The organism is Trinickia symbiotica, from assembly GCF_002934455.1.
GTDB classification, from domain to species: domain Bacteria; phylum Pseudomonadota; class Gammaproteobacteria; order Burkholderiales; family Burkholderiaceae; genus Trinickia; species Trinickia symbiotica.
Window position 1 is genome coordinate 631930 of the sequence record NZ_PTIR01000001.1, and the last position, 187394, is coordinate 819323.

General features: G+C 64.8%; 165 protein-coding genes, 2 tRNA genes, 1 rRNA gene, 1 other RNA gene and 3 pseudogenes (1 of these 172 running past the window's edge). 65 read left to right on the plus strand and 107 right to left on the minus strand.

What is annotated here, in order from left to right; translation table 11 throughout:
- A protein-coding gene (locus B0G57_RS02865; RefSeq protein ID WP_020566005.1) for a methionine ABC transporter ATP-binding protein crosses the window boundary here: on the minus strand, positions 1-984 show its 5' portion. 48 nt of this gene lie to the left of the window's left edge; the window shows 984 of its 1032 coding nt (coding positions 1-984); it begins with the start codon at positions 982-984; its stop codon lies beyond the left edge, outside the window.
- A gap of 236 nt (positions 985-1220) precedes the next feature.
- Here B0G57_RS02865 and B0G57_RS02870 point away from each other — a divergent pair, with 236 nt between their 5' ends.
- Positions 1221-2201, plus strand: a complete 981-nt coding sequence (locus B0G57_RS02870; RefSeq protein ID WP_018439086.1) for an alpha/beta hydrolase — start codon at positions 1221-1223, stop codon at positions 2199-2201.
- On the opposite strand, the gene B0G57_RS02875 is transcribed toward B0G57_RS02870, so the two are convergent.
- Together B0G57_RS02875 and B0G57_RS02880 are read right to left on the minus strand one after the other, a co-directional pair.
- On the minus strand, positions 2158-3003 hold the full coding sequence (locus tag B0G57_RS02875) for an enoyl-CoA hydratase (RefSeq protein ID WP_020566006.1): 846 nt from the start codon (positions 3001-3003) through the stop codon (positions 2158-2160). The genes B0G57_RS02870 and B0G57_RS02875 overlap by 44 nt on opposite strands.
- A gap of 117 nt (positions 3004-3120) precedes the next feature.
- A complete protein-coding gene (locus B0G57_RS02880) occupies positions 3121-4044 on the minus strand; it encodes a histone deacetylase family protein (RefSeq protein WP_018439088.1) in 924 nt (307 codons plus the stop codon).
- Between the two features lie 164 nt (positions 4045-4208).
- Here B0G57_RS02880 and mltB point away from each other — a divergent pair, with 164 nt between their 5' ends.
- Positions 4209-5405 carry a lytic murein transglycosylase B gene (gene mltB, locus B0G57_RS02885; RefSeq protein WP_018439089.1) on the plus strand — a complete coding sequence of 399 codons (1197 nt, stop codon included), beginning with the start codon at positions 4209-4211 and terminating at the stop codon, positions 5403-5405.
- Here the strand turns inward: mltB and cysM are convergent.
- The 17 genes from cysM to gyrA form a co-directional block, all read right to left on the minus strand.
- Complete coding sequence (gene cysM / locus B0G57_RS02890) at positions 5375-6277, minus strand: cysteine synthase CysM (RefSeq protein WP_018439090.1); 903 nt, start codon at positions 6275-6277, stop codon at positions 5375-5377. The genes mltB and cysM overlap by 31 nt on opposite strands.
- 242 nt (positions 6278-6519) lie before the next feature.
- Positions 6520-6879 carry a ComEA family DNA-binding protein gene (locus tag B0G57_RS02895; protein WP_020566008.1) on the minus strand — a complete coding sequence of 120 codons (360 nt, stop codon included), beginning with the start codon at positions 6877-6879 and terminating at the stop codon, positions 6520-6522.
- Between the two features lie 81 nt (positions 6880-6960).
- A complete protein-coding gene (rfaD, locus tag B0G57_RS02900; protein ID WP_018439092.1) occupies positions 6961-7953 on the minus strand; it encodes an ADP-glyceromanno-heptose 6-epimerase in 993 nt (330 codons plus the stop codon).
- Positions 7954-8057: 104 nt separating this feature from the next.
- A complete protein-coding gene (rfaE1, locus tag B0G57_RS02905) occupies positions 8058-9056 on the minus strand; it encodes a D-glycero-beta-D-manno-heptose-7-phosphate kinase (RefSeq protein WP_083925492.1) in 999 nt (332 codons plus the stop codon).
- Positions 9057-9078: 22 nt separating this feature from the next.
- On the minus strand, positions 9079-10497 hold the full coding sequence (locus B0G57_RS02910; protein WP_018439094.1) for a UDP-glucose dehydrogenase family protein: 1419 nt from the start codon (positions 10495-10497) through the stop codon (positions 9079-9081).
- Positions 10498-10554: 57 nt separating this feature from the next.
- A complete protein-coding gene (lapB, locus tag B0G57_RS02915; RefSeq protein WP_018439095.1) occupies positions 10555-11730 on the minus strand; it encodes a lipopolysaccharide assembly protein LapB in 1176 nt (391 codons plus the stop codon).
- Positions 11731-11801: 71 nt separating this feature from the next.
- Positions 11802-12095: a LapA family protein gene (locus B0G57_RS02920; RefSeq protein ID WP_018439096.1), complete on the minus strand. Its 294-nt coding sequence runs from the start codon at positions 12093-12095 to the stop codon at positions 11802-11804.
- A gap of 323 nt (positions 12096-12418) precedes the next feature.
- Positions 12419-12742, minus strand: coding sequence for an integration host factor subunit beta (locus tag B0G57_RS02925; RefSeq protein ID WP_018439097.1), 324 nt, complete (start codon positions 12740-12742; stop codon positions 12419-12421).
- A 23-nt stretch (positions 12743-12765) separates the two neighbouring features.
- Positions 12766-14478, minus strand: coding sequence for a 30S ribosomal protein S1 (gene rpsA, locus B0G57_RS02930; RefSeq protein WP_018439098.1), 1713 nt, complete (start codon positions 14476-14478; stop codon positions 12766-12768).
- Positions 14479-14684: 206 nt separating this feature from the next.
- A complete protein-coding gene (gene cmk, locus B0G57_RS02935; protein ID WP_018439100.1) occupies positions 14685-15359 on the minus strand; it encodes a (d)CMP kinase in 675 nt (224 codons plus the stop codon).
- Between the two features lie 7 nt (positions 15360-15366).
- Positions 15367-16740, minus strand: a complete 1374-nt coding sequence (locus tag B0G57_RS02940) for a 3-phosphoshikimate 1-carboxyvinyltransferase (protein ID WP_018439101.1) — start codon at positions 16738-16740, stop codon at positions 15367-15369.
- Between the two features lie 47 nt (positions 16741-16787).
- On the minus strand, positions 16788-17726 hold the full coding sequence (locus B0G57_RS02945; RefSeq protein ID WP_018439102.1) for a prephenate dehydrogenase: 939 nt from the start codon (positions 17724-17726) through the stop codon (positions 16788-16790).
- Positions 17727-17732: 6 nt separating this feature from the next.
- Entirely contained in the window at positions 17733-18845 is a 1113-nt protein-coding gene (hisC, locus tag B0G57_RS02950) for a histidinol-phosphate transaminase (RefSeq protein WP_018439103.1), read from the minus strand.
- Between the two features lie 70 nt (positions 18846-18915).
- Positions 18916-19998, minus strand: a complete 1083-nt coding sequence (gene pheA, locus B0G57_RS02955; RefSeq protein WP_026229374.1) for a prephenate dehydratase — start codon at positions 19996-19998, stop codon at positions 18916-18918.
- A 107-nt stretch (positions 19999-20105) separates the two neighbouring features.
- Positions 20106-21188, minus strand: coding sequence for a 3-phosphoserine/phosphohydroxythreonine transaminase (gene serC, locus B0G57_RS02960; protein ID WP_018439105.1), 1083 nt, complete (start codon positions 21186-21188; stop codon positions 20106-20108).
- Positions 21189-21486: 298 nt separating this feature from the next.
- The gene (locus B0G57_RS02965) at positions 21487-22098 is read right to left on the minus strand and encodes a DUF2059 domain-containing protein (protein WP_018439106.1); all 612 of its coding nucleotides are present in this window, start codon (positions 22096-22098) and stop codon (positions 21487-21489) included.
- Positions 22099-22251: 153 nt separating this feature from the next.
- Positions 22252-24861, minus strand: a complete 2610-nt coding sequence (gyrA, locus tag B0G57_RS02970) for a DNA gyrase subunit A (protein WP_018439107.1) — start codon at positions 24859-24861, stop codon at positions 22252-22254.
- Positions 24862-25469: 608 nt separating this feature from the next.
- Here gyrA and ompA point away from each other — a divergent pair.
- From ompA to ssrA, 4 genes are all read left to right on the plus strand, one after another.
- Positions 25470-26132, plus strand: coding sequence for an outer membrane protein OmpA (gene ompA, locus B0G57_RS02975; protein ID WP_018439109.1), 663 nt, complete (start codon positions 25470-25472; stop codon positions 26130-26132).
- Between the two features lie 213 nt (positions 26133-26345).
- On the plus strand, positions 26346-27044 hold the full coding sequence (gene ubiG, locus B0G57_RS02980; protein WP_018439110.1) for a bifunctional 2-polyprenyl-6-hydroxyphenol methylase/3-demethylubiquinol 3-O-methyltransferase UbiG: 699 nt from the start codon (positions 26346-26348) through the stop codon (positions 27042-27044).
- A 67-nt stretch (positions 27045-27111) separates the two neighbouring features.
- The gene (locus B0G57_RS02985; RefSeq protein ID WP_018439111.1) at positions 27112-27834 is read left to right on the plus strand and encodes an HAD-IA family hydrolase; all 723 of its coding nucleotides are present in this window, start codon (positions 27112-27114) and stop codon (positions 27832-27834) included.
- 106 nt (positions 27835-27940) lie between these two features.
- Positions 27941-28299, plus strand: a transfer-messenger RNA (tmRNA) gene (gene ssrA / locus B0G57_RS02990).
- Between the two features lie 219 nt (positions 28300-28518).
- Here ssrA and B0G57_RS32225 read toward each other — a convergent pair.
- The 6 genes and pseudogenes from B0G57_RS32225 to B0G57_RS03020 form a co-directional block, all read right to left on the minus strand.
- Positions 28519-28719, minus strand: a pseudogene (locus B0G57_RS32225) (HNH endonuclease); the annotation flags it as partial.
- Positions 28720-28933: 214 nt separating this feature from the next.
- Positions 28934-29335, minus strand: a complete 402-nt coding sequence (locus tag B0G57_RS03000; RefSeq protein ID WP_020566011.1) for a type II toxin-antitoxin system HicB family antitoxin — start codon at positions 29333-29335, stop codon at positions 28934-28936.
- Positions 29336-29386: 51 nt separating this feature from the next.
- Positions 29387-29569 (minus strand): type II toxin-antitoxin system HicA family toxin, encoded by a 183-nt coding sequence (locus B0G57_RS03005; protein ID WP_018439114.1) that lies wholly within the window; start codon positions 29567-29569, stop codon positions 29387-29389.
- Between the two features lie 159 nt (positions 29570-29728).
- Entirely contained in the window at positions 29729-30238 is a 510-nt protein-coding gene (locus B0G57_RS03010) for a hypothetical protein (RefSeq protein ID WP_018439115.1), read from the minus strand.
- 195 nt (positions 30239-30433) lie between these two features.
- Positions 30434-31870: an aldehyde dehydrogenase family protein gene (locus B0G57_RS03015; RefSeq protein ID WP_018439116.1), complete on the minus strand. Its 1437-nt coding sequence runs from the start codon at positions 31868-31870 to the stop codon at positions 30434-30436.
- Between the two features lie 54 nt (positions 31871-31924).
- Positions 31925-33577 carry an acetolactate synthase large subunit gene (locus B0G57_RS03020; RefSeq protein ID WP_018439117.1) on the minus strand — a complete coding sequence of 551 codons (1653 nt, stop codon included), beginning with the start codon at positions 33575-33577 and terminating at the stop codon, positions 31925-31927.
- A gap of 333 nt (positions 33578-33910) precedes the next feature.
- On the opposite strand from B0G57_RS03020, the gene B0G57_RS03025 reads away from it, so the two are divergent.
- Complete coding sequence (locus B0G57_RS03025; RefSeq protein ID WP_018439118.1) at positions 33911-34360, plus strand: ATP-binding protein; 450 nt, start codon at positions 33911-33913, stop codon at positions 34358-34360.
- A 63-nt stretch (positions 34361-34423) separates the two neighbouring features.
- On the opposite strand, the gene B0G57_RS03030 is transcribed toward B0G57_RS03025, so the two are convergent.
- The 5 genes from B0G57_RS03030 to B0G57_RS31260 are packed head-to-tail and all read right to left on the minus strand — an operon-like array spanning position 34424 to position 38149.
- Positions 34424-35782 (minus strand): PAS domain-containing protein, encoded by a 1359-nt coding sequence (locus tag B0G57_RS03030; RefSeq protein ID WP_018439119.1) that lies wholly within the window; start codon positions 35780-35782, stop codon positions 34424-34426.
- Positions 35779-36411, minus strand: coding sequence for a SpoIIE family protein phosphatase (locus tag B0G57_RS03035; RefSeq protein ID WP_199189618.1), 633 nt, complete (start codon positions 36409-36411; stop codon positions 35779-35781). The genes B0G57_RS03030 and B0G57_RS03035 overlap by 4 nt, the downstream gene beginning before the upstream one ends.
- Positions 36399-36800, minus strand: coding sequence for an anti-sigma regulatory factor (locus B0G57_RS03040; protein ID WP_018439121.1), 402 nt, complete (start codon positions 36798-36800; stop codon positions 36399-36401). The genes B0G57_RS03035 and B0G57_RS03040 overlap by 13 nt, the downstream gene beginning before the upstream one ends.
- Positions 36790-37164, minus strand: coding sequence for an STAS domain-containing protein (locus B0G57_RS03045; protein WP_018439122.1), 375 nt, complete (start codon positions 37162-37164; stop codon positions 36790-36792). Before B0G57_RS03045 ends, B0G57_RS03040 begins: the two co-directional genes overlap by 11 nt.
- Before the next feature lie 4 nt (positions 37165-37168).
- Positions 37169-38149, minus strand: coding sequence for a protoglobin domain-containing protein (locus B0G57_RS31260; RefSeq protein ID WP_018439123.1), 981 nt, complete (start codon positions 38147-38149; stop codon positions 37169-37171).
- 265 nt (positions 38150-38414) lie between these two features.
- Between B0G57_RS31260 and bcsA the strand changes: the two genes are divergently transcribed.
- The 5 genes from bcsA (at position 38415) to B0G57_RS03075 (ending at position 46820) form a co-directional block, all read left to right on the plus strand.
- Positions 38415-40526 carry a UDP-forming cellulose synthase catalytic subunit gene (gene bcsA, locus B0G57_RS03055; protein ID WP_158256595.1) on the plus strand — a complete coding sequence of 704 codons (2112 nt, stop codon included), beginning with the start codon at positions 38415-38417 and terminating at the stop codon, positions 40524-40526.
- Positions 40519-42075 carry a cellulose biosynthesis cyclic di-GMP-binding regulatory protein BcsB gene (locus B0G57_RS03060; RefSeq protein ID WP_158256596.1) on the plus strand — a complete coding sequence of 519 codons (1557 nt, stop codon included), beginning with the start codon at positions 40519-40521 and terminating at the stop codon, positions 42073-42075. Before bcsA ends, B0G57_RS03060 begins: the two co-directional genes overlap by 8 nt.
- A complete protein-coding gene (locus B0G57_RS03065; protein ID WP_026229376.1) occupies positions 42072-44282 on the plus strand; it encodes a tetratricopeptide repeat protein in 2211 nt (736 codons plus the stop codon). Before B0G57_RS03060 ends, B0G57_RS03065 begins: the two co-directional genes overlap by 4 nt.
- A gap of 341 nt (positions 44283-44623) precedes the next feature.
- The gene (locus B0G57_RS03070; RefSeq protein WP_018439126.1) at positions 44624-46009 is read left to right on the plus strand and encodes a hypothetical protein; all 1386 of its coding nucleotides are present in this window, start codon (positions 44624-44626) and stop codon (positions 46007-46009) included.
- A 130-nt stretch (positions 46010-46139) separates the two neighbouring features.
- Entirely contained in the window at positions 46140-46820 is a 681-nt protein-coding gene (locus tag B0G57_RS03075) for a c-type cytochrome (protein WP_035468202.1), read from the plus strand.
- Between the two features lie 198 nt (positions 46821-47018).
- Here the strand turns inward: B0G57_RS03075 and B0G57_RS03085 are convergent, their stop codons facing one another.
- The 20 genes from B0G57_RS03085 to gspG form a co-directional block, all read right to left on the minus strand.
- Positions 47019-47669, minus strand: a complete 651-nt coding sequence (locus B0G57_RS03085) for a lytic transglycosylase domain-containing protein (protein ID WP_026229378.1) — start codon at positions 47667-47669, stop codon at positions 47019-47021.
- Positions 47670-47704: 35 nt separating this feature from the next.
- Entirely contained in the window at positions 47705-48340 is a 636-nt protein-coding gene (locus B0G57_RS03090) for an SCO family protein (protein ID WP_018439130.1), read from the minus strand.
- 248 nt (positions 48341-48588) lie between these two features.
- Positions 48589-50280, minus strand: coding sequence for a type 1 periplasmic-binding domain-containing protein (locus tag B0G57_RS03095; protein WP_399277616.1), 1692 nt, complete (start codon positions 50278-50280; stop codon positions 48589-48591).
- A 4-nt stretch (positions 50281-50284) separates the two neighbouring features.
- The gene (locus B0G57_RS03100) at positions 50285-51130 is read right to left on the minus strand and encodes a LolA-like protein (RefSeq protein ID WP_026229380.1); all 846 of its coding nucleotides are present in this window, start codon (positions 51128-51130) and stop codon (positions 50285-50287) included.
- A 16-nt stretch (positions 51131-51146) separates the two neighbouring features.
- Positions 51147-52028: a LolA-like protein gene (locus B0G57_RS03105; protein ID WP_026229381.1), complete on the minus strand. Its 882-nt coding sequence runs from the start codon at positions 52026-52028 to the stop codon at positions 51147-51149.
- A 63-nt stretch (positions 52029-52091) separates the two neighbouring features.
- The gene (locus B0G57_RS03110; protein WP_035468206.1) at positions 52092-52589 is read right to left on the minus strand and encodes a hypothetical protein; all 498 of its coding nucleotides are present in this window, start codon (positions 52587-52589) and stop codon (positions 52092-52094) included.
- Positions 52590-52651: 62 nt separating this feature from the next.
- A complete protein-coding gene (locus B0G57_RS03115) occupies positions 52652-60871 on the minus strand; it encodes a choice-of-anchor Q domain-containing protein (protein WP_026229383.1) in 8220 nt (2739 codons plus the stop codon).
- A gap of 21 nt (positions 60872-60892) precedes the next feature.
- Positions 60893-62548: a multicopper oxidase domain-containing protein gene (locus B0G57_RS03120; protein WP_018439136.1), complete on the minus strand. Its 1656-nt coding sequence runs from the start codon at positions 62546-62548 to the stop codon at positions 60893-60895.
- Between the two features lie 10 nt (positions 62549-62558).
- Positions 62559-64022, minus strand: coding sequence for a multicopper oxidase domain-containing protein (locus tag B0G57_RS03125; RefSeq protein ID WP_399277621.1), 1464 nt, complete (start codon positions 64020-64022; stop codon positions 62559-62561).
- A gap of 259 nt (positions 64023-64281) precedes the next feature.
- Positions 64282-64794 (minus strand): type II secretion system protein, encoded by a 513-nt coding sequence (locus tag B0G57_RS03130; protein WP_223258682.1) that lies wholly within the window; start codon positions 64792-64794, stop codon positions 64282-64284.
- 116 nt (positions 64795-64910) lie between these two features.
- Positions 64911-65321: a type IV pilin protein gene (locus tag B0G57_RS03135; protein ID WP_035468209.1), complete on the minus strand. Its 411-nt coding sequence runs from the start codon at positions 65319-65321 to the stop codon at positions 64911-64913.
- Between the two features lie 8 nt (positions 65322-65329).
- Positions 65330-65878, minus strand: a complete 549-nt coding sequence (locus B0G57_RS03140; RefSeq protein ID WP_018439140.1) for a type II secretion system protein — start codon at positions 65876-65878, stop codon at positions 65330-65332.
- Between the two features lie 3 nt (positions 65879-65881).
- Positions 65882-68305, minus strand: a complete 2424-nt coding sequence (locus tag B0G57_RS03145; RefSeq protein WP_018439141.1) for a type IV pilus secretin PilQ — start codon at positions 68303-68305, stop codon at positions 65882-65884.
- The gene (locus B0G57_RS03150; RefSeq protein WP_018439142.1) at positions 68306-68953 is read right to left on the minus strand and encodes a hypothetical protein; all 648 of its coding nucleotides are present in this window, start codon (positions 68951-68953) and stop codon (positions 68306-68308) included.
- A complete protein-coding gene (locus B0G57_RS03155; RefSeq protein WP_018439143.1) occupies positions 68950-69516 on the minus strand; it encodes a hypothetical protein in 567 nt (188 codons plus the stop codon). Before B0G57_RS03155 ends, B0G57_RS03150 begins: the two co-directional genes overlap by 4 nt.
- The gene (locus B0G57_RS03160; RefSeq protein ID WP_018439144.1) at positions 69513-70046 is read right to left on the minus strand and encodes a PilN domain-containing protein; all 534 of its coding nucleotides are present in this window, start codon (positions 70044-70046) and stop codon (positions 69513-69515) included. Before B0G57_RS03160 ends, B0G57_RS03155 begins: the two co-directional genes overlap by 4 nt.
- 19 nt (positions 70047-70065) lie before the next feature.
- Positions 70066-70971 (minus strand): hypothetical protein, encoded by a 906-nt coding sequence (locus tag B0G57_RS03165; RefSeq protein ID WP_018439145.1) that lies wholly within the window; start codon positions 70969-70971, stop codon positions 70066-70068.
- Positions 70952-72673 carry a GspE/PulE family protein gene (locus tag B0G57_RS03170; RefSeq protein ID WP_018439146.1) on the minus strand — a complete coding sequence of 574 codons (1722 nt, stop codon included), beginning with the start codon at positions 72671-72673 and terminating at the stop codon, positions 70952-70954. Before B0G57_RS03170 ends, B0G57_RS03165 begins: the two co-directional genes overlap by 20 nt.
- Positions 72674-72680: 7 nt before the next feature.
- Positions 72681-73883: a type II secretion system F family protein gene (locus tag B0G57_RS03175; protein WP_026229386.1), complete on the minus strand. Its 1203-nt coding sequence runs from the start codon at positions 73881-73883 to the stop codon at positions 72681-72683.
- A 61-nt stretch (positions 73884-73944) separates the two neighbouring features.
- Positions 73945-74412, minus strand: coding sequence for a type II secretion system major pseudopilin GspG (gene gspG, locus B0G57_RS03180; protein WP_018439148.1), 468 nt, complete (start codon positions 74410-74412; stop codon positions 73945-73947).
- Positions 74413-74732: 320 nt separating this feature from the next.
- Here gspG and B0G57_RS03185 point away from each other — a divergent pair, with 320 nt between their 5' ends.
- A complete protein-coding gene (locus B0G57_RS03185) occupies positions 74733-75482 on the plus strand; it encodes a sensor histidine kinase (protein ID WP_223258684.1) in 750 nt (249 codons plus the stop codon).
- Here B0G57_RS03185 and B0G57_RS03190 read toward each other — a convergent pair.
- Together B0G57_RS03190 and B0G57_RS03195 are read right to left on the minus strand one after the other, a co-directional pair.
- Positions 75431-76141, minus strand: a complete 711-nt coding sequence (locus B0G57_RS03190; RefSeq protein ID WP_102607158.1) for a response regulator — start codon at positions 76139-76141, stop codon at positions 75431-75433. The two genes, B0G57_RS03185 and B0G57_RS03190, sit on opposite strands and share 52 nt — an antisense overlap.
- Positions 76142-77492: 1351 nt before the next feature.
- A pseudogene (locus B0G57_RS03195) lies at positions 77493-78061 on the minus strand (integrase); the annotation flags it as partial.
- A 178-nt stretch (positions 78062-78239) separates the two neighbouring features.
- Here B0G57_RS03195 and B0G57_RS03200 point away from each other — a divergent pair.
- Positions 78240-79019 (plus strand): phosphatase PAP2 family protein, encoded by a 780-nt coding sequence (locus B0G57_RS03200; protein ID WP_018443287.1) that lies wholly within the window; start codon positions 78240-78242, stop codon positions 79017-79019.
- A 423-nt stretch (positions 79020-79442) separates the two neighbouring features.
- On the opposite strand, the gene B0G57_RS03205 is transcribed toward B0G57_RS03200, so the two are convergent.
- Positions 79443-80273 carry an undecaprenyl-diphosphate phosphatase gene (locus tag B0G57_RS03205; RefSeq protein ID WP_026230154.1) on the minus strand — a complete coding sequence of 277 codons (831 nt, stop codon included), beginning with the start codon at positions 80271-80273 and terminating at the stop codon, positions 79443-79445.
- 660 nt (positions 80274-80933) lie between these two features.
- On the opposite strand from B0G57_RS03205, the gene B0G57_RS03215 reads away from it, so the two are divergent.
- From B0G57_RS03215 to B0G57_RS03230, 3 genes are all read left to right on the plus strand, one after another.
- Positions 80934-81350: a YfeK family protein gene (locus B0G57_RS03215; RefSeq protein WP_102607165.1), complete on the plus strand. Its 417-nt coding sequence runs from the start codon at positions 80934-80936 to the stop codon at positions 81348-81350.
- Between the two features lie 1229 nt (positions 81351-82579).
- The gene (locus B0G57_RS03225) at positions 82580-83173 is read left to right on the plus strand and encodes a hypothetical protein (protein WP_018443292.1); all 594 of its coding nucleotides are present in this window, start codon (positions 82580-82582) and stop codon (positions 83171-83173) included.
- A gap of 85 nt (positions 83174-83258) precedes the next feature.
- On the plus strand, positions 83259-83870 hold the full coding sequence (locus B0G57_RS03230) for a hypothetical protein (protein WP_018443293.1): 612 nt from the start codon (positions 83259-83261) through the stop codon (positions 83868-83870).
- 165 nt (positions 83871-84035) lie between these two features.
- Here B0G57_RS03230 and B0G57_RS31560 read toward each other — a convergent pair.
- Positions 84036-84217 (minus strand): annotated as a pseudogene (locus tag B0G57_RS31560) (integrase core domain-containing protein); the annotation flags it as partial.
- Positions 84218-84921: 704 nt separating this feature from the next.
- On the opposite strand from B0G57_RS31560, the gene B0G57_RS30780 reads away from it, so the two are divergent.
- On the plus strand, positions 84922-85134 hold the full coding sequence (locus B0G57_RS30780) for a sensor histidine kinase (protein ID WP_146013372.1): 213 nt from the start codon (positions 84922-84924) through the stop codon (positions 85132-85134).
- Here B0G57_RS30780 and B0G57_RS03250 read toward each other — a convergent pair.
- From B0G57_RS03250 to B0G57_RS03260, 3 genes are all read right to left on the minus strand, one after another.
- Positions 85083-85793: a response regulator gene (locus B0G57_RS03250; RefSeq protein WP_102607158.1), complete on the minus strand. Its 711-nt coding sequence runs from the start codon at positions 85791-85793 to the stop codon at positions 85083-85085. The two genes, B0G57_RS30780 and B0G57_RS03250, sit on opposite strands and share 52 nt — an antisense overlap.
- A 448-nt stretch (positions 85794-86241) precedes the next feature.
- Positions 86242-86505 carry a hypothetical protein gene (locus B0G57_RS03255; RefSeq protein WP_018441607.1) on the minus strand — a complete coding sequence of 88 codons (264 nt, stop codon included), beginning with the start codon at positions 86503-86505 and terminating at the stop codon, positions 86242-86244.
- A 152-nt stretch (positions 86506-86657) separates the two neighbouring features.
- On the minus strand, positions 86658-87752 hold the full coding sequence (locus B0G57_RS03260) for a substrate-binding domain-containing protein (protein WP_018441606.1): 1095 nt from the start codon (positions 87750-87752) through the stop codon (positions 86658-86660).
- Between the two features lie 152 nt (positions 87753-87904).
- Between B0G57_RS03260 and B0G57_RS03265 the strand changes: the two genes are divergently transcribed.
- The 4 genes from B0G57_RS03265 to B0G57_RS03280 are packed head-to-tail and all read left to right on the plus strand — an operon-like array spanning position 87905 to position 93221.
- Complete coding sequence (locus B0G57_RS03265; RefSeq protein ID WP_018441605.1) at positions 87905-88432, plus strand: NAD(P)H-dependent oxidoreductase subunit E; 528 nt, start codon at positions 87905-87907, stop codon at positions 88430-88432.
- Positions 88429-90000, plus strand: a complete 1572-nt coding sequence (locus tag B0G57_RS03270; protein WP_018441604.1) for a formate dehydrogenase beta subunit — start codon at positions 88429-88431, stop codon at positions 89998-90000. The genes B0G57_RS03265 and B0G57_RS03270 overlap by 4 nt, the downstream gene beginning before the upstream one ends.
- An 18-nt stretch (positions 90001-90018) precedes the next feature.
- Positions 90019-92967 carry a formate dehydrogenase subunit alpha gene (gene fdhF, locus B0G57_RS03275; protein WP_026229832.1) on the plus strand — a complete coding sequence of 983 codons (2949 nt, stop codon included), beginning with the start codon at positions 90019-90021 and terminating at the stop codon, positions 92965-92967.
- 11 nt (positions 92968-92978) lie between these two features.
- Positions 92979-93221 (plus strand): formate dehydrogenase subunit delta, encoded by a 243-nt coding sequence (locus B0G57_RS03280; protein ID WP_026229831.1) that lies wholly within the window; start codon positions 92979-92981, stop codon positions 93219-93221.
- Between the two features lies 1 nt (position 93222).
- Here B0G57_RS03280 and B0G57_RS03285 read toward each other — a convergent pair whose 3' ends face one another.
- Positions 93223-95001, minus strand: a complete 1779-nt coding sequence (locus tag B0G57_RS03285) for an FAD-dependent monooxygenase (protein ID WP_018441601.1) — start codon at positions 94999-95001, stop codon at positions 93223-93225.
- Between the two features lie 135 nt (positions 95002-95136).
- Here B0G57_RS03285 and B0G57_RS03290 point away from each other — a divergent pair, with 135 nt between their 5' ends.
- The gene (locus B0G57_RS03290) at positions 95137-97089 is read left to right on the plus strand and encodes a tetratricopeptide repeat protein (RefSeq protein WP_018441600.1); all 1953 of its coding nucleotides are present in this window, start codon (positions 95137-95139) and stop codon (positions 97087-97089) included.
- 74 nt (positions 97090-97163) lie between these two features.
- On the opposite strand, the gene tcuC is transcribed toward B0G57_RS03290, so the two are convergent.
- The 3 genes from tcuC to uvrC form a co-directional block, all read right to left on the minus strand.
- The gene (gene tcuC, locus B0G57_RS03295; RefSeq protein WP_018441599.1) at positions 97164-98462 is read right to left on the minus strand and encodes an MFS transporter; all 1299 of its coding nucleotides are present in this window, start codon (positions 98460-98462) and stop codon (positions 97164-97166) included.
- A 260-nt stretch (positions 98463-98722) separates the two neighbouring features.
- Positions 98723-99319: a CDP-diacylglycerol--glycerol-3-phosphate 3-phosphatidyltransferase gene (pgsA, locus tag B0G57_RS03300; protein WP_018441598.1), complete on the minus strand. Its 597-nt coding sequence runs from the start codon at positions 99317-99319 to the stop codon at positions 98723-98725.
- A gap of 91 nt (positions 99320-99410) precedes the next feature.
- Complete coding sequence (gene uvrC, locus B0G57_RS03305) at positions 99411-101498, minus strand: excinuclease ABC subunit UvrC (RefSeq protein WP_018441597.1); 2088 nt, start codon at positions 101496-101498, stop codon at positions 99411-99413.
- 141 nt (positions 101499-101639) lie between these two features.
- Here uvrC and earP point away from each other — a divergent pair, with 141 nt between their 5' ends.
- The 3 genes from earP to B0G57_RS03320 all read left to right on the plus strand — a co-directional run bounded on the left by earP (position 101640) and on the right by B0G57_RS03320 (position 105224).
- Positions 101640-102815: an elongation factor P maturation arginine rhamnosyltransferase EarP gene (gene earP / locus B0G57_RS03310; protein WP_035468889.1), complete on the plus strand. Its 1176-nt coding sequence runs from the start codon at positions 101640-101642 to the stop codon at positions 102813-102815.
- Between the two features lie 83 nt (positions 102816-102898).
- Positions 102899-103456 carry an elongation factor P gene (gene efp, locus B0G57_RS03315; protein ID WP_018441595.1) on the plus strand — a complete coding sequence of 186 codons (558 nt, stop codon included), beginning with the start codon at positions 102899-102901 and terminating at the stop codon, positions 103454-103456.
- 385 nt (positions 103457-103841) lie between these two features.
- The gene (locus B0G57_RS03320; protein ID WP_018441594.1) at positions 103842-105224 is read left to right on the plus strand and encodes a sigma-54-dependent transcriptional regulator; all 1383 of its coding nucleotides are present in this window, start codon (positions 103842-103844) and stop codon (positions 105222-105224) included.
- Positions 105225-105240: 16 nt separating this feature from the next.
- Here the strand turns inward: B0G57_RS03320 and nagZ are convergent, their stop codons facing one another.
- The 22 genes from nagZ to B0G57_RS03435 all read right to left on the minus strand — a co-directional run bounded on the left by nagZ (position 105241) and on the right by B0G57_RS03435 (position 125548).
- Positions 105241-106269, minus strand: coding sequence for a beta-N-acetylhexosaminidase (gene nagZ, locus B0G57_RS03325; RefSeq protein ID WP_026229829.1), 1029 nt, complete (start codon positions 106267-106269; stop codon positions 105241-105243).
- Positions 106266-106691: a holo-ACP synthase gene (gene acpS, locus B0G57_RS03330; RefSeq protein WP_018441592.1), complete on the minus strand. Its 426-nt coding sequence runs from the start codon at positions 106689-106691 to the stop codon at positions 106266-106268. The genes nagZ and acpS overlap by 4 nt, the downstream gene beginning before the upstream one ends.
- 9 nt (positions 106692-106700) lie before the next feature.
- Entirely contained in the window at positions 106701-107465 is a 765-nt protein-coding gene (gene pdxJ, locus B0G57_RS03335; protein WP_018441591.1) for a pyridoxine 5'-phosphate synthase, read from the minus strand.
- Entirely contained in the window at positions 107462-108319 is an 858-nt protein-coding gene (gene recO, locus B0G57_RS03340; protein ID WP_223258685.1) for a DNA repair protein RecO, read from the minus strand. Before recO ends, pdxJ begins: the two co-directional genes overlap by 4 nt.
- A gap of 7 nt (positions 108320-108326) precedes the next feature.
- Positions 108327-109226 carry a GTPase Era gene (gene era / locus B0G57_RS03345; RefSeq protein WP_018441589.1) on the minus strand — a complete coding sequence of 300 codons (900 nt, stop codon included), beginning with the start codon at positions 109224-109226 and terminating at the stop codon, positions 108327-108329.
- A 67-nt stretch (positions 109227-109293) separates the two neighbouring features.
- Positions 109294-110694: a ribonuclease III gene (gene rnc, locus B0G57_RS03350; protein ID WP_018441588.1), complete on the minus strand. Its 1401-nt coding sequence runs from the start codon at positions 110692-110694 to the stop codon at positions 109294-109296.
- Between the two features lie 142 nt (positions 110695-110836).
- The gene (gene lepB, locus B0G57_RS03355) at positions 110837-111730 is read right to left on the minus strand and encodes a signal peptidase I (protein ID WP_018441587.1); all 894 of its coding nucleotides are present in this window, start codon (positions 111728-111730) and stop codon (positions 110837-110839) included.
- 16 nt (positions 111731-111746) lie between these two features.
- Positions 111747-113540, minus strand: a complete 1794-nt coding sequence (lepA, locus tag B0G57_RS03360) for a translation elongation factor 4 (protein ID WP_018441586.1) — start codon at positions 113538-113540, stop codon at positions 111747-111749.
- A gap of 151 nt (positions 113541-113691) precedes the next feature.
- Positions 113692-113976 (minus strand): glutaredoxin family protein, encoded by a 285-nt coding sequence (locus B0G57_RS03370; protein WP_018441584.1) that lies wholly within the window; start codon positions 113974-113976, stop codon positions 113692-113694.
- Entirely contained in the window at positions 113973-115502 is a 1530-nt protein-coding gene (locus B0G57_RS03375; protein ID WP_018441583.1) for a DegQ family serine endoprotease, read from the minus strand. Before B0G57_RS03375 ends, B0G57_RS03370 begins: the two co-directional genes overlap by 4 nt.
- A gap of 116 nt (positions 115503-115618) precedes the next feature.
- Complete coding sequence (locus B0G57_RS03380) at positions 115619-116659, minus strand: MucB/RseB C-terminal domain-containing protein (protein WP_018441582.1); 1041 nt, start codon at positions 116657-116659, stop codon at positions 115619-115621.
- Between the two features lie 4 nt (positions 116660-116663).
- Positions 116664-117299, minus strand: coding sequence for a sigma-E factor negative regulatory protein (locus B0G57_RS03385; protein WP_018441581.1), 636 nt, complete (start codon positions 117297-117299; stop codon positions 116664-116666).
- A gap of 113 nt (positions 117300-117412) precedes the next feature.
- The gene (rpoE, locus tag B0G57_RS03390) at positions 117413-118012 is read right to left on the minus strand and encodes an RNA polymerase sigma factor RpoE (protein WP_018441580.1); all 600 of its coding nucleotides are present in this window, start codon (positions 118010-118012) and stop codon (positions 117413-117415) included.
- A 100-nt stretch (positions 118013-118112) separates the two neighbouring features.
- Positions 118113-118532 carry a hypothetical protein gene (locus tag B0G57_RS03395; protein WP_146013373.1) on the minus strand — a complete coding sequence of 140 codons (420 nt, stop codon included), beginning with the start codon at positions 118530-118532 and terminating at the stop codon, positions 118113-118115.
- Between the two features lie 41 nt (positions 118533-118573).
- Complete coding sequence (gene fabF, locus B0G57_RS03400; protein WP_026229826.1) at positions 118574-119812, minus strand: beta-ketoacyl-ACP synthase II; 1239 nt, start codon at positions 119810-119812, stop codon at positions 118574-118576.
- Between the two features lie 183 nt (positions 119813-119995).
- Positions 119996-120235: an acyl carrier protein gene (acpP, locus tag B0G57_RS03405; RefSeq protein ID WP_004197638.1), complete on the minus strand. Its 240-nt coding sequence runs from the start codon at positions 120233-120235 to the stop codon at positions 119996-119998.
- Positions 120236-120392: 157 nt separating this feature from the next.
- Positions 120393-121142: a 3-oxoacyl-ACP reductase FabG gene (gene fabG / locus B0G57_RS03410; RefSeq protein WP_018441577.1), complete on the minus strand. Its 750-nt coding sequence runs from the start codon at positions 121140-121142 to the stop codon at positions 120393-120395.
- Between the two features lie 73 nt (positions 121143-121215).
- A complete protein-coding gene (fabD, locus tag B0G57_RS03415; protein ID WP_018441576.1) occupies positions 121216-122157 on the minus strand; it encodes an ACP S-malonyltransferase in 942 nt (313 codons plus the stop codon).
- A gap of 148 nt (positions 122158-122305) precedes the next feature.
- Complete coding sequence (locus B0G57_RS03420) at positions 122306-123295, minus strand: beta-ketoacyl-ACP synthase III (protein WP_018441575.1); 990 nt, start codon at positions 123293-123295, stop codon at positions 122306-122308.
- Positions 123295-124398 carry a phosphate acyltransferase PlsX gene (gene plsX, locus B0G57_RS03425; protein WP_026229825.1) on the minus strand — a complete coding sequence of 368 codons (1104 nt, stop codon included), beginning with the start codon at positions 124396-124398 and terminating at the stop codon, positions 123295-123297. The genes B0G57_RS03420 and plsX overlap by 1 nt, the downstream gene beginning before the upstream one ends.
- Positions 124399-124590: 192 nt before the next feature.
- Complete coding sequence (gene rpmF, locus B0G57_RS03430) at positions 124591-124770, minus strand: 50S ribosomal protein L32 (RefSeq protein WP_018441573.1); 180 nt, start codon at positions 124768-124770, stop codon at positions 124591-124593.
- Positions 124771-124885: 115 nt separating this feature from the next.
- Positions 124886-125548: a DUF177 domain-containing protein gene (locus B0G57_RS03435; protein WP_018441572.1), complete on the minus strand. Its 663-nt coding sequence runs from the start codon at positions 125546-125548 to the stop codon at positions 124886-124888.
- A gap of 185 nt (positions 125549-125733) precedes the next feature.
- On the opposite strand from B0G57_RS03435, the gene B0G57_RS03440 reads away from it, so the two are divergent.
- Complete coding sequence (locus tag B0G57_RS03440) at positions 125734-126384, plus strand: Maf-like protein (protein ID WP_018441571.1); 651 nt, start codon at positions 125734-125736, stop codon at positions 126382-126384.
- A gap of 86 nt (positions 126385-126470) precedes the next feature.
- Positions 126471-127193 (plus strand): SAM-dependent methyltransferase, encoded by a 723-nt coding sequence (locus tag B0G57_RS03445; RefSeq protein WP_018441570.1) that lies wholly within the window; start codon positions 126471-126473, stop codon positions 127191-127193.
- A 95-nt stretch (positions 127194-127288) separates the two neighbouring features.
- Here B0G57_RS03445 and B0G57_RS03450 read toward each other — a convergent pair whose 3' ends face one another.
- From B0G57_RS03450 to B0G57_RS03465, 4 genes are all read right to left on the minus strand, one after another.
- Positions 127289-128302 (minus strand): S49 family peptidase, encoded by a 1014-nt coding sequence (locus B0G57_RS03450; protein WP_018441569.1) that lies wholly within the window; start codon positions 128300-128302, stop codon positions 127289-127291.
- 111 nt (positions 128303-128413) lie between these two features.
- On the minus strand, positions 128414-128812 hold the full coding sequence (locus B0G57_RS03455; RefSeq protein WP_018441568.1) for a Rieske (2Fe-2S) protein: 399 nt from the start codon (positions 128810-128812) through the stop codon (positions 128414-128416).
- Complete coding sequence (locus B0G57_RS03460) at positions 128809-129468, minus strand: HAD-IA family hydrolase (protein ID WP_018441567.1); 660 nt, start codon at positions 129466-129468, stop codon at positions 128809-128811. Before B0G57_RS03460 ends, B0G57_RS03455 begins: the two co-directional genes overlap by 4 nt.
- Entirely contained in the window at positions 129449-130471 is a 1023-nt protein-coding gene (locus B0G57_RS03465; protein ID WP_018441566.1) for an RluA family pseudouridine synthase, read from the minus strand. Before B0G57_RS03465 ends, B0G57_RS03460 begins: the two co-directional genes overlap by 20 nt.
- Positions 130472-131221: 750 nt before the next feature.
- On the opposite strand from B0G57_RS03465, the gene B0G57_RS03470 reads away from it, so the two are divergent.
- The 6 genes from B0G57_RS03470 to B0G57_RS03495 all read left to right on the plus strand — a co-directional run bounded on the left by B0G57_RS03470 (position 131222) and on the right by B0G57_RS03495 (position 138732).
- Entirely contained in the window at positions 131222-134461 is a 3240-nt protein-coding gene (locus tag B0G57_RS03470) for an Rne/Rng family ribonuclease (protein WP_020566288.1), read from the plus strand.
- Between the two features lie 133 nt (positions 134462-134594).
- A complete protein-coding gene (gene moaA, locus B0G57_RS03475) occupies positions 134595-135704 on the plus strand; it encodes a GTP 3',8-cyclase MoaA (protein ID WP_018441563.1) in 1110 nt (369 codons plus the stop codon).
- A 14-nt stretch (positions 135705-135718) separates the two neighbouring features.
- Entirely contained in the window at positions 135719-136372 is a 654-nt protein-coding gene (gene mobA, locus B0G57_RS03480; RefSeq protein ID WP_018441562.1) for a molybdenum cofactor guanylyltransferase MobA, read from the plus strand.
- A gap of 102 nt (positions 136373-136474) precedes the next feature.
- Positions 136475-137857, plus strand: a complete 1383-nt coding sequence (gene moeA / locus B0G57_RS03485; protein ID WP_018441561.1) for a molybdopterin molybdotransferase MoeA — start codon at positions 136475-136477, stop codon at positions 137855-137857.
- Between the two features lie 51 nt (positions 137858-137908).
- Positions 137909-138184 (plus strand): hypothetical protein, encoded by a 276-nt coding sequence (locus B0G57_RS03490; RefSeq protein ID WP_026229824.1) that lies wholly within the window; start codon positions 137909-137911, stop codon positions 138182-138184.
- Positions 138185-138294: 110 nt separating this feature from the next.
- Positions 138295-138732: a GNAT family N-acetyltransferase gene (locus B0G57_RS03495; protein WP_018441559.1), complete on the plus strand. Its 438-nt coding sequence runs from the start codon at positions 138295-138297 to the stop codon at positions 138730-138732.
- Positions 138733-138745: 13 nt separating this feature from the next.
- On the opposite strand, the gene rmuC is transcribed toward B0G57_RS03495, so the two are convergent.
- From rmuC to pncB, 5 genes are all read right to left on the minus strand, one after another.
- Complete coding sequence (gene rmuC / locus B0G57_RS03500; RefSeq protein ID WP_018441558.1) at positions 138746-140242, minus strand: DNA recombination protein RmuC; 1497 nt, start codon at positions 140240-140242, stop codon at positions 138746-138748.
- Positions 140239-141228 carry a 2-hydroxyacid dehydrogenase gene (locus B0G57_RS03505; RefSeq protein WP_018441557.1) on the minus strand — a complete coding sequence of 330 codons (990 nt, stop codon included), beginning with the start codon at positions 141226-141228 and terminating at the stop codon, positions 140239-140241. Before B0G57_RS03505 ends, rmuC begins: the two co-directional genes overlap by 4 nt.
- Complete coding sequence (locus tag B0G57_RS03510; RefSeq protein WP_018441556.1) at positions 141228-142649, minus strand: sodium:proton antiporter; 1422 nt, start codon at positions 142647-142649, stop codon at positions 141228-141230. Before B0G57_RS03510 ends, B0G57_RS03505 begins: the two co-directional genes overlap by 1 nt.
- A 38-nt stretch (positions 142650-142687) precedes the next feature.
- Positions 142688-143359 carry a LutC/YkgG family protein gene (locus B0G57_RS03515; RefSeq protein ID WP_026229821.1) on the minus strand — a complete coding sequence of 224 codons (672 nt, stop codon included), beginning with the start codon at positions 143357-143359 and terminating at the stop codon, positions 142688-142690.
- A 120-nt stretch (positions 143360-143479) separates the two neighbouring features.
- A complete protein-coding gene (pncB, locus tag B0G57_RS03520; RefSeq protein ID WP_018441554.1) occupies positions 143480-144682 on the minus strand; it encodes a nicotinate phosphoribosyltransferase in 1203 nt (400 codons plus the stop codon).
- A gap of 269 nt (positions 144683-144951) precedes the next feature.
- Here pncB and fdxA point away from each other — a divergent pair, with 269 nt between their 5' ends.
- The 11 genes from fdxA (at position 144952) to fumC (ending at position 153986) form a co-directional block, all read left to right on the plus strand.
- Positions 144952-145275: a ferredoxin FdxA gene (gene fdxA, locus B0G57_RS03525; protein WP_018441552.1), complete on the plus strand. Its 324-nt coding sequence runs from the start codon at positions 144952-144954 to the stop codon at positions 145273-145275.
- Between the two features lie 241 nt (positions 145276-145516).
- Positions 145517-145592: transfer RNA gene (locus B0G57_RS03530), tRNA-Asn, on the plus strand.
- Between the two features lie 69 nt (positions 145593-145661).
- Positions 145662-145737: transfer RNA gene (locus tag B0G57_RS03535), tRNA-Asn, on the plus strand.
- Between the two features lie 173 nt (positions 145738-145910).
- Positions 145911-146750, plus strand: a complete 840-nt coding sequence (locus B0G57_RS03540; protein ID WP_018441551.1) for a helix-turn-helix transcriptional regulator — start codon at positions 145911-145913, stop codon at positions 146748-146750.
- A gap of 165 nt (positions 146751-146915) precedes the next feature.
- Positions 146916-147620: an AzlC family ABC transporter permease gene (locus B0G57_RS03545; RefSeq protein WP_102607166.1), complete on the plus strand. Its 705-nt coding sequence runs from the start codon at positions 146916-146918 to the stop codon at positions 147618-147620.
- The gene (locus tag B0G57_RS03550; protein WP_018441549.1) at positions 147617-147940 is read left to right on the plus strand and encodes an AzlD domain-containing protein; all 324 of its coding nucleotides are present in this window, start codon (positions 147617-147619) and stop codon (positions 147938-147940) included. Before B0G57_RS03545 ends, B0G57_RS03550 begins: the two co-directional genes overlap by 4 nt.
- A gap of 222 nt (positions 147941-148162) precedes the next feature.
- On the plus strand, positions 148163-148930 hold the full coding sequence (locus tag B0G57_RS03555; protein WP_018441548.1) for a DUF4088 domain-containing protein: 768 nt from the start codon (positions 148163-148165) through the stop codon (positions 148928-148930).
- A gap of 137 nt (positions 148931-149067) precedes the next feature.
- On the plus strand, positions 149068-149289 hold the full coding sequence (locus tag B0G57_RS03560) for an RNA-binding S4 domain-containing protein (protein WP_018441547.1): 222 nt from the start codon (positions 149068-149070) through the stop codon (positions 149287-149289).
- A gap of 157 nt (positions 149290-149446) precedes the next feature.
- Entirely contained in the window at positions 149447-150817 is a 1371-nt protein-coding gene (locus B0G57_RS03565; RefSeq protein WP_018441546.1) for an MATE family efflux transporter, read from the plus strand.
- A gap of 76 nt (positions 150818-150893) precedes the next feature.
- Positions 150894-152564: a phospholipase D family protein gene (locus B0G57_RS03570; protein ID WP_399277670.1), complete on the plus strand. Its 1671-nt coding sequence runs from the start codon at positions 150894-150896 to the stop codon at positions 152562-152564.
- A gap of 39 nt (positions 152565-152603) precedes the next feature.
- Entirely contained in the window at positions 152604-153986 is a 1383-nt protein-coding gene (gene fumC / locus B0G57_RS03575) for a class II fumarate hydratase (protein ID WP_026229820.1), read from the plus strand.
- Positions 153987-154005: 19 nt separating this feature from the next.
- On the opposite strand, the gene B0G57_RS03580 is transcribed toward fumC, so the two are convergent.
- Both B0G57_RS03580 and B0G57_RS31265 read right to left on the minus strand, forming a co-directional pair.
- Positions 154006-154509 carry an acyl-CoA thioesterase gene (locus B0G57_RS03580; protein ID WP_018441543.1) on the minus strand — a complete coding sequence of 168 codons (504 nt, stop codon included), beginning with the start codon at positions 154507-154509 and terminating at the stop codon, positions 154006-154008.
- A gap of 102 nt (positions 154510-154611) precedes the next feature.
- Positions 154612-154752, minus strand: coding sequence for a hypothetical protein (locus B0G57_RS31265; RefSeq protein WP_020566286.1), 141 nt, complete (start codon positions 154750-154752; stop codon positions 154612-154614).
- Between the two features lie 172 nt (positions 154753-154924).
- Between B0G57_RS31265 and B0G57_RS03585 the strand changes: the two genes are divergently transcribed.
- The 4 genes from B0G57_RS03585 (at position 154925) to B0G57_RS03600 (ending at position 162166) form a co-directional block, all read left to right on the plus strand.
- A complete protein-coding gene (locus B0G57_RS03585) occupies positions 154925-155656 on the plus strand; it encodes an ArsR/SmtB family transcription factor (protein ID WP_018441541.1) in 732 nt (243 codons plus the stop codon).
- A gap of 218 nt (positions 155657-155874) precedes the next feature.
- Positions 155875-158241: a DUF6600 domain-containing protein gene (locus B0G57_RS03590; RefSeq protein ID WP_018441540.1), complete on the plus strand. Its 2367-nt coding sequence runs from the start codon at positions 155875-155877 to the stop codon at positions 158239-158241.
- 251 nt (positions 158242-158492) lie between these two features.
- Complete coding sequence (locus tag B0G57_RS03595; RefSeq protein ID WP_018441539.1) at positions 158493-159845, plus strand: P-loop NTPase family protein; 1353 nt, start codon at positions 158493-158495, stop codon at positions 159843-159845.
- Entirely contained in the window at positions 159842-162166 is a 2325-nt protein-coding gene (locus tag B0G57_RS03600) for a coiled-coil domain-containing protein (protein ID WP_018441538.1), read from the plus strand. The genes B0G57_RS03595 and B0G57_RS03600 overlap by 4 nt, the downstream gene beginning before the upstream one ends.
- Before the next feature lie 205 nt (positions 162167-162371).
- Here B0G57_RS03600 and B0G57_RS03605 read toward each other — a convergent pair whose 3' ends face one another.
- Complete coding sequence (locus B0G57_RS03605; protein WP_018441537.1) at positions 162372-163343, minus strand: thymidylate synthase; 972 nt, start codon at positions 163341-163343, stop codon at positions 162372-162374.
- A gap of 258 nt (positions 163344-163601) precedes the next feature.
- Entirely contained in the window at positions 163602-164972 is a 1371-nt protein-coding gene (locus B0G57_RS03610; RefSeq protein ID WP_018441536.1) for a sigma-54 dependent transcriptional regulator, read from the minus strand.
- Positions 164973-165483: 511 nt separating this feature from the next.
- On the opposite strand from B0G57_RS03610, the gene B0G57_RS03615 reads away from it, so the two are divergent.
- The 10 genes from B0G57_RS03615 (at position 165484) to B0G57_RS03660 (ending at position 174911) form a co-directional block, all read left to right on the plus strand.
- Positions 165484-165855, plus strand: coding sequence for a hypothetical protein (locus B0G57_RS03615; RefSeq protein ID WP_018441535.1), 372 nt, complete (start codon positions 165484-165486; stop codon positions 165853-165855).
- A gap of 10 nt (positions 165856-165865) precedes the next feature.
- Complete coding sequence (locus tag B0G57_RS03620) at positions 165866-166351, plus strand: hypothetical protein (protein WP_018441534.1); 486 nt, start codon at positions 165866-165868, stop codon at positions 166349-166351.
- A complete protein-coding gene (locus tag B0G57_RS03625; RefSeq protein ID WP_018441533.1) occupies positions 166348-167022 on the plus strand; it encodes a hypothetical protein in 675 nt (224 codons plus the stop codon). Before B0G57_RS03620 ends, B0G57_RS03625 begins: the two co-directional genes overlap by 4 nt.
- Positions 167023-167052: 30 nt before the next feature.
- Entirely contained in the window at positions 167053-168159 is a 1107-nt protein-coding gene (locus B0G57_RS03630; protein WP_018441532.1) for a hypothetical protein, read from the plus strand.
- A 69-nt stretch (positions 168160-168228) separates the two neighbouring features.
- Complete coding sequence (locus B0G57_RS03635) at positions 168229-168939, plus strand: C39 family peptidase (protein WP_018441531.1); 711 nt, start codon at positions 168229-168231, stop codon at positions 168937-168939.
- Positions 168940-168945: 6 nt separating this feature from the next.
- A complete protein-coding gene (locus B0G57_RS03640) occupies positions 168946-169809 on the plus strand; it encodes a hypothetical protein (protein WP_018441530.1) in 864 nt (287 codons plus the stop codon).
- Positions 169810-169956: 147 nt separating this feature from the next.
- The gene (locus B0G57_RS03645; protein ID WP_051090062.1) at positions 169957-171387 is read left to right on the plus strand and encodes a hypothetical protein; all 1431 of its coding nucleotides are present in this window, start codon (positions 169957-169959) and stop codon (positions 171385-171387) included.
- A gap of 101 nt (positions 171388-171488) precedes the next feature.
- On the plus strand, positions 171489-172925 hold the full coding sequence (locus B0G57_RS03650; RefSeq protein ID WP_020566284.1) for a sigma-54 dependent transcriptional regulator: 1437 nt from the start codon (positions 171489-171491) through the stop codon (positions 172923-172925).
- A 72-nt stretch (positions 172926-172997) separates the two neighbouring features.
- On the plus strand, positions 172998-173504 hold the full coding sequence (locus B0G57_RS03655) for a dihydrofolate reductase (protein WP_018441527.1): 507 nt from the start codon (positions 172998-173000) through the stop codon (positions 173502-173504).
- Between the two features lie 180 nt (positions 173505-173684).
- Positions 173685-174911, plus strand: a complete 1227-nt coding sequence (locus B0G57_RS03660) for a PepSY-associated TM helix domain-containing protein (protein ID WP_018441526.1) — start codon at positions 173685-173687, stop codon at positions 174909-174911.
- Positions 174912-174926: 15 nt separating this feature from the next.
- Here the strand turns inward: B0G57_RS03660 and pmbA are convergent, their stop codons facing one another.
- On the minus strand, positions 174927-176297 hold the full coding sequence (gene pmbA, locus B0G57_RS03665; protein ID WP_026229816.1) for a metalloprotease PmbA: 1371 nt from the start codon (positions 176295-176297) through the stop codon (positions 174927-174929).
- A 173-nt stretch (positions 176298-176470) separates the two neighbouring features.
- Between pmbA and yjgA the strand changes: the two genes are divergently transcribed.
- The gene (gene yjgA, locus B0G57_RS03670; protein WP_018441524.1) at positions 176471-177097 is read left to right on the plus strand and encodes a ribosome biogenesis factor YjgA; all 627 of its coding nucleotides are present in this window, start codon (positions 176471-176473) and stop codon (positions 177095-177097) included.
- Positions 177081-177701, plus strand: a complete 621-nt coding sequence (mog, locus tag B0G57_RS03675) for a molybdopterin adenylyltransferase (protein ID WP_018441523.1) — start codon at positions 177081-177083, stop codon at positions 177699-177701. The genes yjgA and mog overlap by 17 nt, the downstream gene beginning before the upstream one ends.
- A gap of 15 nt (positions 177702-177716) precedes the next feature.
- On the opposite strand, the gene orn is transcribed toward mog, so the two are convergent.
- Positions 177717-178325, minus strand: a complete 609-nt coding sequence (gene orn, locus B0G57_RS03680) for an oligoribonuclease (RefSeq protein ID WP_018441522.1) — start codon at positions 178323-178325, stop codon at positions 177717-177719.
- A gap of 72 nt (positions 178326-178397) precedes the next feature.
- Here orn and B0G57_RS03685 point away from each other — a divergent pair, with 72 nt between their 5' ends.
- The 3 genes from B0G57_RS03685 to B0G57_RS03695 are packed head-to-tail and all read left to right on the plus strand — an operon-like array spanning position 178398 to position 180999.
- Positions 178398-179657: a M48 family metallopeptidase gene (locus B0G57_RS03685; RefSeq protein ID WP_018441521.1), complete on the plus strand. Its 1260-nt coding sequence runs from the start codon at positions 178398-178400 to the stop codon at positions 179655-179657.
- On the plus strand, positions 179654-180631 hold the full coding sequence (gene rsgA / locus B0G57_RS03690) for a ribosome small subunit-dependent GTPase A (RefSeq protein ID WP_018441520.1): 978 nt from the start codon (positions 179654-179656) through the stop codon (positions 180629-180631). The genes B0G57_RS03685 and rsgA overlap by 4 nt, the downstream gene beginning before the upstream one ends.
- A gap of 44 nt (positions 180632-180675) precedes the next feature.
- Positions 180676-180999 (plus strand): putative signal transducing protein, encoded by a 324-nt coding sequence (locus tag B0G57_RS03695; protein WP_018441519.1) that lies wholly within the window; start codon positions 180676-180678, stop codon positions 180997-180999.
- Positions 181000-181045: 46 nt separating this feature from the next.
- On the opposite strand, the gene B0G57_RS03700 is transcribed toward B0G57_RS03695, so the two are convergent.
- The 6 genes from B0G57_RS03700 to rpsP all read right to left on the minus strand — a co-directional run bounded on the left by B0G57_RS03700 (position 181046) and on the right by rpsP (position 185242).
- A complete protein-coding gene (locus B0G57_RS03700; protein WP_018441518.1) occupies positions 181046-181984 on the minus strand; it encodes a CobD/CbiB family protein in 939 nt (312 codons plus the stop codon).
- A 115-nt stretch (positions 181985-182099) separates the two neighbouring features.
- Positions 182100-182780, minus strand: a complete 681-nt coding sequence (locus B0G57_RS03705) for a CoA pyrophosphatase (protein WP_018441517.1) — start codon at positions 182778-182780, stop codon at positions 182100-182102.
- Positions 182781-182877: 97 nt separating this feature from the next.
- The gene (gene rplS, locus B0G57_RS03710) at positions 182878-183258 is read right to left on the minus strand and encodes a 50S ribosomal protein L19 (RefSeq protein ID WP_018441516.1); all 381 of its coding nucleotides are present in this window, start codon (positions 183256-183258) and stop codon (positions 182878-182880) included.
- Between the two features lie 156 nt (positions 183259-183414).
- Complete coding sequence (gene trmD, locus B0G57_RS03715; RefSeq protein WP_018441515.1) at positions 183415-184206, minus strand: tRNA (guanosine(37)-N1)-methyltransferase TrmD; 792 nt, start codon at positions 184204-184206, stop codon at positions 183415-183417.
- Between the two features lie 2 nt (positions 184207-184208).
- On the minus strand, positions 184209-184898 hold the full coding sequence (gene rimM / locus B0G57_RS03720; RefSeq protein ID WP_018441514.1) for a ribosome maturation factor RimM: 690 nt from the start codon (positions 184896-184898) through the stop codon (positions 184209-184211).
- 89 nt (positions 184899-184987) lie between these two features.
- The gene (gene rpsP / locus B0G57_RS03725) at positions 184988-185242 is read right to left on the minus strand and encodes a 30S ribosomal protein S16 (protein WP_018441513.1); all 255 of its coding nucleotides are present in this window, start codon (positions 185240-185242) and stop codon (positions 184988-184990) included.
- 227 nt (positions 185243-185469) lie between these two features.
- Between rpsP and B0G57_RS03730 the strand changes: the two genes are divergently transcribed.
- A complete protein-coding gene (locus tag B0G57_RS03730; RefSeq protein ID WP_018441512.1) occupies positions 185470-185940 on the plus strand; it encodes an NINE protein in 471 nt (156 codons plus the stop codon).
- An 11-nt stretch (positions 185941-185951) separates the two neighbouring features.
- Here B0G57_RS03730 and B0G57_RS03735 read toward each other — a convergent pair whose 3' ends face one another.
- Positions 185952-187064: a PA0069 family radical SAM protein gene (locus tag B0G57_RS03735; RefSeq protein ID WP_018441511.1), complete on the minus strand. Its 1113-nt coding sequence runs from the start codon at positions 187062-187064 to the stop codon at positions 185952-185954.
- Positions 187065-187303: 239 nt separating this feature from the next.
- Positions 187304-187394, minus strand: a 5S ribosomal RNA gene (gene rrf, locus B0G57_RS32480); the annotation flags it as partial.

The following is a 187394-nucleotide window of genomic DNA, read 5'->3' on the forward strand; positions in this document are numbered from 1 at the left end:
GTCGAGCGCGGCGCCAAGCTGCGCCGGCTCGCCGCCGGCCAGCACGGCAAGCGAGCCGAATGCGCGGCCCTGAATGTCGTCCACTTGACCGTGCAGGATGTTCATGTCGACGGCATAGCGCCGGATCGTCTCCGAGAGCAAGGGCCGATCGACGCTCGCGCCGGCGAACGCGAGCCGCAACAGTCGCCCCTCGCCCGTCTCGAGATGCTTGGCGACGCGCGCTTTCACGGCGTCGGGGAGCTCGTGCGCGATGACGTCGCCGAGCAGCGCGCGCGTGACTTCGTGACGCGGCTTCAGGAATACATCGACGACACTGCCTTGCTCGACGACCCGGCCCGCGTCCAGCACCGCGACGCGGTCGCACACCTGCTTGATGACTTCCATCTGATGAGTGATCAGGACGATGGTCAAGCCGAGCTTCCGATTGATGCTTCTCAGCAGCTCGAGGATCGAGCGCGTCGTCTCGGGATCGAGCGCCGACGTCGCTTCGTCGGAAAGCAGGACTTTGGGCTTACTCGCGAGCGCGCGGGCGATACCGACGCGCTGCTTTTGCCCGCCGCTGATTCGCGCCGGGTACCGGTCCTTCTGAGCGGAGAGCCCGACGAGTTCGAGCAGCGGTAGCACGGCCGCCTCGATCGCGGCCCGCTTCATGCCGGCCAGCTCGAGCGGCAGCGCGACATTTTCGAAGACCGTGCGCGAGTTGAGCAGGTTGAAATGCTGGAAAATCATGCCGATCTCGCGGCGCGCCTGGCGCAACTGATCGGCCGGCAGCGCCGTCAGCGTACGGCCCGCGACGAGGACCTCGCCCTCGCTCGGCCGCGAAAGCAGATTGATCGTGCGCACCAGCGTGCTCTTGCCGGCGCCGCTGCGGCCGATGATGCCGAAGATCTCGCCAGCCGGGATCGTCAGATTGACGGCTTGCAGCGCATCGACCCATCCTTGCGGTCCTTGATAGCGCTGCGAAACGTTGCGTAGTTCGATCATCAAAAAGTAAAACGGCGGAGACCGTCGGAGCGCCTCGCGCTTCTCGACAGCCGGCCGCCGTGGCTCACTGGTAAAGGCGCTCATTTTATCGCATTGCGGCAAATGACCATTAATAAGTAATCGTGCGATTAAAATAACTATCAGTAATTAGAGCCCGCGACCGACAGCGATGCGCGCCGGCCCGCGCGAACCCGACTAATATCTGTTCCCCAAGCCCCACTGCGAAAGGTTGCCTCATGGTCAGCGTCGAGCGCTCGTCCGCGCATCAGAATGGGGCGCCGCATCAAGCCGGGCGATGCCGACATACGGGCGCGGTTCGCACCGCCGACGGTGTGGAACTCGCCTGCTACCGCTGGCTTGCAGCCTCGGCTGCCGCCACCGTGGCTTCCCGGGAGCCGCGCCCTCGCGCGACCGTCGCACTCTTACACGGGCTCGCCGAGCACGCCGGCCGCTATGCCCCGCTTGCCGAACGCCTGAACGCGGCCGGCATCGAGCTGGTGGCGATCGATCTGCGCGGCCACGGACGTTCGCCCGGCAAGCGCACGTGGGTCGCACGGATCGACGATTACCTGTCCGACGCAACGGCGCTGCTCGACGCCGCTCGCGACCCCGAGCGTCGCGACGGCTCCGAGCCGCCGCTCTTCCTGATGGGCCACAGCATGGGTGGCGCGATCGCGGCGCTATTCGCCGTCGAGCGGCTCGCCGATTTCGGCGGGCGCAACGGACCGCTCGCCGGGCTCATCCTCTCGAGCCCGGCTCTGGCGCCGGGCCGTGACCTGCCGCGCTGGAAGATCGCGGCGAGCCGCTTCATCAGCCGCGTTTGGCCCACCTTTCCGGCGATGAAAGTCGAACCGGCGCTGCTCGCGCGCGATGAAACCGTCGTCGAAGCGAATCGTCGCGACCCGCTCGTCCATCACGGCAATATACCGGCTCGCACGGGGGCCGGCATTCTCGACGCGATGGCGCGCATCGAGCGTGGCCGCGCCGCGCTGCGGCTACCGGTGCTCGTCTATCATGGCAGCGAAGATAAGCTCACCGAGCCGCAGGGCAGCCGCGCGTTTGCCGCGCAAGTCGGCTCGCCCGATTGCACGCTGACGATTTACGACGGCAGCTACCATGAGACGATGAACGATCTCGATCGCGAGCGCGTCATCGAAGCGTTGATCGATTGGATCAAGCACCGTTCGTCGGCCAGCTCGGCTTCCGCTTCTCGATGAATGCCTGGATGCCTTCGAGCGCGGCCTCATCCATCGCATTGCAGGCGATCGTCTGCGCGGCCAGCTGATAGGCGGCTTCGATGTCCAGTTCGAGCTGGCGATAAAACAGCGTCTTGCCCGCGCGAACCGCCGCGGCCGGCTTCGCGCAAATGCTCGAGGCCAGCTCCGCGATTTCGGCATCGAGCGCGTCGAGCGGCGCCATCCGATTGACGAGCCCCTTTTCACGAGCCTGCGCCGCGTCGATGAAATCGCCCGTCATGAGCATTTCGAAAGCGGCCTTGCGTGAAAGATTGCGCGAAAGCGGCACGGCCGGCGTCGCGCAGAAGAGACCGTAGTTGATGCCGGAGACGGCAAAGCGCGCAGTGTCGGCCGCCACGGCGAGATCGCACATGGCCACGAGCTGACACCCGGCCGCCGTCGCCATGCCGTGCACGCGCGCGATGACGGGTTGCGGCATGCGCTGGATCGTCATCATCAGTTCCGAGCAGCGTGCGAAAAGCGCTCGATAGTATTCAAGCGATGGCGCCGCGCGCATCTCCTTGAGGTCGTGCCCCGCACAGAAAGCGCGACCCGCGGCCGCGATGACGACGACGCGCGTGTCGGACTTCTCGATCGTCCGGAGCGCCGCGTGCAACTCGGCGATCAGCTGCTCCGACAGCGCGTTGAACGCGTCGGGGCGATTGAGCGTGAGACGGACGACACCCGGCAGGCCGTAGGCGCCATGCTCGACGATGAGGACGCCCGCTCCGCTTGCCGGCGTCGACGACGATGAAGATGACGATAGAGGTTGGTTCGCATCCATATGCGGCTCCTTTGCGTCTCGTCCTTTGCGCGTTGGCGTTTCCCCGCCGACTTCTCTTCGCATCCGCGCCCGTGCTCGCGATCGTCGATCACGCGGGCTCGGGCACGGCGCCTTTCTTCAAATGCCCGCCAGTGCGCGCACGTGCGCGACGGCGCTTCGCCCGAGTGCCGACAGGTTGTAGCCGCCCTCGAGGCAGCTCACGATCCGTCCGCGCGCGTCACGCTCGGCGACGAGCCGAATCTGCTCGGTGATCCACGCGTAGTCGTCCTCGACGAGCCCCATATTGCCGAGGTCGTCCTCGCGATGCGCGTCGAATCCGGCCGAGACGAAAATCATTTGCGGCTTGAACGCCGCAAGACGCGGCAGCCAGGTCGTCTCGATCGCGCTTCTGACGACGTCGCCCTTCGTTCGCGCCGGCATCGGCAGATTGAGCATGTTCGGCGCCTGATGCTCGGCGCCTGAAAAGGGGTAGAACGGGTGCTGAAAAAAGCTGCACATCAGCACGCGCTCGTCTCCGGCGAATGCCGCCTCGGTGCCGTTGCCGTGATGAACGTCGAAATCGACGATGGCGACGCGCTCGAGACCGTGCACGTCGAGCGCGCGGCGCGCCGCGATCGCGACGTTGTTGAAAAAGCAAAATCCCATCGCGCGCGCGGGCTCCGCGTGGTGGCCCGGCGGCCGCACCGAGCAAAACGCATTGTCGTAGCGCCCCTCGATGACCGCATCGGTCGCCGCGATCGCCGCCCCTGCGGCACGCAGCGCTGCTTTCCAGCTGTGCGGATTCATCGCCGTATCGGGGTCGATCCAGGCGTAGCCTTCGCTCGGCGCGCAGCCTTCGATGTAAGCGATATGCTCGGCGCTGTGCACACGCGCGAGATCGTCGATCTGCGCGAGCGGCGCGTCCTCGCGCACGATCAGCGGCGCGATGCCGCTCGCAATCAACTGGTCTTCGATCGCCTGCAGCCGCTCCGGGCACTCAGGGTGCCCCCGGCCCATCATGTGCCAGGCGCAGTCGGGATGTGAGTAGACAGCTGTCGCCATATTTGTTTGCCTGCCGCGTACGGCATGTCTCCTGTATCGGCTCAGCAACTACGTTACCACACCGCACATGGCGGCGATCAGAGGCGATTGGGCACGCCAAATCGCGGTTTCGCGCGCCACGCCCGTTCGCTATACTGCGCCGAGCCGCTTTTCCCTAACAGAACATGACCGTCAACATCGCAACGAGCCCCACCAAGAGGTTGCATCGAGCCGCCGCGCTCCTGATCGCTGCCGCCGCCCTGGCTTGCGGCAGCGCGCCTCAGATCGCCGCCGCCCACACGCTCGCCAAGAAGCGCGTCACACTCGCGTCCAACAATCAGCCGCCGCAGGGGCCGAGCAACGGCACGAGCGAGGAGCCGATCGAGCCGCAGCGCTACGCGAATAATCAAGACGTCAACTCGTTCGTCGACGACATGGTCGCGCGCTATGACTTCGACCCCGAAGCCTTGCACGCGCTTTTCGCGAGCGCGAACTATTCGCCGACGATCGTGAAGCTCGTGACGCCCGCGCCTACGCCGGGCATCAAGAACTGGGCCGCCTATCAATCGCGCTTTCTCGATCCGATCCGGATCGATGCGGGCGTCAAGTTCTGGCGCGAGAACCAGGCAACGTTGCAACGCGCCTACGAACAGTACGGCGTGCCGCCCGAGATCGTCGTCGGCATCATCGGCGTCGAAACGATGTACGGCCGCTACATGGGCAACTTCCGCGTGCTCGACTCGCTCACGACGCTCGCGTTCGACTATCCGAACACGCCGAACCGCGCCGAGCGCGAAATGACGTTCCGCAAGAACCTCGAGGACTACCTCGTCTGGACGCGTAACGCCGGACTCGATCCGACGAGCGTGCGGGGCTCATACACGGGCGCCATCGGTATTCCGCAGTTCCTGCCGAGCAGCGTGCTCAAGTACGCGGTCGACTTCGATGGAACGAGCCACATCGACTTGCGCACGAGCGTCGCCGACGCGATCGGCAGCGTTGCTCACTATTTGAATGCAAACGGCTGGAGCACGGGGCGCCCCGTCGTCTGGAAGATTTCGCACGATGCGGGCAGTCTCGGCATCGCGCAGGCGGCGGCCGACGGGCGGCCCGAGCCGCATTGGCCGCTCTCGCAAATGCTGCGCGCCGGCATGGTGCTCGACGAGCCGGGACTCGATACGACGACCGAAGCGAGCACGGCCGTGCTCGTCATCGATTTGCCGACTCCCGGCGAACCGACCGATTACATGCTCGGCCTGAACAATTTCTCGGTCCTCACGACCTACAACCGCAGCTTTTTCTACGCGCTCGCCGTCTACGAGCTCGGCGAAACCGTCAAGGCTCGCATGCTTCAGGCCGGAAATACGCCTGTCGACAAATAACGGTCGCCGCGATCGCAGACGATAAAGACGATCGTCGAATTCTCGACTTGGCGAGCGACGCGCAGCGCCACTTCGCATGCGCCGCCCGACGAGATCCCGCAGAAGATTCCTTCGACGGCCGCCATGCGCCGCGCCGCCGCCTCGGCCGCCGCCTGCGAGACGTTCTCGGTGCGATCGACGCGGCTCCGATCGAAGATCTTCGGCATATACGCCTCAGGCCATTTGCGAATCCCCGGAATCCGCGAGCCTTCTTCGGGCTGCGCGCCGATGACCTCGATTTCGCCGTTCTTTTCCTTCAGAAACCGCGAGACGCCCATGATCGTGCCCGTCGTTCCCATCGACGAGACGAAGTGCGTGACGCGCCCTTCGGTGTCGCGCCAGATCTCGGGACCCGTCGCTTCATAGTGCGCAAGCGGATTGTCAGGGTTCGCGAATTGATCGAGGATTACGCCCTTGCCTTCGCGTTGCATCTCTTCGGCGAGATCGCGCGCGTACTCCATCCCGCCCTTGACGGGCGTGAGCAAGATTTCGGCGCCGTACGCGGCCATGCTTTGACGGCGCTCGGCGGACAGGTCCTCGGGCATCACGAGCACCATCTTGTAGCCTCGAATGGCCGCCGCCATGGCGAGCGCGATACCCGTGTTGCCGCTCGTCGCTTCGATCAAAGTGTCGCCGGGCTTGATGCGCCCGCGCGCCTCGGCATGCTTGATCATCGACAGCGCCGGCCGGTCCTTCACGGAGCCCGCGGGGTTGTTGCCTTCGAGTTTGGCAAGGATAACGTTGTTGCGGCTGCGGATCTCGTCGTCCGGCAAGCGCACGAGTTGAACGAGTGGCGTGTTGCCTATCGTGTCTTCGATGGTCTTGTAAGGCATGAGGTTGCGCGCTTGGGCGTGTAGGCTGAAAACGTGAATAAACGACTGCGATTGTAGAACACCGGGCGAGGACGCGCCCGAGCACGGATCGCCATGGCGCGAGCCAACGCAAAAAGCCCGCGGCAAAGCCGCGGGAAGCCGTCATCGGTCTGACGGTGAAGGAGACGAAATACCGAGGCAATCAATGGAGGCCGCTCGCGCACCGTGCGCACGTTGCGCACGATGAGGCCGCGAAACGTCGGCTACTGCCCTATCGCCATGGCGGCGGGACGCGCCTGCGCACGCGCGAGACCGCGCGCGGCAAACGCTCCGCTGGTGGGGGCATGTTCGATGGCGGGCCCGATCTCGAGGCCCTCGGCCTGCAACCGCTCGAGCGCACGACCGCCGAACCCTTTGACGCGCTGCGCCAGATCGGCCGCATCGCGGAACGGGCCGCCGGCGGCGCGCTCGTCGAGAATCGCGCGTGCCTTTGCGGGCCCGATACCTTTGATGCTGATGAGCGCCGCCTCGTCGGCAGCATTAACATCCACAGCCGCGAATGCGTGGCTGTGGGCCGCGACGAGCGCGGCGGCGGCAAACCAGTGTAGAAATCGTCTGGACATGGGATCTCCGTTGAACGTGGCGGCCGGCCAGCCCTGGAAGGCCAACCGCGAGACCCCAGTGTAGGGAGAACGAAGCGCGTCTTACAGTTGGCCGAACAGCCAACGCACGTAACGATCGACGCCCTCTTGCACCGTCAGCAACGGCGCATCGTAGCCGGCGGCACGCAAGCGCGAGACATCCGCTTGCGTGAAGCACTGATACTTGCCGCGCAGCGCGTCCGGGAACGGGACGTACTCGATGAGCCCGCGCTGCACGAGTTCGGCGAGCGAGAGCGCCGGCTGATTCTCGAGCGCGCGCAGCGTATTGACGACGGTCGAAGCAATATCGTTGAACGGCTGGGCACGGCCGGTGCCGAGGTTGAAGATGCCTGACTTCTCGGGATGATCGAAGAAGAACAGATTGACCTTGGCGACGTCCTCGACCGACACGAAATCGCGCGTCTGCTCACCCGCGGCATAGCCGTTGTACTCACCGAAGAGCTTGACCTTGCCCTCGGCTCGGAACTGATTGAAGTTGTGAAACGCGACCGACGCCATGCGGCCCTTGTGCGCCTCGCGCGGCCCGTAGACGTTGAAGTAGCGGAACCCGACGATCTGGCTTTTAGCGCTCGGCAGCACGCGGCGGATCACCTGGTCGAACAGGAATTTCGAATAGCCGTAGACGTTGAGCGGCGCTTCGACCTCACGGTCTTCGACGAACCGCGTCGAGCCGCCGTAGATCGCCGCCGACGACGCATAGAGAAACTGCGCCCCTTGCGCGAGGCATGCGTCGAGCACGGCGCGGCTATAGCGGAAGTTGTTCTCCATCATGTAGCGGCCGTCGGTCTCCATCGTGTCCGAGCACGCGCCTTCGTGAAACACGGCGCGCACCTTGCCGAACTCGCCGCGGGCAAAGCGCTCGACGAAATCGTTCTTGTCGAGGTAGTCGTCGATTTCGCAGTCGACGAGATTCCTGAACTTGTCGGCGCGCGTGAGATTGTCGACTGCGATGATGCGCGCCTCGCCGCGGTCATTGAGCGCCTTGACGATGTTGCTGCCGACGAATCCCGCGGCTCCGGTGACGATGATGGTCATGATGGTAGGGCTAAGAAAATGAAAAACGCAAAAGCTGGAAAACGCAAAAGCGCGCGGGAAACGGAACCGGGCGGCGCGCGCCTTTGCGTTTCCGATCGGCCGGTTCAACCGGCCGGCGCGAACAGTTCCTCGTAGTCGACGGTGGCCGTGCCGAGCTTGCCGACGACGATCCCCGCTGCGCGATTCGCGAGCACGATCGCATCGACGAGCGACAGGCGCGCGCCGAGCATGACGGCCAGCGTGGCGATGACAGTGTCGCCCGCACCGGACACATCGTACACTTCACGTGCGACGGCCGGCACGTGAAGCTCGCCGTCGGCCGTGAAAAGCGTCATCCCCTCTTCCGAGCGCGTGAGCAGCAAGCCCTCGAGCGCGAGCGACGTGCGCAGCGCCGTGACGCGCGCGAGCAGGTCTTCCTCGGACTTCCACTGTCCGACGACCTCGCGCAGCTCGGCCCGGTTCGGCGTGATCAGCGTCGCGCCGCGATAGCGCTCCCAGTCGTCGCCTTTCGGGTCGACGAGCACGGGCTTGCCGGCCGCGCGCGCCTTCTCGATCATCTGCGTGACGTGCGTAAGACCGCCCTTCGCGTAATCGGACAACAAGACGACATCTTGGGACGCGAGCAGCGCGTCGAAACGCGCCAGTCCCGCGAGCAACGCTTCGTGCGTCGGCATGTTTTCGAAATCCATCCGCAACAATTGCTGCTGACGGGAAAGCACGCGCAACTTGATCGTCGTGGAAAGCGCCGGGTCGCGTTCCAGGTGCGGCGCGACGCCGCTCACCTGCAACAGCTCGACGATCCGCTCACCGGGCTCGTCCCGCCCGACGACGCAAAGCAGCCCCGCCTGCGCGCCGAGGGCGGCCGCATTGCGCGCGACGTTGGCGGCGCCGCCGAGTCGATCTTCCTGCCGCTGCACGTGAACGACGGGCACCGGCGCCTCGGGCGAGATGCGGTTGACATCGCCGAACCAATAGCGATCCAGCATGACGTCCCCGACCACGAGCACGCGCGCCGCCGCGAGCCGTTCGCGCGGCACGACGGGTACCGCGGGCGCCGGTCCGGCGGCGGGAATCGGCGATGTCGCCGGACGAGCCGTCTGCATGGCGTGAACGCGCATGTCCGCGTCAGGCGCCGTGATCGGTCGAGGAGTGGATTGCGGTGTCGATTTGGACATGAGGGCGCCCGATCGCGTAGTAGTCGATGCCGAGCTCGGCCATCGCTTCCGGTTCGTAGAGATTGCGGCCGTCGAAAATGACGGAGTTTTTCAGCACCGACGTCATATGCATGAAATCGGGGCTCTTGAACTCCTTCCATTCGGTCAGGATCACGAGCGCGTCGGCATCCGGCAGCGCTTCTTCCTGCGAGCTCACGAGCGAGAGCCGCGCGAGCGCATCGGGCTCATGAGCCAGATCGAGCGCGAACACGCGCCGCGCTTCATCGAGCGCAACAGGATCGTAGGCGCGCACGCGAGCGCCGCGCGCGAGCAGCGCGGCAATCACGCGCCGGCTCGGCGCCTCGCGCATGTCGTCGGTGTTCGGCTTGAACGACAACCCCCAGACGGCGAACGTGCGCCCCGTCAGGTCGCGGCCGAGCACGTTCTCGATCTTTTGCACGAGCACTTGCTTTTGCTCATGGTTCACGTCCTCGACCGCTTCAAGAATGCGCAGTCGGTGCCCATTCTCGCCCGCGGTGCGCACGAGCGCCTGCACGTCTTTCGGAAAACACGAGCCGCCGTAGCCGACGCCCGCGTAGAGAAAGTGATAGCCGATGCGCGGATCCGAGCCGATGCCGCGTCGCACGGCTTCAATGTCGGCTCCGACGCGGTCGGCCAGATTCGACATCTCGTTCATGAACGAGATTCGCGTGGCCAGCATGGCGTTGGCCGCATACTTCGTGAACTCGGCCGAGCGGACGTCCATGTAGAGCGTGCGCTCGTGATTGCGGTTGAAAGGCGCATAGAGGCGCTTCATCTTCTCGCGCGCGAGCCGGCCCCGCTCGTCGTCGTCGATGCCGATCACGATGCGGTCCGGCCGCATGAAGTCCTCGACCGCCGCGCCTTCCTTGAGAAACTCGGGATTCGAAACGACGGAGAACGAGTGGGCGTCGCTGCCGCCGGCGCCGCGCGCCTCCAGCTCGGCCATGACGACGGAACGCACGCGCTCGGCCGTGCCGACGGGCACCGTCGATTTGTCGACGATGACCTTGAAGCCATTCATATAGCGGCCGATGTTGCGTGCCGCCTCGAGCACATATTGCAGATCGGCAGAACCGTCCTCGTCGGGCGGCGTGCCGACGGCGATGAACTGGATCTCGCCATGCTCGACGCTCGCTTTCACGTCCGTCGAAAACGTGATGCGCCCGTGAGCGCGCGTGCGCGCGATGATTTCCCGAAGCCCCGGCTCGTGGATCGGCACGCCGCCGTTATTGAGAATGTCGATCTTGCGCGGATCGACGTCGAGACAGAAGACGTCGTTGCCGATTTCCGCAAGACAGGCACCCGTGACAAGACCGACGTAACCCGTACCGATGATGGTGATTTTCATGAGCGTTCAAACGTTCACTGGTTGGGGCCGGCCGCTAACGGCAGCCGGCGAGCAACTTCATTGCGGCGTCGCGATCGGCTCGACCCGGCGCGGCGCATAGGTTTCCCAGCCGCTGCAGCCGGGGCACTGCCAATAGAAAAGCCTCGCCCGGAAACCGCAATTTTGGCACGTGTATCGTGGCAGATTTTTGGTGCGCTGCTTGATCAGCATGCGAATCAGCTCGAGCTCGCTGCGGCGCGGCTCTTCGGCCGCCGCCATTTGCGCCTCGATGAGCCGCATCATGCCGGCTAGATTCGGCGATGCGCGCATCTGCTCGCGAGCCAACGTATGAGCGACGTCGTCGCCGCGCAACGCCGCGACGTGCGGGTAAGCGATATCGAGCAGGTCGCTCGATCCATAGCGCTTGACGTATTCCGTCAGCAGCGCGGCGCCTTCGTCCGCTCTCGAAAGCGCGGTGTAGGCCTTCATCAGTTTCTCGGCCACGAGCGGCAAATACGTGGCGTTCTGCTCTTCGACACGGCGCCAGGCCGCGATCGCAGCCTCATGCTCACCGGCGGCCGCGGCAACGTCGCCGGCCAATATCGTCGCCCGAACGTTCTGCGGGTTGGCCTCGAGTGCCAACGCGAGCTCGTCCGCCGCTTGCGCGCCGTTCTTCCGATTGAGCGCCTCCTGCGCCAGCTCGCAACGAAACTGGGCAACCTCCTTGACGAGCGATGGGGCGCCCATGGCCTCGAGCTTGGCGGCGGTTTCGATGGCCTTGCGCCATTCCTTTTCGATTTCGTAGATCGTCAACAGCGCCCGCTGCGCGGCGAGCGCATGCTCGCCGCTGTCGAGCCGCGCGAACGTCTCTTCCGCACGATCGAGCAGGCCTGCCTTCAGAAAGTCCTGGCCGAGCTCGATCAGCGCGTGACTGTGCTCGTTGGCGGGCAAGTCGGCGCGGCTCAACAGGTTCTGATGAATGCGGATCGCGCGGTCGGTTTCGCCGCGCCGCCGGAACAGGTTGCCGAGCGCGAAGTGAAGCTCGATCGTTTCCGGGTCGAGCTTGACGACTTCGATGAATGCATCGATGGCCTGGTCCGGCTGCTCGTTGAGCAGAAAATTGAGGCCGCGAAAATAGGACCGCGGCAGATTGGCGCTCTCGGACAGCAGCGCTTTCAGGTCGTAGCGCGCCGCCATCCAGCCGAGCGCGAACGCCACCGGGATGATGAGCAGCCACCAGAAATCGAGATCCATGCGTGGGTGGACGTTGGCCGGTTAAACGATAGGAGAAAGATGGACGACCGCGGGCTCGCGGGCGCCGAGCGTCAGACCACGGGCGGTAGCGGCGGCTCGCTGACGGCAGCCGGCGTTTCACGCGCCGTGCGCAGTTCGCGCTTGAGCCGCCCGTTCTCGAACCGGAGCCGCACCACGGCCGGCAGCGCGGAAACGAGCCCGGCAAGGAGACCGACGCCGAAAAACGCGAGGCCGATCAAGATCAACGGCGCCTGCCAGGCGTATCCGGCGAGGAAATTCAAGGTCGCGCTCTGCGTGTTCGCGAGCGCGAGCACGAGCAGCAGCACGAAGACCAGCGCACGGATCAACCAGACGATGACTTTCATAGGTCACTCTTGAGGGTAGGCTCAATCGAAGGCGGCGCCGCGCGGAACGGCCATCGACGCAGCGGTAGGCAGCCGACTGAGCAGCTTCGGAATGCAACGGCCCCAGGGCGCGCCGCCGCCCTGGCGAAACGCCCCGTATTGTAATGGAAAGGCCCCATTCGTCGGGCGTGATGCGTGCCGGCGAAAGGCTGACGGCTGCCTCACCGCGGTATCCGTCGCCCATGAAAAAAGCGCCCTGGGGCGCTTTTTTCATTGCCATCGATCGCATTCGATCGGTTGCCGGCAGTCGACTACGGCCGACGATGATGCTTGGCGCAGCGCGCTCACGCATCGTCAGCGTCGTCGGCGACCTTCAGCGGCTCACCTGCGCGACGGTCCACCCGCTCCCGCAATTCCTTGCCGGGCTTGAAATGCGGCACGTGCTTTTCCGGCACGAGCACCTTCTCCCCGGACTTCGGATTGCGTCCCACACGGGAAGGACGACGATTGAGGCCGAAACTGCCGAAGCCGCGAATTTCGATGCGATGACCCTTGGCGAGTGCCTCGGACATCGCATCGAGCATCGTTTTCACCGCGAAATCCGCATCCTTCAAGACGAGTTGCGGAAATCGCGCTGCCAGCTGGGCGACCAATTCGGATTTGGTCATACTGCGGCCGACCTCTCAAGAGCTCACTGATTCTGGCCGTCGAGCTTGGCCTTCAACAGCGCGCCGAGGTTCGTCGTACCCGAAGCCGCCGCGCTCGTATCGGCTTGCAGACCACGCATCGCCTCTTGTTGCTCGGCCGAATCCTTGGCCTTGATGGACAGGTTGATGCTGCGCGACTTGCGATCGATGTTGATGATCATCGCGTTGACCTTGTCGCCGTCCTTGAGCGCGTTGCGGGCATCCTCGACGCGGTCCTGCGCGATTTCCGACGCGCGCAGATAGCCTTCGACGTCAGCCGTGAGCGTGATCACCGCGCCCTTGGCATCGACCGACTTGACCGTGCCGTCGACGATCGAGCCCTTGTCGTTCATCGCAACGAAGTTGCTGAACGGATCGCCTTCGAGCTGCTTGATGCCGAGCGAAATGCGCTCCTTCTCGACGTCGATGCCGAGCACGACCGCTTCCACTTCGTCGCCCTTCTTGTACTTGCGGACGGCTTCTTCTCCCGACTCGCTCCACGAGAGATCCGACAGGTGGACGAGACCGTCGATGCCGCCAGGCAGGCCGATGAAGACGCCGAAATCGGTGATCGACTTGATCGCGCCGCTGATCCGGTCGCCCTTCTTGAAGTTGCGGCTGAAGTCGTCCCAAGGATTCGGCTTGCACTGCTTCATGCCGAGGCTGATACGACGACGGTCTTCGTCGATCTCGAGCACCATGACTTCGACTTCGTCGCCGAGCTGAACGACCTTCGAAGGTGCCACGTTCTTGTTCGTCCAGTCCATTTCCGAAACGTGGACGAGACCTTCGATGCCCGACTCGACTTCGACGAACGCGCCGTAGTCAGTGATGTTCGTGACCTTGCCGAAAAGACGCGTGCCCGACGGGTACCGGCGCGAGATGCCTTCCCACGGATCGTCGCCGAGCTGCTTGATGCCGAGCGAGACGCGGTTCTTTTCCTGATCGAACTTGAGGATCTTCGCCGTGACTTCCTGGCCGACGGACAGGACTTCGCTCGGGTGACGCACGCGGCGCCATGCGATGTCGGTGATGTGCAGCAGGCCGTCGATCCCGCCGAGGTCGACGAACGCGCCGTAGTCGGTGATGTTCTTGACGACGCCGTTGACGATCGCGCCTTCCTTCAGCGTCTCGAGCAGCTTCGCGCGCTCTTCGCCTTGCGTCGCCTCGATCACGGCACGGCGCGAGAGCACGACGTTGTTACGCTTGCGATCGAGCTTGATGACGCGGAACTCGAGCGTCTTGCCTTCGTAAGGAGTCGTATCCTTGACGGGGCGCGTGTCGACGAGCGAGCCCGGCAGGAACGCGCGGATACCGTTGACCATGACGGTCATGCCGCCCTTCACCTTGCCCGTGATCGTGCCGGTGACGAGCTCGTTGTTGTCGAGCGCCTTTTCCAGCGACAGCCACGAAGCGAGGCGCTTCGCCTTGTCGCGCGACAGAATCGTGTCGCCATAGCCGTTCTCGAGCGCGTCGATCGCGACCGAGACGAAGTCGCCCGCCTGCACTTCCACCTCGCCCTGATCGTTCAGGAATTCCTCGATCGGAATGTAGGCTTCGGACTTGAGACCCGCGTTGACGACCACGAAGTTGTGGTCGACGCGCACGACTTCGGCGGAGATGACTTCGCCCGCGCGCATGTCTTGCTTGGTCAGCGACTCTTCGAACAGAGCCGCGAAAGATTCGGTATTCGGGTTGGAGGTTTGCAGGTCGGACATAAAAATCGTATTTGCATGGCTTCGCGCAAGGCGCCTGGAATCGGCCTCGCGCTCGAATCGATCGCGAGCGGGCACCGAACCGGGGCGCGCACAACGGCGAACGCCATACGGGGTTAAGGGTTAACACCACGTTTCACGCTTTCGCGCCCTCGGCCGCCATCATCCGCATCGACTTCCCGGCAACTTCGGACGCGCTCGCGAAACACCTACTGTGCCCCATACCACTGCACCACCTGATCGACGGCTTCGTCGATGGAAAGCGCGGAGGTATCGAGCAGCTTCGCATCTGCAGCGGGCTTGAGCGGCGCGGCGGCGCGGTTAGTATCGCGCGCGTCGCGCTCACGCAAATCCCGGAGCAAGTCATCCATATTAGCAGAAAAGCCTTTTTGGATCAATTGCTTATACCGCCGCTCCGCGCGTGCCTCGACACTCGCCGTCAGGAACACCTTCAGCGCCGCGTCGGGAAAGATCACCGTGCCCATGTCGCGGCCGTCGGCGACGAGCCCCGGCTGCTTGCGAAACGCGCGCTGGCGCGCCACGAGCGCCGCCCGAACCGGCTGGTGCACGGCAATCGCCGAAGCGCGGTTGCCGATGGCCTCGGCGCGGATGTCGTCCGATACGTCGACGCCGTCGAGCTGGGCCAGCCCCTCCCGAAACGTGATGTGGAGATCGTCGACGAGCGCCACTAGGGCATCGGCCGCATCGGGCGCCACGTCGTAGCGCAGGCTCGCGAGCGCGGCGAGCCGGTACAGCGCGCCGCTGTCGAGCAGGTGGAAGCCGAGCCGAGCCGCCACGAGCGCGGCGACCGTGCCCTTGCCGGATGCGGTCGGCCCGTCGATCGTGATGACGGGAGTCTGGTGGTAGGGACGGGTCGATTTCATCGGGCGGTCACGGTGCGACGAGCGTCTTGAAGCGGTCGAAGTAGTCGGGGAAGGTCTTCGCGACGCACTTCGGATCGTTGATCCGCACCGGCACACCTAGGAGGCTCACGAGCGAAAAGCACATCGCCATCCGGTGGTCGTCGTAGGTGTCGATCGCCGCATTGGGCGTGAGTGCCGCGGGCGGCCTGACGGCAATGTAGTCGGGCCCCTCCTCGATCGTGGCGCCGACCTTGCGCAACTCGTTCGCCATCGCCGCGATGCGGTCCGTCTCCTTGACGCGCCAGCTGCCGATGTTGCGCAAGCGCGTGACGCCGCGCGCGGAGAGCGCCGCGACGGCGAGCGTCATCGCCGCATCGGGAATCAGATTGCAGTCCATGTCGACGGGCTGGAGCCGACCGTCGTCGTGGCCGACGCCGCGCACCTCGATCCAGTCGTCGCCCATCGAGACGTTGGCGCCCATTTGCGCAAGCGCCTCGGCGAACTCGACGTCGCCCTGAATGCTCGCGCGCCCGACGCCCTCGACACGGACGGGGCCGCCGCCGAGCGCGCCGGCCGCGAGAAAATACGAAGCCGACGATGCATCGCCTTCGACCATGATCGAGCCCGGCGACTTGTAGCGCACGCCGGCCGGCACGCGGAAACACCGCCACCCGTCACGCTCGACGATCACGCCGAAGCGCTCCATCAAACGCATCGTGATCTCGACGTAGGGCTTCGAGATCAGCTCGCCGTCGACTTCGATCGTGATCATGTCGACCCGCTCGCCGACGCCCGCTCCTGCGCTTGAAGCGACCTCGGGCGCGTTGCCCGCATCGCCCGCCGGCCGCTTCGCACGCACGAGCGGCAGCGTCATCAACAGTGCCGTCAGGAACTGGCTCGACACGTCGCCGCGCACGCGGATCGGGCCGTCGACCGCAATCTCCGCCGGGCGGATCCGAAGCGGCGGAAAGCCTTCGTTTTCTTCGTAGTCGATGCGCGCGCCGATCTGCCTCAAGCCATCGACGAGGTCGCCGATCGGCCGCTCATGCATGCGCGGCACGCCGAATACGCGATAGTTGCCGCCATTGACGGCGAGCGCGGCCGTCAGTGGCCGCACCGCAGTACCCGCATTGCCGAGAAAGAGATCGGCCGACTTCGCCGTGAATGCGCCGCGCGTGCCCGTTACGGCACAGGTGTCGCCTTCGCGCACGAATCGAACGCCGAGCTTCGCGAGCGCGTCCAGCATGACGCGCGTATCGTCGGAATCGAGCAGGTTCGAGATCGTCGTTTCGCCCTCGGCGAGCGCGGCAAGCAGCAGCACGCGGTTGGAGATGCTCTTGGAGCCGGGCAGCCTGATGGTGCCCTCGGCATGGGAATACGGTCCGAGGTCGAGAAAGTCCATATCTGTCGGGTCCTGTTCGGGTCTGCTCCGGATCGTTCCGGATCGATTCATTTGGCGGCGAGATCGCCGGCCGGGCCGGAAGCCTGGGCGCCGCGCTCCTGCCACGCGGCACGTGCCTCGCGCGAGCGGGTGAAGACAGTTTCGAGCGTGGCGCCGTCGCCGGCCACGATCGCCGCGCGCAGCCGCGCGAGCACGGCCGCGTAGCCGTCGAGCTCGGCGAGCAGCGCAGTCCGGTTCGCCAAGCAAACGTCGCGCCACATTTCGGGGCTCGAAGCCGCGATCCGCGTAAAGTCGCGAAAGCCCCCCGCGGCAAACGAGAACTTCAACGCCGCGTCGGGCTCGCCGAGAATCTGCTCGACGAGCGCGAACGAGAGCAGATGCGGCAGATGGCTGACCGACGCGAACACGCGGTCGTGCTGCGCGGCTTCCATCGTCCGAACTTCGGCGCCGGCGGCCCGCCAAAGCGCCTCGATGCGCGCGACGTCGGCGGACCGGTTCTCGGGGAGCGGGCACAGCACGACGTTGCGCCCGACATAAAGATCGGGCAGCGCCGCCTCGACGCCGCTCGACTCGCGGCCCGCGATCGGATGACCCGGTATGAACCGCGCGATCGACGCGCCGAGCGCCGCGCGCGCGGCCGCCACGACGTCCGTTTTGGTGCTGCCGGCATCGGTGACGAGCGTCGTCTCGCCGAGAAACGGCGCGATCCGCGCGAGCAGCGGCTCGGTCTGAGCGACGGGCGCCGCGATGAGGACGAGGTCGGCCCCGCCAAGCGCGCGGCGCAAAGCGTCGTCGTCGTCGAGCGCCGCGACCTCGTCGACGACGCCGAGCGCCTTCGCCCGCTCGGCCGTGGCGAGCGAGCGGCCGACGCCGACGACGATGCCGCCCGCCGCCGCCCGCCCGCCTTCGCGCAACGCGCGCGCGAGCGAGCCGCCGATCAGGCCGACGCCGAAAATGACGAGTTTCTCGAAAGTGAATGAAGTCACGACGGCTCAGCCCACCGCGAGTGCCTGCTCGAGCGCCGCGATGAACGCCTCGTTTTCCTCGGGCAGGCCGATGGTCACGCGCAGCCACTGCGGCAACCCGTAGTTGCCGACGGGCCGCACGATCACGCCCGCCTTCAGCAGCGCGAGATTGACGCGCGCGCCCGCGCCGTCGTCATTGCCGACGCGCACGAGCACGAAGTTGCCGAACGATGGCACGTACTCGAGTCCGAGCTTGTCGAACGCCTCGGTCAAGCGCCGATAGCCGGCCGCGTTCAGCGCGGCGCTCTTTTCGAGGAACGCGCGATCGCCGAGCGCGGCAACGGCGGCGGCCTGCGCGATCGTATTGACGTTGAACGGCTGCCGCAGACGGTTCAGCAAATCGGTCAGCTCAGGCTGCGCGATCGCAAAGCCGACGCGCAGCCCGGCCAGGCCGTAGGCCTTCGAAAAAGTCCGCGAGACCAGCAGGTTCGAATAGCGGCGCACCCAGGCGATCGAGTCGTAGCGCTTCTCGACGGGCAGGTACTCGGTGTAGGCCTCGTCGAGCACGACGACGACGTTCTTCGGCACCTTCTCGAGAAACGCCTCGAGCGCGGGCCCTTCGATGAACGTGCCGGTCGGGTTGTTCGGATTCGCGATGAAGATGAGGCGCGTGTCGGGTTCGATCGAGCGCAGCATCGCATCGAGGTCATGACCGTACTTGACGGCCGGCGTCACGATCGCGCGTGCGCCGAGCCCTTGGGTCGCAAGCGCATAAACGGCGAAGGAGTACTGCGCGTAGACGATCGATTGCCCTTTTTCGACGAACGCATGCGCGGCAAGCTCGAGGATGTCGTTGCTGCCGTTACCGAGCGTGATCCACTCGGCCGGCACCTCGTATCGCTTGGCGAGCGCCTCTTTCAGCTCGAACGCATTCGAATCAGGATAACGACCCAGCTCTGCCACGGCCGTCGCCATGGCGGCCTTCGCCGAGTCGGGCATGCCGAGCGGATTCTCGTTCGATGCGAGCTTCACGATGCGCGCCTCGTCGAGCCCGAACTCGCGCGCGACTTCGGAGATCGGCTTGCCGGCGATGTAGGGCGCGATCTGGCGCACGTAGGAAGGGCCGTATTGCATGGTCATATATGTCTCCAGGGCGAACGTCTCTCTCGACTGAGTACGGAATGGATCGTGGATGGCGGCGGCGCGCGCTTTAGCGCGAGCGCGGATACGAGCCGAGAATTTTGAGGAACGCCGCCTTTGTCCCGAGCTCGGCGAGGGCCGCCGCCACCGACGCATCGTCGCGATGGCCCTCGACATCGATATAGAAGTAGTACTCCCACGTCCCCATGCGCGCGGGCCGCGATTCGAAGCGCGTCATCGAGACGCCGTGCTTCGCGAGGGGCTCGAGCAGCTTGAAGACGGCACCCGGCTCGTTTTTGACCGAGACGATCAGCGAAGTCAGGTCGTAGCCGCTCACGCCGGCCGGCGCGCGGCCGATGACGACGAAACGCGTGCGGTTGTGCGGATCGTCCTGAATCGCCGCATGGACGATCTGCAGCCCATAACGCGAGGCGGCGCGCTCGCCGGCGATGGCGGCGACACCGGGATCTTCCGCCGCCAGCCGCGCCCCTTCCGCGTTGCTCGACACGGCCTGGCGCTCGACATGCGGCAGATTCGCGGCGAGCCAGCGCTGGCACTGCGCGAGCGACTGCGCATGCGCGCATACGCGTGTGATGCCGGTCACACCGCCGTCTTGCGTGAGCAGGTTGTGGCGGATCGGCAGCACGATTTCGCCCCCGATCAAAAGCTGCGACTGCAAGAGCAGATCGAGCGTACGCGCGACGGCTCCCTCGCTCGAGTTCTCGACGGGCACGACGCCGTATTCCGCGCTTCCCGCTTCGACGGCGCGAAACACCTCGTCGATCGTGAGGCACGGCACGCCCTCGATCGAATGCCCGAAATACTCGTGCACCGCTTCTTCGCTATAGGTGCCGAGCGGACCGAGAAACGCCGCGGTAATCGGCCGCTCGAGCGCACGACTCGCCGCCATGATCTCGCGCCAGATGGCGTCGATGTGATCGTCGGCGAGCGGCCCGCCGCTCATCTGCTGCAAACGAGCGATGACCTGCTGCTCGCGCTCGGGCCGAAACACCGGTGCGTTGTAGTCCTTCTTGACCTCGCCCACTTCGAGCGCGATCGCCGCGCGCTGGTTGAGCAGCGCAATCAACTGCTCGTCGATCGCATCGATGCGGTCGCGCAGCGGCTTCAATCTTGAATTCAGTTCGTCGTCCATGCGTGAAACGGCCATGTCGAAAGTCGGCATGCGGCCGGTGCCCTCGCGTTGATGGCCATCCGGCCGATCGATACGCGATGCATCCGGCGCGCGCCCGGTTTCGCGCGTCATGCGCGGTCCTTTTCGAATTCCTTCATATACTCGACGAGCGCGTTCACGCCTTCGAGCGGCACCGCGTTGTAAATCGACGCCCGCATGCCGCCGACGGACTTGTGGCCCTTCAGCTGCATCAGCCCGCGCGCTTTCGCGCCGGCAAGGAAATCTTCGTTCCGCGACTCGTCCGCGAGAAAGAACGGCACGTTCATCCGCGAACGCGAAGCGCGTTCAACCTTGTTGATATAAAAGTCGCTGGCGTCGATCGTGTCGTAAAGGAGCTTCGACTTCTCGACGTTGCGCGCCTCGATCGCCCGCACGCCGCCCTGGCGCTTGAGCCACTTGAAGACGAGCCCCGCGATGTAGATCGCGTAGGTGGGCGGTGTGTTGTACATCGAGTTGTTCGCGGCGACGGTCTTCCACTCGAACGCCGACGGGCAGATCGCCAGCGCCCGCTCGAGCAAGTCCTCGCGCACGACGACGAGCGTCACGCCCGCCATGCCGATGTTCTTTTGCGCGCCGCCGAACAGCACGCCGAACTTGGCGACATCGAGCGGGCGCGACAGCACGTGCGAGGAGACATCCGCGACGAGCGGTATGTCGCCGAGATCGGGGATGTCGAAGGTCTCGACGCCGTGGATCGTCTCGTTCGTGCAGAGATGAACGTAAGCCGGATCGTCGGACAGTTGCCATTCGGCGCGCCGCGGCGCGCGCGTGAAGCCGTCGGACGTCTCGCCGCTCGCGGCGAGGTGCGGCGTGCAGTACTTCGCCGCCTCCTTGAACGATTTGTTCGACCACGAGCCCGTCACGACGAAATCGGCCGTCTTGCGCGAGCCGAGCATGTTCATCGGAACGATCGCATTCTCGGCTAGTCCGCCACCCTGCATGAAAAGGATGTGATGGCTCGCGGGCACTTCGAGCAGCTCGCGCAGATCGCCCAGCGCCTCTTCGTGGATCGACATGAACTCGCGCCCGCGATGGCTCATCTCCATCACGCTCATGCCGCTGCCGCGCCAATCGAGCATTTCTTCGGCCGCTTGACGCAGGACCTCCTCCGGCATGGCGGCCGGACCGGCAGCGAAGTTGAAGACGCGCATCGTGAAAAACCCCTGAGATCGATGGTGAGGCGCTGCGGCGAAAGCGAACGGCCTGGCGGCGACAGGCCCGGCTACGAGAGGCGGGCCCAGTCGAAAAAAGAAAAATGGCCGTCCGCGCATATCGCGCAAACGACCATTTTATCGCAGTGCCGTATAAACGACGACGGAACGCGCCTGTTGCCTCGCGCCCAAACCTCCGTTCGGAGCGCCTGAGGCACGCCGGGCAACGAGCCCGCAGCCGCAGCTACCGCCACGGCCACGGCCGCCCGAGAGCGGCCAATGCTGCTCGCCGCCGGGCTTACTTGGCCGCCGGCTTGACTCCCGCGACTTCCTTGTCGGCCTGGTCGCGCGTCGCCTTGATCGATTGCGGCATGTACTTCTGCATGAGGCCGTTCACGACGTCGCGACCCACCTGGTCTTGCACCTCGATGAACTTGCGGCCGGTCGGGCTCTTGTAGAACGTCGTCAGGTCTTTGATTTCCTGCGTCGTATAGTACTTCGCGTAGGCTTCATATTGAGCCTGCATCGCGTCCTGGCGGAACTGGTCGCTCGCGAAAACCTGGCCGGCCGAGTCGACGAGCTTCGGCACCGCGTTCTTCTGCAGCGTGGGCACGGCAGCCTGCTTCTGCTTGTCCGTCATCGTCTTGTTCTCGGTCAGCGCGTCCGACAGAATCGCCGGGACGAGCTGCTTCGCCTGCATCTGCGCGCTGTTGCCGATCGCACTGACGAGTTTTTGCGCGTCGATCGCGGCAAGCAGTTCCTTGATCGCGCCTTGCTTGGCCGGATCGTTCGCATCGGCGGCCGGTGCCGGCGCCGCCGGAGCCGACTGCTGCGACTGGAGCGCTTGCGCCATCGCGAAGGTCGGCACGAAGGCGGCCAGCAGCATCCATTGCTTGAAACGTCGTTGCATCTTCACTCCCTCTAAAAAATAAGTCGATTATCTCGCGCGCGTGGCTCGCAGCTTACGCTGCGCGGCCCTCTCCCCCGCCATTCGCGCGTCATGGCCGAGTGCTGTCCGCCGAGCGCAAAACGCCGTTCGGCGAGACGTCCATCCATGGGTCGATCAGGCTTCGCCGCCCTCGCCGTTGCCGTCCTCGGCGACTTCGCCATCCGCGTCCGCTTCGGCGATCTTCTGAAGACCGGAGAGTTTCGTGCCTTCGTCAAGGCTGATGAGTGTAACACCCTGCGTCGCGCGGCCCATCTCGCGGATCTCCGAGACGCGCGTGCGGATCAGCACTCCCGTCGTCGTGATCAGCATGATTTCGTCCTCGGCGTCGACGAGCGTTGCCGCGACCACCTTGCCATTGCGCTCCGACGTCTGGATCGCGATCATCCCCTTCGTGCCGCGGCCGTGCCGCGTGTACTCGGCAATCGGCGTGCGCTTGCCGTAGCCGTTCTCGGTTGCCGTCAGCACCGACTGCGTCTCGCTGCCCGCGACCAGCATCGCGATGACCTGCTGCCCGTCCTCGAGCTGCATGCCGCGCACGCCGCGCGCCTCGCGGCCCATCGGACGAACGTCGTTCTCGTCGAAGCGCACCGCCTTGCCGGCGTCGGAGAACAGCATGACATCGTGCTGGCCGTCCGTGATCGCGGCGCCGATCAGATAATCGCCCTCGTCGAGCCCGACCGCAATAATACCTTTGCGCAATGGTCTGCTGAAAGCCTCGAGCGGCGTCTTCTTCACCGTGCCGAGTGACGTCGTCATGAAAACGAATTTGTCGGCCGAAAATTCCTTGACCGGCAAGACGACGTTGATCTTTTCACCTTCTTGCAGCGGGAACATATTGACGATCGGCCGCCCGCGCGAATTGCGCGAGCCTTGCGGCACCTCGTAGACCTTCACCCAATAGACGCGTCCGCGATTCGAGAAGCAGAGAATGTGGTCGTGCGTGTTCGCGATGAAGAGCGTGTCGATCCAGTCGTCTTCCTTCATCTGCGTGGCCTGCTTGCCGCGCCCGCCGCGCTTTTGCGCGCGATATTCGGAAAGCGGCTGCGACTTCACGTAGCCCGCGTGCGACATCGTGACGACCATGTCCTGCGGCGTAATCAGATCCTCGGTGTTGAGCTCGGTTGCGTTGAGCTCGAGCGTCGATCGGCGCGCATCGCCGAACTCGGCCTTCACCGCGGCGAGTTCGTCGCCGATGATCGTCGTGATCCGCTCGGGGCGCGCGAGAATGTCGAGCAGATCGGCGATCTGCGCCATCACCTCGCGATACTCGCCGATGATCTTGTCCTGCTCGAGGCCCGTGAGGCGTTGCAGGCGCATCTGCAGAATTTCCTGCGCCTGCGTATCGGAAAGCTTGTAGAGCCCGTCGCCCTGCATGCCGAACGCCGGGTTCAGCCCTTCGGGCCGGTAGGCTTCGCGCCCGCCCGCCGCCGCATTGTCGGTTTCGGCGCGCGTCAGCATCTCGCGCACGAGCGACGAATCCCAGGCGCGTGCCATCAGCTCCTGCTTCGCGATCGGCGGCGTGGGCGCCGCCTTGATGATGGCGATGAATTCGTCGATGTTCGCGAGCGCGACCGCAAGGCCCTCGAGCACGTGGCCGCGCTCGCGCGCCTTGCGCAGCTCGTAGACGGTGCGCCGCGTGAGCACCTCGCGCCGGTGCGAGAGGAACGCCTCGAGCATTTCCCTCAGATTGAGGAGCTTCGGCTGGTTGTCGACGAGCGCGACGAGATTGATGCCGAACGTATCCTGCAGCTGCGTCGCCTTGTACAGATTATTGAGGACGACTTCGGGCACCTCGCCGCGCTTGAGCTCGATCACAACGCGCATGCCGCTCTTGTCGGACTCGTCGCGAATATCGGAAATGCCCTCGAGCTTCTTCTCGTTGACGAGCTCGGCAATGCGCTCGAGCAGCGAGCGCTTGTTGACCTGATAGGGGAGCTCGTCGACGATGATCGCCATGCGCTGGCCGCGGTCGATCTCCTCGAAATGCGTCTTCGCGCGCATCACGACGCGCCCGCGGCCCGTGCGGTAGCCCTCGCGCACGCCGGCGAGGCCGTAGATGATGCCGCCGGTCGGGAAATCGGGCGCCGGGATGATTTCCAGGAGCTCGTCGATGCCCGCGGCCGGATTCTTCAGAAGATGCTGGCAGGCGTCGACGACCTCGCCGAGATTGTGCGGCGGAATGTTCGTCGCCATCCCGACCGCGATGCCCGACGAGCCGTTGATCAGCAGATTCGGAATGCGCGCGGGCAGAATCAGCGGCTCGTTCTCGCTGCCGTCGTAGTTCGGTCCGAAGTCGACCGTTTCCTTGTCGATGTCGGCGAGCAGCTCGTGGCCGATCTTCGCCATGCGAATTTCGGTGTAGCGCATCGCCGCGGCGTTGTCGCCGTCGACCGAACCGAAATTGCCCTGCCCGTCGACGAGCATGTAGCGCAGCGAGAAGTGCTGCGCCATGCGCACGATCGTGTCGTAGACCGCCTGATCGCCGTGCGGATGGTACTTACCGATAACGTCGCCGACGATACGCGCCGACTTCTTATAAGCGCGATTCCAGTCGTTGTTGAGCTCGTGCATCGCGTAGAGGACGCGCCGGTGCACGGGCTTCAGGCCGTCTCGGACGTCGGGAAGCGCGCGCCCCACGATGACGCTCATCGCGTACTCGATGTACGAGCGGCGCATTTCCTCCTCGAGGGAGATGGGCAGAGTCTCTTTGGCGAATTGATCCATTATCCGTGTCTTGTTCAGGCGAGGACGAGCCCGGACAGGCGTTTCGACGGCGGCTGGCAGGATGCCCCGACCTTTGTCCGACCGCCCCGAGTCGCCTCAATCCGGTTCGTTCCCGCACGGCCCAAGCGAGCGCCGGGCATCACGCGATTCTAACACGCGGCAGACGCCCGCCCGCGGCAGGTACGTATCCCCCATTGAGGAAGGTCGGGAAGGCGTTGTCGAGGCATTTTGCAAGCCACCACCGGTACGGCGCGCGGTGGGTCCGTCGGAAGTTTTGACTCACCCGGCGCGTGCGCGGCGAGTCGAATTTTCTTCCGCGCTGGCACGGAGCGTGCCCGCGCGCATCGGCCGCAAACGCCCGTCCTGCTTCGCTGTTGCTGATGCACCACATTCGAATGAGACGGCCCAAGGTCGGGGAACTTTTTTTTCGTAAGAAGGGAACGATATGGCAAAATGCCAACGCACTCGGCTAGACGCTGCTCGAAGTGTCTGCATGGCCGCCCGTTTCATGCGCTGCACCGATGTTATACTTCGAGCAATGTATGACTAGTCTTTGTCATCAAAGCTCGCAGTAAACCTGCGGTAATCTCAATTTCGAGAGGAGAAATATGAATAAACTTTCAAAGCTCGCGTTCATTGCAGCTACCGCAGTCATGGCTGCATCCGCTTCGGCACAGTCCGTGCCGGCGTCGCGACAAGCCACGAATGACAACTGGGTCAACGGCACCGGCGAATACGTGTGGATGAACGGCACGAACGAGCTTTGCTGGCGCGATGCTTTCTGGACGCCTGCAACGGCGAACGCCAAGTGCGACGGCGCTCTCGTCGCGCAAGCCCCGACGCCGCCGGTCGCTCCGCCGCCCGCGCCGCCGGCCATTACGAGCCAAAAGGTCACGTTCTCGGCTGACACGCTGTTCGACTTCGACAAGGCTGTCCTGAAGCCGGAAGGCAAGGCCAAGCTCGACGATCTGGCGAACCAGCTGCAAAACACGAATCTGGAAGTGGTCGTCGCCACGGGTTACACGGACCGCATCGGTTCGGACAAGTACAACGACCGTCTGTCGCTGCGTCGTGCGCAAGCTGTGAAGGCATACCTGGTCAGCAAGGGTATCCCGGCGAACAAGATCTACACGGAAGGCAAGGGCAAGCGCAACCCGGTCAAGGAATGCGCGGGCAAGAAGGTCACGGCCGCTCTGAAGGCCTGCCTGCAGCCGAACCGCCGCGTGGAAGTCGAAGTCGTCGGCACGAAGCAAGTGCAGCAAGGTCAGTAATAATAGAAGCAATGGCGCCCTTGCGGGCGTCTTGCGGCAAAACCCCGCCTCGGCGGGGTTTTTTTCTGCCGGCCACCGTCGCCGGGCCGGCTTTCCCGATCATTCCCGCGCGTGGGCGCCGTTGCGCCGTCAGTTAGCGCCGGTTTGCTTTTGTCAGCGCACGAGCCTCGATATACTCGGAACTGACCGCAGGCTTTGACTCATTTCGAACCTATGACGAACGCCGATCCCCATGAGCTCCAGAAATTCAGCGATCTCGCTCATCGCTGGTGGGATCCGAACGCGGAGTTCAAGCCGCTGCACGAGCTGAATCCCGTTCGGCTAGGCTGGATCGACGCCCATGCGCATCTTCCGGCCAAGCGTGTGCTCGATATCGGCTGCGGCGGCGGCATCCTGTCCGAATCGATGGCGGGGCTCGGCGCGCAAGTCAAAGGGATCGATCTTTCGTCGGAAGCGCTCGGCGTGGCCGATCTCCATAGTCTCGAAAGCGGGGTTTCCGTCGAGTACGAGGAGATTTCGGCCGAGGCGCTCGCGGCGCGAGAGCCGGCGAGCTACGACGTCGTCACGTGCATGGAAATGCTCGAGCACGTGCCCGATCCGGCCGCGATCGTGAAAGCCACCGCCACGCTCGTCAAGCCGGGCGGATGGGTCTTCTTCTCGACGCTGAACCGGAACGTCAAGGCGTACCTTTTCGCGGTCATCGGCGCCGAATACATCGCCCAGATGCTGCCGAAAGGCACGCACGACTATGCGCGTTTCATCCGCCCGTCCGAGCTGGCGGCCTTCGCTCGGGCCGCGGGGCTCACCGCTGCCGACCTCAAAGGCATCACGTATCGGCCGCTCGGCAAGCGCTTCGGGCTCTCGGACGATACGAGCGACAACTATATGTTTGCCTGCCGCCGCGACGGTTGAGGCACAAGCGTGGCCGCAGGCTCGAGCCGGCGGCCGTCGCCTTCCCGCTTTTCACGCCCTACTTCCCATGAATCAACCGATTCCCCAACCCGATCCGCGCCTTGGCGTCGGCCCCATCGATCTTTGCCGGGCCGTTCTGTTCGATCTGGACGGCACGTTGGCCGACACGGCACCCGATCTCGCGGCCGCCGCGAACAAAATGCGCGCGGATCGCGGACTCGACACGGTGCCGCTCGAGCAGTTGCGACCGCTCGCTTCGGCAGGTGCGCGCGGGCTCATCGGCGGGGCATTCGGGATCGGGCCCGAGCATCGAGAATTCCCGGCGATGCGCGAGGAGTTTCTCGCCAATTACGAGACGGATCTCTGCATCGAGACGACGCTCTTTCCCGGCATCGCCGAACTGCTCGACGAGCTCGACGCGCGCGATATCCGCTGGGGGATCGTGACGAACAAGGTCGGTCGGCTGACGATGCCGCTCGTCGAACGACTGGGGCTCGCAAGCCGGGCGCACTGCGTCGTTGCCGGCGACACGACGCCTCACGCGAAGCCCCATCCCGCCCCGCTGCTTCACGCGGCGGAGGTATTGGCGATGCGGCCCGACATCGTCGCCTATGTAGGCGACGACCTGCGCGATGTCCAGGCGGGCTTCGCCGCCGGCATGGTGACAGTCGCGGCGGCCTACGGCTATTGCGGCACCGACCTGCCGCCGGCGATGTGGCACGCGCAGCATATCGTCGACTCGCCGGTTCAGTTGCGGCGGCTACTCGCCGGGCTCAACTGTCGCGCCTGAACCGAAGACGCCGGCGATCGAGGGCCCTCGGCTTTCCTCACCGCGCTCTTGAATTCCCGAGGGGGCGCACCATCTTGCGTTCTGTGGGATAATTCACCCTTCGACCGGGGCCGACCTGGTTTCGACGTGGATAACGAAGCAGTGCAGGGCATACCGAGGACCCGTCACCTCGTAAATCAATGGGAACTTAAGTAACTGCGAACGACGAAACGTACGCATTGGCGGCTTAAACCCCGCCAACCTCGCACTGGCTCGCTGACGGGCTAGGGTCGCAAGACCAGCGAGGTCATTCACGTCAGCTAATCTCCGGCAGCGTCGCGAGGCCGGAGCCGAAAATCTAGCGACTCGCCGTAACGAAGCGTGTTCGTCCGCGTCGGTGCGGTTAAATCAAATGACAGAACTAAGTATGTAGAACTGGCTGTGGACTATTTGCGGACGCGGGTTCGATTCCCGCCGGCTCCACCAACATTCTTTCGACGCTTCTCCGAACTTCTTCTGACGGCCCTGCGGACATTCGTCTCGCGGGGCGTTAATGAGATGATCAGCCTGACGGAAACAGCCCGATCGGCTTACGCCGATCGGGCTGTATCGTTTTTCGGAGATCGGTTAGAGCACGCGCGACGCGCATAGAGCAACACGTCGACGTGGGCCGGCATTCAAGGGCTGGCATGGCGCCGGCCCTTTTTATGTAGGCCGGCGCAAGTACTGGCCGTACGGACCGCGGAGGTCCGGGCTGACCGCAATCAGTCTGTGCTCGTCATCGAACTGCATCAAGCCGCGGTCATATGCCCTATGCAGGTCGACACGCAGCGGGATTCCGTCCTCAGCCGGGTTGTGCCCGTCTCGCCAGTTGCGCCCGTGCAAGTGCGCCGCTTCCAATGGTTGCGGGACGTCGCAGCTTGGAGCGTGCGCCGTGGCTTATTGTCACCGCTCGGCTTTGCCAGTTGCCGAACTCTTCTTGCCGGCCCGACGGGTCGGCTTCGTCGCCATCTCTCTCGGAAAGTGCCGTCTCTTGCGGGTAGAGACCATCATATCGTCGGCGCATACATGTGAAAAGGCCCGCCGAAGCGGGCCTTGTACAGCATCTTTTGCCAGCCCGCTAGTGATGCGCCAATGCTTCTAACGCCACGCGCGCGAGAAACCCGCTTCGGGTTTCGTGACGAGCCTCGACGTAGGCATCGATCTTATGTAAGACAAAACGAGGGATGCTAATGTTGATCCGCTCCGGCTTCGTATCCAGCTTTGACAGGTCAACATCCACCAAAGCCCAAACGGCTCCGGCGTACTCCGGCTTTGCGGCTAGATCCTCCACAGTCGAGCAAGTGAAATCGACACTCTCCCCGAGCTCTACCAACGTTGATACATGACCAACAATCGCCTCCCTCGCATTGCGCATTGCTTCATCGATGGTATCGCCCCAAGAGTGGACGCCCGGAATATCCGGTACTGTCACTCCGTAGACGCTCCCATCGTCCTTGTGAATTGCGATGGGAAATTCCATGTTGCTACTCCCTCGACGCACCATATTCATCCTTTGTCGAAAAACCGCCGATCACTCGAGACCGGCGGCCTTCAGGATGCTTCTTAGAGTCCCAATTGGCAGATCCTTATTCGGATGCGGCACCGTCACAAGGCCCTGCTTTCTTGGGTGTTTAAAGTGATGGTGACTGCCGGTTACGCGCACCAGTTCCCAGCCACCCTCTTCGAGCATCCGGATCAGCCTTGATGAATTCATCGGTCGCCTCCGCATGCCTCGTGTGTAATTATACACACCACGTTGCGCCTTCGCAAAAAAATGTGTAGTTTTGTGCGCCAGATACGCAACCTGTGTAGGCCCATACAGGCCCGGCATGTGGTGCGTGCGAACGGCGTTCCGGCTACCACCGCGTCCGGGCTACGGCTCATTGGATCGGGGATGTCCTCTGAGGCTCTCTACCAGCTCTTGCACTTCCTGCCGAGTCTTCGTTACATCACGCTGGATCTGTTTCAACTCGTCGGTGGCTTCGGCAAGCGATGCCGCCATATTCTTGCCGGCCTCGAACGAGGCGACCATATTGGATAGCACGGTGGCGTTGAAGGCCGCGACGCCACCGACGGTCGCGATAGTTGCCGCTATGGCGGTCGTCACCGTGACAGTCTTGACGCTGCGAGCCTCCGCCCGCGCGGAAGCCGACTCGTCGCGGAATTCCTTCATCGCTGTCGCGAAACGTTCGTTCCCTTCATTCATCAGCTTTTGCTGTGCCTCGCGCCACCGAAAGAACAGAGCCCGCTCACTGCGCAGGCGCTCACCGAACAGCTTCCTATGCGAATCGAGCCTTTCATCAAATAACTTTGCGGTCGCCTCCAACCTATCGTCCAAATGGCGCAGGAGGAGTTGGAAATCTTCTTTCGTCGGTGCGGTCATTGCTGGAACAATTCAATTTCAAGAGATCGGCGCCGCAGCGTTCGGCGATGGTTGACAGAAGCATATCTGTCTCAAAACCCTAGTCGATCGATCTGCCGTAAATCGAGCTCAAAATCGCCCATTCGGATAAGCCCATGACCGGGAGGAGCCTCACGCCGTTCCCATTCCAACCTGCGCTTAGCTCCCCCGTCGGTCTCACCACGTCTCGCGCACGACCATCAGTCGCAGTTCAGTCATATCCTCGATCGCATAGCGAATACCCTCTCGGCCAAGCCCAGAATCCTTCACGCCGCCGTACGGCATATTGTCGACGCGAAACGACGGCACGTCGTTGATGACGACGCCGCCCACCTCGAGCGCGTCCCACGCGCGATGCGCATGCGTGAGCGAATCGGTGAAAATCCCTGCCTGCAGCCCGAAGTCGCTGTTGTTCACGACCGCGAGCGCCTCTTCGAAGTCACTGAAGCGCTCGAGGATCGCCACGGGCCCGAACGCCTCTCGCCGATAGAGATCGGTATCGCGCTTGACGCCTTCGAGCAGCGTCGCTTCGAACATCGCGCCGTCCACGTTCCCACCCGCGATGATTTTCGCTCCCGCTTGCACCGCACCCTCCATCCAGCCGGCAAGGCGCCGCGACTCCGATTCGGAGATCATGGGCCCGACGAACGTCTTCTCGTCCTTGGGATCACCCATTTTCAGGGACTTCGTCTTCGCGATCAGCTTCTCACGCAGCGCGTCGTAGAGCGACGCATGAATGAGAATCCGCTGCACGCCGATACAGCTTTGCCCCGATTGATAGAACGCGCCGAAGGCGAGCCTGTCCACCACGTAGTCGAGCTTGCCACCCTGATCGCCGTCGACGATCGCGGCCGCATTGCCGCCGAGCTCGAGGATGACTTTCTTCTTCCCCGCCTTTTTCTTGAGTTCCCAGCCGACGGCCGGCGAGCCCGTGAACGAAAGCAGCTTGAAGCGCTCGTCGGTCGTAAACAAGTCTGCTCCGTCGCGATGCGCGGGCAGCACGGAAAAGGCGCCCTTCGGCAAATCCGTCTCGGCCAGCACCTCGGCAATGATGAGCGCGCCTATAGGCGCGCGGCTCGCCGGCTTCATCACGAACGACACCCCCGCCGCAAGCGCCGGCGCCACTTTGTGCGCGGCAAGGTTGAGCGGGAAATTGAACGGCGAGATGAAGGAGCACGGTCCGATCGGCACACGCTTCACATAGCCGTGATAACCCTTCGCCCGCTGCGATATTTCGAGGTTGATGATCTCGCCGTCGATGCGGACAGACTCTTCGGCCGCGACCTTGAATGTATCGATGAGCCGCGTGACCTCGCCGCGCGAATCGTTGATCGGCTTGCCGGCTTCTATGCAAAGCGCCATCGCGAGCTCGTCGTAGCGCTCGCGAAAGCGCTTCACGCAATGCTCGAGCACCAGTTGCCGCTTGAACGGCGGGTAGGCGCGCAGCGCGGGCATCGCGTCCACGGCGGCCGAGATCGCCTTGTCGATGGCCTGCGCGTCGGCAAGCGCGACACGCGTCGCGACTTCGCCGCTGTATTTGTCGGTCACCTCGAGATCGGTGTTGGCCGCCACCGGTTCGTTCGCAAGGTAGTACGGGTACGTTGGCTTCAACATGTCATGTTCTCCTGGATGCGATTCGTTCGCTTAGGAAAAGCAATGCGCTGCGGCTCAAATCCGCGCCGACAAGCGCTTGATCTCGCGATTGAGCACGCGTTCGTTGTCCGAATAGTCGATGGGCACGTCGATCACATGCACCCCCGGCGTCGCGAAGCAATCGCGTACGAGCGGCGCGAACTCGGCAGCCGACGTGACGCGGTGACCCTGGGCGCCATAGCTCCTCGTATAGTCGACGAAATCGGGATTCGCGAGCGTCATCCCGTAGTCCGGAAAGTTCATGTTCTCCTGCTTCCAGCGGATCATGCCGAATGCATCGTCGCGCAAGATCAGCACCACCAGATCGAGCTTGAGCCGCACGGCTGTTTCGAGCTCCTGCGAGTTCATCATGAAGCCGCCGTCGCCGCAGACGGCGATGACTTTGCGATCGGGATGCACGATCTTCGTTGCGATCGCGGAAGGCAAGCCCGCCCCCATCGACGCGAGCGCGTTGTCGAGCAACAGCGAGTTCGGCTCGTGCGCGCGGTAATAGCGCGCAAACCAGATCTTGTACATGCCGTTGTCGAGGCAGATGATGCCGTCCTCGGGCATCGTCTCGTAGACGTCGTTGACGATCCGTACCGGGTACATCGGAAACCGGTCGTCATGCTGCCCCTTCACGAGGTGCGCCTCGAAGTGCTCCTTGATTTCCGTAAAGCGCGTGAAGTCCCACCGCTTTTCGCACGTTTTCAGGCTCTCCTTCAACTGCCATACCGCGTTGGCGATGTCGCCGACGACTTCGATCTGCGGAAAGTAGACAGGATCGACCTCGGCACCGAGGAAATTCACATGGATCACCGTCTTCTCGCCCGCGTCGGCGCCGCGCATGAAGAACGGCGGCTTCTCGATCACATCGTGCCCGACATTGATGATGCAGTCCGCGTGATCGATCGCGCGGTGCACGAAATCGCCGTCCGAAAGCGTCGCGTTCCCGAGCCACAGAGGGTGCGATTCGTCGATCACGCCCTTGCCCATCTGCGTCGTAAAGAACGGGATGCCTGTCTGATCGACGAATTCGCGCAGCACCTTGCGCGTCGTCTTGCGGTTGCCGCCGGCACCGATCATCAGAAGCGGGTGCCTCGCCCCGCCGATCGCATTGACGGCATGCGCGACGGCCTTTTCCTCGGCGACGGGACGTCGGCTGTAGCTCTTCGGAATCGGCTTGCCGTCGCCCTCTTCGTGCGCGACGTCTTCGGGCAGCTCGAGATGCGTTGCACCCGGCCGCTCCTCCTCGGCACGGCGAAACGCCTCGCGCACCAGCGCGGGGATATTGCCGATCGAGACGATTTGCCGCGAGTACTTCGTGAGCGGCTCCATCATGCGCACGACGTCGACGATCTGGAAGTGCCCCTGCTTGCTCGTCTTGATCGGCTTTTGGCCCGTCACCATCAGCATCGGCATGCCGCCGAGCTGAGCGTAGGCCGCGGCCGTGACGAAGTTGGTGGCGCCGGGGCCGAGCGTCGATAGGCACACGCCCGTGCGACCCGTCAACCGCCCGTACGTCGCGGCCATGAAACCGGCCGCCTGCTCATGGCGCGTCAGCACGAGCTTGATTTTCGAGCGGCGCAGCGACTCGAGCAGATCGAGGTTTTCCTCGCCCGGAATGCCGAATACGTATTCGACGCCTTCGGCTTCGAGCGACTTGACGAACAAATCGGATGCTTTCATGAGGACTCTCGTTGGATTCGTTTGACGATTGCGGGCGCGCGCGAGCGGCGGATGAAACGCCCGGCGTGCGCAAGAGGAACTGCAACTGCGATCGAACGAAAGAGCAGATTGCGCGAGCGAACGATCAGCGCGACCCTTGTCTGCCGCGCTCGCGCGTGTCGGACAGATTACTCCGGTAACAAAACATTGGCTTGCATCCGGGCCTTCGCTTATCTTATTGGGCAGTTTCGCTCGCTCCGCAGGAGGGGCCATGAGTCGGCTCAACGCTGTGCCATCGCGCCCTGCGCATCGCGGATTCGGGGAAGTCTTCGCGTCCGCCAGCAGGTTCGGATCATGACCGAGAACCGAGCGCCCGGACCCGCCGACCGTCTGGCTATCCGCGACGATTCGGACGTCGCGGTTGCGCGGCGCCGCGTTCGCGAGCTGGGTGCGCAGGAAGCACTTCCACCGCCCAAGATCGCGGCGCTGGAAACCGCCGTCACTGAGATCGCGCGCAATATCCTCGTGCACGCCGGAAAGGGAGAGCTCTCGTTCGGCACTCTCGCGGACGGCGGACGCCGTGGCGTTGCCGTTCTCGCTCGCGACTGGGGGCCGGGCATCGCCGATGTAGCGCAGGCGATGCAGGATGGCTATTCGACCGGCGATGGGCTGGGCCTGGGCCTGGCCGGCGCACGGCGTCTCGTCGACGAGTTCGAGATCGATTCGATTGTCGGCGCAGGCGTGACGGTGACGCTCAAGCAGTGGAACGACGCAATCGATTGGGGTTGGGACAAGCCGCTCTGAAGCGAGCGCGGCCGCGCGCGAGACGCCGACGGCGGGAACCGATTCCGACGCGCCGAATTATTTCTATTCGCGCGCTTCGACGGCCGCGAGCGGCAAGATGGCGGTCAGCTCGAAGCCCGAGCCCGGCGTCGTGCGGATCTGGATTTCGCCGCCGAGCAACGCCGCGCGCTCTCGCATACCGATCAGGCCGAACGAGTGCCGGCCGGGGCGGGAGTCCCGCGCGGCGGCGCCGCGGCCATTGTCGACGACGCGTACGATGCAATGCGGATCGCGCCGGACGATGTCGAGCACCACCTCGGTCGCGCCGGAATGGCGCGCAACGTTCGTCAGCGCCTCCTGCACCATGCGAAACACCTCGATCCTGCATTCGCGATTGAACTCGATCGCATCGACATCGATATGCCGGATCACCTTGACCTGATAGCGTGCGGAAAAGTCGCTGGCGAGCCATTCGATCGCCGGAATCAGCCCGAGATCGTCAAGCATGACCGGACGCAGATCCGCCGCGATCCGCCGCACGGAATCGATGAGTTGATCGATCATCGCGTACATGCCGCGCAGGTCGCCCTGCGATAGCGGCGGCGCCGCGCGGTTCGAGCCCTTGTGCTCGACGAGCGTCACGGCCATCTTCAGCGCGGTCAGTTGCTGCCCCAGGTCGTCGTGCAGCTCGCGCGCGATCCGGGCCTTCTCCTCCTCACGAATCCGCTGGATATGCGCCGACAGGCGCCGCAGTTCTTCACGCGAAACGCGCAGCGCTTGCTCGTCACGCTTGCGATCCGTGATGTCCATGATCCACCCCACCATCCGATAGGGCTCACCGGCATCGTCCCATAACGCCTGCCCGCGCGATTGAACCCATCGGAAACCACCCGATTTCGTGCGCAGCCGATACTCGACATCGTACGGGCGGCGCTCGCGCAGATGCATGTCCAGCCCTTGCTTCACGCGGCCGATATCGTCTGGGTGGACTGCATCGAGATGTGCACGACCCTCGTTGGGCAGCTCGTGATCCGCATAGCCCATGATTCCCTTGAAATGGGGCGAGAAATAGACTTCTCCGCTCTGCGGATTCCAGTCCCACAGTCCGGCCGTCGCGCCGCTCACGGCAAGTTGAAACCGCTCCTCGCTCGCCGCGAGCGCCGCTCGATAGCCGTGCAGCGACATCTCGAACGGCGCGAGCAGTTCGTTGAAAAACTCCGTCGAAGCATCGAGCCGTTCCTGTCGATCGGCGGCAGCCGGCAACACGAGCGCCTCCAATGCGGCGCGATGCAGCGCGGCCATCTCGAGCACGCCCAAGCCCTCGACCATCGCACGCCGACCCAATTCGTAGGCGCGTGTCCGTGCGGCCTCGTCGCGCTGCCCGAGATACGCCTCGAGACCCGAGACGTATTCGTCGACGAGCGCGTCGAGCCGCGTGGTCATGAGCCGGCTCCGAGATAGCGGGCCACGACGACATGCGCATCGTCCGAATCCTTCCCGTAGCGAACGAGAATCGATTCGGCGATTTCCTGAGGGCTGTACTCCATCGTCACGCCAGCGGAGAAATTGCTTCGAATGCCGTCTGTCGCCATGACGAGCGTGTCGCCTCGCGACAACGGGAGCCGGTCGGCCTTCAGCGGCGGAAGCCGATAGCCGACGACGCCGCCGCGCGTCGCAATCGCTTCGTCGCGCCGCTGCTGGCCGTCGCGAACGCGGCGGAGAATGCCGTCGACGTTGCCCACCCCAGTCCACGTCATCGAGCCATCGCGCGCGTCGAACGACGCCAGGGTCATGACGGCGCCTCGCGTCCCGCGCAGCGCCTCGTGGCATCGCTGCACGAGGCGCGCGACTGGCTCGGACGCATGCGCTTCGAGCACGGGGACGGCAGCCTGCGAGGCGGCCGCCGCGGCGTCGCCATGCCCAAGCCCATCGAGCAGTGCGACGAGCGTGCCGCCATCGAACGGGACAACGACGTGCAGATCGCCCGACGGCCCGTCGAGCGCACGACCCGCCCACCCCCATTCGACGATGGGGCCTCCTGGCGGGACGGTAGGGCTTATCATCTCAGCCATCGCTTCATCTTGATCGTCGTGCCCTTGCCGAGCGCCGACGTCAACTCGAATTCATCCATGACGCGCTTCGTGCCGGGCAGGCCGACGCCAAGGCTCCTCCCCGTCGAGTACCCGTCACGCATCGCGAGCTCGATGTCGGGAATGCCCGGCCCTTCGTCCCGAGCGACGATCTGAATGCCCTTGCGCGCGCCGTCGTCGAGGCGGCAGAGCACGATCTCGCCGCTCTTCGCATAGGAGACGATGTTGCGGGCCATCTCCGAGATCGCGAGCGCGATGATCGTTTGGTCAGTGGTCGAAAATCCCGTCGCGGCGGCGAGCTCGCGGCCTTTCTGGCGAGCCGTGACGATATCGGCTTCGCGCTCGATCGGGACCCGCACCTCACCCGTCATGGTGGCGGCCCCCTCTCGCTTGACCGCCGAGATGCGCGAGCCCCTCTTCGAGATCGAGCGCAGTGATGACGCCATCGAGCGAAAGCCCGAGTTGCACCATCGCGAACGCCACGTCGGGCTGAATGCCGACGACAACCGTCGCGGCGCCGCGCAGCTTCGCGACATAGGCGATCGCGCGCATCGTGCGCGTCGCGAACGAATCGAGCACGTCGAGTGCGGTCACGTCGATGAGAACACCTTTGATCCGCAAGCGCCCTATCTGCTCCGCGAACCCGTCGCGAAGGTCGATGAGATCCTGATCCGACAGCGCGGATTGAATCGACGCGATGAGCACATCGCCTTGTTTGAGGATCGGAACGGACACGGTCTTAGCTCGCCCCGTTCCAACGGCCGTCGACGAGCTCCGGCGCGCCCGCCTGCATCAAGCGATAGCCGAGCGTGTGTTCGGCGCGCTCGATGCCGCCTTGAAGATCGCCGACGGTGTCGAGCGTGCCGAGCTCGATGCCGAGCGCCACGAGCGACTGAGCCACGGGGGCGCTGATGCCGGTCACGATGACCTGCGCCCCCATGAGGCGCGCCGCCGCGACCGTTTGCATGATGTGATTGGCGACGCGCGAATCGATCGTGGCGACGCCCGTGATATCCATGACGACGACGCGGGCGCGGGTGGCCCGGATCTCCTGCAGCAGGCTTTCGGTGATGAGCCGCGCGCGATAGGTGTCGATGACGCCGATGATCGGCAAAAGCAGCAGGCGCTCGCGCAACTGCAGCACCGGCGTGGAGAGCTCGCGTATTGCCTCCTGCTGCTGGCGAATGACGCGCTCGCGCTCGAACACGAGTACGTCGACGATGAGGCCGATATCGAAAAAGGCCACCTTCTTCAGCGACATGTAGCTCTCGAATGCATCGAAGGCCGCATGCCCTGCATGCTTCACGACGTCTACGCCGATGTTGCGCAACAGATGATGGAAGGCGCCGAGAAAAAGCCGGGTGTCGAGACCGGCCACCGCATAGAGCAGGCCGAGTTCGATGCGCTGCTCGACATAGGCTACGCCATAATCGCCCGATACCATTGCGCGCAAATGGTCTTTCTTGAGGCTTTTCGCTTTATCGGCAAGCGCGTGGTTCTGGAGCAGCGGGCGAGCTTCATCGAGACCCGCGAGATGATCGAAGAAGATGCCCGCATATTCGTCGAGCCGGTGCAGCACCGGGTCCCTAATCGCGGCAATTCGCGTGACGTCGGTCGAGTCGAGACCGACTATCTTCTTGCGTCGTTCGATGGCGCCATCGCTGAGCCCCATCTGATGCATCAACGTCAGTGCCTCGCGTTGCTCGTTCGGTGTGGCCATGCACGCCCTCTCTCGTTATCGCCCGACGCCTGACTGCTTCCGGCATTCCGTATTTGGGTTTGAATCAGGGTCGGTTTCGTCGGATTTTTTAGTATAACCATGAATCGCCAACTCGCAAGCCGGACCGGTCGGGTCTTGCCGCCGCCTTGCCGCAAAGCGGTACAGCATCCGCCAACGACAGACATGGCATTGCAGCGAATTTCTTACTATGCTCGTACTAATTGCCGACTGGATATCGTCGGATCAATACGCGCGGAAGTCGCAAATGCTACCGAACGTCTACAAGCTGACGGCCGTGCTTTCGCTGGCGGGACTCGCCGCGCTCGCCATTCTCTCGGTCGGCTTGCCGCACCCGATCGCCAACGCATGTGGGCTGCTTGCCGTCTTCGCGATCCTCGTTCCGGTGCAGACGCCGCTCACGCGGCCGTTGCTACTGGCTTTCAGCGGTTTTCTCATTACGCGCTACATCGCCTGGCGCTTCGCATCCTTTCCGATCGGCGGCGGCTTGCCGACCGAACTCGTCGCGGCGGCGCTGCTCGCGGCCGAGCTCTATTGCATGGGCGTCTCTTTGCTCAGCTATTTCGTGAGCGCTCGGCCGCTTGAGCGGCGGCCGCTCCCACTGCCTGACGATCCGCGGGCGCTGCCCTTCGTCGACGTCTACATCCCCACGTATTCCGAACCGCTGTCCGTCGTTGCACCGACCGTCTGCGGCGCCGTGGAAATCGACTATCCAAAGGAACGATTTCGCGTCTTCGTGCTCGACGACGGCTTTCCGCGCGCCAGGACAGCGCAACGCGCAGAGCAAAGGCGGGAACTCGCCGAACGCGCCGAGCGGCTGAAGGCGCTCGCGGCACGTCACGGCGCCGTCTACTTGACCCGCGAATCGAACGCGCACGCGAAGAGCGGCAATCTCAATACGGCGATGCGCAGCACGTCGGGCGATCTGATCGCAATCCTCGATGCCGATCACGTGCCGACCCGCGACTTCCTTCGGGCCACCGTCGGCTTTTTTCTCGCCGATCCGAAAATCGCCCTCGTGCAGACCCCTCACTTCTTCACGAATCCGGATCCGGTCGAAAAAAATCTCGGGCTGTTCAGTCGAACGCCGGCCGAAAACGACCTCTTTTATCGAGTGGTGCAAAAGGGCCTGGATACCTGGAATGCGTCGTTTTGCTGCGGCTCCGGCGCCGTGGTGCGGCGTGCCGCCATGGAGGAAATCGACGGATTCTCGACGGATTCGATTACGGAAGACGCCTCGACCTCCGTCAAGCTGCATCAGCGCGGATGGCACTCCGCCTACTTGAGTCGGCCGATGGTGGCGGGTCTGCAGCCGGAGACGATCTCCGGTTTCCTCGTTCAGCGCATCCGCTGGGGCGTCGGGATGATGCAGATCCTGATGAAGCAAAATCCGTGGTTCGTCCGCGGGCTGTCGCTGACGCAGCGGGTCGCCTACTCGTCCGTCGGTCTTTTCTGGTTCTTCCCGTTCGCGCGCCTCGTCACTTTCGCCGTGCCGATCGTGAGCATCGTCTTCAAGCTGCAGACGTATCCGGGTGGAGCGAACAACCTCGTCGGCTATACGCTGCCCTATCTCGTCTCGGCCGTCTTGACCGCCGAGCGATTGAACGGCCGCTTCAGGCGCATCTTCTCGTCCGAGCTGTACGAGACGATACAAGCGTTCTACGTCCTTCCCGCCCTGGTTTCGGCGCTCTTGCGACCCAACTCGCCGATATTTCAGGTCACTCCGAAAGGAGAAAAAAGCGACATCGACTTTATCAGCGAGTTCCGATTGCCGTTCTATGCCATCTTCGTCGGCTCGCTAGTCGGCCTCATATGGGGCGGCGTTCGCCTCGCGCTCGAACCCGAATCGCGCGCGATCCTGGTGGCGGCCGTCGCATGGATCGGCTTCAACCTCTTTCTGAGCTTCGGCGCGCTCGGCGCCCTCTTCGAAAAAGCGCAGCGCCGCGTGCGACCGCGCATCGTCATGGGAGACCCGGTTACGCTCGTCGGTCCGTTCGGCGAACGAGAAGCGTTGCTCGTCGATGCCAACGAAATCGGACTGCGCATACGCTTGCACGAGCCGTTATCGCTCGAGCGCTTCGCGCTCAGGTTCGGCAACCGACTGCTCAACGCTCGCGTCATCAGCGCCGCCGATAGCGCGCGAGGAGAATACGTCGGCCTCTATACCCCGCAATCGGCCGAGGAAGAGCGCGCCGCCGTCGTGCTGGCCTACGGCGACAGCGAACGATGGCTGCGCCAGTGGAAGCAGCGCGAGGCGCGGGCGAACTTCCTCAGGTCCTTCATCGGCATGCTTGCCCTCTCCGCGAAGGGCGCCCATGCGCATGCTCGGCATGTTGGCCGAAAGGTCTTCCATGGCTAACCGATGGGCCCACGCCGCCGCCGCGTGCTTGCTGTGCGTGGTCGCGGCGTCCGCCCTCGGACAGACGGCGACGCGGCCATTCTCGGCGCTTCGAGCCACCGGCGGCGCCGCTGCCGCCGGCCATGCGATCATCGTCGAACTCGCGCCCCGCGAAGCGCTGAGCGGCGTGCGCCTCCACTTGGTGCCTGCCGACCCGCCGCCCGCGGATTCGAAGTACGTCGTTTGGATCAACGGCGTTCGTGCCGCCGATGCCGATGCCGCCCCCGATGCCGGGGCGAGCGACAACACACTGGCCCTCCCGCCGCAAGCCTTCGTGCCCGGGATCAACAGCATCCAGGTGGCCCTCGTGCCGCGCACGGCACCGGTAAGCGGCGACGACGCGGGCACGCGCGCGGCCCCGACGAACGACATTCGATCCTCGATTACGCTCGATTTCGCTGGCCTTCGTCCGAACGCCGCGCCCACGCTGGCGCAGTTGCCGCTCGCATTCGACGGACGCTCGTGGCTGCCGCGCACCGTCACGGTCGACTTGGGGCGGGGCGCGATATCGCCTGAGCGACTGGGGGCCGCGGCACTCGCCGTCGAAGGCATCGCAGCGCGTATGCGAGAGGTCGATGTCGCCGTCCAGTATCGCAGCGACAGGAAGCTCCTCGACTGGCCTCGCGACCCCGCTTCGTGGGGCTTGGAGCAAGAAGACGAGGACGGGGCGGACATGCTGCTCGTCGGCACGCGCAGCGCACTTTCCGACTTGCTGCCCGAATCGGTCGTGCGCACCATCAGCGGCCCGTTCCTCGGCATCTATCCGGCTCGCGACGGCAAGTCGGTCATCGTCGTTCTTTCCGGGAACACGGACGCCGACTGTCTTCGAGCGGCGCAGGCGTTCGCGGACACGACCGCATCGCTTCCGGCTCGTTCCGCGATGACCATCGATAGCGCGACGACCGTTCAAACGCCGGCAACGCGCATGGCGATGACGCTGGCCGAGGCCAACCCCGCGCTGATGCGAGCAGCGCTCAATTTCGCCGCGCTGCATGCCCGCGCAACGGGCGCCATCGCCGACGTTGCGATGGATTTCTCCGCCGACGCGAGCCAGGCAAGCTATTTCTTCGGGCAAGACTCCGCGTTGTCGCCGCGGCTACGGCGCTTCTTGCCCGCCTATCCGCCACTGCAACCCGGTCAGGTTGTGTCGGTTCCCGGCCGCAACGGCCCCGCACCGCGCATCGCGCTGCTCGGGATCTCGGATGCCGCCGTGAGCCGCGCGGTCGACATGCTGCGCCGGCCGGCCGTTTGGTCGCTGTTCACGCAACGCGCCACGCTCTTCGATACGCGTGCCGACTCCGCCATCCCGCTCGCGGTCGCGCGGCGCTCGCCCATCGCGGAAGTCCGGCTTTTCCTCGCCGATCCGGTGGTCTTCTGGTCGATTCTGACGGCACTGCTTTTCGCCTGCTTTGTCTTTCTCAATGCGGCGTTGAAAGCCCAGGTCGCCGAGCGGCTCGCTGCAGCGGGCAAGCCCCCCTTCCCCGACTCCAGGTCCGGGCGACAACCATGAAGAGCCTGCTCGCGCTCGCCGCTTTCGGCGCTCTCCTTTCCGCGCAAAACGCCGCGGGGGAGCAATCGTCACCTGCGTCGCCCCGGGCGCCGCAGGCGTCGCGCCAATCGGTATCGGCGCAAGGCGCCTGGGGCGACGCGCCAGCAGCGCAGAATTCCGTCAAGCTCGCGGAGCCCGCCGCCGCCGGGACGCACGGCAATGTCGATCACAAGCGCAAGCCAACGACGACGGGCCGAACGCGCGCCTACGTAGCACCGACGGCCAAATCGCGCGCCTACGCCGCACCGACGGCTGAAGCGCCCAGCTGCGCGGACCTGCCGGCGAAATGGGATCGCGCTCAGCACTTGGCAGCGACGGGCCATCCCGAGCAGGCTTACGCGAGCTACCTCCAGCTGCTGCATACCTGCCCCGTCGGGCCCGAGCTCGAGGGCACCGCGTGGAAAGCGGCCAACGCGCTTCCGGCGGCATACGTCGATCGCCTGCTCGCCGACCCTGCGTTCGAGATGCCGGCATTGCACAAGATCCGCACCGACATCGAACTGCAGCACATGTACGCGGCGAATACGGCAGGCCGCTACGAAGATGCCCTCGGCTACTCGCGCGCGCTGCGAGCCGATCGCTCCGTCACGCTCGACCGCGCCGCGCTCGAGACATCTGGTTGGCTCGAGGAGAAAGCACACGACGACGCAACCGCGGAGCGCCTTTTCCGCGAGGCACTGAAGGGCGCGGAAGACCCGGCGCCGGCGCACTTCGGCCTCGCTCTGGCGCTGATGCATCAAGGCCGACTCGAAGAAGCGGAAGCCGAATCGCGCGCCTTGACGACACCGGAGGGGCGGCGCCTGCACGCGGAAATCGCGCTCCAGCGTGCGAAAGCGTCGGGCAATCCCGCCGAGGTCGATGCCGCGCTGAAACTCATCGACGAAACGGGCGGGGCACGCGATGCCGCGACGCGCTCGATGATCGGCTGGGCCATGTTGGCGAGCAAACGCCCGATGCAAGCCGAGGACATTTTCCGCACGCTGCACCGCGAAGCGCCGCAGAACGACGAGTACGCGCAAGGCCTGGCATTCTCGTCCGCCGCCGCCCACGACTATCCGGCGCTCGATGCGCTAGTCGCCGAAAACGGTTCGCGCACGCCGGTCGCCGCCCGCCAGATGCTTGCCGAGCACGACGAGCGCCTTGGTCTCGATGCTCGAGCCCGCTCGCTCGCGGGACACTCGATCGAGGGGCACGAAGCGGCGCTGCAGTCGCTTTTCTCGCTGGACCGAAAATCCGGGACGCCGGGGCGGGACAAGCTGACCGTCTGGACGATCCCGCAGTTGTCCGCTGTACTTTTGCCGACCCCTTCGCTCTCATTGCGCCTCGACGCCACGGTCATGCGGCTCGATGATGGCGAACGCCGTGCTTGGGGCAAGCTCTTTGCCGCCGCGGCGCGGACCGACTGGAACGAAGGCGAGCTCGTCGCCGGCGCGGCGATCGAGATGCCGGGCCGCGGCCCGACTCAGGTACTCGGCAAGATTCAATACCAGCGCGTCGCTCAGAACGAGCAATCGTTCGTGCGCATCACCGCCATGCGCGACAGCATCTACGATTCGCTGCGCGCATACGAAGGCAGCCTGTCGGGATCGGGCCCGGCCGTCTCGTCTTCGCTCGAAGTGGCCGCGCGGGAACCGATCGGTCGGACGGCATGGTACGTCGGCGAAACGCTGGGAGGCGGTACGGTCACGGCGACGAATACCGCATTCAACCCGTTCTATGCGGCAAGTCTCGCGCTCACGCGAGACTTCTCGGTAAAAGGATGGAGCTGGCTCAATGCCGGACCGGAAATTCGGCTCAGCTCATACCGATACGACGCCAATCGATTCGACGGGCCCTATGCGGGCTATTGGAGTCCGAAATCGAATCGCGAAGCCGGGCTCGTTTTCAACGCCCAAACCGCCGAGGATCATCGATTCCTTTTCAAAACCGGGGGCCGCATCGGCTACGCCACGCGCGAGCTCTTCACGGGCCGCGCTTCGGGCGCGTTCGGCGAAGATACGACGACGCTCGCCATCCTCGTGGCGCCGAATCTCATTGTCGGGGGTGGCGTAGGCTACCGGGCGTCGCCGGGCTATCAAGACATGAGCGTGTTCGCCTGGCTGAAGATCCCATTGGACGCCCGATCGCATCTTCGAGCCGCCGATCTCGTCATGCCACGCGGCTTTTGAGCGGATCGGGCCCCGATCGGTCCGCCCCATGCTCGAAAGTGGCACGCGGTGCTCAGGGTCAGCCCCACCGGTCCACATACCGGGACTTTCGAGCATCTTTCCTACTGGAGCAGTAGGACCCTGCCCCATGCCCTCGCTTCCCACGCATCAGCACAATACGAGCAAGACGAGAGCATTCGAGCATCGATCGGAATAACCGCGATGTCTCGACCGTTCTAGCTTGCGGCGAGCATCGTTTCGTTCCCGCTCATCGTCTTCGGATGCAACAGAAGCACGCGGCGTGATGGCGTTGCAGTGATGATCGCAACGAGCTGATCCCGACGTTGGAGGGGGGGTGGGTCATGGCCACGGTCTTCGCGGGCTCGCACGCGTTTCATCGTCTGATGCACTACGTTACACTCGCCAGTCTCGCGATGCTTTGCCTCTGGCGGGCCATTCCGGCCCACGCGCTGCCGATCTTCGCGCGCCAGACGGGACAAAACTGCGTCGCCTGCCACGCGGGCGGCCAGTTCCCCGAGCTCACGCCGTACGGCCGCATGTTCAAGCTGACAGGCTATACGGCCGGCGAGCGCACGATTCCGCTTGCGTTCATGGGGACGGCGGACTTTACCAAAACGCGCAACAACAAAGACGTCAATGGGAATCCGATCTCGCCCAAGGACGGAAATTTCGTCTGGGACGCCGCCAGCATCTTTCTCGGCGGCAAGATCACCGACAAGATCGGCGCGTTCGCGCAATACACCTACACCAACTACGATCACCAGAACGGCGACGGCAAGTGGATCGGACATTGGGGCTCGGACAACACCGACTTCCGGTTCGCCGACCGGTTCATCGGCGCGGCGAACGACGTCATCCTCGGCTTGACCGTACACAACAATCCGACCGTGCAGGATGTTTGGAATACGGCGCCCGCGTGGAGCTACCCGTATATTTCGTCACCGGTCAGCAACGTCGCGTCTCCGCAGTTCCTTCCGCTGATCGAAGGAGGGCTCGCGCAGCAAGTGGTGGGCACGGGCGCCTATCTTTACTGGAACAAGCTGCTCTATGCCGAGCTGACCGCATACAGTACAGCGGATGGCATCTGGTCGTTTCTCAGCAAAGGCAACAAGCCGGGCGATCCGAACCACCCGCAGACCTACCTGCGCGGCTACAACCCGTACTGGCGTCTCGCCTTGACCCATGAATGGGGCCCGCACAACGTCATGTTCGGCACGTTTGGCCTCATCGCCAACGTCTATCCGAACGACGGCGACTCGATCCCGATCTTCGCGCAAGGCGTCACGCGCTATCGCGACGTCGGACTGGACGCGCAGTATCAGTACCTGCTCGAGCCGCATACGATCACCGCGCAGGCGCGGTACATCAAGGAGAACGTCGGCGACGCGCAAAACTTCGTGTTCGGCGATAGTCAGTCGGCCAATCTCGGGTCCTTGCGCCTCAAGGCCTCCTACATCTACCAGGCGAAGTATGGCGTGAGCCTGTCCTTCTTCAATGTGACCGGCAGCGCCGACAGCGTGACCTACGCCAGCAGCGCGAACATCCACCCGAACACTCAAGGCTGGATGCCGGAACTGTTCTGGATTCCTTATCAGTACGTGCGGATCGGCGTGCAGTACACGCATTTCACGAAATACCTCGGATCGAAGGCGAATTACGACGGCACCGGACGCAACGCGTCAGACAACGACACGCTGTTTTTCTACCTATGGGCCGCTATTTGGTGATGAGGCGTGGACGATACCCGTCGGGTGTCGCGATCGGATGTGCCGACGCTCTCGCGCGACGAACGAATGCCGGCGAGAACGGAAGCGTCGAATGCAAGCGCGACGCGCGATGCGTCGGGGAGTCGAAGACATGAAAGCCTGGGCGCAAGTCATATCGTTGGCGATGCTGATCGGCGGCTCGGGCTGTCATGATCTGGAGCGCTCGCGCGATGTCGGCGACGCGTCCGTCCCCGGCAAGACGATCGCGTTGCAGGTGTGCTCGAACTGCCACGGCCTGAAGGGCGTTTCGGTCTCGCCCGCTTTTCCGAAGCTCGCGGGCCAGCCGCGCGAATACCTCGTCGCGCAACTGACGGACTTCAAGACGCATGCTCGCTCCGACCCGAACGCGAAGCGATTCATGTGGGGCTTCACGCATCTGACCGATGCGCAGATCGGCGACATCGCCACCTATTTCTCGAGTCAACCGGCTGTCGTCGGCGAGCCCGCCGACTCGGCGCTCATGAATGCGGGCCGGGAGATTTACCTTTCGGGACTGCCCGCGAAGGGCGTCGCGGCATGTGTCGCGTGTCACGGCCAGCATGGCGAAGGCCTGGATAAATTCCCCCGGCTCGGCGGGCAGCATGCCGACTACGTGTTCAAGCAATTGCGAGTCTTTCAAGGCACGACCGACAGGCCGCGCGGCGAGCTCATGAAAGCGGTATGCGCAAACATGTCCGACGATGACATGCGGGCCGTGGCCGCCTTCGTCGAGGCGTTTCCAGCGGATGGCGTCGCACCGACGCAGGAAGCAAAATCAGCCGCGGCTCAATGAGCGGCTCGAACCTCACTCCGTCATGCACGTCTACCTCGAACTCATCGGTTTCTTGGCGCCTCGTCCCCCGGCGGGCGCTCTTTTTATACTGACGGCCGGCATTGCCGTGCCGTCGTTACGGGCGCTTGCGGCCAGCCGCTATCGCGGCGATCTCGCACGCGCCGATAGCGTCCTACCGCTGAAGCGGGATCGAGTCCATCAAAGGCCCGCGATCAAGCGCCGATAGCGCGCCATGACCGCGGGCACGTACGCTTTCGTCTCGGGGTTCGTCGGGATTCGATAGCCGGCTCTGATGACGGACTGCTCACCGGCGTTGTAGGCGGCGACGGCGAGCTCGACATTGTCGTCGAACAGGTCGAGCAATGCGCGAAGGTACTGGGCGCCCGCCAGGACATTGACGCGCGGATCGAAGAGATTGCCTGCCGCAAAGCGCTTCGCCGTCTCCGGCATGAGCTGCATCAGGCCGCGCGCGCCGCGCTTCGAAACCGCGAGCGGATTGAACTTCGATTCGACGGCGATGACGGCCCGCAGCAACTCGGGACGCACGTTCCACCTGCGACCGGCTTCCGCGATGATTTCGGCGAATCGCGACGTATCGACGTCATCGTTCCCGCCGCCCTCTCCCGGTGCTGTCCCCGATGCCACGGCGGCGTTGCCGTCCGGCACGCCGGGCGGGCCCGCGACGATGACCTTCAAGCCCGTTTCGCTCGTTTCCTTCGGGATGTTGGTCAGCACCACGAGCCCGCTTGGGCGGACGGCGCCAAACACCTGCGCGCACGACGCACCCGGCCAGGCGAGCGACACGACCAGCGACGCGACGGCTCCGGCGCTTGCGGTCGGCAAGAACATCTCGCGCCTCGCATTGCCGCCGATCGGCCTCGATGTCAATTCGACGCGACGAGTTGCCGATACGAGTGCAGCAACTCGTCAGCCGTTGCGAAGCCGTCGACGCGCAACCACGGCTGGCCCGGCGCCGCGCGCACGAAGACGACCGGATTGTGGTCCATCTTGTCGTCTCGATAGACGTTGAAGGCCTTCTGCGCCGCGATGGTGGCATCGACGGTGCCCGTGTAGTACTGCCATTCGGGCCCCGCGCCGAACTTCGCCGCATATTCGCGCAGGCGCGCCGGCGTGTCGTTCTCGGGATCGATCGTGATCGAGACGAGATGAACGTGGGAAAGCTGGGGTCCGAGCTTGTCCTGCAATTGCTCGAACGTCTGCGAGATGACGGGGCAGATCGATGTGCAGGTGGTGTAAATGAACGTCATGACGACTGCGCGGCCGTCGTCGAGCTCGCTCTTCAGGTCGATCGGCCGCCCGTCGGCACGCACGAGCGTGATCGGCGGCACGTTGTACGCGACGCTCGAAGTTTTCACATCGCGCGTCATTTCATGATGCATATGCATCATCTGCCCGTCGGCGTCTTGGTGCGCAATGGCCAACGGAATGGCCGCGCAAGCAGCGGCAGCGGCGGCGGCCACGACGGCCGCACGGGCCGCCACCTTTCTGAACGTGTTCATGGTTTGGACTCCTGAATAGCTCGCCAAGCGGCCGGTCAGAACTCCGATCGTTCGTCGGGAGTCCTGAAGTTTTTCGACACCGGCCCACCCTTTCATTGTCGGCAGGGGCACGTCGGCGCGGCATGGGGTACCTTCCCCATCGATGCATGGGGTCGACCATCTCAGCGGATGGCGGGTTGGAACGGTACTCAGCCGCGGCCGTGGCTGACCCGATCGTGCTGCCCGCCGCGGCGTGCGCTAAGGCACAGCTAAGGCACGAGCCAATTGCCGTCGGCGACAATGCGCGTTCCACGCGGGTCCGCAAATCGCACGAAATATCCGCCCTTCGATGCGAAGCGCTGCCCCGGCGCAAGGGTCAGCCTCGGGTAGTAACCCGTCACGAGGCGATGCTCGAGCATGTCCTCGATCCGCTCGACGAGGTAGTCGCGCACGAATGCATCGGTCATGTGGCTCAACGTCTCGGCGAGGATCCCGCATGCCAGGTACGTGTCCGCTTGCACCTGCAGATCGACGACGGGAATATGCCGTATCGAAAACCAGCCGAGCGCGAAATCGAGCCGCCAGCGGCGCTTTTCCGGCAGATCGAACGGATAAGCCATTTCCGTCACCGATCTCCAGCCGGCGGGCAAAGGCGCATTCTCGAGGCCGGCCATGAGGCCCGAGATGAAGACGGTGCTCGCACGCGGGCGATCGCCGAGCCGCGCGATATCGGCGGGACGCAGCCAGAGCACGAGCGCGTCGTCGCTGGTGGTTGCGCGCAGCGCCGCTGCAACGGACTCGGCGGGCCCGAGCGCATGGCTCGTCACGTCGATGCCTTCGCGCCGCAACGCCGTCGCGAGCGCTTGCGCACCCGCTTCGCCGTTGTCTCCGGCGCGATAAAGCTGGACGACGCGTTCGAACCGATGGCCACCCTGAGCGCCGGCGATCCTCTTTGCCATGAGGTCGGCCTCGAGCCGAACGCCGCGTGAAAAGAAGACCGGATAGAAATTCGCCCCGCTATCGCCAGGTACCTCGACGTTCGGAAACAAACACGGCACCTCGGCTTCCTCGCAGAACGCCTGCACCGGCGCCCAGTTCTTTCCGCCGATGCCTGATACGATCGCGAACACGGGCTCGGCCGCCATGTGCTGCTCAAGTTGAGCCTTCCAAGTCGAAGCAGGTCCTGTCAGCGTCCAGACATGCAGCGCCCAGCGCCGGTTGACCATGAACATCATCTTGCGCGACGTGCGCAGCGGCGGCGTGGCACCCAACGGAAACGCGTTTTTGTCCTCGAAGTAATGCTTCATGACGTCCAGCATGCCGTCACGCTTCACCGGGTCGGCATCGGGCGTCACGACCGTCGCGAAATGGAGGACCGTGTCCTCGACGCCGGGCACGCGATGATGGTCGAGCCGCTTCAGATAGCCGATGAGCGACGCCATATCGGCGTCGTTCAGCTCGAAGCGCGGCATCAGATAACTCAATGCGTGTCCCTGCGAATCGATTCCGTCGCGAACCGCCCGCGCGATGGCCGCATCCGTGTACGGATCGCGGTCGAATCGCATCGTCTCGACGAAAGGAATGTCGAGGTCTTGGACCGTTTGCGCCCGCGGATGCAACAGGTATCGGCCCGTGATCGGCGGAATCGACGTAAGCCCCGACTTCGAACCGAAGCCGCTCCGCCGATGGCAATTCATGCATGCCGCCGCAGCGCCTTCGACGTGCATGCCGCCTTCGCGTACTGCTTCGAGCGGCGCGCCTGAAGGGAGTCGGCCTTCGCGGAATATGGCTTGTCCCGGATCTTCTATCGGCCGTGGCCGCATGATGGAGAATGCGCCATTCTTGTCCGCCAGTTCTGACGCACTTGCCGCGATTCCGATGAGCGGCAGCAGCGCGATCGCCATCGACGCGATCAAGCCGATCGAGGCATGCGCCGCGCGTGCGAGCCGCTCGGTCTCCATTTGACTAGCGGCCCGGCGCGCTGCCCGGCAGCGCAGGAACAGCACCGACAGGAGGCAATTCGATCGAATGGTTGCGCGGTGAAGCAACGAGCGGACGCGCGAACATCTTGTCGTCAATCATCGGATTGACTTCGACCTTTTCAATCGTAAGTCGGTCCGCCGGCGGCGCGGAAGCGGGGCCGCTTTCGATCACCACGGGAAGCTTCACGCCCTCGACGGTGTGGTACTCCCGGTAGTAGACATCAACGGGCGAACCGGATCCGAGCGGTGTGTGGCTCTCGTGCTCGGACTTGACCTCGAGAAACGAGCTCGCGTCGACCCAGACGCGCGGCGTCGCGCCGGAAGGTAGGCGCAGCTCGAGCCGGTAAGCCTTGTGCCCTTCAATCTCGTCCACGCCGCCGAGCTTCACTTGAATGCCCTTTTCCGCGTGGTCGATGAGTGGCCCGTCGATGACCTGCTCGTCGTGCGCGAACCGGAGCTCCTGTGCATCGTAGGGCTGCATGCTGCCCTCTTCGCCGCGCCGCATTGGCCGCAGCTTCCATCCGTGAGTCCCGTCGAAGACGCGCAACGCCATCCGGTTCATCGACACGATTTCGAAGCGTGTCTTGTTGGGCCGCTTCATGGCGAGCACGAATCGAGCCGGCATGCCGCCGTTGCTCGTGTCCACGCGCCCGATCCAGACCATCGTATCGATCTTGCGCCACGCATCCGCGCCGCCGCGTGCCGCCGCGTTCTTTGCGACGATCTGCTCCACGCCGAGGCTCGCCGAGCCCCCTTCGTCGGAACCCGCACACGCCGCCACCGTCACCGATAAGGCGAGCGCCACCCCCAAGAGTGCGATTCGTTTCATGATCGCGCTCCCCGCACTAGTGCGTTTGCGCGGCGGCCTTCGCCATCGCCAGCGTGGGCTTGGCGAAGAGGGCGTCGTCGACGGCCGCATTCACCGCTACATGCTCGATCGTCATCTTGTGCGTTTGCTTGACGCCCTGCACCGCTGTCTCGATGACATGCGGCACCTTGAGGCCTCCTTCGTTCCGGTAGTCGCGAAGGAAGACAAAGACGGGATGCATCCGGCCGTCGAGCTTGCGTGCATCACCCTCGACCTTGAGCTGCAGAAAGCTCGTCGCATCGACCCACATCATTCGCTGCGTACCGTCCTTCAACGTGAGCTTAAGCTTGTACGCACCATGGCCTTCGACTTTTTCGGTGCCCGCAAGCGCGATCTTGGTGCCTTTTTGCGCGTGGTCAACGAGCAAGCCGTCGAGCTCCGAGGCTTCTGCCGCCTGCTTGACCTCGGCCGGCGTGTAAGGATCGACTTCATCGCGGCCAAGGAAAGGTCGCACTTTCCATCCTTCGGCACCGTCATAGACTTGAAACGCAGTCTGGCCGTCGAAGCGCACCTCGAAGCGGCTCTTCTTCGGCCGCTTCATCGTCATCGTGAACGGCAACGTCACGTTATGCTTGCCGCCGACCTCGATCTGCCCGGACATCACCATCGTGTTGGTCGCGCGCCAGGCCTGCAATCCGCCACTTGCGGCGATGCTTCGCTCGACGATCTGCTCCGCGCCGAGCGAAGGCAGCGAGATCGCCTGTCCGGATCTATCCGCAGCCGCTGGCTTCACCGCTTTCGCCACCTTCGCGGCCGCCGTCGTCGATGCCGCGGCAGCCGCCGTCGCTGTCGTCGCCGAAAGCGTCGTGGCCGCGACACAGCCCACGAGCCCGATCTCAAGCCATAGTAATCGCGTCATGATCGCATCCCCCTCCATGCTTTACCTGCTTCTCGTCCGAACCGATTGCTCGTGCTCGAACGCTCATTGGACCATCAAGCCGTCGACGTGATATGTGCCGACGATCACACTTACGCGATCCCCGGCCTTCACGAGATTGCCTTTGTTCGAAAACACCATCCAATAGGCCTTGCCGACTTCGGCCTCGCCCGTCTGCCGCAACGGGCCGATTTGCTCCATTTCCGGCACGTGCAGCAGCGCGTGAGTGCGCGGCGCGAACAAGTACGGCGTGGCGTGTCGATCGACGAGCAGTTTTGCGGCCGACGCGTCCACCACCCGATAGCTGAAGCGAACCAGATTGCCCGATGCCGTCAGCTGCACGTGCGGCTCGGCGATTCCCCCGGACGCTGCATAGAACTCCAGTGCCCGGGCGGTCGCCCTTGCCGGGAAATAGGGGGACTCTTTCTTCGCCGCTATCGAAGCGCTCGGCGGCGCTGCAGCCTTCGCGCCCCCGATTGCGACACAGAATGCGGCGAATCCCCAAATCACGGCGACAGCCGCGAAATCGGCACACTCACGCATCGACCTCCGGCGGCGCTCGCCGTTACCGCCGCCGGAGCCTGCTTCCGTTCGCGAGGCCGATCTCATCGCGGCGTCCCCGTAAAGCTCACGCCATGCGAGCGGGCGAGCCCGATCGTGCCGTTCTGGCTACCGCCGACGGGCAGCGGCAGGAACGGCATGCCGGCCAGCAGACCACCCAGCGTCGGCGTGCTGACGTACTCCACCGCTCCGATGTCGACCTGCCCGTTTTTCCGCGGCGTGCGCGGATTGCCGAAGAAGTCATAGGCCGGAGCGCCTTGCGCCGTCGCGCTGCCGATCGCAGGCGAATTCGACTGGATCGCATAGTTGCCGAGCGGCACGTTGTACCCCGGCCGGCCTGCCACGAGCGCCTCGTTGAAAAGCGAGATAGGCCCATACTGCAGATTGATCCAGTTGTTGCCTTCATCGGGCGTGGCCGACGGCTGCAGGCTGAACAGCGGGTTCGGCAGCACGGCATCGGCGATGCCCGGCGGCACCTGAATGCCGTTCCCGCCCGCCTCCGGCGGCATGCGCGAACCGTTGCAGTATTGGCTGACCACCGCCGGATTGCCTCCGACGTTGTTCTGGCCCGTGTAGTCGGTCGCGTCCGTCAGGATCGAGTACGTCGGACTCAGCGTGAAGCCCGAGCCGTGATTGCTTGCCGCCGTGTCGCCGGCCACGCCGATGTCCCAGTACACCGCGCCCGCCGGGCAGTAGCCCGTCGGATGCCCGGCCTGGTTCAGCGTCGGGTTCAGCGTCACGATGTTCTGCAAGCCTTGGATACCGGCGTTGAGTCCTCCCACGGTGATATGGAACGTACGGTTTTGCCAGAAGATGTTGTTCGCGATCACGGGGCTCGAGACCTGCGTGCAATTCGACACGCCCGCCGGGCATGCCCCGCTCGCACCGGCGAAGGCCGTGACGAGGTTCGCCGTGTGGGGCGCCGTCTCCAGTCCCGCGGGCTGGTTCGTCGACGTCGTGATCGGCTGGCACGTCGTTTCGCCACCGACGGTGGTGCAGTTCGGCGGCCCGACGTTGGCCTGAGTCGCGCCATCGGTGTTGAACAGCACACCCGAGGAGGCCGTGGCATCGTTCGAGACGACCGTGTTGTTGATGAACGATACGTTCACGGCATCTTGCAGCGACACGCCACCGCCAGCCCAACCCGCGACGTTGTCGCCGATGATGTTGTTCGTCACCTTGACCGAGTACCACTTGCTCGGATCGCTCGGGCTGCGCTGCACGTCGGTGCCGTTGATCAACTGCAGCCTCAGCCCGCCGCCCTTGCCGCTTTCAGCCGTATTGCCGATCAGCAGGTTGCTGTCGATGACGAGCCCCGGCCCGGCACCATCGGTGAGTTGCGGCGCGCAGTCGACGTCGACGGTCGAGTTCTCGCAGAAGGTCCCGTCCGGCGGCACGCCCATCGCGACGATCCCGCCCCCGTAGGTCGGCAAGGTCGGGTTGTTGCTCTGGTTGAAGAGCACCCAGTTGTGCGAAATGTCGCCGTTGTAGCTGAAGCCGAAGTGCGCGAGACCTCCACCGTCGCCGCTGCTGATGTTGCCGCAGACCCAGTTGTAGTTGAAGTGGTAGTAGTCGGCGCCCGTGCAGAACGTCACGCCGCCCGCCGATGCCGGCGTGGTCGAATTGATCTCGTCGCCATACGCAGCGTTCGATGTCACCGAATTGTGATGGACATTGACGTTCTGGTTGTAGCCGAACGGAACCTCCGTCACACCATCCGCGGCAATCGTCGCGTCGGGCACCTCGACTTGGCCGATCGTGATGCCGCCGGTGAGCGTCCCCGCGTTGGCCTGCACGCGGTTGTTGGCGACTTGCATGTTGTGGTCCCATCCGTGCAGGAAGATCCCGCCACCGCCCTGCGAGCTGTTCGAAAACGTCATGCCGTCGATGCTCGAAGGATTGCAAAGGAAGTTGCTCGGGTACGTGCTGCAATCGGCCGCGCTATTCGTGAGCGGCGTGCAGATACCGTTCGCCGTGCAGTTCGGATCGGGTTGCAGCGCGCCGTTGACAGGCACGTCGCGCACCCCCTTCGCGAGCACCGTGATGCCGGCCCCTTCGTAGGCGCCCATCAACGTCGGCTCCATCAGCAACTCGGCGAGGTCACCATTCAACGTCGAATCCCAGCCGACGATCGGCTCGAACGGAATCGGATCGACCTGGCGCTGCATCGCCGCCGGGCAGCTATAGGCGCCGCTCGGGTCATACGGATTCGTCGAAGAGATCATCGCGCCGTTGAGTGCGACACCGAAGAGGCACGCCGTCTGCCTGCGCCACGGATCCATCTTGCCCGACGGGTGCGTGTTTGCATTCACGACGACGGAAGGCGCACCGACACCCTGTAGCCGCACGGGCTTCCACATCAGCAGCATCTCCTGATAGTTGCCGGGGCCGACGATGACCATGTCGCCGGGGCTCGCGTTGTCGAGCGCGGCTTGGATCGCGTTGTTCGTCGCGTTCTCGCCGTTCACGTAGGTCGGCGTCTTGCCGCCGATGGTGACCGTCACGGCGTCGATCGATTGCTTGCCGTTCGCCGCCGTGATCACGAGCTCCCCGCAAAGTGCCTGCGGCGTGCCCGCGGGCAACCCGAGCTGCGGCACGGTGCAGCTCGATTGCGCCGCCGTGAGCGCGGGCACCTGCACCTTGATCTGCGTATCGCTCCACGACACGATCGTCGCTGCCTGCCCGCCGATCGTCACTTTGCTGCCGGTTCCGCGAGTGCCGAAGCCATAGTGCCGTTTGATGAACTTCTCGTTGAACGGCGCCGTCGTCGCCTGAGGCCCGGTGTAGCCGTTGTTGGGCACCTGCTGATCGCCGAGCGCATTGATCGTCACGGTATTGCCGGCAGCGCTCACCCAAGGTCCGCTCCCTCCGCCGGGCAGGCTGTCTCCCGTCACCGTCGATACGGCCGGCGTGGCGTCGGGATAGGCGCAATCGGGCGGATTGTAGCCATCCGCGAAGGCCTGCACGGGGACGACGGGCGTGTCCATGTATTGCGTTTGCCCGGGCATGAACGGGATCTCGTAGCAGAACTGGCTGTATCCGGGGTTGTAAAGCGGATCGCGAATTGTCTTGCCCGGATGGGCCGGATCAGGCATATCGGGATCGTTCATGCAGGCCACCATCATCGTCGGCGCATAGCCCGTCGGATTCGGCGGGTTGACCTCCCAAGTCGAATAAGTGAGTCCGTTAAAGATGCCCCACTGGTCGGAATAGACGCGCTCGATCTCGTTGCCCGCGAAATCCTTGATTGAGACAGGAACGTTCGGCACCGCAAATTTCTCGCCGAACTGCGGCGAGTACGGATCGAATTCGGACGAGAAGTCGTCGAGCATGAAACCCGTGTAATGCGAGGAGACGTGCGTCGAGCTGAACAGATAGAACTTCGCTTCGGCCGTTATCTGATCGGTCAGCGTGATCTCCTTGCGATCGCAGAGGTGGCGCGACGCGCCCGCGAACGGCGAGACTTCCTGCGCCTCGGGGAAGAGGCTCAGGTAGTCGGGAACGATGCGCAGCTCGCCGACGCAAGGCCAATACGTTTCGGTCGTGCCCGTATCGCCTTCCTCGCGTGGGTACGTAACCGATCCGAGATTGGTCGTCGGGTTCTGTGCGTTGTTCTTGTTGTAGGCGCTGTTCACCGCGGCTTGGTCGGGCAGGATGAAAATGTTCGACAAGGCAGCGAACTCCTGCGTCACCGGGGCGATGAAGTTGTCGCCGATGAGAATATTCTTGTCCTCCTCTTTCATCAGCTCGTAGCCGGGCGGTACGATTACCTCCACTACGTACTTTCCGGCCGGCAGCATCCACGTCCCGTCGCCGGTCGGATTCCTGACGCAAATCTTGCAGTTCGTGCCGATCGGCAGCCCGGTCGACGGATTGCGTGCCGTCACGCTCGGGAACTGGTACATCCCGTCGTACGGCGCCGGCTGCAGTTGGTTGAACACGTGCATGCCGTCATAGCACTTGAACTGCGAGTTGTGCGGTAACGGATGATTCGGATTGAGCGTCGTCGGCGAGTTCTTCAACGTGAAGAAGAACGGATCGTTCGTCTCCTGACCCGGGCAGTTCATGTTCGGCACGCCGTTCAACCGGAAGCCCTGCGCCCAATCGTCCCAGCTCGAGCTCTGCGTCGTATCCACGAGCTTGAGGCTCGCGGTGCCATCCTCGGCTGTGCCCTCCTGATACAGATTGACCGTCACGTGCGGGATATTCGGTATCCACCTTGCATGGACCGTCAGCGTCGGGTCGTCGAACGCGCGCGTCGACGCGTAGACCACCTCGCCGCGAATGCCGCCGTTCTCTCCGGTCGCAAAGGGCTTCTTGCCGAACTCGATGAAGCCGGCCTGACCCGAGAATCCCTGCCAGCCCTCCGTCGTCACCCACGGCGGATCGATGCGTCCCGTCGAGGGGTTCGACGTGCTGCTGCCGGGACCGTTGGCGATGGAAAAGCCGTTGCAATCGGCGTTGTCGCAGTAGACGGCGCCGGGCACTCGCAGGTTGGTCGGCAAATGAGCCGTCGACGATTCCTTAGTATTCGCAAGATTCGCGGCGATCGTCGATGTGCCGCCGCCGGGCGTGCCGTCGGGTGGCCCACCGGCGTCGTAGACGACATGCACGCCGGTCTGCTTGTAGCGTGTCGTATCAGTCTCGGCGACATACCAGTTGAAGAGCGGGAATACCTCGTTGAACGACATGTAGCCGTTCATGTCGGTGACGCCCAGGTTCGAGTAGCTGCCATCGCGGAACCGAATGTTCATCGGCACCATCGCCAGGCCCGGATCGGAATCGTGCGAGACGCCGTCTCCGGCCAGGTCGAGGAATGTCCTCGTGTAAAGGTTCGTTTGCCACTGCAGCACCGCGATGTCGCCGACGTTGAGCGTCTGTCCCGGCTGCAGCGTGAATGCGCTCGCGAGCCCATCCACAATCTGATCGTTCCATTGATCGAAGACCGTGACTCGCCACGTCCCCGCAGGCAGCCCGCTGAAGCTGAACGTGCCGTCCTCGTTGCACTTCGTGAAAGCGATGTCGTCGCCGTCAGTTGAGCCGAGACTCACATAGCACTGCGTAAAGCTGAGTGGCTTGCGCGATTGGCTGCCGTAGAGGTTCTCGTTGGGCGGCCGGCTGTAGTGAAGATTCGTGACGCGTCCCGTCACGCCGCTCGTGCAAGTCGTGCCCGCGCATACGCCGGGCAGTCGATCGTTGATGATCTTCGGATTCGCAAAGCCGATCGAAACGTGGAAGCCTGCGGGGCCGAACTCCTGGAAGTAGGCGGGACCGCCGATCTTGATGAATGAGTCGTGCGCCTTCTGACCGTCGAGCGTGTTCGTCTGCAGCCACTGCTCGCCGCGCGCGATGCGATCCGCGGCCGGTGTCGCGACGATGCCGTAGCGCCCAGGCATCAGGTTCGCGATCACCGCCTGGCCTGCGAGCGGCGACGGAGTCTTGCCGTCGGACTCGTAGTTCGGGCAGGTCGGGATCATGCCGACGATGCCGTCGCTCGCGGCTGAGATCGGACATGCGTTGAGCCCTGTCGTCGGATCGATCGTGCCCTGCAGAGAGTTCGACAACGGCATGTTGAACATGTCGTAGGTCATCTGTCCGGTCGCGTCGCCCGTGCCGCCCGCATCGTCCCACAACTTGATTTCGAAGCCGCCGAGGCCGGGCTCGCGAGCGGTGCCGAAGTTGTCACTGCCGCCGTGAACGTCGACTTCACCGTTGAGCGGCGAATCGTCCTCGAATACGAACACTGAGACTTTGGCCGTCTGGAACGGCGTCTGCTGCAGTACGACGCTGACGCCCTTCTGCCCCGCCGCGATCGGCGCGCCGCCCATCCCATGCCCGCACTTGCCGGTGCCCGGGGCGAAATCGGCACCGCTTGGGCCAGAGGGGCAATCGAGCGCGATGCTGAATTGCCGCGTCGGTCCACTCGGATTGTTCGGGTCGACGGGTACCGGTGCACCGGCGCCTGACGCGAACGGATTGCCGGCGTCACCGGGCAAAATCGAGATGTAGTAGCGCTTCCTCGGGTCCAGCACGACCTGACTCGGGTTCGCCGGCGTCTGCTGCGCCGCCGTCGTGCGACACACGCCGTCGCCTATGTCACAGACCGCGGGCACGTGCGCGTTGCTCGTCGGATCGAAGACTGTCTGCCCATACTCGCACGCATACTGGCCGACACATCCGGACGCCACGACCGGCATATAACTCGTGTGGAAGTTCGTGCCGAGGCTCGGCACCGGCAACGGTGGGCAGGTTGCCGGCCGGTTCCGGCTATTGACCTGGCAAGCCGGGTCGATATAGAACGTGCGATCCTCTTCGATGATCCAGCGATAGTCAGTAATCGGGGTGCCCGTGTTCGCATCTTGCACGGCCACCTGCAAGCCGCTGCCCGCATGGAACGTCACCGTGACGGTCTCGGCCTCGCTCGCCGTATTCTGCGAATTGACGGCCTTGTAGTGGAACCGCACCGTCGACGTGGAAGTCCCCGTCGGCACGGTGGCGGGTATCGCGGTGAACGAGCCGTCCGCATTCAACGTCACGGTACCGCCCTGCGCCGTGCCGGACATGACGGCCGTCATCGGCAAGCCCAAAGGATCGCTCGAATAGGCAAGCACGCCTGGCGATGACAGATGGAACGTCGAAGCGATGCTGCTCGTATAACTTTGGTCGCTTGCGCGCGGCGGGCGGCCGAGGCAGCCGTTGGCGGTCGTGCAGGCGGTCAGCGTGACGGTGGCCGTGATCGCGGCGTTGCCGTTCGCCTGGTAGACGAAGCTGTCCGACGTCGTGCCCGCATTCGGCACGTAGGTGAACGTCCCATCGGAATTCAACGTCACCGTGCCGCCCTTCGCTTGGGTCAGCAACGTGACGCCGTAGATGCCGGTGTTGCTCCCGATGACGCCTTTCGTCGGGTCCGAGACCGTCAGCGGCGTGTTCATGTCGAAATAGTAGTGACCGGCCTTCGCGACGGCCGTATCGCCGCCCGTCGTCGCGGTCGGTACAGCGCCACCGTTGACGCTGACATAGGCCTGCATTCCGCCGTCGCGCTGATTGTTCGTCGACAGGCTCAGCTCACGGTCGAAGACAGGCAACGCTGCCGCGCCCGTGACCGGTGCATTCATCATCACGTCGTACGTCTTGCCGGCAGGCAGAAACACTTCATTCTGAATCTTCGGAAGGCCGGGAAGCACGTTGCCGTCTTCCGCGATCAACGCAAAACCCGGGGTCGGCGCGCTGCCCGCCGGCAAACCCGCCACGGTCTGCGCACCAACGACGGACGGTACGTGCATGCGCAACCCGGCGTTGACGAAGCGCAGCATCACTTGCCCTGTTCCCGCGGGGGCCGCTGCCGAAAACTGCGAGCGGACCGCATTGGTCCGGTCGAAGGACACGCCGTTGATCAGGTAGTAGCGCGGGTCGTAGTTGACGACGGGCGGATAGCAGGTGCCGTACGTGCTCGATGTCGGATCGCCGCACTGCCCCGGCTGACCGGACCATACCTTCGTCTCGCTGAAGCCGTTCGTGACCACGGCCTTCGCGACCGCCGCGTTTTGCACCGGGTCGATTTCGCTCAAGAGCAAGGGGACATCAGCGTCATAGTTGACGCCCGGATAAGCCTGCGCCTGCGTCGTTCCGTTGGCGGGCGTGCGAACGACGAGCACGCCATAGAGCCCCATGGGTCCTTGGATTGACGGATGCGTGCCCGATTCGATCAGATAAGTGCCGGGCCGCAGGTTGTTCCATGTCAGCGCGGTCGTCGAACCGTTCGACACTTCCGTCGAAAACGACTGCACGCGCGGCCCTTGCGCCGGCGGTGTGAATTTCGCGGCCGTGGCGCTCGTCGCGCTGCCCGCGATCGGCCAGGTCGCGACCTGCGGCGGATGCGCGGGGCTCGGCGTCGACGTGGCGCTCGCTCCGAGTCCGCCGCCGAGCTGACCGATGATCGAGAGTGACGTCGGAACCTGCCCGGGGAGGCTGTTGGTGAGATTGATCGTCAACGGGCCGGGCGGGACGCTAATGACGACGGGCGACCATCCAGTCCCGGCATTGGCGTTCGACGCCGCGCAAGTAGCGGGTGCCGTCACCGTGCCGCAGACGTAGCCCCACATCGGCACGCTCTGACCGTCGGGAAGATTGGCCGTCGAGGCCTTCACCGTCAAGTTGACGCTTTGCGCAAGCGCCATCCCACTCGTGAACGCGAGTATAGAAGCCGCTACTGCCGCCGTCCTGGCGAGACCCATGATCGGTGCTTTAAGCACATCGGTTCTCATTGCGGTTCCCCTTGTCTCTCTCTAGTTCGACTCGTTGATCGTGAAAGCTTGCGGATCGACGAGCATCATCATCATCATTCCGCCTGGGAAGATGTTGTTGGTCGTGATCTCGCGCTCATTGTGCGAATGCCACATGTAGGCGAAGCCCGCTTCCGTCGTCGGCGGATTCACGATCAGCCCGCTCGGCGGCGTCGTGCCCGTCGCGCCCACCGCGCGAATCAGCGCGTCGGGCCCGAGGTAGGCGCTGCCGGAATACCAGGCGCCGTTAGCGAAGATGTTCGGATCGGGCAACGTCACGGGACCTCCGCTCGCGACGGTGCCGAACGGATGCGCTTCCAGCGGCTTGTCGTGATCGGCGCACCACTCGAAGTAATTCGGCGCGAGAGGATCGGCTGTGTAATAGCCGTTCGCATCGGGAGTACAGACGACGCTCTTGCCGTTGTAGCTCGTATGCAGTGTGTCCGTGGGACGGACGTTGTAGACGCTGCCGGGGCCCGACGTCGTATTGCCGTAGACGTCCCAGTTCAGGCCCTTGCCGGTCCAGTAGAAGATGCCGTCCATCGCGATGCCCGGCGTCGTCGTCGTCGTGAAGAGCAGTGGCCCGGCAAGCTTCGTCGGATCGGTCGCGGCGAGCAGCAGATTGCCGTCGCGCGCGAGGATGCGTACGTGATTGCCATGCTCGTGGAACGGGTGCTGCCATCGCCCGGTGCCGATGATCCGCAACAAGACGAGTTCGCCCGGATGCATGTGCGGGTTTCCGTTATAGGGCTGGTGCGGATACGCCGGCGCATAGTTCGCATCCATGTCGTCCGGCATCGAGCGGCCGTTGATCATGAAGTACGCAGGGTGATAGGGCTCGGTCTGGATGTTCATGCAACCTGTCGGCTGCGTGCAGGCGACGTTCGCTTGCTGTTCGGCCTGCAGATGAATACGCGGGTCGATCTCCGAGAACTGGAAGAGATACTCACGGTCGTAACAAGTTTCGCTATGGTTGTACGCCGCCGCCGCGTCACGGTAGTCAGGCTGCCCGTCAGGCAGCGTGGCGCTCACGGCCCGGCATCCGGCGGGCACGACAGCCGTTCCACCGCTTGCCGGCAGTACGACGAGCGCACCGTACAATCCCATCTCGACTTGCAGATCGCCCTGCGTGCCGCTGTAATATGCGTGCGTGCCCGCCGTCGTGGCGACGAAGCTGTACGTGACGGTTCCGCCATGCACTGCCTCGCGCGTGAGCAGCCCTGGCACTCCGGTCAGCGCAGCCGGACACGTACCGTCCGTATTCAGCTTGGCGGCGCACACCTGAAAGCCCGGAAACAGCATCGACGTATTCCCGGCGGCTGCGGGCAGATTGTTCGTCAGCGTGATCGTCACGACGTCGCCCTGTTTCACGATCAACGTCGGCCCCGGAACCTGCATGCTCTGGCAGTTGGCGCCGTCGAGCGGATTCGCGCTCGGCAAGAAGTTCACCGTCGTGCGCGGATTGCAGCCGTAGCCCCACGAGTAGATGCTTTGCCCGTCGGGCTGATTCACGCGGTTCTGTTCCGCTGTCAGATCGAACGTCGGGCCCGCGACGCCGGGAACGGCGGCGCGCACGGCCACCGAAAACAGCATGCCGACGAAGATCGCGACGAATCGCGCGAGCCTCGCGTTCCATGTCTTCCATGTAATGTGGCTCACGGCAGTCCTCCTAAGAGCACTTCTTCGTCGTGGGGTCGACGGCGTTGCAAATATGGACCTCGGTCATCAGGCCGCCGAAGTTCTCGGCGTCGTTCGCGAGGTGATCGAGATTCGGCGTGTAGAGGTAGAACGTCGATCCCACCGGATACATCGTCGTGTCGCTCGCGTCGAGAATGAGATCGAGCGACTCTCCGCCCCCCAACGTGATCGAGTTCGTGAAGTACGTCATGTCGTTGCCGGCCATGTCGCGCAACAGCCTCGCGTTGATCCCGATCACGTGCATCGGGATGCCGAGCGACGCGAGTGTCTGGTACTCGGTGACGTCGAGATCCGAAATCCGCAGCAGCGCCCTGCCGCCAGCCGGGATGTTGATGAGCGTCGGCAGCGGCTGCGAGTAGTGCGATGTGCCGTCGGCGACTTGCGTCGTCAGCGGGTTCGGATTGACGGTGTCCGGATAGCCGCGCCCGTTCAAAAGGAAGTACTTATCCTTCATGTCGGTGAACGGCTCAGGATTGAACGTCATCCCGATGAAGTGGAAGTTTGGGTCGAAGCCGTGAATCTGGATCGGGTACTCGACGTCATAGGCCGTCGAGCCATCACCGTCGTTGTAGGCGTAAAGGGTCGGCGCGCCGCTCTTGTTGAGCGCATGCAGCACGCTGTTCGCCGCCGGCAATGGCGTCGAGCACAGAATGTCCGTGCCGGCGCCGCGCTGCGGATTGTGGATGTCCGCGCCGCAGGCGGTACGCGGATCGAGCTGCTGAGCGAGCAGCCCCTGGTAAAGCGAAGCCCCTGCCGGCACGCGATTCTGCCTCGGCCGCACGAAGATCTGGCCGACCATGCCCATTTGCAAGTGCTCGGGAGGCGTGATATGGCAGTGCCAGAAGTAGGTACCGGCATCGGGTGCAAGGTAGTAGTAGGTGAAGCTCGCACCGATGTTGATCGCAACCGACGCATCGGGCACACCGTCATAGAACGAAGAGGCATTCGGGTAGCCGTGGAAGTGGACGGTGTGCCGCTCGAACAAGTCGGGCCGCATGATCATGCCGACGTTCGTGAGCGTGAGGAAGAACTCGTCGTCCTCGTCGATGGCCATCGTCGGCGCGGGGATGTTGCCGTTCATGACACCGATGTCCATGATCGGCCGCGGATCGACATGGCCGGAGATCAGTTGCTCGTTAGGCGGCGAGGTTGGATCGACAGCGGCGCCGTCCGCCGTCAGGCCGACCGCGCCGTTGAACGTCGCGTCGTTGTATGGATCGCCCGGCATGTTGAAGATCGAGGGCGGCTCAGTGCCGGGCAATCCGTTGCGAATGTTCGCCAGCCCCGAAAGCGGGCCGAACGAAAACATGTACGTCTGCACGCCGTCGCCCATCGTTGAGTAGCCGTCGCCGCCCGAAATCTGCTGGCACTTGATCCCGCCATGCGACGTGTCGGTCGGATCGGGATGGGTGATCGTGGCAAATGGACATTGCACGCGAAACGATTGCGCGCGAACGGGCAACGCGAACAGCAGCAACATCAGCATCGCGATCCCGCCGCGCGCCACGCAAGTAGCGAACATATGACCTCCTGGAATCTGGTCATCTCCGCGCGATCCGCTGCGGGATCATCGTTCCGTCCCGCTCGGCGACCGTGCTGTCATCACGCTCATCCCCGGCATGTCTTATTGTGCTTAGCGCATGCGGAACGCGGCATGGGTGAAGCTCCTACAGCGGAGGTAGGGCAAGCCAGAGTCAGCGGCGGGGACTACCGGGTGGGCGGATGAACGGCATCGACGAAGACTGCGACCACGGCGCCGAAGGCACGCCGGCCGCGGTATTGCCGCGCCATCCGGGCGGCGGATAGAAGAACTTCCAGTCCGAATAGGTCTGCGCCTTGTCGAAGAACGCGAAGAGCCGCGGGAAATTCGCGTGCTTGATCGGTACGCGATCGGAGCTGCTATAGACCCCATAGATGCCGTTGCCGTCGCGCATGAACTGCCAGTCGGTCTTGCCCGTCATCGGGTCGGGGTAGGCTCGCCGCAAATGATGAATCGGAACGGGAAAGCGCTTGTCTTCGAGAAGATCGTCGATCGTCGCTGGCAAGGTCCGGCCCGCGAGGTAGTAGCGCTGGATCGCGAGCCGATATTGGTTGCCGACGAACAGCAGCTCCTCCTCCTGGCGCCGCTGCTTTTCGAGCGCCCAGACGTCGAGGCCCGCGAGCAGCGCGATCGATGCAAGCGAAAGAGCGATCAGAAGCGCGAGCATGACGAGCCCGCGAGGTCGGCGCCGGCCGAGTGTTCCGTCGGCTCGGCGCGCAGCAGCGATTCTGCCAGATGCGCAAGCGCTCACGCGAACGTGCGCGCCGATTGACAAGCCCGCCTTCATTTCGCCGCTGCCTGTGCCGCCGCTGATGAAGGTGCCGGCGCGGCGGCGCGCACCTCGCTTGCCGGCCCCACGTCGTAGACACCGCTCTTCGACGTGTCGGGAGAAGCGATGACGGTCCAGGCCGTGCCGCCGCTCACCGGATCCACGGGAATACTGCGCAGATAGTGCTTCGCGACGAGGTCATCGAGCGTGTCCGGGTATTGGCCATTGTCCCCGTAGTATTTGTCGATGGCATCGCGAATCACCGAGATGTTCTGCTGCTGCACCTGACTCTTGCCGCGCTCAATGCTGTGAAAGTATTGCGGCAATGCGATCGTCAGCAGCAGCCCGATGATCGCCATGACGACCACGAGCTCGATCAGCGTGAACCCTCCAGAACAGACTACATGTTTGCTCGAGCGCTTCATGAGCGGCCTCACCATTCTTTGTACGGAATGCCGTTGAGCCCGACGCCGTCCGACTTCGAGCTGACGTCGAAGATGTCGTCGTCGCTCACGCTCGAGCCCGGGCTGTCGCCGCCCTGCGCGCCTTCGGGCGGGACGCCGTAGGCGCGCGTATTCCACGTTTCCTCGGCGGGCGTCGTCGGGTCCCCCGTGAAGAACGGGTCGCGCGGCACATGGCGCATAAACGTCATCAGCCCTCCGTTCGGATCCTTCGCGTCCTTCACGCCATCGACGAGCACCGTGAGCGACGGCGGATAGCCTGACGCACCGGGCGGGTGCTCGATCGCGCCGGAATCGCTCGCGTCCTTGTAGGCGTCGATCGCCGTGCGGATCACTCGGAGGGACACACGCAGTTCCTGCTCCTTGTCGCGCTGAACGTTCAGCTCCGCGAAGGGGACGACCGCGAGCGCGACGATCGCCACGAGCGCGAGCGTCATGACGAGCTCGATGAGCGTGAAGCCGCGAACGCGTCCGATCGCGCAAGGTCCGCGAGGGCAAGGGTGCGCAGCGCGTCGCATCATGGCTCAGTTCGAGTCGACGGGAATGGCGTGCAGCGGGTTGTCACTCGCCATGTCGCTCGGCTGCGCCGGCATGATCGGTGGCGGGGACGGAGCGGTCGACGCCGCCGCTTGAGGCGCGGGCGCCGTTGAGCTCTGCTGTCCCGCCGTTGCCGCTCCGGTCGACTCGTGCGCGGCAGCGGTGTCGGCCGTGGGCGCCGAACCGCCCGCTCCTCCCGCGCCCGCCGCCTGGGCATGATCCGCGGCCGCCCCATTTGCCGTCGCGCCGCCCGCCGCAGCACCGCCCACCGCCGTGCCACCTGCCGCCGCCCCTGCGCTCCCCACGCCGCCGCCAACCGCCGTTGCCGGTAGCGGCACCGACGTCATGAACCGGCCGCCGAACATCGTGGGCGGCGCCGTCGTACGCGGCGTCGCAGGCGGAACGCCGAGCGCGCCCGTTACGGGAACCGTCGCGGCCCCGCTTGTCGCAGCGCCCGCTTTGTCCGCTCCCGGCAAAGCGTTGCCGCCCCCGACATGTCCAGGCGTCACGGCAACGACCTCGGCAGAACCGACGGCAGCGACCGGCACCGCGCCGGAAGCCGTTGCGGGAGCAGGAGCGGGAAGCGCGGGCAACGCGGAAGCCGTGTCCACACTCGGCGGATCGAGCCGCAGCTGCTCCGTGCGCACTTTCTCGTCGGTGCCCGACCACATCTCGCGCGTGTCGGCATCGGCTGCGAGCTGCGGCCGGATGATGTGCGGCGTGATCATCAGCACGATCTCCGTCTTCTTGTGGTCGCCGTTGTGATTCGAGAACAGCCTGCCGAGCACCGGCAGCTGGCCGAGCCCCGGCACCTTGTCGGCCGCGTCGCGGTCTTCGTCCTGAATCAAGCCGCCGAGGATCTGCGTCTCGCCGTCCTTCATCCTCAAGCTCGTCGACGCGCTGCGCGTGCCGATCTGATAAGCGAGCGAGCTGAGTCCGCTTTGCGAGTTGCTGCTCGAGATCGTGTTCGTGATGTTGCTCACTTCCAGGTTCAACTTCATGCCGACGTCGTTGTCGCGGTAGACCTGCGGCTCGACTTCCAGCTTGATGCCCACGTCGAGGTACTGGATCGATTGCGAATAAGCCGGGCCGCTCGTGCTCGGCACGCTGGAGCTCGAAATCACCGGCACCTTGTCGCCGATGAGGATTTTCGCCTTCTCCTTGTTGCGCGTGCGAATGCGCGGGCTTGCCAGCAGGTTCGCATCGGTGTCGGTCAGCTTGAAGTTGGCGGTGGCCGACAGCCCGCTCACGGCGAGCGCATTGACCGGCAAATGATGGAGGTCGGCCCACGTCTGTACTGAGTTCGGCGTCGACGCGCTGAAACTGTTGGGCCAGTCGATGCCGAGATCGGTCAGCCGATCTCGCGACACTTCGAGCACCTTCACCTCGAGCATTACTTCGGGGTCCGGAATATCCTGCGCGGCAATCATCCGCTCGGCCACGCGGATCGTCTCCGGCGTCGCGCGAATCGTTACCGTGTTCGCTCGCTCGTCGACTACGACCTCCTTGATTTTCAGAAGGCTCTTCAGGAGCGTCTGAATCTGTTTCGCATCCGTATTCGAGAGCTGGAACGTGCGGACTTTCAGATCTTCGTACTCCTGCTCTTTCGCCGGCGTCGCCGGATAGATGAACACGGTGTTCGCGTTGAGCACCTTCTTTTCGAGCTGGTTCTGCATGAGGATCATGTCGACCGTATCATCGAGCGAGGCGTTCGAAACGAATATCGTCGTCTTCAGATCGGCACGCACATCGCGGTCGAAAATGACGTTGAGGCCCGTCGTGCGCGAGAGCGCCTCGAACACCATCCGCACATTGGCATCGCGAAACTGCAGCGATACGGGCTTTTTCATGATCGACGTCGATGCGTTTTGCTCGTCGGCCGCAAGCCGAGCCTGGCGGCGCTTCTCGGCGAGCTCGCGATAGAGCCGCAGCGCCGCGACGTTATTCGGGTTTTCCGCAAGCACCTGATCGAGCCGCTGAGCGGCGCTATCGAGCGAGCCGCGCTTCACCATCCGATCGACTTCGCTCAAGATGAAGTCGTCGCGCCGATCCAGCTCGATCGCCGAGCCGATCCGCTTGCCGCGCTCGCTCGTCGGATCGAGCTTCCACGCCTCCTGCAGCTTCTGGATCGCCGCGCCGTAGTCGTGCCGGACGCGGAGCTGGTCGGCCTCGTCGAGCAGCGCCGTGACCTCATGGTCGCGCTCGTCGAGATACTTGAGCTGCGCCTTCGCGTTCGTCGGCTCGCGTTTGCTCGCGGTGCGCAAATCGTCGATATTGGTCGCGCATCCGCCGACGAGCGACAAGACGACGGCCCAAGCAACGCCGCAGGCAAGCGGCGCGAACTTCAAATCCCGGGGCAGGTGGCAACGGTCCGCTTCGCGCGCAACACCCCGTCTCGATGACGGTTTCATTTAGTTCCCCTCGCCCTCGATGGTCATTACCTGCTTCTCTCGGAGCGGCAGATACGTAAACACGGCCGCCGTGGCCGCAATCGATTCGAACCGGTAACGGCCGTCGATTACCTCGCCCGGCGAGACGATCAGCAATTGATCGCCATTCGCCAGGAAGACCTGCGGCTTCGCCTGATTCGCATTTGACATTCCCACATAAGTGAACGGCAGCGGCGGCGCCGCGGGCGGCGGCGCCTGCACCGCTTCGGCCACCGGCGCGGGCGGCGGTGGCGGCGGCGGCAGCCAGGACTGCACGTTGAACGGATCGTTTTGCGCTTCCGGGGAGAGCCGCGCCCGTAACGCGGCGAGCTTCTGACGCGCCGTACGCGCGAGGGCATCGTCATCGGGGGCTCGCGCTTGCGGTGACGATGCGTCAGGAATTGCCCCACGTTTGGCAGGCGCGCTCGAAGCCGTCGCAGTCGTTGGGGGACGTGCAGCCGCGCGCGGCGCGAGCCCCGCTGCGCCGTGTGGCCTGGCCGCGCCGACGCTCAATACGCTCTCGCGCGAGGCGAGCGCGCCGAATGCATCGGTCACGCTCAGATAGCGCGCGCCGAGCCAGGCGAGCATTGCCGCACTGGCGGCCAACAGGGCGGCGGATAGCGGCTTCATGATCGGCTCGCGCGATAAATGAGGTTGAAGCGGATCCTCGCTTCGAGCACGTCTCCGCTCACGGCGGGCCGTTCGACGTGAATCTCCTGCAGCGCCGCGTTGGGGACGCTGTCGAGGACGAGCGCGACGAAACGCCGGATCGAGACGTAGCGATCCTTGACGGGCAAGAGCACCTGGTAGGTCGTGAACGGCCCGGATCGATCGCCGCCGACCTGATATTGCGCCGAGCCCAGCGTCAGATTCGCGGCATGGGCTTGCGCAAGAATCGTCGCGACGTCGTCGCCGTTTTGAGCGAACGAAGGGAATAGCTCGGGCAATGCGGCAAGCACCTGAGCCGGATCGTCGGCATGCCTTCGATGCTCGGGATGGGCGGCCTTTACAGCATGCGCAAGCACGATGCGCTCACGAACGCTTCGCGTATCGGCGTTCAAGGCCGGCACCGCACTCGACGCCGCGGCCGCCACGGCAAGCACCGCGGCGCCGGCGAGGCCGGGCCAGCCGAACGAGCGCCGCAACTCGAAACGCACGGTCCGCGCCAGGTCGCTGAGCCCAGTCGCTCTCATGACTTTCTCCATATCGCGGTGATCTGAAAGCGAACCGGCACGCCTGGCGTCGTGGTCTCGACGAGATGCGTGTTGAGGACGGCTTCGCGCAGCAAGGCACTGCCCTGCAGGTACTTCAGATACCGGACCATCGCATCGAAATCCTTCGCTTCGGCCGTGATGCGAATTTGCCCTTGCGCCGGGCTCTGATCGATGCCGATGAGAGCGACATCGTGCTCGCGGTACCCTTCGACGATGGCGAGCAAGTCCTGCCACGGCACCGTGATCTCGCTGAAGACTGCATTGATCTCCTTCGCCTGTTGGCGCGCGGCGGGCGTCGAAGCCGCGCTGTCGTGGCGCGATGGCGCCGGCGCATGAAGATGCACGAAAGCGGCGAGTGTGTCGTGTGCCCGTTCGTTGGCGCGGTAGGCATGCCATAGCGCATCGCCCGCAAGGAGCGCCGCAAGCACGGCGAAGATCGCGAGCGCAACGCCGGCCCGCGGATTGCGCGCGCCGCGTCGTGCGAAATCGAGCGTGAGAAGCGGCGTCATGATGCCTCCCGGGGGTCGTTCATGTTGCGAGCTCCATCAGCCCGAGAGCCGGCGGCGCGCTGCTCATGTGGGCGTGCAGCGCGGTGAAGCGCGCGAAGCTCCGCTCGAACGGCTCGGGATCGAGCGCAAGGCCGCAGAGATAAACCCCGCATTCGGCCCCGCGCGCCGCCGCCGACCGCTCGAAGATTTGCCGCGCGGCATCGGCAACGGCATGCGCGCCCGCGTCGCCTTCCTCGGCGCCGTCGCGAAACACGCGTTCGGTGTCGTAGGCGGACCAGCCGCCCTTGCCGATCGTCACCGCGTGCAGCAGCGTGTCAGTCGCGACGAGCAGCCAACCGTCGCCGCCCCCGATTGCGGACCGGACGCGGTTCAATATTCGCGGCAGCGCAAGCACGATGCTCGCGACATCGACGCGCGCCTCGGCGCTTTTCTCGCGAATTCCCTCGATGAGCGCGCGCGGCAATGCGCTCGCGAAAAGCGTCCGGCCGCCGGGCTGCACCTGCCACCGGACGATGAGCGTCTCGCCGTCGACGCCGAACGTATCGGCGAAGTAGGCGCCGGCGACCTCGTCCAGATCACGTGCGCGCAGACTGCGAAAGTCGCCGCGCAGGATTGCGTGACGGCCCCAGAAGTCGTCGAGCACGATGGCGGCGCGGCGGGGACCGGTGCGCGCCTCGACGCTCGATGGCGACCCGCCTTCTGCATCGGTGCTCGCATCCGTGCTCGCATCGTCCAGCGCGCGGCCGAACGCATCGAAGAGGCCAGCGTCCGTGTAGCGCAGCGCCGATTCGATCTCGACGATCCGCACCGCGCTCGGTGCCGCATCGCGCGCCGCCCGCCGCAGCCATGACCGGCGCCGCCGGCCAACCGCGACGTCGCAGGTGCCGAGGCCGATGGCGAGTGTGTCAGTCGACGATCGTGACACGATTGATCTCCTCGAGCGTCGTTTCGCCGGCCGCGAGCAGCTTCACTGCGGCCCGCCGCAGCGTCGTCATTCCGCAGCGCAGGGCCGCGCTTTTGATCTGACCGAGCGGCGCGCGCTCCGACAGCAACTGGCGCAATTCGTCGTTCATCCGCAGCGCCTCCGCGATCGCACGGCGCCCTCGATAGCCCGTGCCGCGACACGCCGCGCAACCGATCCCGCGACGAAACCGGTACTCGTGCGCCGTGCCGGGATCGATGCCCGAGCGCGCGAGCAGCTCCGGCGCGATCGTCTCTTCCAAGGCGCATTCGCCGCAGCACTGGCGCAACAAACGCTGGGCGATCACGCCGTTCAATGCGGACACGAAGCTGTACGAGTCGACGCCCATGTTCGTGAAGCGACCGATCACATCGAAAACATTGTTCGCGTGCACCGTCGTGAAGACCTGGTGACCCGTGAGCGCGGCCTGCACGGCGATCTGCGCCGTTTCCGTGTCGCGGATCTCGCCGACCATGATGCGATCCGGATCGTGCCGCAGGATCGAGCGCAACCCGCGCGCGAACGTGAGCCCCTTCGCTTCGTTGACGGGAATCTGCAGGATGTCGCCGAGCTGATACTCGACGGGATCCTCGATCGTCACGGTCTTCTCGAGGCCGTCGTTGATCTCGGTCAGAATCGCGTAGAGGGTCGTCGTCTTGCCGCTGCCTGTCGGCCCCGTGACGAGCAGCATCCCGTACGGCATCGCGGCGACCGTGCGCATGAACGTCATGTCGGCCGCCTGAAAACCGAGCGCCTCGAGCGTGAGGCCGCCCGCGGCCTGCGAAAGCTGATAACGATCGAGAATGCGCAAGACCGCATCCTCGCCGAAGAGGTTCGGCATGATCGAGACGCGAAAGTCGATCTCGCGGGCGGCGAACTGCGCCTTGAAGCGCCCGTCCTGCGGCACGCGGCGCTCAGCGATGTCGAGCTCGGAAATCACCTTGAGGCGCGACAGAACCTGGTCCGCGAGCTCGCGGCCCTCCATCCGGCTAATCACGCTGAGCACGCCGTCGATGCGGTACTTGATCACTAGACCGTTGCCGCGGCATTCGAGGTGAATGTCGCTCGCCTGCATCTTGAGCGCGTCGTAGATCGTCGAGTTGAGCAGCCTGACGACGGGGCTGTCGTCGTGACTGATGCCCTGCAGCGTCAGCGCGAGCGCGGCCGTGTCGCTCGCGTGCTTCGCCGTTTCCCCAAGCGCGACCGTGTCCATCGCGCGCACGTCTTTTTCGCGCGCGGCCAGATAGGCATTCAGATCGCCGACGCTCGCGAGCGCCCAGCGGTACGGCACGCGCGGCCGCGCGCGCATGCGTTGATCCACGCAGCCGCGCGTGCGTGCATCGAGCGGATCGGCGATCACGAACAGCAGCCGCTCGCTGCCGGCCTCGCCATCCCGGAAACAGATCGCGAGGCGCGACGCCGCCTCGATGAACGGCATGATTTCGAAGTCGGGCTCGAGCCGGTGCATCTCCCGCATGCCGATCGGCGTCATGCGAAACGCCTCGGCCAGCCCGGCGAGTGCCGTCTCGCCGTCCACGCCCATATGCGCCGGCAGCGCCTCGAGCGCGCGGGCGGCCGACCCATGGTGCTCGACGAGCGATGCGAGCGCCTCGCGATACGGCGTCCGGTTGGGCTCGGCACTCGCGCAGATGGTATCGGTATCCATGTCGTCCCTACTCGATGCTCGACGCCAACTGGAAGATCGGCATGTACATCAGCACGACGATGCCGCCGATCACGACGCCGATGACGATCATCATCGCGGGCTCGATGAGCCGCGAGATCAGATCGATCGCACGTGAGACGTGCGCCTCCTGAAAACTCGCGACCTTGTCGAGCACGGGCCCGAGGCCGCCCGTCTTTTCGGCGACGGTCAGCAAGCGGAATGTGATCGGGCTCGCGAGGCCGCAGTCGAGAAACGCCTCGGAAATCCTGCCGCCGTTGCGCACGCGCTCCAACGCAAGCACGAGCGCTGCGCGATCGGCGCGCGAGACGAGTGCCTGCGCGAGATCGAATGCCTGAACGACGGGAATGCCGCCATCGACGAGCATGGCCGCCGTCCGAAAGAACTGCGCCTGGCGATAGATGCGGAAATACTCGCCGATGCCGGGCAAGGCAAGCACACGGTCGGCCGCCCAGTTACGCACCGAAGCACGGCGTAGTGCAACGAGCGAGCCCAGCACGACGATCGCGAGGGCCGCCGCGAGCTCGGCGCCATGCGCGTGCACGAGCGAACCCCAGGCCATGAGCCATTGCGACAGCAACGGCAGCTCATGTCCACTGTGCTCGAGCAGGCCCGCGAACCGCGGCACGACGAACGCGAGCAGAAACAGCACGACGACCGAGCCGACGGCCAGCAGCACGGCCGGATAGACCGACGCCGAAATCACGCGCGCGCGCAGCGCCTGCAACGTGGCGCTGTTGCGCGAGTAGCGCTTGAGGCTTTCGGCGAGGCCGCCCGTCTGCTCGCTCGCCTTCACGCAGGCGACGAGCACGGGCGGGAACACATCGTCCGCGAAGTTGAGCGCGGCCGATAGCGAATGACCTTCCTCGAGCCGGCGCAGCAAATCGCGATAGACCTGCGCCGACGCCTCGCGGCGCTCGTTGCTGCCGAGCGTGCGCAACGCGTCGATGACGCTGACGCCTGCATCGATGAGCGCGGCGAGCTCGCGCGCGAAGAGCTCGACATTGAACCTCGCGCCGCCGAGCGCCGTACTTTGCGCGAGCCGACGGCGGGCGACCCCATCGGCTCTAATCGAGATCACGCGCAGGCCTCGCGAGCGCGCAATGCTGGCGGCGCCATCCGACGTATCTCCTTCGAGGCTGATCGTCTGCACCAGACCGGCCGCATCGAAGACGCGCAACGAGTACTTCACTTTACCCCTCCCCCGGCAGCCCGCCCGTTCTCACGGCGCACCGCGCAGCCCCATCCCGTTTTCACCACGACGTAATCGCGACGTCCTCGCCCGTGCCGCCCGGCTGCCCCGTCCGTCCGAGCGTGTAAAGGTCGTACTCGCCATGCTCGCCCGGCGAGCGATAAACGTAAGGACGGTTCCACGGATCGGGCGGCACCGCCTTCTTCAGGTACGGCCCGCTCCAGCGCGGCTCGTTCTGCGGCCTCGTGAAGAGCGCATCGAGCCCTTCCTCCGTCGTCGGATACTGGCCCACATCGAGCCGATACTGGTCGAGCGCCTTGCCGAGCGAGTCGATCTGCGCCTTCGCGATCTTGACGTTCGACTTGCCGATCTGATTGAAGTATTGCGGCGCGACGAGCCCCGCCAGAAGTCCGATGATGACCATGACGACGAGCAGCTCGAGCAGCGTGAAGCCGGCACCTTGCCGTATGCGGCGATGCGGGCCGTCGTGCCGGCAATCGCCGCGCAACCGTGCGAGCCGCGACATCATCTGCCTATCGATGTTCACGATCCCTCCTTCGCCGCCCCGGCGTCGCGCCCTATTGGGCTTGATCCCATTCTTGTCTGTCCATTACAGTGCAATAAGTGAGGAACGCCCGCCCGCGCGCATGGGTAATTCCCCGCTACGCGGTTGCCTGACGGCGCCCCGTTGCGCGAGGGCCGGCGAAACACAAGAATTCAGTTAGCCCGCGTACATAACGGCGAATCCGATGGACCGCGCGGGCCGACGTACGGGCGTTACCCCGCATGCTCCGGCCGCGCGCGATCTGGCGCGGCTGCTCGCACGCACATACCGTTTTCGGAGGCCTCATGATCGCTTTGCCACCCGGCGGACTCCGGAACATGAAGTGGCGCGAGGTCATGGATGCCGTGCGCAGACGCGTGTTCGCGGCTCGGCACAATCGCAAGGATTTCGGCGCCGCCGTCGTCATCGGCCAGGACCTCGAGCGAAAACGAATCACGTCCGAACTGCACGACGGACTGGGCCAGGCGCTGACGCTGATCAAGCTGACGATCGAGGACGCGCGCATCCGCCTTCGCGGAGGCCGCACGCTCGAAGCGCGCGAGCTGCTCGACGCCGCCGTCATCAGCATCTGCGAAGCGATCGGCGACGTACGCCAGATATGCAACGAGTTGAATCCCGTGCTGCTCGAGCGCCTCGGGCTCGTCGCTTCGCTCGCATCTCTTTGCGCGCGCGTCGATGAACGCGTCGAGACTCTCAGCGTCCGTTTCGATTGCGGCGTTCAGGACGCGGAGGTTCCCGGCAACCTGCGGGCCGACGTTTTCCGCGTCGCCCAGGAGGCGCTCACCAACGCGCTGAGACACGGCTCGGCGAAGACGATCGACCTGGGCCTGCACCGCACCGAGCGTTGCCTCTCGCTGACGATCGAAGACGACGGCGTCGGCTTCGACACGCTCTGCCCGGCCACCGATCCCGACCTCGACGGCGGTCTCGGCCTGATCGGCATGAAGCATCGCGTCGAGGCGGCCGGCGGCACCTTCGTCGTTCACTCGAGCGTAACGGGCGGCACACTCGTCTCGGCAATCTGGAGCGTATGAGACATCGGCGCGATCAGGCCCATGTCGATGGCGGCAAGCACGAGCCCGGTCAGGTTGCAGATGTCGAGCTTGTGCATGAGATTCGCGCGGTATTTCTCGATCGTCTTCGGGCTGAGATTGAGATAGTGCCCCACCTGGCGGTTCGTGCGTCCCTCCGCCACGAGCTTCAGCACGCTGCGCTCGCGCGCGGTGAGAAGCTCCCACGCGCTTTTTGGCGCCGACGCGTCGCGGCCGGTCACGAACGACTGAACGAGGTTGCCGTAGACGTCGGCGCTCAAGTGGCGCTTGCCCTGCATCACGGCGCGCAGCGCCGCCACCAGTTCGTCGAAGGAAGCGTCCTTGAGCACATAACCGTCCACACCGACGCGCAATGCTTCGCGAACGTACTCCTGAGCCTTGTGCACCGTGAGCGCCACGATGCGAATCTGCGGCGAACGGCGCTTGATCGTCGCCACCGCATCGATGCCGTTCATGCCCGGCATCGCGAGATCGGTAAGGACCACGTCCGGCGCCAAAGCGATGGCCTGCTGACAAGCCTCTTTGCCGTCCCGGGCCTCCCCGACCACCTCATACTCGCCGAGCGCGTTGAGCATCGAACGCAGCCCGCAGCGAAGCAAATGATGATCTTCCGCGATCAACAAGCGATGCTTTATGCTCACGGCTCACCCCTTCCCATATCCCTGGCTCGTACGCGCCGCCTCTGAGGCGTGCGCACCGTCTGCGCGCCACGGCCGGATAGCCGGCCGCTTCTCGATTTTTTCCGCGGTCGATGGGCGGCACTCGCGAGCCGGCTCATCCCCTGCGTGCAATGCGCGTCGTGATCGCAAATATCGCGCCACGCCCTGAGCGATGCGGCGCCAGCGAAGAAGCGCCATATTGAGAGCCCATGCTCGGCCGATAAACGTTTCAGGCGTGCAACGCCGGACGGTCGGCAGGCGAGTTCAACACGAAGGGACGCCCGCCCGCGCGGGCAAACCGCGGTGGCGGCGTCTCAAGAGTGAGAAAGACGATATGCGTGGTCGGCAAAGTGACCGGTAACTCCGCGGCGGCGGCTGCGTGTGCGCCGAACCCCGAGTTTCCGCAACGCCGATCCGTGTTATGCGCGGCTCATTGATCTTCGGGGCACTTGAGATTGCAGCCGTCCGGGTCGCCGAGCTCGCCCTTCTTGCGCAGCTCGGACCGAGCGCTCGATGATCGCCATCGATTCTTGGCAATCATGCGGTGATCGCGTGAACTACGCTGGAAACCGTCTCAAAATCGAGACATTCTGGGCAGGCGCCAGGTGTTACGGATCGCAAACGCGAGCACGCTGGCCTTCGACTGTGATAGCGATTCCGCGCCCGCCGTGGAAAGCGTGGTCTATAGCTTTGAGGAAGCGCCTCAACCAATGAACAAGCGATTTGACACGCCATCTCAATGTTGCAACAGATTTTTCAGGCGGCCCCAGCCGCTGCGAACATACCGACACATTCACGTCTCGCCAAACTGCCCTGCGGCCGCCCGCCGCAATGGGCATTATGTTTGCTAATCGTCTAGGCAACAACGTGAGACGATTTCCACTTCGATAGCAGAGCCAACGCACGGATTGTTCGATGTCATCCGGCCGCCGGGGAAGACCAAAATGAGCATACACGAGCAAGAGTGCGAATTGGCTCACATCGACAGGATGGTCAGTTATCTGGAAGCGCGAGGAGCCGATCTAAAAGGGCAACGCGGTTCAGTATTTACGCCCCGCTATTGGCGAGCGCGTGTCGAAGCTTTGTCGACTCCACTTGGGGCGTCCGATCGTGTTCTTGAGCTGGCGTCGCAACTTCTCGAACGATTGCGTAAGCTGGATGAAGCTATAACGAACTCCCACTTGGATCGAGATTACGGGGCCGAACAAGGTAAGCAAATTTCTATCATAAGCGACGAAGTTGTGAAAACTGATGGGCTTACGTGGAAGTCCGCATAAACGGCCTACTGCTTGAAGTCCCGTGCGGCAAACGCTTGGCCCAACTGCCAGGCGCGCTAAACTTCGTCGCGGTGCAGATAGTCGTCGAGGTCGACGAATAGCGCCGATCGTCGCGCACCATGATCAGCTGGGCGCCCCGCCCGAGCGCGTGCGAGGCGTGCGTGTGCCGCGTCCAATGCGGGCTCGCCCGGCGCAGCTTCTCGGCCGTCCCCGGCCGCTCGTCCTGGAGCGAGTCGACCACCAGCACGAAGAATCGCCTCAGCGCGCGCCAGAGCCGGGCGCTCTCAACGCCTCCGCTGTCCTCTTCGAGGCTTGCGACAAGCGGCGTCGCCGGGTTCCGGCGCGCGGGCGTGACCGGCAGCCCCCGCTGCACGAGATACTGGTCGAGTGCGGTTCTTGCAAGCGGCAACGCCACCTTGCCGCACTTGCCAGCCTTGCCGAGCACCCGCAACCAGTGATCGCCTTGCTCGTCGCGGCGAATGTCGGCGAGCGTCGCACCAACCAGCTTGCTGCCGCGCAGACCCGTCGCATAGCCGAAGTCCAGCAGATACCGCAGGCGTTGCGCGGCCGGCACACGCTAGCCGTAGGACCATTCGAGGCCGTCGGCGGCGGTGTGGATCAGCACAGCCGCGGCGCATTGCCCATTACATCGCCGGCATGACGGATCGATAGGCGCTCAAGGAATACCAACTCGGGGCTGTTTCGCGTCCATGCCCCAGCGATCGGCCCCCACATCAGGAATCAACCTTGACCGCTTTTCACGCTGTCCTCTTGACAAGCGCCGCGCGCCCAGCGCGATTCCGATGGGTGCCGTCGCGGTCTGGACCACGATGCCGAAAGGCAACCGAAAACAAGGCGTTCTAATCTACGTCGCGCAGTTGAGCCGTTTCGATCCGTCTTGGTTCCCAAAGCCGGTCCCGCCTTTTAGCGAGGTCCCCATGGTTCGGAAGACGCTTGGCAATTATCCGGTGCTTAAACGCGGGAGTGCTGCGGCCGCACTGGCACTCGCGTGCTCAACCACTCAAGCGGGCGGCGGCCCGCTCGGGATCGACCACGAGCTGGCATTCGATCAGGGAGGAATCTGGGGCCGGGGATACCAACTCAGCCTCGAGTACGGCGTCATTGCGACGGCGGTCGGCGGCGCGCTCTGGCTTGGCAACGACACCGAACTGGGCCATACGTTCTGGCAGACGATTGACGCAGGCGTCATTTCGTCCGCCGCTGCCGTGGGGCTGCAGTACGCGTTCGGCCGCGCCCGGCCAACGGCCGGCAAGGGCCCCAATCAATGGTTTACCAGCGGCGGACACAGCTTTCCGAGCGGTGAAGTCACCCTGCAGGCAGCCTTCGTCACACCCGTCATCGTCAACTACGGTAGCCGCGATCCATGGGTCTGGGCACTCGAATTGTTGCCGGCCTACGATGCGGTTGCTCGCGTGAAAAGTCAAGCGCACTGGCAAACCGATGTACTGGCGGGCTGGGCGCTCGGATCCGCAGTGGGCTACTGGGCCACGCGGTGGAAAACGCCTCTATTTGTACAGATTCTCCCGCATGGGTTTACCGTGGGCTTCTCGAAGCGCTTTTAGTTGGACGCGCCCGGTGTGGGTTCGTGCCCCGCGCGCGGAGGCGCGCCCCCGCGGCAGCCCCGGTCGTAACGCTGCCACAAGAAGCGGATCGAGCGCCTGTTGCATCGTTTGCTGAGGCTCCTTCGGTGCATCGCGTCCGTTGCCGCCACTTAGTTGGATGCCGGCGCTCGCCGTCGCTGAGTGGGCGCACGGCGAGGCCAAGGTGATCGCCTCTGCAGGACTATTCGAGCGGCGCCTGGCGTTTGAAATGCTTGTCGTCTGGTTGCTTATCTGCTCATCTTGCGTGACGACATGCGCGGCATTGTTTCAGTCCAGCTCAGGTAAATCGCTCCAAGGAGTCATCGTTCGGTTGGCGCCAAACCTGGCGATACGTCCATGTAGAGTCGCTTGCCTACTGAAGTGCCATGACGAAGATCGGCACCGTCAGGCTGGCTGCCCGTGCGTCATCAACCAGGCGAGACAAAGCGCGCCCGCGACGATGCAATAGACGCCGAACGTCGCGAGGCGTCCGCGCCCCTCGAAATACCGCATCAGAAAACGCACACTCAGATAGGCCGCAATCGCCGTTAGCACGCCGCCCAGCAGCGCATCGCCAAGTTGCTCCGGTGCCTTGAACAGCTTGGGCAACTCGAGCACGCCCGCGGCAAAGATGATCGGGGTGCCAAGCAGGAACGCGAATTCGGCCGCGCGTTCAGCCGTGAGGCCCGCCGCGTTGCCGGCAATCATCGTCAGCCCGCTGCGCGAAAATCCGGGCACGAGCGCGCCGATCTGCGCCAGTCCGACGAGAAACGCCTGCCGAAAACTCAGTTTTTCCGGCGGCTGGTGTGCGCGCGCCCGCTGGATGCGATCGCCGACCCACAATAACACGCCGTTCAGAATCAGTGCCATGGCGACGATGCGCAAATCGTGAAAGACCTGCTCAAGCCGCCTTTCGAGTAAGAGACCCACGAGCCCGGCCGGAATCGTGCCGATGATGAGCGCCCACATCATGTGGCCGTCGTCGCTGCGCTGGCCGGAGAGCGTGCCGAACCACCCCTTCACGAGTTCGATCCAGCGCTGCCTGAAATACCAGAGCAGCGCGAGTGCGGTACCGAGATGCAGCGCGACGAGAAACGGAATCAACTGCGGCGCGTGCTGGTCGACGTGCATGCCGACGAGCGCGGGCGCGAGCAGCGTATGGCCGAGGCTGCTCACGGGAAACAGTTCCGTGACCCCTTGCAGCACGCTCAGGAAAATCAGGAACCCAAGACTCACGCGTTGCTCCTTGCCGCCCAAAGGGCAGACGCCGTCTTGGTGTTGCCCTCGAAAACGGTCATTGCGGCGCCGCCGGAACAGCAAGCCGGCGGGGCCGCATGTAGCGGCTCCGCATCGGACCCGTTACTTCGTTTTATCTGGTCGTGCGTCGCGCCAGTGCCGATGCAGGCGGAAAGAACTTGCGATGCGACGATGCGGGCTAATGCGGCCTGGAAAAGCCTGTCTTTCAACGAACTCGTCATGGAGCCTCCCAGAACCATCGACAACCACCAAAGCAAAGCATAGTCCCCCATCGAATCGTAGGGGTGAAGCCCTCTCAACATGCCTTGGATGCCCCATGTTGATGCCCCGACATGCAACAGAATTGCAATGATACCGCGATCACCGCTCCCCGGAACGCGGTATCTTGGCTCTCCTGTCCCCCATCATGCAGGGTTTCGGGAGAGCCTTTTTTCGCTCACGCGTGGCTAGTTGGTGGCGTAGCGACAACGGCGAGTTTGATCGCCGTGTCGCGTCGAGAAATAAGCGCAGCAGCCCGCGGTGAAATTTCCGAGCATGGTTTTCGCTGTGCTGTCTGTCGTTGTGGGACCGGACGACATTTTCTAGGATCCAGAAAGAAAGAGACTCTCGCTCATGAGCGCATTCGCATGGAGCACAGCTGTGTCGCAACTCATTCGCATGGGGCTGGTTGTCCTGGCTGTCGGCATGACGATGACCGCGCAGCCGGGCGAGACTCAGCCCGTTGTGCAGGCGGAAATTATGTCCTTGCTAAACCGCGTTGAAACATCGCACTGCAGGTTCAATCGCAACGGCGCGTGGTATTCGGGGAAGGAAGCGAAGGCGCACTTGCTCACCAAGCTCCACTACCTTGAAAACCGCACTACCCTGACGAGCACCGAACAGTTCATTGGACTTGCCGCGAGCAAAAGCAGCATCAGCGGCAAGCCCTACTTGGTCCAGTGCGGCGACGCGCCATCCCTCCCGAGCGCAACGTGGCTGACGACGCAATTGCAATCGCTGCGCGCGGCTCCCGCAAGCAGTCCGAATACGTCGTCTAGGCCGGCAGCACCCCCGTGAAATGACTGGCCGTGCCCAGCGCAACAAGATTCCAGCAGATAGGAACGCGTCGCGCGGGAAAACTGCATGCTGCGTTTGACGTGGCCGAAGCTGGAATCATGACCACGGTTATCGGGCTGCGCGGCTAGGCTCCCCTCGGCCACCATCCGCGCAGCCCGCCAACGTCATCGGCGAGCGCGCTAAGGGACCGGCGCGCGGCGAGGGCGCCGACGTTCGTTCTTGCGAGTAACAATCGATCGAGAAGTCGCGACGCCAGCGTGGGAACGCAATCAGGTGTCGGTTGACAGGCAACGCTGGAAAGCGCCGATCGCTTTGAGCTGGCCGCTTTGCTTGACCGTGTCGACAAAAAATGCCGCTCTTGCCGGGGGACAAGAGCGGCGAGGCCCCCTGAACGTAGGACAGGGGTGAGTGAACCTATCCTATCCGGATTTGCCCTTTCGAGATCGTGGGTGGCGCCACATAACGTTAGGCGCCGTCATCGAGGGCAACCCATCAGCGAGCACGGCAAGTAGGTCGACCCCGCCAATTGCCCGGCTTCGAGAGCCGATCGCAGTTTTTGCTCGGCGTCTCATTCCTGATTCCGCCTTGGCATGGGCAGCGCAAGACGATCGCCGCAGTGACGTCACGTCCCGCGTATCGCGTATCGCGTATCGCGTATCGCGTATCGCGTATCGCGTATCGCGTATCGCGTTCATGACGCTGGCTAGCACTAACCCGCCCACAGCGCAGAAACGAGCGTGCCGCCGCGTACATCGGAGGGAGCTCTACCAGCCATGGCGGGAAGCCATCCGTACGAGCGCTCGCCTGAATACGCCGCAGGGGAACGAGCGGGCTGAAGTTCCGTATCCATTGCCCGTGGGCGAAAAGGCAATCGCGATTCCCAGCATGTCGCTCGTTCGGACTGGACGAAAGCGAGCCACCGCACGATGTATCGGCCGAACGCACTTTCACGGAACCTATGATTGGTTTGTAGCCGAACATACCCCGTGTCGGCGCCGACCGTACATTATGCCCACTCAGAGGACAGACGAATCACATTGCGGATGAAGACGGGGCTGCAAGCTCCTCATCGGTAGCGAATACCGTATTGCTGGTGGCTGAGCAAAAGACGACTGCAAAGCTACCAACATATGCCGTGACTGCGATTCGCAAGGACAAAAAGCGCTACGGGGCAAGAGGGGGGGCTGCCTCGGAGATCCATATCGCCCCTCTTTACTTAGGAGTCCAAAATGAAACAGAAAATGGTACTGGCGGTTGCGGTATTCGTCCTTTCAACGACTGCGTTCGCAGGCGGCCCGGCGCCGGGCATGAATAGTTCAATAGCGGCTAACGCCAACGGCGGGGTAAGTGGTGCGCTCGGTATCGGCGGCTTTGCCGTGAGCAACGATACAACCTCCACCGTCAACGGCAACTACAGCGCCTCGATGTACGGTCCGGGACAAAGCGCCGGTTCGTTCACAGCCGGCAATCAGAGCTTCGCGAACACCGCGGTGACGTTCGGTACCAACGCGGGCTTCACCAACACGCACTCCATCACCAACACTAACTCTGGCAACGGGAACAATGGGGTAACGAGCACGTACGGCCAAAACAACTTCACGAATACCGGTTTCTCGATTTCGAGCAACACGGGTTCAGAAGATTTCGGCACGAGCACGTTCAGCGCCAAGGGGGCGGGAGACTCCGATCAGAGCGGATGGGCGGACGCCACGGGGAGCTCGACAGCAAATGCAGATGGCTTTGTCGGCGTGGCGGGTGCAGGCTTTGGCAGCTTTGGCTCATTCGAAGGATCTATGTCGAAGACGGGCTTCAACCGCTGGTAATCAGCGCGAATGCCGCGATCAAAGATAGACGTGATCTGAGCGGTGTCGGGCCATACGCGGCCCGGCAAAAAATCGGGGAATAAAAATGCAAAAGGCCATTTTTGCTGTCACTGCGATGCTGCTGAGCGGAATCGCGATGGCACAGGCAAACGGAACGATTACGAATGGTACGCAGTCAACAGCGCAGCAAGCGACAAACGTCAATGTGAACGTCGGTACCGGCAGCCAAGGCTCCGGACCGGCCGGTGTTGCGAATGCGCAGACCGTACCTGCGGAATCTACCGTGGGATATAGCGGTTCGTACACGGTCAGAAGCGCACCGACGGTATATGCCCCGTCGCTAACGGCGTCAGTAACAGAGACCTGTTGGGGTTCTGTATCGGCGGCGGTCTCCGTCGTAGGCGTCGGCGCTACGGGCGCCGCGACCATAAAAGACGCCGACTGCAACCGCCGGCTCAATGCAGCGGTCGCATGGCGGATGGACCGCAAGGACATCGCGTTTAACATCATGTGCCAAGACGATTCGTTCCGGGCAGCGGCTGCGCAGACCAACTCTCCTTGCCTTGAGGACAAGCCGAAAGTTGCGTCCACCGTGAATACCGAGGCGCAATCCAATCCGAAGCTAGTGCCAGTCGCAGGCTCGCCCGGTGTCATGCAGTACCGCCTCGCGGACACGCCGGCTCCGTTATCGCGATAGTAGTTTCTCAACAAACTCCCGGCGTGAGCGCTGCTGAATCGGCTCGAGCTCCGCTATATGGTCGGGAGTCCGTTCAGTGCGCCCCGCAGTTCGATCAGGCCTTCGCCGCACGGGATCTCAAGGGGTAGCTCGCTGATGTTGACTCCCGGACAAGCGCGAGCATCTTCATAACTTGTGGCTCGAGTCGGGCCGTTTCCGGTTGTAAATCTCGATGTATTCGCCGATGGAGCGTCGGGCATGGCTGACCGACTCGTAGGCCTTCAGAAGCACTCCTCGTACTTGATGCTGCGCCACACCCGCTCGACGAATACGTCGTCGCGGCAGCATCCCTTGCTTATGGCAAGCTTAAGAACCGGCGTTGTTACAAAAAACATACTGCTCAAGCCATGCATCTGCGCGCCGATAAAACTGGATGCCACAAACTGGCACAACCTTTTGGAGGGAAGCATGGCGATAAACGCAATAACCGGCCAAACAGCCGGCCCCGTAGCAGACGCCTCCCGTGCGCCGCCACAGCTGGCGAAAGGCACGACACAAGCGACTGCGACGCCGCAACCAAACAGCACGTCGTCCGCGCAATCGACTAAACCGGCTGCATCCTATTCCGTTTCGATCAGCAGCGCGGCGCGCGCCGCACTCGCCGAGGCGACGGAGACGTCCGTGCAGACAGCTCAGGAAGCCCGGCGCGGGGACTTGCAAGCGCAACGCATGCTAGCGAGGGAAAATGCGCAGAAGGCGGCGCTGAACTCATAAGGCAACCGCCGATCCGATTCTCCGCGCGGGAGGCTATTCGCCCCTTCGCGCGGAGCCGCGCCGATTTCGATGTTCCGGCCGATCACCAGCCCCGCGGGCATACACTCGGATACGTGATCCATCCCGACGAGTTTCCCTTGCTTCGGATTCCCGATGGCACCGCTCGCCGCTTTGCCGCCTAGTTCGGGAATCGCCACGAAGACGTTACCGCTTTGCGGATCCCAAACCGACTGCTCGATCCCGTTCATCGCGAGCTGAAATTCGATTTTCGATCGGGCCGCATCGGGCGGATCTGAGCGTGAGGCTGCACCGCACCGAACATGGCCTGTCGCTCGCGATCGAAGACGACGGCGTCGGCTTCGACACGCTTTGCCCGGCCACCGATCCGGACCTCGACCGCGGTCTCGGCCTGATCGGCATGAAGCATCGCGTGGAGGCGGCCGGCGGCACCTTCGTCGTTCACTCGAGCGTAACGGGCGGCACACTCGTCTCGGCAATCTGGAGCGTATGAGACATCGGCGCGATCAGGCCCATGTCGATGGCGGCAAGCACGAGCCCGGTCAGGTTGCAGATGTCGAGCTTGTGCATGAGATTCGCGCGGTATTTCTCGATCGTCTTCGGGCTGAGATTGAGATAGTGCCCCACCTGGCGGTTCGTGCGTCCCTCCGCCACGAGCTTCAGCACGCTGCGCTCACGCGCGGTGAGAAGCTCCCACGCGCTTTTTGGCGCCGACGCGTCGCGGCCGGTCACGAACGACTGAACGAGGTTGCCGTAGACGTCGGCGCTCAAGTGGCGCTTGCCCTGCATCACGGCGCGCAGCGCCGCCACGAGTTCGTCGAACGAAGCGTCCTTGAGCACGTAGCCGTCCACGCCGACCCGCAATGCTTCGCGAACATACTCCTGGGCCTTGTGCACCGTGAGCGCCACGATGCGAATCTGCGGCGAACGGCGCTTGATCGTCGCCACCGCATCGATGCCGTTCATGCCCGGCATCGCGAGATCGGTAAGGACCACGTCCGGCGCCAAAGCGATGGCCTGCTGACAAGCCTCTTTGCCGTCCCGGGCCTCCCCGACCACCTCATACTCGCCGAGCGCGTTGAGCATCGAACGCAGCCCGCAGCGAAGCAAATGATGATCTTCCGCGATCAACAAGCGATGCTTTATGCTCACGGCTCACCCCTTCCCATATCCCTGGCTCGTACGCGCCGCCTCTGAGGCGTGCGCACCGTCTGCGCGCCACGGCCGGATAGCCGGCCGCTTCTCGATTTTTTCCGCGGTCGATGGGCGGCACTCGCGAGCCGGCTCATCCCCTGCGTGTAATGCGCGTCGTGATCGCAAATATCGCGCCACGCCCTGAGCGATGCGGCGCCAGCGAAGAAGCGCCATATCGAGAGCCCACGCTCGGCCGATAAACGTTTCAGGCGTGCAACGCCGGACGGTCGGCAGGCGAGTTCAACACGAAGGGACGCCCGCCCGCGCGGGCAAACCGCGGTGGCGGCGTCTCAAGAGTGAGAAAGACGATATGCGTGGTCGGCAAAGTGACCGGTAACTCCGCGGCGGCGGCTGCGTGTGCGCCGAACCCCGAGTTTCCGCAACGCCGATCCGTGTTATGCGCGGCTCATTGATCTTCGGGGCACTTGAGATTGCAGCCGTCCGGGTCGCCGAGGTCGCCCTTCTTGCGCAGCTCGGACCGGCGCGTCTGATACTTCTTGGTCGGCGCCGAAGCGGCGAATTGCAGCTGAGGATGCTGCTGCAGCCGGAACTGATCGTTCAGGATGCCGCCCGGCACGCCCGGCGAGTTCTGGGCGAAGGCAAGCGTTGCGACGGCTGTCAACGCGCCGGCTGCGAGGGCGGCGGCGCAGGCATTGATGAGCGGTTTCATATTCGTTCTTGCTGCGCCTCGTCGGCGCATCTGTCATGGCTGGGGACGACCCAAGAGACTGGTAAGCCTAACGCAGAACCGGCCGGCTGTGCATTGATTCGTATTACGCACGTATACATGGCGAAAGGCCTGGTGCCCCCGCCCCTACGACGCTAGCGCGACACTCGTGCCGGCGCGCCGCCGCGCAACCCGCTCGCGACGTCCACGAGCAGGCCGCACTCGGCCGGGTCGTAGCCTTCGAGACGCGAGACGCTCGCCTGGAAGGCCTCGCTCTTGAGCACCTCGATCGCGGCCGCGAGCGGCGCCGACGAGAGCCGCCCACGCTCGCAGGCGAAGTAGTAATCCTCGTCGACGACGGGAATGAAGTCGAGCCCGAAATGGTGCGCGGCCGGCGCCACGCCGAAGCCGACGTCGGCCATCCCGCTCGCGACGAAAGCCGCGATCGCCGTATGCGTCAGCTCCGTCGACGCATAGCCGTTGATGCGCTCCGGGTCGACGCCGACGCGGCGCAGCTCGAGGTCGATCAGAAGCCGCGTGCCCGAGCCGGGCTGCCGATTGACGAAGCGCACGTCGTTGCGGGCGAGATCGTCGAGCCCCCGCACGCCCTTCGGGTTGCCCTTCTGGAGGAAAAGGCCCTGCTTGCGCTTCGTCAGATGAATGAGCACATGGCGCCGAGGGTCGAGCCAGCGCCGGTAAATGTCAGCGCAGAGCTCGCGGAACGGGCCGGCCGGCAGGTGAAAACCGGCGAAATCGCACTCGCCGCGCGCGAGCGACGCGACGGCCTCGGCGCTCTCGCGATACTTGATGTCCACCGCGACGACGCCGCGGCTCCCGAGCTCGGCGACGAGCGCCGCCACCGCGTAGCCGTGCGACGCGTGAATGCGGATCGCGCTGCCGCGCCCGAGCTGACGGTTGAGCTCCTCGGCGATTTCGCTCGCGAGCATCTGCATGGGTCCTTCGAGCCGCTCCGCGCAGAGGCGCTGCGCCCTGACGACGGCGTGACCGAGATCCGACAGCGCCGAGCCTTTGCCACGCTCCTTCGAAATCAGGTCGCCGCCGAGCCGCGCCTCGAAAAGGCGCAGCAATCCCCACGCGTGGCGATACGAGAGGCGGCTTTGCTCGGCCGCCTGAGCGATGCTGCCCGTCTCGTCGACGAGCGCGAGCAGCGGCGCGATATCGGTCAAACTCGCCTCATGGCCCGCGCTATCGCGCACGATCAGTTCAGTGACGCACCGGATGTCGATCATTTATGTGGTCCGATTTCCTATTGCATATCGAAAAGCACGCGCCTATTGTTCCAGAACAAGTGAAGAAGCCGAGCATATCTGCAGGCTATATGTACCGCAAGTGCATATTGCAACGCAGTTGCCCTGATCAAGGGACAGAAAGGAGACCCCACGTGGAACATCCCCGCGCCGCCGCGCCGGACGAGCTCGTCCGCCGGCACGTCAAGCCAGGCGCATCGCTGCTTGCAGTGTTGCACGCCATCCAGGATGAAGTCGGATTCATCCCGAAAGAGGCCGTTGCGCCGCTCGCGCGCGCGATGAATCTTTCGCGCGCCGAAGTACACGGCGTCATCACCTACTACCATCATTTCCGTACGACACCGCCCGCACGCGTGACGGTCGCCCTTTGCCGCGCGGAATCATGCCGCAGCATGGGCACCGAGGCGCTCGCGCGGCACGTCGAAGCGCACACGGGTTGTCGGTTCGATGCGAAGCACGGCAGCGGCGATACCGCGGCGCGAGGTCATGACGAAGCCGTCGAGCTCGAATCCGTCTACTGCCTCGGGCAATGCGCGCTCTCGCCGGCCATGACGATCAACGGCAAGCTCTACGCGAAGATGACACCGCCGAAGTTCGACGCCTTGTTCGACGCGGCCTGCGCCGCCGCGGGCGTCGAAGCGAATGCCAAGGAGTCCGCATGAACTCGCCCACGACGCACCGCATTTTCGTGCCGCGCGACTCGTCGGCCCTCGCCATGGGCGCCGACGAAGTCGCGCAGGCGATCGCGAGCGTTGCCGCGGCGCGCGGCCTGGCCGTCGACATCGTCCGCAACGGTTCGCGCGGACTTCTCTGGCTAGAGCCGCTCGTCGAGATTCAAACGGCCGATGGGCGCGTGGGCTACGCGAACGTCGGCGTCGAGGACGTGCCCTCGCTCGTCGATGCATGGCTCTCGGGCGGTGCGCACGAGCGCTCGGTGGGACTCGTCGAGGACATCCCGTATCTGAAGCGCCAGCAGCGCCTCACGTTCGCGCGGCTCGGCATCACCGATCCGCTTTCGATCGACGATTACGTGGCCCACGAGGGGCTCGCGGGCCTGAAGGCCGCGCTCGCGATGAGCGGCGAGGCAGCCTGCGAGCTCGTGCTCGAATCGGGCCTGCGCGGTCGCGGCGGCGCGGCGTTTCCGGCCGGCATCAAATGGCGGACGGTGCGAGCCGCCTCGGCCCCGCAGAAGTACATCGTCTGCAACGCGGACGAAGGCGACTCGGGCACGTTCTCGGACCGGCTCTCGATGGAAGGCGACCCGTTCGGACTCATCGAAGGCATGATCATCGCGGGTGTCGCCACGGGCGCGACCGAGGGCTACATCTACGTGCGCAGCGAATACCCGCACGCGATCGCGACGCTCGAGGCGGCGATCGCGAAGGCGCGCGCGGCCGGCTGGCTCGGTGCGAGCGTGCTCGGCTCGGATCGCGCGTTCGACCTCTTCGTCGCGAAGGGCGCGGGCTCGTATGTCTGCGGCGAGGAAACGGCGCTGCTCGAATCGCTCGAGGGCAAGCGCGGCATCGTTCGCGCGAAGCCGCCGGTCCCGGCGCTCGCGGGCCTGCACGGCCAGCCGACCGTCATCAACAACGTCATTACGCTCGCGACGGTGCCGATCATCTTCGCGCGCGGCGCGGCGTTCTACAAAGACTTCGGCATGGGCCGCTCGCGCGGCACGCTGCCGTTCCAGCTCGCCGGCAACATCAAGCAAGGCGGGCTTGTGGAACTCGCGTTCGGCGTCACGCTGCGCGAACTCATATTCGACTACGGCGGCGGCACCGCGAGCGGACGCCCCGCACGCGCGGCACAGGTCGGCGGACCGCTCGGCACCTACCTGCCCGAGAGCCAGTGGGACATTCCGCTGGACTACGAAGCCTATGCGGCAGTCGGCGCTGTGGTGGGCCACGGCGGCATCGTCGTGCACGACGACACGTCGAATCTCGCCGAGCTGGCGCAGTACGCGATGCATTTTTGCGCGCTCGAGTCGTGCGGCAAGTGCACACCGTGCCGGATCGGCTCGACGCGCGGCGCCGAGGTCATTCAGCGCATCCGCAATGGCGATACGTCCGAGAGGCAGGTCACGCTCTTGCGCGACCTCTGCGACACGATGGTGTCCGGCTCGCTTTGCGCGATGGGCGGTATGACGCCCTACCCGGTCATCTCGGCACTCGATCATTTCCCGGAAGACTTCGGTCTTCGCCCAGTCCAGCCGAATGCGGCTGCGGCTTGACGAATGGAGCAACTCATCATGTCCGACGCATTCGCACAACCCAAAGCGACCGGTGGCTGCGGCTCGGGAAACTGTGCCTGCAAGAGCGCCGCGCTGAACCTGAACCCGCTCGACGACATCGACTACGGCACGCCGCGCCGCTACGCCGACACTGACGTGACGCTCGAAATCGACGGGCGCCCCGTGACGGTGGCCGCGGGCACCTCGGTGATGCGCGCCGCGATCGAGGCCGGCATCAACGTGCCGAAGCTCTGCGCGACCGATTCGCTCGAGCCGTTCGGCTCTTGTCGCCTGTGCCTCGTCGAGATCGAAGGCAAGCGCGGCTATCCGGCCTCGTGCACGACGCCGGTCGAAGCCGGCATGCGCGTCTCGACGCAAACGCCGCGCCTGCAGGACCTGCGCCGCAATGTGATGGAGCTCTACATCTCCGATCACCCGCTCGACTGCCTGACCTGCCCGGCCAACGGCAACTGCGAACTGCAGGACATGGCGGGCGTCGTGGGCTTGCGCGAAGTGCGCTACGGATTCGACGGCGACAACCATCTGAAAGACGCGAAGGATGAATCGAACCCGTACTTCACGTACGATCCGTCCAAGTGCATCGTCTGCAACCGCTGCGTGCGCGCCTGCGAGGAAACGCAGGGCACGTTCGCACTGACGATCGCCGCGCGCGGCTTCGAGTCGCGCGTCGCCGCCAGCGAAAACCAGCCGTTCATGGACTCGGAGTGCGTCTCGTGCGGCGCCTGCGTGGCCGCTTGCCCCACCGCGACGCTGATGGAAAAGAGCGTCACGGTGCTCGGCCAGGCCGAGCATTCGGTCGTGACGACCTGCGCCTACTGCGGCGTCGGCTGCTCGTTCAAGGCCGAGATGAAAGGCGGTCAAGTCGTGCGGATGGTGCCGTACAGGAACGGCCAGGCCAACGAGGGTCATGCTTGCGTGAAGGGCCGCTTTGCCTGGGGCTACGCGACCCACAAGGACCGCATCACGAAGCCGATGATCCGCGCGAAGATCACGGATCCCTGGCGCGAGGTGAGCTGGCGGGAGGCGATCTCGTATGCGGCCTCCGAGTTTCGTCGCATCCAGGGCAAGTATGGGCGCGGCTCCGTCGGCGGCATCACGTCTTCGCGTTGCACGAACGAAGAAACCTACCTCGTGCAGAAGCTCGTGCGCGCGGCATTCGGCAACAACAACGTCGATACCTGCGCGCGTGTGTGCCATTCGCCGACGGGCTACGGCCTGAAGACGACGATCGGTGAATCGGCCGGCACGCAGACGTTCGCTTCGGTCGCGAAATCGGATGTGATCATCGTGATCGGCGCGAACCCGACCGACGGCCACCCGGTCTTCGCCTCGCGCCTGAAACGGCGTGTGCGCGAGGGCGCGAAGCTCATCATCGCCGATCCGCGCCGCATCGATCTCGTCGACGGTCCGCACGTGAAGGCCGACTATCACCTGCCATTGCGGCCCGGCACGAACGTCGCACTCATTAATTCGCTGGCGCACGTCATCGTGACCGAGGGGCTCGTCGACGAGAAGTTCGTGGCCGAGCGCTGCGAGCCGCTCGCCTTTGCGCAATGGCGCGATTTCGTCGCGCATGAAGAGAACTCGCCCGAGACGATGGAAGCCGTGACGGGCGTGCCGGCGAAGCAGGTGCGCGAGGCCGCGCGCCTTTATGCCACGGGCGGCAACGGAGCGATCTACTACGGCCTGGGCGTCACCGAGCACGCGCAAGGCTCGACGACGGTGATGGGCATCGCCAATCTCGCGATGGCGACGGGCAACATCGGCCGTGAGGGCGTCGGCGTCAATCCGCTGCGCGGACAGAACAACGTGCAAGGCTCGTGCGATATGGGCTCGTTCCCGCACGAGTTGCCCGGTTACCGCCATATAGGCGGCGCCGAGGTGCGCGGACAGTTCGAAGAAGCCTGGCACGTCGAGCTCGATCCGGAACCGGGGCTGCGCATCCCGAACATGTTCGATGCGGCGCTCGACGGCAGCTTTAAAGGCCTTTACTGCCAGGGCGAGGACATCGTTCAGTCGGACCCCGACACGCAGCACGTGGCCTCGGCGCTGTCATCGATGGAATGCATCGTCGTCCAGGATATCTTCCTCAACGAGACCGCCAAGTACGCGCATGTTTTCCTGCCCGGCTCGTCGTTCCTCGAAAAGGATGGCACGTTCACGAACGCGGAGCGGCGCTTTTCCCGCGTGCGGCGCGTGATGACGCCGCTTTGCGGCTATGCGGACTGGGAAGTCACGCAGTTGCTCTCCTGCGAGCTCGGCTATGACATGAACTACGCGCATCCGTCCGAGATCATGGACGAGATCGCGCGGCTCACGCCCACGTTCCACGGCGTCTCGTACGATCTCATCGACGAGCTCGGCAGCGTACAGTGGCCCTGCAACGAGGCCGCGCCGCAAGGCACGCCGACGATGCACGTCGACGAGTTCGTGCGCGGCAAGGGCAAGTTCGTCATCACGAAGTTCGTGCCCTCGCACGAAAAGGTCACGCAGCGCTTCCCGTTGCTGCTGACGACGGGCCGCATCCTCTCGCAGTACAACGTCGGTGCACAGACGCGGCGAACGGAAAACGTGCAGTGGCACGACGAGGACCGGCTCGAGCTCCATCCGCACGATGCCGAAGACCGCGGTATCAAGACAGGCGACTGGGTCGGCATCGAGTCGCGCGCCGGGTACACGGTGCTGCGCGCGCTGGTGACCGAGCGCATGCAGCCGGGCGTCGTCTATACGACGTTCCACTTCCCCGAATCGGGGGCGAACGTCATCACGACGGACAGTTCCGATTGGGCGACGAACTGTCCGGAGTACAAGGTGACGGCCGTGCAGGTATTGCCGGTACAGCAGCCGTCCGAGTGGCAGCAGCACTATTCGCGGTTTTCGGAAACGCAGCTCGCGTTGCTGCGCGAGCGCGAGCGGGCGCTCGGCGCCGTGACCGCGGGTAAGTGAGGGCCGCCATCATGAATCAACACCATTTGGTCGATATGGCGAACAGCATCGGCGAGTTTTTCCAATCGATGCCCGATCACAACGAGGCGCTCGCCGGCATCGCCGACCATATTCACAAGTTCTGGGAGCCGCGCATGCGGCGCACGATCCTCGCCATGCTCGACGATCCGGCCGCCAGCGCGCCGCTGCTGCCGATCGTCAAAGAGGCGCTCGTGAAGGCGCGCGGCGAACTGACGCCGCGCGAGGCCGCATGAATCATCGTTGCTTGCGCGCGGCCGCGAACCAGGTCTCGCAATGCCGCAAGAGCGCGCTCGCATCGGACGCGGGACGTCCGCGCGCGCAGAGGTACCCGTCGGGCCGCAGCAAGTAGAACGCGGGCCGCGTGCGCCCGTAGGTCTCCGTCAACGACGGCCCCCCGCCCGTCAACGCGTCGGTGACGCGCCAAATCCGCACGGCGCCTGATAGGGCGCCGTCGACCGTCGAGGCGAGGCGGTCGAGATCGCCATCGACGCCGACCGCCTCGGGCGGAAGCGCGCCCGTCGCGTCGAAACGCTTCTTTGCATCGGTCGGCAACGTAACGAGCAAAAACAGCGTGTAGCACGCCGGATCGTGCAGATCGTAGATGTATCCGGTGCCCGGCGCGCGCCCGAGCGGCCCGTCGATCACCTGCACGAGCGCATCGGGCGCCCGCTCGCCCGCACGCGGGCCGCCGTCGAGCACGCGCTCGAGCGTCAGCGGACTGCGCCGGTACTGAATCGAGAGCTCGCTCACCATCAGCCGCGCCGCGTCGCGCAGCGGACCGAACGCGGCGAGCATCGGCATCGCCCGATCGCGTAGCAGCTTGAGCGGGCCGCGCTCGGCTTCGGCCAGTTGCGTGATGAAGCTCGTTTGCCGCAGCACATCGCGCTCGATCGGATGACGCTCCGTCTGGTAGGTGTCGAGCAACGATTCGGGGGCGTGGCCGGACAGGACGCGCGCGAGCTTCCAGCCGAGATTGAACGCCTCCTGGATCCCCGTATTCATCCCCTGCGCGCCGGCGGGACTGTGGACATGCGCCGCATCGCCCGCAAGAAAGGCGCGCTGCACGCGCAGCTTCTCGACCATGCGGCTGTGGAGCCTGAAATACGACGACCACTCGAGCGCCGACAACTCGAGCGGCCGGTGGATGCGTCGTTGCGCGGCTGCGCGCAAGCGCTCGATGCGCGGCGCCAGCGGGTCGCGCGCTTCGACGGAGGTGGCGGCGGCCACCTCGTGCGCTTCGCCCGCCGCCATCACGGCCATCAGCTTCTCGGGCACACGGCTCGCTTCTTCCTGTCTCGGCGGCGCGCCGTCGGGGTCGCCCGGCGGATTGTCGGCGATGAATCGATGACGCCCGCCGCCCAACGGGAAAATCGCCGCGAGCCCGTCGCCCGACGCGAAGAGATGGAACTCGTCATCGGCGAGGTCCGAGTCGGCATGCAAATCCGCGAGCATGAACGTCTGCTCGAACGCCTTGCCCGCGAAGTTGAGGCCGAGCAGGTGCCGCACGGTGCTGTGCGCGCCGTCGGCCGCAACCACATACGACACGTGCGCCGTTTCCTCGCGGCCGTCCGCTTGCCGAAGACCGACTTCCACGCGCGAGGCGCTCTGCGTCAGACTGACGAGCTCGACGCCGCGCTCGATCGCGACCCCGAGCGTGGCGAGATGGTCAGTCAGAAAGCGTTCCGTGACCGTCTGATCGAGCGCGAGCAAGTAGGGATAGCGCGTCTGCAACGGATCGAAGTCGAGCCGAGCGAGCCGATGGCCGTTCGAGTAGAGATTGGCCGCGCGCAGCCGGTGGCCAGCTTCGAGAAACGGCTCGACCACGCGGTGCTGTTCGAAGAGCTCGAGCGTCCGGGCCTGGATGCCGATCGCACGCGAATGTTGCGCTGGCCGCGGCGCTCGATCGATCAAGCGCACGGGAATGCGCGCGCGCGCAAGGCTCATTGCGGCGGCAAGCCCAGTGGGGCCCGCGCCGACGATCAACACCGGCTGGTCGTTTAGAGCGGCGGCCATGCTTTATCTCCGGCGAACATGACACGTCGCCTAGTGTACGCTGGCCGCGACCCGGCCGGAGGCTCGCGGCAATGCGTCCGAGCGGCAACGGGGCACAGGTATGGGAAAATGCCGCCTTCGCCGATTGCCCTGCCAATGGATACACTTTTCGCCCGCGCCTTTGCGGCTCACCGCGACGGTCGGCTCGCCGAAGCCGAACGTGATTATCGCGCCACGCTCGACGCCGACCCCGCTCACGCCGACGCCCTGCATCTACTGGGCGTTCTGAGGCATCAGCAAGGACGCCATGCCGAAGCGGCCGATCTCGTCGGCCGCGCCGTCGAGCTGCGCCCAAACGATGCGGGCCTGCAGCTCAATCTCGGCAACGCGCTGAAGGCGCTCGGCCGGCTCGATGGCGCCATCGAGCGTTTTCGCAACGCGCTCACGCTCGCCCCCGGATTTGCGCTCGCGCACTACAACCTGGCCAATGCTTACGCGGTGATCGGCCGCCACGAAGACGCCGTCGACGCGTTTCGCCGGGCGCTGCGGCTGTCGCCCGACGACGCCTCGATCTGGAACAACCTTGGCAACTCGTTGCACGCGATCGGACGCCACGAAGAAGCGATCGACGCGTTCACGCGCTCGCTCGAGCTGCGTCCCGGGCACGCGGGAGCGCACAACAACCTCGGCATGGCGCTCGCCGCGCTCGGGCGCGCCGAAGCAGCCGTCGTCCATTTCGAGCGGGCCCTCGCCGCCGAGCCGCGCTTTACGGCGGCGCATTTCAACTTGGGCAACACGCTCGACGCGATCGGCCGGCATCGGCAAGCCGTGGCGGCGTTCGAAGCGGCGCTCGCGCTGCACCCGCGGTTTCCGCCCGCGCTGCTCGGACTCGGCAACGCACTGGCCGCGCTCGACCGACATGCCGAAGCGATTGCCGCGCTCGAACGCGCGGTCGGACTCGATCCGCATTTGGGCCTCGCCTGGCTGAGCCTCGGCAATGTTCACCATGCGACAGGCGCGCAGGAGGCGGCGCTGCGTGCTTACGATCAGGCTTTGAGGCTGCGTCCCGAGCTGGCCTCGGCGCGTCTCAATCGCGCCATGACGCTGCTCGCGCTCGGCGACTTCGATCGCGGGCTTCGCGACTACGAGGCGCGGCTCGATCTCGTCCGCGCGGCACGCGCGCAAGCTGAGCACGATGACGCCGGCGCAAGGGAAAACGAACGAACGCGTGCTTTCGACGAGCGGGCCGATACGCTGCCGCGCTGGCGAGGCGAGCCGATCGCCGATCGCAGACTGCTGATCGACGCCGAGCAAGGCTTCGGCGACACGCTGCAATTCATGCGCTTCGTTCCGCTCGCGCGCGAGCGCGTCGAGCGCATCGTTTTCGCCGTGCAGCGCGAACTGCTGCCGCTCGTCGCGCCGCTCGCCGAGGCTTGGCGCGTCGATGTCGTGGGACGCGGGGAGGCGCGCGTCGAGGCGGATTTGCACTGCCCGTTGCTGAGTCTTCCGCTCGCGCTCGGCACGGCGGCCGACTCGTTGCCGGCCGCGAGCCGCTATGTCGACGTGCCGAAGCAGTATCGCGATCGATGGCGCGATCTGCCGGGCGGGCCGACGAAGCGCAAGGTAGGGCTAGCCTGGTCGGGTCGCATCCAGCGGCATGAAACGCGCTCGATGCCGCTCTCCTCGCTCGAGCCGCTTTTCGCGCTGGCCGATATCGAATGGATCGTCCTGCAGCCCGATCTGAGCGACGACGAACGCCGCGCGCTCGACGCGCATCCGCGCGCGGCGTCGATTCACCGTTTCGACGACCGGATTCGCGACTTCGCCGATACGGCTGCGATCGTCGACGGCCTCGATGCCGTCGTCTCGATCGATACGTCGATCGCGCACTTGGCCGGCGCCCTCGGCAAACCGCTGTTGCTGATGCTGCCTTTCGCGGCCGATTGGCGGTGGTTCGCCCCGCAAAGCGAAGTGCTGCGGGAGATCGGCGCCGACAGAAGCCCGTGGTACCCGAGCGCGCGGCTCGTCAGGCAACGCGCGCCGGGAGCATGGAATGAAGTGGTGCGGACGGCCGCCCGCCTGCTCGAAGAGACGCCAGGCCGCGCTTGACGCGCGGGCGGGCGGGCGCCGAATCCGTTAAATGGAATAAAGCACCGAACGCGCTCCCGCGCGATCCCACCCGGTCAAACGACCTTGTATTGATTGCGCGCTTCCGGCGACCGGTAGAGCGCGAACGTGGCAATGAGCCCGCAGACAGCGGCCAGGCCCATCCAGAGCCCCGGCGCGGCCTTGTTGCCCGTTTCGTGAATCAGCAGCGTCGAGATGGCGGGCGTAAAGCCGCCGATCGTCGTGGCCAGGCTGTAGGCGAGCGAGAAACCGGCCGTGCGAACGTCGCTCGGCATCACTTCGGTGAGGGCGACGACCATGGCACCGTTATAGCTGCCGTACAGGAACGAAAGCCAAAGTTCGACGGCGAGCAGCCGCGCGAACGACGGTTCGGCCACGAGCCAATGCACCGACGGATAGGCGGTCAGGATCGTGAGGATCGTGAAGACGAGCAGCACGGGACGACGCCCGACCCGATCTGAGACGGCGCCCATGACCGGCAGCCAGACGAGGTTCGAAAGCCCGATGCAGACTGTGACGACGAGCGTGTCGATCGACGAGAGCTTCAGGACCTCCTTACCGAAGGTCGGCGTATAGGCGGTGATCATATAGAACGAGACCGTCGTCATGATGACGAGCCCCATGCCGCCGAGCACGACGCCCCAGTTCTGCACGAGCGACTTGAAGACCTCGCCGATCGACGGCCGATGCCGTTTCGCGAGGAATTCGTCCGTCTCCTTCAGCGAGCGCCGGATGAAGAACAGGAACGGCACGATCAGGCAGCCGATCAGGAACGGCACGCGCCAACCCCAGGCCGACATCTGATCGGCCGGCAGGAGACGATTCAGGAACACGCCAAGGAGGGCCGCGAAGACGACGGCCACCTGCTGGCTGCCCGATTGCCACGAGCAATAAAACCCTTTGTGTCCCTTCGTGGCGATCTCGGAAAGATAGACCGAGACACCGCCCAGTTCGACGCCGGCCGAGAAGCCCTGCAGCAGTCTGCCGCACAGCACGAGCACCGGCGCGAGCGCGCCGATCGTCGCATAGCCGGGAACGGCCGCGACGGCGAGCGTGCCGATCGCCATGAGCGACAACGTGAGGATGAGACCCTTGCGGCGGCCGTGATGATCGATGTAGGCGCCGAGCACGAGCGCGCCGAGAGGACGCATCATGAAGCCCGCGCCGAACACGGACAACGACAGCATCAGCGAGACGAAATCGCTGCCGTTCGGAAAATAGGTCTTGGCGATCGCCGAAGCGTAATAGCCATAGACCATGAAGTCATACATTTCGAGGAAGTTGCCGCTCACCACGCGAAAGACCGTGAGGAATTTCGATTCGGCGTGCGGTGCGGGGGATGCGCTGGACGACATGACGCTCTCGGGGAAAAACGCGCCGGCGTGCTCGAGGCACGGCGACGAGGAGGAGGAAAGGGCAACCGTTCGTGGCGATCCGGCAAGAGCGGGCCATGAACGCGAAGGCTCAGATCGTACTCGAACCTAGGGATTACCACATCAGGGTTCACCCTAGGTCGATCGAGCCATGGTCCCTAACCGGCGCCCAGGCCGGGGGCCGACTGACCAGCCCCAAAGTACAGCGGGTTCCGAGCTTCAGACCGTTTTACGATGAATGCTTACAGCACGCGGCCGCGCTGGCGGATCTCCGGCCAGGCCAGCTTCATGTAATAAAGCATCGACCAAACCGTCAGAATCGCGGCGACGTAGATGAGCCAAATCCCCCAGACCCGCGTATCGATGACGAACCGGCCGGGCACCAGCGGCAACGGGCCGTAATAGAGCAGCATTGGGATCGCGACCATCTGACAGACGGTCTTGAACTTGCCGAGCCGATTGACGGCGACGCTTTTCGCCGCGCCGATGTGCGCCATCCATTCGCGCAGCGCCGAGATCGCGATCTCACGGCCGATGATGACCAGTGCGATCGCGGCCTCGATCCGCGCGAGCTGGACGAGGACGAGCAGCGCCGCGGTGACCATGAGCTTGTCGGCCACGGGATCGAGAAAGGCGCCGAACGCCGACGTCTGGTTCCACTTGCGCGCGAGAAAGCCGTCGAACCAGTCGGTGAGCGCGGCCAGCACGAAGATCGCGCACGCCGCGACATTGCGATAGAACTCGCTCATCGCCGTATCGGGCATGTAGAACACGCCTACGATGAGCGGAATCAACACGATCCGCAGCCATGTCAGAAAGATCGGGAAATTGAACGGCATGAGCGAGTGGCGGTGCGCTTGAGCGGGATCGGGAAATGCCGCGATTATCGCATCCCGGCGTCGTGGGCCAGGAATTCCCGACGTGGGGACATCAATGCAGCTGTCGATAAATCTGCTCGGCGAGCTGGCGCGAGATGCCTTCGACGCTCGCCAGCTCGTCGACGCTTGCCGCGACGACGCCGCGCAAGCCGCCGAAACGCGCGAGCAGGCGCTGCCGGCGCTTTGCGCCGACGCCGTCGAGCTCCTCGAGCCGTGAGGTCTGCCGTGCCTTCGCGCGTTTCGCGCGCATCCCCGTGATCGCGAACCGGTGCGCTTCGTCGCGAATCTGTGCGACGAGCATCAATGCCGCGCTTTCCTTGCCGAGCTCGAGCGACGATCGACCGTCGGCGAAAACGAGCGTCTCGAGCCCCACCTTGCGGCCCTCGCCCTTCGCCACGCCGACGATGTTCGACGGATCGATGCCGAGCTCGGCGAACACCTGCCGCGCGATCTCGACCTGCCCCTTGCCGCCGTCGATGAGCACGATATTGGGCAGCACACCGCCGGCCGCGACGGGCGCGGCGGCATCGGCCGCGCGTTCCGGAGCGGTCGCCGCGTCGATCTGCAACGCCGCGGCGCGGTCATCGGCATTGCCGGCGGCTGCTTCGACGAGCTTCTCGTAGCGGCGCGTCAGAACCTGTCGCATCGCGGCATAGTCGTCGCCGGGCGTGATCCCCGTTATGTTGTAGCGACGATACTCGCCCGATTGCATCTTGTGATCGCGATAAACGACGCACGACGCCTGCGTCGCTTCGCCCATCGTATGGCTGATGTCAAAGCATTCGATGCGCAGACGCGCGAGGTCCTCGCATTCGAGACCGAGCGTCTCGGCGAGCGCGCGCGTTCGCGCCTGCTGAGACCCTTGCTCGGAGAGCAGCCGCGCGAGCGCGAGCCGCGCGTTTTGCTCCGCCATGCCGAGCCAGACCCGCTTTTGCCCCTGCGGCTGCCGCACGAGCGTGACCTTGTGCCCGGCCTCGGCCGCCAGCAGCTCGACGAGCTCACGGTTCGCCGGCGCGTGGCTCACCACGAGCACGGGCGGAATGCGGTTGCCGAGATAGTGCTGCGCGATGAAGGCATCGAGCACTTCGGCCTCGACGCCGGGTGCGGGTATCGCCTCGGCGGCCGTCGCGGGCGCCTGCGCCTCGGGCGCCGCCTGCGCCGGCTGCTCGACGGCTCCCCCGCCCGCGTTCTCGCCCATATCCTCCGCCGCTTCCTTCTCCTCCTCGTCGAGCTCGGCCTCCACGGCCGCGATGGCGCTGTCGGCGTGGGTCGGGAAATAGGCCTTGTCGCCAAGATGGCGCCCGCCGCGAACCATCGCCAGATTGACGCAGACACGCCCGCCGAGCGCGACGACCGCGAGGATGTCAACGTCGCTGTCGCCGCCCACTTCGATCGCCTGCTGATGGAGGACCGTGGCGAGCGAGCTCATCTGGTTGCGCACGGCGGCGGCCTGCTCGAACTTGAGCTCGGCCGCGAACGCATGCATCTTTGCTTCGAGCTCCTTCATGACCTCGTTTTGCCGGCCGAGCAGGAAACGCGAGGCGTTCTCCACGTCGCGCGCGTAGTCCGCCGCGTCGATCGCGCCGACGCAAGGCGCCGTGCAGCGCCCGATCTGATGAAGCAGGCACGGCCGCGTGCGATTGTTGAAGACCGAGTCTTCGCAGGTACGCAGTTGAAAGACGCGCTGCAGGATCTGAATGCTCTCGCGCACCGCCCACGCGCTCGGAAACGGGCCGAAGTACTGGTTCTTCTTGTCGACGGCGCCGCGATAGTACGCCATGCGCGGAAACGCATGACCCGTCAGCTTCAGATAGGGATACGACTTGTCGTCGCGAAAGAGGATGTTGTAGCGCGGCGCGAGCGCCTTGATGAGATTGTTCTCGAGCAGCAGCGCCTCGGCCTCGGAGCGCGTCACCGTGGTCTCGATACGCGCGATGCGCGTCACCATCATCGCGATACGCGGCGACAGCAGCGTCTTCGTGAAATAGCTCGACACGCGCTTTTTGAGGTCGCGCGCCTTGCCGACGTAGAGCACCTCGCCGAGCTTGTCGTAGTACCGGTACACGCCCGGCAGATGCGGCAACTGGGCGAGGACCCGCTTCGGTTCGAAAACGGTCTCTTGATCTTGCGGTTCGGTCATGCGGATTCGGACAGTGCGCCGCGCAATGCGGCCGAAGGGCGTCGCATCGGGGCAGCGTGCTTTAGAATCGCCAGTTTAGAACATTTGCGCATGCGACAAGCGCCGCGCGAGCCGCGCCGCGTGCGCCCGCCCGCCCGCATCATGTCTGCCCCGATCGCCTGCGATATCTTCTGCGCCGTCATCGACAATTTCGGCGATGTCGGCGTCTCCTGGCGCCTCGCGCGCGAGCTCGCCGACGAGCACGGCTGGCAGGTGAGGCTCCTCGTCGACGATCTCCGGACGTTCGCGCGGCTCGAGCCGGCCATCGCTATCGAGCGCGATCGCCAGACGGTCGCGGGCGTCACGATCGAACACTGGCACGAGCCGATGCACGCCGGCGATACGATCGCCGTGCCCGATGTCGTCATCGAGGCTTTCGCCTGCGAATTGCCGCCCGCCTATCTCGCGGCAATGGCGCGGCGCGCTCGCGCGCCCGTCTGGATCAATCTCGAATATCTGAGCGGCGAGGATTGGGTCGCCGATTTCCATCTGAAGCCGTCGCCGCACCCGCGTCACCCGCTCACGAAGACCTTCTTCTTCCCCGGCCTGGGGCCGGGGACGGGCGGCGTATTGAAGGAGCGCGGGCTCGACGCCGCGCGCGAAGCGTTCGAGCGCTCGCCCGGCAAGCGCGAAGCCTGGTGGCGTCAGGCGACGGGCGCGGCGCCGCCCGAGGAAGAAGCCACGGTGATCTCGCTCTTCGCCTATGAGAACCCGGTCGTCGACGGCCTGCTCGAGCAATGGCGCGACGCCGCGGGTGCGATCGTCCTGCTCGTGCCCGAAGGCCGCATCTCTGGCGCCGTCGCGCGTTTTTTCGGCCTGCCGTCGTTCGCGGCCGCGCCCGGCGGCGCTGGCTTGCGCGCGCATGCCGAGCGCGGCAGCCTGCGTGCGCACGCGCTCGCGTTCGTTCCTCAGGCGCGGTATGACGCGCTGCTTTGGGCGAGTCACTTCAACTTCGTGCGAGGCGAGGACTCGTTCGTGCGCGCGCAGTGGGCGCGCCGCCCGTTCGTCTGGCACATCTATCCGCAGGCCGACGACGCGCACCTGCCGAAGCTCGACGCGGCGCTCGCGCACTACGCTGCCCCGCTTCCCCCCGCGGCGCGAGCGGCGATGGGCCGCTTCTGGCATGCCTGGAACGGGGCCGGAACGCCAGACTGGGGCGAATTCTGGTCGCATCGCGCCGCTTACGACGCGCGCGCGGCCGCCTGGGCCGACGAGCTTGCGACCCTCGGCGAGCTGGCGGAAAACCTAGCGCGTTTCATAAAAACCCAGTTAAAATAAGCGGTTATCTATTTGCAACGGCCTTGCGTTCCCTCACTGCGACGTTCGCAAGACCCATTCGCTTTTCAAGGACAGTGTTTTTTATGAAGACCGCACAGGAACTCCGCACGGGCAACGTCGTCATGATCGGCAACGACGCGATGGTCGTGCAGAAAGCCGAATACAACAAATCGGGCCGCAACGCCGCCGTCGTGAAGATGAAGTTCAAGAATCTGCTCACGGGTGCCGGCACGGAATCCGTCTACAAGGCGGACGACAAATTCGACGTCGTCGTGCTCGAGCGCAAGGAAGTGACGTACTCGTACTTCGCGGATCCGATGTACGTCTTCATGGATGCCGACTACAACCAATTCGAAGTCGAGCAAGAGATGATGGGCGACGCGCTTCACTATCTCGAAGACGGCATGCCCTGCGAAGTCGTCTTCTACAACGACAAGGCGATCTCGGTCGAGTTGCCGACCACGCTCGTGCGAGAAATCACCTACACGGAACCGGCCGTGAAGGGCGACACGTCGTCGGGCAAAGTGTTGAAGGCCGCGCGCATCAATACGGGCTTCGAGCTTCAGGTTCCGCTCTTTTGCAACATTGGCGACAAGATCGAAATCGATACGCGCACGCACGAGTACCGCAGCCGCGCCTAAGCGCATCGCCGCCCTCGACGCGCAACCGGAGCAAAGTGCGCGTACGACGGCGCACGGTTGCTGGAACCGCCGAGCCGGGGCGCGAGAGCGAACCGCGCCATGCCAGCAAGTTGAGAATTATCCGAGCGCCCTTCGTGGGCGCTTTTTTTTTCGTACGAGTGGTGTATGGTGTAAGAAAACTTTACCGGTCGAATTTTACCGTTTGGCCCGGCGGAATCTGCAGGACGCCGTGACCTTCGAACTCAACCTATTGTTTTGACAGAAAAAACCATGATGGCCTGAAACGTGCTTGACAGACAATTTAGCCGCTTTCGATGAAACGATTTCCGACTGCGCATGGCGCCCCGATTCCGGTGCCGTCCGGTCTTCAATGCTTGCCTCCGTCATGCCACATGCTCTGATTGTCGAAGACGATCCCAACAGCCTGTCCGGCTTATCGGCGATCGTCGCAGCCGACGGGTTTTCCGTCGATACGGCCATTTCGCTCGCGGAAGCGCGAGCGGCGTTGAGCCGTTTCATTCCCGACGTCGTGCTGATCGACCTGAACCTGCCTGACGGCAGGGGTCTGGACCTGCTTTCGCATTTGCCGGCGCAGCCGGACGGCGTGCTGCCCGTCATCGTCATGACAGGCAATGCGACCGTCGAGAGCGCCATCGAAGGTCTGCGCCACGGCATTTGGGACTACCTGCTGAAGCCCGTCAACATACCGCGCCTGCGCAGCCTGCTCGCTCGCATCCCGCGCCCCTACGAGTTGACGGAGGAGGTGCAGACGCTGCGCACGAAGCTGCGGCGGCTAGGGCGCTTCGGGCCGATGATCGGGCGCAGCGACGCGATCCAGCACGTCTACGATACGATCGAGCGCCTGGCGCCGACCGAGACGGCCGTGCTGATCTGCGGCGAGGCCGGCACGGGCAAGGAAGTGGCGGCACGTACGCTGCACGAGATGAGCCGGCGGCGCAAGGGCCCGTTCGTCGTCTTCGATTGCCACACTTACGCCCGCGAGCCCAGCGGCGAGCGCGGGCTCGACAGCCTGCTGTTCGGCCAGGAGCCCGGTTTGGGAGCCAGCGCGGAGCGGCGCGAGCCGGGCCTTTTCGAGCAGGCGAGCGGCGGCACGCTCTTGCTCGACGAGATCGCGGAGCTGCCGCTTGCGCAGCAAGAGGCGTTGTCGAAGGCGCTCGATTCGCAGACCTACATGCGCGTGGGCGGAACGAGTCAGGTGAGCGTCGATTGCCGGATCGTGACGACGATGCGCAAGTCTCCGCGCGAGGCCGTGACCGACGGCGCGTTGCGGGAGGACCTATGGCTGCGGCTCGACGCCGCCTCGATCGTGCTGCCGCCGTTGCGCGAGCGCGACGACGATGCGGTGCTGCTCGCCGAAGCGCTCGTCGACGACCTCAATCGCGACGTCAATGCGAGCGGCCTCGCCCACGTACACAAGCGGATCGGCCCGAATCTGATACGCGAGTGCCTGACCTACGACTGGCCCGGCAACGTTCGCGAGCTGCACGAGCGCGTCCGCCGCGCCTACAACATCTCCGACGAGATCGTCGACACGCTGCGCGCCGACGAGACGACGACGGTCGGCGGCCGGCGCCTGAACGGCGGCAGCGTGCAGGTGACGGTCGGGACTCCGCTGTCGGACGTCGAGGACCTCCTGATCCGGGCGACGCTCGACGCCGTCGGCGGCACGCGCCACCGGGCCGCTACGTTGCTCGGCATCAGTCCGAAGACGCTCTACAACAAGCTGCAGCGAATGAAGATGTCGTGATCGCGCAGACGTCCGGCTAACCGAACGCGCGCCGCAAAAGCGCCTGCGCCTCCTGATAGTCGGCGTGCGCGACGAGCTTGTGCCAAGCCGGCGCCTTGCCGCGGCCGCGCAAGCGCTGAAGGCGCCGCGCCGATTCTTTCGAGGGCGTATATCGCAACTGTTCGAGCACGATCTCGGCGGCGCTCGGCTGATTGCAGATGAGCACCATATCGCAGCCGGCCTCGAGCGCCGCGCCGGCGGCTTCGGTCAGCGTGCCGCCCGCGCGCGCGGCCTCCATCGAAAGGTCGTCGCTGAAGATCGCACCGGTAAAGCGCAGCCGTTCGCGCAGGATCTGCTGCAGCCAGATCCGGGAGAATCCGGCCGGCTTGTCGTCGACCTGCGAGTAGATGACATGGGCCGGAATGATCGAGGCAAGCGTCATACCGAGCCAATCGTAAGGCGCCACGTCCTCGCGCAGGATCGCCTCGAGCGGACGATCGTCGACAGGCAATGCGACATGCGAATCGGCCGCCGCAAACCCGTGCCCCGGAAAGTGCTTGCCGCAGTTGCTCATGCCCGCGAGCGCGAGACCGTGGCTGAGGCTCTTCGCCAGCAGCGTCACGACGCGAGCGTCGCGATGAAACGCGCGGTCGCCGATCACCTGCGATTGGCCGTAGTCCAGATCGAGCACGGGCGCGAAGCTCATGTCGATGCCGCAAGCGCGCAGCTCGGCGGCCAGAATGAAGCCCGTCGCCGTCGCCACCTTCGTCGCGAACAGGACGTCCTTGTCCCACAGCTCGCCCAGGCGGCGCATGGCCGGCAATACCGTGAAACCGTCCGTGCGAAAGCGCTGCACGCGTCCGCCCTCGTGATCGACGGCGATCACGAGATCGTCTCGCACATCGCGAATCTCGTCGGTCAGCGCCACCAGTTGCGCCCGGTTTTCGAAGTGGCGTGCGAAGAGAATCACGCCGCCTGTCAGCGGATGCGCCAGGCGCCGCCTGTCGTTGTCGTTGAGCGACGTCCCTTCGACGTCGAGCATGACCAGTCCCAAAGTATTTTTCATTGCTCCGTCGGGAGATTGTTCCAGGGGGTGTCCGTCTCGGCGATGACGAACGAGACGGCGTAATCGCGCTCGTCGCTGACCGTGACTTGGGCGCGGATGCCGCGCGCGGCCAGCCATTCCGCCAGCTCGCCCGATGCGACGATCATGGGCTTGCCGCTCGGCTCGTTCAATGTTTGCAACGCTCGCCACGTCATCGGCCAGTGCATTCCGAGGCCGATCGCCTTCGAAAACGCCTCCTTCGCCGAAAAACGCGTCGCGAGATAAGCGAGACCGCGCGCCTCGGAGCGCGCCCGGCGCGCGTGATAGACGCGCAGTTCGTCGGGGCCGAGCACTTTCTCGGCGAAGCGCCCGCCCGTGCGCTCCATGACACCCTTGACGCGGCTCACCTGAACGACGTCGGTACCGATACCGTAGATTCCCATACGCGCGGCTCAGTGCATGGCGGCGAGCCGCGCCGCAACCATGATCGCCTTCATCTCGCGCACGGCGCTCTCCCATCCCGTGAAAATCGCCTGCGCCACGATCGCGTGGCCGATGTTGAGCTCTTCTATGCCTTCGATCGCGGCGATCTGCTGCACGTTCGTGTAATGAAGCCCGTGACCCGCGTTGACTTTCAAGCCCAGCGAGTTGCCAAGCTCGACGCCGCGTACGATCCGCTCGTACTCGCCGCGCTGCTCGCTTTCATCGTGAGCATCGGCATAGCGGCCCGTGTGAAGCTCGATGACGGGCGCGCCGGCCTCGTGCGCGGCGCGGATCTGCGCCTCGTCGGCATCGATGAAGAGGGATACGCGCGAGCCCGCATCGGCAAGCTGGCGGCAGGCCGCGCGCACGGCTTCGAAGCGGCCGGCCACGTCGAGCCCGCCTTCGGTCGTCAGCTCCGCGCGCTTTTCGGGCACGAGGCAAACGTCGTGCGGACGGACGTCGCAGGCGATGTCGAGCATCTCCTGCGTGACGGCGCATTCGAGGTTCATGCGCGTCTTCAACCGCGGCCGCAGCGCGCGCACGTCGGTATCGACGATATGCCGGCGGTCTTCGCGCAAATGGAGCGTGATGGCATCGGCGCCGGCGTCTTCGGCGGCGAGCGCGGCGCGGATGGGGTCCGGGTAGGTCGTTCCGCGCGCGTTGCGCAGCGTGGCGACATGGTCGATGTTCACGCCGAGATGGATGACCTCGGGAGACGTCAGAAAGAAGCTCATAGGTTTTGCAAGTCGATCAGAATCTGACGCGTCGCAAGCGGCGCGCCGCCCAGATAGATATTGAGCAAAAAGCGCATCAGCGTCTTGCTTTGCGCCACCGTCTGCGCACGATGGTAATCGTCGTTCTCCATATCGAGCAATGTCTGGCCCGATACGACGGGCCAATGGCGCGGAAAATCGTCCGATGCCTCGCGCACGCCGCGCTCGGGGTCGAACACGTAGCGCCCTTGCGCGATCACGGCCTTGCGCGCCGCCGTGCGATCGAGCGACATCGCATAACCGGTCTCGCGCAGCAGCACGCGCTCGAACGAACGCAGCACCTGCACGGCCGGCTCGTCATGCCCCAGACGCGTGAGAGTGACGACATAGTGGTGAAAGAGTTGCGGATGCGGATCCTCCCGCGCGCAAAACTTGACGAGCAATTCGTTGACGTAAAAGCCGCAGAGCAGCGCATCGCCCGAAAGCGGCAGCATGCCGCCGACCCACTCCGCTCCCGTCAGCGTGCGCATCTCCGACTTGCCTGACCATGCGATCGAAAGCGGCTGAAACGTCTGCAGCACGCCGCGCAATGCCGAATGAGGACGCTTCGCGCCCTTCGCGACGAGCGCGAGCCGCCCATGGTCGCGCGTCAAGATGTCGACGATGAGGCTCGTCTCGCGGTACGGATAGCTGTGCAGGACGAAGGCCGGCTGCCCGGTGACGCGATGTTCCGATGCGCGAGCGGACGAGCGCCGCTCCCCGTTCGCGCGCCGGGCACCCTTGCGCGGCTCGGGCTCGGCCGGCGTTAGCGCCGCTCCTCCCGTATCGCGATCGGTGTCGCGGCTGTCGCCGCCGTCACCGCCTTCGACAGTCATGCAGATTTCATTCGTATCCATAGGCGCGCAGCCCGGCCTCGTTGTCGGCCCATCCGCTCTTGACCTTCACGAACGTCTCCAGGTAGACGGGGCCGCCGAAGAGCTTCTCCATGTCGAGGCGCGCCTCCGTGCTGATCTGCTTCAGCTTCGCCCCTTTCTGACCGATGATCATCGCTTTGTGGGAGTCGCGATCGACGAGGATCGTCGCGAAGACGCGGCGCAGGCGGCCTTCCTCCTCGAACTTGTCGATGAGCACGGTGCTCGTATAGGGCAGCTCGTCGCCCGTCCAGCGGAAGACCTTCTCGCGCAGGATCTCGGCGGCGAGAAAGCGCTCGCTGCGATCGGTGAGGTCGTCCTCGCCATAGATCGGGTCGCCCTCGGGGAGATACGGCTTGATCGTCGCCAAAAGCCGCTCGATATCGCCGTGCTGCTTGGCCGAAAGCGGCACGATTTCCTTGAACTCGCGCAGCTCGCTCGTGGCCTTGAGAAAAGGAAAGAGCGTCGTCTTGTCGGCGATGCGATCGAGCTTGTTGGCGACGAGCAGCGTCGGCGCCGATGGCGGAATCAGATCGAGCACCTTCTGATCGTCGGGGCCGAACCGGCCCGCTTCGATGACGAACAGCACCGCGTCGACCGACGTCAGCGTAGATGTCACGGCACGGTTCAACGATCGGTTCAACGCACCGCTATGCTGCGTTTGAAAGCCGGGCGTATCGACGAAGACGTACTGGGCGTCGTCGAATGTATGGATACCGGTGATCCGGTGACGTGTCGTCTGCGCCTTGCGCGACGTAATGCTGATCTTCTGGCCGACGAGCGCGTTCATCAGCGTCGACTTGCCGACATTCGGGCGGCCGACGATCGCAACCGTGCCGCAACGAAAACCTGAAGTAGTGGAGGCGTTCATTCTGTTCTAGTGCCGGTATGAGCAAAGGCGCCCGCTTCGCTTCTCGCGCGGCGAAGGCCCGTATCGCTCAGGAATGGTCTGGTTCGGCTGCACGGAGCCGGGCCGCGCCCGCGATATCGGAGACAAGCTCGGCATCGCCGCCCGATGCGCGCTTGCCGCCGCCTTCAGGTTCGTGCTGCGAGGACGGCGACGCGTCCGGCTTGCCTGCTGCGGCGTCCGGCTTGCCTGCTGCGGCGTCCGGTTTAGCCGTTGCGGTTTCCGGTTTAGCCGTTGCGGTTTCCGGTTTGGCCGTTGCGGTTTCCGGTTTGGCCGTTGCGGTTTCCGGTTTGGCCGTCGCCTCGCCTTTGCCGCCACCTTCCGCTTTTTGGGGCGGCGCCGATTCCGGTTTGCCGGCCACGGGCTCCGCCTTTGCTGCTGCTTCGCTTTTGCCGGGGCCTTCGGCTTTTTGCGGCGTCGGCGATTCGGGCCTTGCGCCTGCTTCGACCTTCGCAGCCGGCGCATCGGCCCGCAGCGCCGGCTTATGCTCGATGTGAGCGGCCCTAATCATCGCGGGAGGCGGCGCGGCGGGCATCGCCCGGTCCGCAGCCTCGGGCTGTGCCGCTTTCGCTTCCGCGCTTGCGCGCGCGGACTTGTCGGCATCGCCACGCGAACCCTTGTCTTTTTCAAGCTTGCCGCGATCGGGCGCGCGCAAATCAAGCGCCGCCTGCACACCCTTGACGCCTGGCACGATGTCGGGTTCACCCTGCTTCGCCGCGCGCGAACCGCGCGAACGCTTCCCTTTGACCTCCATCGCCGGCGCCAGCGCCATCACCTCCTCGAGCGCCTTCTTCGCCGCGGCCTGCTCGGCTGCCCGGCGGCTCGCCCCCGACCCCGACACCTTCACGTCGAGCTTCGGCACCGTGCATTCGACTTCGAACTGTTGATTGTGCGCCGCACCATGCGTGGCAACGACGGTGTACGTCGGCAGCGCGATCTTGTGGCCTTGCAAGTACTCCTGCAGCAGCGTCTTGGAGTCCTTGCCGAGCGTGCGAGGATCGATGTGATCGAGAATCGGCACGTAAAGGCGCTTGATGACGGTCTGCGCAGCCTCGAAGCCGCCGTCGAGGAAGATCGCGCCGAGGATCGCCTCGAAGGCGTCGGCGAGAATCGACGGGCGCCTGAAGCCGCCGCTGCGGAGCTCACCCTCCCCGAGGCGGAGGCCTTCCGCAATATTGAGGGCCTGAGCAATCTCGTACAGCGACTGCTGCTTGACCAGGTTCGCGCGCACGCGCGACAGGTCGCCCTCGTCGAGTTTGCCGAATCGCTGGAACAATAGGGCCGCCACCGCGCAATTTAGAACGGAATCGCCCAAAAATTCGAGCCGTTCATTGTGCGAGGCACTGTGACTGCGGTGAGTGAGGGCCTGGCGCAACAATTCCGCATTGCGAAATTCGTAGCGCAACCGGCTTTCCAGCGGAGATAGCGGCATGTGCAGAGTATAACGCGCGCCTTTCGCCTGTCGTCTTGGCGGGCTTGGACGCGAAAAAAGCGGATCGGGGCCGCCTGAGGCCCCGAATGGCGAACCACGAAAGCGTGATGCGTCGAGCCGACGCGGCTTCGCGCGCCTGGCGCTACTCGAAGGAGCCGATGCGCTTGAGATTGCTGAAGTTCATCCAGATGAAGAAGGCACGTCCCACGATGTTCGCATCGGGCACGAAGCCCCAATAGCGACTGTCGGCGCTGTTGTCGCGGTTATCGCCCATCATGAAATAGTTGCCCGGCGGCACTTTGCAGACGACACCGCGGTTGTTGTATGAGCAGTTGTCGCGATACGGATAATCTTCGGCACCGATGATGAAGGGCGGCACGGCGGGATTGTTCAGGATGGCGTTCTTGCGGTCGCCGAGGTCTTCGTCGAACTGCTTCGCATAACCAACGCGCTCTTCGTCGAAGTAATCGGGCAGCGGCGTCTCGGGCACCGGCTTGCCATTGATCGTGAGCTTCTTGTCTTCGTACGCAACGACGTCACCGGGCAAGCCGATCACGCGCTTGATGTAGTCGACCGATTCGTCCTTCGGATAGCGAAACACGACGACGTCGCCGCGCTTCAACGGCTCGCCCTGCGTGACCTTCGTATTCGTGATCGGCAGCCGAAGCCCGTATTCGAACTTGTTGACGAGGATGAAATCGCCGACGAGCAGCGTCGGCACCATCGAGCCCGACGGAATCTTGAACGGCTCGACGACGAACGAGCGCACGAGGAAGACGATGAGAATCACCGGGAAAAAACTCGCCGTATATTCGAGCCACCACGGCTGGCGCAGCTTCTCGTCGCGCAGGCGGGCGCGCGTGACGGGAGCGTTCTCATCGGCGAAGCGCTCGCCGACGCGCGCCTGCTGCCGATCGAACTCCACGACGGCGGCTTCAGCGGCTTGACGCCGCTGCGGCAAGAAAACGAGTTTGTCCGCGATCCATGCAAAGCCCGTCAAAACGACGAGCACGAAAAGAATCAACGCGAAGTTCATGTAGTCAGGTCCTTCGTTATTTGTCTTCGACGCGCAAGATTGCGAGGAAAGCCTCCTGCGGAATCTCGACGGATCCGACCTGCTTCATTCGCTTCTTGCCTTCTTTTTGCTTTTCCAGCAGCTTCTTCTTGCGTGTGATGTCGCCGCCATAACACTTCGCAAGCACGTTCTTGCGCAGCGCCTTGATGTTCTCACGCGCGATGATGTGCGCGCCGATGGCCGCCTGAATCGCGACATCGTACATCTGGCGCGGAATGATCTCGCGCATCTTCGCCGCCACCTCGCGCCCGCGATACTGCGATTGCGAGCGGTGGACGATGACCGACAACGCATCGACCTTGTCGCCGTTGATCAGCATGTCGACCTTGACGACGTCCGACGCGCGGTACTCCTTGAACTCATAGTCCATCGACGCGTAGCCGCGCGATACCGACTTGAGCCGATCGAAGAAGTCGAGCACGATCTCGGCCATCGGGATTTCGTAGGTGAGCTGCACCTGGCGGCCGTGGTACTGCATGTTGATCTGCGAGCCGCGCTTTTGCGTGCAAAGCGTGATGACCGAGCCGACGTAGTCCTGCGGCATGTAGAGGTTCACGGTCACGATCGGCTCGCGAATTTCCTCCGTCTTCGACGGATCGGGCATCTTGGCCGGATTCTCGACCATGATCGTGGTGCCGTCGTTCAGCGCGACCTCGTAGACGACGGTCGGCGCCGTCGTGATGAGGTCCATGTCGAACTCGCGTTCGAGCCGCTCTTGCACGATTTCCATATGCAGGAGCCCGAGGAACCCGCAGCGGAAGCCGAAGCCGAGCGCTTGCGAGACTTCCGGCTCGTACTGCAGCGAAGCGTCGTTGAGTTTGAGCTTCTCGAGCGACTCGCGCAGCGCGTCGTATTGGTTAGCTTCGACGGGGTAAAGCCCCGCGAACACCTGCGGCTTGACTTCCTTGAAGCCGGGCAGCGGCTCGTCGGCGGGCCGATTGGCGAGCGTCACCGTATCGCCGACCTTGGCCGCCGTCAGTTCCTTGATCCCCGCGATGATGAAGCCGACCTGTCCGGCCGAAAGCTCGTCGAGATCCTTCGATTTCGGCGTGAAGACGCCGATGTGCTCGACGCCGTATTGCGCGCCTGTCGCCATGAGCCGGATCTTGTCTTTCGGCCGCAGCGTGCCGTTGACGATGCGCACGAGCATGACGACGCCGACGTAGTTATCGAACCACGAATCGATGATGAGCGCCTGCAGCGGCGCCTGCGGGTCGCCCTTCGGCGGCGGCACCTTCGCGATGAGCGCCTCGAGCACGTCTTCGACGCCGAGACCGGTCTTCGCGCTGCAGTGTACCGCATCGGCCGCATCGATCCCGATGACGTCCTCGATCTCGGCGATCGCGTTCTCGGGATTGGCCGCGGGAAGGTCGATCTTGTTGAGCACGGGCACGACTTCGACGCCGAGCTCGATCGCCGTATAGCAATTGGCGACCGTCTGCGCCTCGACGCCCTGGCTCGCATCGACGACGAGCAGCGCGCCTTCGCAAGCCGACAGCGAGCGGCTCACCTCGTAGGAGAAATCGACGTGTCCCGGCGTATCGATCAGGTTGAGGTTGTAGAGCTCGCCGTCGCGCGCGCGATAGCTGAGCGCCGCGGTCTGCGCCTTGATCGTGATGCCACGTTCGCGCTCGAGATCCATCGAATCGAGCACCTGCGATTCCATTTCGCGGTCGGACAGGCCGCCGCAAATCTGAATGATGCGATCGGCGAGCGTCGACTTGCCGTGGTCGATATGGGCAATGATCGAGAAGTTGCGAATATGATTCATTCAGTGGGTGAGGCAGGCCGTGCCGATCGAAGCGAAAAAGGCGCGCTCGAAGAACTGCGGAGCACGCCTCGGGAGTACTGAAAAACGGCCTATTTTACCCGAAATGACGGGCTCGACGGCGTATTGCGGCGGGTATCGCACGGGCCCGTCGTCAGGCGCCCATGCGCCGAGCCGCGAGCGCGGCACGCACGCGCTCGACGTCGAGCCTGTAACGGGAAAGCTCGATGCCGTCCAAGACCAGGACCGGCACGAGTTCGTCATAGCGGGCGACGAGCGCCGGCTCGGCGTCGACGTCGATCACCTCGACATTCGCTCCGAGCTCGGCAGCCAGCGGGACAAGCGCGGCCCGCATCTCTTCGCATAAGTGGCACCACGCGCGGCTATAGAGCGCGAGCGTCGGCGCGGACGGCGTCGGCACGCGCGAGCTCAGCGTCATTTCTGCGCCATCGCCACGCGCGGGCGCATCGGCACGAACTGCGTGTTCTCGCCGCGCCGAACGAGCACGGCCACGGTCTTCTGCGGGTCGAGGTGCGCGACGGCTTGCTGGAAATCCTTCGCGCTGCCGATGTCCGTATCGCCGATGCGCAGAATGATGTCGCCCTTTTGCAGGCCGACGCGCGCAGCGGGCCCCTCTACCGTCTCGACTTGCACGCCGCCCTTCAGCTTCAACGATTTGCGCTGATCGGCCGGGATCTCGCTGACCGTCACGCCTAACGGATTGCGCGGCTGCGGTTTCGCCGACGGCGCTTCATGGTCGCCCGTCTTCGCCGTCTTTTCCGACGGTGTCTCGGCGACGGTGATCGGCAAGTCCATCGACTGCCCCTTGCGCCAGACCGTCACCGTCGTCCGCGTGCCGGGCTTCGTATCGCCGACCATGCGCGGCAGATCGGTATCGGTATCGACGGGCGCGCCGTTGAACTTGAGGATGATGTCACCGGGCTGCACGCCGGCCTTGTCGGCGGGACCGCCCGACTCGACATTGCTGACGAGCGCGCCTTCTGCTTTTGGCAGCCCCAGCGAATCGGCGACGTCCTTCGTCACCTGCCCGATCGCGACAGCGATGCGACCTCGCACGACGCGCCCCGTCGCCTTGAGCTGCTCGGCCACGCGCATGGCCTCGTCGATCGGAATCGCGAACGAAATGCCCATGAATCCGCCCGTGCGGCTATAGATCTGGGAGTTGATGCCGATCACCTGCCCTTGCATATCGATGAGCGGCCCGCCCGAATTGCCTGGGTTCACCGCCACGTCGGTCTGGATAAACGGCAGATAGTCGCCCGTATCGCGCCCCTTCGCGCTGACGATGCCGGCCGTCACCGTATTGTCGAGGCCGAACGGGGACCCAATCGCCACGACCCACTCACCGACGCGCACCTTGTTCGAATCGCCGATTGTGACCGTAGGCAGATTCGAGGCATTGATCTTGACGATCGCCACGTCGGTGCGGTCGTCCGAGCCGATCAGCTTCGCCTTGAACTCACGCTTGTCGGTCAGCGTGACATAGATCGTGTCCGCATCGTCGACCACATGCGCGTTCGTCATCACGTAGCCGTCCTGCGACACGATGAAGCCGGAACCGACCCCGGCATTCTGCTCGGAGTCGCTGTCGGGCCCGTCCTGGTTGCCGCCGTTCCCGCCGTCGTTCTGGCCGCCGCGCGGCGTGTTCTGCCCGTTTTGGCCATTTTGGCCGTTCGGCGCCTGCGGCAGCGGAATGCCGAAAAAGCGCCGGAAGAACTCCGACATGTCGCCTTCGTCCGTGCCCGGCGGAAGCGCGCGCTGCGGGCCCGCGCTCGAAACATGCGCCGTCGTCCGAATGTTGACGACGGCCGGCCCGACTTTATCGACGAGGTCGGTGAAATCGGGCAGGCTGGCGGCCGGCATGGCGGCGGCGAGCTCGGGCATGAAAGGCAGGCAAGCCAGCAGCGCGGCGGCCGCGAAGAATTTGCGCACCGAGTGATTCATAAGGGGGATTGGACCGAAACGTTGACCGAAAGGCTGCGCCACGCCGCCCGATACTTCGAATGACGCAAAAGGACTCGAAGCGCTCGAACGGCTGAATACTCAAAGGGATCGAAAGCTTATTTCGCAGCCTTGTATTTTATGGCAGAGGCGAATAGTTGCAGTGTGCCTTGAGGGACCTCGCCAAGCAAGGTGATCCAATAATCGCCGTGGCGCGTGACGAGCACGTGCGTCGCGCCGCTCGCGCCGGCGCCTTCCTTGCGTGAATTTTTTTCGGTGGGCTCGACAAAGACGGAAACCGTGGAGAGCCCGTCGGAAAAGACGGCCTGATCGACGGGAATCGGCGGATCGCCCGCATCGCGGGCTGCCATCGGCCGCCGCACCTCGCGAATCTTGCGAAAACCCGGCACGTCGGGATTCAGCGACCAGCCCTGGGCTTCCATGTCGACGGGCTCGACGGGCGGATGCACGAGCGTCCAGCCTGCCGTGTTACGAATCCCGGCCGCGATAGGCGCCTTTTGGGCCGGCACGCCGATCCGCAACTGGGTGAACGAGATCTGCTCGAGCACCTGGCCGCTCGCGTCGAGCGTCTGCGCGCGCAGCAAAAGCCCCGTCTTCGAATCGGTCCACAGCTTGTATGAGAAACGATACGCATCCTTCGGATCGAGCTCGATCACCTGCGCGTCGATGCCGGCCACGCGATCGGGAGGCAGCATCTTCGAATCGTAGACGGCAAGGACGTCGCGCCCGCTTTCGCTCAAGAGCGCGGGGAACGCGTCGCGGTTCTGCCGCTTCTCGACGACGCAAAGATGGCGCTCGGGCACGAACGTGAAGAGGTCGTCATCGTGCCTCAACAGCTTGCGCGGCTTGCCGTCGAGCGTTTCGAGCGCTTCGTACTCGCTGCCGTGGACCGCGTAATGGGAGACCCGCGAAGATTGAACGAACGTGCCGCGCTGATAGACGAACACGCCCTCGTAGTTCTCCTGCTGCGCGGCGCGCGGAATCCGATCGAGCCGGTTCGCGGCCTCGGCCGACGAATCGGCGGTACCACCCGCCTGAGCAAACGCCTGCGGCGCAACTGACAGCAACGCGGCCACGAAGATCAGCCAGAGCGGCAGCCGACTCTTTGCGGCGATGCGCCTAACCCCCGATATCGGCATCAGCTTATTGGCCTTGCGAAGTCAGCGCGGCCGCGCGGATGAACGGTGCGGAGCCCGGCACCACGGGTTGCTGAGCGAACTGCTGATGTGCTTCGAGGTACTCGTCGAGCCGGGCGTCGCGAATGATGTTGAGCTCGCCGGCATTCGACGAATCGTGGCCGCCGGCCATCGCGACCGTTTGCACCGGATCATGCCGGGCCGGAACGGCCGCCGTTTGCAGCGCCGCCTGCTGCCCGCCGGCATGCTGGACTTGCGGAACGACGATCCACGTCAGCACGGCCGCGGCCGCGGCAGCCGCGAGACTCGGCGCGAACCGCCGGCCGACGAACGAGAGGCCGCGACCGTCGCGGCGCGCGGCCGGTGCCGCTGAAGCAGCCGGCGCAAGAACGTGCGGCTCCGCTTCGAGCCGCGCGGCGAACCCGCGCAGGAATGCGCTGCTCGCCGCGGGATGAACCGCCAGATCATCCGAGCGCAACGCGTCGCCGATCAGGTGGTAGTCGGACCAGACGGCCCGATCGGCGCCGCTCAACCCCGAAAGGACGGCATCGGCTTGTTCCGCTCCATCGAACCACTCGCCGTCTACAAAAGCGGACAAACGCTCGCCTCGCGAGCCCTGCGAAACCTTCGATACCGACCCCATGACGCTCCCCAATTCTTGCAAACACCCGTAATCAAACCGCTCCGCGCGCCCGTCCAGCACCGCCCGTAGCCCGTCGCACCCGCGGGGCGCACCCCTGCCGCTAGCAGCAGCCGCTACCAGCGCTTGCCCTCCGGCGTATCGAGCAACGGACGCAATTTTGCCGCAATTGCCTCGCGCGCGCGAAAAATACGAGACCGCACGGTGCCGATCGGGCACCCCATCATCTCGGCGATTTCCTCGTAGCTGAGGCCTTCGATTTCCCGAAGCGTGATGGCGACGCGCAACTCTTCAGGCAGCAACGCCATCGCGGCATTGACCGTCTGGGCAATCTGCTTGCTCATCAACACCGACTCGGGCGTGTTGATATCCCTTAGTTGATCGGCGTCCGAGAAAGTTTCAGCTTCCTCGGCATCGGCTTCTGTTGAAGTCGGGGCTCGACGGCTCTGCGTGGCCAGATAGTTCTTGGCCGTGTTGACCGCAATCCGGTACAGCCACGTGTAGAACGCCGACTCGCCGCGAAACTGCGGCAGTGCGCGATACGCCTTGATGAACGCATCCTGAGCGACATCCTCGACCTCCGCCGGGTCGCGCACGAGGCGCGAGATCAGCCGGATGATCTTCCGATGGTACTTGGAGACCAGGAGCTCGAACGCGGCTTTATCGCCTTTTTGCACGCGTTCGACCAGTACCTGGTCAATCTCTTTTTCGCTCACCTGATGGTCCGTTTACTTTTGGGGGGCGCGTTGCGGACCGCTATTGTAGCGCCCCGTTCAACGCCTGATGCCCGATGGGCTGTAACGTTGGTTACCGTCGTTACATCGCCGCATGCCTCGCCCGCACGGCCAGTTCGCGAAAGGCTTCGGCGGGGAGCGCATCGGCCGCGACTAGAAGCCTCGACAGGCGCGCCCCGCCATGCGGCATGACCGCGATGATGAGGAGCAGGCTCGCCCATTGGGCGCAGCCGACGATGCGGCCCCGCACGAGCAAGCGCCCCGAGCGGTCATAGGCCGCGATGCCGTCGGGCTCGAGTGAAAGCGCCGCGGGTTGCCGGCGCTCATGAGCCAACGCTGCAAGCGCGAGCGCACCGAAGGTGGCCGCGGCGAGCGCGAAGGCAGCCAGGTCGCCGCCACGCGGCATGACGACGCTCCGAACCGCGAGCGCGGCGAGCAGCGTGAAAACGAAGAGGCTCGCCCGAACGGCCACCGAGCGCGACAGCGCGATGCCTTGCGGCACGCGCTGCGCCCAGGAACGTTCGGGTCCGCCAGGCAAGCGACTCAGATGCGCTTGAAAACGAGCGTCCCGTTCGTGCCGCCGAACCCGAACGAGTTCTTCAGCGCGACGTCGATCTTCATTTCCCGCGCGCTGTTGGCGCAGTAGTCGAGATCGCATTCGGGATCCTGCTCGAAGATGTTGATCGTCGGCGGCGAAACCTGATGGTGGACGGCGAGCACCGTGAACACCGACTCGAGCCCGCCCGAGCCGCCGAGCAGATGGCCCGTCATCGACTTCGTCGAATTGACGACCACGCGCTTCGCCTGCTCGCCGAGCGCACGCTTGATGCCGATCGTCTCCGCGAGATCGCCGAGCGGCGTCGACGTGCCATGCGCGTTGACGTAGTTCACTTCGCCGGCATTGATGCCCGCGTTGCGCAACGCCGCCTGCATGCAGCGGCGCGCACCGTCGCCATCCTCGAGCGGCGCCGTCATATGGTAAGCGTCGGCGCTCATGCCATAACCGGCGATCTCCGCGTAGATCTTCGCGCCGCGCGCCTTCGCGTGCTCGTACTCCTCGAGCACCATGACGCCCGCGCCCTCGCCGAGCACGAAGCCATCGCGGCCCGTGTCCCACGGGCGGCTCGCCGTTGCGGGATCGTCATTGCGCTGCGAGAGCGCGCGCGCCGCCGCGAAGCCGCCGATGCCGAGCGGGGAGACCGTCGATTCGGCGCCGCCCGCGACCATCACGTCGGCATCGCCGTACTCGATGAGCCGCGACGCTTCGCCGATGCAGTGCAGACCCGTCGTGCAGGCCGTCACGATCGCGAGATTCGGCCCCTTCAGACCGTACATCATCGACAGATGACCGGAGATCATGTTGATGATCGAGGCGGGCACGAAAAACGGGGAAATCCGCCGGGGGCCGCGGTTGTGCAGCTCCATTTGCGTGGCTTCGATCATCGGCAGGCCGCCGATGCCCGAGCCGACCACGACGCCGATGCGCTCGGCATCCGCTTCCGTCACTTCGAGGCCACTATCCTTGATCGCCTGAATGCCGGCGGCGAGGCCGTAATGGATGAACGTATCCATCTTGCGGGCTTCTTTCGCCTCGAGATAATCCTCGACGTTGAAGCCCTTCACCTCGCCTGCGAAGCGCGTCGAGAAGTTCGTCGCATCGAACTTCGTGATGTTGGCAATGCCGGACTTTCCGGCCACCAGATTGGCCCATCCGTCGGCAACATCATTGCCAACAGGCGAGACGAGCCCCAAGCCTGTAACGACAACACGACGACGGCTCACGGTAACCTCTTTTCCATAGAATGACAAAAGCAAAAGCCACAGCGGCCGCAGGGAACGGCCCTGCATGCCCCGTGGCTATGAATTCAGCATCAGCCCGTACCTGGCATTGGCGTGACGCGCTTGACGAGCGCTTGACGAGCGCGACGTGGCCAGCTCGAAAACGAGCGAAAGGTCCGACGAGCGTCAGGCCTTGACGTTTGCGCGAGCGTAATCGATCGCTTGCTGAACCGTGGTGATCTTTTCGGCCTCTTCGTCGGGAATTTCCATGCCGAACTCATCTTCGAGCGCCATGACGAGTTCGACGGTGTCGAGCGAGTCCGCACCGAGATCGTTCACGAACGAGGCCTCGTTTTTGATTTCAGCTTCGGCGACGCCCAGTTGTTCCGCGACGATCTTCTTGACGCGCTGTTCGATGTTGTCCATTACCCCTCCGAGGGAAAGAAGTTCAAAAATGCAAGTGCGCGCATTTTATCAGGTTTGGTTCTGCGAAAAAGCACGCGCAAGATAGGGCAAAACCCGTCGCAACGGCGCTCCCCGAAAGGGGGAAATACGCCAAGGCGCGGATGTTACCCGATTTCGGTTACGACATGAACATGCCGCCGTTGACGTGCAACGTCGTGCCGGTGATATACCCGGCGAACGGCGACGCGAGGAATGCGACGGCATGCGCGATGTCGTCGGGCGAACCGAGCCGGCCGAGCGGAATCTGCGCCTTGAGCGCCGCCTGCTGCTCCTCGGGCAGCACCTTCGTCATGTCGGTGTCGATGAACCCGGGCGCGATACAGTTGACGGTGATGCCGCGGCTGCCGATCTCCCGTGCGAGCGCACGCGTCATGCCCGCGACCCCGGCCTTGGCCGCCGCGTAATTGACCTGTCCCGGATTGCCCGTCGATCCGACGACCGACGTGATGTTGATGATGCGTCCGCCGCGCGCCTTCATCATCGGGCGCAGCACCGCGCGCGAGAGACGGAACACGGCTTTCAGATTCGTATCGACGACGGCATCCCAATCGTCGTCCTTCATCCGCATCGCGAGTTGATCTTGCGTGATGCCGGCATTGTTGACGAGCACGTTGAGCGCGCCGAACTCCTTGACCGTGCTCTCGATGAGCGCTTCGACCGCAGCGCCGTCGTTCACGTCGAGCACCACACCGCGACCCGCTCCGCCCTGCGCCGCGAGCGCCTCGCCGATGCCTTGCGCACCGGCCTCGCTCGTCGCCGTGCCGATGACGGTCGCGCCTTGGCGCGTGAGCTCGAGCGCGATGGCGCGGCCGATGCCACGTGAAGCGCCTGTCACGAGGGCGACCTGTTTATCGAGAGCTTTTTCCATGATCCGTCCGATTGATCCTTTTGCGCTTACCGTTGACTTCATTGCCGGGCGCCGATGGCGAGCCTTGCCGGCTTCACCCGGCCGCGACGGCCTTCAGCATGTCTTCGAGCGAGGCCGGGTCCGTGATCGCCCCGCCGACGAGATTCGCGTCGATGCGCTTCGTGAGGCCGGCGAGCACCTTGCCGGGACCGCATTCGATCACGTGCGTCGCGCCGCTCTTCGCGATCGACTGCACGCATTCGACCCAGCGCACCGCACCCGCGGCCTGGCGTACGAGTGCGTCCTTGATCGCGGCCGGCTCCATGGTCGTCGCCACGTCGACATTGTTGACGACGGGAATCTGCGGCACATTCACTTCGACGCTCCCCAGGTACTCGCGCAGGCGGTCCGAAGCCGGTTTCAGCAGCGACGAGTGAAACGGCGCCGAGACCGGCAGCGGCAGTGCGCGCTTGGCGCCCTTGCCCTTCGCGAGTTCGCAGGCCTTTTCGACGGCCGCCTTGTGACCGGCAATCACCACTTGCGACGGCGCATTGAAGTTCACCGCTTCCACGACGCCCGCGCCTTCGCTCGCGGCCTCGGCGCACACCGCGCGCACCGTGTCGTCGTCGAGACCGAGGATCGCGGCCATGCCGCCGACACCGACGGGAACCGCCGTTTGCATCGCCTGGGCGCGAAAGCGCACGAGCGGCAGCGCATCTCGAAAAGCGAGCGCGCCAGCCGCAACGAGCGCCGTGTACTCGCCGAGGCTATGCCCCGCGACCACCGACGGCGCGGGACCGCCCGCCGCGCGCCACGCGCGATAGAGCGCATAGGCCGCCGTGAGCATGACGGGCTGCGTGTTCGTCGTGAGGTTCAACTCGTCGGCCGGACCTTCGGCGATCAGCTTGCCGAGATCTTGCCCGAGCGCATCGGACGCCTCCTGAAGCGTTTCACGCACGGCGGCATTATCGGCGAACGCGCCCAGCATGCCGACCGATTGCGAGCCTTGCCCAGGAAATACGAACGCGAATTTCATCTCTTCCTCGATTCCAGAAGTTCTTTTATGGAAGTCAGTGCGAGCATCGAGCGTCGCGGCTGCCCACTGCAGGCGAACCCGCGCGCGGCGGTACGCTCACGCATGCCCGGAGAACACCGCCCCGACAGCCGACGCCAAGCGCCGATCATCAATAGCGAATGACGGACGCTCCCCACGTGAAGCCCCCGCCGACACCTTCGATCAGCACGTGCTGGCCGCGCTTGATGCGCCCGTCGCGCACGGCGACATCGAGCGCGAGCGGAATCGACGCCGCCGACGTATTGCCGTGCTCGCCGACCGTGACGACCATGCGCTCCGTCGGCAGGCCCAGCTTGCGACAGGTGCTCGTCATGATACGGATATTGGCCTGGTGCGGTATTAGCCAATCGACCTGGCCGGGCGACAGATGCGCCTTGTCGAGCGCCTCGACGGCGACCTTCTCGAGAACGGTGACGGCGAGCTTGAAGACGGCCTGCCCATCCATATGAAGGAATGCGCTGCCGGCGACGACTCCGCCGTTCACATGCCCCGGCGTGCAAAGAATGTCCGCATGGCTGCCATCGGCGTGCAGCGCGCTGGCGAGCACGCCCGGCTCCTCGGAAGCCGAGAGGATGACGGCGCCGGCACCGTCGCCGAACAGCACGCACGTCGTGCGGTCATCGAAATCGAGAATGCGCGAGAACGTCTCGGCGCCGACCACGAGCGCCGTCCGATGCTGACCGCTGCGAATGAGCGCGTCGACGGTTGCGATTGCGTAAGCGAAGCCCGAGCAGACGGCCTGCACGTCGAACGCGGCTCCGTTGTTCTTGATGTCGAGCTTGTTCTGCAACAGACAGGCCGTGCTCGGAAAGACGAAATCGGGCGTCGACGTGGCGACGACGATGAGGTCGATCGACTGCGGATCGATGCCGGCGGCCTCGATGGCCCGCTGTGACGCGACGAGCGCGAGATCGCTCGTGGTCTGCTCCGGATCGGCGAAGTGGCGGGCATGGATGCCCGTGCGCGCAACGATCCACTCGTCGCTCGTTTCCACACCGCGCTTGGCAAGACGATCCGCCAGCTCCTGATTGGTGACGCGGTTGGACGGCAGGTAGCTGCCCGTGCCAAGCACGCGGGAATAGATTTTGGATTGGGCCATTATGCTTTCGAAGATACCGCGGCGTAAGGCTCGGCCGGGCGGCCGGCGGGATTGGCGGAGCCGGCGCCGCCGGAGGCGCGCGTGGCCTGCTCGAGCGGATAGGCATTCTCCTCCATCGCCCGCGCGAGGCGCTCGAGGACGCCATTTTTGACTGCATCATACCCGCGTTTGATGGCCCACTCAAACGCGTACGCGTCCGCCGAGCCATGGCTTTTGATGACGAGTCCGCGCAGCCCGAGCAGCGCGGCGCCGTTGTATTGGCGATGATCGACGCGCTTCTTGAAGCGCATGAGGACCGGCAACGCGAGAAGCGCCATCAGCTTCGTGAGCAGCGAGCGCCCGAACTCTTCGCGGATGATCTCCGAGAGCATTTGCGCGAGACCCTCCGACGTCTTCAAGGCGACGTTGCCGACGAAACCGTCGCAGACGATCACGTCCGTCGTGCCCTTGTAGATGTCGTTGCCTTCGACGTTGCCGCGAAAGTTCAGCGTGCTCGCGCGCAACAGCTCGCCCGCGCGCTTGATCGTTTCGTTGCCTTTGATGACTTCTTCGCCGATGTTGAGCAAACCGATCGTCGGCCGATCCTTGCCTTCGAGAGCGGACACGAGCGCGTGCCCCATCTCGGCGAATTGAACGAGATGCTGCGGCTCGCAATCGACGTTCGCGCCCAGGTCGAGCATCATCGTGTAGCCGCGCGAATTCGGCAGCGCCGAGGCGATCGCGGGGCGCTCGATGCCGGGAAGCGTCTTCAGCAGGTAGCGCGAGACGGCCATCAGCGCACCCGTGTTGCCGGCGGATATGCAAGCCTGCGCCGACTCGTCCTTGACGAGGCCGAGCGCCACGCGCATCGACGAGTCCTTCTTCTTGCGCAGCGCGACTTCGACCGGGTCGTCCATGGCGACGACTTCCGAAGCCGGCACGACGCTGAGCGCCGGCAGATCGAGCGCCTTCGCTTTTTTCAGTTGAGCTCGAATCGGCGCTTCGAGACCGACGAGCACGAGATGCGCATCGGGATGCGAACGTACGAAGCTGACTGCCGCGGGAACCGTCACGGACGGGCCGTGGTCGCCTCCCATGCAGTCTATCGTGAGCTTAGTGGTCATGAACCGCGACGAATTTCAGGCACAAAAAAGCGGCAATCGAATGCCGCCTTTTCGTTGAGTACCCCGAGCGTACTGCCTCAGAGAATCCCTCGAAAGGGTGCTCTCTTCGGGGAGCCCGGGAACCTCCAAGCAAGCTGCTCGCCGCACAGGCCACGGCCGGACTCGGCAAGCATCGCAAGAACGCGATCGGTTTCAGTCGTTCTTCGTCTTGACGACTTTCTTGCCGCGGTAATAGCCGTTCGGGCTGATGTGATGACGCAGATGCACTTCGCCCGTGCTCGGCTCGACCGCGAGCGGCGCGCCCGTCAGGAAATCGTGCGAGCGGTGCATGCCGCGCTTCGACGGCGACTTCTTGTTTTGCTGGACTGCCATGATAACTCCTAAAAATTTCCGGGATTCTAACACAGCCCGATCGGCGAAACGCCATGGCCGAAAGGCCAGGCGAGGGGTGCCGCGTCGCGCTGCCATTTGCTCGTCGAGCGGCTTTTCAGTGCTTTTTGCCGCCGCCGTCTTTTCCGTCCGCGCCACGCTTGAGCGCTTCCAGCGCCGCGAACGGATTTGGCTTGCCCGACTCGCCGGACTCGCCGTTTTCGTTTTCCCCGACCGCCTCGCCGTCATCGTCTTCCGCGCGGCCGGCGGCGCCCGAACTCAGGCTCTCGTGCACCTGCGGACAGACTTCGTGCTTCGGCACGAGCGGCAGGGAAAGCAGCAGTTCCTCTTCGATCAAATCGACGAGATCGAACTGGCGCGAGCCTACGATCACGTCGAGGTCATCGTCGTCGAGCGGGTATTCGTCGGCCTCCTCATCCGTCTCCACGAGCCGGTAGGTGGCGTCGACATCGAACGACTGCTCGTAGGGCGTGAGGCACCGCTGGCACTCGAGCCACGCCGAGCCATGCACCGCAAGCCGCAAATAAGGTTGCTGCGCCTCGCTGCCGTCATCCTGCAGCTCGGGCTGCGTCGAACCCTCCGCCTGCCAGGTGAACGCGGTGTCGCGCTCTGGCGCCTCGGCCGGGACTTCGTTTAACATGCGCGGCAACTGCGAGACCCGCACCGAACCCGCCGCCTGGCGCGCGCTGCGCGCGAATTCGAAGATGTCGAGCTCGTGCGGATCGATGGAACCGGCAGCCTTGCCCGGATGTCGACTCATGGGTGCCTCCACTCCACGGCAAACCGCGAGAAACACGAGAGCGTAGCTGCTTTACCGTTTTGAGTCAAGCACTTAAGGCGTGAACCGCGAGGCCGCCGACCAGCCGGTGCAAGCCGGCGATCATCGCCGCTTCGGTTGAGGCAACACCGTCCCGATACCCACGAATCCCACGACTCCAATATCTCATGCCGATTTCAGCAGACGATCCGAGGCCGCGTCTGATTCTCGCCTCAAGCTCGCCCTATCGCCGCGCGCTGCTCGAACGACTGCGCATCGCGTTCGACGTCGCCGTGCCCTCGGTCGACGAAACTCCCCACCCGGGAGAAGCCCCGGCCGCCACGGCGCTGAGGCTCGCCGAGGCCAAGGCGCGCGCCGTCGCCGCGCGTGAATGCGCGCAGGCGGGTGCGTCCCGGCTTCCGGGCGCGCCAACGCTCGTGATCGGCTCCGATCAGGTCGCCACGCTCGACGGACGCCAGATCGGCAAGCCCGGCACGCACGACAAGGCGCTCGCGCAATTGCAGGCGATGCGCGGGCGCGTCGTCGAGTTCCATAGCGCGTTGTGTCTCTTCGACGGCGCACGCGACATCGCGCGAACGGAAGATGTCGTCACACGAGTGCGCTTTCGCGATCTCTGCGACGCGGAGCTCGACGCCTATTTGCGCGCGGAGACACCCTACGACGTCGCGGGCAGCGCGAAGGCCGAAGGGCTCGGCATCGCGCTCCTCGAAACGATCGACTCCGACGATCCCACGGCCCTCATCGGCCTGCCGCTGATTGCGCTCACGCGTATGCTCCGGGACGCGGGCTACCCACTTTTGCGACCCGGCGCGCAGTGAGATGAAACAACCCCCACGCTCACTATCGTTCGCTGCCCCCCGAGGGGGCGTCAGCCTCCCTTGGGGCGGCCCAGCGGGAGGCTGAAATGAGCGGCACCCTCTACCTGATTCCAAACGCACTTGGCGACGGCGACGCCAATGCGCTCGCCACCGTGCTGCCCGCCAGCGTGCTCGCGCGCGCGGCGGCGCTGTCCTACTTCATCGGCGAAAACGCGAAATCGACGCGCGCATTCCTGAAAAGGGTCGGCCCGGCGCGGCCGATCCAGGAAATCGAGATTCGGGAATTGAACGTCAATACGCCGGCCGCCGAAATCGATGGGCTGCTCGCGCCGGTGCTGGCCGGCACCGATGCGGGGCTCGTCTCCGAAGCCGGGTGTCCGGCCGTGGCCGATCCGGGCGCACTGCTCGTTCGGCGCGCGCACGAGCGCGGCGTGAAGGTCGTGCCGCTCGTCGGGCCGAGCTCGATTCTGCTCGCCTTGATGGCGTCGGGACTCAACGGCCAGCGCTTTGCGTTTCAAGGCTATTTGCCGGTCGATGCCGCCGAGCGTACGAAGCGGCTCCGCGAGCTCGAACAGCACTCGCGCAAAGCCAAAGAGACGCAGGTCTTCATCGAGACGCCCTACCGCAATCGCACGCTGCTCGATGCGCTATTGACCGCCTTGTCGCCGTCGACGCTCGTCGCCGTCGCCGTCGACCTCACGCTCGAGAGCGAAACCATCGTGAGCCGGCCCGTCTCGGGCTGGAAAAAGGACGCCGGCGCGCTCGATTTGCACAAGCGGCCGGCAATTTTCCTAATGCTCGCGAGCTGAAAACGGAGACCGGCGAGTCCGGCGACGGACCGCCCGGCCGCCCGGCCGCCGCTCGACCTACGAGCGGCCGTTCGTTCGATCGGCCAGCCCGTCGATCAGTGCAGCTTGAGTCCGTCGACAACGAGCGACTTGACGGCGGCGCTGCCCACGGCCGTGCCGAACTTGCGGGCGAGCCGGTCCGAGAGGCTTTCCTTGACGGTGTAGTCGACGATGCGCGGCGCCTTGATCACTTCGCGCGCGACGTAGCGCGTATCGCCGAAGCCGTCGGCAAGCCCTAGCTCGACGCTCTTTTCGCCCGTCCAGAAGAGTCCCGAGAAGATATCGGGCGTCTCGTGCAGCCGCTTGCCTCGCCCTTCGCGCACGGCCGAGATGAACTGCTGGTGGATGTCGTCGAGCAGTTGCTGCGCGTGCGCGTCCATCGCGGGCGTTTCGGGCGAGAACGGATCGTAGTAGCCCTTGTTCGCGCCCGACGTATGCAAACGGCGCTGAATCCCGAGCTTGTCCATGAGCCCCGTGAAGCCGAAGCCGTCCATCAGCACGCCGATCGACCCGACGATACTGGCTTTGTTGACGTAGATCTTGTCGGCGGCGACGGCGATGTAGTAACCGCCGGACGCGCACATATCGCCGACCACGACATAAAGCGGCTTCGACGGATATCGGGCTCGCAGCCGGCGGATCTCCGCGTTGATCATGCTGGCCTGCACCGGGCTGCCGCCGGGACTGTCGATCTTCAGGACGATGCCGGCCGTGTCGCTATCCTCGAACGCGCGGCGCAACGCGGTGTCGATATCGTCGGCATTGGCGTTCGTATCAGGTGCGATTTCGCCGTCGAGCGTCACGAGCGCGGTGTGCCGCCCCGCCGCCGTCACCTTGTCGCTCGAGGCGTGAAAAACGCGGAAGACGATGACGAGCAAGACAATGAGGAACGCGAAACGAAAGAAAATGCGCCAGCGGCGTGCGGCGCGCTGCTCCTTGATGGCTGCAAGCGCGATGCGCTCGAGCGCCGCCCGCTCCCAGTTCGCTTCGCCGCCGGAGGAAGCGGAAGGCGGTGGCGCTGGGCGGGAACCGGCGTCGTCGCGGGGGCCGGGAGTCGGATAGTCGGACATTGAGTCGATGGAATGGCGTGTGAAAGGTCATTAATGTAGCGCGACTGGAACGCCCGCCCGCCGGCGAACATCGTCCGCCGGGGCATCGATGGATGCCCCGACTCGCGTTCGCTACGCCGGCCCCAGCGCCTCTTCAGGCAACCAGAAGACGGCGCGGCCCTCGGGCGTCTCGCGCTCTTCGACGGCGACGCGGCGCAGCCTTGCGCCGCGGCACGGCCCGCCGACGCACCGCCCCGTCTCGGGCTCGTAAATCGCACCGTGCGTCGCGCACATCAAGTATAAGCCCGACGATTCGAAGAACTGTCCTTCGAGCCAATCGAGCTCCATCGGTACATGCGCGCAGCGATTCAGATAGCCGTATACGCCGCCACCGTAGCGGACGAAAAAAACGACCGCATCCTCGCCGCAGTGCTTGGCCGCGAGGCGAACGCCCGTCCCCCCATCCTGGAGCTCGTCGGACGCGCAAACGCGCACGGCCGCCGCTTCCCCATGACCGTCGCCCGCGCTCACGCGTGCTCCCTCAACCAGGCGGCCAGCGCCGGCACGCTCTCGGCGACGAACTTCGGCTCGAGCGCGGTGAGCGCGTCGGCCCGGTGTGCGCCATAGCTCACGGCAACGCCGGCCGTTCCCGCGTTCAGCGCCATCTGCAGATCGTGCGTCGTGTCGCCGATCATGACGGTGCGCTCGAGGTCCTGCCCCAGTTCGCGCGAAAGCTCGTGCAGCATGGCCGGATGCGGCTTCGAGAACGTTTCGTCGGCACAGCGCGTACCGTCGAAGAGGCAAGTGAGACGCGCCTCGTCGAGCGCCCGGTTGAGGCCGACCCGGCTCTTGCCCGTTGCGACGGCAAGCAGGTAACCCATGTCGCGCAGCTCTTCGAGCAGTTCCCGCGCCCCTTCGAAAAGCTCGGTACGCGTGCCTTTGATCAGATAGTGATAGCGGTAGCGCTCCGCAAGCCGCGGGTAATCGGCCGGATCGAGCGACGGCGCCGCGATCGAGAGGGCGTCGCGCAAGCCGAGCCCGATCACGTAGCTCGCGGCTTCGTCGGCCGGCACGGGCAGCCCGAGATCGCGGCAGGCAGCCTGGATGCTGCGCGTGATATGCGCCGTCGAATCCATCAGGGTGCCGTCCCAGTCGAAAACGACCAGGTCAAATTGCTGTCGGGCCATCGTGTTGCGCCTCGTCGCGCACTGCGTTCAATTGATCGATAAAACGCCGACAATCGTCGGGCAACGACGCCTCGAAAGTCAACGGCTCACCCGTCACCGGGTGCGTCAGGCGCAGCCGGTGAGCGTGGAGGAACATCCGCTTGAGCCCGGGACGCGCGTCGGCGCGCGCCAGCGCCTTGTTGAGCGCGAAGTCGCCGTATTTGGCGTCGCCGACGATCGGCAGCCCCAGGTGCGCGAGATGGACGCGGATCTGGTGGGTGCGGCCCGTCTTCAACTCGGCCTCGACGAGCGCGTAGTCGGGCCAGCGCTCGACGAGGTTGAACACAGTGTGCGACGGCAGGCCCTCCGGGTCCACGCGCACGCGCCGCTCGCCGTCGGCGGTCAGATACTTGTGAAGCGGCTCCTTCACGGCCCGGCGCCGTCCCCAGTCGCCCCGCCAGTTCCCATGCACGCAGGCGTAGTAACGTTTGTCGATGCGGTTCTCGCGAATCTGCTCATGCAGTCCGACGAGCGCCGCGCGCTTTTTCGCGAGCATCAGCACGCCCGAGGTTTCGCGATCGAGCCGGTGCACCAGTTCCAGGAACTTGCCGAGCGGCCGCGCCTCGCGCATTTGCTCGATCACGCCGAACGCGATCCCGCTGCCTCCGTGCACGGCGACGCCGGCCGGCTTGTCGATGATGAGCAGGTATTCGTCCTCGAACAGTACCTCGAACCGCGCGGGCGGCGCCGCGAGCGCCACCTCGACGCCGCGCTCGGCGACGCGCACGGGCGGCACACGGACGATATCTCCCGAAACGAGCCGGTATTTCGCATCGACGCGCCCTTTGTTGACCCTCACCTCACCGCTGCGCAGGATCCGATAGATGTGGCTTTTCGGCACCCCCTTGCAGACGCGCAACAAAAAATTGTCGATCCGCTGCCCGGCGATACCCTCGTCTACCTGTATCATCGAGACTTGGTCGCCTGCGACCAATTTCTGGGAAATTTTGCCTAACTCATTCATTCTGAATATAATTTACGCCAGCAACTTACCGCTGCCGGCGCGTTTGCCGGCGGGTTTGCCAGGATAACTGGCGGGTTGTGTGGGGCACCAAACCAGGAAGCCGCTATTTTAGCTTCCTTGGCAGTACCCAAGGGCTGGTTGCTTGCCCTGTAACCGAGAAGCAACGAGTTGCACGCACGGCATTCGCCGCGGCAAGGATGGCGCCCACAGGCGCATTCGGTCGCGCCGGTGCCGACGGTAACGGAATTTTGGTAAAAAAGAATTCATCAGGAGAGCCGCAAGCGTCGGGGCATAGATGGCCGGCGCCGGGGCTCCCCGATTGCGAACACCACGGCGAGCGCCCATGAGCGTCCCGCGTCAAGCGGCGTTTTCGGCGACGTCAAAACTGGCGAGGCACCCGCGCGGCTGTCGAGCGTCCCGGGCTTCACGCCGCGTCCCAGCGACGCGGAATCACCCTGGCGCTTCGAGACCCGCACCGTACGATGTGCGCCGCGGCATCGCCGCGCGGCAGCGCAAAGCACGTCCCGTGCGGCGCCGTTATTTGAAGCCGTATTCGCATGCGCCCCGGCGGCTCGCGGCCCTGTTTCGATTCGCGGCGAGCCCCTTCAAGGCAATTCTCCCCGCCATTTTTCCCGCTCCAGCGTGCTTGTGACAACAAAACAAAGGCGCGGCGCGCCATTGCGAGCACTTCCCCGGCTCAGTCCCCACTGACCGGTGAGCTCGCCGGCGCAGCCGCTCTGGAGCCGTTCAATGAAACGCATGCTGTTCAATGCGACGCAGCAGGAAGAACTGCGCGTCGCCATCGTCGATGGGCAAAAGCTCATCGACATCGACATCGAAACCGCCGGGCGCGAGCAGCGCAAAGGCAACATCTATAAAGGCGTCGTCACCCGCATCGAGCCGTCGCTCGAAGCCTGCTTCGTCAACTACGGCGAAGATCGCCACGGCTTCCTGCCGTTCAAGGAAGTCGCGCGTCAGTATTTCCGCGATGGCGTCGAAACGCGGTCCGCCCGCATCCAGGATGCGCTGCGCGAGGGCCAGGAGCTCATCGTCCAGGTCGAGAAGGAAGAGCGTGGCAACAAGGGCGCCGCGCTGACGACCTTCATCTCGCTCGCGGGGCGCTATCTCGTGCTGATGCCGAACAACCCGCGCGCGGGCGGCGTCTCGCGCCGCATCGAGGGCGAGGATCGGCAGGAACTGCGCGAAACGATGGCGCAGCTGCAATTGCCAGACGGCATGAGCATGATCGCGCGCACGGCCGGCATCGGCCGCAGCGCTGAAGAGCTGCAATGGGACTTGAACTACCTCATGCAGCTATGGCGCGCGATCGAGGCCGCGTCGCAAAGCGGCCAGCCAGGCCAGCCGATGCTGATCTATCTCGAATCGAGCCTCGTCATCCGCGCAATTCGCGACTATTTCCAGCCCGATATCGGCGAGATCCTGATCGATACGACGGAAATCCATGATCAGGCGCGAGCCTTCATGGATATCGTGATGCCCGACAACGTGGGCAAGGTGAAGCGCTATCACGACGACGTGCCGCTCTTCTCGCGCTTCCAGATCGAGCACCAGATCGAGACGGCTTATTCGCGCACGGTGCCGCTGCCTTCCGGGGGCGCGATCGTCATCGACCACACCGAGGCGCTCGTCGCCATCGACGTGAACTCGGCGCGCGCCACGAAGGGTGCCGACATCGAGGAAACGGCGACGCGCACGAACCTCGAAGCGGCGGACGAAGTGGCCCGGCAGCTGCGCCTGCGCGATCTCGGCGGCCTCATCGTCATCGACTTCATCGACATGGAGTCGACGAAGAGCCAGCGCGAAGTCGAGCAGCGCCTGAAAGATGCGTTGAAGCACGATCGGGCGCGCGTGCAGATGGGCAAGATCTCGCGCTTCGGCCTGATGGAGCTGTCGCGCCAGCGGCTGCGCCCGGCCCTCTCCGAAGGCAGCCACGTCACCTGCCCGCGCTGCAACGGCACGGGACATATCCGCGATACCGAATCGTCGGCGCTGCAGGTGCTGCGGATCATCCAGGAAGAGGCGATGAAGGAGAACACCGCGGCGATCCACTGCCAGGTGCCCGTCGAAGTCACCGCGTTCCTGCTCAACGAAAAGCGCCAGGAAATCAATAAGATCGAATCGCGCTTCAAGGTCAACGTCATCCTCATTCCGAACAAGCACCTCGACACGCCGCACTACAAGCTCGAGCGCCTGCGTCACGACGATGCGCGTCTCGACGATCCGCGCGCGTCGTGGCGCATGGCCGAGGAAGCGGCCCGCGAGCTCGAGTCGGAGACCGGCTACAGCAAACGGTCAGACGACGTGAAGCCGAAGCAGGAAGCGGCGGTCAAGGGCATCACGCCCGAGAAGCCCGCTCCGAGCGCGCCGGTTCGCCCGCAGGAAGCCCCCGTGGCGGCCTCTGCTCAGGAGGCGGCCACGGCCCGCGCCGGCGGCGGTTTCTTCGGATGGATCAAGAGCCTCTTCGGTGCGCAACCTGCCGCTCCGGCGCCGGCGCCCGAACCCGTCCAGCCCGCCCGCCCCGCTCGCGAAGCCCGCGAGCCGCGTGAGGGCGCGACGGCGCGCGGTACCGAGCGCGCGGGCGATCGCAATCGCGGCAAGCGCGGCGGCGCCGGTCGCGAAGCCGCGGCGCGCGCCGACGGCGTCGCGGGACTGCGCCAGGCACAACAACCGTCTCAGCGGCGCGAGCCGCGGGAAGCGCGTGAAGGTCGCGAGGGCCGCGAGGCGCGTGAAGGTCGCGAAGCACGCGAGGGCCGTGACGGCCGCGAACGCGCACTCGAGCGTTCCGAACGCAGCGAACGCACCGAACGCGGTGAGCGCGCGGAACGCACTGAAACCGCCGAAGCCGCGCCGCGCGGTGAGCGTCAGGATCGGGGCGAGCGCGGCGAGCGCCGCGAACGGCCCGAGCGTCCGGAACGGGGCGAACGCCGCAAGCCGCTGACGGAAATCGCGGACGTGACGACGCGTCCGGAAACGGCGGCTGCCGAGGACGCCGTCGCGGCAAGCGTCGAGCAAGGCGTTCCCGCACCCGAATACGAAACGGGCGCACGTGACGGCGAGGAGCGTCGCCGCCGCCGCCGCGGTCGTCGCGGCGGCCGTCGCGAACGCGAAGATGAAACGGTGAACGTCACGCACGCGGCCGACGTCGCCGAAGCTGAAGGGACGGTTGGCGCCGTGCCGCCGACAGTCGGCGCCGCCGAGCAGGCTGCGGCCGCCCACGCCGCGGTCGATGCCGGCAAGCAAGCAGCAACTGCTGAGCTTGTGTCGCATGCCCCTGGCCAAGCCGCTCCGCAACGCGCGGAAGAGCACGCCAGCGCCGAGGATACGGCCGTGACACCCGTGCCGACCGAAACGCCGGTGGCGGTGCCGCTGCCCGAAAACGCGGCCGCCGCGCCGACTTGGCAGCCGTCGCCGACTCCGGCGGAGCAGGCAGCCGCGACCGAACCGGCCGTCACGTCAGCCCCGGCCGCGCCGGCGGAAGCGGCGCCGCAATCGTCGGCCGAACAGACGGCAAGCGCTCCGTCCGAGTTCGCTCAGGCACCGCGGGTGACGGAGCCGGCGCCGATCGCGCCCGTCGAGCCCGTATCGATGAGCGCTGCGCAAGCGCAAGTGGCGGAAGCCGCCGCCCCGGCGGTGGCAAAAGCCGAGGGCGCGACCGACCTACAGACGGCCGAAGCCGGGACGATGCAGCCGCAAGCTGAGACGCAGCCTGTCGCGGAATCGGCGCCGGCTCGCCATCTGTCGAATGGTCTGCCGAATGGCGTCGCGAAGGGCCTCTCGGTCGCGGAGCTCCAGCCGATGCTCGAGTCGGCGGGACTCGTATGGGTCAATACCGATGCCGAGAAGCTGCGCGCTTCGCAGGAAGCCGCCGCACGGATCCCTGCGCCGGCGCGCGTGCCGCGCGAACGCAAGCCGCTGCCGCCGGCCGATACGGCGCCCATGCAGCAGATCGAAACGCGCAAGGCAGAGTAAGCCGCGCTCGTTTTGGTTCTGCGATGACGAAAAGCCTGCCCTTCGGCAGGCTTTTTTTCGGCGCGAACGCCTTTCCCAGCCCGCTCCGGCCTATTGGGCTAGAATGATCGTCTAGTCCTTTTTGCCATCGATCATGTCCCGCCGCATCATTCCGGTCGCCGACATCAGCGCAGCTCCCGATTTCGCCGGCGTCCCGATCGAGCCGCGCGGAATCGTGACCGATACTTTCGCGAGGCCGATGCGCGATCTGCGCGTCTCGATCACGGATCGCTGCAACTTTCGCTGCATCTACTGCATGCCGCGCGCCGTCTTCGACAAGGACTACCCCTTCCTGCCGCACGATGCGCTGCTCACGTTCGAAGAAATCGAGCGGCTCGCCCGCACGTTCGTTGCGCACGGGGTCGAGAAAATCCGGCTGACGGGCGGCGAGCCGCTGCTTCGCAAGAACATCGAGTGGCTGATCGAGCGCCTCGCCCGTCTTTCGACGCCCGATGGCCGGCCGCTCGACGTCACGCTGACGACGAACGGCTCACTGCTCGCCCGTAAAGCGCGCGCTCTCAAGGATGCGGGCTTGACGCGCGTCACCGTCAGTCTCGACGCGCTCGACGACGCCCTCTTCAAGCGGATGAACGACGCCGATTTCGCGGCGGCGAGTGTGCTCGAGGGCATCGCGGCCGCCCAAGCGGTGGGGCTCGAGCCGCTCAAGGTCAATATGGTCGTGAAGCGCGGCACGAACGACGGCGAGATCGTGCCGATGGCGCGCCATTTCAAGGGTTCGGGCGTCGTGCTGCGCTTCATCGAATACATGGATGTCGGCACGTCGAACGGGTGGAACATGGCCGAGGTGCTGCCCTCGGCCGATGTCGTCGCGCGCATCGCCGAAGTCTTTCCCCTCGTGCCGCTCGAGCGGCATACGCCGGCCGAGACGGCGCAGCGCTGGGCCTATGCCGATGGCGGCGGCGAAATCGGCGTCATCTCGAGCGTCACGCGCGCGTTTTGCGGTACCTGCACGCGCGCTCGGCTCTCCACCGAAGGCAAGCTGTACCTTTGCCTGTTCGCGTCGGCGGGCCACGACCTGCGCGCGCTGTTGCGCAACGGCGCATCCGATGCCGACATCGCCACGGCGATTGCGCGCATCTGGCAAGGACGCGAAGATCGTTACTCGCTGCTGCGCGGAAGCCAAACCGCGAGCGCGTCCGTTGCGGCCGCCCCGCGCGTCGAGATGTCGTACATTGGCGGATAGCACGCGTCGTCGTCATGGAACGGTCCGCTCTGCATCCGCGTATCACCGGGCTCATCCTCGCAGGCGGTCGCGGCACACGCATGGGAGGCCTCGACAAAGGGCTGCAGCCGCTGAACGGTGAACCGCTGGCGCTGCATGCGGCAAGGCGGCTCGCACCGCAGGTCGATGCGCTACTCGTCAGCGCCAACCGTCATCTCGACGCATACGCGGCGCTCGGCGAGCCCTTCGATGCACAGATCGTAGCCGATGCAACGACCGACTTCCCCGGCCCGCTCGCGGGCATGCTTGCGGGATTGCGGGCGGCTCGCACGGAGCTCGTGCTCTGCGTGCCCTGCGACACGCCGAATCTGCCGCTCGATCTCGCGGCGCAATTGACTCACGCGCTCGATGCGGCGCGCGCCGACGTCGCGACCGTCGTCACGCGCGATTCGATCGGACGGGCCACGATGCATCCGGTCTTTGCGCTACTGCGCACGACGCTTGCCGACGACCTCGCGGCCACGCTTGCTCGCGGCGAGCGCAAGGTCCGCGCGTGGTACGCGCGCCACATGAACGTCGAAGTCGTCTTTCCGGACGAGCACGCGTTTTACAATGCCAACTCTTTGCAGGAGCTCGCCGAGCTCGAGCGTGCGTTGCCCGCCGTCGGCGAATCGAGACACGAGTCCTGAGCGAGAGCGTTGCCCGAGACGCGGCGCCCTCGGGAACAGAGTCGCGGCCCTGCCCGACCTCTCCGACGCCGCCGGGTTATCTGGCGCGCGGTTTCACCAGCGATGACAACGTCCGACAACATTTCCAGTTTCATTTCCGAGCACGACGCGCAGGCCTTGCCAGTCGGCGCGGCTCAGGCTGTCGTCCGACGCTGGGCCGAGCCCGTGGCGACGGCCGAACGTGTCGCGCTGCGCGCCGCTCTCGGCCGTGTACTGGCCGAAGACGTCGTATCGCCGATCGATGTGCCCGCGCACGACAATGCCGCGATGGACGGTTACGCGTTCGATGGAGCCATCGTCGACGAAGCGGCGGCGGGCGCGCCCGGCGCGAGCGGGGCGAAGCCGGATGAGGGCGCTCAAGGCGCAGACGGCGCGGCACCGGCCGCGGCGCAGCAGCTCACACTCGAGGTGGCCGGCCAGGCCCTTGCCGGCCATCCGTTCGCGGGTGCACTCGCGGCGCGCCAATGCGTCCGGATCATGACGGGCGCGCCGATGCCGTCGGGCTGCGACACTGTCGTCCCTCAGGAGTGGGTCACGGTGAGTGGCAAGCGCGTCGCGTTCGATCGACACCGCATCGCACGAGGCGCCAATCGCCGGCGCGCCGGCGAAGACCTCGCGCGCGGACAGCCGGCGCTACGCGCGGGGCGCATCATCCGCTCGTCGGACGTAGGCTTGCTCGCGTCGCTCGGCATCGCTGAAGTGTCGGTGCGCCGGCGGCTTCGCGTTGCGTTTTTTTCGACGGGCGACGAGTTGCGCTCGATCGGCGAGCCGCTCGCGGCGGGCACGGTGTATGACAGCAACCGCTATACGATTGCGGCGATGCTTGCACGACTGGGCGTCGATGCGCTCGACCTCGGTATCGTCCGCGACGAGCCGGCTGCGCTCGAAGCCGCGTTCCGCTGCGCTGCCCAAAGCGCCGACGTGGTGTTGAGCTCGGGCGGCGTATCCGTCGGAGAGGCCGATTTCACGCGCCGCATGTTCGAACAGCTTGGCGATGTTGCGTTCTGGCACCTCGCCATGAGACCGGGCCGCCCGTTGGCGTTCGGACGTCTCTGGCCTAACGGAGCGAGCGGTCGGCAAAGCGGGGAGCGGCCCGCCCTCTTTTTCGGGCTGCCCGGCAACCCCGTGGCCGTGATGGCGACGTTCTATCAGATCGTCCGCGAGGCTTTGCTTTGCATGTCAGGGGCTGAGGCTGCCGCCCCGCTCACGCTGGCGGCCGCTGCCGCGGTCACGATGAAAAAGCGCGCGGGCCGGACCGAATACCTGCGCGGCATCGCTTCGCGCGGGGCAGACGGAGCCTGGCGCGTGACGCCGACGCGCACGCAAAGCTCGGGCGCCCTGAGCTCGATGAGCGAAGCCAATTGCTTCATCGTGCTCGCTCACGAACGCGGCGACGTGATCGCCGGTGAACTCGTCGACATCATGCCCTTCGAAGGACTCATCTGATCCATGACCAACGAATCGAGCCAGTTCGTTTCTTACCGGGGCTTCTCGCCAATGAAAAAACAAATCTCGTCGATCGCAGCGGGTCAGACCGCGAAAGCGTTGATCCTCGTCTACCTGACGTTCAGCGTACCCATCGTGCTGCTCGGGATGCTGGTCGCGTACATCAGGTACGGATCGGTCGAGTTGAGCACGATCTTCAGCGCTCTGCTGCTCAATGCCATCCTCGGCTTCGTTCTGCTCTGGATCGCATGTCACGCCTATAACTGGGTCGCCTCGCGCTTCGGCGGCATTGAGATCGTTCTTTCGGATTCGCCGGAGGAAGCGTAATGCTCAACAATGACGACGCCCCCGACGCTCAGTATCGCCCGCCTCCCGCTACCCCAGAGGGACTACGGGAGGCCTGCATCAGACCGGCGGAGCCGCGTGACGTCGGCCCCATGCTCGCACTGATGCGCGAGTTGGCCGAGTTCGAGAAGCTGACGCATCTGTTCGTCGCGACGGAGCACAGCCTTTCGGAGGCGCTCTTCGGTGGGCGGCCCGCAGCCGAGGCGCTCGTCGCCGAGCTCGACGGGCGCCTCGTCGGTTATGCGCTCTTCTTCCACAACTTCTCGACATTCCTGAGCCGTCGCGGGCTGTATCTCGAAGACCTTTACGTTCAGCCCGCACTGCGCGGCAGCGGGCTCGGAACGGCGCTCCTGCGGCGCGTCGCGGCGCTCGCCGTCGAGCGTCGCTGTGGCCGCTTCGAATGGTCGGTCCTCGACTGGAACCAACGCGCCATCGATTTCTACACGAAGATGGGGGCAACCGTCCTGCCGGACTGGCGAATCGTCCGGGTGACCGGCGACTCGCTCGCTGAGCTCGCGCAAGGCGCATGACATCCGCTGCGCGTCACGCTTCAGGCTCCGGCAGGGTCAGATAGGCTTCGCCGAGGAGCCCTTCGGTCTGCTCGCCCGGCAACGCCTCGACTTCGCGCAGCTTGGTGTTCATGACGCGGGTACGGCGTTCCGCCGCTTCGATCGAACGCGTCACCGTCTCGAGCTGCGACTTTGTTTTCGCGAGCACGTCGCCGAATTTGCCGAACTCGGTCTTCACCGCGCCAAGCACCTGCCAGACTTCACTCGATCGCTTCTCGATCGCAAGCGTGCGGAAGCCCATTTGCAGACTGTTGAGCAATGCCGTAAGCGTGGTCGGTCCCGCGACCGTCACGCGGTACTCGCGCTGGAGCAGATCGGTCAGTCCCGGGCGGCGCAGCACTTCCGCATAAAGACCTTCGGTCGGCAAAAAGAGCAGCGCGAAATCGGTGGTGTGCGGCGGCGCGACATACTTCTCGGCAATCGTGCGCGCTTCGCCGCGCACCCGCGCCTCGAGTGCGCGCGACGCCTCTTCGACGGCCACCGGGTCCGCGCGCTCCTGCGCATCGATGAGCCGCTCGTAGTCCTCGCGCGGAAACTTTGCGTCGATCGGCAGCCAGACCGGGGCGGCCGCCCCGGTTCCCTCGCCGTTGCCGCTCGCGCCGCGGCCCGGCAGCTTGATCGCGAATTCGACGCGCTCGCCGCTCTTCGGCACGGTGGCGACGTTCTTCGCATATTGATCGGGCGTCAGCATCTGCTCGAGCAGCGCCTCGAGCTGCACCTCGCCCCACGTGCCGCGCGTCTTCACGTTCGTCAGCACTTTTTTCAGATCGCCGACGCCGGCCGCGAGCGTCTGCATCTCGCCGAGCCCGCGATGGACCTGCTCGAGCCTGTCCGAGACGAGCTTGAACGATTCGCCGAGTCGTTGCTCGAGCGTCGCATGCAGCTTCTCGTCGACGGTGCGGCGCATCTCCTCGAGCTTCGTCGCGTTGTTCGCCTCGATATCCTTGAGACGTTGCTCGAGCGTCGCACGCACTTCCGCGAAGCGGCGATCGTTCGCCTCCATCAATTGAGCGAGCTGCTGCGACAGCGTATCGCCGAAGCGCTTCAGCGTCGCGCCTTGCTCCTCGCGCGCTTCGAGCGCTTGACGCTGCAAGCTCTCGCGCATCGCGTCGAGTTGCTTCGCGTTCGTATCGATCAGTTGGGCGAGGCGCGCGGCGAAGCCGTCGATCTGCTGATTCTGCACGGTCGCCACGCTCGTCAATTGGGCCGCGAGCGTTTGCTGAAACTGCGCGAATCCGCCGCCGAGTTCGACGCGCGACAAGCGCGACGTCTCGGCGATCTCGCCGCGCAGCTCGCGCTCGAGCCGCTCATAGGCGCGTGCTTGCTTTTCGCCGGCCGCCTCGATGCATTCGCCGAGCTCGATGAACGCCGCGCGATCGTTCGCGCGAGCCAGACCGCGCATCAATACGGCCAGCGCCACGGCCAGCGCGATGACGGCAAGCGCCAGCGCGATCGTCAGGATCGTCGTCATGTGCGCGCCTTCCCGAGCACTTCAGGGTTGATCGGGTTCGGCGGCCGCCCCGCGCGCGGCCCCGCCCCGAGCGCCGCGATCAGATTGTCGGCGGCGAGGTTCGCCATCGCGCGGCGCGTCGTTTCGCTCGCGCTCGCGATATGCGGCGTCAGCACGGCGTTCGGTACCTCGAGCAATGCCGCATGCACGCTCGGTTCGCCCTCGAACACGTCGAGTCCGGCCGCGGCGATGCGATTCGCTCGCAGCGCCTCGGCGAGCGCGGCATCGTCGACGATCCCGCCGCGCGCGATGTTCGTCAGCGTGGCCGTCGGCTTCATCAGCGCCAGCTCGGCGCGCCCGATCGTATGGTGGTTCGCGGGCGTATAGGGCAACACGAGCACGACGTGGTCCGCTTGACGCAGCAGATCCTCTTTCGACCGGTATTCGGCATTGAGCTCGGCCTCGATCTCGGGCGCCACGCGTGAGCGGTTGTGATAAAGGACGCGCATGGCGAAGCCGCGCGCGCGGCGCGCGAGCGCCTGACCGATTCGCCCCATGCCGACGATGCCGAGCGTCGAGCCATAAATGTCGCCCCCGAGAAAGCCGTCGTAACGCCATCCGCGCCACTCGCCCGCGCGCAGCCAGCGCTCGCTCTCCGTTACACGGCGCGCCGCCGCCATCATCAGTGCCCAGCCGAAATCGGCCGTCGACTCATTGAGCACGTCCGGTGTGTTCGTCGCCAGCACATTGGACGCATTGAACGCGGCGATGTCGAAGTTGTTGTAGCCGACGGCCATATTGGACACGACGCGCAGCCGCGGCGCGGCGGCGAACGTGGCGGCGCCGATAGGATCGCCCGCCGTCAGCGCCCCGTCCTTGTCGGCCAGTCTGCGCACGAGCTCGTCTTGACTCAGTGCAGGTCCGTCGTTCCAATCGACCTCGAAATACTCCCTGAGCCTTTCGACGACATCGGGAAAGATCGAGCGCGCGACCAATACCTTTTGCATCACCTACCCCCGGAAAAAAAGAGCCACGTCGTCAACAGGAAAACGGGCACCAGAATCGCCCCGGCCCACATAAGATAAGCGAAGAAGCTCGGCATGCGCACGCCGCGCGCTTCGGCGATCGACTTGACCATGAAATTCGGCGCGTTGCCGATATAGCTGTTCGCCCCCATGAAGACGGCCCCGGCCGAGATCGCCGCGAGCGTTTTCGCGCCCGAGGTCATCAGCGTTTGCGCGTCGCCGCCCACGAGATTGAAAAAGACGAGGTAGGTCGGCGCGTTGTCGAGAAACGATGAAAGCAGCCCCGTCGCCCAGAAATACATCGCGTCGATCGGCTTGCCCTGCGCATCGGTCACGAGATCGACGACAGGCGCGAAGGCGCCCTCCGCCCCGGCGCGCAGCATCATGATCACGGGCGCGATCGTGACGAAGATGCCCGCGAACAGCTTGGCCACCTCGACGATCGCCCCCCAGTTGAACGCGTTGCCGACTCGCGCCGAGCGCGGCGTGATCGCGAGCGAGAGCAGCGTGAGCGCGACGAGCGCCAGGTCGCGCAAGCCGTTTTGCAACTCGACGGGCGCGCCGAATACGGCGAACTCGACGCCGGGGTTCCAGATTCCGCTCGCCAGCACCAGCGCGACGACGAGCGCGAGCAGCACGAAGTTCACCTTCCCTTCGATGAAGACGCCGCGCGTATCGGGCGTCGGATCGAGGAACGCCGCCCTTTCCTCGGCTGCCCCCTCGCGGCAGTGATGGAAGTACGAGTCGAGCGCATAGAAAAGCGCGAGCAACACCGCGCATATGAACAGCATCGGCAACGCAAGGTGCCGCGTCGTCCAAAAAAAGCTCACACCGTTCAGGAAGCCGAGAAAGAGCGGTGGATCGCCGAGCGGCGAGAGCGAACCTCCCGCATTGGCGACGAGAAAAATAAAGAACACGACGACGTGCACCACATGTTTGCGATTGTCGTTTGCGCGCAGCAACGGGCGAATCAGCAGCATCGCCGCTCCCGTCGTGCCCATGACGCTCGCGAGCAGCGTGCCGAGCGCGAGGATCGCCGTATTGACTTTCGGCGAGCCATGCAGATTCCCGCGTACGCAGATGCCGCCCGCGATTGTGTAAAGCGCGGTGAGAAGCACGATGAAAGGCACGTACTCGGTAACGAGCACATGGGCGAGCGTGCCGAGCGCGGCCAGCGCGCCGAAAGCATAGGCGAACGGCGCGAGCAGCGCGACAGCCCACGCGGCGGCGACTTTGCCGAAGTGGCGATGCCAGAACCCGGGCGCAACGAGTGGACCGATCGCGATCGACAGCAAAATGCCCGCGAACGGCAAGGCCCAGAGCGGAGATAGCTTTGCGCCGTCGAGCGTGGCGGCCCTGACACTTTGCGACCAGAAGCCCAACGCGAGCGCGGCCGTAACCATCGCGCTCGCTGGCGCGCTGTTTCGAGTCCTCATCCGGGTTATGCGCCGAGTACGACGATCGCGTGCACGCGGTAGGGACCGTGTGCGCCGAGAACGATGGTTTGCTCGATGTCGCCGGTGCGCGAAGGCCCCGACACGAAGTTGACCGCGCGCGGCAACTCGCCGCGCTCGGCGCGCATCAGCGCGAACGCTTCCTCATGAGCGGCGACGATGCGCGAGGCCGGCACGACCGCGATGTGCGTCTCGGGCAGCAGCGCCGCTGAGACTTCCGTGCCCGGCCCCGACAGCAATACGAGCGAACCGGTCTCGGCCGTGGCGCAAAAACAGCCGGTAATTCCGACGAGATCGGAATCGCGCGGTGCCCGAAACTCGACGGCGATACCGGCTTGCGCCCATGCAAGCGCCTCGAGCGAGCGCCAAGCGACAGCGTGCGTCGGCAGGCCGTTCGCGTTCAAGTAGCGCAGCGCCGCGGCCGGCGCGTCGGCGAGCGTCGCCACTTCCTCCACCGACGTCGCCATCGCGCGCGCTTCATCGATGAAGCGCGCGACGAGACCGGCCGCGTCAGCCGGCATCGGCGGGCGCGGCCCCGCTGGATGGCGCGCGAGATAATCGGCCGCGGCCTCGAGCTCGGCCGGCTCTGGCTGCGCCGCTCGGCCGCTCGCGGCGCGTATGCGCGCGAGGATGTTGCGGCGGGCCGCCGACGTATCCATGACCTTCTCCATTTTGCGAGGCGAAATCGAACAAGAACGGCCGATTATAGCGGCGGTGTTTTTTGGGATAAACCGCCCGTCAAGCCAATCCGCGCGCGCATCGCGCGGACGCCGGCGCGCTCACTCCGACTGGTCGCGCGTATCCTCGACAGGCGTGTCGATACCGAAAACCTGACGCAGATAGGCGATATACGCCTTGTCGTCACACATGTTCTTGCCGGGCGAGTCGGACAGCTTCGCGACCGGCTGGCCGTTGCAGCGAACCATCTTGATGACGATCTGCAACGGGCTGTAGCCGAGGTCGTTCGTCAGATTCGTGCCGACGCCGAACGCGAGCCGGCAGCGCCCGCGGAAACGCTCGTAGAGCTTGAGGACCTTCGGAATGTCGAGCGCGTCCGAGAAGACGAGCACCTTCGTGCGCGGATCGCAGCGATTTTCCTCGTAGTGACGCAAGAGCGCCTCGCCCCATTCGAACGGATCGCCCGAATCGTGCCGCGCGCCGTCGAAGAGCTTGCAGAAATACATGTCGAAGTCGTTCAGGAACGCCTTCATGCCATAGACGTCGGAAAGCGCGATGCCGAGGTCGCCGCGGTACTCCTTCGCCCAGACTTCGAAACCGTAGGTCTGCGAGTCGCGCAGCCTCGGGCCGAGCGCCTGGCAGGCCTGCAGGTATTCGTGCGCCATCGTGCCGAGCGGCGTCAGGTCGTGCTTTTTCGCGTAGTAGACGTTGCTCGTGCCGGCGAGCTGCGCGCCGATGCCATCCATCAACGTGAGAATGACCTCTTCATGCCAGCGCTTCGAGAAACGCCTGCGCGTCCCGTAATCGGCGATCTTGCACTCAGCGAGCTCGGGCCGCGCGAGCAGCGCGATCTTCTCGCGCAAACGATCGCGGCCGATCTGATAGTCGGGGTCGCGCTGCGTGTTGCGGAAGTACACCTCGTTGACGATCGCAAGCACCGGGATCTCGAAGAGGATCGTATGGAGCCATGGGCCGTTGATGACGATGTCGATTTCGCCATTGCCTTTCGCGGAGGGTTCGACCGAAATGTACTTTTCGTTCAGGTGAAAGAGCGCCAGGAAGTCGATGAAATCGCTCTTGATGAAGCGCATGCGACGCAGATAGTCGAGCTCGTCTTCGCCGAAGCGCAGCTGGCAGAGCTTGCCGATCTCCTCGCGGATCTCGTCGACGTACGGGACGAGATTTACGTTCGGCGTGCGGCAGCGGAAGCGATATTCCACTGTCGCGGCGGGGAAATGATGCAAGACGACTTGCATCATCGTGAACTTGTAGAGATCGGTGTCGATGAGCGATGTGATGATCATGATCGAAGCCGGAGCGCGAACGGTCGAGGCGCGCCGGGCACGACGCACGGCGCCCGCCGCTGCCGCATGTTACCCGAACCGCGGTCGCCAGGCCTCGCGCGCGCAGCGTGGCAATCGCCCATAAACTAATCACGAATCGATCTAAGCCGCCGCTCGGGCCCGTGGCCATTGGTGCCTTGGCATTACGCTACAATATCCTGTTTGCGTACCCGGCATCTTAAAATACCGCGTTTGCGTCCCCTTCCGATACCCTGAGTGCAGGAGCTTGAATGACTCACGTTGTGACCGAAAGCTGCATCAAGTGCAAATATACGGACTGCGTCGACGTTTGTCCGGTGGATTGCTTTCGCGAAGGTCCCAACTTCCTCGCGATCGATCCCGATGAATGCATCGACTGTGCCGTCTGCGTAGCCGAGTGCCCGGTGAACGCGATCTATGCCGAGGAAGACGTTCCCGGCGATCAGCAGCAATTCGTCGCGCTCAACGCCGACTTGGCCAAGAACTGGCCGAGCATCACGAAGACCAAGGGTTCGCTCCCGGAGGCGGACGAGTGGAAGGACGTGCAAGAGAAGCTGAATCTGCTCGAGCGTTGAAATAGCGCGTTGGCGCATGCCCCTGATCTCCTGGGCGATTTCATTCAAAGGAAGTTGCGGGACAGGGCACTAGGTTTCCTCGGCTCATGTTCGCATCAGGCTCGCACGGCGCGAGCCCTCTCGCCGTCCCGGGAAGCGCGGCTGCGCGCTTCATCCGCGTGACGCCCGCGCGGGCAGCCGCGAGAGACCGAAGGTATTGACAGGGTACGCTTCGGTTCATACAATCTCGTTTCTCAGCTGTTCCCCGATAGCTCAGTCGGTAGAGCGCCGGACTGTTAATCCGTAGGTCCCTGGTTCGAGCCCAGGTCGGGGAGCCAAAGAAATACGTACGAAAAGAGCCCGTTCGAGAAAACGGGCTCTTTTTCATCAAGACTTGTCATTGTCGATCCCCGATAGCTCAGTCGGTAGAGCGCCGGACTGTTAATCCGTAGGTCCCTGGTTCGAGCCCAGGTCGGGGAGCCAAGCTTGAAAGGGGCGGCGTGCAAACGCCGCCCCTTTTTCATTCGATGTTTCGATGTCGCGGGCGTTTTCGGTATCGGCCGGGCTCGAGCTCGATGCCGGCCGACCGGCGGCATCGCGGCCTCCATCCGTAAGGCCGCTTGCAAAGTCTTCCGAACGGCTTAGTCTTCTCGGATATGAGTACGACGACGAACGCGCCCCGCTTTCGCGACTTCGCCCGTTTCTGGCGCAGCCCGCTCGTGCCTGGCGCCGATATGCTGACAGCCGAATACCGCGAGCACGAGTTCGCGCCGCATTGGCACGAAGCCTATACCGTGCCCGTCATCGAAGCGGGCGCGGAAGCCTATGCCTATTGCGGCGCGCGCCGCGTCGCCGAGGCAGGGTCCGTTCCGATCGTCAATCCCGGCGAAGTCCACACGGGCTCGCGCGCGATCGAAGCCGGCTGGCGCTATCGCGTCTTCTATGTCCCCGTCGACTATGTCCAGCGGCTCGCCGACGAGATCGCGGGCAAACCGCAGCCGCTGCCGTGGTTTCCCCTTGAGCCGATCCACGATGCCGATCTTGCCGCCCGCATCGGCTACGCGCACCGCGTGCTCGAAGCCGGCGCCGATTCGCTCGCGGGCGAAACGGCGCTCGTCGATGCCCTCTCGACGCTCCTCGTGCGTCATGCGCAGCGGCAGCCCGACGCGGCGCGGCCGGCCGACGACGCGCCGCGCGTGGCGACGATGAAAGCGCGGCTTGCGGCCAATCTCGTCGAGCCGGTGACGCTGACTGAGCTCGCGGAAGTGGTGGGCCTTTCGCCGTTTCATGCGGCGCGCCTCTTCGCGCAGGCCACGGGCTTGCCGCCGCATGCCTGGCGCAACCAACTGCGGTTGCAACGCGCGCTTGCACCACTGCGCGCCGGCGCGTCCATCACTGAAGTCGCCGCCGCGAGCGGCTTCACCGATCAAAGCCATTTCACGCGGCATTTCCGCCGCATGTTCGGCGTGCCGCCCGGCCGTTGGCAGGCGGGCTGAGGCCCCGCCGGCGCCCGCACGCGCATCGCCAGCGCAAGAACGTACAAGCGCCGTCCTCCTGTCGGGCGTTAAGCTCGACGGCAAAGGAGGAGCATTAGATTGGTCGAATCGAACACCCGCACTTCGCTCAGCGAATTCGCCGAAGGCGCCCGCGATACGATTCCGATGATGGTCGGCGCGGCGCCGTTCGGCGTGATTTTCGGCACGCTCGTCACATCGGGCCCGCTGCACCTCTGGCAAGGTCAGCTGATGTCGCTGGCCGTCTTCGCCGGTTCGGCGCAATTCATCGCGCTCGGCCTCATCGCCGGTCATGCGGGATTCGCCGTCGTGCTGGCAACGACGCTCGTCGTCAATCTGCGTCACCTGCTCTACAGCGCGACACTCGCTCCTTATGTCGCACGGCTGCCCGCGCGCTGGCGCTGGACGCTCGCGGCGCTGCTGACCGACGAGGTGTTCGCCGTCGCCTACGCTCGTTATCGCCACGCGCCGCCCGGCACAATCGGCCCGCACTACTTCCTGGGCTCGGGCGTCGCCATGTACGTGAACTGGCAGCTCTGGACGCTGGCCGGACTGCTCTTCGGCGCCGCCTTCCCGCGATTGCAGTCGCTCGGGCTCGATTTCGCGATGGTCGCCACGTTCATTGCGATTGTCGTGCCGCAGTTGGTCGCCGTGCGCTATATCGCAGCGGCCGCGACAGCCGGCACGCTCGCCTGGGTTTGCCATGCCTGGCCATACGAGCTCGGGCTGCTGGCGGCCGTCGCGGGCGGCGTCGCGGTGGGCGTCGTCCTGTCGCGGCGCCGGTCGACGCCCCATCGAGCCGACAGGCGCTGCGAAGCCCACTCGCACGCCGAAGCGGGAGCGACGCGATGAATTATGTGCTGCTGATCCTCGGCATGGCCGTCGTCACCTGCCTCATTCGCGCGGCCGTTTTCGTGCTCGGCGAGCGCATCGTCTTTCCGCCGCTCGTGCGCACGGCGCTCGGCTTCGTGCCCGTCACCGTTCTCACGGCCATCATCGTCCCGATGGCCGTCGCGCCGCACGGCGGCGGCGCCGAGCTGACATGGCGCAATCCACAGCTCGTCGGCGCGCTCGCGGCCGTCGGGATCTCGGCCGTCACGCGCCGGCCGCTCGTCACGATCGCCGTCGGCCTCGCCGTATTCTTCGCCTGGCAAGCGTTCGTCACGGGTTGAAGGGCCCGCATGCTCGATGCGGGGCGATAGCCGGCCCTCAAGTTTGGCCGATTGCCGCCGATAAAGAGCCGTACAGCGTTTCTCGGCCGCAGCCCGGGCTAATTCCGCGGACCTTCCGGCGCGAGCGGCGCCGGGGCCGCACGAACGCGTCCGCGCGGCAGACCGCCAGTATCGCGATGCCGTCCGCGGCGCCGGGCACACGGACTCGCTCTCAGGACATCTATGGGCCACATCACCCTTTCACTTCGTGACGAGACGATCGCCTCTCTGCAAAAGGACTTCGAAGCCTTCGTGCGCGTATCGCTGAAGCTCGATCCGCAGTTCGCGACACCGTCGTTCGAGGACTTCCTGCGCGCGAAGCTGCTCGACAACATGGTGCCGCTGACCGAGCATGCGGTGCAGCGAATGCTGCAAGGCGGCCAGTACGCCTGGGCCAAGCGCACGCTCGACAAGGAATTCCCCGATGTCGTCGCGATCCTCGTGCGGCAGGCCGAGGACCACGGCTTCGCCTTCGCCGTGCGCTCCGAATGGACGCCCGACGAGCTCGCGAAGGCCTGTCGTGAGTGGGCAGCGGCGATCGTCAAAGAGGCGGGCGGCGACGCGTCGCTCATCGACCCTCTCGCGGCGCAAATCAAGTCCTCCGCGCGCGACATCCAGTCGCTCGAGGAAAAGATGCAAACCCCCGCCTGGCGGCTCGCGGAATCGCTGCGGCAGCGCGTCTACGAGGCGAAGATCGCCTGTGAGACGAGCGTCGGCAGCACGGCGCGCGAGAAACTCGGCGAGCTGCGCGGACTGCTCAAGCTCGGGCTCTCGCACGGCTCTTTTCAAAAGCAGGAAGCCCAGCAGATCATGGAATTCCTGCGGCTGCTCAAGCCCGAGATCTTCGTCGAAGAACCCTACGACATTTTCTCGCGCATGGCCGCCTGGCTGCGCAACTTCTTCATGGCCCCGGTGCGGCCGCCCCAGCCCGAACAGCGCCGCCAGCGCTGACGCTCGGTCGGCCCGTTGCGTTCGAGGGTTTCGTTCGCGGGCCCAGTTCCGAGAGATTCGGAAAAGTCCGGTTCACGCGGCGCGCCGCTTGGCTTATCATGCGTGCCCTTACTCCGTTTCACGGAGCGCATACTGGCATGGCCAACCTTGATTTCACGCTGACGGGCGAGTACGTCGAACTGCACAACCTGCTCAAGCTGATGGGCCTCGCCGATAGCGGAGGCGCGGCGAAATCGCTCGTCGCGGCGGGTGCCGTGAAGGTCGACGGCCGCGTCGAGCTCCGCAAGACCTGCAAGATCCGCGCGGGCCAGGTCGTCCTGCTCGGCGATGCGCGTATCGCCGTGCACGAAGCCGTCTGACGATTGAGCGGACCGGAACAGTCCGCGCCACTCGCCGGCTGACTGTTCATCGACAGTTGCGCCGCCAGGCAATAAGCTGTTCATCTTTCAGATCAATAACACGCCAGTGCGCCACGGATCGGCGCCGGTTCCGAGGCTTTTCGTTCCGCTATCCGCCATGTCGCATTCCGGACACGCGGCCGCCGCGCCGCCCACTTTCACCCGCCATGCGGCCGACACGGCGCGGCTCGCGGCGCCGCTCGCCATCGCCCAACTGTCGCAGATGGCGATGGGCGTCACCGATACGATTCTGCTCGGCGCGCTGGGCCCGGAGGCCATCGCCGCCGGCGGCCTCGGCGCGGGCACGTTTTTCGTCGTCGCGACGCTGCTGCAAGGCGTGCTGACCTCGGTCAGCGTCACGGTCGCCAACGCACGCGGGGCCCAGGCCGATCACCACGTGCCGCACATCTATTGGACGGGCCTTCTGCTGTCGGCGCTGCTCGCCATACCGGCCTTCGTCCTGCTTTCGTTCACGGAGCCGATCCTGCTCAGGTTCGGCGAGCCGGCCGCGCTTGCGCACGACGTCGGCGCCTACACCGCCGTCCTGCGCTGGGCATCGCTGGGCAGCCTCATCGGCGTCGGCATGATGCGCGCGTTTTTGCCGGCCATCGGCGCAGGCAAGCGCCTGCTGTGGATCTCGATCGGAAGCGTCGGCATCAACGGCGTGCTCAACTACGGTCTCATTCACGGCGCCTACGGGCTGCCGCGCCTCGGCCTGCTCGGCTCGGCCACCGCCACGACGGCAACCGTATGGCTGACGGCGATCGCGCTCGTGGCCTGGCTCCACGGCCGCCCGCGGTATCGGCATTTCGTCGCGGCAAAGCGGCCCAACGCGCCGCTCATGGGAGAGCTGCTCGGCATCGGCTGGCCCGTGGCCATCACCTATGGCGTCGAGTCGACGCTCTTCCTCGCAACCGGCCTCATGATCGGTCTGCTGGGGCCGACGCCGCTCGCCGCGCACCAGATCGCCCTCAGCGTGGCGTCCGTCACGTTCATGGTGCCTCTCGCGATCGGACAGGCCGCCAATGTACGCGTGGGCTACTGGATGGGCGCCAGACAACCGCTCGCCGCGCGTCATGCGGGCTTTGTCGCGCTCGGGCTCGGCGTCGCCTTCATGTCCCTGACTGGGCTCGTCTTCATCACGGCGCCGCGCGCAATCGTCGGACTTTACTTGCGCCTCGACGATCCCGCGAATGTACAAACGGCAGCGATCGCTGCCTCGCTGCTCGGCGTCGCGGCCGTATTTCAGATCGTCGACGGGATGCAGGCGATCGGCTCCGGTTGCCTGCGCGGTTTGAAGGACACGCGGATCCCGATGCTCGCCGCCGCGTTCGGCTACTGGGGCATCGGGTTTCCAACCGGGTATCTGCTCGCCTTTCACGCGGGCCTCGGCGCACGCGGCCTCTGGTGGGGACTCGCGGCGGGGCTGGCGAGCGTCGCCGCGCTCATGACCTTTCGATTCGAGCGGATGACGCGCACGCGGTCATGAGCGATTTCCTCGCCTAGGCCGGGACGGGTGCGGAACAAACAGGAACGTTGCTTGCAGAGCGTTAGAATGGCTATTCGTGCCAGAGCAACCCGCTCTCGTCCGCGATTCGACTGTCATGCACCCAAAGAGGAAACCCGCCGTCCCGTTCATCGCGCGCCTCGCAATGGCCCTGTTGGCCTTGCTCGTGGCGGCCTGCTCCTCGCTCCCGCCGGCGACGTCTCTCGATCGTCCGGCCACGCATGCGCTCGCGGATCCGCAAGCGACGCCGCTCGGCCAAGCACTCGCCCCGCTCGACGCCGCGCACCCGGGACAATCGGGTTTTCGTCTGCTCTCGAACGGCACCGACGCTCTGCAGATGCGGATAGCGCTGGCCCGCGCGGCGACGAAAACGCTCGACCTTCAGTATTACATCGCCGCCGAGGACACGACGGGAAGGCTTTTGCTGGCCGCCGCGCTCTATGCTGCCGATCGCGGCGTGCGCGTGCGGATGCTCGTCGACGATCTCAACCTCGACGATAGCCGGCACCTGCTCGCCGCGCTTGCCACCCATCCGTCGATCGAGGTCCGCGTCTTCAATCCGTTCGGCGCTACGCGCAGCAGCTTCTTCACACGAACCGAGGACGTCTTCACGCGCATCGACCGATTCACGCGCCGCATGCACAACAAGGCGATGATCGTCGATGGCTCGGTCGCCATCGTCGGTGGCCGCAACCTCGGCGACGAATATTTCAGCGCGAGCCCGACGCTGGATTTTCGCGACATCGACGCGCTGGCGGCGGGGCCCATCGTCGAGCAGATTTCAACGAGCTTCGATACGTTCTGGAATAGCGCCCTTGCCTACCCGCTCGCCGTGCGCGACCGGCATCACTACAAGATGGCCGATCTGCATGCGGCGCGGGAAGCGCTGCGGGCGCATTGGCGTGCCGAGGCACAGGCGGTCGGCGCGAAGCCGCTCAACAGCGCGCCGCTCGCGACGCAAATTGTCGATGGCCAGCTGGGCCTCGTCTGGGCGCCGGCACAGTTCCTCTACGATTCGCCGCGCAAGGTGACGGCGACCGACGGCGACTATCAGAGCCCGCCGATGCATCGGCTCGCGGAACTGCTGCAAGGCGCTCAGCACGAGGTGCTGATGCTGTCGCCCTACTTCGTGCCGCACGATGCCGGCGTCAAATTGCTCGGCGACCTCACGAAGCGTGGCGTGCGCGTCGCCGTCGTGACGAACTCGATGGCATCGACCGATGCAGTCGCGGTGCAGGCCGGCTACAGCCCCTACCGGATCCCGTTGCTGAAGGAAGGGGTCGAACTTTACGAATTTCAGCCGTTGCAGCGCGACGGCCGGCGCTACTTCTCAGGTTCTAATTCACGCTCGAGCCTGCACGCGAAAACCTATGTGATCGACCGTCATACGCTCGTCATCGGCTCGATGAACCTCGACCCGCGCTCGGCTTTTCTCAACACCGAACTGGCGCTCTTCATCAAGAGTCCTGAACTCGCCGCGGTCGACGCGGCGCTGATCGAGCACGCGATGTCGCCCGACTCGAGCTACCGCGTCCGGCTCGCGACCCCGCAAGAGAACGCCCAACTGCACGCGCTGGGCGTCCCCGCTTCGGGCCTGGTCTGGACCGGCGACGATCATCTCGGCTCGCACAACGTCCCGCATACATGGTCCTTCGATCCGCAGGCGGGATTCGTACGCAATGCGCTGACGGGTTTATTCTTGCTATTGCCGATCGATTCCCAGCTGTGACCGGAGCCACTCATGACGGACAACACCGAAGACGTACGGATGGAGCGCGACACGTTCGGCGAGATCGCCGTGCCGAGCGCGCGTCTGTGGGGCGCGCAGACGCAGCGCTCGCTGCAGAACTTCAAGATTTCCACGGAAAAGCAGTCGCCCGAGATCATCACGGCGCTTGCTCTCATCAAGCGCGCGGCGGCTGAAGTCAACCTCGAACTCGGCGTGCTTGCCGAAGACAAGGCCCGCACGATCATGCAGGCGTCCGACGAGATCATCGAGGGCCGGCATGCCGGCGAGTTTCCGCTCGCGGTCTGGCAAACGGGCTCAGGCACGCAGACGAACATGAACCTGAACGAAGTCATCGCGAACCGCGCGAGCGAAATTCTCGGCGGTGAGCGCGGAATGGCGCGCAAGGTTCATCCGAACGACGACGTGAACCGTGGGCAGTCTTCGAACGACGTATTCCCGACGGCCATGCACGTCGCCGCCGCCACGGGCATCGTCAAGCATCTGCTCCCGGCGCTCTCGACGCTGCGCTCGACGCTCGACGCGAAGGCGCGTGCGTTCGCCGGTATCGTCAAGATCGGCCGCACGCACCTGCAGGACGCGACGCCGCTCACGCTGGGCCAGGAGTTCTCAGGCTACGTCGCTCAGCTCGAGCACGGTATCGCGCACGTCGAGTCGGCGCTGCCGCATCTGTACGAGCTCGCGCAGGGCGGCACCGCCGTCGGCACGGGACTGAACGCGCATCCACAATTCGCGGACCGCGTGGCGGCCACGATCGCGCGCCTGACGGGGCTCCCGTTCGTCAGCGCGCCAAACAAGTTCGAGGTCATGGCCGCGGCCGACGCGCTCGTGTTCGCGCACGGCGCTTTGAAGACAGTGGCCGCGAGCATGATGAAGATCGCCAACGACATTCGCTGGCTCGCGAGCGGCCCGCGCTGCGGGCTTGGCGAAATCTCGATTCCCGAAAACGAGCCCGGGAGCTCGATCATGCCCGGCAAGGTCAATCCGACGCAATCGGAAGCCGTGACGATGCTCTGCTGCCAGATATTCGGGAACGATGTGGCGATCAATATCGGGGGGGCGAGCGGCAATTTCGAGCTCAACGTGTTCCGGCCGATGATCGCGCATAACGTGCTGCAGTCGACCCGATTGCTCGCCGATGGCGCGCAGAGCTTCAACGATCACTGCGCGGTCGGCATCGAGCCGAATCGCGAGCGCATCGATACGCTGCTCAACGAATCGTTGATGCTCGTGACGGCGCTCAATCCGCACATCGGCTACGACAAAGCCGCGCAGATCGCAAAAAAGGCGCACAAGGAAGGCTCGACGCTGAAGGCCGCCGCGCTCGCGCTCGGCTATGTGACCGAGCAGCAGTTCGACGAGTGGGTGGTACCCGCGGACATGGTCGGCGGGCACGGCCAGTGAGCGTGACCCGCGGGGCGCCTCAGATCCTGCCCTGCGCCATCTCCTCGGGCTTGAGCTCGACGATGGCGTCGAGCGCGGCCTTGACGTCCATTGCATACTTGGCCACGCGCTTTTGCTCTTCTGTTTCAGGGACGAACGGCGGCACCGGAATCGGTGTGCCGTTCTCGTCGACGGCGACGAAGACAACGAGGCAGTCAGTCGTCAGCCGCAACTGACCGCTCTTCGGATCGCCCGCATGGACGGTGACATGGATGTGCATGCTCGTGCGTCCCGTCGCGACGACGCGCGCACGCAACTCGACGAGATTGCCGACGAGGATCGGCCGCCGAAAACGGATGTTGCCGACGCTGACCGTGACGCAATAGCGCCCCGACCAGACGGCCGCGCACGCGTAAGCGGTTTCGTCGATCCATTTCATCAGGGCGCCGCCGTGGACCTTTCCGCCGAAGTTCACGGAGGTGGGCTCCGCGAGAAAGCGAAAGGTCGTTTCGGAACGGTCGAGCGGGGCGGTCGGCGTATTCATCGGGACTCCGTCATCTGGCGCAAAGCGTGCTGGAAAGGGCCCGATTATACGGGCCCAATTTTCCCGCACGCGATGAGCGGACTGCGAATCACTGTTCGCTCCTCAGTTATGAAACGAGACGCCCTCATCGATCGTGCCGTACATCGTGATGCTGCCGCCTTGCGGCCAGGCGCTCGAAGGCTCTCCCTGCGCGCACGCGGCGCACAGCCACGCGGCAAGCGCCGCCGCTATCCATGATTTCATCGGTCCCTCCGCGAGGCATCGGCTCCTCTTTCCACGAGCCGATTCTAGCGCGCACTCGAAGGCGCGAACGCGAGCGCCGTGAGAGACGCGCATTCGACCGTTCATCGACGGTTGAAACATCGAATCCGGGCGGCGATTACAGTAAACGTCCGACGTTCTCGTGAGATATGCCATGACTGCTTCCCTGCCGAATGCCGAGCTGAATCGCGAAGTCGCCTATTTCCCTGGCCTGAGCCGGATCGGCGCCCTGCTGGCCGACCCGGGTCGGGCGGCCATGCTCTGGGCGCTGATGGACGGCAGCGCGCGACCCGCCGGCGAATTGACGCTGATCGCCGGGCTTTCGCCGTCTTCGGCAAGCGGGCATCTTGCGAAACTGACCGAAGGCGGTCTCTTGACGCTCGAAGTGCGTGGGCGGCACCGCTACTACCGGATCGCGACACCCGAAGTGGCCGACTCGCTGGAGGCGCTTGCGAACATCGCACAGGCGAGCGCCCCGCAACGTGAGACGATGCGGCCCGCCCGCAGCGTGCCGCTCGACCTTCGCTATGCGCGAACCTGCTACGACCACATGGCCGGCGAACTCGCCGTAAGCGTCTTCGACCATATGCTCGCGCAGGGCTGGCTCCTCGTGGAAGATGGCCGCGCTGTCGAGACCACGGAAAGAGGGGCGCGCGCGCTCGCCGAGTGGGGAATCGACCTCCAGCGTCAGCGCACGCTCAAACGCCGTTTCGGCTGCACGTGCCTCGATTGGAGCGAACGACGCGCTCACCTCGGCGGAGCGCTCGGCGCTGCGCTGCTGGCGCACTGGTGCGAGCGCGGCTGTGTCGAACGTGCGGAGAAGCCGCGCGTGCTGCGCGTGACGCCCGCGGGCCGACGCTACTTCGACGCGCTGCTCGCGCGGTGAGCCCGTGGCGGTGCTGTCGGATGGCGCAGGCTGACGCGGGCGGATACACGCAGAGCGCGCGAATAAGCGCCGGGCGCGAGAACCCTCGGCCCGGATATTTTTCGTTACAGCGACGGACCATGACTTTACAAATGCGTATGCATTGATACAAGCGGCGCCGCTACATTGGTGACACGGATAGCGTACTATCCGGTCGGCCAACGAGAACCATCATGACAATGCGGACCACCTCGCCCCTCGTCACTTTCAGGCGCCTGACGAACTACACGCTGATCGCAGCCGTCTCGTTCGCGCTCGCCGCCGAGCATGCCCTTGCCCAAACCGCGCCGCCCGACGAGCCGCCCGCGGCCACCCAAAGCGTGGATCCGCCCAGCCGCGTCGCGCGCCTCAATTACACGGCCGGCACCGTGACGACCGAGCCCGCGGGCGCGAGCGACTGGTCCTATGCCTCAATCAACCGCCCGCTCACGACCGGCGACCAGCTCTGGAACGATGCGAACGCCCGCTCGGAGCTGCACATCGGCTCGACGGCGCTCCGGCTCGGCGCATCGACGAACCTCGACATCCTCAATCTCGACGACACCAATGCGCAGCTGAAGGTGTCGCAAGGCACCCTCTCGACGCGTGTCCGCGCATTGCCGCCCGGCAGCTCGTATGAAATCGACACGCCGAACGTCGCGCTCGCCGCGACGCGGCCAGGCGATTACCGCGTCGACGTGGCGCCGGACGGCAGCACCACGACCGTGACCGTGCGAAGCGGCGCGCTGACCGCGTACGGCGACAACGGCCAGACGCCGATCGAGGCCGGCGAGCAGATCACCTTCTCGGGCACGAGCCTGCAGGAAGTGGCGAGCGCCGAGGCGCCGCCGCCCGATGAGTTCGATCGGTGGGCGCAGAACCGCGATTTGGCGGAGGACCGCTCGGTTTCCGCGCGCTACGTCTCGCGCGACGTACCGGGCTACGAGGATCTCGACGAAAACGGCACCTGGCGCGAGGACCCGCAGTACGGCGCGGTCTGGGTTCCGACCGCCGTACCCGCCGGCTGGGCGCCCTATCACTACGGTCACTGGGCGTGGATCGCACCGTGGGGCTGGACCTGGGTCGACGATGCGCCGTGGGGCTTCGCGCCGTTCCATTACGGCCGCTGGGCTTATGTCGGCTCGTCATGGTGCTGGGTGCCGGGCCGGATCGTCGCGGCGCCACCCGTCTATGCGCCGGCGCTCGTGGCGTTCGTGGGCGGTGGAGGCGGCGGCTTCGACTGGAGCGTGAGCCTGTCGATAGGCGGTGCCGCCTCGCCCGGCGTCGCCTGGTTCCCGCTCGGCCCCGGCGAAGCGTGGCGCCCGCATTACGGCGGCTGGAGTCCGCGCTACTACGAGCGCGTGAATCAGACCGTCGTCGTGAACGAGAACGTCAACATCACGAACATCCACAACACCTACATCAACTATCGGGCACCGGGCGCGGTGACGGCGGTGCCGGCGACGGCCTTCGTCCATGGGCAGCCGGTCGCGCGCTTCGCGCAAAAGGTCGATCCGCGGCAATGGCGCAATGCGCGGATGAGCCCGGGCGCGCCAGGCATCGCGCCCGTGCGCGAGAGCTATGCGCCGGGCATGCGCCCCGCGACCTACCGACCGCCGCAGTCGATCGCGGCGCGCCAGGTGGTCGCGACGCGCGCGCCGGCCGTGCCGCCCGTGTACCGCGATTCGCTCGCGCAGCACCTCGCGCAAAGCGGCGGACAGGTGCCGGGCGCGGGACGGCCCGGAAGGCCGATGACGCCGCCGGCGGGCGTTGCGGCCCAGCTTGCCCACCCTGGAGCGAATGCGGGTGAGGCTCGCAATGTGCGGATCGTCGGTCGCGAATCGCCGGTCGTCATGCAGGGGCACGGCCCCGCGCAGCCAGGCGAACGCCCTGCTCCGGGCGCGGCCGGTGGCCCGAACGGAACGCGCCCCGGCTTCGAGCCGCGGCCGCAGGCACCCGCCGCGGAACGTCCGCCGCAAGGGCCCGTCGCGGAGCGGCCGCAAACGAACGGCGTGCCTCGCCCGCCGGCGCAGAACGCGTTCGGAGGGGGCGCCGCCGCGGGCAATCCGGCGCATGGCGCCCCGGCTTGGACGCAACCGCATGCGCCTGCCGCGCAAGGCGGCCTCGATCACGCGCGGCAACCGGCGGCACAGCAGTTCGAGCGCGGGCCGCAAGGCGGCGCCGCACCGCGGCCCGGCGTCGCGGCCGAGGCGCCACCGCGAGCGGAAGCCCGTCCGCAACCGGAGCCGCAGCCACGTGTCGACGCACGGCCGCAACCGCAATCACGAATGGAAGCTCGGCCGCAGCCCCAGCCACAACCGCGTGTCGAAGCGCGGCCGCAGCCGCAACCGCGTATGGAGGCTCGGCCACAACCGCAGCCTCATATCGAAGCTCGACCCGAGCCCCAGCCGCATTTCGAGCCGAGGCCGCAACCGCAGCCGCAGCCTCGCGTGGAAGTCCGTCAACCGCCGCCTCAGCCGCATTTCGAAGCGCCGGCTCAACCGCACGCGCAGCCACACGAGCAACCGCATCCGCAGCAGGGACGCGAGAACCACCCCCAAGGTTGACGCATATCATCGATAAAACGCGCCCACGGTATGACGCTATATCGGAGGCGCGGCGTCATACTCTCCGCCTCTCGGCGAGCGGCGCCTCGCGATCCGTGGCCTGCTCGGCTGGCTGTAGATGGCTGACAAGGCATTGACCGATGCCGCCAAGGCTTTCCTGAATGCAAGGGCGACCGCGTATCATAAAAACATCGCGTGTTACGATCATCGGCCTGTCAGTATGCTTGCGACGACTTCTTGGAACCTAAGGCATGAGCGCGACGCCCTATCACCCCCCTTCCCATCTTCTGCAGGTACTGCAGCGCATCGAGTACGAGCAGGCGCTGCAATTGGGAGATCCTCGCTACGTCGATACGCGCGAAGCACGGGGTAGTCAAAGAACGCTGAGCCGGCTTGCCAAGAAGTTTGGTCTCGACTTGAAAACGGACGTCCTGTACGCGCCGGAGGCCAAGCACGTGCTGTTTTTCGGGCACACTGGCAGCGGGAAGACGACGGAGTTGCGGCATTATGCGCGAGAGTTGAGCGGCCCAAATCGCTTCTTCATCGTCGAAGTCGATGTCGTCCAGGTACTCGATCCTAACAACCTGCAGTATGCTGACACGCTGATGGCACTGGCCCAGGCGCTGCTGCTACGTCTGAATGAAGAAAGCATTCACCTTGGTCAAGATTCCATCGGCGAAATCGAAAAATGGTTCTCCGAGCGCGTCCTCGAAGCTGAGGAGGGCAAAGAATTCTCAGCCCAGCTGGAGGCCGGCGCCAAGGCGAAAGGCGGCATTCCTTTTCTTGTAGACCTATTCGCCAAGTTCACTGCTTCAATCAAGGCAAATGCCAGCTATAAAGATAAGCTACGGCGCGTTGTTCGCAATAACTTCACGCAGTTGAAGGATGCTTTCAACGGCTTCGTGAGAAAGGCCGAGGAAACGCTGCAGGCCGCCGGCAAGGCTCAACGCATCCTTTTTGTCATAGACGGTACGGACAAAATGCGAGGCGAAGATACTCAGAAGTTCTTCATCGAAGACGCTGAGCAGCTGCTGGCGATCACCGCGTTTGTCATCTACACGGCACCCCTAAGCCTGAAATCCGGCGGAAATCTTGCTGGTAAGCTCGATGCCGACCTCGTGCTGCCGATGATCAAGCTACAGGAGCGCGACGGTTCGCCTTGCGCGGCAGGGGCTAGGGCCATGAGCGAAATCCTGCTGCGGCGCGCCGATCGCAAACTGTTTGCCAGCGAAGCTGAGATCGACCTCCTCGTCGAATACTCCGGCGGGCATCCGCGCGAACTTCTGAGGTTGCTGAAGCTCTGCTGCGAGCTTGCTGAAGAACAGATCATCGACGAAGCGACCGTGCGAGCCGCCATCGATCAACTCGCTGCCGAATACCGATATTTCCTACAGCCTGACGATTATGCATTGCTGGTCCGAATCGACGCCGACCCACTGCATGAAGGCACTGACGAGCGCACAAATAAGTTGCTCTATGACCTCGCGCTGCTGCAATACAATGACGGCTCTTGGCGACGCAGCCACCCTGTGGTGCGGACTCTCGAAGGCTATATTCGGGCCGCTCAAGCCGCAAGTGCACAGACCGGTATCAGCCTGACGTGAACGAACAGGACGACTTCCTTTTCAACTACAAAAGACATGTTGCCGCCGCGGAACTAAGGCCTGAGCATGTCCAGGACTTCGCGCGGCTTGTGAAGACTATTCGCTATGGCAGCGCCTTTCAGCTGCTCATCGCGGAATTCAATGATGTCCCCTATCGGGACTCACTCATTGAACGGATTAACGATGTAGTCGCTGTGGAGAATTCGCAACCAGGATTCATCAATCTCGCCGACGGTCGGTTCGATGAGTTCAATGCAGTCGAAGCTGCTATCCGCCATTTGGTCATCGATCACAGCACCATCCATTTGCTGGGCGGGGAAGGTTGGTTCGATGCGAAACGCTGGCAAGCCTTCAACCTTCGCCGAGAAGCGATCGCGCACGATGTGCCGGCGCGGTTGCTGCTATGGCTGACGACGGACGCGGTCCGCACAATGGCCCGCGCTGCGCCAGATCTGTGGGCCTGGCGCAGCGGCGTGTACGCATTTCCTATGCCTGTTGCACCCAGTAGACAGGTTCCACAGCCTCCGGAGAGTGCCGCCACCGCTGGCCGTCCGCTCGCGGAACGCAGCAAGCGCATTGCTGTCCTCCAGGCCTATCTAGCCAGCTCTCCTCCTCCGAACGACGATCAGCGCCTGCCGCTGTTAGACGAACTGGCCGATCTCTACCAAAGCATCGGTGATTTTGATGCGGCGTTGCGCATCCGCCGCGAGGAAGAGCTACCTGTGTACGAGCGGCTGGGCGACACGCGGGCGCGGGCAGTCACGCTGGGCCAGATTGCCGATGTGTTGAAAGCGCGCGGCGAGTTGGACGAGGCGCTGCGCATCCGTCGCGAAGAGCAATTGCCAGTGTACGAAAAGCTCGGCGATGTGCGGTCGCGGGCAGTCACAATGGGCAGGATCGCCGACATTCTGCAAGCGCGCGGCGAACTCGACGAGGCGCTGCGCATCCGTCGCGAAGAGCAATTGCCAGTGTACGAAAAGCTCGGCGATGTGCGATCGCGGGCAGTCACAATGGGCAAGATCGCCGACATTCTACAAGCGCGCGGCGAACTCGACGAGGCGCTGCGCATCCGTCGTGAGGAGCAATTGCCAGTGTACGAAAAGCTCGGCGATGTGCGGTCGCGGGCAGTCACACTGGGAAAGATCGCCGATGTCCTGCAAGCGCGCGGCGAGTTGGGCGAGGCGCTGCGTATCCGTCGCGAAGAAGAGCTGCCGGTCTATGAGCGGCTGGGCGATATACGCGCGCGGGCGATCACGCTGGGCCAGATTGCCGATGTGCTGAAAGCGCGCGGCGAGCTGGACGAGGCGCTGCGCATCCGTCGTGAGGAGCAATTGCCAGCGTACGAAAAGCTCGGCGATGTGCGAGCACGCGCGATCGCACTGGGCAAGATCGCCGACATTCTGCAAGCGCGCGGCGAAATCGACGAGGTACTGCGCATCCGTCGTGAGGAGCAATTGCCAGTGTACGAAAAGCTCGGCGATGTGCGGTCGCGGGCAGTCACACTGGGAAAGATCGCCGATGTCCTGCAAGCGCGCGGCGAAATCGACGAGGCTCTGCGTATCCGTCGCGAAGAGGAGCTGCCGGTCTATGAGCGGCTGGGCGATACACGTGCGCGGGCGATCACGCTGGGCCAGATTGCCGATGTGCTGCAAGCGCGCGACGAACTAGAGGAGGCGCTGCGTATCCGTCGCGAAGAAGAGCTGCCGGTCTATGAGAGGCTGGGCGATATGCGCGCGCGGGCGATCACGCTGGGCCAGATTGCCGATGCACTGAAAGCGCGCGGCGAACTGGACGAGGCGCTGCGCATCCGCCGCGAAGAGCAATTGCCACTGTACGAAGAGCTCGGCGATGTGCGGTCGCGGGCGATCGCGCTGGGCAAGATCGCCGACATTCTGCGAGCGCGCGGCGAACTCGACGAGGCGCTGCGCATCCATCGCGAAGAAGAGCTACCGGTGTACGAGCGGCTAGGCGATATGCGGTCGCGGGCGATCACGCTGGGCCAGATTGCCGATGTATTGAAAGCGCGCGGCGAGTTGGACGAGGCGCTGCGCATCCGTCGCGAAGAGCAATTGCCAGTGTACGAAAAGCTCGGCGATGTTCGGTCGCGGGCGATCGCGCTGGGTAAGATCGCCGACATTCTGCGAGCGCGCGGCGAACTCGACGAGGCGCTGCGCATCCATCGCGAAGAAGAGCTACCGGTGTACGAGAGGCTGGGCGATATGCGGTCGCGGGCGATCACGCTGAATAAGATCGCCCACATTCTGCAAGCGCGCGGCGAATTCGACGAGGCTCTACGCATCCGCCGTGACGCGGCTCTCTGACTCTGCGCGTGACATCCCTCGGGATGGCGGTCCGAGTGATGCGATCGCCTACTGATCGTCGTTGCTCTCCGGCCCACACAAAGTGTGTAAAAAGCCAAAAAGGCCGGCTCACGGCCCACGTCGTTCGCTCGGAAAAGGCGATCCGTGCGCTTGGGATGGCTCCGTTCGCTCGCGACAGAAGCTGTCGCAGCGAGAGCCGAGACGATCAAACAGCCATCGGAGCCGTCAGCGGCTCATGATGCCGATAGCCCACTAGCGAAAAGTCGCCGGGTTCGATCTTCTCCAGCCATTCGGGCGCATAAACGCCCGTCTCGGCATACGAAGGCACGCGCTCGGCGATCGCGAGCCTCGGGCTCGGGAACGGCTCGCGCTCGAGTTGCTTTAAGAGCATGGCGTGCTGATTCTCGTAGATGTGCGCATCGCCGATGAAGTAGGTGAACCAGCGCGGCGCGTAGCCGGTGAGCCGCCCGACGAGCGAGAGCAGCGCCGCGCCCTCGACGAGATTGAACGGCGTGCCGAGCCCCACGTCGTTGCTGCGGATATAGAGGCAGAGCGAAATCTCCTTGCGCACGGCGTTGGGCAGGAACTGATAAAGAAGATGGCAGGCCGGCAGCGCGATCTCTTCGAGCACGGCGGGATTCCAGCCATGGAAGAGAATGCGTCGATCAGTGGGGTTGGACATGATCGTATCGAGGCACTGGCGCAGTTGATCGATCGCCTTGTAGAGCAGCACCTTGCGCGCTCCGTCTTCCTCGAAGCGCGTGACGATCCGATAGCCTCGCGCCTGCGCGTCCGCGATGCGAGCCGACGCCTTTTCGTCGAGCACCTTGTAGGCAGGCCACTTGCGCCATTGGACGCCATAGACGTCGCCAAGGTCGTCGGGCCCTTCGCGATACGGATTCGCGAGCCACTGCGCGTTCTCGTTGGCGTTCGCATCCCAGACCTTGCAGCCGAGCTCGCGAAAATCGGCGGCGCTGCGCGAGGCGCGCAAGAAGCCGACGAGCTCGCCGATCGCCGATTTGAACGCGAGTTTCTTCGTGGTAACCGCGGGGAAGCCTTCTTGCAGATCGAAGCGCATCATGGCGCCCGGCATGCTGATCGTGCGGATGCCCGTGCGGTTCTCCTGCCAAGTGCCTGTCTCGAGAATGGTGCGGATGAGGTCGAGATACTGTTTCATGCGAAGGGGGTCCTCAGGCGTTCGGTACGGCTTACGATACGGCGCTCGACATGGCTCGCGTGGCTCGACGCTCCTGCGGCCGCGCCTTGGGCGACAGCGCGTTCCAGCGCCCGCGTTTGACGCGATTCTACCAAGCCGTCACCCAACCCCGCCGACACCGGCACTGCGCCCCCTGCTCGCGCGACGCGAAGCAAGGCACCGACCCATCGACCGATCGCCGCTGCGCTTCGAGCAGCGCGGCCTTGCGCCGACAACTCGTCAACTCGTCATCTGCTCGCTACCCTGATGAACCTCGATGTGACGCATGCCATGCGAGCCCAGCAGGCGATAGAGCGTGACACGTGAGATGCCGAGCTCCTGTGCTGCGTCGCCGAGCCGTCCGCGGTGTCGCAGCAAGGCCAGCTCGATCGCCTGCCGCTCGGCCGCCTCGCGCGCCTGGGCGAGCGAAACCGGAACGATCTCGACATACTCGGCGAGTTCGAGATCGCGTGCAGTGATGAGCCGCCCTTCGGACATGACGATGGCGCGCCGCACCCGATTGATGAGCTCGCGCACGTTGCCCGGCCATCGATAGTTGTGGAGCGCGGCGATCGCATCGGGCGAAAAGCCGCGCAACCGGCGGCTCGCGTCTTTCTTGAAGCGTTCGAGCATGTGCGCCGCGAGCAGCTCGATGTCCTTGCCGCGCGCGCGCAGCGGCGGCTCGTCGATCTGCAGCACGCAAAGACGATGGTAGAGATCGGCGCGAAAACGCCCTTCGACCATCGCTTGATGCATGTCGACATGGGTTGCCGAAATCACGCGCACGTCGACGGCAATCCCTTCATGACCGCCGAGCCGCTCCACCTTGCCTTCCTGCAAAAATCTCAACAGGCTCGCCTGACTTTCGAGCGGCAGATCGCCGATCTCGTCGAGAAAGAGCGTTCCCCCATGGGCGGCCTCGATGCGGCCGATCTTGCGCTGGTTCGCGCCCGTGAACGCGCCCCGCTCATAGCCGAAAAGCTCCGATTGCAGCAGATGCGGCGGAATCGCGCCGCAGTTGATCGCGACGAAAGGCGCGTCGTGTCGAGGCGAGCGCTCGTGAATGGCGACGGCCGTCAGTTCTTTGCCCGTGCCGGATTCACCGGAAATGAAAACGGGTGCATCCGTCATGGCGACTTTGCGAATCGCGCGAAAGAGCGTGCGCATGGCCTCGCACGACCCGATCATTTCGCCCTCGCCGACCCGCGTCGTCGCGTCTTCATCGGTTTCTGACAGGACGACCATGCCGTAAGCATGGCCGACGGAATCGACGATGCGACGGTCCTCGTAGGGCACGGTCACGTAGTCGAAGCAGTAGTCGCGCACGAGACGGCGCAACGCCGTATCTTGCAGTTGGCCCGGCGCCGTGGCGGCCACCCAGCCCACGCGCGGCGCGGTGAGGCACGCTTCGAGCGCGCCGATTTCCTGGTCGTCGAACCCGCTCGACAGATCGAGCAGGCCGCCCGCGACTGCATCGCCGCGCAGCGCACGTCGCGCATCGCGCGCGTTCGCGACCACCTCGACATGCCACCCGCGCTGGTTGAACTGAGCACTCAGCCGAGCGTTCGCCTCTCGCGTGATGTAAATCAGTTGACGTGTTGCGGGTTCCATTTCTTCAGACCTCTTTCTATGACGAACGTAATGGATGACGGCGCGCGCGGCGACGCCGCAACGCACGTTCCATCAGCGTCTTGCCGTACAAGCGCCGAATCGCTCTGTCTCTCCCTGGAAGCTGCCCCCGAAAAAAATTATTATTAGAAAAGGCGTTCGGTTGGTCTTATTAAGGATGTGAAACTGATGCCAAGCTTACTATACGGCCCGCGCTTGCGGCATGAGACGCATGTAACAAATTGAAGCTGGACCCGCCCTATAAGGCTTCCAGCCGCCGGTCGCACAGCCTCGCTTCCGTTTTAACCCTATTGCGTGGCTCTTTTACGACAGCGCGGTTTTTACCGCATTCCGATCGTTAGTTTCATTTTTTCCGACTCGTTTCAACGGTGAAACGATTTTCGTCCGTCGCTTCGGCGAGTTTGCAGTCGATGCAAGCGGACCTCAACAGGCATGGCGGTCTCCGGGCGATGGCATGCGTTTCGCTCTAAGCGGCGCACCACGGAGGTCCGTCATGCCATCGCTTCCCTTCATCCGTCTGGCCAAACGCGCGTTCGCCACCGCCCTCGCGCTTGCGCTGCAAGCGGCGCTTGGGACCTTCGTCGCGCCCTCGGCCGCCCTCGCCGAGGGGACGGGCGATACGTGCGCGGCAGATGCGCGTATGCCATTCGCAGCGGCGTGCGCGCTCGACGACAGCATGCTCGCCCGCCAGCGCGGCGGGCATGCCGGCATGGTCACCATTGCGGCGCTTCCCGATGCATCGCCGGGCGCGAACTCGGTCACACTTTGGGACGAGCTCGCCCGCCCCGCCCCCGCGCCGATTCCGATGCCTGTCGACACGACCGGCGCCGTGCAGTCCAACGCGGTCAACTACACGCGCAAGTGAGGAACCGGCCATGACCGCTCACCGCGCTAGCCGCGCTCGCCTCGTCTCCACGGCCGTGTTGGCCGCGCTCTCGACCGCGTGGGCGCCCGTCCATGCCGTCGCCGAGCAAGCAAACCCGGGCGACATCATCGTCAAACGGCAAATCACCCCGCGCGACGCGTTCGACTCCGTACCGAAGACCGATAACCCCATCGCCTCGAAGGTCGAGACGTTCCCGACCCGGGCGTTCAGCCCGACCGTCGCCGGACTCATGTCCGACCTCGAGCTCGAGCTCGAGCACACGCACGGCTCGGCAGGCCTCGCCGCAACGAGCCGCATCGATACCGCCGCCGGAAAGGCGACGCTTGCGACGCTCGGTCTCGGAGCGTCGGCCGGCGCGCGTTCCGCGACGGGCGCGGGCGTTGCCGGTCAACGGGCGGGGATCGGAGGCGCCGTCACCTCGTCCGTGACGGGCGTGCTCGCGCCGGTCGGCGCAGCAGTGGGAGCGCTCAAATGAACGCCATCATGAATGCCATCACGAACGCCGTCGCGAACCCTCTCTTGCGCCAGGTCGCCAAGCATTCACCGGCCAAATACACGTGTTTGTCCGCCTTCTTCGTGTGCGTAGCGATGCCGGCGCTCGGGCAAGCGCTACCCGCGCCGATCGCGAGCGCGGACGCGGCCGTTTCCGCGGGAGCGCTGGCAGGCGCGACGGGCGTGATCGCGATCAACGAGGCGGCGGGCGTCGCCAACGCTCAAAGCAATGCAACCGTGATCGCCGTCAATGCGGCCGGTTTGGCGGCGAACGGCAGCGACCAATCTGCGCGCACCAAAGGGCGCGTATCGAGCGCGCGCGCGACGATCGCGGCCAATGCCTTCTCGTTTGGAGCGGGAGTGATCTCGGTGAACCAGGCGGCCGGCATCGCCAATCTCCAGCGCAACAGCGTCGTGCTTGGCACGGCATCGGCGCAGGCTCAGGGCCTCAGCGACAGCGAATTATCCGCCGTGGCGCCGCGCAACCAACGGTTCGATAACAGAACGGGCATAGGCGGCGTGCGCGAGGCAAGCATCGCCGACGATGCCTTCCAACACGCGGGCGGCATCGTCCAGGTCAACCAGTCAGCAGGCGCCGGCAACACCACGGCAAACAGTTTTGTGCTCCGTCCCCCGGCGGGCACTCTTTTCTAACGCAGCAACGTCGATATCGGAGCATCCAAAATGAAAACGAACCTCAAACGAATATTCGTCGCCGCAGCGGTTTTCGCCGCCGCGTCCGGCAGCGCATTCGCTCACTCGGGCCATCGTGCGTACCTGTTCGACTCGACCGTCATCGACGAGCATGTGGGCATCGAAGGAAATGTGCTTCTGTTCGGCTGCGCGTCCGTATCGGGCACCGTCGGTGCCGTCGTCAACAACTCGCAGCATGTCGCCCCGCACGTCGTCCTCGACGCGCTGCCGTCCAGCTACCTCAAGGGCTCGGTGACGACCACCGTCGACAACGACTATCGCTCCATCGGCGGCAGCGGCTTCGCCACGAGCTCGACCTCGTCTTCCGGATCGGGCACACATCGGGTGTCTGATAGTGACAGCGATACGACTTGGTTCAGCGCATGGAGCGACAACGCGGGATCGGGAGGGCAATCGTTCGGCGAGCACAAGACGAGCACGCATGAATGGAATTCGAAATCGGAGCAAACGCACCACGCGTCATGGGCGTTCAGCGGCACGGAATACTCGACGAACGTGAGCACATCCGGCTCGGTGACGACTTACATCGACACTCAGGCGCCGACTACCTTGACGGCGACTACGGGCAGCGGGGCCGGCAACGGCATTTCGGGCAACGTCGGCATCAACGTCACGGAAGGCGTCGCGAACGCGCAAAGCAACGACGCTTCGCTTGCATCCGTCGACACCGGCAACGTGTTCGGCAACGCACAGATCTTCAGCTCCCAATCGTCGGGTGGCAACGTCAAGATCAACAACTACGTGCTCAATGCGTCCATCGGCGACAACTCGCTGCAGCACATTTCCGGCAACGTGGGCGTGAACGTGTCCTCGGGCGCGGCCAACGTGCAGAACAACAGCCTCGCCGCCGCGACCACGCAGTCGAATCCAGGCGACGCCGTGGCCGTTGCGATGGCGGCAACGGATCAGACCTCGCAAACCGCATCGCTCGACTTTCACGGTTCGATCGCGGGCACCGCGGTGCTCGGCGCCGGCGCGCTCGCGGGTTCGACCGGCAACATCGGCGTGAACATCGCGGGCGGCGCGGGCAACCTGCAACACAACGGACTCGCGATCGCCGCCGCCGGCACTCGCTAGCCTCTCACGCGTGACGCGCCGGTCGCTCGAGTGCGGCCGGCCGGCGCTTTTCGACTCGGGGTAACGGACATGTCCGGGCATCCACGGCTCGCGGCATGGCGAGCCACCTTTGTGCTCGCTTGCGTCGTGATATGTGCGCGAAGCAACGCGCAATCGACCATCGATACGTCTACGCTTGCAGGCGTGCCAGTCACGAAAACGGTGCGTTCGATGCGTGAAATTCGCTATAGCCATGTCGTGAGCCAGCAGTTCGACTACAGCTGCGGCTCGGCCGCGCTCGCGACGCTGCTCAAGTACGGCTATGGCATCGACATAGCGGAACCCGAACTGATCCGCCGGATGATGGCGTTCTCGACGCCCGAAGTCGTCGTGAAGAACGGCTTTTCCATGCTCGACATGAAGAAGTTCGTCGAAACGATCGGCCTGCGCGGCCGCGGCTTTCGCGTGAGCGTCGACGCACTCTATCACCTGCAAGTCCCCGTGCTCGTGCTCATGAACATCGAAGGCTACGAGCACTTCGTCATCGTCAAGCATGCGCAAGATGGCCGCGTCTTCATCGCGGACCCCGCGCTCGGCAATCGCATCGTCTCCGAGTCGAACTTCGTCGCGAGCTGGAACGGACTCGTCTTCGCGGTGCTCGGCAAGCCGCTCCTCGACGATTCGCCGCTCCTCGCCGGCAACGTGTCGCTCGCCGACAAGCTGCGTGCGCAAGCGCTCATGACGAGCACGGCCACGACGCCGTTCGTCGACTACGGCTTGTCGCGAGCTGACTGGTTTTGACCGATCATGAACGCGCGTTCCTTTCCCCTCGGTTTCGCGCTGATATTCGCAGCCGGCGCGGTCATGGCCGTCGCCGCGCACGCGGACGTCGTCGATTCCGCTGGCGGCCGATGTGGCGGCTGCTCGCTCTCGCAGATCTTCTCGGTGAACAGTTCGTCGGCTGACTCCGCTCGATGGCAGCCCGTCGATGACGCCACGCTCGCGAGCCAGACCGGTAAGTATGCGGGCTCGGCGATGATCGACGGGATGGTGCTCAACGTGCTTTCGCAATGGCGCTTGCCGAATGGCGCGAGCGCAAGCGCGCAAGGCTCGCTCGTCGTCGATGACGCGAACCGCGCGCTCGACGCCCGAGTCTCGACGGCGGCGCGCGTATCGGATTTTGCTCATGGCAACGGCAAGGGCGCGGGCGTCGCAGTGGGCGCGAACCCCGGCTCCAGCGCGCGAGGCGGTCAAAACGTCGCGATCAGCGGCGTCTCGCAATTGACGCAAGTGGCCGGCGACAACAACGTCGGCATCAACTCGGCCCTTATCGACTTCAATGGGGCACAAGCGCAGCCGCTCGCCGGCAACGACGCGCCGAGCGCGAACGCGGCGAACGCAGCGGGCACGATCAAATCCGGCATCGCGTTCGGCAGCGGCGGCGTCACGCTCGCGCTGCGGACACCGACTGGCGCGGCGACACAAACGATCGCGCCCGGCAGCGCGCATGAAAGCGGAACGATCGCCCAATTCGTGCGGATCGTCGGCAATAACCAGGCTGTATCCAACCAATTGCAGCTGAGTCTGCGAACGCAACCGATGCCGGCGGCGCTCCTGCGCCAACTCGGCATGCTCGAAGCGCTGCGGAACACGGCCTACATGAGGAGATGACGTAATCGAGACCTCGCCACGAGCGGGGCAATCGCGAAAACGCGGAGTCGCACCGCGCTCGCGCACGAATCGTAACAAGCAACAGAAGCGGCACGCGCAGGCAGCAAGACGGGGAAAGCGCGAGAGCCGCGAACCGGGGGAAGAACAATGTCCAGCATGTCGAGCAAGGCGTCGCGGCATACGTGGCTGACGGCCGTTCCGGCCGCGGCCGCGCTGCTCGCGTGCACGCCTGCCGGACATGCGCAAACGCTCGCGAATCAGTCTGTCGAAGAACGGCTCGATACGTTGAAGCGTGTCATCGATCAGCAGCAACAGCGGATTCGCTCACTCGAGCAGCAGGTCACCGAACTCCAAATGGAACAGCGCGGACGCGGCCTCGCCGGCGCCGCGGCGAGCCCGGCCGAGGGCGAATCGGCGACGAGCGCGGCTTCGGCGTTCGCGCCCCGCCAGGACGACGCCGTTTCACCGGCGCTCGCGCAGATTACGCCGGGCGCGCCCGCGCCAGGAGGCGGCGGGCAGACCGCCACAGGCGTGCCGGCGCGCCCGCCCGTGCCTGCCTCGGCCGCCGGAACCGACGAGAGCGGTGCCGTGGGTACGTCGCAAAAGGCCGCGCAGCCCGCGCGCACCGAAGCGGAAGAGGCCGTCGCTCAGCGCGAGCACGCGCCGCTTTTCGATCGCAGACTTACGCTCGACTGGGGCATCAGCGACACCTACTACGATCGCCGCCAGTTGCAGTTGTCCGGGTTCCTCGCGCTCGACGCGATCTTTCTCGGCAACATCAATCTCGGCGAGACGAAATCGCATCAGTTGATGACCGACCTCGACGTGCGCTATGGCCTCACCGATCGAGTAAGCATCGACGTCGACGTCCCTTACGTCTACCGATACAGCAACTTCATCGTCGGCGGCGCCGGCGGCTCGGCGGGTACGCTTTCGGACGCATCCGCCACCTCGAGCGCGCTCGGCGACGTCAACTTCGGCCTCTACTACCAGTTCGTCAAGGAAAGCGCGAGCTGGCCGGACATTGTCGGGAGCCTACGCGTGAAAGCGCCGAGCGGCACATCGCCGTTCGGCATCAAGCTCGTGCAGCTCGATCCGAACAACACGAACCTCGTCGCGCCCAGCAAGCTGCCGACGGGCACGGGCTTCTGGAACATCACGGGCGGTCTGTCGCTCTTGAAGACGTTCGATCCGATCGTGCTGTTCGGCAGCGTCTCGTACACCTACAACGTCGCACGCTCGTTCTCCGACATTTCGTCCGTCGTCGGCCAGACGCAGCCCGCCAAGGTCAAGCTCGGCGACATCGTGCAATGGGGCGCGGGTGCCGCGCTCGCCTTCTCCGAAAAGGATTCGGCAAGCATCTCCTACACGATGGCGATCGAGCCGAAGAGCAAGACGCAGGCGCCGGGGCAAGACTGGCAAAGCGTGCCGGGCAGCGAAACGATGGCCGCGACACTGAATTTCGGTTTGAACCATGTGGTGAACAAGCACCTGACGATCAACGGGTCGGTCTCGGTCGGGCTCACACCCGACGCGCCCAACTTCGTCGTCGGCGTGCGGTTCCCTTACACCTTCTAGGGGCAGACATTGTGCGTGAACCCCCTCATCTCCCCCCCGTTGCGCCGTCCGCCGCCGGCACGCCGTTGCCGCCGGCCACGGACGCGAAGGAAAGCGTCGTTATGAACGTCACTCACGAAAGGGCGCTCCTCTATGTGGCGCGCGCCGCCGACGAAGCGCTCGTCGAGCACTTGACGAGCCGCGGCTGGAAGGTATCGATCGCGCACTCGCCGAGCGAAGCCGTTCGGCTCACGAAACCCGATCTGCCGAGCGCGGGTCTCATCGACATCACGCGCTTCACCTTGCGCGAGCTGTCCACGCTCGAGACGAGCCTGCGCCAGCAGCAGATCGGCTGGATCGCGCTCGCCAATCCCGAACGGCTCGTCGAGCCCGACATCCGCCGGCTGATTCGCAACTACTGCTTCGACTATGTGAAGCTCCCCGTCGCGCACCCGACCGTCGACTATTTGCTCAGTCATGCCTATGGGATGGTGACGCTTTGCGACCTCGACATGGTGGCAGGCGTGGCCGCGGCGGGCGACGACGAGATGGTCGGCACGTGCGAACCGATGCAGCAGCTCTTCCGCACGATCCGAAAGGTCGCGAACACGGACGCCGCGGTGTTCATCTCGGGCGAGTCGGGCACGGGCAAGGAGCTCACGGCGCTCGCTATCCACGAGCGCTCGCCGCGCCGCAAGGAGCCGTTCATCGCGATCAACTGCGGCGCGATCCCGCACCACCTTCTGCAGTCCGAACTGTTCGGCTACGAGCGCGGCGCGTTCACGGGCGCGCATCAACGCAAGATCGGGCGCGTCGAAGCCGCGCACGGCGGCACGCTCTTTCTCGACGAGATCGGCGATCTGCCGCTCGAGAGCCAGGCGAGCCTGCTGCGGTTCCTGCAGGAAGGCCGCATCGAGCGGCTCGGCGGACGCGAATCAATCGCGGTCGACGTGCGCGTCATCTCGGCCACGCACGTCGACCTCGTCGGGGCGATGCGCGACGGACGTTTTCGGGCGGACCTCTTTCATCGGCTCTGCGTGCTGCGCATCGACGAGCCGCCGCTGCGCGCGCGCGGCAAGGACATCGAGATACTCGCCCATCACATCCTGCACAAGTTCAAGACCGACAGTTCGCGCAAGATTCGCGGCTTCGCGCCGTCGGCGATCGAGGCGATGTACAGCTATGGCTGGCCCGGCAACGTGCGCGAGATGATCAATCGCGTGCGGCGCGCGATCGTGATGGCGGAGAGCAAGCTGATCACGGCCGAGGACCTCGATCTTGCGCAGTTCACCGCGCAAGAATCGATGACGCTTGCACAGGCGCGCGACACCGCCGAGAAACGCGCGATCGAGTCCGCGCTGCTGCGCCATCGGCATCGGCTCAACGAAGCCGCGACCGATCTCGGGATTTCACGTGTGACGCTTTACAGGCTGATGGCTGCGCACGGCCTGCGCGAGGCCGGTACGCCGGAGCACGACAAAGCCGACGGTTCGCCGCTGCCGTCCCGGCTCCCCGAGCGGCCGGGCAGGCCGCCGAACGGCGATGCGTGCCAGAAGTGAGCGAACGTCGAGGGCGCCGCCTGTCGCGTACAATCGGCGCCAATCCCGCTTTGCTCTCTTGACGATTTTTCGATGACGACGTTGACACTGATCGTCGCGCGCGCCCGCAACGGCGTGATCGGCCGCGACAATCGCCTGCCCTGGCACTTGCCCGAAGACCTCGCCTTTTTCAAGCGCACGACGATGGGTGCGCCGATCGTCATGGGCCGCAAGACGCACGAGTCGATCGGCCGGCCGTTGCCGGGACGACGCAACATTGTCGTGACGCGCGACGCTTCGCGCCGCTTCGAAGGCTGCGAGACCGTGACGAGCATCCGCGACGCGCTAGAGCTTGCCGCCTCGGGCGGCGCCGCCGAGGCCTTTCTGATCGGCGGCACGGAGCTTTACCAACAAGGCATCGCATTCGCCGACAAGCTCATCGTCACGGAAATCGCAGCCGACTTCGAAGGCGACGCGACGTTCCCAGCACCCGATCGCGCCCAATGGCGGGAAATTTCGCGCGAATCGCACCGCAAGGAAGGAGCGGACGGCTTTGATTACGCGCGCGTCGTCTATCGTCGCATCGCGCCTCCCGGTTAGGACGCGACGCGGCGGTTCCTGCCGGCTTGCGGCGGTTCGGCATCCGCCATAGAATGCGAATCATTCTCATTCGCATGAGGCTCGATTCGTGCCGAGCAGGTTCTTCTTTTTCGCCTCCGCATCAGCGGCTTCGCTCGAGAACCGCGGTGACTTTGACTTCAGCGGAACGAGCCGCCTCGCATGAGGCCGCTTCTCGTCCGGCTGCACCGATGGTTCGGCATTGCGACGGCCTCGTTCCTCATCGTGGCGGGACTGAGCGGCGCGGTCATCGCGTGGTATCAAGAACTTGATGCGGCGCTCAATCCCGCCTTCTTCCGTTCCGTCACGCCCGGTAGGCCCCAGCCGCCGCTAGCGCTTGCGGATCGACTCGAAGCAGCCGACCCGCGCATTGCGATCACTTACCTTCCGCTCCACGTTGAAGTCGGCCATACGCTCATCGTCGGCGTCGCGGGCCGAACGAATCCCGCAACGGGCAAGCCGTACGAGCTCGGATTCAATCAGGTTGCGCTCGATCCGGTGACGGGCGCCATCCAAGGCAGGCGTGCGTGGGGAGCGCCTTCGCTCTCGCGATTGAATCTGCTGCCGTTCGTCTACAAGCTGCACTACACGCTTTTCCTGCCACTGCGCGGCGGCCTCGATATGGGCAGATGGCTGATGGGGATCGTTGGCATTGTCTGGACGATCGACTGCATCGTCGCGATCATGATCGCGTTCCCGAGCGCAAAGACATGGCGCAAGTCGTTCGCATTCCGCATGAAGCGCGGCGGCTACGCGCTCGTGTTCGACCTGCACCGCTCGGGAGGGGTCTGGCTCTGGGCCGTGCTGTCGATCGTCGCCGTCACCTCGGTCTCGATGAATCTCGCCGATCCCGTCGTGCGGCCGATCGTCTCGCGATTGTCGCCGCTCGAGCCGGCGCCGTTCACGTCGAGCGCACTACGCCAGCCTGTGTTGGCGCACGAGCCCGTGTTGAGCCGCGAGCAAATCATCGAGATTGCCGAGGCGGCGGCACGACGCGAGCACATCCCGCATACGCCTGGCGCGCTACGCTACGCGCCAGGACTCGCCGCGTACGGCGTGCGCTACTTCGATGCAAGCAGTCACCGCAACGAGGCGGGGCTCGGCGATGCGTGGCTCTATTGGGACGCCCGAACGGGCGCCCCGGCGGGCCGGCAGATTCCCGGCCGAGGCTCAGCCGGCGATCTGTTCATGCAAGCTCAGTTTCCGCTGCATTCCGGCCGCATCGCGGGCCTTGCCGGGCGCGTCGTGGTGAGCATGACTGGACTGGCCGTAGCCGTTCTGAGCGTGACAGGTCTCGCCATCTGGCTGAGGAAAGCGCGGGCGCGCCGATTGGCGGCCGCGGCGGCGGCACGACGTCCGGCTCGTGAACACGAGCGCACGCCCGTATAAGGTTCCCGGCGACGCCTACTGACCCGCCACCGTCATCCGCTCGATCAGCACCGACCCGGTCTGCTTGGTGCCGCGCACGATGGTATCGGCGCCGATCGCGACGATGTTGCGGAACATCTCCTGCAGCGTGCTCGCGACAGTGATCTCCTCGACGGCATGCTGAATCTTGCCGTTCTCGACCCAGAATCCCGATGCGCCGCGCGAATAGTCGCCCGTCACATAGTTGACGCCCTGGCCCATCAGCTCGGTCAGCAGGAGCCCCGTATCGAGCTTTCTGAGCATGGCCTCGAAATCGTCGTCCTCGCTCGTTTGCGAGCTTCTGAGCGAAAGGTTGTGGGAGCCGCCCGCGTTGCCCGTCGTCTGCATGCCGAGCTTGCGCGCCGAGTAAGTCGACAGGAAATAGCCCTCGACGACGCCGTCCTTCACGACCGGACGCCGTTTCGTGCGCACGCCCTCCTCGTCGAACGGCGCGCTGCCCATCGCGCGCGGCACGTGGGGGTCTTCGACGATCTGCACGTGCGGCGCGAAGACGCGCTTGCCGAGACTGTCGACGAGAAACGTCGTCTTGCGATAGAGCGCGCCGCCGCTCGTCGCCTGCACGAACGCCCCGAGCAGGCCGGCGGCCAGCGGCGCCTCGAACAGCACCGGCACCTTGCGCGTATCGAGTCGCCGCGCGCTGAGCCGCGCGAGCGCCCGCTCGGCCGCGTAACGCCCGATCGCCTCGGGATCGGCCAACTCATCCGCGCTGCGCTTCGACGAATACCAGTCGTCGCGCTGCATGTTGCGTCCGCTGCCGGCGATCGGCGCGCACGAGATGTAGTGACGAGAGTACGGATAGCCGGAGAGAAAGCCGCGCGTCGTCGCGAGCACGAACTGCGAGTGCTGCGCCGAGACGCTCGCCCCTTCCGAGTTCTTGATTTGCGCGTCCGTCGCGAACGCGGCATCTTCGGCGCGGCGCGCGATCTCGACCGCGTCTTCCGCCGTGAGATGCCACGGATGGTAAAGGTCCAGGTCGCGGGGCGCCGTTTCGAGCAGCTCCGCCTCGGCCAGCCCCGCGCAGTTGTCCTCGGCCGTGAAGCGCGCGATGTTGTAGGCCGCCGCGACCGTGTCGCGCAGCGCCTCCTTCGAAAAATCCGAGGTGCTCGCGTTGCCGCGCTTTGCGCCGATGAAGACCGTCACCCCGACCATCTTGTCGCGGTTGTGCTCGATCGTCTCGACCTCGCCGCGCCTCACCGTCACGGACAAGCCGTCGCCCTCGGAAATCTCGGTGGCCGCATCGGTCGCCCCGAGCGATTTCGCGTGGCGAAGGATGTCCGATGCAATCTCCTTCAATTCGTCTTGCGTATGCGGAAAGAAGCGTTGTGGGGTATCGGTGTCCGCTGCCATCGTGGTTGCCATCCGGTGTAGAGCTTTCGGGGAGACGCGCGGCGCTCGGCGGCTCTTCCGCCCTCCGGCTTCGACGAAAAGCGTCGCAGCCGGTTCGCGCGCCCGTCGTTTTGCGCATCCCGCGATCATAGCAAGGTCCGCGTCGATGCGAACGCCCAAGCTACAATGGCGGCATGACACGCAAAACCCGCATTCAACCGATCGAGCCGGCCGCCCCCGAGCTCGACGACGATCTCGCTTACACGCGGCCGAGCAAGTCGCAGATGAAGCGCGAAATGCATGCGCTGCAAGCGCTCGGCGTCGAGCTCGTCGAGTTGCCGAAGGACGCCTTGAAACGGATGCCGATGCCCGACGATCTCGCCGACGCCGTTCTCGAAGCTCGCCGCATCACCGATCACGAAGGCAAGCGCAGGCAGATTCAGTACATCGGCCGTGTGATGCGCTCGCTGACCGAAGAGGAAATCGACGCGCTGCGCACGGCGCTCGAAGCGAACCGTGGCGTCAACAAGGCCGAAACGGCGCGGCTGCACTGGATCGAGAACACGCGCGAGCGCCTCCTCGTCGACGACGACGCTTTCACGGCCTTCGTGCGCGAACATCCAGGGGCCGATGCGCAAACGGGCCGCACGCTGATTCGGAACGCGCGCAAGGAAGCGCAGCAAGGCAAGCCGCCGCGCTATTTCCGCGAGCTGTTCCAATGGATCAAGAACGCGAGGGGCGGCGGTGCCGAGCACCCGGTCGAAGGAGCCGGTCCAGACGATCAGACGACGGAAGACGACGAAGATGACAACCAAGCGTAGCCACCCCGACGAAATCGTGATCGGCCTGGTCTCGATCAGCGATCGCGCGACGAGCGGCGTCTATGAGGACAAGGGTATCCCGTCGCTCGAGGCCTGGCTGCAAAAGGCGCTCGCCTCGCCCTGGCGCACCGAAAAACGGCTCGTTCCCGACGAGGTCGACACGATTTCGAAGACGCTCGTCGAGCTCGTCGACGACATAGGCTGCGATCTCGTGTTGACGACAGGCGGCACCGGCCCCGCACGGCGCGATGTCACGCCCGAAGCGACGCTCGCGGTCGCAACGAAGGAAATGCCCGGCTTCGGCGAACAGATGCGTCAGATCAGCCTGCACTTCGTCCCGACGGCGATTCTGTCCCGACAGGTGGCCGTGGTACGCGAAACGCCGACGCACGCGGCGCTGATCGTCAATTTGCCGGGCCAGCCAAAATCGATTCAGGAAACACTCGAGGGCTTGCGCGACGACACGGGCGCGGTGCAAGTGCCGGGCATCTTCGCGGCGGTGCCATACTGCATCGATCTGATCGGCGGCCCGTACATGACGACGAACGACGATGTCGTCGCCGCCTTTCGGCCGAAGAGCGCGCGGCGCCCCCCGAACCCGTGACGCGGCTTCGCTCGCTCAGTTCCCTTCGACCGGCGCGCTCGGCGCGACAACGAGAAAATGCTGACGGTAATACTTGAGCTCGTCGATCGACTCGTGAATATCGGCCAGGGCCGTATGCATCGCGCGCTTCTGAAAGCCTTTGTAGACGGTCGGCTGCCAGCGCCGGCAGAGTTCCTTCAGCGTGCTCACGTCGAGATTGCGGTAGTGAAAGTACCGCTCCAGCTCGGGCATCCAGCGCGCCATGAAGCGACGGTCCTGGCAGATCGAGTTTCCGCACATCGGCGACTTGCCCGGCGGAACGTAAGCCGAAAGAAACGCGAGGATCTGCTCGGCCGCCTCACGCTCCGTCACCGTCGAGGCGCGCACGCGCTCGGTGAGTCCCGAACGGCCGTGCGTGTTCCTGTTCCATTCGTCCATCTTGCCGAGCGTCTCGTCGCTCTGGCGGATGGCGAGCACGGGCCCTTCGACGATCTTATCGAGCGTCGAATTCGTGACGACGACGGCGATTTCGATGATGCGATCGGTGTCGGGCTCGAGCCCCGTCATTTCCATGTCGAGCCAGACGAGATTCATCTCGCTGCGGGCAAGCGTCGGCTCGCCGACGAGTTCGAGGGTGTCAGTCATGAAGGCATCCAGGTTACGAACAAGGGCTGGCAAAACCCTATAATTGTCGCATAGATACAACGGACCTCCGCGATGTCATCCCTTTACTTCACCGTCCTCTTCGCAGCCACCGTGCTCGCCATGGTCGGCACGAAACTATGGCTCGCCGCACGCCAGATCCGGTTCGTCGCGGCCCATCGCGGCGCGGTGCCGCAGCAGTTCGCGGGAACGATCACTCTCTCCGCTCATCAGCGCGCGGCCGACTACACGATCGAGCGCACACGGCTCGGCATGCTCGAAGTCGTCGTCGGCGCCGCCGTCACGATCGCGCTCACGCTGCTCGGCGGCGTGCAGGCGCTCAACGTCGGCGTCTCGGACCTGCTCGGTCACGGCTATGTTGGGCAGATCGGCTTGGTCGCGGTAGTCGTCGCGATCACGAGCATCATCGACTTACCGTTCGACTATTACCGGCAGTTCGTCGTCGAAGAGCGTTTCGGCTTCAACCGGATGACAAAGGCGATCTTTTTCGCCGATCTCGCCAAGAGTACGGCGCTCGGCGCCGCCTTCGGGCTGCCGCTCCTCTTCGTCGTGCTCTGGCTCATGCATCAGGCAGGCAATCTCTGGTGGCTCTGGGCCTGGGTCGTCCTGGTCGCGTTCCAGTTGCTCGTGCTCGTGCTCTACCCGACGCTCATCGCACCGCTCTTCAACAAGTTCGAGCCGCTCACCGATGAAGCGCTGAAGGCACGGATCGAAGCGCTGATGAAGCGCTGCGGCTTCGCCGCCAAGGGTCTCTTCGTGATGGATGGGAGCCGCCGCTCCGCGCATGGCAACGCCTACTTCACGGGCTTCGGCGCATCGAAGCGCATCGTTTTCTTCGATACGCTGCTCGCCCGCCTGACGGGCGCCGAGATCGAAGCCGTATTGGCCCATGAGCTCGGCCATTTCAAGCGCCGCCATGTCGTCAAGCGGATGGCCGTCATGTTCGCGGTCAGTCTCGCACTGCTCGCGCTGCTTGGCTGGCTGACGCAACGCACCTGGTTCTACGAAGGGCTCGGCGTCGAGCCGTCGATGACCGCGAGCAACAACGGCCTCGCGCTCGTGCTGTTCTTCCTCGCGCTCCCCGTGTTCCTCTTCTTCGTCACGCCGCTCGGCAGCCTGAGTTCGCGCAAGCACGAGTTCGAGGCCGATGCATTCGCCGCAAGCCAGACCGATGCGCGCGAGCTCGTCAACGCGCTGGTGAAGCTCTATGAGGACAACGCGGCGACGCTGACGCCAGATCCTGTCTATACGGCGTTTTACTACTCGCACCCGCCGGCCTCGCAGCGCATCGATCGACTGCTGCACCCCGCATGAGGAGCCGCTCCGCCCCTGCTCGAGCCGTAACGCGCGACGCCGAAGGGGCCGATCGCGCTTGCGACGCGACGGACGCCAACCGCGTCGACGGGCTCGTCGTCGCCGCGCATGGACGCCACTATCTCGTCGCTCGCGGCGGCGACACGCGCGTGCTCGTGCAATGCTTTCCGCGCGGCAAGCGCAGCGAAGTGGCCGTCGGCGATCGCGTCGTCTACGAGCCGACCTCGGCCGATCAGGGCGTGATCGTCGAAATCGGCGCGCGCCGCAATCTGCTTTATCGTTCCGATCAGTACAAGTCGAAGCTCTTCGCGGCCAATCTCGACCAACTGCTGATCGTGCTCGCGACGGAGCCGCATTTCAGCGAGGATCTGCTCGGCCGCGCGCTCGTCGCCGCGGAAGCGAATGCGCTCGCGCCGCTCATCCTGTTGAACAAGACCGACATCGAGCCGGCGCTCGAAAAGGCGCGGGCACGGCTCGCCCCCTACCGCGCGCTCGGCTACGAGGTGCTCGAACTGTCGATCAGGACGCGCGCGGATGAAGCGCGCGAGACGCTCGGCACGCGCCTCGCGGGTCATTCGACGCTGCTGCTCGGTCAGTCTGGCATGGGCAAATCGACGCTCGTCAACCTGCTGGTTCCGAATGCCGATGCGGCTACTCGCGAAATCTCGACGGCCTTGGGCAGCGGCCGCCATACGACGACGTTCACGCGGCTCTATCCGCTTCCCGTGAGCGGAGCGCTGATCGATTCGCCGGGCTTCCAGGAGTTCGGCCTGCATCATCTGACCGAGGGCCGGCTCGAGCGCGCGTTCCCCGAGTTCCGCCCGCTGCTCGCCGACTGCCGCTTCTACAACTGCCATCATTTGCACGAACCCGGCTGCGCGATACTCGCGGCCTTGGCGGATGGCCGCATTGCGCGCGAACGTCATGCACTCTATGCACAACTGGTACACGAAGCCAATCAGACGGTACGCTAGCGTCGTGCAACGATAGGCGGCAAACACGCCGAGAAGCTCTCGCCATGCTCAAGCTGATGCTCGCTCCCAACACCGTGATCGGCCAGCACTGGGTGAACCTGCTGACCGTCGCCGGGATTCCTTGCGAGTTGCATAACCGCTACCTGAACGGCGCGCTCGGCGAGATCCCAGCCGAGCAGTGTGCGCCCGAGCTATGGCTCGTCGACGAGCGCGACGAGACGATTGCGAGAAAACTCATCGAGGCGGCCGTCAACGGCCCGCCTCCCGGCGGCGCTTCGTGGCGCTGCCGCCGTTGCGGCGAAACGCTCGAGCCTCAGTTCACGCTCTGTTGGCAATGCGGGACCGCACGCGATCCTCGCGACGATTGAATCGCGCGGGGCAAGGAGATGGCCTTCGCTTGCGGGAACGAGCCGGCTAGCCGACCCAGACCGCTATCGTCAGCATGAGCAGCAGAATCATCCAGAGGATGACAGCGCGCCAGACGAGGCCGACCGCCGACTGCAACGTACGCGGCGTGCAATCGTCGCCGACGGGGATCGGACCGCCCTCGGTTGCGCCGAGCGCGTCGAGGCTCGACGGCTCGGCGAGCGGGCCGGCCAGTCGCGCGCCGAGCGCCCCGCTGCCCGCCGCAAGCAGCACGCCGTCGTTCACGTCATGCCACTGGCGCGAGTGATTGCGCCACGCATAAATCGCATCCTCGAAATTGCCAACGATGGCAAAGCCGAGCGCCGTGAGGCGCGACGGCACCCAGTCCATGACGAAGAACACACGCTGCGGGAACGTCGCGAATGCGACAGTCCGGTCGCCGACGGGCACCGCCCAGGCGCGCGCGAGGTATTCCGAGATCCGATAGAGGACCGCACCCGCCGGCCCGATCGGCACGAGGAACCAGAAGAAGACACCAAAGACGTGGCGATGCGAAGCGACGACGGCATGAATCAGCGTATGCCGCACGATTTCCCCGACCGGCATGTCGATCGTCTCCATGCCTGTCCACTCGTTGAGAATTTCGCGTGCGCGCGGCACGTCGTCGTTATTGAGCGCCAGGTGGATATCGGTGAAGTAATGGCTGAATTGCCGAAAGCCGAGCGTGAAATAAACGATGACGACGTTCCAGAGAAACGCCAGTGCAAAGCTGATTCGATAAAGCAGGTAGTAGACGGCCGCAACCGCCAGCGTCCAGGGCAGGACGACCGCCAGCCAGGCGAGGATTCCATGCTTTTTCTTGCCGGCGTCGAATCCTTGCGCCGCCCACTCCGCGTGATATTGAAGCAGTGCGAACACCGGATTGCTCGGTGAAAGCGCACGTAACTGTTCGATAACGAGAGCCAGCAATACGGAGAAAAAAGTCATGCGACGCGCCGTGCCTATTGGATTCTTTGCTATTGTCGCGTAACGATAGCACAGGGCGGCTGCATCCGAACGTGCGGAATCGCCACAGGTGCGTGGCGTCGCGCGCGCAAGCGCATCACGCTATAAGGAAGCGGTAGAAGTTGCGCAGCATGCCGGCTGTCGCCCCCCAGATGAAGTAATGGCCGCCCGTGCCGTGGCGCGGATAAGGCATCGCGAAGAAGCGCCGCTCGCCGCCTTCCCAGCGCAGCAATCGCACCTCGTGATGGGCGGGGTCCATCAGATAGTCGAGCGGTACCTCGAAGATCTCGGCGACCTCGAGTGTATCGGCTTGCACCGAAAACGGTGGATGCACGAGCCCCACCACGGGCGTCACGCGAAATCCCGTGCCGGTCAGATAATCGGGCAGCGCGCCCAGGATTTCAACGCGCTCGGACGCGAGCGAGACTTCTTCGCGCGCCTCCCGCAACGCCGTTGCCACCGCGTTCTCGTCGTCCGGCTCGCGCCGGCCACCCGGAAAGCTGATCTGCCCGGCATGATCGCTCAGGTGATCGGCACGTTGCGTCAGGAGAACGGTTAAGCGCTCCTCACGGACCACGAACGGCATCAATACCGCCGCGGCGCGAGGATCTTCCACTTCGCGTCGATGAGCGTCGCTCGGCTCCGGAGACCAGACGAGGCGCTGCGCAAAACGCGCACGCAAGCCCTCGGGTGTGAGCCGCTCATCGGGAACAGCGGGCAAATCGGCGCCGGTCGATTCGACCGGCAAAGCGTCAGGTTCGAAAACGGGGCGGATCAACGCAACTCCGAACGTAAGGCCTCGATATCGCTATTCTCGCCTGCAAAACAAAAAAGCACCCGACGAGGGTGCTTTTTTTTACAGCTCTTACCGACGCTCAGGAAGCGGCGCGGTCTTTCGTCACGAGCTTTTCCTTGATGCGCGCGGACTTGCCCGAACGCTCGCGCAGGTAGTAGAGCTTCGCACGGCGCACGTCGCCACGACGCTTGACGACGATGCCGGCCAACAGCGGCGAGTAGGTCTGGAACGTACGCTCAACGCCTTCGCCCGACGAAATCTTGCGGACGATGAACGACGAGTTGAGGCCACGGTTGCGCTTCGCGATCACGACGCCCTCATAAGCCTGGACGCGCTTGCGGTTGCCTTCCACGACATTCACGTTGACGACCACGGTGTCACCGGGGCCGAAATCGGGAATGGACTTGCCGGCGAGCACGCGCTCGATCTCTTCCTGCTCGAGTTTTGCAATCAGATTCATCACTGACTCCTAAAGCCATCTTGTCGGCGTTTTGCCCGCCTTGCGCTCGAACCGACACGCCCGGCACGGCCCCGATAGAGGATGGGTTCACATCAGGTGCAAGGCACTTTCGTGCAATGGCACCACCTCGTCCGCCACGGTTCACCGAAAGCTCGATCAAGCTTTCGGCGGTTCCTTGGCAAGACTCGCGAGCCATGCCTCATCGGCACGGCTCAGCATCTTGTTGCGCCTCGCGCGCTCGATCAGATCGGGCCGCTTGGCAGCAGTGTTGCGCAGCGCCTCGCGACGACGCCACTGTCCGATTTCCGCGTGATGCCCAGAGAGCAGCACATCCGGCACGCGCACGCCCTCGTACTCCTCGGGGCGCGTGTAATGCGGACAGTCGAGCAGCCCGTCGACAAAACTATCTTGCTCCGCCGACTGCGCATCGTTCAATACGCCGGGCAGCTGGCGCACGACTGCATCCATCAGCGCCATCGCCGGCAATTCGCCGCCCGAGAGGACGAAATCGCCGAGACTGACCTCTTCGTCGACACAGCGGTCGACGAGTCGCTGGTCGATCGCTTCATACCGCCCGCAAAGCAGGACCAAACCGGGCTCATGCGCGAACCGCATGACACGCTCATGATCGAGCGCCGCACCCTGCGGCGAAAGCATGAGCACGCGGGTGGCCTGGATCCCTTGCGCGGCTTGCGCGGCCTTGGCCGCGGCAATCGCCGCTTCCAGCGGCCTGGCGAGCATGACCATGCCCGGACCGCCGCCGTAAGGACGATCGTCGACGGTGCGGTAGTTGTCCGTCGTGAAATCACGCGGATTCCACGTGCGCAAACCGAATCGCCCCTGCTTCGCCGCGCGGCTCGTGATGCCCCACTCGGTCAACGCGCGGAACATCTCGGGAAAGAGCGTGACGACATCGAACTGCATCGCGCGCTCTCCTTGCTCGACCATGCTCAGTAATCGGCTTCCCAGTCGACGATAATGCGCTTCGCCGCCTGATCGACCGCCTTGACGTACACCCCGACGAACGGGATCAGCCGCTCGCCTGTCGCGGGCTCACCATCCTTGCCGATCGACGGGTACTCGACGCGCAAGACGGTATGCGCGCCGTTGTCGATCAGGTCCGCAACTCGGCCGAGCGCGACACCTGCCTCGTTGACGACTTCGAGGTCGACCAGGTCGACCCAGTAAAACTCGTCTTCGCCCAATGCGGGGAAATCGGCCCGACTGACATGAACGCGATACCCGCGCAGCCCGAGTGCGTCATCCCGATCGGCAAGACCACCGAGCTGCGCGACGATATGCTCGCCATGCACCTTCGCCTGCGCCATTCGCGCTGACTTGCGCTCTCGACCCTTCTCGAGCCACCAGCGCTTGGCGCTAAGCAGTGCATCGCCGCCTTGACCGGCGCTCGCGTGGGCCGAGACCTTTACCCAGCCCTTGAGCCCATAAGCGTCGACGATCGCGCCGACTTCGACCGCATCTTCGGGCCAGCTATCGGTGGACTCGGCGCGCAGTGCTGCTTCAGCTTCGTTGTCCGGCGCAGCGCGCTCGGCGCGCTTCGGGACGAACGCTCCAAACGACGCGGGCGCACGCGAATCCGACTTCGCGCGCCCGGAACCACCCGAGTCACGAGCGGTCATTGGCGCGCCTCCGTGCAGCCCTGGCAGCCTCTTCGCGCCGTTGCTCCGGAGAGCCGGTGTGCACCCAACGCGAGCCGCCGATACTGCATTCAAGCAACCGGCTGCGCCTTCTGAGCTTGCTTCACGAGACGCTCGACAGTCGGCGACAGCTGCGCGCCGACGCCTTGCCAATACGTGAGGCGATCCTGCGCGATGCGCAGCGATTCACCCTTCGTCGCGACCGGGTTGTAAAAGCCGACGCGCTCGATGAAGCGACCGTCACGACGGCTGCGCGAATCGGTGGCGACGATGTTGTAGAACGGGCGCTTCTTCGAGCCGCCGCGTGCCAGACGGATAATGACCATGCCTTGATCCTTGAAAATCCTGAAAACCGGGGTTCGGGACTACCGAAACGCTCGATTATAGCTGGAAATTGAAACCATAACAAACACTTAGATCATCCGGGCGGCAAGGCGTCGGGATCGCATGACCGGGCGCCGGCCCGCGGCGTAGAATGCGCGATCCGGCGTTGCGACCGAGGGTACGTGACTCCCTGGCCGTGCCGGCCGCTCGATTCCGATATTCCCGCTCTATGTCCCGTCCCGCTCCGCTGACACTCACGCGCTTTCGCTCGAAAACCCTGACGGCCGCGCTCGCCTTCTTCTTCGGCAGCCTCGGCGCGCACCGTTTTTATCTGTACGGACTTCGCGACAAATTCGGCTGGGCGCACATCTTGGGCACGTTGCTTGGCGTTCGCGGGGTACTGCTATTGATCGCGACGGCGCGCACGTCGACGCTCGGCTGGGCACTGGCGATACCTGGCGCCGTCTCCGTGCTCACGGGCTGTCTGGCGGCGATCGTCTACGGGCTGCGATCCGACGAGAAGTGGGATGCTCAATTCAACGCCGGGTCGGACAAGCGCAGCCGCTCCGGCTGGACCGTCGTCTTTATCGTCATCTTCTCCCTCTTCTTCGGGGCCATGCTGCTGATGGCCGGGCTCGCGCTCGCGTTTCAGACTTACTTCGAGTCGCAAATCGATACGAATCAATCGCTATCTCGGTGACCTCCGCAGCGTCAGAACAGGGTCAGCTGCCGATCGGGCGCTCCAGGTGGCTGGGGACGCCGGAATTGCGACATGTCGAGAATGCCGCGTTGCCGCTCGTTGAGCCCGAGCCGCTTGGTAGCCTTCACGAAGCGCTGCTTCAGCAGCTGCGCCCATGTTCCTTCGCCTTTCATCCGATGCGCGAACGATGAATCGTAGTCTTTGCCGCCCCGCATGTCGTGGATGCGCGCCATGACACGTTCGGCGCGCTGCGGGAAATGCGCGGTGAGCCAGTCCTTGAAGAGCGGCGCCACTTCCCATGGCAAGCGCAAGACGATATAGCTCGCGCTCGTCGCTCCGGCTTGCGCGCATGCCTCGAGCACACGCTCGAAATCGGGCTCGGTGACGAACGGAATGACGGGCGCGATGCTGACCCCGACTGGAACGCCGGCTTCGCTCAACGCTCGGATCGTCCTCAGGCGTCGCGCGGGCGCCGCGGCGCGCGGCTCCAGCGTGCGCGCGATAGCCGCATCGAGCGTGGTGACCGTAACGGCGGCCATCACGAGACCGCGAGCAGCCATCGGAGCGAGCAGGTCGAGGTCGCGCTCGATCAAAGACGACTTGGTGATCGCGGCGAATGGATGCCCGCGATCGTGCAGTACCTCGATCACGCGGCGCGTGATTTTCAACTCGCGCTCGATGGGCTGATACGCATCGGTGTTCACGCCCAACGCAATCGACTCGGGCACGTAGTTCTTTTTTGAGAGCTCACGCTCGAGCAATTCCGCCGCGTTGACCTTCGCGTAGATGCGGCTCTCGAAATCGAGGCCCGGTGACAAGCCGAGATAGCTGTGCGTCGGTCGAGCAAAGCAATAGATGCAGCCGTGCTCACAACCGCGATAAGGATTGAGCGAAACATTGAACGGAACGTCGGGCGACGCGTTTCGCGTCAGGATGCTTTTGGCATGCTCCTCAAACACTTCGGTTCGCAGCGGCGGAGCTTCATCGGCTTGTTCCGTCGTCCAGCCGTCATCGACCGCCTCGCGCTGATCGACTTCGTAGCGGCCTTGGAGGTTGGAGACGGCGCCGCGCCCTTTCCTCGGCGCAGGCGGCGCAATTGGAAATTCGACGTCTGAATCGTCCATTTGCTCGTTGAAACAAGAATCCGGCAAGCCTTGCCTTTCGTCGGACAAAGAACAGGCATGTGGCCGCAGTTCGGGTACTCAAGGCCAATGTCTCGACCGAGATGAATATGATACTGTATGGATGTACAGTTTCAATGTGCTTTTTGCTCGGGCAGCGGTTGGGGTTTGGAGCCGATTCGCGGCCCCAAAGCACAAACCCCCGCGAGCGAGAGCTGGCGGGGGTTTGATGGGGGTTGGGAGCCTGACGATTACCTACTTTCACACGGGGATCCGCACTATCATCGGCGTGGAGTCGTTTCACGGTCCTGTTCGGGATGGGAAGGGGTGGTA

Coding starts and splice junctions, on each gene's coding strand:
- B0G57_RS03445 (WP_018441570.1), top strand. CDS start 126,471: ATGAGCGGCACCCTCTACCTGATTCCAAACGCACTTGGCGACGGCGAC.
- B0G57_RS03565 (WP_018441546.1), top strand. CDS start 149,447: ATGTCGCATTCCGGACACGCGGCCGCCGCGCCGCCCACTTTCACCCGC.
- B0G57_RS03000 (WP_020566011.1), bottom strand. CDS start 29,335: ATGGAATTTCCCATCGCAATTCACAAGGACGATGGGAGCGTCTACGGA.
- pncB (WP_018441554.1), bottom strand. CDS start 144,682: ATGATCATCACATCGCTCATCGACACCGATCTCTACAAGTTCACGATG.
- B0G57_RS03015 (WP_018439116.1), bottom strand. CDS start 31,870: ATGTTGAAGCCAACGTACCCGTACTACCTTGCGAACGAACCGGTGGCG.
- B0G57_RS03370 (WP_018441584.1), bottom strand. CDS start 113,976: ATGACGCTGAGCTCGCGCGTGCCGACGCCGTCCGCGCCGACGCTCGCG.
- B0G57_RS02880 (WP_018439088.1), bottom strand. CDS start 4,044: ATGGCGACAGCTGTCTACTCACATCCCGACTGCGCCTGGCACATGATG.
- B0G57_RS03595 (WP_018441539.1), top strand. CDS start 158,493: ATGAGCGCGACGCCCTATCACCCCCCTTCCCATCTTCTGCAGGTACTG.
- rfaE1 (WP_083925492.1), bottom strand. CDS start 9,056: ATGCAGACGGCTCGTCCGGCGACATCGCCGATTCCCGCCGCCGGACCG.
- B0G57_RS03495 (WP_018441559.1), top strand. CDS start 138,295: ATGCTCGCACTGATGCGCGAGTTGGCCGAGTTCGAGAAGCTGACGCAT.
- nagZ (WP_026229829.1), bottom strand. CDS start 106,269: ATGAAAAATACTTTGGGACTGGTCATGCTCGACGTCGAAGGGACGTCG.
- B0G57_RS03550 (WP_018441549.1), top strand. CDS start 147,617: ATGAATTATGTGCTGCTGATCCTCGGCATGGCCGTCGTCACCTGCCTC.
- B0G57_RS03130 (WP_223258682.1), bottom strand. CDS start 64,794: ATGCTCGCGCTTCTGATCGCTCTTTCGCTTGCATCGATCGCGCTGCTC.
- tcuC (WP_018441599.1), bottom strand. CDS start 98,462: ATGTCGTCCAGCGCATCCCCCGCACCGCACGCCGAATCGAAATTCCTC.
- moaA (WP_018441563.1), top strand. CDS start 134,595: ATGTCCCGCCGCATCATTCCGGTCGCCGACATCAGCGCAGCTCCCGAT.
- B0G57_RS03280 (WP_026229831.1), top strand. CDS start 92,979: ATGAATCAACACCATTTGGTCGATATGGCGAACAGCATCGGCGAGTTT.
- B0G57_RS02920 (WP_018439096.1), bottom strand. CDS start 12,095: ATGAAAGTCATCGTCTGGTTGATCCGTGCGCTGGTCTTCGTGCTGCTG.
- B0G57_RS03070 (WP_018439126.1), top strand. CDS start 44,624: ATGGCCACGGTCTTCGCGGGCTCGCACGCGTTTCATCGTCTGATGCAC.
- hisC (WP_018439103.1), bottom strand. CDS start 18,845: ATGACCATGCAATACGGCCCTTCCTACGTGCGCCAGATCGCGCCCTAC.
- B0G57_RS03435 (WP_018441572.1), bottom strand. CDS start 125,548: ATGAGTCGACATCCGGGCAAGGCTGCCGGTTCCATCGATCCGCACGAG.
- B0G57_RS03660 (WP_018441526.1), top strand. CDS start 173,685: ATGAGGCCGCTTCTCGTCCGGCTGCACCGATGGTTCGGCATTGCGACG.
- rnc (WP_018441588.1), bottom strand. CDS start 110,694: ATGCCGCTATCTCCGCTGGAAAGCCGGTTGCGCTACGAATTTCGCAAT.
- B0G57_RS03470 (WP_020566288.1), top strand. CDS start 131,222: ATGAAACGCATGCTGTTCAATGCGACGCAGCAGGAAGAACTGCGCGTC.
- B0G57_RS03260 (WP_018441606.1), bottom strand. CDS start 87,752: ATGATCGACATCCGGTGCGTCACTGAACTGATCGTGCGCGATAGCGCG.
- B0G57_RS03385 (WP_018441581.1), bottom strand. CDS start 117,299: ATGGGGTCGGTATCGAAGGTTTCGCAGGGCTCGCGAGGCGAGCGTTTG.
- ompA (WP_018439109.1), top strand. CDS start 25,470: ATGAATAAACTTTCAAAGCTCGCGTTCATTGCAGCTACCGCAGTCATG.
- B0G57_RS03095 (WP_399277616.1), bottom strand. CDS start 50,280: ATGGAGACCGAGCGGCTCGCACGCGCGGCGCATGCCTCGATCGGCTTG.
- B0G57_RS03085 (WP_026229378.1), bottom strand. CDS start 47,669: ATGTTCTTGCCGACCGCAAGCGCCGGAGCCGTCGCGTCGCTGGTCGTG.
- B0G57_RS03025 (WP_018439118.1), top strand. CDS start 33,911: ATGACCGAGAACCGAGCGCCCGGACCCGCCGACCGTCTGGCTATCCGC.
- yjgA (WP_018441524.1), top strand. CDS start 176,471: ATGACACGCAAAACCCGCATTCAACCGATCGAGCCGGCCGCCCCCGAG.
- B0G57_RS03555 (WP_018441548.1), top strand. CDS start 148,163: ATGGGCCACATCACCCTTTCACTTCGTGACGAGACGATCGCCTCTCTG.
- B0G57_RS03020 (WP_018439117.1), bottom strand. CDS start 33,577: ATGAAAGCATCCGATTTGTTCGTCAAGTCGCTCGAAGCCGAAGGCGTC.
- bcsA (WP_158256595.1), top strand. CDS start 38,415: ATGCTACCGAACGTCTACAAGCTGACGGCCGTGCTTTCGCTGGCGGGA.
- gyrA (WP_018439107.1), bottom strand. CDS start 24,861: ATGGATCAATTCGCCAAAGAGACTCTGCCCATCTCCCTCGAGGAGGAA.
- ubiG (WP_018439110.1), top strand. CDS start 26,346: ATGACGAACGCCGATCCCCATGAGCTCCAGAAATTCAGCGATCTCGCT.
- B0G57_RS03545 (WP_102607166.1), top strand. CDS start 146,916: ATGATGGTCGGCGCGGCGCCGTTCGGCGTGATTTTCGGCACGCTCGTC.
- uvrC (WP_018441597.1), bottom strand. CDS start 101,498: ATGACCGAACCGCAAGATCAAGAGACCGTTTTCGAACCGAAGCGGGTC.
- B0G57_RS03515 (WP_026229821.1), bottom strand. CDS start 143,359: ATGGATACGTCGGCGGCCCGCCGCAACATCCTCGCGCGCATACGCGCC.
- B0G57_RS02985 (WP_018439111.1), top strand. CDS start 27,112: ATGAATCAACCGATTCCCCAACCCGATCCGCGCCTTGGCGTCGGCCCC.
- B0G57_RS03420 (WP_018441575.1), bottom strand. CDS start 123,295: ATGGCCCAATCCAAAATCTATTCCCGCGTGCTTGGCACGGGCAGCTAC.
- B0G57_RS02965 (WP_018439106.1), bottom strand. CDS start 22,098: ATGCAACGACGTTTCAAGCAATGGATGCTGCTGGCCGCCTTCGTGCCG.
- mltB (WP_018439089.1), top strand. CDS start 4,209: ATGACCGTCAACATCGCAACGAGCCCCACCAAGAGGTTGCATCGAGCC.
- B0G57_RS03030 (WP_018439119.1), bottom strand. CDS start 35,782: ATGACCACGCGGCTCGACGCGCTCGTCGACGAATACGTCTCGGGTCTC.
- B0G57_RS03255 (WP_018441607.1), bottom strand. CDS start 86,505: ATGAAACCGCTCATCAATGCCTGCGCCGCCGCCCTCGCAGCCGGCGCG.
- fdhF (WP_026229832.1), top strand. CDS start 90,019: ATGTCCGACGCATTCGCACAACCCAAAGCGACCGGTGGCTGCGGCTCG.
- rpsA (WP_018439098.1), bottom strand. CDS start 14,478: ATGTCCGACCTGCAAACCTCCAACCCGAATACCGAATCTTTCGCGGCT.
- pdxJ (WP_018441591.1), bottom strand. CDS start 107,465: ATGAGCTTCTTTCTGACGTCTCCCGAGGTCATCCATCTCGGCGTGAAC.
- B0G57_RS03585 (WP_018441541.1), top strand. CDS start 154,925: ATGACTGCTTCCCTGCCGAATGCCGAGCTGAATCGCGAAGTCGCCTAT.
- B0G57_RS03135 (WP_035468209.1), bottom strand. CDS start 65,321: ATGAAGCGCTCGAGCAAACATGTAGTCTGTTCTGGAGGGTTCACGCTG.
- B0G57_RS02925 (WP_018439097.1), bottom strand. CDS start 12,742: ATGACCAAATCCGAATTGGTCGCCCAGCTGGCAGCGCGATTTCCGCAA.
- B0G57_RS03200 (WP_018443287.1), top strand. CDS start 78,240: ATGGGTGCCGTCGCGGTCTGGACCACGATGCCGAAAGGCAACCGAAAA.
- B0G57_RS03540 (WP_018441551.1), top strand. CDS start 145,911: ATGAGTACGACGACGAACGCGCCCCGCTTTCGCGACTTCGCCCGTTTC.
- rsgA (WP_018441520.1), top strand. CDS start 179,654: ATGAGGAGCCGCTCCGCCCCTGCTCGAGCCGTAACGCGCGACGCCGAA.
- B0G57_RS03700 (WP_018441518.1), bottom strand. CDS start 181,984: ATGACTTTTTTCTCCGTATTGCTGGCTCTCGTTATCGAACAGTTACGT.
- B0G57_RS03490 (WP_026229824.1), top strand. CDS start 137,909: ATGAAAAAACAAATCTCGTCGATCGCAGCGGGTCAGACCGCGAAAGCG.
- B0G57_RS03230 (WP_018443293.1), top strand. CDS start 83,259: ATGCAAAAGGCCATTTTTGCTGTCACTGCGATGCTGCTGAGCGGAATC.
- fumC (WP_026229820.1), top strand. CDS start 152,604: ATGGAGCGCGACACGTTCGGCGAGATCGCCGTGCCGAGCGCGCGTCTG.
- B0G57_RS03730 (WP_018441512.1), top strand. CDS start 185,470: ATGTCCCGTCCCGCTCCGCTGACACTCACGCGCTTTCGCTCGAAAACC.
- lepA (WP_018441586.1), bottom strand. CDS start 113,540: ATGAATCATATTCGCAACTTCTCGATCATTGCCCATATCGACCACGGC.
- B0G57_RS03735 (WP_018441511.1), bottom strand. CDS start 187,064: ATGGACGATTCAGACGTCGAATTTCCAATTGCGCCGCCTGCGCCGAGG.
- lapB (WP_018439095.1), bottom strand. CDS start 11,730: ATGGATCTCGATTTCTGGTGGCTGCTCATCATCCCGGTGGCGTTCGCG.
- B0G57_RS03620 (WP_018441534.1), top strand. CDS start 165,866: ATGACCGCTCACCGCGCTAGCCGCGCTCGCCTCGTCTCCACGGCCGTG.
- B0G57_RS02895 (WP_020566008.1), bottom strand. CDS start 6,879: ATGTCCAGACGATTTCTACACTGGTTTGCCGCCGCCGCGCTCGTCGCG.
- B0G57_RS03225 (WP_018443292.1), top strand. CDS start 82,580: ATGAAACAGAAAATGGTACTGGCGGTTGCGGTATTCGTCCTTTCAACG.
- earP (WP_035468889.1), top strand. CDS start 101,640: ATGTCTGCCCCGATCGCCTGCGATATCTTCTGCGCCGTCATCGACAAT.
- B0G57_RS31265 (WP_020566286.1), bottom strand. CDS start 154,752: ATGAAATCATGGATAGCGGCGGCGCTTGCCGCGTGGCTGTGCGCCGCG.
- B0G57_RS03100 (WP_026229380.1), bottom strand. CDS start 51,130: ATGAAACGAATCGCACTCTTGGGGGTGGCGCTCGCCTTATCGGTGACG.
- B0G57_RS03560 (WP_018441547.1), top strand. CDS start 149,068: ATGGCCAACCTTGATTTCACGCTGACGGGCGAGTACGTCGAACTGCAC.
- B0G57_RS03650 (WP_020566284.1), top strand. CDS start 171,489: ATGAACGTCACTCACGAAAGGGCGCTCCTCTATGTGGCGCGCGCCGCC.
- mobA (WP_018441562.1), top strand. CDS start 135,719: ATGGAACGGTCCGCTCTGCATCCGCGTATCACCGGGCTCATCCTCGCA.
- fabD (WP_018441576.1), bottom strand. CDS start 122,157: ATGAAATTCGCGTTCGTATTTCCTGGGCAAGGCTCGCAATCGGTCGGC.
- B0G57_RS03040 (WP_018439121.1), bottom strand. CDS start 36,800: ATGACGGGTGAGGTGCGGGTCCCGATCGAGCGCGAAGCCGATATCGTC.
- B0G57_RS03465 (WP_018441566.1), bottom strand. CDS start 130,471: ATGAATGAGTTAGGCAAAATTTCCCAGAAATTGGTCGCAGGCGACCAA.
- B0G57_RS03605 (WP_018441537.1), bottom strand. CDS start 163,343: ATGAAACAGTATCTCGACCTCATCCGCACCATTCTCGAGACAGGCACT.
- B0G57_RS03005 (WP_018439114.1), bottom strand. CDS start 29,569: ATGAATTCATCAAGGCTGATCCGGATGCTCGAAGAGGGTGGCTGGGAA.
- B0G57_RS03640 (WP_018441530.1), top strand. CDS start 168,946: ATGAACGCGCGTTCCTTTCCCCTCGGTTTCGCGCTGATATTCGCAGCC.
- B0G57_RS03035 (WP_199189618.1), bottom strand. CDS start 36,411: ATGGCTGAGATGATAAGCCCTACCGTCCCGCCAGGAGGCCCCATCGTC.
- B0G57_RS03450 (WP_018441569.1), bottom strand. CDS start 128,302: ATGTCCGACTATCCGACTCCCGGCCCCCGCGACGACGCCGGTTCCCGC.
- B0G57_RS03380 (WP_018441582.1), bottom strand. CDS start 116,659: ATGCCGATATCGGGGGTTAGGCGCATCGCCGCAAAGAGTCGGCTGCCG.
- B0G57_RS03170 (WP_018439146.1), bottom strand. CDS start 72,673: ATGGATACCGATACCATCTGCGCGAGTGCCGAGCCCAACCGGACGCCG.
- B0G57_RS02910 (WP_018439094.1), bottom strand. CDS start 10,497: ATGAAAATCACCATCATCGGTACGGGTTACGTCGGTCTTGTCACGGGT.
- B0G57_RS03270 (WP_018441604.1), top strand. CDS start 88,429: ATGAACTCGCCCACGACGCACCGCATTTTCGTGCCGCGCGACTCGTCG.
- recO (WP_223258685.1), bottom strand. CDS start 108,319: ATGACTGTCGAAGGCGGTGACGGCGGCGACAGCCGCGACACCGATCGC.
- B0G57_RS03320 (WP_018441594.1), top strand. CDS start 103,842: ATGCCACATGCTCTGATTGTCGAAGACGATCCCAACAGCCTGTCCGGC.
- pmbA (WP_026229816.1), bottom strand. CDS start 176,297: ATGGCAGCGGACACCGATACCCCACAACGCTTCTTTCCGCATACGCAA.
- gspG (WP_018439148.1), bottom strand. CDS start 74,412: ATGATGTCGCGGCTCGCACGGTTGCGCGGCGATTGCCGGCACGACGGC.
- B0G57_RS03140 (WP_018439140.1), bottom strand. CDS start 65,878: ATGATGCGACGCGCTGCGCACCCTTGCCCTCGCGGACCTTGCGCGATC.
- B0G57_RS03150 (WP_018439142.1), bottom strand. CDS start 68,953: ATGAAGCCGCTATCCGCCGCCCTGTTGGCCGCCAGTGCGGCAATGCTC.
- rpsP (WP_018441513.1), bottom strand. CDS start 185,242: ATGGTCATTATCCGTCTGGCACGCGGCGGCTCGAAGAAGCGCCCGTTC.
- era (WP_018441589.1), bottom strand. CDS start 109,226: ATGAACGCCTCCACTACTTCAGGTTTTCGTTGCGGCACGGTTGCGATC.
- fdxA (WP_018441552.1), top strand. CDS start 144,952: ATGACTCACGTTGTGACCGAAAGCTGCATCAAGTGCAAATATACGGAC.
- B0G57_RS03145 (WP_018439141.1), bottom strand. CDS start 68,305: ATGAAACCGTCATCGAGACGGGGTGTTGCGCGCGAAGCGGACCGTTGC.
- B0G57_RS03185 (WP_223258684.1), top strand. CDS start 74,733: ATGATCGCTTTGCCACCCGGCGGACTCCGGAACATGAAGTGGCGCGAG.
- B0G57_RS03625 (WP_018441533.1), top strand. CDS start 166,348: ATGAACGCCATCATGAATGCCATCACGAACGCCGTCGCGAACCCTCTC.
- B0G57_RS03160 (WP_018439144.1), bottom strand. CDS start 70,046: ATGACGCCGCTTCTCACGCTCGATTTCGCACGACGCGGCGCGCGCAAT.
- B0G57_RS03630 (WP_018441532.1), top strand. CDS start 167,053: ATGAAAACGAACCTCAAACGAATATTCGTCGCCGCAGCGGTTTTCGCC.
- acpP (WP_004197638.1), bottom strand. CDS start 120,235: ATGGACAACATCGAACAGCGCGTCAAGAAGATCGTCGCGGAACAACTG.
- pgsA (WP_018441598.1), bottom strand. CDS start 99,319: ATGCCGTTCAATTTCCCGATCTTTCTGACATGGCTGCGGATCGTGTTG.
- B0G57_RS03105 (WP_026229381.1), bottom strand. CDS start 52,028: ATGACGCGATTACTATGGCTTGAGATCGGGCTCGTGGGCTGTGTCGCG.
- B0G57_RS03065 (WP_026229376.1), top strand. CDS start 42,072: ATGAAGAGCCTGCTCGCGCTCGCCGCTTTCGGCGCTCTCCTTTCCGCG.
- B0G57_RS03110 (WP_035468206.1), bottom strand. CDS start 52,589: ATGCGTGAGTGTGCCGATTTCGCGGCTGTCGCCGTGATTTGGGGATTC.
- fabG (WP_018441577.1), bottom strand. CDS start 121,142: ATGGAAAAAGCTCTCGATAAACAGGTCGCCCTCGTGACAGGCGCTTCA.
- B0G57_RS03285 (WP_018441601.1), bottom strand. CDS start 95,001: ATGGCCGCCGCTCTAAACGACCAGCCGGTGTTGATCGTCGGCGCGGGC.
- mog (WP_018441523.1), top strand. CDS start 177,081: ATGACAACCAAGCGTAGCCACCCCGACGAAATCGTGATCGGCCTGGTC.
- B0G57_RS03060 (WP_158256596.1), top strand. CDS start 40,519: ATGGCTAACCGATGGGCCCACGCCGCCGCCGCGTGCTTGCTGTGCGTG.
- rfaD (WP_018439092.1), bottom strand. CDS start 7,953: ATGACCATCATCGTCACCGGAGCCGCGGGATTCGTCGGCAGCAACATC.
- B0G57_RS03610 (WP_018441536.1), bottom strand. CDS start 164,972: ATGGAACCCGCAACACGTCAACTGATTTACATCACGCGAGAGGCGAAC.
- cysM (WP_018439090.1), bottom strand. CDS start 6,277: ATGCCTTACAAGACCATCGAAGACACGATAGGCAACACGCCACTCGTT.
- moeA (WP_018441561.1), top strand. CDS start 136,475: ATGACAACGTCCGACAACATTTCCAGTTTCATTTCCGAGCACGACGCG.
- B0G57_RS03615 (WP_018441535.1), top strand. CDS start 165,484: ATGCCATCGCTTCCCTTCATCCGTCTGGCCAAACGCGCGTTCGCCACC.
- B0G57_RS03075 (WP_035468202.1), top strand. CDS start 46,140: ATGAAAGCCTGGGCGCAAGTCATATCGTTGGCGATGCTGATCGGCGGC.
- cmk (WP_018439100.1), bottom strand. CDS start 15,359: ATGAAATCGACCCGTCCCTACCACCAGACTCCCGTCATCACGATCGAC.
- B0G57_RS03645 (WP_051090062.1), top strand. CDS start 169,957: ATGTCCAGCATGTCGAGCAAGGCGTCGCGGCATACGTGGCTGACGGCC.
- B0G57_RS03590 (WP_018441540.1), top strand. CDS start 155,875: ATGCGGACCACCTCGCCCCTCGTCACTTTCAGGCGCCTGACGAACTAC.
- B0G57_RS03290 (WP_018441600.1), top strand. CDS start 95,137: ATGGATACACTTTTCGCCCGCGCCTTTGCGGCTCACCGCGACGGTCGG.
- B0G57_RS03510 (WP_018441556.1), bottom strand. CDS start 142,649: ATGGTTACGGCCGCGCTCGCGTTGGGCTTCTGGTCGCAAAGTGTCAGG.
- B0G57_RS03010 (WP_018439115.1), bottom strand. CDS start 30,238: ATGACCGCACCGACGAAAGAAGATTTCCAACTCCTCCTGCGCCATTTG.
- B0G57_RS03695 (WP_018441519.1), top strand. CDS start 180,676: ATGCTCAAGCTGATGCTCGCTCCCAACACCGTGATCGGCCAGCACTGG.
- rpmF (WP_018441573.1), bottom strand. CDS start 124,770: ATGGCAGTCCAGCAAAACAAGAAGTCGCCGTCGAAGCGCGGCATGCAC.
- acpS (WP_018441592.1), bottom strand. CDS start 106,691: ATGGGAATCTACGGTATCGGTACCGACGTCGTTCAGGTGAGCCGCGTC.
- B0G57_RS03580 (WP_018441543.1), bottom strand. CDS start 154,509: ATGAATACGCCGACCGCCCCGCTCGACCGTTCCGAAACGACCTTTCGC.
- rplS (WP_018441516.1), bottom strand. CDS start 183,258: ATGAATCTGATTGCAAAACTCGAGCAGGAAGAGATCGAGCGCGTGCTC.
- pheA (WP_026229374.1), bottom strand. CDS start 19,998: ATGGACGACGAACTGAATTCAAGATTGAAGCCGCTGCGCGACCGCATC.
- orn (WP_018441522.1), bottom strand. CDS start 178,325: ATGACTGACACCCTCGAACTCGTCGGCGAGCCGACGCTTGCCCGCAGC.
- B0G57_RS02940 (WP_018439101.1), bottom strand. CDS start 16,740: ATGGACTTTCTCGACCTCGGACCGTATTCCCATGCCGAGGGCACCATC.
- trmD (WP_018441515.1), bottom strand. CDS start 184,206: ATGGTCGAGCAAGGAGAGCGCGCGATGCAGTTCGATGTCGTCACGCTC.
- B0G57_RS03655 (WP_018441527.1), top strand. CDS start 172,998: ATGACGACGTTGACACTGATCGTCGCGCGCGCCCGCAACGGCGTGATC.
- B0G57_RS02870 (WP_018439086.1), top strand. CDS start 1,221: ATGGTCAGCGTCGAGCGCTCGTCCGCGCATCAGAATGGGGCGCCGCAT.
- B0G57_RS31260 (WP_018439123.1), bottom strand. CDS start 38,149: ATGGCCACACCGAACGAGCAACGCGAGGCACTGACGTTGATGCATCAG.
- B0G57_RS03460 (WP_018441567.1), bottom strand. CDS start 129,468: ATGGCCCGACAGCAATTTGACCTGGTCGTTTTCGACTGGGACGGCACC.
- B0G57_RS03635 (WP_018441531.1), top strand. CDS start 168,229: ATGTCCGGGCATCCACGGCTCGCGGCATGGCGAGCCACCTTTGTGCTC.
- rimM (WP_018441514.1), bottom strand. CDS start 184,898: ATGACCGCTCGTGACTCGGGTGGTTCCGGGCGCGCGAAGTCGGATTCG.
- rmuC (WP_018441558.1), bottom strand. CDS start 140,242: ATGACGACGATCCTGACGATCGCGCTGGCGCTTGCCGTCATCGCGCTG.
- B0G57_RS03440 (WP_018441571.1), top strand. CDS start 125,734: ATGCCGATTTCAGCAGACGATCCGAGGCCGCGTCTGATTCTCGCCTCA.
- plsX (WP_026229825.1), bottom strand. CDS start 124,398: ATGACCACTAAGCTCACGATAGACTGCATGGGAGGCGACCACGGCCCG.
- lepB (WP_018441587.1), bottom strand. CDS start 111,730: ATGAACTTCGCGTTGATTCTTTTCGTGCTCGTCGTTTTGACGGGCTTT.
- B0G57_RS02875 (WP_020566006.1), bottom strand. CDS start 3,003: ATGGATGCGAACCAACCTCTATCGTCATCTTCATCGTCGTCGACGCCG.
- B0G57_RS03505 (WP_018441557.1), bottom strand. CDS start 141,228: ATGCAAAAGGTATTGGTCGCGCGCTCGATCTTTCCCGATGTCGTCGAA.
- B0G57_RS03375 (WP_018441583.1), bottom strand. CDS start 115,502: ATGAATCACTCGGTGCGCAAATTCTTCGCGGCCGCCGCGCTGCTGGCT.
- B0G57_RS03685 (WP_018441521.1), top strand. CDS start 178,398: ATGTCATCCCTTTACTTCACCGTCCTCTTCGCAGCCACCGTGCTCGCC.
- B0G57_RS03155 (WP_018439143.1), bottom strand. CDS start 69,516: ATGAGAGCGACTGGGCTCAGCGACCTGGCGCGGACCGTGCGTTTCGAG.
- B0G57_RS03115 (WP_026229383.1), bottom strand. CDS start 60,871: ATGAGAACCGATGTGCTTAAAGCACCGATCATGGGTCTCGCCAGGACG.
- serC (WP_018439105.1), bottom strand. CDS start 21,188: ATGCGCGTCTTCAACTTCGCTGCCGGTCCGGCCGCCATGCCGGAGGAG.
- B0G57_RS03090 (WP_018439130.1), bottom strand. CDS start 48,340: ATGAACACGTTCAGAAAGGTGGCGGCCCGTGCGGCCGTCGTGGCCGCC.
- efp (WP_018441595.1), top strand. CDS start 102,899: ATGAAGACCGCACAGGAACTCCGCACGGGCAACGTCGTCATGATCGGC.